Here is a 229233-nt window from a genome sequence, read left to right as displayed (position 1 = left end):
GTTATCATTGTTTCCACATAGATTCGATTGAAGGCATTGCCCCCATGGCCGAGAAAAAAGGCTCATCCAGCGAAAAAACCCTGTACTGCTCCTTCTGCGGCAAGAGTCAGCACGAGGTGAAGAAACTCATTGCCGGACCGTCGGTGTTCATCTGCGATGAGTGCATCAACCTCTGCAATGACATCGTGCGCGACGAAGTGGCGGCAGAAGGCAAGGAGGGCGAGAAGGCCAAGGGCAATGATCTGCCGACACCGGCCGATATCAAGGCCACCCTGGACAACTATGTCATCGGCCAGGATCCTGCCAAGCGCACATTGGCGGTAGCGGTGTACAACCACTACAAGCGCCTGGCGCACAAGGACAAGGCGGGCAAGGACGATGTGGAGCTGGCCAAGAGCAATATCTTGCTGATCGGCCCCACCGGCTCGGGCAAGACCTTGCTGGCCCAGACGCTGGCCCGCCAGCTGAACGTGCCCTTTGTGATGGCCGACGCCACCACGTTGACGGAAGCGGGCTATGTTGGCGAGGACGTCGAGAACATCGTGCAAAAGCTGCTGCAAAGCTGCAACTACGATGTCGAGCGGGCCCAGCGCGGCATCGTCTACATCGACGAAATCGACAAGATCACGCGCAAGGCGGACAACCCCTCGATCACCCGCGATGTATCGGGCGAAGGCGTGCAGCAGGCGCTGCTCAAGCTGATCGAAGGCACGATGGCCTCGATCCCGCCCCAAGGCGGGCGCAAGCACCCGAACCAGGATTTCCTGCAGGTGGACACGACCAACATCCTGTTCATTTGCGGCGGCGCGTTTGCCGGGCTCGAGAAAGTCATCGAGAACCGTTCCGAAGCATCGGGCATCGGTTTCAGTGCCACCGTCAAGAGCAAGCAGCAGCGCTCCATCTCCGAGGCGTTCCGCGACATCGAGCCGGAAGACCTGATCAAGTTCGGCATCATCCCCGAGCTGGTAGGCCGTCTGCCGGTGGTCACTGCGCTGGCCGAGCTGTCGGAGGACGCGCTGGTCCAGATCCTGACCCAGCCCAAGAACGCTCTGGTCAAGCAGTACAACAAGCTGCTGGGCATGGAAGGCGTGGAGCTGGAAGTGCGCCCCGATGCGTTGACCGCGATTGCGAAGAAGGCACTGGCCCGCAAGACCGGTGCCCGGGGACTGCGCTCGATTCTGGAGCAGTCGCTGATGACGACCATGTTCGATCTGCCGACCACCGACAATGTGGCCAAGGTCGTGGTCGAAGAGGCGACGATCAACGAAGGCAAGCCGCCCCTCCTGGTCTACCGGGAAGCGGCAAAGAAGGCCTGATGGGCCTGATGGCAGAGCGCCCCGCTGGGGACTCTGCCATCTGTGTTTTACGAGGGTCGCCTGGCGCTGCCGGGTTGTATCCAAAGGGCTTGAGGGTGTATTTGCCGGCCTGCACCCGCCCCGGCCCCTGGTTTTTGATGGCCAAGGGTTGAAAAATCACTTTTACGAATCATCTTCGTACAAGTTTCAAAAGGATTTTCATGTCCGACAACCACACCCCTTCCTCCCATTCCCTGGAATTGCCCATGCTCCCGCTGCGGGACGTGGTCGTTTTTCCGCACATGGTGATCCCGCTGTTCGTTGGCCGTCCCAAGAGCATCAAGGCCTTGGAGACCGCGATGGAGGGCGACCGCAAGATCATGCTGGTGGCCCAGAAGACGGCCGCCAAGGACGATCCCACCGTCAACGACATGTTCAACGTTGGTTGCGTCTCGACCATCCTGCAGATGCTCAAACTCCCCGATGGCACCGTCAAGGTGCTGGTCGAGGGCGTGCAGCGCGCGCTGGTGCAGGAGATTGCGGAAGGCGAGGACTACTTCACCGCCCGGATCGAACCGGTAGAGGCTGGCGACAGCGCCGACAAGGCCAGCGAGATCGAAGCCCTACGCCGCGCCGTGATGCAGCAGTTTGACCAGTACGTCAAACTGAACAAGAAGATCCCGTCCGAGATCCTGACCTCCATCTCCGGCATCGATGATGCCGGCCGTCTGGCCGACACCATTGCCGCCCACCTGCCGCTGAAGCTGGAGAACAAGCAGGCCGTGCTGGAGCTGCAAAAGGTGCAGGACCGCCTGGAAAACCTGTACGACCAGCTCGAACGCGAAGTCGACATCCTCAATGTCGACAAGAAGATCCGTGGCCGCGTCAAAAAGCAGATGGAAAAGAGCCAGCGCGACTTCTACCTGAACGAGCAGGTCAAGGCGATCCAGAAGGAGCTGGGCGAGGGCGAGGACGGCGCTGATCTGGAAGACCTTGAGAAGAAGATCAAGCTCGCCAAGATGACGCAGGATGCGCGCAAGAAGGCCGAAGGCGAGCTCAAGAAGCTCAAGCTGATGTCGCCGATGTCCGCCGAAGCCTCGGTGGTGCGCAACTACATCGAAACCCTGGTGAACCTGCCCTGGGGCAAGAAAACCAAGGTCAAGAAGGACCTGGTGGTGGCCGAGGACGTGCTCAACGAAGACCACTATGGCCTCGACAAGGTCAAGGACCGCATCCTCGAATACCTCGCGGTGCAGCAGCGCGTCGACAAGGTCAAGGCACCGATCCTGTGCCTGGTCGGCCCACCTGGCGTCGGCAAGACCTCGCTGGGCCAGTCGATTGCCAAGGCCACCGGGCGCAAGTATGTGCGCATGGCGCTGGGCGGCATGCGCGATGAGGCCGAGATCCGGGGTCACCGCCGCACCTACATCGGCGCGATGCCAGGCAAGGTGCTGCAGAACCTGTCCAAGGTCGGCACGCGCAATCCGCTGTTCCTGCTCGATGAAATCGACAAGCTGGGCATGGATTTCCGGGGCGACCCGTCCAGTGCCTTGCTGGAGGTGCTCGACCCCGAGCAGAACAGCAAGTTTGGCGACCACTATGTGGAAGTCGACTTCGACCTCAGCGATGTGATGTTTGTCGCCACCTCGAACTCGATGAACATCCCGCCGGCGTTGCTGGACCGGATGGAAGTGATCCGCCTGGCCGGTTACACCGAAGACGAGAAGACCAACATCGCGATGCGCTACCTGCTGCCCAAGCAGATCGAGAACAACGGCGTCAAGGCCGGTGAACTCGAGTTGCGTGAGGACGCCGTGCGCGACATCGTGCGCTACTACACCCGTGAAGCCGGTGTGCGTTCGCTCGAGCGTGAACTGTCCAAGATCTGCCGCAAGGTGGTCAAGAACATCCAGCTGGGCAAGGCGCAGGCACCGGTGCAGGTGACGGCCGACAATCTGCCCGACTACCTGGGCGTGCGCAAGTTCACGTATGGCCATGCCGAGCAGAAGAACCAGGTGGGCCAGGTCGTCGGTCTGGCCTGGACCGAGGTGGGCGGCGATCTGCTGACCATCGAAGCAGCGGCCATGCCTGGCAAGGGCGTCATCAACCGCACCGGCTCGCTGGGCGATGTGATGAAGGAATCGGTCGAGGCGGCCCGCACCGTGGTGCGCAGCCGTGCGCGCTCGCTCGGTATCCGCGATGACGTGTTCGAAAAGCGCGACATCCACATCCACGTGCCCGACGGCGCCACCCCCAAGGATGGCCCCAGCGCCGGTGCCGCGATGACGACCGCGCTGGTGTCGGTGCTGACCGGGATCCCGGTGCGCGCCGATGTGGCGATGACCGGCGAGATCACCTTGCGTGGTGAAGTGACGGCCATCGGTGGCTTGAAGGAAAAGCTGCTGGCTGCGCTGCGTGGCGGCATCAAGACCGTGATGATCCCGGAAGAGAACGTCAAGGACCTGGCCGAGATCCCCGACAACGTCAAGAGCGGTCTGGAGATCGTGCCGGTGCGCTGGATCGACAAGGTGCTGGAAGTGGCGCTCGAAACCACGCCTGCGCCGCTGAGCGACAGCGATGCGCCGGCTGCAGAACCCGTGCCGGTGGTGCCGGCCGCTGCGGTGGCTGCCACTGCCGCAAAGGCCGCGCCAGCGCGCCGCTCGCGTGCCGTCAAGCACTGACGGGCTGCGGTCCTGACCGGAAAACCGGCCCGTCATCAAAAACGGGCTGGTTTGCCAAAAAGACCAAAAAATATGCGTTACAATGCATACCATCGCGGAGCCCGGTATATAATAGCGGACTTCCGGTAAAGCGGATATGCGGGAATAGCTCAGTTGGTAGAGCGATACCTTGCCAAGGTATAGGTCGACGGTTCGAACCCGTTTTCCCGCTCCAAATTGGCTGTGTTGATGGTTTCAGCATGGCAACAATCCATGGCGCGATAGCAAAGCGGTTATGCCCCGGATTGCAAATCCGGTTAGACCAGTTCGACTCTGGTTCGCGCCTCCAGAACATGCTTGTCAGTACGTTTTGGGTTCGTGGTGAAACGAACAAAATTTGCGGGAATAGCTCAGTTGGTAGAGCGATACCTTGCCAAGGTATAGGTCGACGGTTCGAACCCGTTTTCCCGCTCCAGTTTTCAAGGCTGGTGTGGATCCGTTCATGCTAGTTTTTGCGGGAATAGCTCAGTTGGTAGAGCGATACCTTGCCAAGGTATAGGTCGACGGTTCGAACCCGTTTTCCCGCTCCAGTTTCAAAGCTGGTGTGGATCCGTTCATGCTGGTTTTTGCGGGAATAGCTCAGTTGGTAGAGCGATACCTTGCCAAGGTATAGGTCGACGGTTCGAACCCGTTTTCCCGCTCCAACACATTGCGAAAAGAGCCTTTGGGCTCTTTTTTGCTTTTCGGCGTCTGCGTTCTGCACGCTGGCGCATGTTGCTGCCGCTGCACAGACCGGCACGACGCCTGTCTTCGTTTTCCCCTCGCGCATTCGCTGTCATGGGCACTGCGCGCATCTGCAGATGCTGTGGCTACCGTGTCCACACGGAGTTCCCGGGCTGTCTTCGTCCAACAGCGCAGCGGGAGCGGCTAGAATGGCAGGCTGCGTGCCTCGATGGTGAAATTGGTAGACACCCGGGACTTAAAATCCCGTGCCGCGAAAGTGGCGTGCCGGTTCGATCCCGGCTCGAGGCACCACCCGGATGATGCGTTACTGGCGTTGGCGCGATGCTGCGGCAGACACGCCGGTGCGCTGGCGATGCGTGCACCCCACGATCGTCCGCACGGTCTTGCGGAACACCATCTATGCTGCGGCAGGCTGGCGGTCATCGGCCAGCTTCCAAGAGCACTCTTTCTCTCTCCATCTCCACCTTCATTTCCGCAGCGTGCCTGTCGGCGCACGTCCTACAGATCTTCCATCGCTGGTAGTGACAGGTGCCAGCCCACTGCGCGGGCCTCTTGATGACGGTGCGAGCGCTCGCAGGCCTGACGCGCAACGGCTTGCCATTCCACCACGGCGGTCGCACCGCAGACGGACCAGCGGCGCAGGGGGCGTGCGTTATGCCAGGCGCGCGCATCCGCGCAGACCGCCGCGCTGGAATGTTCAGCCCCTTGCGCTGGGCCGCCATCTGCTGCGGCCCTTCAGTCGCGCAAATAGCTCTTCTTGCCACTGTCGGACAGGCAATAGCGTCCGCCGCGTGGACCCGTGCAATAGCGGTTGGCGCGGCAGGCGCAGTCCGTGCGGGAGGGTGTGGCATTGGTGACCAGCGGACGCAGGGTTGGCGTGGCTGCGTCGGCGGCCGTGCAGACGCGCTTGGAGCCGCTGATGGAGCCGTCGCGGCAGACAAAGCGCGTTCCCGCACAGTGCGCGATGCCGCCTTTGCTGCCGCTGCAGGGGTAGTTGGCCGCTTCGGTCCCGCTGGCCAGCACGCAGAGGAGCAGAACCAGAAGCGCGCGGACGGTCGTCAGCATCGTTGCCATCTGCGTTGGTCTCTTTGTAGTGCGCCATTCATCTGCATCTGCCCCTGGGTAGTGTGGGAATGCTACATCATTTTGTTACATTCCCCGGTCGCGTGCTTTAGACGCCCCCGGCATGCCCTTGGGGTTCAATAGTCGCCCGTGTCCGGCTTTTCCGCGCATGGCCGCGACTGCGGGCTTGCGGTGGTGCCGTTCTCCTCCAGCGGATGCAGTGCTCCCATCCAGCGAAAGGGGCGGTGATGGGCGCCTTGTTGGCGTGCCAATGCGTCGACAGACTGCAGCCATTGCGCACATTCCCGGCTGGGCGTGTTCGCGCTGCGCTGGGTGCCCAGCCGGCTCAGAAAGCGGCCCAGCTCCCGGTGCCAGGCGGCGTAGTCGCCACAGCCATGCGTGCACCAGTGCGGGCGCGTGCCCAGCCAGGCCTTGATGCTGGGGTGCTGGCTCAGCGCGCTGGTGTCGAGGATGCAATGCACATCCAGATGAGGCGGCAGCATGGCTTCGACTTCACGCAGGAAGACCAGAAACTCCTGGTGCCGGAGACGGGGCTTGCACTGCGCTGGCGGGCTTGTGCAGGGGCTGCTGAGTGCCTTGCACAGCGCCGTTGAGAGCGAATGCGGCCAACTGCCATGGTCGGTGAGGGCGTGGGATGGGCCGGCCTTGCGGGGAGCGGCAGGCAGGCTCAACGGGCTCTTGGTGTCCAGGCAGATCACCAGCGCTCTGTCGCTGCCGCTCAGGTAGAGCGCAGCGGGGGCCTGCAGCTGCTCCAGCAGCAGCGGATCGCTGAAGAGCGCAAAGTGGGGACGGGACCTGGTTTTACCCAGCAGCTGCAGATAACGGGCCACGCTGCTCTTGGACATGCCCGTGCGCGCTGCCAGCGCGCGCACGCTGTCGGGTGCGGCGTCGCCAGAGGCTGTTTCGGCTGTGGTGATGGCAGCGATGGTTTGCAGCTGCCGGTCATTGATCGTGCGGGGCTTGCCCGGGCGCATGTTGTCATACAGGCCCACGACGCGGTGGCTGGCAAAGCGGCGCCGCCACTTGCCCACCGTCGCCTGCGTCAGTCCCATGCCATGGGCGATCGCGGTGTTGCTGTCGCCTTCCACGCTGCGCAGGATGATCCGGGCGCGGGCCGCCAGATGGGCGGGCTGGCCTGCCTGGGTGGCCATGGTTTCGAGCTGTTCACGTTCCCGTTCGGTCAGTGTGATGCCTGACTTCGGTCTGCCTTTTTCCATGCTTGTTTCTCCGTGTCCGGGGATCTTCTGCGCTGTACGTTCCGAAGGCGTGGCGTGCGGATCGGCTCATGGTGTAAGGCGTCTTCGCGCGTCAGCGGCCTGCAGCAGACAAGACATTCCACCTGAGCACTCGCGCCGGCCCATGTTCAGACCGCGACAGCGGAGGAGGCAGCAGATCCCTTGCTATGTGTTGGGGCAGCGATTAATGCTGCTTATTTATTGGACAGATGAAATGATTACTCGCTAATTATGGCAAGTTATTCTGGGACGGTATCGAATATCGATTGCATATATATGTCGTGTAATTATGGGACGTTCCCTCGGTTTAGGGGCTTGGGTCATGATTTCTATGGAATTATTGTGTTGACTGGCGTTGGCTGCAAAGGATTGTTCAATAACCTGTGGATGTCATCAATATGACAGTTGAAAAATTTCATCTAGCAACAAATTAATTTTGACAAATAAGCTCATTCAGTCTATTTAGGCAAAGAAACACTTTGTTAACATTTTAATAAAAATGGCATGTACATCGCGAAAACAGATAGATACCATTGCGCCGTTCAGTAATTGCGCTGCGCGGTCGCATGGCATGGTTTCTGAAATGACTGCATTTTCGTCCGAATGATCCATGAATGAGGAGCTCGCCTTGAATATCACAAATCACACCCCATCCGCTGTCGCAAGACTTTCCCTGCCGGTGACCAAGCGCAAATCGCGCGGCCAGGGCATGACGGAATACATCATTATCTTGGGCTTGATTGCGATTGCCGCGATTGCCGCCTTCAGCTTTTTCGGCCAGACGGTGCGCAGCCAGGTTGCGGGTATGGCCAAGGAAGTGGGTGGTGAATCGGGCAAGGAAGGCATTACTGCGGCACAGGCAGCATCGGGCAAGGCGCTGACCAATGCCCAGAAGAACATGAATATGTCGACCTATACCGAGGGTGGTAACGACGGTGCCAAATAACAACCGCTGTCGCAACCCGGTTGCGCTGCTGCGAAGCTGCAGGCGGCTGGCCCCAGCGTAAGCAGGTACTGCCTGCGGTAGGCGGCTGGTATTCAGTGCAAACCCTTGGGTGGGCCGGGTTGGGATAATGGCTTTGGGCTATCGACGGGAGGGAGGGCCTCCGGAATCCGACGAATTACATAATAGTGGCCATCATGCATAAACCATCTTCGTATCGATTCGGGGATCGCGTACAAAAAGGGCAGGTGATTGTCTATTTGTTGGCCATGGTTCCGGTGGTCTGTCTCGGCATATTCCTGGTCTATAACACGGCCATTGTGACGCGAGACAAAATGAAGCTGCAAAACAATGCCGATGCGATGACGTATAGCGCTTCAACGGTATTTGCGCGGCAATTGAATTTTCTGGCCTATACCAATCGGGCCATGGCCGCGAATGAAGCGGGCGTCGCGATGCTGGCGAGCTTTCAAACGTCGGTGGGCATGGTGGTCAGCACGGCGGCCAATATCCAGGTGGCGCGGGTGGAGATCGAAGGGCAGAAGGGCGTGTGGAACCTGGCCCAGGCAGCAGCCGCTGCTGCGCGCTATGACTTCATCAGCGCCATCAATTACCTGGTCAAGTGGGGTGGCAATGTGCAGGCGGCCGCCAAGTACCAGCGCCAGGCCAACAACATCGCCAAGGCCATCGAGCCGTCGGCCCGGCCATTCCAGATCATGGTGGACGCGCTGCGGGTGCTCAACACCGCCATCTCTCTGGCCCAGGCGGCGACAACCGGCGCCAGCATTCCCGAGGCGATCGTCGTCGCCAAGGATGTGCTCAGCGACAACGACGACAAGGCCTATTTGCCGGTAGCGGCCAATGCACCGCTGATTGCCAGCTCGTCGCTGGAGTTTCTCAACTTCATCAAGCTCTACAGCACCACGTCGGACCGCCGCAACGACGAGGACGATTTTTTTGATGCGATGCGTTTTGCCCATGCGGCCCAGGCGACACGCGATGACTTCAGCAAGGACCGGCGCATTTTCCCGGGCCTGATCGGTCAGGGCATCAGCGGCATGCAAAACGAGGGCTCCAGTTTTGACCTCTCCAGCGGCCCGATTGCCACGGCCATGCAGGAGCTGCTCAAAGGCACGGTGTCGTGGAAGGGCGGCACCGAGCTGGTCGCCACCCGGGGCTCGGACCTGGCCGACGAGCGGGGCCGCATCCGCTGGCAATCAGCCGATTCGGTGAATATCTTCGGCGCCGGGGTGCTGCTGGGCGAGCGCTTTGTCGGCGATTTCGGGCTGGGCGCAGCCGCTGCCACGGGTGGCTCCGGCTATGCCGACAAGGGCTGGTCCGGCCACCGTCTGGCCTTGCGCTCCTACGACAAGAACTTCAAGCCGCGCAATGCCGATCCCGAGTACCAAAGCGATGAGAAGCGCAACTACGGCAAGCTGACCGCAGACGGCCTGTCCGACAGCGCCATCTATGCGGCGGGGCGCGACCGGGATGGCAACAATTTGCTGGTGCCTTATGCGGTGCTGCAGTTCAACTCGGCCTACAAGTACAAGCCGCGCACCGACATTGGGCTGGCCACCAGGAATTTCTCGCTGCCCCGCTACTGGGATGTGCGCCAGCTGCGCACGCTCAAGGGCCGGGACCAGGACAAGTGGTATGGCGACCTGTCGATGACCAGCATCAACCCCCGTAAGTGGGGCAGCCTGACCGACAAGGGGCCCACGATCTCGGTGATGGTGGCGCGCCGGGGCAGCGATGTGCGCACTGGCGAACAAGCCGGCTTTGGCTATGCCAAGGACGACTACAGCATCGGCCTGCGGGACCGCATGCTGGGTGGCGACATGAGCGTGCTGTCTTCGGCCCAGCTGTATTTCAAGCGGCCGCAGGACCGCTGGCAGCGCCGCGACATGACCAAGGACCAGTACAAGTCGCTGCAGATCGCCGGCCGCACGATCAAGGTCGGCTTCACCGGCGGCTATATCGAGCACAAGAACCTGTTCTCCCCTTACTGGCAGGTCCACCATGTCGAGCCCTCCATCTGGGCGCGTGGCGTGGCCGTGGCCGGCTCCACCCTGGGCGGGTCGGATGGCCTGTTTGGCGGCGGCGAGCCCGACAACCAGGATGCCGCGCAATGATGCTCCAGACTCCTCCGATGAAGGCGCTGCAGTGCCGTGCCCGGCACCGCGCGCAGCAGGGCAGCGCGCTGGTCGAGGTCACGTTGATCAGCGGTTTTGCGGCACTGCTGATGGCGGCCGTACCATTGATTGCCGACTACGGCCAGGCGCGCATGCAGGTCACGGCGGCGGCCAAGCTCAATGCCTGGCAGCGCGCGGTCTGGTTTCCCGCGGCGACGGAAACCGAGGTCATGTCGGCCGACCAGTACAAGGGCGCCAGCGGCGCCATCCGCAAGTCCGATGCCGAGCTGAGCAACGACCTGCGCCGCCATGTGTTCCGCGATCCCACGCAGGACACCAACACGGCTGTGCATGGCGAGGCGGTGTCCGAGTTCACGTCGGGCCAGGCCCGCATGCCCGACTTCAACGAGTCGCTCAGCGCCAAGACCACCGCTGCGCCACTGCCCTCGGTCGCCGCCTTCATGGATACCATCTTCTCCAAGGTCGGTGAGGTGCAGAACCTGGCCAAGGGCGAGTCGATCGCCAAGTTCCGCTTTGTCACCCAGGGCTATATGCGCACCGAGGTGGCACTGGAGCGGGGTGCCGGTTTTGCCGCTGCGCGCTTCCCAACCGAATTTGGCAAGGTGGAGTCGGCCTTGCACAAGAACGACACGCCGCTGCCGCTCAAGTTGCAGATCAAGGACCATGTGACCATGCTGTCCGAGCCCTGGAGCGCCGGCGGCACGAACCGCGAGGAATCCAAGATCCAGGGGCTGGTGCCGATGAAGCTGCTGGACCGCCCGGAGTACCAGGATTTCCGCGCGCCGCTGGGGCAACTGGGCAGCACGCTCAAGTGGCTCTGGCCCACCTTTGACCACAACAAGCTCACGATGGGTCTGACGCCTGGCGATGCGCAGGAGAAGTCGGTACCGCTCGACCGCTATGAGTGGCTGCAGAAGGTGCCTGCCAATGAGCACTACAACGACAACCCGGGCGAGCACGAGTGCGGACCGCTGGAGAAGCCCGACGGCAAGGACTGCTTCCGCTTCTACCGCGCGTTCCCGCCGCCGCCGGTCGTCAACACCTTGCCATGACCATGATGCTGTTGCACAGGCCCAGGCGTGGCGTGCGTGCTGTGCGCCGGCCAGCAGGGCTGTGGTTGCCGCTGGCCTGGCTGCTGCTGGCCGCGCTGGCCGCCGCCGTGCCGCTGGCAGCCCGCGCCGCACCCGGCAGCGCCATTGCCTGGCCGGTCATCCTGTTTCCAGACAAGCATCTGTCGCCGTACTGGGTGGCCGAGTTGATCGTGCAGAACAAGATACCGATGCAGATCCAGGCCTTTGATGTCGACGGCGACACCCGCCAGGCCCGGCGCTTCTACCAGGAATGGCTGGGGGGCAAATCCGATTTCTCGGAAACCACGCTCGAAGGCATTCCGATCCTCGGCGCGCGCGATGGCCATTTCCGCATCACGGTCGAGTTCCGGCCGCTGCCCAGCGGCAAGCAGCAGGTGCGCATCTCGTCGGCCTGGCTGCATGGCGCGGTGCCGCAACTGGTCAGCGAGCAGCTGCAGCGCCGCAGCTACCTGGCCGTGCCGATGGGCACCGATGAGTTTTCCGACACCTTTTCGTTCGATGCTGACCGGGTCAACCGCACCACCGTCTGGGGCAATACCTTGAGCGTCGAGGCCAATGAGCTCTACATCCGCGAACAGGCGCTGGTGGCCGGATGGACCGTGCTCAGCCGCAAGACCATCCAAGGCGGAACGCGCGCCCAGGTGGTGCTGCGGCGCGGCGGCCAGGAGGCGGTGATCGCTCTGGCCCACAACGGCGTGGGTTGCTCCATCGTCATCAGCAACACCTTGCCCCAGGCCTAGCCGTTTCCCGCATGCCGACACCGAACCTCCCCCTCCCTGTTATCCGCAGCCGCCGGCAGTCGGGGCAGATCATGACCGAGTACGTGATCGTCGCGGGGGTGCTGGCGGCGGTGTTCTTCGCGCCCATGCCGGGGGCCGACAAGTCATTGTTTCAGCTGCTGATCGATGCCTTCCGCGCAGCCTGGGCTTCCTATTCCTACACGATCTCTTTGCCATGGTGACCCCAAACTCTCCCAAACCGAACCGTTTCTCCCGGCTGGCCAATGGTTCGCGCCGCGCCGCTCCGCTGATCGCCGCCATCACGCTCGGGGTCATCGCAGCCGGCCTGGGCTGGTACTACCTGAAGACCTCCGAGCGCGAGATCCAGGCCAACCTGGAATCGGAAGCCGAACGCCTGCGCACCGATGTGGTGGTGCCGGTCCAGAACATTCCCGCCGGCACCGCGCTGCTGCCCGAGATGGTGGCCAAGCGCAGCGTGCCTTCGGCCTATGTGCATGCCGATGTGCTGACGCCGGACATGATCGACGCCTTTCTGGGCCGCCAGCTGTCGGTGGACATCAGCGCCGGCAAGCCGCTGCTGGCCAACTTTTTTGTGACGCCGCGCAAGCTGTTCTCCGAGGAGCTCGAAGCCGGCGTGCGTGCGGTGACCATTCCGGTCGACGAGGTCAGCACGATATCGGGCATGCTGCGCGCGGGCGACCATATCGACTTCCTGTTCATCGCCGACAAGGATGGCGGCACCCAGGCCGAGGACGCCATCGTCGTGCCGCTGTTGCAGGACGTGGTCGTGCGTGCCACCGGCCAGATCACCTCGGAGCAGTTCTCCGAGCTGCGCAAGCGCCCCGACATCGCCAACACCGTCGATCCCTACCGCCAGCGCAGCTACACCACGGTGACTGTGGGCCTGCCGCCGGTCGATGCGCAGCGCCTGATCCTCGCGCAAAAGCTGGGCAAGATCGTTGCGGCACTGCGCAATGCCGATGACCGCCAGAAGCTCGACACCGGCACCAACGCCCAGCAGCTGGCCAGTTACATCGACAGCTTCCGCCCCCAGCGCCCCCCGGTACGGACCGTGCCCAACCGCACACCGGCAATGGTCGAGTACATCGTCGGCGGCAGCGGGGTTAAGACCCAGATGCAGACGCCGCTGGCGGCCTTGCTGGGCGCTGCGGCCGTTCCTGGCGCCAGCGCGCCGGCGCCCCAGGCGCCCGCCGTGGCCGGCTCCTACTGATCCCCGCTGCGTGCTGATCTATTCCCTGGCCTTGCTGTGCCGTTCGCTCCCTAGAGTTGGTAGACCATGAATTCCTTGATGATCCGTATGTCCCGTCCCCGTCCGGCCCTTCAGAACTGGGGTGCGACGGCTTGCACCGCGCTCGCGCTGGCCCTGCCTACGGCGCCGTTGTTGGCCGCACAGCCATCGGGCGGCACCACGCAGCCGGCAGCCACCGGTGCACTCGGTGATTTGCTGCGCGCTGCGCAATCTGCCTCGCTGCAGGCGGAAGCCGAGCAGCGCAGCCAAGGGGGCGAGGGGGGCGATTTCGCCCGCGATACCGAGGGCCAGATGGCGCCTCTCACATCGCCTGGCTTTCGCACCTTGCCCACGGTCAGCGTCAACACCCAGGCTGCCGCAGATGCAACCAGCATCGGTGGCGTGCAGCCTCTGGTGATCAGGCACCTGCCGGCATCGCTGTCGCTCTATGTGGGGCAGATGACCTTGATAGAGCTGCGCGACGTCGTGCGCGTGGCCGTCGGCAATGGCAAGATCATGGAAGCGCGTGTCGTGGACCAGAAGAGCCTGCTGTTGACAGCGCTGGACGCCGGCGAAAGCACGGTCCATATCTGGCGCAAGGACGGCCAGGTCAGCAGCCTCAAGGCGCGCGTCAATGTGGTCGACCTGGACCGCATCGAAGGCGAAATCTCGATGCTGACCGCCGGCATCAGCGGGGTGAGCGTCTCCCGTGTCGGCGAAAAGATCATCCTCGACGGCGCCAACCTTGACCCCGCTGCGGTATCGCGGCTGCGGGAGATTGCGCGCATGTACGGACCGGCCGTCGTGTCCTTCGCCACCTCGGAGCGCCTGCGTGTGGACCGCATGATCGAGATGGATGTGCGCATTGTGGAGTTCTCGCGTTCGGCGCTGGACGATCTGGGCATGAAGTGGGATACGACCGGTGGTGGTTTCAACTTTGGCCTGTTCTCCGATATCGCCTCCAACGGCGGCTACCGCATCCTGCCGGAGAACTCGCCCTTCCTGAACTTGGACAGCGGCTACGGCCAGGGCTTTCTGGACCAGCGCCGGCGCAAGGCGCGCTACTACTTTGGCCTGAGCACGGCGCTGACCTCGGCGATCAACCTGCAGGTGCAGCGCGGCAATGCGATGCTGCTGGCCTCGCCCAAGCTCACCACCCGCAGCGGCGGCGAGGCGCGCTTCCTCTCGGGCGGTGAAATCCCGTTGCCCGCGATGAGCGCGCTGGGTACCGGCTCGGTCAACTATAAGCCCTATGGCCTGCGCCTGCATGTCAAGCCGATGGCCGATGGCGCAGGCAATATCTCCGGCTCAATCCTGGCCGAGGTCAACAACATCGACCAGTCGGTCTCGGTCGATGGCATCCCGGGGCTGCTGACGCGCCGCACCGAGAGCGAGTTCAATGTCGACGACGGTGACACCATCATCCTCTCGGGCCTGCTGAGCCGCCAGTCCTCGCGCGCCACCGATGGCCTGCCGGGCCTGCGCCATGTGCCGGTGCTGGGCTGGGCCTTCAAGAACAACAACGACAGCGACACCCAGATCGAGACCGTGGTGTTCATCACCCCGCGTGTGGTCACCGCGCGCGATTCGCGCCCCCGCCTGGAGCGCAGCCAGCAGATGGAGGAGCAGATCTCCAACGGCTTTACCGACCTGACAGAAGACCTCTACCGCAACTCCAGGAAGGCCGAGCCGCCGATGCCCGAGCGGGGTCTGGACCCCGACAGCTATTCGCACAACTGACGGCTGCGGCCGCTGATTCCGGAGAAGACCGTGCATAAGTTACTAGTCCATTCGCCCCGCCAGAAGGCGCAGGAGTTCGAACTCGGCGCCGAGACCTTCACCATCGGCAAATCCGCAGACCGCTCCCTGCACCTGACGGGCTGGAACGTGGCCCGCGACCATGCGGTGGTGATGCTGCATGACGGCGAGGTCTTCATCGAAGACCGGGGCAGCCTGTTTGGCACCTGGGTCAACAACGAGCGCGTGACCCGCTATGGCCCCTGCCGAGGGGGGGAGGAGGTGGTCGTCGGCGGGCACTCCATCATCGTGCTGCTCGATGAGAAGCTCGCGGGACCCCGCGAAGAATCCCAGGCACCGGACCCGGGCGCACCGCCTGCGCTGGAGCACCCGCGTCCCGCGCGCAGCCAGCCGCGCCAGGAAGACCCCCTGCTGCAGTGGCGCCGCCTGCTGCACCGCCAGCTGCTCGAGCAGCTGGAAGCGCGCCGCATCGACACCATCAAGATGAAGGACGACGAGCTGCGCTCCAACGTGCGCGCGCTGATTGCCGAGATCATCCGCGACACGCCCAACCTGCCCGAGACCATTGACCGCACCGAGCTGAGCCAGCAGCTGCTGGACGAGGCGATTGGCCTGGGCCCGCTGGAGGTGCTGCTGCAGGACGACTCGGTGACCGAGGTGATGGTCAACCGCTTTGACGAGATCTGGATCGAGCGGCGCGGCCGCCTCGAGCGCACCGATGTGTCCTTCACCAGCGACCTGGCGGTCAACGGTGCGATCGAGCGCATCGTGACGCCGCTGGGCCGGCGGATCGACGAGAGCTCGCCGATGGTCGATGCGCGCCTCAAAGACGGCTCGCGCGTGAACGCCATCATCCCGCCGCTGGCGATTCGCGGCCCCAGCATCACCATCCGCAAGTTTCCGAAGAAGCGCATGGGTGCTGAGGGCATGGTGCAGTACCAGTCGATCTCGCAGGCCATGGTCGACTTTCTGCAGCTGGCGGTGGAGAACAAGCTCAACATCGTGGTCTCGGGCGGCACCGGCACCGGCAAGACCACGTTGCTGAACATGATGTCCAACTTCATCCCCAACGACGAACGCATCTTGACGGTGGAGGATGCGGCCGAGCTCTCGCTGAACCAGCCCAACCTGGTGTCGCTGGAGGCACGCCCGGCCAACGTCGAAGGCAAGGGCGCCGTGTCGATCCGGGACCTGGTCAAGAACTCGCTGCGGATGCGCCCGGACCGCATCGTCGTCGGCGAGTGCCGCAGCGGCGAGGCGCTGGACATGCTGCAGGCCATGAACACCGGCCACGACGGCTCGCTCACCACCTTGCATGCGAACTCGCCGCGCGATGCCGCAGCCCGCATGGAAGTGCTGGTGACGATGGCGGGCATGAACATTCCCGTCACCGCCATCCGCGAGCAGATCGCATCGGCGATCCACCTGATGGTGCAGCTCACCCGCTTTCCCTGCGGCAGCCGCAAGGTGACCCAGATCACCGAGGTGCTGCACTGCACCGATGGCGTGATCCAGATGCAGGACATCTTTGTGTTCCGCAAGACCGGGCTGGATGCCGAATTCCGCACCCAGGGCCGGTTCGAGGCCACCGGGGTGATCCCGGACTTTGTCTCCAGGCTGGTGGAGCACGGAGTACCGGTGAACATGGAGGAGTTGTTCTTCCAGGGAGAGCCGGTATGAAGAATTGGCAGTTCCTCGGCTTTCTGCTGGCAGCCGCCGGCTTTGTGGTGCTCTCGGGCTGGCTGGTCTACAGCCGCCTGGGCGAGTGGCGCAACCGGTCCAACATCTACCTGCGCGGCCGCGGCCTCCGGATCCTGGGCATCTCGGAGTTCCATGCGCAAAAGGCGCTGACCCTGGCCACCGGCCATGTGGCCATGGTGGCGGTGGCCGGCATCCTTGCCTACCTGGTGGCACGCAACGGGTTGCTGGTGGTGGTGGTCTGCGGCGCCGTGTACTTTCTGCCGGCGCGCTACTTTGCCTGGCAGCGCAAGAAGCGGCGCGAACGCATCGAGGCCGAGCTGCCCGATGCCTTGCTCTTCATTGCCAGCGCATTGCGCGCCGGCAGTGCGCTGTCGGTGGCGCTGCAGATTCTGGTGCGTGACCAGAAAGGCCCGCTGGGCGATGAGTTCGCGATTGTGCTCAAGGAGCAGCGCATTGGCCTGTCATTTGACGACGCGGTGCAGAACATGGCGCGGCGCATCCAGATTCCGGATTTCATGTTGGTGGTGGTGGCCTTGCGGGTGGCCAAGGAAGTGGGGGGCAACCTGTCCGAGCCGCTGCAGCTGCTGGCCGAGACCCTGCGCAAGAAAGCCATGCTGGAAGGGCGCATCAAGGCGCTGACGGCACAAGGCCGCATCCAGGGCCTGGTGATGACCATGTTCCCCGTGGTGCTGGGCGGCATTCTGTACCTGATGCAGCCGACCATGCACCTGCTGTTTGTCACCCCTATCGGCTGGGGGGTACTGGCCGTGATGATCGTGATGCTCACCCTGGGCTATATGTCCATCAAGAAAATTGTCGCCATCGACATCTGAGCCATGAAAAACGCCATTCTGCTCGCCGCCATCTTTCTGTCCGCTGTGATGGCGGCCATCATCCTGCTGTACTTCGTGGCCATCGTGCGCAAGGCCCGGCCGTCGGTGCGCGAGCACATGGACCCGCTGCCCTGGGGCATCCGGCTCATCTGGCCGGCGGTCAACGTGCTGCAGTTTCATGTCTCGGAGATCGCGCCCACCTCCAGCCTGCTGCGCTGGAAGCGCAAGCTGCAACTGGCCGGTTTGGAGTATGTGCTCAAGGCCGAGGAGATCATCGCCGTGCGCGTGATCGCGATGACGGCGGTGGCGCTGGCCTTCACCGGCGCGGCGATGGCACTGAAGATCGATGGGCAGTGGGTGCGCCTGGCCTGCCTGGCAGGCCTGCTGTTGGGCTGGATGCTGCCGGCCATCTGGGTCAACGACCGCAAGAAGCGCCGCGACAAGGAAGTGCTGCGCACCTTGCCCGGCTACCTCGATCTGATCACCTTGTGCTGCCAGGCCGGTCTGGGCTTGACAGCGGCGATCTCGCAGGCGGTGCAGAAGGGACCCAGCGGCGCCATGCACGAAGAGCTCGAGCGCCTGCTGCGCGAAATGCGCACGGGCATGAGCCGTACCGAGGCCTTCAACGCGATGGCCGAGCGCATGGACAACAAGCATGTGCGCGGCCTGGTCTCCAACCTGACGCAGGCCGAATCGCTGGGTGCCAGCGTGACCGACACCCTGGTCGCCATCTCCGAGCAGCGCCGTACCGAGCGCTTCCAGCACGCCGAGAAACTGGCGATGGAAGCGCCCGTGAAGATGCTCGGTCCGCTGGTGATCTTTATCTTTCCGGTCACCTTCATGGTGATCTTTTTTCCACTCGCGGTGCAGATGTACCAGACCTTGAAATGAAGGTGCCCGGCATGCCAGCACTCAAAGCACAGGTGGCCGAGCGCTTTTCCGAACGCGCCTTTGGCCTGATCTTTCGTCCGCCGCCCGGCAGTGGCGAGGCGCTGGTGTTCGAGCGCTGCGCGGCCGTGCATACCTGCTTCATGCGCTACGCGATCGATGTGGTGTTTGTCGATGCGCAGCAGCAGGTGCTGCGCATCAGCGCCGGCCTGGCGCCTTGGCGCATGGCCTGGTGCCGGGGCGCGCAAGGTGTGCTGGAGCTGCGCAGCGGCGAGGCTGCGCGCCTGGGGCTGGCACCGGGCCAGCGGCTGCAACTGTGTTGAAAGGGGTTGACATGCGCATGACGCTCAAGCCTGCAAGCCGCGCCCGGCAGCGCGGCGTGTCGATGACGGAGACCTTGATCGCGCTGCCGGTGGTGCTGGTGTTCACGCTGTCGCTGGTCCAGTTTGCGCTGATCTACCGCGCCAGGCTGACCTTGCAGTACGCCGCCAACGAGGCTGCGCGTGTGGGCTCGCTCAACAATGCGCTGCCGCTGCCCTATGACCTGCGCATTCCGCTGGCCAAGAAGGGCATGCTGGCCGACGTGAGCCTGGGCAACGTCAAGTCCGCACTGACCAAGGGCAGCGTCTGGCAAGGTTTTGTGCGCGGCATGATGCCGCTGTATGTGTCGGACGCCAGTGTCTTGGGCCTGCTCAAGGGCTGGGTCAACACCAACACCGATTTGATCCAGGGCAGCTGCATCGAGTATGTCAACCCGACGCAGAACACTTTTCTGGACTGGGCGATGGTGGAGAACTATGGCGAATCGCGGGGCATCGTTCGCATCCCCAACGACAGCCTGCGCTACCGCAAGCCGCTGCCCTATGAGCGCGATGCGCGTACCGGCGCGACCGACACCTACAACGGCGACACCCCGAATCTGGAAGATGCGCGGCTGCGCGGTGCGGTCTCCAACAAGACCTTGGGCGAGACCAATATCCTGCACCTGCGGGTGCACTACGGCTACAAGCTCAGCGTGCCGATTGCGGGGCCCATCATCATCAAGGCGATGCAGGGCTACCGCTATGTCTCCAGGCACATCGGCTCGGTGCTGACGACCGGCGACGACGTGCCCGGTGCCGATGCCACCGGTTTCTCGGCCATCGATGCGTTCTTTTTGTCGAACGACCGCTTTCCGCTGACGCAGGAGGCCTCGGTCGGCATGCAGTCGTCCCTGTACTGGCATCCCTTCTATTCCTTTGGGCCGGCGCGCGATACCTCGGACCTCAATGCCAGCTTCAAATGGGATGTGGCCGACGGCAACAGCGGCCTGGGCGACTATGCGACCCTGGTGCCCGACCTGGTCGGCAATATCCGCAACGGGGCGCAGTGGGTGACCGCGCATGTGGGCAATGCAGCGCTTGATGGCCTCCAGGACGTGGTCGGCCTGCGCAACGCCTTCTGCCCTGCAATCTGGACAAATCCGATGGGGGTGGAGAATGTTCCCAATCCATTCGATGCGGCACGTTGACGGGGCACTGACGGCAGCGGCCGTGCTGCTGCTGTTTGCCGCGCTGGGCGCTTTGCCAGCCGGTGCGCAGACGGTGTGCAAGGATGAGGGCGTGGAATACATCCTTGGCGGTGCCGCCGCCGCCGGACCCGGTTGCAAGGCCGCAGTTGCAACGCCCGCGCGCCGCACGCTGCGCACGGCCGCATCCGCACCTGCCCCAACCCACACCCGGTCGCCAAGCCCGCGCCCGCCTGAGCGCGCAGATTTTGGCCAGGACGAGCGCCGCCTGATCCTGGAGACCGAGCTGAAAAAGGCCCAGCAGGTGCTGCAGGGCTTCTCCCAGGCCCTGGGAGGATCGGCCGCCAGCGCGGCACCGGCCGACCAGACCCGCGCGCTGGCCGATGTGCGCGCGTTGACCGCCGAACTGGCGCGCCTGCCACCGGCCCGCTGATCGCTTCGCGTCTATTCGGGGTTCTCCAGCGACTGCACCAGCTCGGCCGCATGCGCGTAGCCCGAGGCCCTGGCCCGTTTTGCCCAGTACAGCGCGCTGGCGCTGTCCTTTTCATAAATGCCGATCTGGGCCAGGTTGTACTGCGCCGGCGCATGGCCCAGGTCGGCCGCCAGGATCAGCCAGTCGCGCGCCTGGGCATCATCGTTCTCTACCGAGCGCAGATGCTGGTAGACGTTGAAGGCCGCACGTTTGTCGCCCCCCTGGGCCAGGCGCTTTTGGCGCAGCAGCTCAGTCTCTGACATGCGGGCGATGCCCGCGCTGTTGGCGCCAGGCTCGTAGCGGATGCCGGTCGGCGGTGCCGGCAACGGCGAATAGGGGATTTGCTTGCAGCCGGCGCTGGCCAGCAGTACAAGCAATGCCAGGGGAAGGGCGATGGAGGACAGGCGCATCGACGCATTGTGGCATTGCCCGGCCCGGTGCCGTCAACGCCATCAGCGCACAAAGGTGGACGGCTGCAAATCCGGTGTGGTGGCCTTGCGCCGCTCCAGCCAGAACGCCTCGTTCCTGGTCAGCATCTGGAAGTCCTGCGCATCCTGCAGCTTTTGCGCCGCATCCATCGGCCAGTTGGGGTTGTAGATCAGCTCGCGCGCCAGTGCCACCAGGTCCGCGTCGCCGCTGCGCAAAATGGCCTCGGCCTGTTGCGCATGCACGATCAGGCCCACAGCCATCGTGCGGGCGCCGGTGGCGGCCTTGATGGCCGACGCCAGTTCCACCTGGTAGCCATAGGTGGCCAGCGCGCCGCCGCGCAATGGCGAGCCGGCAATGCCGCCCGACGAGCAGTCGATCGCATCCACCCCCAGCGGCAGCAGGCGCTTGACCAGCGCGATGCTGTCTTCCAAGGTCCAGCCGCCCGGCGCCCCGTCGGTGCAAGACAGCCGCACCAGCAGCGGCAGGCCCGCTGGCCACACGGCGCGCACCGCTTCGACGACGCTGAGCAGCAGCCGGCAGCGGTTGTCAAAGCTGCCACCCCAGGCATCGCCGCGCTGGTTGGCCAGCGGTGACAAAAAGCTGTGCAGCAGATAGCCATGGCCGGCATGCAGCTCCAGCACCTGGTAGCCCGCGCGCGCGGCGCGGCCGGCGGCAGCGGCAAAGGCCTCCACCACCTGCTGGATGTGCTGCAGCGACATGGGCAGCGGCGTCTCCAGTCCCTTGCCCGCCGGGATCGCACTGGGGCCCATCGGCGTCCAGGCATCCCAGTCGGCGATATCGGGCTGGCAGGGCAGGGGGCCACGGCCCTGGGCCGGTGTCAGCTGCCGGGCCTTGCGGCCGGCATGCATCAGCTGGATGCCGGGCGTGGTGCCGCAGTCGCGCATCAGCTGCACGATGCGCTGCAGGGGCGCGACCATGTCGTCCTGCCACAGGCCGATATCGCCCAAGGTGCCGGCGCCACGCCGCTCCACGCCGGTGCCTTCCTGGAGCACCAGGCCGCTGCCGCCTGCGGCCAGGCGCCCCAGGTGCATCAGATGCCAATCCTGCACCCGGCCATGGCGGCCCTGGTACTGCCACATCGGGGCGGCCGCGATGCGGTTCTTGAGCACGACATCGCGCAGCTGCAGCGGGCTGAAAAGCTGGTTCTGGGTATCGCGGTGGGCCATGGTGCGGCGGCCTACTTCTTGACCAGCGGGCAGGCCGATTCGGACAGCGGCAGGAAGGCCTTGTCGGCCGGCACCGTGCTGATGACCTTGTAGTAGTCCCACGGGGCCTTGGACTCCTGCGGTGACTTGACCTGGAACAGGTACATGTCGTGCACCATCATGCCGTCTTCGCGCAGGCGCCCGTTCCTGGTGAACACATCGTTGATCGGCATCTCGCGCATCTTGGCCATCACCGCCTTGGCATCGGTGCTGCCCGCGGCCTCCACCGCCTTCAGGTAGTGCTTGACGGAGGAGTAGGCGCCCATCTGGCTCATATTGGGCATCGCATTGACCTTGGCGAAGTACTTCTTCGAGAACGCGCGCGTCTCGTCATTCATGTCCCAGTAAAAGGCCTCGGACAGCAGCATGCCCTGCGCGGTGCGCAGGCCTACCGAATGCACATCGTTGATGTACATCAGCAGCGAGGCGAGCTTTTGCCTGCTCTCGGGGGTGATGCCGAATTCGCGCGCGGCCTTGATCGAGTTGACCAGATCATTGCCAAAGTTGGCCAGGCCGATCACATCGGCCTTGCTGGCCTGGGCCTGCACCACGGCGGACGAGAAATCCGAGCCATTGAGCGGGTGCCGTGTCTCGCCGATCACCTTGCCGCCGACCGTGCTGATCGCCTGGGTGGTGGCCTTGACGATGTCATAACCGCCGGAGTAGTCGGCGGTCAGAAAATACCACTGCTTGCCGAACTTCTCGGCTGCAGCCTTGCCCACGGCATTGGCCAGCGAATAGGAGTTGTAGGCCCAGTGGGCCACGGTCGGGTCGCACATGTCGCCAGTGATGCGGTCGCTGGCCGGGCCGCTCATCACCAGCACCTTGCCTTTTTCCTTGGCGATGTTCAGCACCGCCAGCGCGGCGGCCGAGCCGCCCACGTCCTGGATCGCGTCCACGCCGTTGTCGTACCATTCGCGCGCCTTGGCCGCTGCCGAGTCGGCCTTGCTCTGGTGGTCAAAGGTCAGCAGCTCGACCTTGCGGCCCAGCACCTGTCCTCCGGCCTCGTCCAGCGCCATCTGGGCAGCCGTGATGCTGCCCTTGCCGGTGATGGCCGAGTAGACGCCCGACTGGTCGACGATCAGGCCGATGCGCACCGGCGGGCCCGATTGCGCCATGGCGCCCAGCGGCAGGCACAGCAGTGCTGCGGCCAGGCCCAGCGGTGGGAGGGGGGCGCGCAGCGCGCGGATGTGAGAGATGGCCATGTCTTGTCTCCTGTTCAGCTTTTTGTCAGTACCTGGGATTCGCGGATCATCTGTTGCCAGCGCAGGCGCTCGGCCTGCAGGAATTTCTCGTAGGCGTCCGGGCCCTGGGCGGTGACGGAGACCCCTTGTTTTTCGAGCAGGTTCTTCAGCTCGGGCGCCTGCAGCTGGGCCACGGTGACCTTGCCCAGGCGGTCCACCACCTCGGCGCCGGTCTTGCGTGGCACAAAAAAGCCGTTCCAGATCGGCGCGGCAAAACCGGTGTAGCCCAGCTCGGCCACCGTGGCGATCTCGGGCCAGGAAGCCATGCGCTGCGCGCTCAACGTGGCCAGCACGCGCAGCTTGCCCGACTGCACCTGCGGCCGGGTGAAGAGCGCCGTCATCATGCCCATGTCCACCCGCTGCTGCAGCAGGTCCGGCAGCGCGGGAGCCTCTCCCTTGTAGGGCGCATGGATCATCTGCGCGCCGCTGAGCTTGCCCAGGTACTCCATGGCTACATGCAGCGGGCCCAGCGGCCCGGTGGACATGTAGCGCAGCTTGTCCGGTGTCTTCTTCGCATCGGCGAGCAGCTCGCCCAAGGTCTGGTAGGGGCTGTCCTGCGCCACCACCAGCACATAGTCCACATTGCAGATCGAGGCGACGGCGGCAAAGTCGCGCTGGGGCCGGTAGCCCAGGTCGGGCATCGTGTGCTCGAGCACGATATTGGTGCCCACGCCGCCCATCAGCACGTTGTAGCCATCGGGCTCGGCATGGGCCACCTGGGTGGCACCGATGGCGCCGGCCGCGCCGACCTTGTTGTCGACGACCACCGGCTGGCCCAGGCCCGGCTCCAGCGCCTTGGCCAGCAAGCGGCCCAGCACATCGGTGGCGCCCCCTGCCGCAAACGGCACCACCAGCCGCACCGGGCGCGACGGGTAGGGGCTTTGCGCCCAGGCCGGGTGGCTGGCCAGCAGGCTGGCTGCACCCCAGGCGGCGTTGCGCAGCAACCACCGTCGTCGGTCCTGGTTGGCAGGTGCTTGGGCTGGGGGAAGTTGGTCCTTCATGGCATTGTCTCCGTTCCTTTTTGTGGTGTTGCCGTGTCCAGAGGCCCCTCTGAGATCGCTATAGCCGCGTGGCGCTGATCGTCAGTCCTCCATCGATATGCAATGTCTGGCCGGTGATGTAGCCGGCCAGCGGATGCAGCAGAAAGTCGATCGCATGGGCGATCTCCACCGGCTCGGACACCCGCTGCAGCGGCACGGCGGCGAGCAGCGCCTGGGTCTGCGGCGCGCCGGGCGGGCTGGCGGTCTTGAACAGTTCGGTGGCCACGGGGCCCGGGGCGATCACATTGACCGTTATCTGGTCCGTGGCCAGCTCCAGCGCCCAGGTGCGGCTCATGCCGATGACGGCGGCCTTGGTGGCGCTGTAGGCGGTGCGGTTGGGCTTGCCCAGCGCGGCGCGCGACGAGATGTTGACGACCCGGCCAGCGCGCGCCTGGCGCATGCCCGGCAGCAGCGCCTGCATGCACACCAGGCAGGCGTTCACGTTCAGCGCCATCGCCTCGTTCATGTCGGCTACGCTGGTGTGCGCCAGGTCGGTGGTGTGGGCCAGCGCGGCGTTGTTGACCAGGCCGTAGAACGGCGCTTGCGCGGCCAGATGCTCGACCTGCTGGCGCGTGCCATCCAGGTCCATCAGGTCGCAGGCGATGAACTGCTCATCGGAGCGGGCGTCGGCAGGGATGCTGCGGGCCAGGCCAATGGTCTGGTAGCCCTTGTCGGCCAGGTAGCGCATCGTGGCGCGGCCAATGCCCCGGCTGGCGCCGGTAACCAGGACGCGGGGTTTGCGGTTGCTGTCTGTCATGCCAGGCCTTTCAAAATCTGCCGACCGATGATGGTCTTTTGCACTTCGGTGGCGCCTTCGTAGATGCGCATCGGGCGGACTTCGCGGTAGAGGCGCTCGACCACGCTGCCGCAGGTGATGCCCATACCGCCCCAGAGCTGCACGGCCGCATCGACCACCTGGAACGCCGCCTCGGTGCCCTGCATCTTGGCCATCGCCGCCTCGGTGCTGATGCGGCGCTGGCGCACATCGCGGCACCAGGCGGCCTTGTGCACCAGCAGGCGCGCGGCCTCCAACTGCGTGGCCATGTCGGCCAGCTTGTGCTGCACGGTCTGCATCTCGGCCATCGCCTGGCCATAGAGCTGGCGCTGGCTGACTCGTGCCAGGGTTTCATCGAGCGCACGCTGGCCCATGCCCAGCGCGGCGGCGCCGACCGAGCTGCGGAAGATATCGAGTACGCCCATCGCCACCTTGAAGCCTTCGCCGGGCTGGCCCAGCAGGCGGTTGGCGGGCACCCGGCACTGCGCGAAATGGATCTCCGCGAGCGGATGAGGCGCGATGATGTCGATGGTGCGGTGGATGCGCAGGCCCGGGGTGTCGGCATCGACGAGCAGGGCCGACAGTCCGCTGGCACCCTTGGCCTCTTCGGTGCGCGCAATGACGACGTAGAAGTCGGCGATGCCGCCGTTGGAGATATAGGACTTGGCGCCATCGAGCAGATAGTGGTCACCTTGCAGCACGGCACGGGTCTTGGTGGCCGCCACGTCCGATCCGCCATCGGGCTCGGTCAGCGCAAAGGCTGCGACTTTTTCGCCCTGGCTGCAGGCCTGCACATAGGGCGCCACCAAACGGGGATCGCCTTTTTGCCACAGCGCGGCGCTGCCGATGCCCTGCATGCTGAAGACAAAGTCTGCCAGCGGCGCGTAGTAGCCCAGGCATTCACGCACCAGGCAGATGGCGCGCAGGTCCACCGCTGGCGCGATGCCATCGGCCATCGCCGGCGCGGCATACTCCAGCAGGCCATGCCCGGCGAGGCTTTGCAGCCAGTGGCGGCATTCGGCCTGCAGGTCCTGCGGCGTTTCATCGGCCAGGCGCGCGCGGTTGTCGCTGATCCAGCGGTTGAGCCGGGCGATGACCTCTTCATGCTGCGCGTCAAAAAAGGGCGTGTCGGCCAGGGTCCATGGCTGCTTCATGCGGTGGCCTCCTGGGCGAGCAGGCGCTGGGCCAGGTCGCGCAGCTCATTGCGTTTGACCTTCTTGCCGTTGGGCCCCATCGTGTAGGGAAAGGTGTCGACCCGGAAGATGCGGATGGGTACCTTGTAGCGGGCAATCTGCTGCTGCAGCTGGGCCTTGAGCGCCGCTTCGTCCCAACGGCTGCTGGTGCTGTCGCTGGGCTCCAGCACAAAGGCCACCGGGCGCGAGCTGCCCGAGGCGTTCACGGCCACCACCTGGCAGGCGCTGGCGCCGCTGAGCGCTATCACCGACTCCTCGATCTCGGCGGGGTTGACCAGAAAGCCGCCGATGCGCAGCACATCGCCCAGGCGCGAGATATGGGTAAAGCCGCCGTCGCCATTGAGGTAGCCCAGATCGCCGGAGCGCAAATAGCCGTCATCGGTGAAGGCCTGCTGCGTGGCCTGTGCATCGTGCAGGTACTGTTGCATCAACGTGGGGCTGTAGAACTCCAGCTCGCCGGGCTCCTGTGCGCTGGCGAGGGCGCCGGTCTCCAGGTTGCGCACGCGCACCCGCGCCTGCGGGCAGACCGGAAAGCCGCCCGATTGTGCGCGCCGGGGCAGGGGCGCGGCCGGGTCCTGGTGGGCAAACAGCGCAAAGGTCTCGCTCATGCCAAAGCAGCCGACCATCGGGATGCCGAACTGCTGCGCAAGGGCCGGCAGCGCGTCGAGACCTGGCACAAAGTTGGCATGGCCAAAAAAGCGCAGCGCCTGCGGCTGCCAGCCTGCGGGCAGATCCGTAATGAGCTTGTCGACCATGTCATTGGTGCCAAACATGTGGGTGATGGGCTCGCTGTGCAGGCAGGCCGCAGTGCGTGCCGTATCAAACACCTCATGCAGCACCAGGCAGGCGCCTGCGGCCAGGGTGGCCATTGCGGCGGTGTAGCCAAAGGCGCCGCACAGTGGCAGCGCCAGCAGGCTGCGGCAGCCGCTGTCGATGCCAAAGCCGGGCGCCACATCCTGCGCATGCTGGGCCACGCTGGACTGGCGGTGCACGATGAGCTTGGGCTGGCTGGTGGTGCCCGACGAGGACAGGATGATGCAGGTCCGATCGCCTTGGCACACTGTGGGGTGCCCCGGTGCGGCGCGCGCTGCCATCAGCGCCTGCCAGGGCTGGATCTGCAGCGCCGTGCCAGACCCTTGCAGCGGGACCGCTGGTATATCGGCAGGGCCCAGGCTGGCATCGATCAGGCACTGCAGGCTGCCGCCGTGCTGCGCCAGGATTTGCGCCAGGCTGTTGCCCGGCAGCAGGCTGCCCGCACTGGCGGCAGCGCCATTCATGACCGCCAGCGCATTGGCGGTGGCGCGGTCAAAGGCCAGTGCCTTGCAACCCGAGCGGTCGATAAAGCTGCTGATTTCCTTGACGCCGAGCTTGAGGTTGAGGCTCAAGGTGGTGATGCCCAGCTCGGCGCAGGCCAGGTGCAGCAGCAGCCAGTGGGGGGTATTGGGCAGCCACAGGCCCAGCACATCGCCGGCCGCGAGGCCTTGCTGGCGCAGGCCCTGGGCACATTGCTGCACCTGGCTGCGCAGCTGCGCATAGCTGTGGGTCAGGGCGCCAAACTGCAGCGCGGGCGCGTCGCCCGCGCCCAGTGCCAACAGGCTGCGCACATCGTTGGCCCGCGCGCTGCTGGGCGCGCTGGCCATGGGTTGGGAGGTCATAGGCGGCCTTCAGACGGTGGCGACCGGAGTCACGGGTGAGCCCACGGCACCGGGCAGGCGCAGTGCCGGTGCGGTGAGCATGAAGCGGTAGCGGCCATGGGCCTGCAGCCACTGCGCCAGTGGGTGCAGGTACCAGAGTTCGCCAAACGGCATGCCGAGCTTGAACAGGCACAGCTCGTGCAGCGGCAGAAAGGCGCAGCTGCCATCCACCGGCCGGCCGGGCACCGATTCGATGCCGTAGTTGTCGGCCACCAAGGTGGTGATGTGGCTGTCGATGATCCACTGCTGCAGCTCGGGGTCGCGCCCATCGAGCACCGCGCCAACGGTCTCGGGCATGTCCGGCTTGGGGGGGCCATCGCAGGCAAGCAGCAGTTCGCTGAAGCCGGTGTAGAGCGCCACGATGTCGCCCTGGGTCACCTCGATGCCGTCGGCCTGCAGCACCTCCTTGAGCATCTTGCCCGACACCAGGGTGTGGCCGTCGCCAAAGTGGCGGCGCAGGTTGACCAGCACACCCCGGCCCTGGATCGCCTGCTCGGCCAGGCGCTCCACGCCCAGCGCCTTGGCGCGGGATTGGCCGCCCATGTCCGGCAGGTCGTCGGGTGCGAGGATGTCGATGCCGGCCTGGAAGCCGTTGTAGTAGACCAGTTCGTCCACGCCATCGCCATTGATGTCGAAATGGCTGCCCACATGCGACAGCGCATCCCATTGCGTCGAGTACTGCAGGTAGATCTCGGCATAGTCGTCGCTGACCACGTCGGTGTAGAGCGGGTTCTCGCGCGACAGCGCAAAGTTCAGGCCCGGGCCCAGCGGACGGCGCGAGGGCTTGATGATCGGCGGGTGGCGGCGCGGGTTGAGCGCATTGCCGCCGGGCTTGTCCAACGGCAGGCTCAGGCAGAAGCGCTCGCCGGTCTGTATCTCCCGCGCCGCTTCCTTCACCTTGTCCGCCGTCAGGTAGTTCAGGCGGCCGAGCTGGTCGTCGGGGCCAAAATCGCCCCAATTCGATTGCGCGGGGCGCTGGGTCCAGCGGGGCGAGCCAGCGCTGCCGACAACAGGAGCGGGGTGCGGGGCATGTACAGGGCGGTAGGCGTTCATAGGGTTTTCCAGATAACGGGGGAGACAGGCGCCGGCAGCCATCTGCATTAGCTTGTGCGGGCCTTGCGGGGTGACGACCAACTATGAAACGGGAAGCGCTGGGATGGCAAAAGCTGGCAGCACGGATGTTCACGATATGAACTCAGGTTTTCCCGGGGCGCAGAGCCCTGCGCGCCTGGTCAAGGTGCTGCGCTTGTTGACGCGCCACCATGTGCAAGGCCTGTCGATTGCCGATCTGACGGCGCTGTCGGGGCTGGACCGTTCGACCGCGCGGCGGCTGCTGATGGTGCTGGTGCAGTCCGGCTATGCGGCCAAGGATGCGGACACGGGCCGCTACCGCCTGGGGGTGGAAGCGATGCTGACGGGGCTGGCCGCGATGGCCAAGCCGCCGATCTTCGGGGTCTGCCACCCGGTGATGGTGAGCGTAGCCAGACGCACCGGCGATACGGTGTTTCTGATCATCCGCGTCGGCGACTTTGCCCATTGCCTGCATGTGCAGCCGGGCAGCACGGTGCTGCCTGCGCACAGCCTGATGACCGGGCAGATCCGCCTGCTGGGCCAGGGAACGGCCAGCCTGGCGCTGGCCGCCAGCCTGCGCGATGCCGAGCTGGAGCAGATCTTCCAGCGCCGCCGGCTCGACTACGAGGCCGCCGGCATCAGCCAGGAGCGGCTGATGGACATGGTGCGCCAGACACGCAAACGCGGCCATTCGCTCAGCGTCAACCTGCTGACCTCGGGTGCCACTGGCGTGGGGCTGGCGATCGAGTTCCAGACCGACCACAGCGCGCATATCGCCGCCATCAGCGTGGCCAACCATGATGCGCAGATGGATGCCGCACACCAGGCGCAGGCGCTGCAGGTGCTGCGCGACGAACTGGCCCAGGCCGGCATTGCGCAGGTGGGCGGCGGTGCAGGCGATCGCGTAGGACGGTAGCGCAGAGTGGCCGCTGGCAGCCCTGGGTGCGGAACCTGGGCCGCGCCCTGGGCTCAAATTGCGTTCTTTTGTGCACTTTGAATGCGGAGCCCTGATCCATGACGACTGAAGAAATGCGTGCCACCTTGACCTTGTGCCTGCTGGCCTCGTTCGCCGATGGCGAAAAGCACGAGCGTGAGCGCGAGCAGATCCGCCAGGTGGCCGAGGGCCTGGCGGCCGACCAGCAGATCAACCTGCCCCACCTCTACCAGGATGTGCTGCTGCGCCGCGTGCAGCTGGGCGATGTGCTGGCGCAGCTGCAGACGGTGGAGTCGCGCCAGCTTGCCTATGAGATGGCGCTGTGCGTGTGCGAGGCCGATGGCAGCACCAGCCCCAAGGAAGCCGCCTTTTTGGCGCAGCTGCGTGAGGCCTTTGGCACGGCGCAGCCGGCGCCATCCACCGCGCCGCCCGCTGCGCCAACGCCTGCGGTTGCGGCAGCCACGGGGATGGCGGCTGCCGCTGCGCTGAGCACACCCCGCGAAGCAGCGCTGGCCGGTAGCCTGGTCGATGCGCCGTTGAATGCTGCCTTGCCTGAAGCCCCGCTCGCGCTGACCGAGCCAGCACCCCACCCCGTAGCGGCTGACCCGCTGCTGGCGGCACAGGCCGAGCGCCGGCCCTCTGCGTTGCCGGTGGAGGCCATGGACCAGAAGATACTCAAGGCCTCGATTCTCAATGGCGCGATCGAGCTGTTGCCCGAGAACCTCTCGACCTTGGCGATCATTCCGCTGCAGATGCGCCTGGTCTACCAGATCGGGCAGAACTATGGCTACGAGCTGGACAAGGGGCATATCAAGGACCTGCTCGGTGCGCTGGGCGTCGGCCTGACATCGCAGTACCTGGAGCAGGCCGGGCGCAAGCTGCTCGGCGGTTTGCTGGGCAAGGCCGGCAAGGGCCTGCTGGGTGGCCTGGGCAAGCAGGCGGTCAGCAGCGGCATGAGCTTTGCGTCTACTTATGCGCTCGGCCATGTCGCCAACCAGTACTACGCCGGCGGGCGCCAGCTGTCCACCGAAATGCTGAAGAACGCCTACGCGCATGTGATGCAGGATGGGCGCCAGCTCCAGCCGCGTTACCAGGCGCAAATGCAGCAGACCGCCAGCGGCTTGACCACCGCCAAGATCCTGTCGATGGTGCGCGGCGGTCAGTAGGAATATATCTGAATGTAACTGCTCCTGTAGGTCAAAACCTGGAATTTATGCAGGACGATACCGTCGATATTGTCGGACTATATTGATTTCTGTATTTGGTTTTTTGACTGATTTATGCTGAACCCGCCTGCATAGGCGGGTTTTTTTGTTTCAAAAATGCGCTGTGGCATGTCTTACAAAATCCAGCGTTTATCCCCCATTTCTCCTCTGAAGGAGTATGAAAACAACCCAAAAGCGCATTGCATGGCAGGAGGTTTGCCCAGGGATTTTGGCAATTTTCTCAGCCGGTGGGACAGTCAAGCAGAGTTGAATTTGCCTATAGACCGGAACTAGTCGCGGTTATATGTTCTTTCAATAAATTAATTTACTGTTTACCAAAGATTCAAAGTACGGTTGTCCTTGTGAATAGTTGTGTTTGTATCAGCAATCATCGGCACCTGTCCTCGACCCTCGGTGGATAAGGCCTGAGTGGAACTCAGCCTGTTCCGGCGTCTTGGCGCGGTGTACTAGGAGACGCTATGAACCCGATTGGTGCGCAGAGGACACTTCGCCGTCTGTTGTATGGGGGGCTCGCGAGCCTGGCCCTCGTCTGCAGTTTTAACGCTTTGGCGGCCTCTACAGGAGCTGGCCGGGCCTATGGCCTGCAGGTGACCGCCGATGCGGCCGGCGTGGGGCTCGGCGTTCCGATTGCCGACACGGGGCCGCGAACCGCACCACCGGATTTCAATGCGCCCACCTCGGTCCTCAGTGCATCGGTTGCTGCAGGCCTGGGCAATTTGCTGACCGTGCGCACGGGTGTTCTCAACGCCGCCACGCAGAGCAAGCTGGCGCAAAACAGTGTCGTGTCCTCGGCGTCCGTCAATGGCCTGGCCCTCAAGCTCGCCGGGCTGGCGCTCGGGGCCGATACCGTCAGCTCGCAAGCGAAGATGTCCTGCGAAAACGGCGTCCTCAAACCAGAGGGGAGTGCGCAGATACTTGGCGCCTCGGGCTCGCTGGTGGGTGTCGGTGTGGGGGTCAACACCTCGGTCAATCTGACCATCGGCGTGCCAACCCTCGGGACCATGGTGGGCGTGGTTCTCCACACCAATGAGCAAACACTCAGCAACCAGGGGCGGACGCTGAGCGTCAATGCGCTGCGCGTCGAGCTGGTCGCCACCGCGCTGGGCGCGCATTTGCTTGGCGCATCCGTCGTGGTCGGCAACTCCACGGCCACGATGGCCGACTGCGCGCCGACCGTCACCTTGGCTCCATTGCCGCTGATCACCACCAGCAACCAGTCCTCGGTCGCCGTCAGCGGAAGCTGCAGCGCCGGCAGTGGCAATGTGGCCATCACGTCCACGCCCACAGGTGCCAATCAGTCGCTGCCTTGCTCGGCCACGGGCAGCTATTCCGGTTCGGTGAACACCACCGGGCTGGCCGATGGCCCCGTAACGCTGACGGCATCCCAGTCCCCCGCAGGGCCGGGCAGCGCCGCCACCCAATCCACCACCAAGAACACGGCCCCGGTGGTGCAGCCGCCCGTCGTGACGGTCGTCTCTGCGCCACCCATCACCTTGGTCAACCAGGCGTCGTATGGCGTCTCGGGCACCTGCTCGGCCAACGGTGCGGCGGTCGCCATCCTGGTGGGCGCAGTGCCCGCATCGGCAACGTGCAACGGCGGCCTTTGGTCGGCCACCGGCCTCAATGTCACAGCCGTGCCGAATGGGCCGGTCACCGTCACGGCTTCGCAAACAGTCAGTGGTTTGCTCGGCTCGGGCAGTTTCGCCACCAGCAAGGACGTCACCGGTGTGCTGCCCGTGGTGGTCGTTACGTCGGCACCGGCCATCACCGCGGCGAACCAGGCCTCCTACACCGTATCGGGCAGCTGCTCGGTGAACGACAGCAACGTCACGGTCCTGATCGACACCGTCACTGCCACCGCGCTCTGTACCGGCAATATCTGGGCTGCCGCAGGCCTGGATGTCAGTGGGTTGCCCAATGGGCCAGTCACGGTCACGGCCTCCCAAACGGCCAACCTGCTGACGGGTTCCGGCAGTCTGGGAACGACCAAGGATTCGGCCGGCGCCATCCCGGTGGTGACCATCGGCTTGGCACCGGCCATCACGCAGGCCAACCAGACTGGCTATACGGTCTCGGGGACCTGCTCGGTCAATGGCAACAGCGTGGCGGTGCTGGTAGGCGCTGTCTCTGCCTCTGCGCTGTGCACCAACGGCAGCTGGTCGACTGCAGGCCTGGATGTCAGTGCCTTGCCCAATGGTGCGGTCACGGTCATGGCTTCGCAGACCGTGGGCGCGCAAACCGGATCCGCGACCCTGGTCACGAGCAAGGATGTGACGGGTGCTGTGCCTGTCGTCGCCGTTACCTCGGCTCCCACGATCACCCCGGCGAATCAGGCGTCCTACGCCGTCTCGGGCAGCTGTTCGGCCAACAGCATCGGCGTCGCCGTTCTGATCGGCTCCCTCGCTGCCACGGCGACCTGCAATGGAGGCCTCTGGTCGTCGGCAGGCGTCGATGTCAGCAGCTTGCTGGATGGATCGGTCACGGTGACAGCCTCACAGACGGTAGGCAACCAGACAGGGTCGGGCAGCCTCTTGACCACCAAGAACACCGTGGTGGAGGCTCCCGTGGTGACCATTGTTTCGGCACCCGCCATCACCGCACTGAATGAGGCGTCCTATACCGTCTCGGGCACCTGCTCGGCCAATGACACGCCTGTCGCAGTCCTGGTCGGTTCCGTGGCGGCCTCGGCAGCCTGCACCGGCAGCATCTGGTCCAGTTCGGGCATCGATGTCAGCGGCTTGGCGGATGGACCGGTGTTGGTCACGGCCTCGCAGACCGCCGATGGCCAAACCGGATCAGGCAGCCTCGTGACCGCCAAGGACACGGCGGGTATTGCCCCCGTGGTGTCCATCAGCTCGGCGCCTGCCATCACGGCAACCAACCAATCCGCCTATACCGTCTCGGGCACCTGCTCGGTCACGGGTTCGCCCCCCGGCTCGAATGTGGCGGTACTGATTGGCTCCATCCCTGCATCGGCGTTGTGCAATGCTGGGCTTTGGACCACCTCGGCGGTGGATGTGGGGACGCTGCCGGATGGCGCGGTCACGGTGACGGCGTCGCAGACCGACAATGGCCTGACCGGATCGGGCACGCTGGTGATCAGCAAGGACACGGCCGGCGTCGCACCTACCGTTGCGGTTACCTCGGCTCCCCCCATCACGATCGCCAACCAGGCGTCCTATATCGTTTCGGGCACCTGCTCGGTCAACGACAGCACGGTGAACGTTCTGGTGGGTTCCATCGCCGCATTGCCCCTGTGCAGCGGCGGTGCCTGGGCCACTGCAGGCCTGGATGTCAGCAGCTTGCCCGATGGACCTGTCACGATCATGGCCTCCCAGACCGCCGGTACCCAGACGGGATCGGGCAGTGCAGTGACCAGCAAGAGCGCGGCGGGGATCGCCCCCGTGGTGACCATCACCTCGGCCCCTGCAATCACGGCTGCGAATGAGTTGTCCTATACCGTCTCGGGCACCTGCACGGCCAATGGCACGGGCGTTGACGTTGGCATCGGGTCCATATCCGCCTCGGCGCAGTGCAACAGCGGCCTCTGGGTCACCGCAGGCCTCAATGTCAGTGGCTTGCCCAATGGATCCGTCTCGGTGGTTGCTTCGCAGACCTTGGGTGGGCTGACCGGCTCGGGCAGCCTGGTGATTGGCAAGGACTCGGTGGGCATTGCCCCCGTGGTCACCATTACCTCGGCCCCCGCGATCACCGCCGCGAACCAGACTGCCTACACCGTCTCCGGCACCTGCTCGGCATACGGCGCGCTGGTGACGGTGCATGTCGGTGAGGTGGCAGCCGTGCCGTTGCCGGTGTGCAATAGTGGGATCTGGTCCACCGCAGCGATGGATGTCAGCGGCTTGCCGGATGAAGCGGTCCTGGTGACGGCTTCGCAGACCGTGAACGGCCAAACGGGATCGGGCAGCCTGGTGACGGCCAAGGATACGGCCGGTATCGCTCCCGTGGTGACCGTGACCTCGGCACCCGCCATCACGGCTGCCAACCAGTCTGCCTATGTCGCAGCAGGCACCTGCTCGGTGAATGGAACCAACGTGGCCGTGCTGGTCGGCGCGGTATCGGCATCGGCGCCTTGCACCAGTGGCGCCTGGTCTACCGCTGCGCTGGATGTCAGTAGCCTGCCCGATGGGTCGGTGACCGTGACGGCCTCGCAGACAGCGGGCGGCCTGACGGGATCAGGCAGTTTGGTCACCAGCAAGGATTTGGCTGGTGCTGCACCTGCGGTGGCGATTGGCTCGGCGCCTGCCATCACCGCTGCCAACCAGTCGGCCTATGTCGTATCGGGCAGCTGTTCTGCCAATGGCGCCGATGTGTCGGTTCTGGTGGGCCAGGTCGCTGCGACGGCACCATGCAGCAACGGCGCCTGGACGACCGCCGCGCTGGATGTCAGTGGCTTGCCCACTGGATCGGTGACCGTGCTGGTCTCACAAACGGTCGCCGGCCAAACGGGATCCGCCAGCCTGGTGATCAACAAGGAATCCGGAGGGACCGCACCCGTGGTGAGCATCAGCGCCGCTCCCGAGATCACCGCGGCCAACCAGTCGGCCTATACCGTCTCGGGCACCTGCTCGGTCAACGGTACGGCCGTGGTGGTCCAGGTGGGCGCCCTGTCAGCCACGGCAACGTGCGGCAGCAACGGTTGGACCACCGCCAGTCTGGATGTCAGTGGCTTGCCCGATGGCTTGGTCACCGTGACCGCGTCGCAGACGGTGGGCGGTGGTACGGGGGCGGCGAGCGTGGTGATTGGCAAGAGCACGGGCGGCGCGGCTCCCGTGGTGACCATTACCTCGGCCCCCATCATCACGCTGGCCAACCAGGCGTCCTATACCGTGGCGGGCAGCTGTTCGGCCAATGGCACGAATGTGGCCGTCCAGGTGGGCAATGTGCCTGCCACTGCGATGTGTGACGGTGGAAGCTGGTCTGCTGCCGGCCTGGATGTCAGCGGATTGGCGGATGGAGCTGTCATCGTGACGGCTACCCAAACGCTGGGTGGCCTGACCGGGTCGGGCAGCGTCGAGACCAGCAAGGCCACCGCAGTGGTGGCTCCGGTCGTGGTCATTACATCGGCACCGGCGATCACCGCCGTCAACGTGGCGGCCTACACCGTCTCTGGTACCTGCTCGGTCAATGGCCAGGCAGTGGCTGTGCTGGTCGGCTCGGTAGCTGCCACGGCGCAGTGCAATGATGGCCTGTGGGCCGCCGGTCCCGTCGATGCCGGTGGCCTGGCCGATGGTCAGATCACGGTAGAGGCGTCGCAAACTGCCGGTGGCCAGACGGGAACGGTCAGTTTGGTGATCAGCAAGGACACGGCCGGTGTTGCGCCCGCCGTGAGCGTGACGTCGGCACCGGCGATCACTGCAGCGAACCAGTCGGCCTACACCGTCTCGGGTACCTGCTCGGCCACCGGCGAGGCGGTGGCTGTCGAGATCGGCACGGTTCCCGCCTCGGCGCAGTGCAACGCCGGCCTGTGGACGAGCCTGGCTGTGGATGTCAGTGCCTTGCCCGATGGCCCGGTCACGGTGAAGGCCTCGCAGACGCTGGGCGCCCAAACCGGCACGGGCAGCCTGGTGACCACCAAGGACGCGGCCGGCAACGTACCCGTGGTGCGCGTGACGTCGGCACCTGCGATCACATTGGCGAACCAGGCCGCCTATAGCGTCTCGGGCACCTGCTCGGTGGATGGCAGCAGCGTGGCAGTCCTGGTCGGCTCGGTATCGGCATCGGCACAGTGCAATGCCGGCATCTGGTCCTCAGCGGCTGCGGATGTCACTGCGTTGCCCGATGGAGCCGTCACCGTCATGGCCTCGCAGACTGCCAATGGCCAAACGGGATCGGGCAGCTTGGTGACGACCAAGGAAACGGCAGGCACCGCCCCGGTGGTGACCGTCAGCGCGGCACCTGCGATCACCGCAGCCAACCAGGCGTCGTACACTGTCTCGGGCACCTGCTCGGCCGACGGCACGCCGGTCGCGGTGCAGGTCGGTTCGGTGGCTGCAAGCGCCCCATGCGCGGCTAGCACCTGGTCCGCCGCAGGCCTCAATGTCACGGTTCTGCCCGATGGAGCGGTCACCGTGACTGCGGCACAGACCGTCGGCAGTGTGCTGGGATCGGGGAGCCTGGTCACCTTCAAGGACACGGCTGGCGCCGTGCCGGTGGTAACCGTTACCTCGGCTCCCGCCATCACGGCAGCCAACCAGGCCTCGTATGTGGTCTCTGGCAGCTGCTCGGTCAACAGTGCGGCGGTGGCTGTACAGATCGGCTCGGTGTCGTCATCGGCGCCATGCGCCGGGAACTTCTGGACCATCCCAGCCGTGGATGTCAGTGGTCTGCCGGATGGACCGGTCACGGTGACCGCCGCGCAGACGGTTGGCGCGCTGCAGGGATCGGGCAGCCTGGTGACCACCAAGAACACAGGCGGCGTCCCACCCGTGGTGACCATTACCGTGGCTGCGGACATCACGGCGGCCAACCAGTCGGCCTATAGCGTCTCGGGCAGTTGTTCGGTCAACGGCACCAATGTGGAGGTGCTGGTCGGTTCGGTGTCCGCATCGGTGCCCTGCACCAGCGGCAGTTGGATGACCGCAGCGTTGAATGTCAGTGGCTTGCAGGACGGCACGGTCACCGTGACCGCTCAGCAAACGGTGGGCGCGCTGGTGGGGTCGGCCAATGTGCAGGTCAACAAGAGCACTGGCGTAGCCACACCCGTGGTGACCATTACGTCGGCACCTGTCATCACCGCAGCCAATGCATCGGCGTACTCCGTCTCGGGCACTTGCTCGGTCAACGGCAGCAATGTGCAGGTGCAGGTCGGCTCGGTGTCTGCAACGGCACCGTGCAATGGTGGCCTCTGGGCGACCGCGGGCATGGACGTCAGCGGTCTGGCGGATGGGCCGGTTGCGGTGACGGCGACCCAAGTGGCTGGTGGCCAGACGGGCACGGGCAGCTTCGCCACCAGCAAGGACACCGCAGGCGTGGCACCGGTGGTGGCGATCACCTCGGCGCCTGTGATCACGGCAGCCAACCAGTCGGCCTATACGGTCTCGGGTACCTGCTCGGCGGATGGCGCCAATGTGGATGTGCTGATAGGCGGCCTCACCGCGTCGGCGGTGTGCAACAGCGGCATCTGGGCGACTGCGGCCATCGATGTCAGCGGCTTGGCCGATGGACCGGTCTCCGTGTCCGCGTCGCAGACGGTGGGTGGCCAGATCGGCTCCAGCGGTTGGACGACCAGCAAGGATTCGGCAGGCGTGGTGCCGGTGGTCGCCATTGGCTTGGCACCTGCGATCACGGCGGCCAACCAGTCCGCCTATAGCGTCTCGGGCACCTGCTCGGCAAATGGCGCCGCTGTCACGGTGCTGATTGGATCTGTCCCGGCATCGGCGCAGTGCAACGCCGGCATCTGGACGAGCGCGGGGGTGGATGTCAGCGGCCTGCCCGATGGCGCGGTCACCGTCATGGCCTCGCAAACCGCTGGTGGCCAAACGGGATCGGGTAGCCTGGTGATCACCAAGAACGCGGCCGGCGCCGCACCGGTGGTGGCCATTACCTCGGCGCCTGCGATCACGGCAAACAACCAGTCGGCCTATGGCGTATCGGGCACCTGCTCGGCCGATGGTGCCAATGTGACGGTGCTGGTCGGCAGCATCTCGGCGACGGCCGTGTGCAGCGCTGGCGCCTGGTCCATCGCGGGCCTGGACGTCAGCGGCCTGCCCAACGGACCGGTGACGGTGACAGTGGCGCAGACGGCGGGAGGCCAGACGGGCACCGGCAGTATCGTGACGAGCAAGGATGCGGCTGGCGTAGTGCCTGCCGTGGCCGTGACCTCGGCGCCTGCGATCACGGCGGCCAACCAGACTGCCTATACCGTATCGGGCACCTGCTCGGTCGATGGCGCCAATGTCACCGTGCTGGTCGGCACCATCTCTGCGACGGCCCTGTGCAGCGGCGGAGCCTGGTCCACCGCAGGCATCGATGTCAGCGGCTTGCCCGATGGTGCGGTCGCGGTACAGGTGGCGCAGACAGCGGGCGGCCAGACGGGGTCGGGGGGTTTTGTGACTAGCAAGAACTCCAGTGGGGGCACGCCGGTGCTGGCCATCACTTCGGCACCAGCGATTGCCTTGTCCAACCAGGCGTCCTACACCGTCTCGGGCACTTGCGCGGCCAGCGGCAGCAATGTGACCGTCGTGGTCGGCTCCCTGTCTGTGTCGGTGCCGTGCAGTGGCGGAACCTGGTCCACGCCAGCGCTGGATGTCCGTGGCTTGCCTGATGGTGCGGTCACGGTGACGGCTTCGCAGACGGTGGCTGGTGCAGTGGTCTCTGTTTCCCAGAACCCGGTCAAGGACACCGTGGCGCCCGCAGTCGCGATCGGCACGGCGCCGAGCATCGATACCTCCAACCAGAGCGCCTACCGCCCCGCGGGCAGCTGCACCTCGGGTGACGGCGCCATGACGGTGAAGGTCGGTACCGTCCAGGCTGCAGCGGCCTGCGTCAACGGCAGCTGGACGGCACCGGGCATGGATGTCCGTGGCCTGCCGGATGGCGCGGTTGCAGTGACCGCATCGCAGACGGACCAGGCCGGCAACACGGGCAGCATAACCCGCGAAGTCTCCAAGTCGACGGGCTCTGGCGGCGAGCCGCCCGAGCCTCCGGTGGCCCGGATTGCGCCCCAGAACGGTACCTGGATCATCAGCGATGAGCTCAATGGCGAGCCAGGCCGTGGCATGGGTATCGACATCCAGGACGGCGTGCTGTTCATGCAGGTCTACAACTACCGCCAATCGGGCGAGCCGACCTTCCACACGGCGCTGGGCACCTTGCGCGACAACAAGGTGACCGCTCCGCTGTACTTCTACGAAGGCGGGCGCTTCTTTGGCAGCGAGCAACGCGATGGCCATGCGGCCGGCAGCCCCGGCAATGTGGTGATCACCTTCACCAGCCGCAGCACCGGTACGATCCAGTTCCCCGGCGAGCCGGTGAAGGCCATGCACCGCTTTGACTACGAGAGCACGCCTGCTGGTGTCTTCTCCGATCCGGCCTTTGTCGACCGCTGGGCCATGGTCGAGCTCAACAGCAGCAACCAGCCGGTGCGCAGCTGGTGGGCCGATATCGGCAGCAGCGAACAGGTCTCGATGAGCGAGGACTGGGTGGCTGCAGCGATGGGCTGGCCATACCCACCTGCCGTGGCAACGGCGGTCCATGGCTTTGGCGGCACCTTGTCGGGCCATGTGGTGGCGCAATGCAGCTATGGCGGCCGGGGTCTGGTGTTCAACTGCGCGGGCAACCGTGCGGAGGCTAACGGTGCGCCGGCGATCGCGATGACGATGAAGCGTGGTGTAGACCAGCTCAGCGGCACAGTGAAGGAGGGCGGTGGCGAGACCCGGCGCCTGGTGGGCTTCCGCGTGGCGCGCGCTGCCTACGCCTGGCAGGACAACCAGCGCGTGCGCACCAGCTACTATGCGCCGGGCTACCTGCCCGAGTCGGGGACCTGGGTCGTCAGCAGCGAGTTGCGGGGCCTGCCTGGCCGCGGTATCTCCATCGAGCTGCAAAAGCCGCTGCACCAGGAAGACCATCTGTTGTTCATGTCGGTGTACGACTACCAGAGCGACGGCAAGGCCACCTTCCACAGTGTGCTTGGCGCGCATGATCCATCGACCACGCCCGAGCCCCACACCCCCGATCTGCCCACAGTGCAGTACCAGGGCGGGCGCTACTTTGGTGGCCCGGCTGCGATCGCAGGCTTCAAGGCGGATGCGGGACTGACCCAGTCGATCCACTTCAGCGCGCCGTCGGTGGGAACGCTGGCCTTCCCGGGTGAAGAGCCGGTGCAGATCGAGCGCTTCTACTACGGCCTGAACAAGGGATCGGCCCAGTCGCTGCGCGGGTCCTGGTCGGTGATGTCTGCGACCGACGCGATGCCAAGCCGTATCTTCCGCTTCCAAAAGCGCGATGAGCACTCGGTGATCGATACCGACTCGGGCTATGTCTGTGTTGCAGAAGTGCTGCGCCAGTACAACTTCCACTGCACGGGTCCGTCGGGATCACCCGCCTTCCGCTTTGTCGCCGGCTTCTACGGCGCCAGTACCGGGATCGTGGGTGACGACGAAGATGCCCCCGCCATCACGGTGGTGCGGGTGACCGACACCAATGGTGAGATGGTGCAGGCGGGCGACTGAGCGCAGAGGCCACCGCTGGCCTGGCAAGGCGCAGCGGTGGCTTCCGAGCCGGGTGGCGGTCGCGGTAATGGCGATGGTGTGCGGGGGCGACTGGCTGATGCGCTGTTGCAAAATCGGCATTGAATCTATGCCAGTATGTAACCGCTGCTGTAAGCCGGCGCCTTGATTTGACGGTGGAAGGCGCTGTCAGGCATGTCAGGCGCCGCAGGCTGGAGACGGCTCCAGCGCCTGTTTTCCCTCTCCCCGTACCGCGTGCCCACCGTGATGGTGGGCTTTTTGCTGGCTGCGATTGCATTACAAAAAGCAGCATTTATGCGGGATTTCTCCTCTGAAAACCGCGTTGGAATAGCGGGGAGTGCGACTGAAGCGGGCAGCCTGTACAGGCCAGTTCCCTCTGCCGTGCGGCCCGTAAAGCGCCAAGACTGCGGTAACCGGTTCTGGGCCGGAGCACTCGCGTGCTTATAAGCGACTTAAATAAAATAATTTGCCGTTTACCAAAGATTCGCTGTACCTTTGCGCTTGTGAGTAGTTGTGTTTGTATGAGCAATCAGCAGCACCTGTCCTCGGCCGTCGTTTGGTGGGGTCTGAGTGGATCACACCCATCTGGCGTTCTGGCGGTGCAGAAGGAGACGCTATGAACCCGATTGGTGCACAGAGAACGATCCGACGTCTGCTGTACGGGGGGCTTGCCAGCCTGGCCCTCGTCTGCAGCACTTCCGCCCTGGCGGCATCGTCAGGATCCGGGCGGGCCTATGGCCTGCAGGTCACCGCCGATGTGCTTGGCGGGGGACTCGGTATTCCGTTTGCCGATACCGGCCAGAAGAGTGCACCACCGGATTTCAACACCCCCATTTCCGTAGCGAATGTGAGCGTGACCGCAGGGGTCAACCTTTTGAGTGTGGGGACGGGCGTCATCAACTCCTCCACCCAAAGCAATCTGGCGCAGAACAGCGTGGTGTCCAACAGCTCCGTGGACGGCTTGAACCTGACGCTGGCGGGACTGTCTCTGGGCGCCAACACCATCAGCTCGCAGGCGCGCATGGCCTGCGTCAACGGCGTGCCGCAAGGCTCGGGCGATGCCCAGATCCTCGGCGGAACCGGTGCGCTCAGCGGCGTCAGCGCCGCCGTCAATGGTCTGGTAAATCTGACAGTCGGCGTGCCAACCATTGGCACGGAGGTCGGCGTCAAGCTCTACACCAATGAGCAAAGCCAAAGCGGCACCTCCATGAGCGTGACCGCGCTGCGCATTGAGTTGGTGGCCAAGGCCTTGACCCTGCCTTTGCTCAACGCGTCGGTGATCGTCGGCAACTCCACCGCGTCGATGCCCGATTGCAAGCCCACGGTGACCTTGAATCCGCTGCCGCCGATCAATGCGGGCAACCAGACCTCCGTGCCCATCAGTGGCAGCTGCAGCGCTGGCAGCGGCAATGTGGCCATCAGCTCCAATCCTGCAGGCGTCAACCAGTCGCTGCCCTGTTCAGCGGGCGGCACGTACGCTGGCTCGGTGAATGCACAAGGCCTGCCCGATGGCACGGTGACGATCACGGCGACGCAGACGGTCGCCGGACAGCCACCCGGTACCGCGAGCCAGTCGACCACCAAATCCACGGGTTCGGTGCCACCACTGCCGGTGGTGTCCGTCGTCGCGGCTCCGCAGATCACCGCGTCCAACCAGGCTTCGTACACCGTCTCGGGCACCTGCTCTGCCAATGGTGAAGCCGTGGCGGTAACGGTCGGCTCGGTGCCGGCCACTGCCGTGTGCGGCGCAGGCGTATGGTCGGCTTCAGGCATCAATGTCAGCGGCCTGCCCGATGGCGTCGTCACGGTGACGGCCTCGCAGACCGTCGGCGGCCAGACCGGATCGGGTACGTTGGTGACGGGCAAGGACGCGACCGCACCGGCGGTGGCCATCACTTCGGCTCCGGTGATCAATGCCGCCAACCAATCGGCCTATGGCGTGGCCGGCAGTTGCTCTGAAAACGGCGTAGCGGTGACCGTGCGTGTGGGCAGCGTGGCCGCTGTGCCGCAGCCCGTTTGCAACAGCGGTATCTGGTCCGCCTCGGGCATGGATGTCAGTGGTCTGCCTGCGGGCTCTGTCACCGTGACTGCGATGCAAACCGATGCCGCAGGCAATACCGGCAGTGCCAGCCGCGCGACCAGCAAGGAGAGCACGGCCGCTGTAGTGACCGTGGTGGTCGCGCCCCGCATCAACAGTGGCAACCAGGCCAGTTATGGCGGTGTCTCCGGTGCCTGCAGCGCCTCTGGCGGTGCGGTGACCGTGGCGATCGGCAGTGTCAACAGCACGGCTGCCTGCAACGCCGGCACTTGGGTGACGAGCGGTGTGGACGTGCGCAGCCTGCCAGAGGGCACGGTGGTCGTGAAAGCCTCGCAGACCGTCGCTGGCACCGTCATCTCCGGCTCGCTCAATACGGTCAAGGACACGACGGCACCGGCGGTCTCGATCAGCACCGCGCCGACCATCGACACCTCGAACCAGAACGCTTACAGCCCTTCGGGTACCTGCACCACCGGTGATGGCCTGGTCACCGTGAGTGTCGGGGTAATCAAGGTGACCGTGGCCTGTGTCAACGGGACATGGACGGCACCGGGCATGCAGGTGGGTGCCTTGCCCAAGGGGTCTGTCACGGTCACCGCTTCGCAGACCGATGATGCTGGCAATACCGGTAGCAGCACGCGCGAAGTGAACAAGACCTCGGACCCCAGCGGCGAGTTGCCCACCACGCTGATTGCCGCGCAGAGTGGCACCTGGATCATCAGCGATGAACTCAATGGCGAGCCCGGGCGTGGCATGGGCATCGACATCCAGGATGGCGTGCTGTTCATGCAGGTCTACAACTACCGCCAATCAGGTGCGCCGACCTTCCACACCGCACTGGGCACCTTGCACGACAACACGGTGACCGCGCCGCTGTACTTCTATGAAGGCGGGCGCTTCTTTGGCAGCGAGCAACGCGATGGCCATGAAGCGGGCAGCCCGGGTAATGTGGTGATCACGTTCACCAGCCGCAGCAGGGGCACGATCCAGTTCCCCGGCGAGCCGGTCAAGGCCATGCAGCGCTACGACTATGAGGGCACGCCAGCCGGCGTCTTCTCCGACCCAGCCTTTGTCGATCGCTGGGCCATGGTCGAGTTCAACAGCAACAACCAGCCGGTGCGCAGCTGGTGGGCTGACATTGGCAGCAGCGAGCAGGTCGCGATGAGCGAAGCGCTGACCACTGCCGCGATCACCTGGCCCTATCCGCCAACCGCCGCAACCACCGTGCACGGCTTTGGCGGGACCTTGAGCGGCCATGTGCTGGCACAGTGCAGCTATGGTGGCTCGGGGCTGGTCTTCAACTGCGCAGGCAATCGCGCAGGAGGCGCAGGCAGTGGTGGCACCGTGGCGCTGACCTTGCAGCGTGGTGTCGACCAGCTGAGCGGCACCGTGCGCGAAGGTGGCGACGAGGCGCGGCGCCTGGTGGGTTTCCGTGTGGCGCGCGCCGCCTACACCCGGCAGAACAACCAGAATGTGCGCACCAGCTACTACGCGCCGGGCTATGCCCCAGAATCGGGCACCTGGGTCGTCAGCAGCGAGTTGCGCGGTCTGCCTGGGCGCGGTATTTCGATCGAGCTGCAAAAGCCCACGAACGCTGAGGACCATATGCTGTTCATGTCAGTGTACAACTACGAGAGCGATGGCCAGGCGACCTTCCACAGCCTGCTGGGCGCGCACGATGCCTCCACCACACCGGAGCCCAATACGCCTGATCTGCCGACCGTGCAGTACCAGGGCGGGCGCTACTTTGGCGGCCCGGCAGCGGTGGCGCGCTTCAAGGCGGATGCGGGACTGACCAAGTCGATCCATTTCAGCGCGCCATCGTTGGGCACCGTGGCCTTCCCCGGTGAGCAACCTGTGCAGATCGAGCGCTTCTACTACGGCGTCAACAAGGGCTCGGCCCAGTCGCTGCGCGGCTCGTGGGTGCTGCTGTCGGCCGGTACGGCGATACCCAGCCGCATCTTCCGCTTCCAGACCCGTGACGCCAACTCGGTGATCGATACGGACTCGGGCTATGTCTGTGTCGCCGAAGTGCTGCGCCAGTACAACTTCCGCTGCACTGGCCCTGCGGGCGCACCGGCCTTCCGCTTTGTGGCCGGCTTTTACGGCGCCAGCACCGGCATTGTGGGAGACGCGGAGGATGCACCGGTTATCACCGTGGTGCGGGTGACCGACACCAACGGCGAGATGGTGCAGGCGGGCGACTGAGGCCGAGGGCGCCACCGCAGGCCTGGCAAGGCACAGCGGTGGCTTCCGACCCTGCAGCACCTGGTCCCAGGCCGGAACTGGTAAAATGCCTGAGCGCAAGGCACCACAGAGCAACGGTTTCGCAGAAATATCCTGCAAACCGTTGTTTTTTATTGCCTATGCCCCAGACGCTGGCCTGGCAATGCGAAGCATGTCGGCAGCGAAGGAGACCGTTTCGCATCCCCCGCTTTTGGTGGCGCGGGGATCGGGCGCCAGCCAGCAGGCATCCTGCTGGCTTTTTCTTCGTCTGAGATCGACAAACCGGGCACAATGTCCGATATTGTGGATATTGCGCCGCTCGGGTGGGTGGCGCATGGAGAGTTGCCAGCCCGGCCCGCTGCAGGTGGGGGGCTGGCGGCTTGTGCAGAGCGATGCGGCGTGCCGTGTCATCAGGCGTGGGGTTGGCCAGCGCAAGCGGACAGCCCCCATTTAGGAAGGTACAGAACATGCCCAGTTACAACCCACCCTTTGAGATCCATGTCCACGGACAAGTGCTGCTGCGTGCCGATGTCGGCTTTGACCAGCTGCAAGAGGCCTTGAAACCGCTGTGGGGCTACGCGGGCGCCAAGTCGCTGGTCGATGGCGCGGAGAGCGCTTACGAGGAAGAGCCCGGCATTCTGTTCGAGCCCAAGGACCATGTGCTGCAGATGTGCTGGACCGTGCGTGGTGACGATGATTTCCGCCAGTCGCTGGACGACATGTGCATGAACCTCAACGAACTGGCCGACCAGGGCGCAGCGATCGAGGTCACCTTCTACGACGCCGAGTTCGATGACGAGGAGCAGGACCGCAGCGCCGAGTCGCGCGATGACTTCATGATGCTGTTTGTCGGTCCGACACCGGCGGCCATCATGCAGGTGCAGCGCGACATGCTGGTGCAGGACGTGGTCAGCACGATGGAGCGCCACTTCGATGCCGGCGAGCTCGTCGGTGTGGTGGGCGAGATCGACAAGCTGTTCAGCCAGCGCTTTGATGCGCTGGTCGATTCGCTGGAGATTGGCAAGCCACCCCGTGGTACCGGTGGCCCCGGCGGCGGCCATGGCGGCGGCGGACGCCGCCCGCGCCACCTGCACTGACCATCGGCTGCGCTGCCCCCAGCGCAGCGCTTTCCGTGTTTCCCCCCAAGGCAGCCGCTGTGCTGCCTTTGTTATTGGCCTTGCCCCTCATGTCCAGCCCTGTCCTGCTTCCCTATCTGCAGTCCTATCCCGCCAGCTTGCAGCAGCAGGCGGGCAGCCTGGTGCAATCGGGCAAGCTGGGCCAGTGGCTGCTGCAGCGCCATCCGCAGCCGCACCAGATGCGCTCGGACAAGGCCTTGCATGCCTATGTGATGGGCCTCAAGGGCGAGCACATGCGCAACAGTGCGGCGCTGGCCAAGGTGGTCTATGACAGCAAGCTGCAACTGGTCTACCAGGCGCTGGGCATCCATGTGCGTACCGGCAAAAACCATGGCGGCAAGACCCAGTCGCGCCATGAGATCCGCATTGGCAGCCTGTTCAAGCATGCGCCCGAGGCCTTTTTGCGGATGATCGCCGTGCATGAGCTTGCGCACCTGCGCGAGTCCGACCACAACAAGGCCTTCTACCAGCTGTGCGAGTACATGGAGCCGTCCTACCACCAGCTGGAACTGGAGGTGCGGCTGTACCTGACCTGGCTGGACCAGGGCGGCCACCGGCTGTGGCAAGTGGCGGCTGATGCGGCGGACGGTGCCCGCTGATCAGTCAGCGGCCCGGCACACCTGAGGGGGCAGCCCCAGCCACTGGGCGGCGGCATACTGCAAGGCGGCCAGCTCTCCGGTGGTCACCAGGCTGAAGGCCTCATCGGCACCAGGTGCCTGCGCCGGCTTGCGCAGCATGCCGGTGGCATGCAGCAGGCTATAGGTGCGGCGGGCCACCGGCGTGGCCGTGTCCATCAGCTGCACCTGGTCGCCCACCAGCGCACGCAGGGTATCGGCAGCAAATAGGTAGTGGGTGCAGCCCAGCACCAGGGTGTCGATCTGGCCAGGCTGGGTGCCAAAGGCGCCCATGGCGGCCAGGTAGGTCTGGCACAGACGCTGGATATGCGCGGCATCGGCCGCCGCATCGCGCCCGGGCCGGGTGCTGTCTTCAATCGCACGCGCCAGTCCGTTGCAGGCCTGCACCACAAAGCGGGTTTGCGTGGCATGCGCAGCCTGCAGGGTGGCAAAGCGGCTGCTGGTGACGGTGCCCTGGGTGGCGATCACGCCCACCACATGGGTCTGGCTGTACTGAGCGGCGGGTTTGAGGGCGGGCTCCACACCGATGATCGGCAGGCCAGGGTGCTGCTCGCGCAGGCCCTCGATGGCCGCTGCGGTCGCCGTGTTGCAGGCAATCACCAGCGCCTTGATGCCATGGCGCTCGCGCATCTGCTGCGTGATGTGGGCGCAGCGCTGCTGCACAAAGGCGTCACCTCGCTCGCCGTAAGGGGCATTGCCACTGTCGGCCACATAGACGAACTGCTCATCGGGCAGCACGTCGCGCAGCGCACGCAGCACGCTCAGGCCGCCGATACCGCTGTCAAAAACACCAATGGGGGAGAGGGGGCTGGGCATGGAGGCGTGCACGGTGAGGGCTATGGAAAAAGAAGCGGGCGCCGTGATTGTAGGCAGGCTGCAGCTTTTATGCACCGGCCGCCGCCAGCAGCATCATGCAGGTGCAGACAATACTGGTGAGCCAGACGCCCAAGGCCACGCCCAGCACATGGGGCCAGCGCGGCAGGCCCGGCCGCCAGCGCTGCAGCAGGCAATGCGCGGGCGTGATCAGCAAGGCCTGCAAAAAGCTCGCCGAGATGAGGATGGGCCAGAGGCTGTCGCCCTGGATGGCATCGAGCAGCGCGCCATCGCCGGCCCAGACAAAGAGCTGCTCGGCAGGCGCATAGCTGGCAAAGCCCGGCAGCCCCAGCGTGGCAAAGGACAGCACAAGGCCGCCCAGGCTCCACAGCAGGGGCGTGCGCTGGGCCTGGGTCCATCGCCAAAAAAGCTGCAAATAAGACATCTCGGCATTGTGCCCATGAACGGTTGCCGCAGCTTGGCAGCCCGCGCCCTGGCGTCGTTTGACCGCATCGATGCCCCAGGTTTTTTGGCAGGAATTTCCCCTTATGGCCAGCACAGCCTTGGGCGGCGGTGTATAAATTTGCCCTGTCAATCTGGGCTTTGCCCGGCATTGTTGCCAGCAGCGACCGCTGCTGCCCAACCAACAACTAGGAAAACGCAGCCATGGGCGCGCAATGGAAAGCAAAGGGCAAGGCGCTGGTCGCTGATGCCAAGGGAAAACTCTTTGGCAAACTGGTCAAGGAAATCACGGTCGCGGCACGTTTGGGCGGGGGTGACCCGGCCAGCAACTCGCGTCTGCGCATGGCCGTGGAAGCAGCCCGCAAGGCATCGATGCCCAAGGACACGTTGGAGCGTGCAATCAAGAAGGGCTCGGGCGCAGGCGCCGATGCGGTCAACTACTCGACCGTGTTGTTCGAGGGCTATGCGCCGCACCGCGTGCCGGTGATGGTCGAGTGCCTGACCGACAACCCCAACCGCACGGCACCCAATATGCGCGTGTGCTTCCGCAAGGGCCAACTGACCGCCGTGGCCTGGGACTTCGACCATGTGGGCATGGTGGAAGGCGAAGCTGAGAACGGCGCCGATGTGGAACTGGCTGCCATTGAAGCGGGTGCGCAGGATTTCGAGCCGGCCGAAGAAGAGGGTGTGACCCTGTTCATCACCGAGCCCTCGGACCTGGACACCGTCAGCAAGGCCTTGCCCGAGCAGGGCATCAAGGTGCTGTCGGCCAAGCTGGGCTACAAGGCCAAGAACCCCGTCAGCATGGGCAGCCTGCCCGCCGAAGCGCAGGAAGAGGTGCAAGCCTTCCTGGCCGGCCTGGAAAATGACGACGATGTGCAGAACATCTACGTGGGCCTGGTGGACTGATCACAGTCTGTGCCAACGCTCCTGGAACGGCCGCGCAGGCCGTTTTTTTATGGGCGCTTGTGAGACGGTCGTAGGCAGTTTGCGCTTCTTCATCATCTGCCCATTGACACGCCGGGCCAGATATGCCGAAATTCGCTTGCGCTGGTCGTCGGCGCAGTTTAGATAAGAGCCCATACCATGAAAAAACTCATCGTCCTCGCCAGCATCGCGCTGGCATCCCAGTTTGCGCTGGCAGCCGACAAGACCCCCACGGCCCAGCAGCAGCTGATGGGCACCTGCAACACCGAGGCCAAGACCAAGGAGCTCAAGGGCGATCAACGCAAGGCGTTCATGTCCAGCTGCCTGTCTGACGGCCGCAAGCGCCAGCAGGAACGCATGAAGACCTGCAATGTGGACGCTACCGGCAAGAAGGGCGATGAGCGCAAGGCCTTTATGAGCGAGTGCCTGAAGAAGTAAGCCATTGTCCGCTCCGGCGCTGATGCGCTGGGTCTGCCCAAGCGGCAAGAAAAAACGCCAAGCATGCACAGATGCTTGGCGTTTTGCGTTGTGGGCCCCAAGGCACCACGGCTCGCTACACGAGCCGCTTAGAAGCGGTGGCGAATGCCGACGCCAAAGCTGGTGCCGTTGCCAAAGTCCTTGACCTTGTCGTACATCACGATGGCGTAGCCGTCGGTGCGCTTGGAGAAGTCGTAGTTGTAGCCGACGGAGACGGTGTCACGCTTGGCATTGCTGTCTTGCAGCTTGCTGTGCGCCCAACCGGCGAGGATGCGGCTGGTGGCGCCCAGCGGTACGGTGGCACCCAGGCTGGCGGTCTTGATCTTGAAGTCGGTGTCCTTGCCGGTCGTCTGGCCATAGGTCGCATAGGCCTTCACAAAACCGGCGTCATAGCTGCTGCCCAGCATCCAGTTGCGGTGGTTCTCGGCCAGCACGGCGGGCACGGGGTTGCTCATGTCCACGTCTTCATAGAAGCCGGTGATGGCAAAAGGACCGTTGGCATAGGTGGCATTCACACCAATGTTGTTTTTGCCGCCCTGGCCGGCCTGTTCACCAAACTGGTAGTGCAGGTTGCCGCTGAAGCCGCCGACCTTGGGCGTGCTGTAGATCACCTGGTTGCTCCAGCCGGTGTCCGAGGGGTTGCTGCTCTGCCAGCCGCTCTTGTTGAACAGCGACACGTTTTGGTGCAGCACCAGCGGCGAGAAGGTGAAGGAATCACCAAAGGGGTTCATCGAGATCGATGGCACGAAGTTGGGCGCCACGGTGCGGCCCAGGGTCACGGCACCAAAATCGCCGGACAGCGACACCAGCGCATCGCGCGACCAGAAGACGTCGCCGTTGAAGCGGCCGGGCGTGCCGGTGTCGGCGCGCATGAAGCTGGTCAGCAGGAAGCTGGCCTTGAGGCCGCCGCCCAGGTCTTCGGTGCCCTTGAAGCCGAACCAGGAGGTGGTCATGCCACCGCTGCCCAAGGTAGAGGTGCGGCCGTCATCGCCGGGAGCTTTCATCGAGCCGATATACATATCGACCAGGCCGGTGGCGGTCACCGACGATTGGGCCTGCGCCGCGGAGGCGCAGACGGCCATCACGGCCAGGGCGAGCAGTTTGTTGTTCATGGCAGTCCTTTGTTACAAGCGTGTGAATTTGTGATAGCGGTGAATTGTGAAGTCAGTGCCGACCTCCCTGAGCAATATGTGTGCCAATGGCGGAAAAAAGCGCTGGTAAAGACCCGAGGTGTGGCGTGCACGCCGCATATCGGGCCTATATGGTTTTCGAATAGGTAGTGCCGCCCGGTCGTTGGTTAGTGCGATGGCGAGCGGCGGAGGGCGGGTTTTTCTGGGGCCGCGTGGGAAGAGCATTGATGTAGCTCAATGTGCGGCTGCGCCATTCGCGGCAAAGTGCGGGCCATGCCTGACTTACTCTGCCTGGATGAATTTGCCCCGATCAGCGCCGGCGCGGGTGCCTTGCTGCGTCAGCGCCACCAGCAATTGGTGGATGTGCTGTACCTGGAGCAAGGCTCGGTCGCCTTTGGTGTGCAGGAAGAGGGGCGCATGCGCCACCTGCTGGGCGTGATGGAGGGCCCCTGCTGGCTGGACGCCGCCCCTGCATTGGCGGGCCAGCCCTGCGCGGTGGACATGGTGGCGCAGACCGCCGTGCAATGGCGGGCGGTGCCGGTGACACAACTGCGCGGCTCCCTGCTGCAATGGCCGGCAGAGGCCCAGGGCCTGGTGGCCAGCATGGCCCAAGGCTACTGCCAGCAGGCGGCGCTGGCGGTCAGCCGGGTGGCGCAGGATGCGGTGGCGCGCTGCGCCGAGTGGCTGCTGCTGCATGCCGAGCCCGCCGACAAGGGCTTGCGGGTGCAACTGGGGCAGTCCAAGCGCCAGATCGCTGCACACCTGGGCATTGCGCCCGAGACGCTCTCGCGCGTGTTGCGCCAGCTGCGCGACCAGGGCCTGCTCGACGGCCTGGGCAAGAATCTGTGGCTGCCGCAGCCCGAGTCGCTGCGCCAGCTGGCCAAGGCCTAGTTCAAGCCATCTCCCCAACGCTGGCACCGCATTGGCAGGCCGGCCGCGCCCAGCCTTGTCGCAGGCCTGTGCTGCCTGGGGTGCCCCGTCTCCACCGCTAGCCTCGCCGGTTCCGGCCGTGGCAGCGGCGCTTCACCCGCTCCCTGTGTAACCCGGGTTTCCTCCGTCCGGTCTTTTCCCGATACCGGCGCTGGCGCTAAACAGCGAACATGTGCGCAGCTGAAAGGAGGCGCCACATGCCAGAGTCTGTTATTTGCCATTGCCGGGTTCTGGTTTCCGCCATCGTGGTGGCCAGGTAGCGCGGCATGGATGGCCGGCAGGTGCATTGGCAGCCCGATCCTCCCCCTGCGGCAGAAGGCCTGCGCGAGACGGCCGGACCCTGGCTGTGGCGGCTCTGGGTGGTGGTGCCGTTGATGGTGCTGCTGGGCACGGCGCTGGTGCAGTGGCTGGCGATCCACGCGAGCCAGCAGACCGTCATTACCCAGCTCTCGGCCCAGCAGGCCGATGAGACCGAGATGCTCGCCAGGCTGATGGGCAGCAAGCTCGAGCAAAGCCAGAAGGTGCTCGGCACCCTCGCCGAAGCTGCCGCACCCTGGGTGCAGGGCCCGGCGTCCCAGCCGCCGCCGCTGCTGGACCAGGGCGGCACGGCCACCCGCTACTTCGACAGTCTGGTGTTTGCGCGCGGCGCCGAAGTGGTCAGGCGCCAGGTGCGCGACGCGGGCCAGGGCGACGAGGCTGTGGAGCCTGCAGAGCGCGACGTGCTGCGCCGGGTCATCGTCGATGGCAAGCCCCTCGTGTCCGAGCCCTTCAGAAGTGCCTCCGGCGGGCCCAGCATTGCGCTGGGCATTCCGCTGCGCGACAAGCAGGGCGCCGTGCAGGGGGCGATGGCCGGCGTGCTGCGCCTGCAGTCTCAAAGCCTGCTGCCGGTGTCGCTGGCGATCACACCGCCCGACAGCGGACAGCTGGTGCTGATGACGGCCAGCGGTGTGCTCATCTCCCACCCGGACCCAACCCGCGTACTGGGCCCGGCCGACAGCGACAGTATGCTGGCGCAAGCGCTGCAGCTGTGGCGCGAGCGCACGGCCAACGGGGGCGCACTGACCGCCCATTCCTGGTGGCTGGCGCCGCATGTCGTCAGCGTGGCGCAGATGCCTGCGGCCCGCTGGCTGGTGGTGCGCGTGATGCCGCATGACCAGAGTCTGCAAAGCTGGGGGCGGCAGTGGCGCAGCTGGTGGTGGTTGCTGCTGCTGCCGGTGGCGCTGGCGGCACTGACCTGGCTGTGGCTGTGGGGACATAGCCGGCGCTTCAAGCAGCTGGTCGCCCAGACGCCGCTGCCCGTGGCGCCTGCGCCGGTACTGGCGCTCGCCTCCGGGCCCGTGGATGCTTCGGACTCGGCAAGCGGTCCGCTGCCGGACGAGATTGACCGCATGGGCATGCACCTGCATGAGCTGGGCCAGCAGCGCGACTCGCTGTCCGAGCAGTTGCGCCAGCAGCAGCAGCTGGCCGAGAGCGTGCTCGCATATGCGCGATTTTCCTTTTTGCTGCTGCAGGGAGACCAGATCCAGCAGGTGTCGCAGGCGCTGGCCCATCTGCTGGGCTACAGCCGCCAGGATCTGCAAGGCCAGCCGGTGCGCATGCTGGCGATGGCCGACCAGGACTTTGACCTGGCCTGGGAGCAGCTCGCACCGGATCTAGAGCGTCTGGGCAGTGCCGAGACCAGCGTGGTGCTGCGCCACCAGTCAGGGGCGCCGGTCATGGTCAGCCTGCATCTGGTGAACATTGCCGAGGCAGGACCGGAATTGCGCTGGTGTTTTGTGCGCGCCGGCCAGGCCCGGGTGGCCGCGCAGTCGCCCAGCCGCATGGACAAGCTGACCCTGCTGCCCAACTACGATGCCTTGCTGCTGCACCTGACGGCCCTGCTGCAGGCGCGGCGCCAGGGACTCGATGAGTCGTCGCCGAGCGCGCCGGTGCTGTTCTATGTGAATGTCGATAACATGTCGGCCATCAATACCCTGGCCGGCCATGCCCAGGGCGACCTGGTGCTCCAGCATGTGGCACGCCAGCTGCAGCTGCTGCAACCCTTCCAGGGCTATGCGGCACGCGTGGCAGGCGACAAGTTCGCACTGGTGCTGCGCCAGTGCAGCCGCGAAAAGGCGCATGAGCTGGCTGCCCAGCTGTGCGACACCTTGCAGAACTGGGAGCCCCAGCTGCGCAGCAAGCACTTTGTCGTCACCGTCAGCATCGGGCTGCTGCAGATCGATGCCTCGTTTGCCGATGCGCTGCAGGCGGTGCGCGCGGCCGACATGGCCAGCTACAGCGCCAAACGCCAGGGCGGCAACCGCGCCTGCTGGCGCGAGGCCAAGGCAGCCTGAAGGGAAGCACTGCGTGGGCGGGACACTGAGGGGCTGTTGCCACAGCTTGGGGTAACAACCGGGATGGCTGGCCGGCCTCGGCTGATAAGCTTGAATGTCCACATTTCGAGAATGTATCGATGATCTCGCCACACGGCAGTGTAGAGATCCTGCACACGTTCCCCACACCCGCATGCGCGACCAAGCCCTGTTTGACAAGATTGACCTGCACCTGATCCGGGTGCTGCACACGGTGCTGACCGAGCGCAGCGTCTCGCGGGCGGCCTTGCGGCTGGGCATGTACCAGCCGGCGGTATCGGCCGCGCTCAAGCGGCTGCGCGATCTGGCCGGCGATCCGTTGCTGGTGCGCTCGGGCGCGGCGATGATGCCCACCGACAAGGGCCAGCGCATGGTCGAGCCCGCTGCTGCGATCCTGCGCGCGGCCGAAGGCCTGTTCAGTGATGCACGTGATTTTGACCCGCAGACGGCGACCCGCACTTTTCGCATTGCAGCGAGTGATTACTTCGATCCGCTGTTTCTGCCGGCGCTGGTGGCGCGCATCAAGGCAGAAGCGCCGCTGTGCGTGGTGGAGATCTACCCGCTGTCGCCCGAGACGCACTACCACGCCCAGCTCGCCAATGGCGACATCGACGTGGTGGTGGGCAACTGGTTGCAGCCTACCGGAGACCTGCACATGACCAGCCTGATGAGCGACGAGGTGGTGAGCCTCGTGAGCCGCCGCCATCCAGCAGTGCGGCGCGGCTGGGATGTGCAGGCCTGGCTGCAGGCTGAGCACATTGCACCGACGGCGACCCACCCCGGCGCGCGCGGCATCATCGACGCCCGGCTGGATGCGCTGGGCCTGGAGCGGCGCATCATGGCGCGCTGCGCCCATTTCAGTGCGATACCGGCGATGGTGGCATCGAGCTTGCTTGTGCTGACCACGGGACGCCAGTTCTGCGAGCGCTTTGCCGACAAGCATGCGCTGGCGATCCTGGAATGCCCACTGGCGCTGCCGCCGCTCGACTACTACCTGCTCTGGCATGCGCGCAGCCATGCCTCCGAGGCGGCCATCTGGCTGCGCAGCTGCCTGAAAAAAACCGCTCTGGCGCTGCGAAGCCCGGTGGCCTATTCGCCGTGAGTGAGTGCATCTTCGCGTTTTATCCCGCGCTCGGGTAACAATTTGAGGGACAATTGCCGCCCATGACAGAACAGACCCCGACACCGACAACCGATGGTGCGGCCGCACCCCGGTTACAGCTGATCGGCATCACCAAGCGCTACCCAGCGGTTGTAGCCAATAACAAAGTATCGTTGAAAGTACGGGCCGGGGAAATCCACGCCGTGCTGGGCGAGAACGGCGCTGGCAAGTCCACGTTGATGAAGATCATCTACGGCTCGGTCAAGCCCGACGAGGGCCAGATCCTGGTCGATGGCCAGCCGGTACTGGTCCGCAACCCGCAGGAGGCGCGCCAGCTGGGCATCAGCATGGTGTTCCAGCATTTCAGCCTGTTCGATACCTTGACCGTCGCCGAGAATGTCTGGCTGGGCCAGGACAAGCGCATGTCGCTGGCGGAAGTGACTGCTCGCATCACCGAGGTGGCCAGTGAATATGGCCTGGACATCGACCCTGTGCGCCCGGTGCACAGCCTGTCGGTGGGTGAGATGCAGCGGGTGGAGATCATCCGGGGGCTGCTGACCCGGCCCCGGCTGCTGATCCTTGACGAGCCGACCTCGGTGCTCACGCCGCAGGCGGTCGAGAAGCTGTTCATCGTGCTGCGCAAGCTGGCCGCCGAGGGCTGCAGCATTCTCTATATCAGCCACAAGCTCCATGAAATCCGCGCGCTGTGCACCGCCTGTACGGTGATGCGCGGCGGCGAGGTGACCGGCGAATGTGATCCACGCGCGCAAAGCAATGCCTCACTGTCGCGGCTGATGATTGGCGCCGAGCCGCCGATGCTGGAGCTGCGCCCCAGCCAGGCGGGCGCAACCGTGTTGGCGGTGCAGCAGCTGCGCCTGGCCCGGCAGGACCCTTTTGGCGTGGATCTCGACGGCATTTCGCTGCAGGTGCGCGCCGGCGAGGTGGTCGGGATTGCCGGCGTCTCCGGCAATGGCCAGAAGGAGCTGATGTATGCGCTCTCGGGCGAAGACATGCGCGCCGAGCCGCAGGCCGTGTTGATGGATGCCACGCCGATGGGGCGCATGGGCCCGGGCCAGCGCCGTGCACTGGGCCTGCATTTTGTGCCCGAAGAACGCCTGGGGCGGGGCGCCGTGCCCAGCATGAGCCTGGCGCACAACCTGGTGCTGACGCGCAACGAAATGCTGGGGGCCGGCGGCTGGCTGCGCATGGGCCAGCTCGACCAGATGGCACGCGGCATCATTGCGCGCTTTGGCGTCAAGGCCGGTGGGCCGCATGCAAGTGCGCAGTCGCTCTCGGGCGGCAACCTGCAAAAGTTCATCGTGGGCCGGGAGATCGATGCCAAGCCCCGCCTGCTGATCGTCTCCCAGCCTACCTGGGGGGTCGATGTGGGTGCGGCCGCGCAGATCCGGGGCGAAATCCTGGCGCTGCGCGATGCAGGCTGCGCCGTGCTGGTGCTCAGTGAGGAGTTGGAAGAATTGTTTGAAATCAGTGACCGCCTGCATGTGATCGCCAAGGGCCGCCTGTCGCCATCGGTGGCGCGGGCCGATGCCTCGGTGCAGCTGATCGGCGAATGGATGAGTGGACTCTGGGATGGCCGCAGTGCTGCCCCGGCTGCCGCTGCTGCGGTTGCTGCCGAGGAGGGCCGCCACCATGCTTAAGCTGGAGCAACGCCCGCAGGCCTCGCGCTTCTGGACCTTTGGCTCACCGGTGCTGGCCTTGCTGATCACGGTGCTGATCGGTGTGGGCCTGTTCGTGCTGCTGGGCAAGGACCCCGTCAAGGGCCTGCAGGCCTTTTTCTGGGAACCGATCAAGTCCGGCTATGCGCTGGGCGAATTGACGATGAAGGCCACGCCGCTGTTGCTGATTGCGCTGGGTCTGGCCGTCTGCTTCCGCTCCAATGTGTGGAACATTGGTGCCGAAGGCCAGTTCGTCATCGGCGCCGTGGCTGCGGGCGGCATGGCCTTGCTGGCCGACAAGAACACCGGCCCCTGGATCGTGCCCGTCATCCTGCTGGCCGGCATGCTCGGCGGCATGGTCTGGGCCGGCATCGTTGCCTGGCTGCGCGACCGCTTCAATGCCAACGAGATTCTGGTCAGCCTGATGCTGGTCTATGTCGCGACCCTGGTGCTGGGCTACCTGGTCTACGGGCCCTGGAAGGACCCGATGGGCTACAACTTCCCGCAGACCAAGAGCTTCGAGAAGATCACCCAAATCCCCAAACTGGTGCAAGGCATGCGCATGAACATCGGCGTGCTGATCGCGTTGGCCGGTGCGGCGCTGCTGTGGGTCTACCTGTTCCGCACCCGTGCCGGGCTGGCGCAGCAGGTGGGGGGCCTGGCACCATCGGCGGCCCGCTATGCCGGCTTCTCGTCGCGCAAGGCCCTGTGGACGGCGCTGATGATCTCGGGCGCCACCGCAGGTCTGGCTGGCGCGCTGGAAGTGGCCGGCCCGTTGGGCCAGCTCACCCCCTATGTGCCCGCTGGCTACGGCTTTGCCGCCATCATCGTCGCCTTTGTCGGCCGCCTGCATCCGGTGGGCATGGTTTTCTCCGCGATTCTTATGAGCATGTTCTATATCGGCGGCGAGCTGGCGCAGTCGCGCCTGGGTCTGCCCAAGGCCCTGACCGGCGTTTTCCAGGGGCTGCTGCTGTTCACGTTGCTGGCCTGTGACACCCTGGTCGTCTACCGCCTGCGTTGGGTGGCATCGCGCGCCGCAGTGAAGGGAGGCCTGTGATGGAATCCTATGCACTGCTTTTGGGCGCCACCTTGAGTGCCGGCACCGTGTTGGCGCTGGCCGCGCTGGGCCTGCTGATCAATGAGAAGGCCGGCATCGTCAACCTGGGTGCCGAGGGCATGATGCTGTGCGCGGCCATCGCCGGTTTTGCCACCGTGGTCCACACCGGCAGCACCTGGCTGGGCTTTGGCGCGGGCATGCTCGCGGGCGCTGTGCTGGCCGCCATCTTTGGCGTGCTGGTGATCTGGCTCAATACCAACCAGTACGCCACCGGTCTGGCACTGTCGCTGTTTGGCGCGGGCTTCTCGGCCTTTGTGGGCCTGTCCTACGTGCAGGCCAAGCTGCCCAGCCTGCCCAAGTACGCGATTCCTGGCCTGGCCGATATCCCGCTGCTGGGCCCGGCGCTGTTCACGCTGCATCCGCTGGTGTATGGCGCGATGGCGCTGGTGCTGGTGATGATGTGGTTCCTCTACCGCACCCGCGCCGGTCTGGTGCTGCGTGCCGTCGGTGAATCGCCCACATCCGCCCATGCGCTGGGCTACCCGGTGCGCCGCATCCGCCTGATGGCGGTGGTGTTCGGCGGCGCGATGTGTGGCCTGGCTGGTGCCTACATCTCGACGGTCTACACCCCCCTGTGGGTCGAAGGCATGGTCTCGGGCCGGGGCTGGATTGCGCTGGCGCTGACCACCTTTGCCACCTGGCGCCCCGCACGGGTGCTACTGGGCGCCTACCTGTTCGGTGGTGTGACCATGTTGCAGTTCCACCTGCAGGCCAGCGGCGTGCAACTGGCCAGCCAGCTGCTGTCGATGCTGCCTTACCTGGCCACCATCGTGGTGCTGGTGCTGATCTCGCGCAATCCGACCTGGATTCGCGCCAATATGCCTGCCTCTTTGGGCAAGCCTTTCTACCCGGGTTCATAAGCGCGTGTCACCACGCGCCCATAACGATAACAACGGCCCGGCTTTCGTTCATTTTCATAAAAACCAAGGATTCATCCATGCAAACCGTGCGCAAGCGCTCCGTGATCAAGCTGATCGGCCTGTCGGCCCTCTCTGTGGCAGCGCTGACTGCCTGTGGCAAGAAGGAAGAGCCCGCGGCCCCTGCGGCGCCCGCGCCGGCGGCCGCCGCTCCCGCTGGCGACAAGCTCAAGGTCAGCTTCATGTATGTGAGCCCGATTGGCGACGGCGGCTGGACCTTCCAGCACGAGTTGGCGCGCAAGGCGATTGCGCAGAAGTTCGGCGACAAGATCGAGACCTCGATGGTCGAGAGCGTGCCCGAATCGGCCGATGCCGAGCGCGTGCTGCGCGACATGGCAGGCCAGGGCAACAAGCTCATTTTTGCGACCAGCTTCGGCTACCAGGAGTTTGTGCAGAAGGCCGCCGCCGATCTGCCCAATGTTAAGTTTGAGCACGCCACCGGCTACAAGCAGGCCGACAACGTGGCGGTCTATGACAGCAAGACCTTCGAAGGCGCCTATCTGGCCGGTATCGTGGCCGGCTCGATGACAAAGACCAAGACTGTCGGTGTGGTCGCATCGGTGCCGATTCCGGAAGTGGTGCGCAACATCAACAGTTTTGTGCTGGGCGCGCAGAGCGTGGACCCCAGCATCCAGGCCAAGGTGGTCTGGGTGAACGAATGGTTCGCACCGCCCAAGGAGTCGGAAGCGGCCACCAGCCTGATCAACGGCGGCGTGGACGTGATGTACCAGAACACCAACTCGCCGGCCGTCCTCAAGACCGCCGAAGAGCGCGGCGTCTACGCTTTTGGCAAGGACGGCGACATGAGCGCCTTCGCACCCAAGGCCCACCTGGGCTCGGCCGTGATCGACTGGACGCCTTACTACAGCAAGGTGGTCGAGGACACCCTGGCTGGCAAATGGCAATCCGGCAACTTCTGGTGGGGCGTGAAGGAAGGCGCGATGGACCTGGTCAAGATCGCCGACCAGGTGCCGCAGGAAGCCAAGGACAAGGTCGAGAAGGCCAAGCAAGGCCTGAAGGACGGCAGCTTCGCTGTCTGGACCGGCCCGATCTTGGACAACAAGGGCCAGGAAGTGCTGGCCAGTGGCGTGGTGGGCGATGATGCGTTCCTGCGCGGCATCAACTTCTATGTCAAGGGCATCGAAGGGGCCGTGCCTGGCGCCAAATAAGCGGGGCTGCGGTGCCCGGTCACGCCAGCATGGGCTGGCGTGCTGCGCCGGGCCTGCTGGCCAACCAACAACAGTGCAGCGCGGCGGGTGGCTGCTGCTGGAACCTGGCCCGATTTATGCATATATTGGCCGGGCGATGTTCTACCCGCTGCAGGCCGGCCCGGTGGCCTGTACAGCTCGACATTCCAACAACATTCGAGGACACACAGATGACTGATTTCCGTAAGCGTTCGCTGATCAAGGTCGCCGCGCTCTCCGCGCTGGCCGCTGCCGCCGTGGTGGGTTGCAGCAAGAAGGAGGAGGCGCCCGCGCCGGCGCCTGCTGCTGCCCCAGCGGCCGCTGCGCCTGCTGCCGAGCCCTTGAAGATTTCCTTTGCCTACGTCGGCCCGGTGGGCGACGGCGGCTGGACCTATGCGCATGACCAGGCGCGCAAGGCGCTGGAGAAGGAGTTTGGCGACAAGATCCAGACCAGCTTTGTCGAAAGTGTGCCCGAAGGTGCGGACGCCGAGCGCGTGTTGCGCGACATGGCCAGCCAGGGCAACAAGCTGGTGTTCGGCACCACCTTTGGCTACATGGATGTGATCCAGAAGCTGGCCCCCGAGTTTGCCGATGTGAAATGGGAGCATGCCACCGGCTACAAGGTGGCCGGCAATGTCAGCACCTATGACAGCCGCACCTACGAAGGTGCCTATCTGGCGGGCATCATCGCCGGCTCGATGACCAAGAGCAACACCCTGGGCGTGGTGGGCTCGGTGCCGATCCCCGAGGTGATCCGCAACATCAACAGCTTCACGCTGGGTGCGCAAAGCGTCAACCCCAAGATCAGCACCAAGGTGGTCTGGGTCAATGAATGGTTCAGCCCTCCGAAGGAAACCGAAGCGGCCACCAGCCTGATCAATGGCGGTGCGGACATTCTGTTCCAGAACACCGACTCGCCTGCCGTGCTCAAGACGGCCGAAGAAAAGGGCAAGCGCGCCTTCGGCTGGGATTCGGACATGACGGCCTACGGCCCCAAGGCCCACCTGGGCTCGTCCATCATCAACTGGACGCCTTACTACATCGACACCACCCGCAGCGCCCTTGAAGGCAAGTGGACCAGCCGCCAGACCTGGTGGGGTGTGAAGGAAGGCACGATCGACCTGGTGTCCATCGCCGAAGACGTGCCCGCCGAAGCCAAGGCCAAGGTCGAAGAGGTCAAGAAGGGTCTGAAGGACGGTACGTTCAGCATCTGGAAGGGCCCCATCCTGGGCCAGGATGGCAAGGAAATCCTGGCTGCCGACAAGGTTGCCGATGACGAATTCCTCAAGGGCATCAGCTTCTACATCAAGGGTGTGGAAGGCCAGGTTCCTGGCAAGTGATGCGCGGGCACTGCGCCCGACGTTCGACGCCCGATCTAAACGCGAGTGGCACAGGTGTTTTTTATGCCAGTGCTAACATCGTGACCCAAGGCTGCCCCAGGGCAGCCTTGTCATTTATACAAAGAGATTCCCCGATGATCGAAGCCCAACAATGGCACCCCGTTGCCCTGTCTGATGCGGTGGTGAGCGCACCGCTGCCTGTGCGCCTGCTGGACCAGGAGCTGGTGCTGTGGCGCGATGCGCAAGGCCAGGTGCAGGCCTTTGTTGACCGCTGCCCGCACCGTGGCGCCCGCCTGTCGCTGGGCCGCGTGCAGGATGGCCAGCTGGAGTGCCCCTACCATGGCTGGCAATTTGCCAGCGGCGGCCAGTGCGTGAAGGTGCCGGCAGTGCCTGCCTTTGTGCCGCCCGCCAAGCACTGCGTCGCCTCCTACGGCGTGCAAGAGGCCCATGGCCTGGTGTGGGTGCAGCTGGCGCCCGATGCGGACGGCCAGCCCGCGACGCCGTTGCCGGTGTTCGAGGCCGAGGCCGATGACCGCCTGCGCAAGCTCAACTGCGGGCCCTACGATGTGGAGGCCAGCGCGCCCCGCATCATTGAGAACTTTCTGGACATGTCGCACTTCGGGTTTGTGCATGAGGGCTGGCTGGGCAGCCGCGATGCGACCGAGATGTCGCACTACGAGGTGGAAGCCACGGAGCGGGGCGTCAAGGCCACCGGCTGCAAGGCCATCCAGCCCCAGTCGAACCTGCATTCGACCAAGCCCGCCGAAGTGGACTACACCTACGAGGTGACCGCACCCTATACGGCGTTGCTGACCAAGGTGCCCGAGAGCGGATCGAGCAAGCAGGGCTGGCGCGAGGCGATTGGCCTGTTTGTCTGCCCGGTCACGCCGGAGCGCAGCCGCGTCTGGTTCCGCCTGGCGGTGGCTGATTTCGACAGCACCGATGCACAGCTGCAGCAGTTTCAGCATACGATCTTTACCCAGGACCAGCCTGTGCTGGAGTCCCAGATGCCCAAGCCGCTGCCACTCGATGCCAAGGCCGAGCTGAACTCACCGGCCGACCGCATGTCGGTGGCCTACCGCCGCTACCTCAAGGCCAGTGGCGTCACTTTTGGAGTGTGTTGAGATGTACACCGTCCCACAAATCGAGGCCGCGCGCCTGCCTGGCCTGTTGCGCGCCATGCCCAAGGCAGAACTGCACATGCACATCGAAGGCTCGCTCGAGCCTGAGCTGATTTTTGCGCTGGCCCAGCGCAACGGCGTGGCCTTGCCGTATGCCGATGTCGAAAGCCTGCGCGCAGCGTACGCCTTCACCAACCTGCAGAGCTTTCTCGACATCTACTACGCGGGCGCCAGTGTCTTGCTGACCGAGCAGGACTTCTACGACATGGCCATGGCCTACCTGGAGCGCGCGGTAGCCGACAACGTCGTGCACACCGAGATCTTCTTTGACCCGCAGACGCACACCGCCCGTGGCGTGGCGATGGCCGATGTGATCCAGGGCCTGCACAGGGCCTGTGTGGATGCGGAAAAACGCTGGGGCATCAGCTCGCAGCTGATCCTGAACTTTCTGCGCCACCTGAGCGAAGAAGAAGCGCTGCAAACGCTGGAAGAGGCGCTGCCTTACCGCGCCCACTTCAGCGGTGTGGGTCTGGACAGCAGCGAGGTCGGCAACCCGCCCGAGAAGTTTGCCCGCGTGTTCAGCCGCTGCAAGGACCTGGGCCTGCGCCGCGTGGCCCATGCCGGTGAGGAGGGGCCACCTGCCTACATCTGGGGTGCGCTGGACCTGCTGCATGCCGAGCGGGTGGACCATGGCGTGCAGGCAGTGCACGATGCCGCACTGATGCAGCGCCTGCGCGATGCGCGCATTCCGCTGACCGTCTGCCCGCTGTCCAACCAGAAGCTGCAGGTCTTCCCCGACCTGGCCGACCACAACATGCCGCAGCTGCTGGCTGCCGGCCTGGTGGCTACCGTCAATTCGGACGACCCCGCCTATTTTGGCGGCTATATCAACGAGAACTTCGTGCAGCTGTTTGCCGCTACCGGCATGGGTTCGGACGAAGCCTACCAGCTGGCCGCCAACAGCTTTGAGGCCAGCTTTGTGCCAGCCACCCGCAAGCAGGCCTGGCTGGGCCAGCTGCAGATGGCCTTTGCCGAGGCCGCCCGCCAGCGCTAAACGCAGCAAGGGCGCCATAAGGCGCCCTTGTTCTTGGGTGGGGGGTGGCTTTAGGCTGCCACGGGCACCGATTCCGACAGCATCGCATTGCGCAGCTGCAGCGCATAGCCTTCCAGCACCGCGCCACCGGGCTCCTTGCGCGGCCAGCTGAAGCTCACGCCATCGTCGGCATGGCGGGGCACCACATGCAGGTGGAAGTGGGCAACGGTCTGGCCGCCTTCCACACCGTTGGCCTGCAGCAACGTGAGGCCTGCGGGCTCGAAAGCGATCTTGGCAGCCAGCGCCACCTTGCGCGCGGTCTGCATCACAGCGGCCGATTCCTCGTCGGTGATCTCGAAGATATTGGCCGCATGGCGCTTGGTGGCCACCAGCACATGGCCGGGGTTGACCTGGCCCAGGTCCATGAAGGCAATCGTCAAGGCGTCTTCATACACCTTGGCCGAGGGAATTTCTCCTTGCACGATTCGGCAGAAAATGCAGACACCGGCAGGGGACGGATCAACAAAATGCGGCATGGGACGGGCTTCCTCCTTGCAATGGTGCAGCGGGCGCTGTCTTGGCAGCGCCCCAGACTGTTTTAACCAACAGGTAAAACAAATACTATAGACCGCAGGGATGACCTGCGTAGCGGTCTGAGACTGGGGTTTTCCCTGGTTAACGATATGCCTGCTGTCAGCGCAATGCCCGTGTTGCACGCCGCCCGTAGCTGGCGCGGCCAACAGCCCTGCATCCGCGCATAGAAACTATTGCTGAGCTTATATAACGGCAAGCCTTGGCAGCCGCTAAGCTTGGCGCCATGCATATTTACCGATCCGCCCTGTTGCGCTTTGCCGATGATGGCCAGGCGCTGTATGAAGAAGATGGCCTGCTGGCCGTGGCGCCGGGCGCCGATGGCCGCGAGCGCGTGCTGGCCGCAGGCAGCTGGCAGGCGCTGTCTGCCCCGCTGCTGGCCCAGGCCGGTGCCGAGGCCGTGGTGGAGCAGCTGCCGGGCCGCATCATCGCGCCGGGTTTTGTGGACATGCACATCCACTACCCGCAGACCGATGTGATCGGCTCGCCCGCCAGCGGCCTGCTGCCTTGGCTGAACGACTACACCTTTCCGCATGAGTCGCGCTTTGTCGATGCCGGTTATGCGGGCGAAGTCGCGCATTTCTTTGTCGATGAGCTGCTGCGCAACGGCGTGACCACCGCGCTGACCTTTGCCACCTCGCACCCGGCATCGGCCGATGCACTGTTTGCCGAAGCGCAAAAGCGCCAGATGCGTCTGATCACCGGCAAGGTGCTGCAGGACCGCCATTCGCCCGACGGCGTACGCGATGAGACCGCGCAAAGCCTGATCGACACCGAGGCGCTGATCCGCCGCTGGCATGGCGTGGACCGCCTGGGTTATGCGATCACGCCGCGCTTTGCACCCACGAGCACCGATGCCCAGCTGCGCGGTGCCGGCGAGCTGGCGGCGCGCTACAGCGATGTCTGGATCCAATCCCATGTGGCGGAGAACCTGGACGAGATGGCCTGGGTGCGCGAGCTCTTCCCCGACAGCCGCAGCTACCTGCAGGTCTATGCGGACCGGGGCCTGATGCGCGAGCGCGCCGTCTATGCGCATTGCATCCACCTCGATGACCGCGACCGCGCGCTGATGCACGAGACCGGTACAGCCGCTGCGGTCAGCCCGACCAGCAACCTGTTTCTGGCCAGCGGCTTTTTTGACTATGCCAAGGCCGACGCGGCGCAGATGCTGTACGGGCTGGCCAGCGATGTCGGCGGCGGCACGAGCTTCAGCCCCTTCCGCACCATGCTGGCTGCCTATTTTGTCGGCCGCGAGGGGCGCGACAAGCAGGGCCTGTCGCTGGCCCCCAGCCATCTGTGGTGGCAGCACACGGCCGGTGCTGCCAAGGCGCTGGGCCTGCCGGGCGTGGTCGGCAACCTGCAGCCCGGCTGCGAGGCAGACTTTGTCGTGCTCAACCCGCAGGCCACGCCGTTGATTGCCCGCAAGATGGCGCAAGCCGGCAACCTGGAGGAGCTGCTGTTCAGCCTGATCGTGCTGGGCGACGACCGCCTGATCGAGCGCAGCCATATTGCGCAGAAAGCCGGCTGATCCTGGTGCCGCATTGGTGGAGAGACAGGCCCCAGGGCAGCTGCACATGCCGCCCGCTGGGGCCATGCCTTTCGCTACAATGCCGCCTAGGAGTTATTCAGACATGAGCATTCAAAGCGACAAGTGGATTCGCCGCATGGCGGAACAGCACGGCATGATCGAGCCGTTCGAGCCCGGCCAGGTGCGCCAGGTCGATGGCAAGAAGATCATCAGCTATGGCACCTCCAGCTACGGCTACGACATCCGCTGCGCCCGAGAGTTCAAGGTCTTCACGAACATCCACAGCACCGTGGTCGACCCGAAGAACTTCGATGAAAAGAGCTTTGTCGATTTTGAAGGCGACCACTGCATCATCCCGCCCAACAGTTTTGCGCTGGCCCGGACCGTCGAGTACTTCCGCATTCCACGCGATGTGCTGACCGTCTGCCTGGGCAAGAGCACCTATGCGCGCTGCGGCATCATCGTCAATGTGACGCCCTTCGAGCCCGAGTGGGAAGGTTATGTGACCTTGGAGTTCTCCAACACCACGCCGCTGCCGGCCAAGATCTACGCGGGAGAGGGCTGCGCGCAGGTGCTGTTCCTGCGAGGGGACGAGCCTTGCGAGGTGAGCTACAAGGACCGCAATGGCAAGTACCAGGGCCAGCACGGCGTCACCCTTCCCAGGGCCTGATGACGCGCGCCCATGCCCAGAAGCCACTCCCCATCCGGAGTGGCTTTTTTACGCGGGCGCTGCAGTGCGGGCCAGGGCTTTGCAAATTTTCTTCAATGGCAGTGCCGGTCCGGGATTTTCTGCCAGATTGGGGGCCGGTCTTACGGACGGCACCCCGCCAAATGCGCTACTGTAGGCGGATCAATAACAGCGTCAGTGCCAGGGCACTGCGAGGAGAGCGACCATGAAATGGGAAGGCAACCGCGAATCGAGCAATGTGGAAGACCAGCGCGGCAGTGGCGGTGGGGGCGGAGGGTTTGGCCTGGGCGGGCGCAGCATTGGTATCGGCACCGTCGTGCTGGCGCTGATCGGCTGGGGCGTGTTCGGCATCAACCCGCTCACCACCATTGGCGTGCTCTCCGGGGGCGGCTCGCCCGCCCCGACGCAGCAAGGCCCGGCCAAGGCACCACCTGCCAATGACCAGGGTGCCAAGTTCGTCTCCACGGTGCTCGCATCGACCGAAGATGTCTGGAGCGACATCTTCACCAAGGGGGGCGCCCAGTACCGTGCGCCCCGTCTGGTGTTGTTCACGGGTGTCACGCGCACCGCCTGCGGCACCGGCCAATCGGCGATGGGGCCGTTCTACTGCCCCGGCGACCAGAAGGTCTACCTGGACATGGATTTCTTCAACACCATGAGCCGCCAGCTGGGCGCGCCCGGTGAGTTTGCGCGCGCCTATGTGGTGGCGCATGAGGTCGGCCACCATGTGCAGAACCTGCTCGGCATCTCGGGCAAGGTCGATGCGATGCGCGGGCGCGTCAGCGAGCGTGAGCAGAACGCGCTGTCGGTGCGCCTGGAGCTGCAGGCCGACTGCTATGCCGGCATCTGGGCCAACCATTCGCAGCAGGCCAAGAGCTGGCTGGAGCAGGGCGATATCGAGTCGGCGGTGAATGCTGCCCAGCAAATCGGTGACGACAAGCTGCAGCGCGAGGCCACCGGCACCGTGCGCCCTGACAGCTTCACCCACGGCTCCAGCGCCCAGCGCGTGCGCTGGTTCACCCAGGGCTACAAGACCGGCAGCGTCCAGTCCTGCGATACCTTCCAGGCCGGTAGCCTCTGATGCGCCTGGCCCAGCCCGCAAAAACCGGGCTCGGCCCTTGCACCGCGATACCCGGAAATGCCTTGCCTGGCGCCCGCACTTACGCTGGTCTGCCAGGCTTTGCACTGCGGCTGAGCGAATCCGTAAGCCATGACAGGGTTAAACCAAGCGCCGATTTGTCTGCAGTGCGACAATAGGGGGCTTACATGACAAATTCTTTCTCCAACCTTCATCTGGCCGAGCCCCTGGCCAAAGCCATCTCCGAGATGGGCTACGCATCCATGACGCCCATTCAGGCACAGGCCATCCCTGTGGTCCTGACCGGCAAAGACGTCATGGGTGCCGCGCAAACTGGCACGGGCAAGACAGCTGCTTTCTCCCTGCCGCTGCTGCAGCGGATGATGGTGCACGAAAACAGCTCGGCATCGCCCGCGCGCCACCCGGTGCGTGCGCTGGTGCTGCTGCCCACCCGTGAGCTGGCCGACCAGGTCGCCCAGCAGATTGCCCAGTTCGCCAAGCACACCAAGCTGCGCAGCACCGTGGTGTTCGGTGGCATGGACATGAAGCCCCAGACGCTGGAGCTGAAAAAGGGCGTCGAAATTCTGGTGGCAACGCCCGGGCGTCTTCTGGACCATATCGAGGCCAAGAACGCGGTGCTCAACCAGGTCGAATATGTGGTATTGGACGAAGCCGACCGCATGCTCGATATCGGTTTTCTGCCCGATCTGCAGCGCATCCTGTCCTACCTGCCCAAGAAACGCACCACCTTGCTGTTCTCGGCCACGTTCTCGCCCGAGATCAAGCGCCTGGCCGGCAGCTACCTGCAAGACCCGATCACGATCGAGGTGGCGCGTCCCAACGAAACCGCCTCTACCGTCGAGCAGCGTTTCTACGCCGCCTCCGATGACGACAAGCGCCGCGTGCTGACCAAGGTGCTGCGCGATCGCCAGATCCGCCAGGCCTTTGTGTTCGTCAACAGCAAGCTGGGCTGCTCGCGCCTGGCCCGCACCTTGGAGCGTGAAGGTCTGCGGGCGGCTGCGCTGCACGGCGACAAGAGCCAGGACGAGCGCCTCAAGGCCCTGGAGGCCTTCAAGCAGGGTGAAGTGGATCTGCTGGTCTGTACCGATGTGGCCGCGCGGGGTCTGGACATCAAGGATGTGCCTGCCGTCTTCAACTTTGATGTGCCCTTCAATGCGGAAGACTATGTGCACCGGATTGGCCGTACCGGCCGTGCAGGCGCATCGGGTCTGGCCGTCACCTTGGTCTCCCACGCGGATGCCCGGCATGTGTCGGATATCGAAAAGCTGATCAAGAAGAAGATCGACGTGGAGAACTTCGCGCTGGGCGAGCAGCCTCAGCGCGAGCGTTTCAACGATGGCAACCGCGAGCGCCGTGAGCGTGAAGCAGGCCGAGAGCGCGACAGCTCCCGCAGCCGCGACCGCCGTGCGCCCCGTGAGGACGAAGTCCAGGACCGCCGCGAGCGCTACCGCCCGGCACCGGTCTCGCGCGACCCCTTCTTTGACAAGCCTTACGAGCCCAAGGCGGCCGAGCCTGCGGCCTGGGATGCAAACGCCAAGCCAGCGCCGGCACGCGGCCCCGGCATCAAACCGCGCCGCAAGGTGGCTGCGCTGTTCAAGCCCTCGCCTGCTTCTGAATAATCGCGATAACGTCGATGGACCAAGGCCTCAGCTGACCGCTGAGGCCTTTTTTTGAACCTTGTTGGCCATCGCCGCGCAGCCGCGTGGGAGTGCGCAGCGGGGCGCCCCCTCGCATCCCATCGCGCAAAGACCCTGTCGCGGCGCGAGGAGTCCGGCTTCAGGTTCTCAGCCCGGTTGCTGGGCCTGCTCGCAATCCACGTGGATCAGCTCGCGCTCAGCCAGGGTGTTGCCAAAGCGCACTGCGCTCAGGCAGCCCCCCCAGACGCAGCCGGTATCGAGCGCCAGCAGGTGGGGACGCTGCAGATCACCCAAGGTGGACCAGTGGCCAAAGGCGATGGTGGTGCCGGCGGTGGCGCGGCCGGGCAGGTCAAACCAGGCGGTCAGGCCCTCGGGTGCTTCTGCCAGGCTTTCGGTGCTGTCGAAGTCCAGGCTGCCATCGGCGTGGCAAAAGCGCATGCGGGTGAGCACGTTGGTAATCATCCGCAGGCGCTCCATGCCGCTCAGTTGCGGATCCCATTGCGCCGGGGTGTTGCCGTACATGGCTTGCAAAAAAAGGCTCAAGCCGTCGCTGCGCAGCACCGCTTCGACCTCGGCGGCATGTCGCAGGGTGGCGTCCAGATCCCATTGCTGGTGAACGCCGGCATGCACCATCAGCAGCTGTTCGCCGCCCAGCGTATGCGTGCGGGCCAACGGCTGCTGGCGCACCCATTCCAACAACTGCGCAGCATCCGGCGCCTGCAGCACGTCTAGCAAGGTATCGCGCCGGGAGAACTTGCGCCGGCCATCGGCAGCCGCCAGCAGGTGCAGGTCATGGTTGCCGAGAATGGCCTGGATGCTACCGTCCGCCGCGATGCAGCGCCGCAGCGTCTGGGCCGATTCCGGGCCCCGGTTGACCAGGTCGCCCAGCAGATACACGGTATCGCGGCTGGGAGAGAAATCGATTTTGGTCAGCAGACGGCCCAAAGCGCTATCGCAGCCTTGGATATCGCCGATACAGTAAAGTGACATGCTTGTTGAACTACCTGTGAACTATTTTGTTAGACGTACTCTTGATCGCGCTTTTGACCTTGTTGAATGGGGTCTTCGCCATGTCCGAGCTGGCGCTCGCCAGCAGCCGCAAGTCCCGTTTGCTGGCCATGGCCGAAAGTGGCGACAAGGGCGCCAAGGCGGCGCTGGATCTGCTCAGCAATCCTACCCAATTTCTTTCCTCGATTCAGGTCGGCATCACGTCGATCGGCATGCTCAACGGTATTTTTGGTGAGGCGGCCTTCAGCGACGGGCTGGCACAGTCGTTGGTCACCTGGGGCATGCCGGCCTCGGTGGCATCGGTGGTGGCCACGACCACGGTGATCATCGTCATCACCTTCATGACCATTGTTTTTGGCGAACTGGTGCCCAAGCGCATTGGCCAGATGTACCCTGAGGCATCGTCGCGCATCATCGCGCTGCCGCTCACCTGGGTGTCGAAAATTGCCAAACCCTTTGTGTGGCTGCTGGCCATCTCTGCGCAAGGCGTGCTCAAGCTGCTGCGCATCAAGGATGAGTCGGACCGCGCCGTGACCGAAGAAGAAATCGTCGCCAGTCTCGACGAGGGACGGGACGCCGGCGTGATCGAACGCCATGAGCACCAGATGGTGCAGAACGTGTTCCACCTCGATGACCGTCCGCTGATTTCGATGATGGTGCCCAGGGGCGATGTGGAATGGCTCGATGCCAATCTGACCGTGACCCAGGCCTTGCACGAGGTGCGCGCCTCCAGTGGCAAGGGCGCGCACTCGTGGTATCCGGTGTGCCGTGAGTCGCTGGACAACGTGGTCGGTCTGGTCAGCGTGGCACATCTGCTGGACGTCGCCGACCCCCAGAACACCTCGATCGCCAAGGTGGCCGTGGCAGCCAGCTATGTGCCGGAAACCCTGAGCGGCTTTGAGCTGCTGGAGCAATTCCGCGCGCGCGCCGGCCGCATGATTTTCGTGGTCGACGAATACGGTGTCGTGCAGGGCATCATCACGCCGCGCGACCTGCTCGAAGCGATTACCGGCGAGCTCAAGCCGGGCGCTGCCAGCGAGGCCTGGGCGGTGCAGAACGACGATGGTTCCTGGTACCTGGATGGGCTGATGCCGGTGTCGGAATTGAAGGCGCGTCTGGAAATCAAGGAGCTGCCCGATGAGGACAAGGGCCGCTATAACACCCTGGCCGGGATGCTGATGGCGGAATCGGGCCATCTGCCGCCACTGGGCGAAAAGATTTATTGCGCAGGCTGGGTATTCGAAGTGCTGGCTCTGGAGGGCAAACGGGTCGACAAGGTAATCGCCCGGCCGGATCTCACGAGCATTGATTACTAGTCGTTACAAGTTTTTGGCACGAGGTTTACCATTCCTTTAAATAGAAAAATGTCGAGGCGCACTCGGTTATTGCGTTTTTAGGTATACTGCAAACGTTAACTGATTTGAATGGATATTAAACATGCCTACTTTGAAGGAAATCGATGCCCAACTGGCAGCCCTGCAACAACAGCGTGAAGAAGTTCGTCGCAACGAACTGAAGACCGCCGTCGACCAGGTGCGCAAGCTGGTGTCTGATTATGGCCTGACCGAACAGGATGTATTCCCTCCTGCCCGTGGCCGTTCGGCTTCCGCTGGCTCCAAAGTCGCTCCCAAGTACCGCGATCCTGCGACCGGTGCAACCTGGACGGGCCGCGGCAAGGCGCCCAAGTGGATTGAAGGCCAAGACCGTGATAAGTTCGCGATTTGAGCCGGGCGTCCTTCAAAGAAAACCTGCTTCGGCAGGTTTTTTTCGTTGCGGGGTCGACTAGTCAATCCGGTTTATAGAAATTCCTACATATCTTCTTAATTTCTCCTATTTTTGTGGAGAAGGATTGTCATCGACTATCTGTTAAGCTGCCGGTAAGTCTGGTGCGCTGCTAAATGTAATCAGTTGCCAATAGTGCCTTGCTATAATTGTATTTGTTAATCTATAGGCTTATAAATTTTCCGAACGATTTTGTAGATTCCGTGTGCAGCCTTGGCAGCGAATTGGCAGCTGCCGGTTCCCATGCATCGGTCCGCATGCGGCGCGGAGATTAATGGGAAACGGCCGCGCAACCCGGATCGCACACACGATCGCAGGGCTTAGCGATTGGATGACATATGTAGGACCTGACCCAGGAGTAGACTGTTCGCAGCGTTCAGTCTAATACCCCGCCAATCAGGAGCCACGATGAAATCAGGTGTTCATGAGCCAGCGCAGCATGCGTTCGCCTCGACCTTCAAATCCTTCTCGATCGCCTCGTCCAAGAAGTCCGGCAAGCCCAGCAAGGCCAAGTTCTATTCGCTGCCGGAGCTGAGCAAACAGTTCCCCAATGTCCAGCGCCTGCCGATGTCCCTGCGCATCGTGCTGGAGTCGGTTCTGCGCAATTGCGATGGCCAGCGCGTCCTGCCCGAGCATGTCGAGCAACTGGCCAACTGGAAGCCCCAGTCGGAGCGCACCGAAGAGATTCCCTTTGTCGTCGCGCGCGTGGTGCTGCAGGATTTCACTGGCGTGCCGCTGCTGGCCGACCTGGCAGCGATGCGCAGCACGGCCGAGCGCATGGGCAAGAATGCCAGCGCCATCGAGCCGCTGGTGCCCGTCGACCTGGTGGTGGACCACTCGATCATGGTCGACTATTACGGCAGCAAGAATGCGCTGGACCTGAACATGAAACTGGAGTTCGAGCGCAACAACGAGCGCTACCAGTTCATGAAATGGGGCATGCAGGCTTTTGACACCTTTGGCGTGGTGCCACCCGGCTTTGGCATCGTCCACCAGGTCAACCTGGAATACCTGGCGCGGGGCGTCCACAAGGACCAGCGCGATGTTTACTACCCCGATTCACTGGTCGGCACCGACAGCCACACGACGATGATCAATGGCGTCGGCGTGGTCGCCTGGGGTGTTGGCGGTATCGAGGCGGAGGCGGCGATGCTGGGCCAGCCTGTGTACTTTCTGACGCCCGATGTCGTCGGTTTCGAGCTCTCTGGGACGCTGCGTGAAGGCGTGACCGCGACCGACCTGGTCCTCACGGTCACCGAGATGCTGCGCCGCGAGAAGGTGGTGGGCAAGTTTGTCGAGTTCTTTGGCGAAGGCACCCGCAGCCTCTCGGTTCCGGACCGCGCCACTATCGGCAATATGGCCCCGGAGTATGGCGCGACGATGGGTTTTTTCCCCGTCGACGACAAGACCATCGACTACTTCCAGGGAACGGGCCGCAGCAAGGCAGAGATTGCCGCGTTCGAGGCTTACTTCAAGGCCCAGGGCCTGTTTGGCGTTCCCCGGGCCGGTGACATCGACTATTCCCAGGTCGTGCGGCTGGACCTGGGCAGCGTCGCGCCCAGCCTGGCAGGGCCCAAGCGCCCCCAGGACCGTATCGAGATTGGCCATGTGGCCAGCACCTTCGATGCGCTGTTCAGCGCGCCGGTCACCCAGAACGGTTTCAACCTGCCGGCCCAGCAGCTCGACAGACCGGTGAAGGTGCATATCAACGGCACCGGCGAGACCGCTGCGCCCGCGACACAGCCCTTGCCCGCAGGCTCGCCACGGCATGCGCTGGAAATGGTGGAGAACAAGCCGGCAGTCGTTGACGAAGAGGCGCGCGTGCAGACCGCCGATGCCCATGCCGAGCGCATCGAGGGCCGCGATGTCGATCTGCACAATGGGGATGTGCTGATCGCCGCCATCACCAGCTGCACCAATACCTCCAACCCCAGCGTGATGCTGGCCGCAGGCCTGCTGGCCAAGAAAGCGGTCAAGGCAGGCCTGCGCGTGCAGTCGCATATCAAGACCTCGCTGGCCCCGGGATCGCGCCTGGTCACGCTGTATCTGACGGAATCTGGCCTGCTGCCGTACCTGGAGCAATTGGGCTTCAGCATTGCCGGTTATGGCTGCACCACCTGCATCGGCAACGCCGGAGATCTGCTGCCGGAATTCAACAGCGCCATCCAGCGCGAGGACCTGGTCTGTGCGGCCGTGCTGTCCGGTAACCGCAATTTCGAGGCGCGCATCCATCCCAATATCCGCGCCAACTTCCTGGCCAGCCCGCCGCTGGTCGTTGCCTATGCCATTGCCGGCAATGTACGCAAGGATCTGATGACCGAGCCTGTCGGCCAGGGCAAGAACGGCCGCGATGTCTATCTGGGCGATATCTGGCCGTCGACAGACGAGGTGCAGGCCCTGATGAAGTTCGCGATGAACGGCAAGGCCTTCCGAGCCAACTACGAGAAGGTCAGCAGCGAGCCGGGCAAGCTCTGGGAAAAGATCCAGGGGGTAACCGGTGCGACCTATACCTGGCCGGAGAGTACGTATATCGCCGAGCCACCGTTCTTCAAGGATTTTTCGCTCGCCGCCCCCGAGCCGGATGCGGAGCTGCGGGACAACGCGGTCCGCAAGGCAAGAGTGATGGCCTTATTTGGCGATTCGATCACCACGGACCATATCTCGCCGGCCGGGTCGATCAAGGAAACCTCGCCAGCGGGCCAGTGGCTGCTGGCCCATGGCGTCAAGAAGAGCGACTTCAACAGCTATGGCTCGCGCCGTGGCAACCATGAGGTGATGATGCGGGGCACGTTTGCGAACGTCCGCATCAAGAACCTGATGCTGGCCGCAAAGCCGGATGGCTCCCGGGAAGAGGGTGGCCTGACGCTGTACCAGAACCCGGGCGAGGAGCAGGGCGCCCAGCTGTCGATTTACGATGCCGCCATGCGTTACATGGCAGCGGGTACACCGACCGTGGTGTTCGCCGGCGAAGAATATGGCACCGGCTCCAGCCGCGATTGGGCGGCTAAAGGCACCCAGTTGCTGGGTATCAAGGCCGTCGTGGCCCGTAGTTTTGAGCGTATCCACCGCGCCAACCTGGTGGGCATGGGGGTGCTGCCGCTGCAGTTCAAGCAGGGCGAAAGCTGGGAGACATTGAAGCTGCGCGGCGATGAGTTGATCGACATCGTGCCGCATCCGTCGCTGGCACCGCGCAGCAAGGCCAAGCTGGTGATCCAGCGTGCCGATGGAAGCGTTACCGAGGCGGAACTGGTGTTGCGTATTGACACGCCTATCGAGGTCGCTTACTACAGGGATGGCGGTATACTGCCCTTCGTTTTGCGCCAGCTTCTGTAAGAGTTGACCTACATGCGACCGAAACGGGCCTTGTTGATACGAGGCCCGTTTGCATTTGTTGACCGTTACTGGTCAAATAGATGGACGTTGGTTTACTTTTTATTACATTTAGCCCCATATGGCCCTCCCTTACACACCGTTGTCGCTTGGCCGGCGCATCCATGAGATCCACACCCGGATCGTCTGGTGCCTGCTGGCAGGTGGCGTGGTGTTGGCCGGATTGGTGGCCACGGATGCGCAGGGGGTGGGCTTTGTCCAGGCGCTGCAGACCTGGGTGCAGGTGCTGCTGCTGCTGGCAGCACTTGCCACATTGGGCTGGGGCGGGCGCTTGCTGCTGCAGGGCTCGGCCGCCAGTGCCTTCCTGGGCTGCCCGCTGTGGGTATGCAGTGCCGTGGTGCTGGGCGGCTTTGCGGTGGTGCTGGCGCTGCCGCTGCGCTGGTCGGAACCTGGCAGCCTCCCAGCCCTGTGGCTGGAGCTGGCAGTCAATATTCTTCTATCAATAAGCCTATTGATAGTCTCCATAGAACTGTCTTCATCTTCGCGGCGCCACCGTCCTGGCACGGCGCCAGGCGCCAGCCCTTGGCTGCGACTGCAAAGCCATCGCGCCGTGCTGACGGCGCTGGCGGCACTGGCGCTTGGAGCGGCCGTGGTGGCGCAGGGGCTGGTCGACCTCGAAGGCGTGCGCCGCTTCCTCGTTCCGCTGGCCATGCTGGTCTGCTGTGCCTGGGTTGCGATGCAGAGCCGCCATTTTGCGGGGCAGTCCGGCCGCTGGACGGTGCTGAGAATCTCCGCAGCGCTGGCTGTGGGCGCGATAGCCATGCTGCTGGGCGCCGGCACCCGCTGGGCGCTGCTGGTGGAGCAGGCGGCCTGGAGCTATGCGCTGTCCGTGCTGGCACTGGTGCTGATCATGGCGTCGTTGCGCCATAGCCTGGTCGACTGGGCTTCCAGCCATCCCGCACGCCTGCAGGGCGAAGAATGGCTGGAGCAGGCCCCCATTGGCGTGGTGCGGGTCGATGGCACAGGCGCCATCGTGCATGCCAACCGCACCCAGCTGGACTGGCTGGGCGTGCCCAGCCTGGTGGACCAGCCCTGGACCGAGGCACTGGCACCCAGCCTGCGCGGCCAGGCACCTGACTGGCTTGCGCGCCTGCGCGCAGGCCAATCGCTCGCGTTCGAGCAAAGCATTGAAACGCCCCAGGGTCTGCGCCACTTCCAGACCGATATTCTGGTCGCCCCGCAAGGCCGCGATGCCCATGCCTTCATGCTGCTGTCGCACGATGTGTCGATGCAAAAGCTGATGGTGGGCCGCGTGCAGGAGCAGCAGTCGCAGCTGGTGTCACTGGTCAGTGCCATCCCCGACCTGGTCGTGCTCAAGGGGGCGGATGGGCGCTTTCTGCACTGCAACCAGGCTTTCGAGCGTCTGGTGGGGCTGACCCATGCGCAAATCATTGGCCGCACCACGTCCGATCTGGGGCTGCAGGCGCGCATGCCATCGGACTGGGAGACGGACCTGCGCGCGCGCAATGCGAACACCCCGGTGGTCTATGAGGAAACCCTGCAGTTTGCCGACAACGGCTACCAGGGCCGTTTCGAAATCACCAAATCGGCCATCCGGGCTGCCAATGGCGAGGTCACCGGCCTGCTGTGCATTTCGCGCGATCTGGCCGAACGCAGCCGCGCCCGCAAGGAAATCGAGCGCCTTGAGTTCTTCGACGTGCTCACGGGTCTGCCCAACCGCCGTATGCTGATGGACCGGCTGGAATGGTCCATCATTGCCTGCCAGCAGCGCGGCACCTATGCAGCGCTGCTGTTCATCGATCTGGACAATTTCAAGGACCTCAACGATTCGCTGGGCCACCAAAAGGGTGACCGGCTGCTGTGCGAGGTGGGCAAGCGCCTGATTGCCAGCGTGCGCAGCGGCGATGTGGTCGCGCGCTTTGGTGGCGACGAGTTCGTGGTGCTGGTCGAGAACCTGGGCGCCGAGCGCGCGCAGGCCGAGGCCCATGTGCGCGCTGTGGTCGAACATGTGATCACCCGCTTCAAACAGCCGTTTGCGCTGGATGGCCAGTCCCACCACAGCACGCCCAGCATTGGCGTGACCGTGTTTGGCGACCATGAATCGCTGACGGTGCAGGAATTGCTCAAGCGCGCCGACCTGGCCATGTACGAGGCCAAGTCGGCCGGCCGCAACACCCAGCGTTTCTTTGACCCGCAGATGCAGGCCATTGTCAATGCGCGTGCCAATCTGGAAAATGACCTGCGCCAGGCCATCCATGACGGCGAGCTGCAGGTGTACTACCAGCCGGTGATGAACGGCAGCGGCAGCCTGGTGGGCGCCGAAGCCCTTGTGCGCTGGCGCCACCCGGCGCGTGGTCTGGTCATGCCGATCGAGTTCATCGACCTGGCCGAGCAGACCGGCCTGATCGTCGAGCTCGGCAACTTCGTGATGCGCACCGCCTGCCAGCAACTGGCGCTGTGGGCCGCGAGTGCCTCCACACAGGGGCTGACGATGTCGGTCAATGTGAGTCCCCGGCAGTTCCACAACCAGGGTTTTGTCGACGAGGTGCTGGGCATCGTGGCGCAGACGGGGGCCAACGCCCGGCGGCTGAAGCTGGAGCTGACCGAGAACCTGCTGCTCGGCGACGTCAATGAAACGGTGAACCGCATGCGCCAGCTCAAGGAGCACGGCGTGGGCTTCTCGCTCGATGACTTTGGCGTGGGTTACTCATCTTTGGCCTATCTCAAGCGCCTGCCGCTGGACCAGCTGAAGATCGACCGCAGCTTTGTCAGCGATGTGCTGAGCGATGTCAGCGACGCGGTGATCGTGCGTACCATTCTGGCGCTGGCCCAGAGCCTGGAGCTCGAAGTGGTGGCCGAAGGCGTCGAGAACTCCGAGCAGGTGGATTTCCTCGTCAGCAATGGCTGCAAGCGCTTCCAGGGCTTTCACTTTGGCCGCCCGGTGCCGATTGGCGAGTTCGAGCGCCTGCACAGCTTCCCCAGCTGCCGTCCGGCTTGAGCCACACCATCGCCGGGTGCTGCAGCCAGGCACTGGGCTGTTGCGCTAGCGCACAAGCCGGCCCCTGCAATCTGGGCACAATGGCGGTATGCATGAACAGATTTTGATCGCCGGCGGCGGCATTGGCGGCATGGCCGCTGCGCTGGCCGCTGTCCGCGCGGGCACCGAGGTGCGGATGTTTGAGCGCGCTGCGCAGTTCAGCGAAGTGGGTGCCGGCGTGCAGCTGGGTCCCAATGTGGTGCGGCGCCTGCAGGCCTGGGGCCTGCAACGGCCCCTGCAAGCGGTGGCGGCGTTTCCGCAGGCCTTGGTCTCGCGCAATGCGATCAGTGGGCAGGAGCTGGCCCGGCTGGATCTGGGCGCGCAGGCAGTGGCGCGCTATGGCGCAGCCTATGCCACCGTTCACCGGGCTGATCTGCACCAGCTGCTGCTCGATGCGGTGCAGCCCCATGCAGATCTGCACCTCAACCTGGACCATGCGGTGGACTACCATGAGGACAATGGCCGGGTCGTCACCATCACCACCAAGCAGGGCAAGCAGATCGAAGGCGATGCGCTGGTGGGTGCCGACGGCATCTGGAGCCGCACGCGGCTGCGCCTGCTCCATGATGCGCCACCGCGCGTGACCGGCCACCTGGCTTACCGGGCACTGGTGCGCCAGGCAGACCTGCCGGCGGCCTTGCGCACCGAGGTAGTCACTGCCTGGATGGGGCCGCGCTTCCATGCGGTGCAGTACCCCGTGCGCGGTGGCGAGCTGCAGAACCTGGTCTTCATTGTCGAAGGCCCGGCACCCGATGACCTGGAGCACTGGGACCATGCCGCCAATGGCGCCGATCTGCAGCGCTGTCTGGCCGGTGCCCACCGCCAGCTGCTCAATCTGGTGAAGGCCGTGCATGCCGCAGGCGCTGCCTGGCGGCTATGGCCGCTGGCTGACCGGGCACCGGTCACCGGCCCCCATGAGATGGCGCAGGGCCTGGTCGCATTGCTGGGCGACGCCGCCCACCCGATGCGGCCCTACCTGGCCCAGGGTGCCGGCATGGCGATTGAAGATGCCGCCGAGCTGCAGCGCGCGTTGACCATGCACGACCTGGAGATGCCGCTGCGCCTGCGGCGCTATGCGCTCAACCGCTGGCAGCGCAATGCCCGGGTGCAGGCGCGTGCGATCCGCAATGGCGAGATTTTCCATGCGCGGGGCCTTGTCGCATTGGGGCGCGATACCGCATTGCGCGCGCTGGGCGCCAAGCTGATGGATGTGCCCTGGCTGTACCGGGGCGATGGGTCCTCGGCTTCGGTGCTGTAGCCCTTGGCTGGTTAAGGGCTGGCGGGGCTCTTTGGGGCCAGCAGCGGCGACTGTGGCAGAAAACGGAAGGCCAGGCAGCCGATCAGCAGCATGCCCGCGACAAACAGCATCACATACTGGTAGATCTCGCCGCCATGCCGCTGCGCATAAGACGCGACGATGCCCGAGAGCCACTGCATCAGCGCGACGCCCAGGAACATCGCCATCGTGTAGACCGACAGCGCGCGGCCCGTGGTTTCCTTGGGGTAGGAGGAGCGCACATCGGCGTACTGCAGCACCGAGTAGCCCGAGGCCAGCCCCATGAACATGATCAGCGCCACGGTGGCTGCGGGATGGTGGACAAAGGCCAGCGCGCAGAAAGTACTGGCCATCACTGCGGCACCGGCGATGATGCGGCGCCGGCGGCGGGCTGGGCCCGGATCGAGCCGGCCAAAGACCGACGGCGTGAACAGCGAGATCATCGAGACGACCAGGGCCACATTGCCGGTCGCCACCAGCGAGAAGCCATAGCGGTCGATCAGCATCGGGCTGAGCCAGAGGCCCCGCACCGTCAGAAATGAGGCGTAGCCGACCATGCCCATGATGGCGATGGCCCAGGTGTGCGGCACCAGCAGCAGGCCGCCAAACCCCTTGACGGCTGTGAGCCAGCTGGGCTTGGGCAGGTCATCGCTGGGCAGGTGCGGCTCATGCACGCGCACAAAGATGGCGATCCAGGACAGCGCGCAGAGCACCGCCAGCAGGCCAAAGCCCCAGCGCCAGCCATAGTGCTGCACCAGCCAGGCCAGCGGCGTGCCGGTAAAGAGCAGGCCCAGACCGCCGACGCCCATGCCGACGCCGGACATGAAGGCAAAGCGGTCGCTGGGGAAATGGCGCGCGATGAACATGGTGCAGGCCAGAAAGGCGGGCGAACAGCCGATGCCGATCAGCAACTGGCCCAGCATCAGGCCGTGGTAACTGGGGGCCAGCGCCGAGATCAGCGAGCCGGCAATCGCCAGCGGAAAGGCCGTCAGCACGGTCTTGCGCAGGCCATACAGGTCCATGCCCACGCCCATGAACAGCTGCGTCACCCCGAACGACAGGCCAAACAGCCCGGCAAACGCGCCCAGCGACTCGGCAGACAGCCCGAAATCGGTGCGCAGCCCGTCGGCAATGATGGAGGTGACCGTGCGGAAGGCCTGGCTCAGCGAGAAGGCCGACAGCAAGGTCAGCAGCATGGCCCAGAGCAACGTGGACGAGGGCGCCGCAGGGCGCCCGGTGGGGGAGGGTGTAGGTGGGACCGGCATGGCTGAGAGTGCGGGCAACAAGCCAGGGCCTGAGGGGGGGCCGGCCCATGGTGTATGCGCGATCGGCCTGCAGGGGCGGGCGCGGCTTGTTACATGCGCTTGCCACTATAGAGGACTCTGGCCCCCTCTGCACGGCGCGCTGTCACTTGGAGCAACCCCTTGGCGGGTTGCTGTGGTTTGGAACAGGTGCTTAGAGGTTGGTGCGCAGGGTCCAGATCTCAGGGAAGAGCACCACATCGAGCATTTTCTTGAGGTAGCTGACGCCACCGGTGCCGCCGGTGCCGCGCTTGAAGCCGATCACGCGCTCGACGGTGGTCAGGTGGCGGAAGCGCCAGAGGCGGAAGGCATCCTCGATGTCGGCCAGCTTCTCGCCGAGCTGGTACAGGTCCCAGTACTGGTGCGGATCGCGGTAGACGGTGATCCAGGCCTGTTTGACGCCTTCGCTCTCCACATAGGGCTGGGTCCAGTCGCGCTGCAGCGCCTCGGCCGGCACGGCAATGCCTTCGCGGGCCAGCAGCTGCAACGCAATGTCGTACAGCGACGGCGATTCGTAAGCCGCCTGCACCTGGGCCAGCAGGTCGGCCCGGTGGGCATGGGGCTTGAGCATGGCGGCATTCTTGTTGCCCAGCGAGAACTCGATGCAGCGGTACTGCGCGCTCTGAAAGCCGCTGGAGTTGGCCAGGTAGGGCCGCATCGCCGAGTACTCGGGCGGCGTCATCGTCGACAGCACGGTCCAGGCATTGACCAGCTGCTCCATGATGCGCGAGACGCGCGCGAGCATCTTGAAGGCCTCGGGCTTGGTGTTGGCCTCGGGGTTGGCAATCGCCTGCATGGCCGCGCGCAGCTCGTGCAGCATCAGCTTCATCCACAGCTCGCTGGTCTGGTGCTGCACGATGAACAGCATCTCGTCGTGCGCGGGCGACAGCGGGTGCTGGGCGTTCAGGATCTCGTCCAGGTGCAGGTAGTCGCCATAGCTCATGTCTTTGCTGAAATCGAGCTGGGCGCGCTCTTCATGCACAATGGATTCGGGCTTGCTGTTGGTGTCTCGCATGGTGTGTGGGGCAGTGGAAGCGGCTTCAATTGCAGCGCAAGAATGGCACTGCGCAACGGGGCCGCAAGGCCTAAAGTGGCTGCATCGATTGTACTGAGGTGATCCGCATGAAACAGTCTGCCCCATCCACACCACGTTCCACATCGGCTGCCAGCACGTCCAACGCCGCTGCGCTGGCCGCCAACCGCGCGCAGCAAACCCTGGCCGATCCGCGCTGGGCCGATGTGCAGGGCCGCCACGCCGCTGCCGACGGCCGCTTTGTCTATGCGGTGCGCAGCACCGGCATTTTTTGCCGGCCCTCGTGCAGCTCGCGCCTGGCCAAGCCCGAGAACGTCCGCTTTTTCGACACCGCCGCGCAGGCCCAGGCCGCTGGCTACCGCGCCTGCAAGCGCTGCCAGCCCGATAACCCCGCCAAGCCCAGCCATGCCGCGCTGGTGGCCGAGCTTTGCGGCTGGATCGCCACCGCCGAAGAAGAGCCCAGCCTGGCCGAGCTGGCCGAGCGCGCCGGCATGAGCCCCTTCCATCTGCAGCGTGTCTTCAAGGCGGCGGTCGGCGTATCGCCCAAGGCCTATGCCAAGGCACAGCGCCGGCAGCGCCTGCAAACCGCGCTGGGCGATGCGCAGGAGGCGCCCCGCGTCATCGATGCAATCTTTGATGCCGGCTTTGCCAGCACCGCGCAGCTGTACCGCGACAGCCAGGCGGTGCTGGGCATGACGCCGCGCCAGTACCGCACCGGCGGCGTGGCGCAGCAGATTCGCTTTGGCGTGGCCGAATGCAGCCTGGGCCCGATTCTGGTGGCTGCCACTGCGCAGGGCATTTGCGCCATCTTGCTGGGCGACGATGCCGATGCGCTGGTGCAGGACCTGCAGCAGCGTTTTCCCAAGGCCCAGCTGGCCGGTGGCGATGCCGACTTTGAGCGCTGGATGGCGCAGGTCATCGGCTTTGTCGATGAGCCCACGCGCGGCCTGGCACTGCCGCTGGATGTGCGCGGCACTGCCTTTCAGCAGCAGGTCTGGCAGGCGCTGCGGCTGATTCCGGTGGGCAGCACCGTCAGCTACAGCGAGCTGGCGCGCAAGCTGGGCATGCCCCAGGCCAGCCGCGCCGTCGCTGGCGCCTGCGCGGCCAATGCGCTGGCCGTTGCCATCCCCTGCCACCGGGTGGTGCGCAACGATGGCGGCATCTCCGGCTACCGCTGGGGCGTGGAGCGCAAGCGCGCGCTGCTGCAGCACGAGGCCGAGCTGGCGCCCCAGGCCCCCCGGGTGGCCCGCCATGGTTAAGCGCCTGGCCTGTGCCGCGCAGGCCGCGTTGCCGCTGGATGAAGCGGGGCCTGCGCCGCTGTTGCAGGCCGGCTCGGCACCAGCCGGTGCCGATGGCGCAGATGTACTGGCCGAGGCTGTCCTGCAGCGCTATGACTGGACTGCGGTGGGCCGCCAGTTGGACCGCCAAGGCTGGGGCCTGCTGCCGGGTTTGCTGGATGCGGCGCAGTGCCAGCAGATGGCCGCGATGTACGACGAGGCGGCGCATTTTCGCAGCCGCATCCAGATGCAGCGCCATGCCTTTGGCAGAGGTGAGTACCAGTACTTTGCCTACCCGCTGCCAGCGCTGCTGCAGGCCTTGCGCACGGCGCTCTACGCGCGGCTGCAGCCCGTGGCGGAGCACTGGCGCCAGCAGCTCGCATCGGCCACACCGCCCTGGCCTGCGCAGCATGCGGCCTTGCTCGCCCAGTGCCATGCAGCGGGCCAATGTCGGCCCACACCGCTGCTGCTGCGTTATGGCGCCGAGGATTACAACTGCCTGCACCAGGACCTGTATGGCGCGCTGGTGTTTCCGCTGCAGGTGATCGTGCTGCTGTCGCAGCCAGGCGAGGATTTTGACGGTGGCGAGCTGGTGCTGACCGAGCAACGCCCGCGCATGCAGTCGCGCGCGCAGGTGCTGCCGCTGCAGCGTGGCGATGCGGCCATCATCGCGGTGCGCGAGCGGCCGGTGCAGGGCACGCGCGGCAGCTACCGGGTGCAGCACCGGCACGGGGTGTCCACAGTGCTGCGCGGGCAGCGCCACACGCTGGGCATCGTGTTCCACGACGCGGAATAGCCGTAGCGCATGGAAACAGCTGTGACTGCATCGCCCGCCCTCCATCCCCTATAGTGGGGAACCGCGCCCGCCGCCGCCTTCCGCACGCCCTCCCATGCCCCTGGTCCTGAGCACCCAAGTCGCCCTGCCTGCCAACTACCGCCCGCAGGACATGCTGGCCCTGCATGCCCGGGATGCCCTGCAAGCTTCCGAGAAGGTCGAGGGGCTGCGGGTCAGCAAGGGCTTGACCTGGCAAGGCCGGCCTGCGCTGCTGGAGCTGGAGCTGGTGGAGGGCGCCACCCAGGCCGTTGCCAGCTTGGCGGTCGATGGGCCGGCCGACACCGGCGCTACCGGAGACGGCCCAGCCGCACTGGATGCGATGGTGGCGCGCATGCTGGGTCTGGGCGAGGGGGCGGACCAGCTGGCGCTGCAGCATGGCAAGCACCCGGTGCTGGGCCCGTTGCTGCTGAGCCAGATGGGTCTGCGTGTGCCCGCCAGCAGCAGCCCGTTCGAGGCCCTGGTATGGGCGATCACCGGCCAGCAGATCAGCGTGGCGGCAGCCATTGCACTGCGCCGGCGGCTGATTGCGGCCACGGCGCTGCAGCACAGCAGCGGCATGCTCTGCCACCCTGATGCCGCTGCGTTGGCGGCATTGACGCCCGAGCAACTGCGCGCCGCAGGCTTTTCGGTCAGCAAGATCGCGACGCTGGAGCGCGTTTGCGCTGCCGTGCTGGACGGCAGCCTGCCGCTCGATGCCTGGGCCACGCAGCCCTTGCAGGCGCAAGACGCCCAGGCGATTGAGGATGCGCTGCTGGCCATCAAGGGCATTGGCCCCTGGACGGTGCACTACGCACTGCTGCGCGGCTTTGGCTGGCTGGACGGCAGCCTGCATGGCGATGTGGCGGTGCGCAATGCGCTGGCCCGTTTGCTGGATGTGCCCAGCGTCTCGCAGCGCGAGGCCGAGCAGTGGCTGGGTGCGTTCGCGCCCTGGCGGGCGCTGGTGGCGGCCCATCTCTGGGCCAGCCTGTCGGCCAAAAGCTACTGAGGGGTGGCAGCGGCTGCTAGCAGTGCATCGCCACGGGCAGGGCGCAGCAGGGCCAGCACCACCAGGGCCGAGACCGTGGCTATCGCCGCCAGCACCTGCAGCAGCTGTGCAAAGGCCTGGCCATAGGCCTTTTGCAAGCCAGGCGCAGCTGCCGCATAGTGCTGGGCGGGCAGCAAGGCCAGCGCCTGGCGCAGCTCGCCCATCGCCAGTTGCTGGGCGGCAGTCTGCAGGCTGGCCACCTCCAGAGATGCCGGCAGGTGCGGGGTGATAAAGCCGGCCAGCAGCGCGGTCACCATTGCCAGCGCAATGCCTTCACCGGCCACCCGCACGGTGCTGAAAATACCGGTGGCCATGCCCGCGCGCTCCTTGGGCACCATGCTGACCGACAGCCCATCCATCAGGCCCCAGGGCAGGCCCGCGCCGCTGCCGATCAGCAACAGCGGCAGCACACGCGCCATGCCACCGGCCTCCACGGGAATCTGCGCCAGCCACAGCAGGCCGACGGCGGCGAGCAGCAGGCCCGCTGCCGAAATGGGACCGGGGCCGAACCAGCGCGTCAGCCAGGCTGCGGCCAGTGGTACCACCAGCATCGGCGCGGACAGCGCCAGCATCCACCAGCCGGCCGCCACCTCGCTGTAGCCGCCAATGCCGATCAGCTGCAGCGGCAGCAGCACCAGCAGCACCACATAGCAGTAGCAGGTGGCGATCGGCAGCACCTGCACACCGACGAAGCGCGGGTAGCGGAACAGGCTCAGGTCCAGCATCGGGCGCGCCACCCGCCGCTCCACGGCGACGAAGAGCAGCAGCGCGGCAGCGGATGCCAGCAGCAATGCGATGACAAGCGGGCTGTGCCAGCCCCGAGCAGCCGCCTCCACCATCGTCAAGGTCAGCAAGGCCAGCGCGCTGGTGAACAGCAGCGCACCGGGCCAGTCCAGGCCCTGGGCCTGCGGATCGCGCGACTCGCGCATCGCGGCGATGCCCACCAGCAAGGCCAGCAGCCCCAGGCCGGTGCAGAGTGCAAAACCGGCCTGCCAGCCGGCGCGCTCCATCAACCAGCCGGTCAGCAGCGGGCCAAAGGCCAGGCCGGTGCCAAAGGTGGTGCCCAGCAGGCTGAAGGCCTGGGCGCGCTGCGCCGCTGCAAACTCCTGCGCCAGCGCGGCTGTACCACCGGCCAGGGCAGCGGCAGCGGCCACGCCTTGCAACGCGCGCAGCAGGTCAATCTGCCACACGCTGCGTGCCAGCACCAGCCCCAGGCCCGCGAGGCAAAAGGTCGACAGACCCAGCAAAAACAGCCGCTTGCGCCCCCACTGGTCAGCCAGCGCGCCGGCGGCCATCAGGCAGCTGCCAAAGCCCAGCATGAAGGCATTGGTGATCCAGCCCAGGCTGGTGGCGCTGCCGCCCAGTGCGCGGCCAATCGCAGGCGTGGCCACGGCCCCGCCAGAAAAACTCAGCGGCAGCACCAGCGCTGCCAGACAAACGGATGCCAGAACCATCCAGGGCCCGCGCCAGGCGGCGGGTAAAACTTGACGCATAGCCAACTCCTGCAAAAACACGCTGTGGAGCTTAATGAGGAATGGATGGCTAATAAACAGGCCAGTCGTTGTTTGATTAACAACCAAATTTCCGTAATATGCGCGGATGGACAACCTGAACCACATCGCCGCCTTTGTACAGGCGGCCGAGCGCCGCAGTTTTGTGGCCGCTGCCCGCGCCCTGGGCATCTCGGCATCGGCCGTCGGCAAAAGCGTGGCCAAGCTGGAGGCACAACTGGGCACGCAGCTGCTGGTGCGCACCACGCGGCGGGTGTCGCTGTCGCATGAGGGCGAGCTGATGTACACGCACTGGCGCCGCATACTGGATGACCTGCAGGATGCGCAGGCGCTGCTGTCAAGCACGCAGAGCAGTCCCCGGGGTCTGTTGCGCATTGGCCTGCCCACCATTGGCTACCGCTTCTTGCTGCCGGTGATTCCAGCCTTCCGCGCGCACTACCCGGATATCGAGCTGGACCTGGACTTCAACGACCGGCTGGTTGATGTGGTCGAGGCGCGCCTGGATGCGGTGATCCGCAGCGGCGTGCTGGCCGACTCCAGCCTCAGCGCCCGGCGTCTGGGCCTGTTCCGCTTTGTGCTCTGCGCATCCCCGGCCTATCTGGCACAGCGCGGTCGGCCCCAGCGGCCCGAAGACCTGGCAGCGCATGACTGCCTGCGTTTTCGCTTTCCCACCTCGGGCAAACTGCAGCCCTGGCAGATGGGCGGCGATAGCGCCGACGCCGCGCAGGATGCCGCCGCCCACCCGCCAGCGCTGACCTGCAACAACATGGAGGCCTTGCGCGGTGCGGCGATCGGGGGCCTGGGCATTGCCTATATGCCCGATTTTCTGGCGCGCGACGCGCTGGCCGATGGCAGCCTGCAGACGGTGCTGGACGACTGTCTGACCTATACCGGCCAGTTCAGCATCCTCTGGCCCTCGGGCCGGTTGATGTCGCCGCGCCTGCGTGTGTTTGTGGACTTTGTGGCCGAGCGGCTGTTCCAGCCATCTTCGTGATGACGGCACTGCAAGGGGCCATCAGCCCCCATGCGTGGGCGCGGCCACCAGCAGGATGAAATGCGCCACGCCACGGCCCTCGTTGGCAAAGTGGTGCTCGGTGTCCATCGCCAGCTGGGCGCTGTCGCCGGCTTGCAGCAGCACGGAATCGGCCCCGGTGAAGACGCGCAGACTGCCGCTTTCGACATAGAACACCTCGCGCGTGCCCGGCCGGTGCGGCGCGAAGTGGCTGGAGGCCTGGCCCGGCGGCACGGTGTAGTGCAGCAACTCCAGCCCCGGCAGCGGGCGGGCCAACGCCAGGCGCACAATGCCGGTGTCCTCATGGACAAAGCGCGCATGCGCGCCGGCCCGCGTGATCTGTGCGGGCGCAGGGCTTTGCACCAGGTCGCTCAGCTCGCAGCCCAGGCCGCGGGCAATCGCCATGGCATTGCGCAGACTCACGCTGAGCAGGCCCCGTTCCACCCTGGACAGCGCTCCGGACGTGACGCCGCTGGCCTGGGCCAATTGGTCCAGGGTGATGGCCAGCTGCGCGCGGCGGGCGCGCACGGCCAGGCCGAACTGCAGGTCGGAATCGGTGCTGGGTGGGGAATTTTCAGTCGACATGGATTGACTATATTTCGTGTAGGAAATATTATTTGCCTATATGCAATTTCAACAAGCGCTCTCCCAATGTACCTGTTCTTGAGTGCGTCCCCGGTCCTGGCCGTCATCGCGGGGCTGTTGCTGGGGCTGCGTTCGCTGTATGCGGCGCTGACCGGTGTGGTGCTGGCACTGGCCGGCTGCCTGCTGGCTTTTCCGCTCAGCGCAGCTGCGGTGCAGCAGGCGCTGGCCAGCTGGATGCCGGTCCTCGTGGAGGTGCTGCTGATCGTGGGCGGCGGCCTGCTGCTGTCCGAAGTGCTGCGCGCTGCCGGTGCACAAAAGGCGCTGGCGCAATGGGTGATGGGCCGCACCGGCGAAGGCGTGGGCGCTGTGCTGCTGGTGGTGCACGGGGTCACGCCCTTTGCCGAATCACTGACCGGCTTTGGCATTGGCATCACCATCGGCATTCCGCTGCTGGCGCACAGCGGTTTGCCGGCGCGCAAGATGGCGCTGATTGGCTTGCTGGGCCTCTGCGCCGTGCCCTGGGGCTCCATGGGCCCGGGCACCTTGATTGCGGCCACGATGGCCGGGATCGGCTTTGATGCGCTGGGTGTGGCATCGGCGATGGTGAGTGTGATTCCGATGGTGGTTGTCGGTGTGGCGGCAGCGGGGCTGGCCAGTGCGCCGGGCCGGCGTGCGGGTGCCATGCTGCAGGGTGCCCTGTCGGGCCTGGTGCTGGCGCTGGCCATTGGGCTGAGCAATGCGGTGGCCGGCACCTCGGCCGCTGGCGCGCTGGGCGCCTTGCTGATGACGGTGCTCTGGCTGTGGCTGGGCCGGCGGGGCACAGGCGTTGTTGCGAGTGAGGCCGCTGCGCCGCTGGGCCCCTTGGGCTGGCGCGCGCTGGCCGCCTATGGCTTGCTGCTGCTGGGCGTGCTGGTGGCGGGCGCTGTGCTGCGCACCTTGCAGGGCGCGGGTGCCTGGCATTTGCTGGCATCACCTGCGCTGTGGCTGTTTGTGGCGGCGGCCTGGTTTGCGCGCGGCCTGCCCGCAGCCAGCAGCCTGCAGCGGGTCTGGCAGTCCTGGCGCCAGGTGGCGCCGGTCACGGGGCTGTTCATCGTGCTGGGTGTTGTGATGGCGGTATCTGGCATGGCTGCGCAGCTGGCCCATGCGTTGGCACAGGGCGGCAGTGCCTATGTGTTTGCTGCGCCTTTTGTCGGCGCACTGGGAGGTTTTGTGACCGGCTCCAACACGGGCGCCAATGCGATGTTTGCGGCCACCCAGGCCGAGATTGCGCAGGCCCTGGGCGTGGCGGTGCTGCCGTTTATGGCGGTCCACAATGTCAGCGCGGCACTGCTGCTGATGGCCTCCCCCGGCAAGGTGGAGATGGCCTGCCAGCTGGTCACCGGTGCTGCGCAGGCCGAGCGCGCCTGGGTACAGTCCAGGGTGCTGCTGGTGACCGGGCTGGCCGTGCTGCTGATGGCGGCGCTGAATGTGCTGCTCAGCGTGTTGCTGGCGCAGCCGTAGGCATCACCGTGTTGGCCAGCTCAGGCAGCTGCGGCTGGGTCTGGCGCGCGGAGGTGCTGCTGAGCCAGCGGCCCAGGTGCTTGCGCTGGCAGACCTGCAATTCGCTCAGTAGCGCATGGCTGGGCTCGGGGATGTGCCAGCGGCTGCGCAGATCGGCCTGCATGCGCAGCAGCAGGTGGGCGGTCATCTCGGCATCGGCCAGTGCCCGGTGGGCCTTGTCGGCCGGCGGCAGTTGCAGGTGGCGCACGATCTTGCCCAGCGAGTGGCTGGGTGCCTCGGGGTAGAGGCGGCGCGACAGCAACACGGTGCAGGCAAACAGCTTGCCGGCAGGCGCTGCGGCCGGGCTGGCCGCACAGCCTGCGCGTTCCAGCTCATCCAGCCAGAACTTGCTGTCAAACGATGCGTTGTGTGCCACCAGCGGCGCCGTGCCGACAAATGCTGCCGCCTCGCGCATCACCTGCTCTGCAGGCGCCGCCGCCTGCAGCATCGCGGTGGTGATGCCGGTGAGCTGGGTGATGAAGCCGGGCATGCGCTGGCCGGCATTCATCAGGTTCTGGTAGCGGTCCACGATGCGGCCGTTCTCGACCATGACGATGCCCACCTCGGCCGCCCGCGCGCCATGCGCCGGGCTCATGCCGGTGGTTTCAAAGTCGAGAATGGCGATGCGTTCGGACATGGCGGAGCGGGTGCTGGACGGACTGTGCAATCAGGTCACCGCATTGATGCGGTTGAACTCGGGCTTCTGCCATTCGCCCGATTCCAGTACCTGGCGCAGGTGCTCGACCGCGTTCCACACGTCTTCAAAACGGGTGTAGAGGGGGGTGAAGCCAAAACGCAGAATGTCCTTGTGCGGGCCATTGCCGCCATCGCCCTTGCGGAAGTCGCCAATCACGCCCCGGGCGATCAGCGCCTGCACGATGGCGTAGGCGCCGCTGCCCTGGCCGTCCACGCCCGCGCCGTCGTCGCGGGTCAGGCAGACCTGGGAGCCGCGCGCAAAGATATCACGCGGCGTGGCCAGGCCCAGGCCGTAGCCGGCGCAGCGGGTCTCGACCAGCTCGATGAACAGGTCGGTCAGCGCGATGGACTTGCGGCGCAGTGCCGCCATGCCGCCGTACTTTTCGGCTTCGCTGAAGATGTCCAGCCCGCACTGCAGTGCAGACAGCGCAATCATCGGCTGGGTGCCGCACATGTAGCGGCGGATGCCGGGCGCAGGCTGGTAGTCGCTGTTGAAGGCAAACTGCTCGGCATGGCCGAACCAGCCCGACAGCGGCTGCCAGAACTTGTCGGTATGGCGCGCATGCACCCAGACAAAGGCCGGGGCGCCAGGGCCGCCGTTGAGGTACTTGTAGCTGCAGCCCACGGCGTAGTCGGCGTTGGCGGCATTCAGGTCCACCGGCACGGCGCCGGCGGCATGGGCCAGGTCCCAGACGGTCAACACGCCCTGCGCATGCGCGTCGCGCGTGACCTGGGTCATGTCGTGCATGTGGCCGGTGCGGTAGTTCACGTGGCTGAGCAGCAGCACGGCCACATCGGTGGTCAGGCAGGCGGGCAGCTCCTCGGGCTCGATCAGCACCAGCTCCAGGTTGTGCTGCTTGCACAGCGATTCGGCGATGTACAGATCGGTAGGGAAATTGCTGCGCTCGCTGATGACCTTGGTGCGCGGTGCCGGGTCGGAGAACTCTTGCTGCGACAGGCGGATGGCTGCGCTCAGCACCTTGTAGAGGTTGACCGAGGTGGTGTCGGTGAACACGACCTCGCCGGGCTTGGCGCCAATCCAGGGTGCAAACTGGTCGCCCAGGCGCTGGGGCAGGTCGATCCAGCCGGCATCGTTCCAGCTGCGGATGAGGCCCTGGCCCCATTCACGCTGCACTACATCGGCAACGCGCGCCGCCGTGGCCTTGGGTAGCGCGCCCAGCGAGTTGCCGTCCAGGTAGATCACGCCTTCGGGCAGGTCGAACAGGTGGCGCAACGGTGCCAGCGGCTCATGCTGGTCAACGTCGCGGCAGGCTTCCAAGGTGGTCATGGCTAGGTCTCTTTGTCAATGGTGGCGGGCAGGCGCTGGTGGGCCAGGCGCCTGCCGCAAGGGAGGAGGGGGTTCAGGCGGTGGCCTGATTGTAGGTGCCGGGCAGCGCGCGCAGCACGGCACGCACCGGCGATGCATCGGCCTGCACAAGCTTGAGCGGCAGCGCGATCAGCTCGTAGTCGCCCTCGGGCACGGCGTCCAGCACCAGGTTCTCCAGCACGCGCATGTCGTGGCGGCGAATGGTCTGGTGGCTGGGCAGGGCCTTGCTGTCAGCCGGGTCGATGCTGGCGGTATCGATGCCTATCAGGCGCACGCCCAGCGCGGCCAGGCGCTCGACGGTCTCGGCCGCGTAGCCGGTCAGGCCGGCATCCCACTGGGTCTGCGGCATCTGCTGGTAGGTGCGCACCAGCACGCGCTCGGGCAGGTCGTCGCTGATCGCATGTTCGATGTGCTGCCATTCGATCAGCGGGCCGCAGCCGATGGCATGGACCACACGGCAGCGGCCCAGGTAGGGCGCCAGATCGACCTGGCCGATGGTGGCGCCATCGGGCGCATAGTGCAGCGGCGCATCGGCATGGGCGCCGGCATGCGGTGTGCTGGTGATGCTGGCCACATTGACCGGGCAACCCGGCCCGATGCTGGCCACCCATTGCTGCTGGTAGGGCGTGTCGCCGGGGAACACCGGCATGCCCACATAGACGGGCGGCGAGATGTCCCAGAGGCTTGGCGCAGAGTGAGGCGTGTTTGGCATAGCTGTGCAATGTATCAGCGCTTGCGGTACCAGATCAGGTAGACGGCGGTCATCACCAGCAGCATGGGCACGCCGATCAGGGTGGTCATGTGGAACACGTCGGTGAAATAGGTGGTGATGATGACGGCCAGCATCAGCACGGCGCCCAGCAGGGTCAGCACCGGAAAGCCCCACATGCGGAACTGCAGGCGTTCGCCCGGATGCTCGCGCTGCCAGCGGCGGCGGAAGAACAAATGGGTGACAAACACCATGAACCAGGCAAACATGGCGCCGAACATCGAGATCGACATCATCAGCGTGAGTGATTCCTCGGGCTTGAGCACGTTGAGCACCATGGCCACGGCCATGCCCAGGCAGGAGATGGCAATCGCACCCATCGGCACGCCCCGGCTGTTGACCTTGCCCAGCGCTGCCGGCGCATAGCCGCCACGCGAGAGGCTGAACATCATGCGCGAGGTGACATAGAGCTGCGCATTCATCGCCGAGAGGCTGGCGACCAGCACCACAAAATTGAGCACACTGGCCGCGCCGGGAATGCCGACGATCTCCATCACCTTGACGAAGGGGCTCTTGTCGGTGCTGGCATGGCTCCAGGGCACGATGGCCAGCATCAAGGCCAGCGACAGCAGGTAGAACAGCACCAGGCGCAGCACCGTGGTCTTGAACGCCGAGGTGACCGCCTGGCGCGGGTTCTGCGCCTCTCCGGCGGCAATCGCGATCGACTCCAGGCTGAGGTAGCTGAAGATGGCCACGATCACCCCCACCCAGGTGCCCCACCAGCCGTTGGGGAAAAAGCCCCGGTCTGCGGTGTAATTGGAAAAACCCACCCCCTCGGGCTGCGAGCCGAACACCACATAGGCGCCAATCAGGATAAAGGCGACGATGGCCACGACCTTGACCATGGAGAACACATACTCCATCTGCCCAAAGGCCTTGACGCTGGTGGCATTGACGGCGGCCAGAATGACCGAGAACAGGGCCACCCAGACCCACTGCTCCACCTCGGGGAACCAGTACTTCATGTACTTGCCCACCGCGGTGACTTCCATCCCCACCGCCAGCACCACGGCCGCCCAGTAGGCGTAGCGCACCACAAAGCCGGCGAGCGGGCTGAGGTAGTGCTCGGCATAGGCGCCAAACGATCCGCTGGTGGGGTGCGCGACCGTCATCTCGGCCAGGCAGCCCATCAGCAGCAGGCCGATGAGCGCCCCGATGGCGTAGCTGATGAGCACGCTGGGCCCGGCAAAGCCGATGGCAAATGCGCTGCCCATGAAGAGGCCGGTGCCGATGGCGCCGCCAATGGCGATCATCGTCATTTGGGCTGCAGTGAGTTGCTGCAGCAGCCCGCGTTCGCGGCGGGCAATCGATTCAAAAGGGGACACGGGTTTTTTGCCTGTTATGCCTGGGGTGGCGCTGGGGTGGCTTTGCGGGCCGCTGGTGCGCGGAGAAGGTGGGGATTTTAGGATTTGTGGGAAATCCATGTTGTTTGTTTTTCTTGTTTTGCTTTTATCTTCTTGTTTGTTTGTTTGCTTGTTTGTTTGCTTAGCTAGCAGCTGCTGGCCGGGTCTCGCCCCGGCGGGCGAGGTACTTTTCTTGCGCGGCCCCGGATCGCCGGCCGAAGAAAAGTACCCAAAAGAAGGCCGCCCCGCTGACTGCGTCCCTTCGCTGCGCTGCGGGCAACCTGTGGTGCTTCGGATATGGGCTGCACCGCGAAACTCACTACGCGCCAGAGGCGCTCCGTTCAAACAGACGCGGTGAATCAGTTCACGAAGCAGTTGCACTCTGCGGTGCAACTGCCCAGCCCATACCCTGTGCTCCTCGGCGCATGCAGAAGGGGAGATTCGCAGACGCAGGCCATCGCTGCGCTCGGCACCTGAAGTTCTTGCTTTTGCGTATGTCTGCGGCGCTGCTTGGTTTTGTTGGCCGGGTCTCGCCCCGGCGGGCGAGGTACTTTTCTTGCGCAGCCAAGAAAAGTACCCAAAAGAAGGCTGCCCCTGCTGACTGCGTCCCTTCGCTTCGCTGCGGGCAACCTGCGGTGCTCGGGTATGGGCTGCACCGCGAAACTCACTACGCGCCACAGGCGCTCCGTTCAAACAGACGCGGTGAGTTAGTTCACGAAGCAGTTGCACTCTGCGGTGCAACTGCCCAGCCCATACCCTGTGCTCCTCGGCGCATTCAGAAGGGGTTGAGCAGACATGGGCCATCGCTGCGCTCGGCACCCAAAACTGGCCGAGCGCAGCGATGGCCTACTGGTATTTGGCTGTTGGGTTGTTCGCATTCCCCTTTTGCATGCGCCTGGGGCGTGGCGTTTGTGGGGTGGCGCTGGCACCGCAGAGTGCCAGCGCTTCGTGAACTAGCTTGCCGCGTCTGTTCGAACGGAGCGCCTACGGCGCGTAGAGAGTTTCGCGGCACACCCCACAAACGCCACGACACAGGTTGCCCTTCGCAACGCGAAGGGTCGCAAGCAGCAGGGCGACCTTCTTTTGGGTACTTTTCTTGGTCGCCAAGAAAAGTACCTCGCCCGCCGGGCGAAATCCGGCCAGCAAAACCAAGCAGCGCCGCAGGCATATGCATAAGCAAGAACTGCACTTGGCCAGTAGCAAGGCAGAGCGCAGAAATCGCCCGCCGAGCGAAATCCGTCCAGCAAAACTCAACCAAACAGCAGTCGCTAAAAGGTGTCAATAAAGCGGAGCAGCCAGCTCAACGAGCAGAACAAACCACATCCCAACTCAACCCAAACTTCTGCAAATACTTGCGCAACCGATCCGCATCATTCACCACCGCCCGCTGCGCCCGCGAAGCCTGAAACAGCTGCCTCCCCGCCTCCGACAAACTGCTAGAAGCACGACACACCCGCACCACCGACGCCAACTGCATCCGGTCAAACAAATCCATCGCCTCAATAGCCTCACCAGGCAACAAGGCCTCCAGCGCCACGTCAGCAGAAGCATCGGCAGACGAATCCACAGCCTCCGGCCGCTGCCACAGCCATTGCAGCCGACCAATCTCCGCCTCCACCTGGTCCTCGGTGATGCGGCCACTGGTAGACAGCGTAGCCAGCCGCGTCACGCTCGCATGCAGATCGCGGAAGTTGCCGCTCCACAGGGCTTGTGGGCTCTGGGCGAACTGCAGGTAGCGCTTGCGCGCCTCGGCGTTGAAGCGCTCGGTGCGGTGGGTTTGCTGGGCGTGCTGCACCAGCAGGTGGTCGATGTTGGGCTCGATGTCTTCGCTGCGCTGGGCCAGGCCGGGGAGGTTGTAGGTCCAGAGGTTGATGCGGGCGAACAGGTCTTCGCGAAAGCGGCCGGCTGCTACCTCCACGCGCAGGTCGCGGTTGGTGCCGGCTATCAGCTGGAAGTCGCTGCTCACCTCCTTGTCCGAGCCCATCGGGTAGAAGCGCTTTTCCTCGATCGCCATCAGCAGCATGGCCTGCTCGTCGGCCCCCAGCTCGCCGATTTCGTCGAGGAAGAGCAGGCCCTGGTCTGCGGTGCGCAGCAGGCCGGCGCGCTCGGTGGCGGCGCCGGTGAACGCCCCTTTCTTGTGGCCGAACAAGGTGCTGGCGGCGCTGTCGCCGCGCAAGGTGGCGCAGTTCACCTCGACAAAGGCGCCGCTAATCTGGTGGCGGGCCTTTTTCAGCTCGTACATGCGGCGCGCCAGAAAGGACTTGCCCGCGCCCGTCGGGCCCACCAGCAGCATAGGGGCCTGCGAGCGGCCTGCCACTTGTTCGATCTCGGCGATCAGCTGGTTGAAGCGCGGGTTGCGGGTGGGGATATGGCTTTTGAGAAAGGCCACTGCATCCTGCTGGGCCTGGGCATGGCGGGTGGCCAGCGCGTCGTAGCGCGACAGGTCCAGATCGATCAGCGCATAGTTGCCCGCCGCGCCATCGATCTGTCGCTTGGGCGGTGAGGCCTGCAGGATCACGCCGGGTATCGCGCGCGATTCCGCCAGCAGGAACAGGCAGATCTGCGCCACATGGGTGCCCGTGGTGATGTTGAGCCAGTACTGGGCTTGGTCGCTGTCGAAGGGGTAGCTGCTGGTCCAGTCGTAGAGCGCGCCGTAGACCTCTTCAAAGTCCCAGGGGTCGCGGATCGGCAGCTCCACCAGGTTCACTTCGGTCTCGGGGCTGACGGCGGCAATGTCCTTTTGCACCAGCCGGGCCAGGTCGACATGCGAGCGCGTGTAGAGCAGCTCCATGCGGGCCACCACCATGTCTTCATGCTGGGTGATGGCGACCGAGGGCCGCCATTTGCTCCAGCGGCCCGCGCCGCGCCCGCTGTCGAGCTGGGTGCCTAGAAAGCCGATGACGGTGATGGGTTTCATAGGATCGGTTGGAATGAACTAGCTTTAATTCTAATATCTCTAGCTATGTAGCTATTTTTCTAAAAATAGTTACTGTAGGTTGAGAGCGAACATCTTAAAAAATTCCATTTAATTCAATGGTTTGATGAAAAATTTCAGCAATGGAACAGAGTTGGCACGCTTCTGGCAAATAAGATGGCAAGCGCCATGTGGCGTGAGTCGGGGAAAGCAGGGCGAGGATCCTGCTTTCCCACCGGACGGGGCCAGGACGCAACTGCGCAAGCCCACACAGACACAGAAGAAAGAACAGGGAACAACATGACCTACGAACAACGACAAGTACCCAATGGCGTGCCGATCAAGATGTGGACCAATGGCGTGCCGGTCGAGGCCGAAGCGCAGAACCAGCTGGCCAATATCTCGCGTCTGCCGGTGGTGTTCAAGCACGTGGCGGTGATGCCTGATGTGCACTTGGGGATCGGTGCCACCATCGGCTCGGTGGTGCCTACGCTCAAGGCCATCATCCCGGCCGCGGTGGGGGTGGACCTGGGTTGCGGAATGATGGCCTGCAAGACCACATTGACGGCCAGCGATCTGCCCGACAACCTGGCGCCGATCCGCGCTGCGATCGAGCGGGCTGTGCCGGTGGGCATGACGCCCAAGCGCTATGGCCGCGACAAGGGAAGCTGGGAGACCCCGCCTGAGGAAACCGATGCCGCCTGGATGGGCCTGGTGAAGGAGTTCGAGGAGATCTGCGAAGCGCACCCACGCATCAAGAACACCAACAACTACAAGCACCTGGGAACCCTGGGAACCGGTAACCACTTCATCGAAGTCTGCCTGGACGAAAACCAGGCGGTGTGGATCATGCTGCACTCGGGCTCGCGCGGGGTGGGGAACGCCATTGGCACCCACTTCATCGAGCTGGCCAAGAAGGATGCCGAGCTGCACCAGCGCAACCTGCCCGATAAGGACCTGGCCTATTTTGAAGAAGGCGCTGCCTACTTCGGGGACTATGTCAAAGCGGTGGGTTGGGCGCAGAAGTTTGCACGTGCCAACCGCGAGGTGATGATGGTCCGTGTGATCCACGCGCTGAAAAAGGTGATCACCAAACCGTTCGAGACGCACCTGGAGGCGGTGAACTGCCACCACAACTATGTGCAACGCGAGACGCACTTTGGCCAGGAGGTGTTTGTGACCCGCAAGGGCGCTGTGAGCGCACGCCAGGGCGAGCTGGGGATCATCCCGGGAAGCATGGGGGCCAAGAGCTTTATCGTGCGCGGTAAGGGCAACCCCGAGAGCTTCAACAGCTGCAGCCACGGTGCTGGTCGCACGATGAGCCGGACCAAGGCCAAGAAGCTGTTCACCGTCGAGGACCAGAAGCGCGCCACCGAAGGGGTGGAATGCCGCAAGGACGCCGAGGTGATCGATGAGATCCCCATGGCTTACAAGGACATCGACGCGGTGATGGCGGCGCAGAGCGACCTGGTGGAGGTGGTGTACACGCTCAAGCAGGTGGTGTGTGTGAAGGGGTAGAAAAAGGGGCGGCCAGAGGGCTGCAACCCTGAGGAGAAGGGTGATGAAAAGCAATAAGCAACGCAGGGCAGAGATCAAGCAGCGCCGTTGGGCCCGTATGGAGCAGCAGCGCAAGGCGGCCCTGCTGCCGGCCATGCCGCATGGCGCCTTGGCTGCCGATGTGCAGCTTCTCGCACTGATCCATGGCGAGCCCTTCTGGCTCCCGGACTTCTACGTCGATATCCGCTATCGCTGTTGCGATTGCGGTAATGCCTGTGTCTGGACCGCCCAGGACCAGAAGTGGTGGCGCGAGCAAGTGCAAGGCAACTTGTATGCCGGTGCCAGCCGCTGCAAGGACTGCCGTGCCCGGCACCGCGCCTGGCGCCAAAGCCATTGCGATGCGGCCGAGATGGCGGCTTTGCGTGCGCTGTGGCGTGCCCGCCCCGATGCCGCTGCACGAGCCCGCGTGAATGCAGCCTTGCAGGCCAAGGCTCCGGATCTGCGTTGCCTGGCAGCGCAGGCCCTTGCCTGGTGGTGGGTGCAGTTTGGCGATCAGCCAGCGCATGCGCAGCTCGAGGCGCTGAGCCTGGAGCGCAGCTGGGCACCGCGCATCGACCGCATCTTGCGGCGCGAGCTCGAGCTGCGCCCCGGTGTGCATCGCGTCTGCCGGGTAGTAAGCTATCCGCGCGTCACCATGGGTGCTGCGCTGCCCGGCCACTGAGCCCATCCAAGTACATCAAAAGAAGAACACAGAGAGAGGGAAACGATTCCAATGCAAATCGCAAGCCAATCGATAGAAAAGGGCCTGGTCGAGATCGACGGCTCGCAAGGCGAGGGGGGCGGCCAGATTCTGCGCACAGCGCTGGCGCTGTCGGTCATCACGCAAAGACCGCTGGCGATGCACAGCATCCGGGCCAAGCGCTCCAAGCCAGGGCTGATGCGCCAGCACCTGGCCTGTGTGCAGGCAGCGCAGACCATCAGTGACGCCCAGCTGTCGCCCATCGGCGCAGGGGTGACGGCGCTGCAGTTCGCGCCGGCGGCGCTCAAGGCGGGGGACTACCGCTTCCCGATCTCGGGCGCGGGCAGTGCGATGCTGGTGTTGCAGACGGTGCTGCCAGCCTTGCTGATGGCCGATGCTGCCAGCACGGTGCAGTTGTCGGGTGGCACGCACAACCCGCTGGCGCCCAACTTCCACTTCATTGATCGCGCCTATGCGCCCTTGGTGGCACGCATGGGTGCGGGGCTGGACCTGCGGCTGCGCCGCTATGGCTTTTACCCGGCGGGCGGTGGCGAGGCGCTCGCCTGCATCAGCCCGGCAGCGCAGGGACTGCAGCCTTTTGATCTGCTGGCGCGCGGCATGCTGCAGCATGTGTCTGTGGAGGCGGTCTGCGCGGCCGTGCCGCGTGGCGTGGCCATGCGCGAGTTCGACGAGCTGGCGCGGCTGACGGGCTGGGACCGGCGTGCGATGGAGCTGCTGCCGGTGAGCCAGGAAGAGGGCCCGGGCAATCTGCTGCAGGCCACGTTGCGCTATGACCATGTCACCGAGCTGTTCTGGGGCCTGGGTGCGCACGGGGTGTCGTCCGAAGCGGTGGCGCGCAAGCTCTGCCAGGACCTGCGCGATTACCAGAAGAAGCCCGATGCCGCTGTCTGCGCCTACCTGGCCGACCAGCTGTTGCTGCTGCAGGCGCTGGCGGTATGGCAAAGCGGCCAGCCGGCAGCCTTCAGCTGCAGCGAGGCGACCGAGCACCTGCACAGCAATATGGCGGTGATTGCGCAGTTCTTGCCGCTGCGCATGTCGATCGAAACGGCCAGTGCGCCGGTGGTGCGCATCGCGCCGCTGTAGCGCCGTGCATGTGGGCGTTGGCGGGCGGGCTAGTACAGCCCGCCTTCCAGTGCCTGCATGCCATGGCGTACGCGCGCCTTGTTGCAGGCCTCGCTGCCTGCTGCAAACTCCCGGCAGGGGGAGGGGCGCCATTCATAAATGCCGCAGGCGGCTTGCTGGCCAATGGTGCCGGTCAAGGCCGCACAGCGCGGGCGCGCATAGTCGGTACCGCGCATGCGGCAGGTGCTCTCGTTCACCTCTTCAGCCAGCCCCGATGGCACGCGGCCGCCGTTGCTGTCGCATTCATGGACTGAAAAATCAACGCGAAAGCTGGCGCAGCAGGCGCCGCAACTGAGGCAGGGGTGGGTCATCGGGCGTGGGCGCTGGGCGTTGTTTGGCCGGTATTGTAGTTTTGCGCCGCCAAGCGCCACAAAAAAACCCGCTGGTCAGCGGGCTCGGGGGGGCGGCAGGCGCCAGGCTTACTTGGCGGCCAGCGCTTCCTTGATCCAGCCGTCAAACTTGGCCTGGTGGTTCTTGATCCAGGCGTCGGCATGGCGCTGGATGTCGGCAGTCTTGTTTTCGCCGTTGCGCATCAGCAGGTTCTGCGCGGTGATGTCCTCAATGGGCACCTGCATCAGCGCAAACAGCTTGGCGGCGGCCGGGTTGGCATCCGTCCATTTTTTGTTCGCGAGGATGTACTGGTTGTTCACCTTGAAGCCATAGTTCTTGCCATTGGGCAGGCGGGTGTCTTCATCGCCCTTGGCATTGGGAACATTGGGCACCTGCAGCCAGACAACATCCTGGCCAGGCTTGAGCACGCCGTTGACCCAGTAGGGGGTCCAGACATAGTAGAGCACCGGCTTGCCGGATTGGTAGCGCGCGATGGTGTCGGCAATCAGCGCGGCATAGTTGCCCTGGCGGTGGGTCACGCTGCCTTCCAGACCCAGGCCCTTGAGGTGCTTGTTGATCGCCAGCTCGCAGCCCCAGCCAGGGTTGCAACCGGTCAGATCGGCCTTGCCATCGCCATCGGTGTCAAACAGCTTGGCGATCTTGGGATCCTTGAGCTGCATGATGTCGGTGATCTTGTACTTCTCGGCCGTTTTCTTGTCGATCAGGTAGCCCTGGGCGGCATTGGTCGAGAACATGCCTTCGCGGTAGAAGACCTTGGCGCCGCCATTGCGCTCATAAAACTCCTGGTGCAGCGGAATCCAGTGGTTGGCCATGAAGGTGGCATCGCCCTGGCCGACGACAACGTGCTCGGTGCCGTTCTCGAGGCCCTTGGGGTCCTTCACGGTGTAGCCGAGCTTTTCCAGCGCGCGCGACACGATCAGGGTCTGGAACAGCTCTTCATCGACGGTGCCCAGCAGGGGCAGCACATCCTTGCCCTTGCCGGGCAGGTCTTGCGCCTGGGCGGCGGGGCCCCAGGCCATCAACGCGATGGCGGCGGCGCAGGCCAGGTGGATCGGGCGATTGAGGCGGTTTTTATCAGTCATGGTCTTCTCCTTGGATTGAAACGCGATGCGCAAGGCGCGCACCGAGAGGGAACATGGGCAGCCCTGGGGCAAGACGGCGCCAGGCCCGGCCGGTGGTGGCGGGTGGTCCAGGTGCAGCTTGCGGGGGGCTTGGAGGCTGGGCAGCGCTGGCGCTGCACCGGTGGGCATGGCGACATGCCCCGGGGGGAGGCACCGGCCCGGCCAGAAGCTGCCGGGCGATCGGTGCTGCAGACTTACTGGGCCTTGGCGGCGTCCAGCGCCGTCTTGATCCAGCCGTCAAACTCTGCCTGGTGGGCCTTGATCCAGCCATCGGCATGGCGCTCGATGTCGGCAGGCTTGTTCTGGCCTTCCTTCATCGCCAGGTTCTGGGCGTTGATGTCGGAAACCGGCAGTTTCATGATCGCAAACAGCTTGGCAGCCGCAGGATTGGCTTCGGCAAATTGCTTGTTGGCAACGATCTTCTGGGTGTTCAGCGGGAAGCCGTAGTTCTTGCCGTTGGGCAGCGCAGTCTTCAGATCGGCCTGGTTGCCCGGCAGTGCGGTAAACGGTACCTGCAGCCAGACGACATCGCGGCCGGGGCGCAGCTCGGCGCTGACCCAGTAGGGCGTCCAGGTGTAGTACAGGATGGGCTTGCCGGACTTGTAGCGGGCGATGGTGTCGGCCATCAGTGCGGCATAGGTGCCTTGCACATGGGTGACGGTATCGCGCAGCTGGTAGGCGGTCAGCTGGTGCTCGATCGCGCCTTCGCAGCCCCAGCCGGGGGTGCAGCCGGTCAGATCGGCCTTGCCGTCGCCGTCGGTGTCAAACAGCTTGGCGATCTTCGGGTCCTTGAGCTGCTCGATATTGGTGATCTTGTGCTCGTCGGCCGTCTTCTTGTCGATCAGATAGCCTTGCACGGCGCTGGTCGAGTACTCGCCCTCGCGGTAGAGCTTGTTGGCGCCGCCGGCGTTCTTGTAGAAGTCGGCCTGCAGCGGATCCCAGTGGTCGGCCATGTAGGTGGCGTCGCCGTTGCCGATGGCGACGTGGGCGGTGGCGTATTCCACCTCGCGGATGGGCAGCACCTCATAGCCGAGCTTTTCCATGGCCTTGTTGACCAGCAGCGTCTGGAAGGTTTCTTCGGCGATCGAGCTTTGCAGTGGCTGGACCTTGATGCCCTTGCCGGGCAGATCCTGGGCCATCGCATGGCCGGCGGCAGCCAGGCCAGCGGCCAGCAGGCTGGTGGCCAGCAGGCTTTTGACCATGCGGGTCGGGGCTGCGAAGGCCTGCCAGGAATGGGTGGTGAATGTCATGGATGCTCCTTGTTATGGGTTCGGCGCTGGCGCAGTGCGCGCCGCCGATCAATGCGCAAATGCGGCCAGCGGGCGGGCAGGGCAGCCAGCGGTGGCGGCTGCCCTGGCTGGGCTTAGGCGGCAGGCACGGCGTCCTGGCCGGGCTGCGTCTGCGCCTGCTTTTGGGCCGCTGGCTGAGGCAGGGGCTTGGGTGCAGGGCTGGCTTCTGGCTTGTGCAGGGCGCGGGCGATGATGCCGGCCGGGCCGGTTTGCCACCAGTGGCGCACGCCACGGCGGGGTTGGCCCATCGCCTGGGTGATGCGGTCCAGCAGAATGGCCAGCAGCACAATGCCCAGGCCGCCGACGGTGGCCAGGCCCATGTCCAGGCGGCCGATACCGCGCAGCACCATCTGGCCCAGACCGCCCACGGCGATCATCGAGGCAATCACCACCATCGACAGCGACAGCATCAGCGACTGGTTGATGCCGGCCATGATCGAGGGCATCGACAGCGGCAGCTGCACCTTCCACAGCAGTTGCAGCGGCGAGGCGCCATAGGCACGGCTGGCTTCGATCAGGTCAGGGCGCACCTGGCGGATACCCAGGTTGGTCAGCCGCACCAGCGGTGGCAGCGCAAACACAATGGTCACCACCACGCCAGGCACATTGCCAATGCCGAACAGCATCACCACCGGCACCAGGTAGACGAAGGCCGGGGTGGTCTGCATGGCATCGAGCACCGGTCGGAAGAACTTCTGCGCACGGTCGCTGCTGGCCAGCAAAATGCCCAGCGGCAGGCCGATGATGATGCAGAACGCCAGCGAAGTCAGCACCAGCGACAGGGTGACCATGGCCTCGTGCCAGATACCCAGCATGCCGATGACCAGCAGCGACACCACGGCCCCAATGGCCAGGGCGCCACCGGCAAATTGCCAGGCGATCAGTGCCAGAATGGCCACCATCGCGAGCATGGGGATGGCGGTCAGAAAATGCTCCACGCCCGTGAGCGTGCCGTCAATCGGCGCGCGCACGGTCTGGAAGAAGGGCCGGAAATTGGCCACGACCCAGGTCAGGCCGGTGTTGATCCAGTCCTGAACCGGCAGGCTGCCGTCCCAGAGCTGGCTCAGATGAAAACCGCTGTCGTGGGCGGCTTGCGCATGCTGCGCTGCAGCCTGGGCGGCATTGGCGGTTTGGCCCACGGCGTCAGGGCCGCCCAGCCAGTCGGTATTGCCCGAGACATTGCCAACCGCCTGCCAGGGGTCATCGCTCACGGCAGCGGCTGCCGGGGTGCTGGCGGCGTCGCTGCCCGTCCAGGCGGTGGCCGCGCTCGAGCTGGCCGATGCGGTATCGGCCCAAGGGTCGGCGGCGGCAGTGTTCTGGGCGATGGTCATCGTGTTGTCGGTACTCATGCGGCACTCCTGTTGTCGTTGTTGTCGGTATTGGCGGCTTCAGCGGCAGCGGCCTCGGTGGCCGCTTGCATGGCGATCACGGCGGGGTCGGTGGGCGGCACAGGGGGCGTGTCGCGGTCCAGGAAGCGCAGCAGCGTGTTCTTGCTGATCGCGCCGACAAAGCGGCCATCGGCGCGCAGCACCGGCAGCGGGCAGGGCGCCTGTGCCACCTGGCCAAACAGATCGGCCACCAGCGCGTCTTCGGCAATCGGCTCGACCTTGTCCAGGTAGGCATGCTGCAGACCCAATGGGCCCACATGGCCCTTCAAGGCATTGCGCAAGGACTCGGTCGAGACCGTGCCCAGGTACTGCTTGCGGGGCGAGACCACATAGGCAAAATCCCGGTCCTCGTCCTGCAGCAGTTGCATTGCGGCGCGGGCGCCGCGCTGGTCGCTTTCCTTGACGATGGTGATGCCACGGCGGGCGATATCGGCGGCCTTGAACACCGCTGCCGCATCCACGCCCTGGATAAAGGCGCGCACATACTCGTTGGCGGGGTTGCGCAGAATGTCGTCGGGGGTGCCGACCTGCTGGACCATGCCGTCCTTCATGATGGCGATGCGGTCGCCGATGCGCATGGCTTCGTCCAGATCGTGCGAGATGAAGACAATGGTGCGGCGCTTGATTTCCTGCAGGCGCATCAGCTCGGACTGCATCTCGGTGCGGATGATGGGGTCCAGTGCCGAGAAGGCCTCGTCCATCAGCAGGATCGAAGGATCGGATGCCAGCGCACGGGCCAGGCCCACACGCTGCTGCATGCCGCCAGACAGCTCGTCGGGGTAGCTCGCGCCCCAGCCGGCCAGGCCCACCTGCTCCAGCGCCTGCTCAGCCGCAGCCAAGCGTTCTTCACGCTTGACACCGGCCAGCTCCAGGCCAAACGCGGTGTTCTCGACCACGGTCAGGTGGGGCATCAGCGCAAAGGACTGGAACACCATCGAGATGTCCTTGCGGCGCAGCGCGCGCAGCTTGCTGTCCGACAACTGGTTGATGTCCTGGCCATCGACGACGATGGCGCCGCTGGTGGGCTCGATCAGGCGGTTGAGCATGCGCACCAGGGTGGATTTGCCCGAGCCCGACAGGCCCATGACGACAAAGATTTCACCGGCTTCAATGGTGAAGTTGGCGTCAAACACACCGATGGAGTTGCCGGTCTTCTCCATGACTTCTTGCTTGGTGGCGCCTTTGCGCACCAGCTCCAGTGCGGCTTTGGGGGAATCTCCGAACACCTTGAAGACGTTCTCGATACGGATTTGTTTGGCCATGCGTGGCTCCTCCCTAAGTTGTAGTGGCTACAACGCTGAAAACGCCCACAAAGGGGCGTCGTCCAGCACGGGACCGTCAATCTCTCAACCCTGATGCCGATAGCTGCGCCTGGCAGTCAAAGCGACCGCCATGGCAAGCCCTCGTGGGCAGGACACACAATGTGACCAACAATTTCTGCCTGTACCGGGCATGCATGCCAGGAGCGACGGGCTCCAGGGTCGAGCCAGGTACAGGGTCTCTCGTGCGCATTGAAACCCGATCGTTTCAATCACGCGAGCGCGGCGGACACTGTAAAAAGGCCACCACGCCGGGGCATCAGGGCCGGGAATATTCCGGCCTGTTGACGGACTTTGGCGTGGCGCCAAAGACCCGACGGAGACGATCCGCACCTGTCAGAAAGGCACGGATTACCTGCGTTGCAGGTTGTAAAACATTCCTTAAGTATACGTATTGGAAATATAGAAGTCAAAAAAAGCGGGTTTCATCCGGGCGAATTGGGCATTGCCAAGCGCCTATTTGCAGCATCTGATTTCTGCGATGCTCCTTTTTTAATAGCAGCAAAAAACCAAATATGGTCGGATCAAGCGGTCGGGGTTTCGACGATGCAAAACACATTTAGTTTCAATTTTATGCAAGATCTGTCTGTGAAAGACCCTGATTCTGGCAATTGCGTACCGATCACGTTGCTTGTGCTGTGAATGCTGTCTTTTAAGGGTAAATAACTACCGATATCCGAAACCATGCGGCTGCTGTGTAGGAATATTTCGCCAATCCGGATCTCCCAGGCGCCCATGAAAAAGCCCCGCAGGGGCGGGGCTGGAGGGATGCGTGCAGCGGCTGCTGGATCAGTGGCTATCCTTGTGACCAGGGCCAGCGGGGTGCAGGATGCGGTCAGTCCAGGCAATGGCCAGGGCGGACAGCAGGAACACCACGTGGATGATGGTCTGCCACATCAGCACCTTCTCGCTGTAATTGGGCGCATTGATAAAGGTTTTGAGCAGGTGAATGGAGCTGATGCCGATGATGGACAGGCCCAGCTTGACCTTGAGCACCGAGGCATTCACATGGCCCAGCCACTCGGGCTGGTCCGGATGGCGGTTGAGGTGCATGCGGCTGACAAAGGTCTCGTAGCCGCCGACGATCACCATGATCAGCAGGTTGGAGATCATCACCACATCGATGAGGCCGAGCACCACCAGCATGATGATGGTCTCGTTGAGGGCGGTGATCTGGACATCGGGCGAATAGCCCACCGAGGTGACGAGGATGCGCAGCGCGGTATCGCTGCCAAAGGCAGCTTCAACCAGGTGCAGCAGCTCGACCAGGAAATGCCAGACATACACCAGCTGGGCAACGATCAGCCCCAGGTAAAGCGGCAGCTGCAGCCAGCGGCTGGCAAAAATCAGCGCCGGCAAGGGGCGCAAAGGAGCATTTTGAGGCAGAGACATGATGGAGGAGGAAGTGGAGATGGCGCTGCTGGACTGCGGTGCGTTGGAATGCGTTGTTGGATCTTCCATCGGTGAAACGGATACCAGCCTGTCTACCTGCGTGCTGGCTCACCGATGGCGCAGATGCAGCCAAAAGAGCGACGCGGATTGTAGCGAGCCGCCTGGGTCTTGCGCAGCGCGATTGGCAAAATTCGTCAATTCGATAGGCTGATTGATTTTGACTATGAATTGCTCTGCGACGACGCCGGGCGCGCAGGCTGCTGTCAGACGTATGTAAGTGCGCCGGTCCACAGTAGCAACGATTTTCATACCTACAATGTTTGCAAAGGAGACCCACCCATGACAGCCCCAGCCCAAGGAACGATTGAATCCGTTCTGGTCGAGAACCGTGTTTTCCCCCCACCTGCCAGCCTGTCTGCCACGGCCCGCGTCGGCAGCATGGAGGCCTACCAGGCGCTGTGCGCCGAGGCCGAGGCCGACTTCGAAGGCTTCTGGGCCCAACGCGCCCGCGCGCATGTGCAGTGGACCCGGCCTTTCACCGAAGTGCTGGACCAGAGCACGCCGCCATTCTTCAAGTGGTTCCAGGATGGCGAGCTGAACGTCAGCGCCAACTGCCTGGACAAGCACATCGGCACGCCGGTGGAGAACAAGACGGCCATCATCTTTGAAGCCGACGATGGCCAGGTGACCAAGATCACCTACCGCGAACTGCTGGACAAGGTCAGCACCTTTGCCAATGCGCTCAAGGCCCAGGGCGTGCAAAAGGGCGACCGGGTACTGATCTACATGCCGATGACCGTCGAGGGCATTGTGGCGATGCAGGCCTGCGCGCGCATTGGTGCCACCCATTCGGTGGTGTTCGGCGGTTTCTCGGCCAAGGCGGTCAATGAGCGCGTCATCGATGCCGGTGCAGTGCTGATCATTACGGCCAACTACCAGATGCGCGGCGGCAAGGAGCTGCCGCTCAAGGCGATTGTCGACGATGCGCTGGCCATGGGTGGCTGCGATACCGTCAGGAAAGTGCTGGTGTTTGAACGCACCGCCACGGCCTGGAACAAGGTCGAAGGCCGGGATGTGAGCTTTGGCGAGGCGCTGGCCGGCCAGAGCAAGGAATGCGCGCCGGTGCCGGTGAATGCCGAGCACCCGCTGTTCATTCTGTACACCAGCGGCTCCACCGGAAAACCCAAGGGCGTGCAGCATGCCAGCGGCGGCTACATCCTCTGGGCCAAGATGACGATGGAGTGGACCTTCGACCTGCAGCCCAGCGACGTGTTCTGGTGCACGGCCGATATCGGCTGGATCACCGGCCACACCTACATTGCCTACGGCCCGCTGGCCGCTGGCGCGACCCAGGTCGTGTTCGAAGGCGTGCCCACCTTCCCCAATGCTGGCCGCTTCTGGCAGATGATCGAGCGCCATGGCGTCTCCATCTTCTACACCGCGCCCACAGCCATCCGCTCGCTGATCAAGGCGGCAGATTCGGACGACAAGGTGCACCCGCGCAACTGGAACCTGGGCAGCCTGCGCATTCTGGGCTCGGTCGGCGAGCCGATCAACCCCGAAGCCTGGATGTGGTACTACCGGAACATCGGCGGCGAGCGCTGCCCGATTGTCGATACCTTCTGGCAAACGGAGAATGGCGGCCATGTGATCACGCCGCTGCCGGGCGCCACGCCGCTGGTGCCTGGCTCCTGCACCCTGCCGCTGCCGGGCATCATGGCCCAGATCGTGGACGAAACCGGCAAGGAACTGCCCAACGGCACCGGCGGTATTCTCGTGATCAGCAAGCCCTGGCCGTCGATGATCCGCACGATCTGGAACGACCCCGAGCGCTTCAAGAAAGCCTATTTCCCCGAAGAAATGGGCGGCAGCATCTACCTGGCCGGTGACGGCGCGGTGCGCGATGCCAAGACCGGCTACTTCCGCATCACTGGCCGCATCGACGATGTGCTGAACGTTTCGGGCCACCGCATGGGCACGATGGAAATCGAATCGGCACTGGTCGCCAAGACCGACCTCGTGGCCGAGGCGGCCGTGGTGGGCCGGCCCGACGACATGACCGGCGAGGCGATCTGCGCCTTTGTCGTGCTCAAGCGCTCGCGCCCCACCGGCGACGAAGCCAAGCAGATTGCCAAGGAGCTGCGCGACTGGGTGGCCAAGGAGATCGGCCCGATTGCCAAGCCCAAGGACATCCGTTTTGGCGACAACCTGCCCAAGACCCGTTCGGGCAAGATCATGCGCCGCCTGCTGCGCTCGATCGCCAAGGGCGAGGCGATCACGCAGGACACCTCCACCTTGGAGAACCCGGCGATCCTCGATCAGCTGTCCGATACGCACTGAACGCCCAATGTCAACAATGTGGCGCGCCGGTACTCCCCGGCGCGCCAACGCGTTGTTAACGCTGAAGAACGGGTGGAAATTTGCCAGCATTGGCTGACAAGCCGGGACGTCTGGATCATGCTATGGTCTATGCGTTCTATCCATGCCATCAAATTCCACTATGCGCAGCATTCTTCTTCTCATCATCGCCGTGCTCATCGGCGGTCTGGCAGCCCTCAACTGGGAGGTGCTGTCCACCCCGTCGGAAGTCAACCTGGGCCTGACCACCATCCATGCACCGCTGGGTGTGTTGATGTTGGCGCTCACCGTCCTGCTTTGCGTGATCTTCATCGCCTATGTGCTGTCCCTGCAGGGCTCCGTCATGCTGGAGGCACGCCGCCACAACAAGGAGATGACGGCCCAGCGGGAGCTGGCCGACAAGGCCGAGGCCTCCCGCTTTACCGAACTGCGCCAGGTGCTGGAGAGCCAGCATGTGGCCGGGCAGTCCGCACTGATGGCGCGGTTGGCAGAGCTGGAGTCGCACCTGGTGGCCCGCGCCCAGGAGTCGGACAACAGCAACGCCGCCTACCTGGGCCAGATCGAGGACCGCATGCGCCAGGTCGAGCCGCCGCGCAACAGCTTCTAAACCGCTGCCGCACGCCACAAAAAAACCACCTTGCAAGGTGGTTTTTTTGCTTGGGCCGGTAGCGCCCAACCTGCATGCGATGGGTTGTTTACTTGAGCGTCAGCACCCAGTCGGCCAATTTCTTGGCATCGGCTTCACTGACCTGGGTGTTGGCGGGCATGGGCACAGGTCCCCAGACGCCTGCACTGCCCTTGATGATCTTCTGGGCCAGCATGTTGGATGCACCGGGCTGGCCTGCAAACTTGGCGCCAATGTCTTTGAATGCGGGGCCCACCACTTTCTTGTCGACCGAATGGCAAGCCATGCAGTTCTTGGATTGGGCCAATGCCTGATCAGCCCACGCAGGTGCGCTGGCCGACAGGGCCAGTGCCGTGGCAATCAGAATACGGTTCATCGTGTCTTCTCCTTAGCGCATGAGGTACATTAATTCTAATGGCTCGCTGCTTAGGACTGCGCCAACGCCAGGATGTTCCGCAAGTCAGAACACTTTACGAGCCCGATACCCAAGCGGCCCAGCGAGCAACAAGAGGGAGAAACCATGTATTTTCTGATCCTGGGGATCATTCTGCTGTTGTTGAAGTACCTGGAAATCGGCCCGGTCGCGGCCTGGTCCTGGGTCACCGTGCTGGCGCCGTTTGGCCTGGCAGCGCTGTGGTGGGCCTGGGCCGACTGGTCGGGCTACACCAAGCGCAAGGCGATGGAAAAGGAAGGGCTGAAAAAGGAGCGCCGCCTGCAAAAATCCAGGGACGCGCTGGGCCAGACCGCCCGCCGGCGCCGCTGACGCAGCCGCTGCAGCGCAGAAACCGCCGGCAGGCGGTTTTTTCCGCCTTTCTGCTGTCCCTACCGCTGTCGCTGGCTGGAACCCGAGTGTCTCCGTCATTTGCCCAGCTGCGCCATAATCAGCGCTCACATCGGCGTGCACTCAAGAGGTTCTCGCCAACTTGCCCGCTGGCCCTGGCGTATATCCAGGCCCGCACTATGCAAGACAGGCCGCATTCTTATTGTTTACTGATTCGTACACCACGATGCCCGCATACCGTTCCAAAACCTCAACCGCCGGTCGCAACATGGCTGGTGCCCGCTCCTTGTGGCGCGCCACCGGCATGAAAGACGACGATTTCTCCAAGCCCATCATTGCGGTGGTGAACTCCTTTACCCAGTTCGTTCCAGGCCATGTGCACCTGAAGGACCTGGGCCAGCTCGTCGCCCGCGAGATCGAGGCTGCAGGCGGTGTTGCCAAGGAGTTCAACACCATTGCGGTCGACGACGGCATTGCGATGGGCCACGACGGCATGCTGTACTCGCTGCCCAGCCGCGAAGTGATTGCCGATTCGGTGGAATACATGGTCAACGCGCACTGCGCCGATGCCATGGTCTGCATCTCCAACTGCGACAAGATCACCCCTGGCATGCTGATGGCCGCGATGCGCCTCAATATCCCCGTGGTGTTTGTCTCGGGCGGCCCGATGGAAGCGGGCAAGGTGCGCCTGGCCGTGCCTGCCGCTGATGGCAGCAAGACGATCCAGATCAAGAAGCTCGATCTGGTCGATGCGATGGTGATGGCCGCGGACAGCAATGTCAGCGATGCCGATGTGGCCGAAGTCGAGCGCTCGGCCTGCCCGACCTGTGGCTCCTGCTCGGGCATGTTCACCGCCAACTCGATGAACTGCCTGGCCGAGGCGCTGGGCCTGGCCCTGCCAGGCAATGGCACCGTGGTGGCCACCCATTCGGACCGCGAGCAGCTGTTCAAGCGCGCAGGCCGCCTGATCGTGGAGCTGGCCAAGCGCTACTACGAGCAGGACGAAGCCACGCTGCTGCCACGCGCCGTCGGCCTCAAGGCCTTCGAGAACGCGATGACCCTGGATATCGCGATGGGCGGATCGACCAACACCATCCTGCACTTGCTGGCGATCGCGCAAGAGGCGGAGATCGATTTCACGATGACCGACATCGACCGCATGTCGCGCACCGTGCCCCAGCTGTGCAAGGTGGCCCCCAATACCAACAAGTACCACATCGAAGATGTGCACCGCGCCGGCGGCATCATGGCCATCCTCGGTGAGCTGGACCGTGCCGGCAAGCTGCACACCGATGTGCCCACCGTGCATGCCAAGACCATGAAGGACGCGCTGGACCAGTGGGACATCGTGCGCACGCAGGACGAGGCGGTGCGCACCTTCTACATGGCAGGCCCTGCCGGCATCCCTACCCAGGTGGCCTTCAGCCAAAGCACGCGCTGGCCCAGCTTGGATCTGGACCGCGCCGAAGGCTGCATCCGCTCGTACGACCATGCCTTCTCCAAAGAAGGGGGGCTGGCGGTGCTGCGCGGCAACATCGCGCTGGACGGCTGCGTGGTCAAGACCGCCGGTGTCGATGACTCGATCCTGGTGTTCGAAGGCTCGGCCCATGTGGTGGAGTCGCAGGACGAGGCCGTGGAAAACATCCTGAGCGACAAGGTCAAGGCCGGTGATGTCGTGATCGTGCGTTACGAAGGCCCCAAAGGCGGCCCCGGCATGCAGGAAATGCTCTACCCGACCAGCTACATCAAGTCCAAGGGCCTGGGCAAGTCCTGCGCACTGCTGACCGATGGCCGCTTCTCGGGCGGTACCTCGGGCCTGTCCATCGGCCACTGTTCGCCAGAGGCGGCCGCTGGCGGCGCGATTGGCCTGGTGCGGAACGGCGACCGCATCCTGATCGACATCCCCAACCGCACCATCAATGCGCTGGTCAGCGATGAGGAATTTGCCAAGCGCCGTGAAGCACAGAATGCGCTGGGCTGGAAGCCTGCCAAGCCCCGTCCGCGCAAGGTGTCCACCGCGCTGAAGGCCTATGCCAAGCTGGTGACCTCGGCCGACAAGGGTGCGGTGCGCGATATCTCGCTGCTGGACTGACCGTGTCTCGCCCAATGCACAACCGCCCCAGGCGCAAGCCCGGGGCGGTTTTTTCATCGCGGTAGCGCAGACGGCAGAGCGCTTGCGCTGCCGTGGCCACTTACCAGCTCAGGCAGATCTTGCCAAAGTGCTGCGCGCTGATCTGGTGCGCAAAGGCATCGGCGATTTTCTCCAGCGGGTAGCTGCTGTCGATCACCGGGCGCAGTGGCAACTGGTCGAGCGCGCGCACCAGGTCTTGCTGCTGCTCGCGGCTGCCAACGATCAGGCCCTTGAGCGTTTGCTGCTTGCGCATCAGCTCCACCGTCGGTACATCGCCGGCAAAGCCGGTCAGCACACCGATCAATGCGATATGGCCCCCGGGCGCACAGGCGCGGATGGACTGCGGCAAGGTGCCGGGGCCGCCGACTTCCACGACGATGTCGGCACCACGGCCGCCGGTGGCTTGCAGCACCGCATCGCCCCATTCGGGCTGGTCGCGGTAGTTGATCACCGTGTCGGCACCCAGGGCGCGCAGGCGCTCGGCCTTGGCAGCGCTGGAGGTCGTCGCAATCACCTTGGCGCCCATCGCATGGGCCAGCTGCAACGCAAAGATGGAGACGCCGCCGGTGCCCAGCACCAGCACGGTTTGCCCCGCTTGGATGCGGCCATCGACGACCAGGGCGCGCCAGGCGGTCAGGCCCGCCGTGGTCAAGGTGGCGGCTTCTTCATGCGTATAGCCCTTGGGTGCATGGGTAAAGGCCGTGGCGGCCATCGTGACCTGCTCGCGCGCAAAACCATCGATGCCATCGCCGGGCACGGTGGTGAAGGTGGAGGGCACTTGCTTGCCCGATAGCCACAGCGGGAAAAAGCAGGAAACCACAGCGTCACCCACGGCGAACTCGGTCACGCCGTCCCCCACTGCCGTCACCACACCGGCGCCATCGGCCATCGGGATACGGCCATCGGCCGTGGCCGAGCGCCCGGCGGCAATGGCCAGGTCGTGGTAGTTGAGCGAGCTGGCATGCAGGCGCACCTGGATCTCTCCGGCGCCTGGTGCTGCGGGCGCTGGCAAGTCCACCAGTTGCAGGCGGTCCAGGCCACCGGGAGCGGCAAGTTGAATGGCTTTCATGGCGTATGTCTTTCCTTGGTTGGCATCACAGAGGCTGCAGGCTGCAGCCACCCGGCCATCATGCAAGCGCTGGGTGTGGAACGCTAGAACCGACATATTTGTGGTCTAGTATTAAAAATGTAAGCAATGCATGGATATTGGCTTGGCACTAGGATAGGGCGTTTGTCGTTTTCCAGGGAGCAAGGGGTATGAAGCGTTTGAACAGCAAAAGCGGCTGCGCAGTGGAGGTCACCTTGTCCGTCATGGGCGGCACCTGGAAGCCCATTGTGCTTTTCCATCTGCTCCATGGCACCAAACGTTTCAGTGCGTTGGCGCGCGCCATTCCGAACGTCACCCAGCGCATGCTGACCTTGCAGCTGCGCGAGCTCGAAGAGGCCGGCATTGTTGCGCGCACGGTCTATGCCGAGGTCCCCCCGCGCGTGGACTATGCATTGACCGACCTGGGCCGCAGCCTGCAGCCGGTGCTGACGGCCATGCGCGACTGGGGCATGGACTATGCGCAGAGCCAGGGTCTGCAGCAAGAGGGCCAGGACGTACAGGCCAGCTGCGCTGCCTAGTGCCAGTTTCCCGCTCGGGAGGATAATTCCCGTCTCTGATTTTCAGTGCCCGCCTGCCATGATCTCCCGCTTTCCCATCCTGCGCCCGGTGGCGCTGCTGCCTGCCTTGGTCTGCCTGGGCCTGGCATGGGCCGGACATGCGCACGCGCAAGCACAAGAGCGGCGTGCCTACCCCCGCCAGCCCATCAAGCTGGTGGTGCCCTTTGCACCGGGGGGCTCGACCGATATCGTGGCCCGCCTGGTTGCCGATGCCATGCGCGAGCCGCTGGGCCAGCCGGTGGTGGTGGAGAACAAGGCTGGCGCCGCAGGTCTCATCGGGGCCGAGGCGGTGGCCCGTGCGCGGCCCGATGGCTACACCATCGGCGTGGGAACGATCAGCACCTTGGCCGTCAATGCGGTGATGCTGAAATCGCTGCGCCGCGACCCGCCCGAAGCGCTGGCACCGGTGATCGCGTTGGCGCAGATTCCATCGGTATTCTCCACCCACCCCAGCCTGGGGGCAGCCGATCTGCAGAGCCTGGTCGCCATCTTGCGCGCCCAGCCCGACCACTACACGATCGGATCGGCCGGCGTGGGCTCCATCGGCCACCTGATTGCCGAGGCGATGAACGAAGCGCTGGGCGTGCGCCTGCGCCATATTCCGTACAAAGGCCAAGGCCCGGTGGTCAACAGTGCGCTGTCGGGCGAGACCCAGGTGCTGAGTGACCAGTACCCGTCGTCCAGCAGCCTGGTGCAGTCGGGGCGCCTGGTGCCCTTTGCGGTGGCCGCGCCCCAGCGGTTGCCGGCGCTGCCGCAGGTGCCTACGTTGGCAGAGGCGGGCTACCCGGCGCTCAACCGCCTGGCCATCACCTGGTTTGGGCTGGTGGCGCCGGCCGGCACGCCGCCAGCGGTCATCGACACCCTCCACCACGCAGCCCGCCAAGCGCTGCAGCAACCTGCGGTGCAGGCGCGTCTGGAGCAGCTCGGTGTGGTGCCGATGGGCGGCAGCCCGCAGCAGTTTGCAGCGCTGATCAGCGATACCCGCGCCCAGATCGAGCAGCTGGTGCAGCAGCGCCGGCTGGTGCTGGACTGAGCTTTCTGAAAAGTGCAGGTAAAGAGCGCGTTGTGCCTTCTAAACCGCTGGTGGTTTTGAGGGCCTTGATCTACAATCCGGCCAGCTTTTTTATCAGGAGTAACCCTGTGGACTTACCGAGTTGTTGGCCAGCGGCCAACCGACCACAGGCAAGGTAATCGCAAACGCCCCAGCTTTGCGCGCTGCCTTGCCGAACCAGGCGGGCAGCTGTGAGGTGCCGTAGTTTCTGTCAGACAGACCTGCGCCCCTGCTGCATCCCATTTTGATCTTCCAGTCTTGCCCAGTGGCGAGCGCCTTTGCTGCGCGCCATCACACCGGGTGTGGGAGCCTTTCATGCCACTGCGTATGTCTTCGCTGGCCTCTTTGCGCGCACCGCGACGCAGGGCTGTGCCATGGGCCATCACGCCATGCTGCGGCTTGGGCGCGCCCCGCTGCATGCAGCGCCAGCTCGCGACCATGCTGCGCCACCGCGCCCCCATGGGCAAGGGTGCCGTGCAGTCCTGCTCGGCTTCGGCGGCATTGGACCCTTTCAGTCGCTGACCTCTCTTGTGTTTGAGGTGCATCTTTGCGGCCGCCTGGCAGCGGCGCGCATGGGCACGCCTGTATGGATTGAAGATGCCATGCGGCGCGGCTGGGCCGTGCCCATGGCGGGGAGATGGGTCATGTTGAACCTGCTGAAAAATGGATTCGTTAACTTTCTGCGCTCGCGCCACTGGGGCGTGCATTTCCGCCGCTTGCCGATGTTTGAGCAATGGGCCAGCACGCCGGTGGATGCCAGCATTTCCACGGCCATGGGCGAGCGGCTGCGCGACGCCGCCCATGCGCCGGAACAAGCATTGCTGCAAAGCCTGAACACCAGCCGCCAGGGCCTGGACGACGCACAGGTGCAGGAGGCGCGTGCACAGGCCGGATGGAACACCATCTCGCAGGACCGGCCCATGTCTCGTGCCGAGCACCTGTGGCTGTGCTTTCGCACGCCTTTCAACCTGCTGCTGACGGTGCTGGCCGCCGTGTCGTGGCTGACGGGCGACACCAAGGCCACGGTGGTGATTGGCAGCATGGTGGCGCTGGCGACCGGCCTGCGCTTTTGGCAGGAAGGCCGCGCCAACCAGGCTGCGGCTGGCCTGCAGGCCCTGGTATCGAACACCGCAGCTGTGCTGCGCCGCGGCGCTCAAGATGAGCAGGGGCAAGCGCTGGATGCGCTGCCATCGCGCCTGTCTGCGCTGCAGGCCGTGCGCGAGCTGCCGGTGCGCGAGCTGGTGCCAGGCGACATCATCCAGCTGGCGGCCGGCGATATGGTGCCGGCCGACTGCCGCCTGCTGGCCGCCAAGGACTTGTTTTTGGCGCAATCGGCGATGACCGGTGAATCCATGCCGGTGGAGAAATTTGCCCAGGAGCCCGATGGCGCCCAATCCAACCCGGTGGAATTGCGCAACCTGGTGTTCATGGGCACCAACGTGGTCTCGGGTGCGGGTCTGGCGGTGGTGCTGAGCACTGGCAACCAGAGCTACCTCGGCGCGCTGGCCGGCAAGGTCTCGGCCATGGAGCGTGGCCCCACCGCTTTCCAGATGGGGGTCAACAAGGTCAGCTGGGTGCTGATCCGGTTCATGCTGGTGATGGTGCCGCTGGTGCTGCTGATCAATGGCCTGACCAAGGGCGACTGGACCGAGGCGCTGCTGTTTGCGCTGTCGGTGGCCGTGGGCCTGACCCCCGAGATGCTGCCGATGATCGTGACCGCCACGCTCGCCAAGGGGGCGGTGTTTCTGTCGCGCAAGCAAGTGATCGTCAAGCACCTGGATGCCATCCAGAACTTTGGCGCGATGGATGTGCTGTGCACCGACAAAACGGGCACCCTGACCGAGGACCGGATCTCGGTCGAGCGCCACCTCGATGCCTGGGGCGATGTATCGCAGCATGTGCTGGACATGGCCTACCTGAACAGCTACTACCAGACGGGTCTCAAGAGCCTGCTCGATGTGGCCGTGCTGGCCCATGGCGAGCGCGCGCCGCTGGTCGACAGCCATACCAAGGTCGATGAAGTGCCATTTGACTTTGTGCGCCGGCGCATGTCGGTGGTGGTGCGTGACAGTGGCGGCGCCGGCAAGATCATCACCAAGGGCGCGGTCGAGGAAATCCTGCAGGTGAGCGGCTCGGTGCAGGCCGCCGGTGGCGTGCTGGCGCTCGACGCGGGCTTGCGCCAGCGCATCGTGGCGACGGCCGAGGCGCTCAACGCCCAGGGGCTGCGCGTGGTGGCGGTGGCGACTCGGGATACCGAGCCTGGCCAGAGCAACTTCGGGGTGGCCGATGAGGCCGGCATGGTGCTCTGCGGCTTTCTGGCCTTTGTCGACCCGCCCAAGGAGAGCGCTGCGCCTGCGATACAGGCGCTCGCACGCCATGGCGTGCAGACCAAGGTGCTGACCGGCGACAATGCCGCCGTCACCGCCAAAGTCTGCCAGCAGGTGGGCATCACCGAGCAGCACATCGTGCTGGGTGGCGATATCGAGCAGATGGACGACCAGCGCCTGGCCCAGGTGGTCGAGGAAGGCAACATCTTTGCCAAGCTGAGCCCTGCGCACAAGGAGCGCATCGTGCGCATGCTCAAGGCCAATGGCCATGTGGTGGGCTTCATGGGCGACGGCATCAACGATGCGGCAGCGCTGCGCACCGCCGATATCGGCATCTCGGTGGACACGGCCGTTGATGTGGCCAAGGAAGCGGCCGACATCATCTTGCTGGACAAGAGCCTGATGGTGCTGGACCAGGGCGTGCAGGAAGGGCGCCGCACCTTTGCCAACATGCTCAAGTACATCAAGATGACGGCGAGCTCGAACTTCGGCAATGTGTTCTCGGTGTTGATTGCCAGTGCCTTCATCCCCTTTCTGCCCATGCTGCCGATGCAGCTGCTGGTGCAGAACCTGGTGTATGACTTCTCGCAGTCGGCGATTCCGTTTGACCATGTGGACCCCGAGCTGCTGACCCAGCCCCAGCGCTGGAACCCTGCCGATGTGGGCCGTTTCATGCTGTTCTTCGGCCCCATCAGCTCGGTCTTCGACATCACCACCTTTGTCGTGATGTGGAAGGTGTTTGGCGCCAACACGCCGGAGCGCCAGGCGCTGTTCCAGTCCGGCTGGTTTGTTGTGGGCCTGCTCACCCAGTCGCTGATCGTGCACATGATCCGCACGATGCGCATTCCGTTCCTCCAGAGCCGCGCTGCCTGGCCGGTGGCCCTGATGACCCTGGTGGTCGTGGCCATCGGCATTTACCTGCCTATGGGCGCGTTGGCACCTTATTTCAAGCTGGTGCCGCTGCCCGGCATGTACTTTGTATTCCTTGTGGCGGTCTTGCTGGCCTATATGGGTCTTACGCAGGTCATGAAAAAGTGGTACATCCGTCGCTACGGCTGGCAATAAGCGCCATGAAGAATAACCGTTTGCCAAGGAGGGCGGCATGCTCGAAGCGCTGAACTACACACAACTGAACTCACTGATCAACACGGCCATCAGCCTGGTGACCGCCTTTGTTCTGGGCGCCGTCATCGGCCTGGAGCGCCAATACCGCCAGCGCACCGCCGGCTTGCGCACCAATGTGCTGGTGGCCGTGGGTGCGGCCATCTTTGTCGACAGTGCCAACACCATTGCAGGCCCTGACGGGGCCGTGCGCGTGATGGCCTATGTGGTCTCGGGGATCGGCTTTCTGGGCGCTGGCGTCATCATGCGCGAGGAGGGCAATGTGCGTGGCCTGAACACCGCCGCCACCCTGTGGGGCTCTGCCGCCGTGGGCGCCGCAGCGGGGGCTGACCTGATCGTGCAGGCGGCCCTGGGCACCGTGCTGGTGCTGGCGGCCAATACCTTGCTGCGCCCGCTCGTCAATGCCATCAACCGCAAGCCGCTGGATGTGGCTTCCACCGAAATGACCAATGCCGTGTTTGTCGTGGCCGAGCGCCTGCACCAGCGGCTGGCGCTGGCGATGCTGCAGGATGTGCTAGAGCGTGGCGGCTACCCGCCCGGCGACATCGACATCCAGCCATTTGGCGATGCCGAGGTGGTTATTGAAGCGACCTTGGCCGCCCAGTCGGTGGAGGGAGAGGAGCTCGATGCGATGGTGCAGCAGCTGGCGGCCAAGCCCGGGGTGCGCCAGGCGTTCTGGAGCCCCAGCACGCGGGACTGAACTGCAGCGCTAGCCTTCAAATGCGAAGCCGACGCCATAGATCGAGCGAATGCAATCGGCGTCGTCTCCCATCACCGTGCGCAGTTTCTTGCGCAGGTTCTTGATATGGCTGTCGATCGCGCGGTCGCTCACTTCCAGCGCATCGGCATAGGCCAGGTCCAGCAACTGGCTGCGGGGGTAGATCTTGCCGGGATGGCGCTGCAGGATGTGCAGCAACGCAAACTCACGCCGCGTCAGCCCCAGATCCTGGCCGCGCCAGCTGGCCTGGCTGGTGGTCTCATCCAGCTGCCAGTCGCTGGCGGCCTGGCTGGCTGCCGCACCGGGAGCAGGTGGTGCATGGCGGCGCAGGATCACCTTGACGCGGGCAATCAGCTCGCGCGGCGAAAAGGGCTTGCAGATATAGTCGTCGGCGCCCATCTCGAGGCCGACCAGCCGGTCCACTTCCTCGACCTTGGCGGTCAGGCAGATGACGGGGCAGATCTGGCGCGCGCGGCACTCGCGCAGAATGCTCAGGCCGTCGGTGCCGGGCAGCATCAGATCGAGAATGGCCAGCTGCGGCGCGCGGGCGCGCAGCGCCGCCATGGCCTTGCTGCCATCGGCAAAATGCTCGACCTCGTAGCCGGCGTGGTGCAGGTAGTCAATGACAACCGAGGCGATATCGGCCTCGTCTTCGGCATACAGAATGCGGGGTTTGGCGGTGTTCATGCAACAGGGTCTATCAAGGGCAGGATCAAGGTAAGGCGCAGACCGCCCAAGGACGAGATGGAGGCCTGCAATTGTCCTCCATGGGCTTGCACAATGCTTTTGCAGATCGCAAGCCCCAGGCCCGAGCCGCCGCTGGCGCGGCTGCGCGAGGTCTCTACGCGGTAGAAGCGTTCAAAAATACGGGGCAGTTCGGCTGGCGGCACCGAGGGGCTGCTGTCATCGAGGTGCAGCTCCAGCCAGCGCTGGCCCGAACCAGGTGCTGGCCCATGCAGGCTGGCGCTGATGCTGACACGGCCCGGCGCATCGGTGTAGCGCAGGCTGTTTTCCAGGATATTGCTCAGCACCTGGTGCAACTGCTGCGCATTGCCCTGCACCCAGGCAGGCGGCAGGGCGGTGAGCAGCTCCTGGGCCGTGGGCAGGCTGATGCCCGCTTGGCTGAAGCGAATCTGCACGGCTTCCACCGCCTCGATGGTCAGGGCCCGCATGTCCAGCGGGCGCGCAGCCGCGGGCAGGTGGGCGGTCAGCTGCAGCGCAGGGGCGGCCTCGGGTGCGTGCACTACCAGTGCGGTCGGGATGGTGGCGCGCATGTCGCTGACCAGCTGGGTCAGGCGCAGGATCTGGCGGTGCAGGCGCGCGGCCGTCTGCGCATCAAAGCTGCGGATGCCATCCTGTACGGCTTCAATCTCGGCCCGCACGGCTGCCAGCGGGGTGCGCAACTCATGGGCCACCTGCGTGAGCCATTCATGCTGCTGTGCCTGGGCTTGCGAGAGCTGTTCGGCCATGTGGTTGTAGCGGTCGGCCAGCTGCACCAGCTCATCATGGCCGGCCACGGCAATGCGGTAGTCCAGCTGTCCGCTGGCAAAGGCCTTCGCCCCTTCGCTCAGCGCCTCGATGGGCCGAATCCAGCGGCGGCTCAGCCACCAGGACAGGGCACCGGCCAACAGCAGCCCCAGCAGACCGGTAATCGCCAGAAACACCAGATGCTCCTTCAAAAAGGCATTGTCGATCTGGTTTTTCAGGTCTTCGGGCTGGTTCAAGGTCAGGGTGCCAATCAGCATGTGCTGGCCATCGAACAGCGGGTTTTTGGCGCTGCCGGGCGTGGGCGGCACACCGGCAATCAGCTTGCCCTCGTTGTCGAGCAGACCCAGGCGCTGGGACAGCGGGTGGCGCTCGATGGGGCGCAATTGCTGGGTCAGTGCAGGCCCGAGTGTGGCCCGGCGCGGTGCCACTGTCTCGGCAGGGGGCGAGACGGGCACGGCCGCCTGGCTGCCAAAGCGGGTCAGTGCATTCCAGCGCTCCGGCGTCAGCGAAGCCCAATGCGGGTCCTTCGCATATTCGCGCCGCAGCTGGCTTTCGAGATACTCCAGCCGCCCCAGCTCGATCTGTGCCACGTAGCCGCCCAGCCCGCGCTGCAGGCTCCAGTACGAAAAGCCAAAAAACCCCAGCAGCAGCCCCAGCAGCAGCAGCACCATGGCCAGCAGCACCCGTGTCTGCAAGCGGGTGAAACGCAACTGTTGGAAGCGGGAAGTGGTCACAGAAAGCAGCTGGGGCGTTGGATGGAGGAGCGCAAACGGCAAAAACGGGCAGGCGCAATGCCTGCCCGGCTATTCTCTTACACAGTGCGTGGGTGTGTAAAAGTGTTGCTTGATCGGGGCGTTACCAGCGGACTTCAGGGTCCGATGGATGCGCCACGCTTGGCGACCAGTTGCTTGCCCACCTGGCGGCAGGTGGCCTTGGCGGTGGTGCCATTGTCCAGTGTCAGTTGGACGGCGTCGCCGGCCTTCTTGCCCTGGCAAGCCTCAATGGCTTGCTTGGACGGGGCGGGTTGGGCGGGGCTGGCGGCCTGGGCCTGTGCGGCGGCGATCCAGAGGGCTGCAGTCACGGCGGTGCTGCACAGCAGACGATGGCGAAGTGGTTGAGAACTCATGGCATTCCTTGTATAAAAAGAGGCTCTGCGGCCAGGCCGCGATCTGGTGTGGAACAGAAAGAAGCGGTGAAACAGAGAAACTGGAGTGTGTTTACGCCTCTCCGCAGAGCCTATGGTTGAACTATAGAAGCCAAATGTGGAGGAAGTTGGGCCGGCTTTGTGCAAGGTGTGACAAAGCGAAAACCGCATGCCTATTGGGTTTCGGCGGTATCCGGCCGCGCGCGCAAGGCCGCAAAGTTATGCAAAGCGGAGGTCGCTTCAGGGCAGCGGCGTGGCTGGCAGGGGGCTTGCGCCGTGCGGGCGGCGCGCCGCAATGCGCTGTACCACCCGCTCCGGGCTGCGCAGCAGCCCTGCCTCATAGGCGATGACCGACCAGCCGGCGCAGACTTGCAGCAGCTCGCCCGGTTGCAGCAAAAAATCGGGCCGGGAGGGCTTGCCGTAGGCTTCGTTGCCCTGCGCAAAGGTCTCGTACAACAACAGCCCGCCAGGGGCCACACTGGCCAGAATGCGCGGCCACAGCGGGCGCCACAGATAGTTCGTCACGACCACTGCATCGAAGAGCCGGCCTTCCAGCGGCCAGGCACCGTTTTCGATATCGGCCTGCAGCCATTCGCCTGCCGTGTCCGACTGCAGCGATTGCAGGGCCGCACCGTCGCGGTCCACGCCCGTCACCTGCAAACCCTGGGCCTGAAGATAGCGCGCATGGCGGCCCTGGCCGCAGGCCAGATCCAGCACCTGGCGGCCAGCCGGGATCAGCGCAGAAAAGCGGGTGATCCAGGGCGAGGGGGCGGGGGTGTGGGTGTGGGTGTGGGTCATCGGCTGGATGGTGTTTGCGATCGCTGCATCGCGGCGCGGGGAGAACGTAGACACGTTCTCAGAAGCAGGCCCAGACATGGTCGGCCATGCGCACCATGAATTCCGGTTGCGTATAGAGCATGAAGACCAGCGCCAGCAGCACCGCCACCAGCAGCCAGATGGCAGCGCGCTGCCAGCCGCGCAGCGGCGCGGCGTCCGCGTTGGAGGGTGTTGGTGGTGCAGGCTGTTGCATGAGAGTTCAGTCGTCAGGCCGCCAGTGGCTGGCGCCGCACAGGCTCTTCCTTGACGGGCAGATTGACCAGGCCGGCGAACACGCCCAGCCCAATGGCCACGTACCAGACGACATCATAGCTGCCGGTGTGGTCATACAGGTAGCCGCCCAGCCAGATGCCCAGGAAGCTGCCGATCTGGTGGCTGAAGAACACAAAGCCGCTGAGCATGGACAAATGCTGCACGCCGAAGATCTGCGCAATGGCGCCATTGGTCAGCGGCACGGTGGACAGCCACAAAAAGCCCATCACGGCGGCAAACACATAGACCGACCAGGGCGACAGCGGGACCAGCAGAAACACCACGATCGCGATCGCGCGGATGAAATAGATGCCCGAGAGCAGGTAGCGCTTGGCCATGCGCTGGCCCAGCGAGCCTGCCAGGTAGGTGCCAAAGATGTTGAACAGGCCGATGAGCGCGAGCGAATAGCTGGCCACATGCGGCGGCAGCCCGAAGTCTTTCAGGTAGCTGGGCATGTGCACGCCAATGAACATCACCTGGAAGCCGCAAACGAAGTAACCCGCCGTCAGCAGCAAGAAGCTGGGATTGCGGAAGGCTTCGCCCACGGCCTGGGCGATGGTTTGCTGCTGGCCTGCGGCCGCGTGGCGCTTGAGTGCGTGGAAATTGGGCTCGCGCAGCGCGATGGCCAGCGGCACGATGGTCAGCACCAATACCGCACAGACCAGCAGCGCGTTCTGCCAGCCCAGGTGGGCGATCAGCTGGCCCTCGACCGGCACCATGAAGAACTGGCCAAAGGAGCCGGCCGCTGCAGCCACCCCCATGGCCCAGGAGCGTTTCTCAGCAGGCAGTTGGCGCCCGATGACGCCATAGATCACCGCATAGGTGGTGCCCGTCTGCGCCATGCCGATCAGAAGTCCGGCCGTGAGCGCGAACACCAGCGTATTGGGCGCCCAGGCCATGCCGGCCAGGCCCAGCGCATAGAGCAGCGCGCCGCAGACCAGCACCTTGCTGGCGCCAAAACGGTCGGCCAGCATGCCGGTGAAGATGCCAATCAGGCCCCAGCTGAGGTTTTGCACCGCCAGCGCCAGCGCAAAGGATTCGCGCGTCCAGCCCATCTCCTGCGTGATCGGCTGCAGCCACAGGCCAAATCCGTGGCGGATGCCCATCGACAGCGTCACCACGGCGCCGCCGCACAGCAGCACGCGGGCCATCGTCAATTGTTGTGCGTTGTTTTGCATAGTCCTAGCTTGTCTCGTTATGCACGGATTGTTACTCCAACCCCCAAAACCGGCTGTCTCTCGCATATTGCCCAGTGGCCAGCCAAGCCCATTGCAGGCTGTTGCGACCAAGCGTCGTGAATCGTCAACAAATCCACCTGTTTATCTATACAGCTATTTACAATGGCAGCCGCTAGAATGGAAAGTTATGGCAAGCAAAAACACGTCTACCAGTGAATACGCAGAAGGCTCGATCCGGGTCCTCAAGGGGCTCGAACCGGTCAAGCAGCGCCCGGGTATGTATACCCGTACTGACAACCCGCTGCACATCATCCAGGAGGTGATCGACAACGCCGCTGACGAGGCACTCGCCGGCTTTGGCAAGAAGATCCGCGTCTATCTGCACACCGATGCGTCGATCAGTGTGGAGGACGACGGCCGGGGCATTCCCTTTGGCATGCACCCCGAAGAACATGCGCCGGTGGTGGAGCTGGTGTTTACCCGCCTGCATGCGGGCGGGAAGTTCGACAAGGGCCAGGGCGGCGCCTACAGCTTCTCCGGCGGTCTGCACGGCGTGGGGGTGTCGGTGACCAATGCGTTGGCCACCCGCATGGAAGTGACCGTGCACCGCGACGGCTCCGTTGCCACGATGGCCTTTGCCGGTGGCGATGTGGTCGAGCCGCTGAAGGTGCGGCCGATGGTCAGCGGTGACCGCAAGCAGGGCACGACGGTGCGTGTGTGGCCCGATGCCAAGTATTTCGAATCCAGCCATTTGCCAATGGGCGAGCTGGTGCACCTGCTGCGCAGCAAGGCGGTGCTGATGCCCGGCGTCAGCGTGCAGCTGACGCAGGACAAGAGCCGCGAGACGCAGACCTGGCAGTACAAGGGTGGCCTCAAGGACTACCTGCTGCAGACGCTGCCGGTGGACCCGCTCATTCCGGTGTTCGAAGGCGAGGGCTTTGCCGGCCGCAGCGACGACCATTTTGCCGAGGGCGAAGGGGCGTCCTGGTGCGTGGCCTTCACCGACGAAGGCCAGCCGGTGCGCGAGAGCTATGTCAACCTGATCCCCACCACCGCCGGCGGCACGCATGAAAGCGGCCTGCGCGACGGCCTGTTCCAGGCGGTCAAGAGCTTTATCGAACTGCACTCGCTGCTGCCCAAGGGCGTCAAGCTGATGCCTGAGGACGTGTTTGCCCGTGCCAGCTATGTGCTGTCGGCCAAGGTGCTCGATCCCCAGTTCCAGGGCCAGATCAAGGAGCGCCTGAACTCGCGCGATGCAGTGCGCCTGGTCTCGGGCATGGTGCGGCCTGCGCTGGAGCTGTGGCTGAACCAGAACGTCGAATATGGCAAGAAGCTCGCCGAGATCGCGATCAAGGCGGCACAGACGCGCCAGCGCGCCGGCCAGAAGGTGGAAAAGCGCAAGGGCAGCGGCGTGGCCGTGTTGCCCGGCAAGCTGACCGATTGCGAAAGCCGCGACCTGGCCTACAACGAGGTGTTTCTGGTCGAGGGCGATTCGGCCGGCGGCAGCGCCAAGATGGGGCGCGACAAGGAAACCCAGGCCATCCTGCCGCTGCGCGGCAAGGTGCTCAACACCTGGGAGGTGGACCGTGACCGCCTGTTTGCCAATACCGAAATCCATGACATCTCGGTGGCCATCGGCGTCGATCCCCATGGCCCCGATGACGAGGTGGACCTGAGCGGTCTGCGCTACGGCAAGATCTGCATCCTCAGCGATGCGGACGTGGACGGCTCGCACATCCAGGTGCTGCTGCTGACCCTGTTCTTCAAGCACTTCCCGCAGCTGATCGAGAGAGGCCATGTCTGCGTGGCGCGGCCGCCGCTGTTCCGCGTCGATATTCCTGCCCGGGGCAAAAAGCCCGCGGCCAAGGTCTATGCGCTGGACGAGGCGGAGATGCATGCCATCTTCGACAAGGCCGCCAAGGATGGCGTACCCCGGGAGAAATGCCAGGTCAGCCGCTTCAAGGGCCTGGGCGAGATGAATGCCGAGCAGCTCTGGGAGACCACGTTGAACCCGGACACCCGCCGCCTGCTGCCGGTGCGCCTGAGCCGCACCGACCTGCTGGCCACCCGTGAGGTCATGACCCAGCTGATGGGCAAGGGCGAGGCTGCGGCCCGCCGCGACCTGATGGAACTCCATGGCCACGAAGTAGAAATCGATATCTGATTGCATGTCTCCAGCATCGATGGCTTTGCCGCTTTTGCCTTGCCTGGCCGCAGCCCTGTCTGCGTCTGGGCTTCGCATCCTGCCTGACGGAGCCATCGAATGTCCCGCTGCCCATGCCGCTGAATGACAACACCAACCACAGCCGCGTGCAGCCGTGCCACAAGCAAAGAAAGCTGAACAACCATGAGTGAACAAACCGGTCTGGATTTGCTATCCAACCCCGAGCCCGACGACGGCGACAGCCTGGACCTGGGCAACTACGCGCAGCGCGCCTATCTGGAATACGCGCTGTCGGTGGTCAAGGGCCGTGCGCTGCCCGATGTCTGCGATGGTCTGAAGCCCGTGCAGCGCCGCATCCTGTTTGCGATGGACCGCATGGGCCTGGGCTACAGCGGCCCCAACCGCGCCACGGCGGCCAAGCCCGTCAAAAGCGCCCGTGTCGTCGGCGATGTGCTGGGCCGCTTTCACCCGCATGGCGACCAGTCTGCCTATGACGCGCTGGTGCGCATGGCCCAGGACTTTGCCCAGCGCTACCCGCTGATCGATGGCCAAGGCAACTTTGGCAGCCGCGATGGTGATGGCGCTGCGGCGATGCGTTACACCGAGGCGCGCCTGTCCAAGATCACCAGCCTGCTGCTCGACGAGATCGACATGGGCACGGTGGATTTTGTGCCCAACTACGACGGCTCCACCGAGGAGCCCAGCCAGCTGCCGGCGCGCCTGCCGTTCTCGCTGCTCAACGGCGCCAGCGGCATAGCGGTGGGCCTGGCCACCGAAATCCCCAGCCACAACCTGCGCGAAGTGGCCGATGCCTGTGTGGCACTGATCAAGAAGCCGGCGATGACGGACTTCGACCTGCAGCAGATCATTCCCGGCCCGGACTACCCGGGTGGCGGCCAGATCATCAGCAGCGACAAGGACATTGCCGATGCCTACCGCACGGGTCGCGGCTCGATCAAGGTGCGTGCGCGCTGGACCATCGAAGAGCTCGCGCGCGGCCAGTGGCAGCTGGTCGTCAACGAGCTGCCGCCCGGCGTGTCCTCGCAAAAGGTGCTCGAGGAGATCGAGGACCTGACCAACCCCAAGATCAAGACCGGCAAGAAAACCCTGACGCAGGAGCAAAGCCAGCTCAAGGCCACCGTGCTGTCCCTGCTCGATGGCGTGCGCGACGAGTCGAGCAAGGATGCGGCGGTACGTTTGGTGTTCGAGCCCAAGACCGGCAAGATTGCGCAGTCCGAGCTGATCACCTGCCTGCTGGCGCATACCAGCCTGGAGAGCTCCTCGTCGGTCAACCTGACGATGATCGGCATCGACGGCAAGCCCACGCAGAAGTCGCTGCGCCTGATGCTGGAAGAGTGGATCCAGTTCCGCCAGACGACGATCACGCGCCGCTCCGAGCACCGCCTGGCCAAGGTGATGGACCGCATCCATATCCTGGAAGGCCGGCAGACCATTCTGCTCAATATCGACGAGGTGATCGCGATCATCCGCGCCAGCGACGAGCCCAAGGCCGCGCTGATGGCGCGCTTTGACCTGAGCGAGCGCCAGGCCGACGACATCCTGGAAATCCGCCTGCGCCAGCTCGCCCGCCTCGAAGCGATCAAGATCGAGCAGGAGCTGAGCGAGCTGCGCGCAGAGCAGGGCAAGCTCGAAGACATTCTGGCCAACCCGGCGTCGCTCAAGCGCCTGATGGTCAAGGAGATCGAAGCCGATGCCAAGCAGTTTGCCGATGCCCGCCGCACCCTGATCCAGGAAGAGAAGAAGGCCGTCGCCGAAGTCAAGGTGGTCGATGAGCCGGTCACCGTGGTGGTGTCGGAAAAAGGCTGGGTGCGGGCCCGCACCGGCCACGGCCACGCGGCCGACAGCTTCAGCTTCAAGTCGGGCGACAGCCTGTATGGCACCTTTGAATGCCGCACGGTCGACCAGTTGCTGGTCTTTGGCAGCAACGGCCGGGTCTACTCGGTCGCGGTCGCCAACCTGCCGGGCGGCCGGGGTGATGGCCAGCCGGTCACCACCTTGATGGAGCTCGAAGCGGGCACCCAGATCCAGTACTACTTTGCCGGTCCGCTGTCCGCACGCCTGCTGCTGGCCAGCAGCGCAGGTTATGGCTTCACCGCGCTGGTGGAGAACATGGTTTCGCGCCAGAAGGGTGGCAAGGCCTTTGTCAGCCTGGATGATGGCGATACGCTGTGCGCCCCCTCGCATATCTCGGGCAGCAGCGGCAGCCTGCCATTGGCCGATGCCAGCCATGTGGCCTGCGCCTCGGTCGGTGGCCGCATCCTGACCTTCGAGGTCGCCGAGCTCAACCACATGGCCAAGGGCGGCAAGGGGCTCAAGCTCATCGACCTGGAGGACAAGGACCGCCTCGCCGGTGTCGCCGTCTACACGCGCAGCATCCGCATCGAAGGGATCGGGCGCGGCGGCAAGGCCCGTGAGGAAACCCTGGAGATTCGCAGCCTCAACAATGCCAAGGCCGGGCGCGCCAAAAAAGGCAAGCTCGCCGATCTGGGCTTCAAGCCCAACGCCGTGTTCCGCGTTGAATAAAGCGCACTGCCCATCACTCCCAAGCCCTGCCCGGTATCGCCCGGCGGGGCTTTTTCATGTCCCGTCGTTGCAGCGCCGATCAACGCTGCGCTGGCAACAGCGCCCGCAAATGGTCGACAAAGGCGCGCACGCCCCGGGGCAGGTTACGGCCCGTCAGCGTTTGCAGTTCGATCGAGCGCGCATGCATGCCGCGCTCGCGGATGGGCACGGTGTGCAGCAGGCCCTGGCGCACATACTCGCGCACGGTGACTTCGCCGCCCAGGGTGAGCCCGCCGCCATGCAGCACAAAGCGCACCAGCGCATCGAACTGCCCGCTCTCCAGCACGGGGTCAAACACCAGGCCACGCTGACCGCTGGCAATGTCAAACAGCTGGCGCGCGGTATTGCCATCGTCCAGCAAGGCCAGCGGGTAGGGCTGCATTTGCGCCAGGCTTACGCTGGCAAAGCGGGCCAGCGGATGGCCGGGCGGCATGATCAGGATGACCGGTGAGTTCTGGCGGTGCTGCACATCGATATCGCGCACGGCAGCACGGCTGTAGGTCAGACCGATGTCGGCCTCGCCGTTGCGGACGGCCTGCGTGACCTGGGCGGGCGAGGCGGACACCAGCTGGAACTGCATGCCCGGGTGCTGCTCCCGGAACGTGGCCATGGCCAACGGCAGAAACTCGAACGCAAAGCCGGCCGATGCGCAGACCCGCACCTGGCCTCGGCGCAGGCCTTGCAGCGCCTCGATATCGGCGACGACGCGCTCGGCCTCCAGCGCATGGCGCTTGGCATGGGTGGCCAGCAACTCACCGGCAGCGCTGGCCACCATGCCGCGCGGGCGGCGCTCGAACAGCGGCACCTGCAGCACTTCCTCCAGCGATGCGATCTGGCGGCTGACGGCGGACGCCGAGACATTCAGGCGCAGCGCGGCCTCGCTGACCGAGCCGCTGCGCACGACTTCCAGAAAATAGCGGATGGCGGTGTCCTGGAGGTGTTGCGAGGGAGTCATGGTCTGCTTTGCAAAAAACGCAACGATAACCGCAAAAAATTGTGATTGTCGAAATGGGCAGCATTGCCTATGCTGGATTTTTACGACATCCAAGAGACATACCTCTCATGCCATCCCAGCCTGTTCCTGCCGACCACAGCATCGTCGAGTTGAGCGCCGTGGCGCTGTCGGCGGCCATCCAGCGGCGCGCGCTGTCCTGCACCGAGGTGCTGCAGGCCTTCTGGGGCCAGATCGACCGGCTCAACCCTGCGGTGAACGCGCTGGTCGCGCCGATGCCGCGCGAGCCGCTGCTGGCCCAGGCCGCGCAGCTCGATGCCGAACTGGCCCAGGGCAAAAGCCGGGGGCCGCTGCACGGCTTTCCGCAGGCACCCAAGGATATTTCACCCGCCGCCGGCATGGTGACAACGAAGGGCTCGCCGATCTTCCAGGGCCAGGTCAGCAGCAGCGATGCGGTGATTTTCGAGCGCATGCGCGCAGGCGGTGCGCTCTTTGTGGCGCGCAGCAATTCGCCCGAGTTTGGCCTGGGCGGCCATACCTACAACCCGGTCTACGGCACCACGCGCAATGCCTTTGACCCGAGCCGCTCGGCTGGCGGCAGCAGCGGCGGCGCTGCGGTGGCCGTGGCGCTGCGCATGCTGCCGGTAGCAGATGGCTCGGACATGATGGGCTCGCTGCGCACGCCAGCTGCCTTCAACAATGTGTACGGCCTGCGCACCTCGGTGGGCTGCGTGCCGCATGGCCCGGGCGATGAAGTGTTTTTCCAGCAGTTCAGCGTGGCCGGGCCGATGGCGCGCGATATTCCCGATCTGGCCTTGCTGCTGTCGGTGCAGGCAGGTTTTGATGCGCGCCTGCCCTTGACCCACCGCAGCGATGGCGCGCAGGACTGGGGCCAAGGACTGGAGCGCGACTTCCGGGGCCGCAAGATCGCCTGGCTGGGTGACCTGGGCGGGCACCTGCCCACCGAGCCGGGCCTGCTCGACACCTGCCGCGCGGCGCTGGGCGCTTTTGCCGACATCGGTTGCACAGTGGATGAGGTGCTGCCCGACTTTGACCTGGAGCAGCTCTGGCGCGCCTGGATCGATCTGCGCAGCTTCAGCGTTGCCGGTGCCAATGCGGCGCTGTACGACGACCCGCAAAAGCGCGCGCTGCTCAAGCCCGAGGCCTTGTGGGAAATGGAGCGGGGCCGCGCGCTGTCAGCCATGGACATCTATGCCGCGGCCAAGGTGCGCAGCAGCTGGTACGAGGTGCTGCGCCGCCTGTTCGAGCGCTATGACTTCGTCGTGCTGCCCGCTGCGCAGGTGTTCCCGTTCGAGGCCGAACTGGACTGGCCCCATGCCGTGGGCGGCCGCAGCATGGACACCTACCACCGCTGGATGCAGACGGTGGTGGGTGCCACGATGGCCGGCTTGCCGGCCCTGTCCGTCCCCGCCGGATTTGGCCCCAACGGGCTGCCCGCTGGCCTGCAGATCATCGGGCCCACGCAGGCTGACCGGGCGCTGCTGCAAATCGGCCATGCCTATGACCAGGCCAGCGGCCACGCGCGCCGGCGCAGCCCTTTGCTGGGCTAGGCGAACCGCGCGCTCCGCCCCTGCTGGTCCACCGCATTTCCCCTGCGCAGACCGCCACAGAGCCAGCGCTGCTGCAGCGCTGGCCTGCGAGGGTCCTGCACCCGTTCGTCGACAAAAAAAGGTAGATCCCATGTCCATGCCGATATCCCGTCACCGCTTTTTGACCTGCCTGGCCGCAGGCGCTGCCAGCCTGGCCTTGCGCCCTGCGTGGGCCCAAGGCTACCCTGACCGTGCGATCAAGCTGGTGGTGCCCTTTGCGCCCGGCGGGGCCACGGACATTCTGGGCCGGCTGCTGGCATCGCAGCTCAGCGAGAAGCTGGGCCAGTCGGTGTTTGTGGAGAATCGCCCGGGGGCAGGCACGGCCGTGGCGGGCGGGCAGGTCGCCAAATCGGCGCCCGATGGCTATACCTTGTTCTTGGGCGCTAGCTCCACGCTGGCGATGAACCCGGTGGTGCGCAAGGCGCTGCCCTATGACCCGGTGCGCAGCTTCAGCATGCTGGGTCTGGTCGCAGACATGGGCCTGGTGCTGGTGGCGAACCCGGCCGTCAAGGCCACGTCGCTGCAGGATCTGGTGGCGCAATCGAAGGCGGCGCCGGACCGCTTTTCCTACGGCTCCTTTGGCCCGGCCTCCTCGGTGCATTTTGGCGGCGAGATGCTCAAGAGCGCGACCGGCATCCGCATGCTGCATGTGCCTTTCAACGGCAGCACACCGAGCCTGACGGCGCTGATGGGTGGCCAGGTGCAACTGGCGGTGGACACGGTGGTGGCGACCACGCCGCTGATCAAGGCCGGCAAGATCAAGCCGATTGCCGCACTGGGCGCCCAGCGCCTGGCCTTGCTGCCCGACGTACCCACGGTGGCGGAAAGCGGCTTTCCCGGTTTTGACATGAGCACCTGGTTTGCCTTTTTGGCGCCTGCCGGCCTGCCCGAGCCGGTGCGTGCCAAGCTCGAGGCCGCCTTGGCCGATGTGATGGCCCAGCCCGCCACGCAGCAGAAGCTGGAGAACATTGGCCTGACCCCTGCCTGGGGCAATGGCAGTGCGCTGAAGGCGCGCGTGGAGCGCGAGCTGCCGCTGATGCGCGATGTGGCGCAGCGCGCCCAGATCGAGGTGGAGTAAGTTCTGGGCGGGCGGTGCTGAAGTCGAAGAAAGCGCTTAGCGCAGTGCTTCCCACCACCGCTTGTTGCTGCGCGGCTGGCCCACGGTCAGCACCTCACCGATCTCGGGCGTGGCCAGTTGGATGCCTTGCTGCTGTGCCAGTGCTGCGAGCCGGTCCATGGGTTCACGCCAGCCGTGCATGGCCAGCGAAAAGGTGCTGTTGTGCACGCTGTACAGCACCTGGCCGCGCACATCGCTAAAGGCCTGGATGGTTTCTTCCGGCGTCATGTGGACGGAGGGCCAGTAGGCGTCGTAGGCGCCGTTTTCCATCAGCGCGAGGTCCATGGGGCCGAACTTCTCGCCAATCGCCTTGAAGCCGGGGAAGTAGCCGGTATCGCCGCTGTAGTAGATACGCTGGCCACCGGTTTGCAGCACCCAGGACGCCCAGAGCGTGCTGTTGCGGTCGCTCAACGTGCGGCCTGAGAAATGCTGGCTGGGCGTGGCGGTCACTTGCACACCGGCGTGCTGCTGTTGCTGCCACCAGTCCAGCTCGACAATGCGATCAGGCTCAACCCCCATACCGCGCAGGCGTGCGCCTACGGCCAGCGGCACAAAGTAGCGCTCCACCTTGCCCAGCAGGAACTTGATCGTCGGCTCGTCCAGGTGGTCGTAGTGGTCGTGCGACAGGATCAGGCCGGCAATGGGCGGCAGGTCTTGCAACGGCAGCGGTGTGGGGTGGAAACGCTTGGGGCCAATAAAGCTGAACGGCGATACCCGCTCGCCAAACACCGGGTCGATCAGCCAGTAGTTGCCCTGGAGCTTGAGCAGGTGCGACGAGTGGCCCAGCCGGATCACATGGTTGGCATCCGCGGGCAGCGCCTGCAGCTGCGCCGGGGTGACGGTGTGGACGGGAATGCTGTCCAGCGGCGTGGTGCCGCTCTTGTCACCGAACAGAAAGCGCGACCAGATCTGGAAGCCGCCGGCATGGGGCTTGGCGGCAGGATTGGGCGGGTTTTGAAAGCGCTTTTCAGCGGAGGAATACTGGGGCGATGCCTGGTAGCGGCGTTGGCTGTCCTCGTCCGGGGTCGAGGCACAGGCCACCAGAGAGCAGGCCGTTGCCACGAGCCATCCGCTGCGCAGCCGTTGAAAGCCGCCGTTGCCACGGGTGGTGTTGTTGGAGGAGGAGGCGGGGCGGGGCTCTTGCATGGCTAATATCAATCGGGCAGGGTGGGGCGTTAAGCGACTGCCATGATACGGCGCCCACAAGAAAGCCGCATGGCTGCGGCTGTTGTAGGGATTTAGCGAAAAATCTATTGATTAATCTACAGATTTATTCCACTTCGGCGATGAGTTCAATCTCCACACAGGCGCCCCGGGGCACCTGGGCCACGCCAAACGCGCTGCGGGCATGGGCTCCCTTGTCCGGCCCAAACACCTGGGCCAGCAGTTCGCTGGCGCCGTTGGTGACCAGATGTTGCTCGGTGAAGTCTTCTGTGCTGTTGACCAGGCTCATCAGCTTGACAATGCGCTTGACCTTGTTCAAGTCACCGCCCACCGCTGCCTGCAAGGTACCCATCAGGTCGATGGCGACCGCGCGTGCTGCCTGCTGGCCTTCGGCAGTGTCCATGGACTTGCCGAGCTTGCCGGTCCAGGGTTGGCCGTTCTTGCTGGCCGTGTGACCGCTGATAAACACGAGCTGGCCTGTCTGCGCATAGGGTGCGTAAGCCGCAGCGGGCGTGCGCACCGGCGGCAGTTCAATGTTCAGGGCTTGGAGTTGGTCGTAGATGCACATGCCGGTCTGGTCCTTGCTGGGGTGAGGAAGAGAGGCATCTTAGAGCCAGCGCCGGCCCAGCACACATGCAAAAACAATGCGGCGCCATACCCGCAGGGCATGGGCGCCGCATGGCGTGGTGTGCGGCTCAGGCCAGTTCGGCGATCAGCTCGATCTCGACGCAGGCACCCATCGGAATCTGGGCGACGCCAAAGGCGCTGCGGGCATGGGCGCCTTTGTCAGGGCCAAACACTTCAGCGAACAACTCGCTGGCGCCGTTGGTGACCAGGTGCTGCTCGGTGAAGTCACCGGTGCTGTTGACCAGGCTCATCAGCTTGACCACGCGTTTGACCCGGTTCAGATCGCCGCCGGCGGCATGCTGCAAGGTGCCCAGCAGGTCGATGGCCACGGCGCGCGCTGCCAGCTTGCCTTCCTCGGTGTTGATGTTGCGGCCAAACTGCGCCACCCAGGGCTTGCCATCCTTGCGGGCAATGTGGCCACTCAAAAACACCATGTTGCCGGTCTGCACATAGGGCAGGTAGGCGGCAGCGGGCACCGCCAGCGGCGGCAGGCTGATGCCGAGGGCCTGGAGTTTGTCGTAAACGCTCATGGAATCCTTTCAACAATGGAGGCGGGGCAAAGCGCCAGTGTGGCACAAATGCCCTGCTTGAGCGTCGTTGCCCGTGTCGCCTGAGAGGGGCAACGACCCACTTTAGGGCAAGTCCGGATCGGGCTGATGGGCAGCGCTGCCTAGCATGTGGGGATGATGGAGACTTCTTCCGCCCAGCCGGCGGACCCGCGCAGGGGAGGGCCGGGCAGGCGCTGCTACTGGCGGCCGGCCGCCTGGCTGTGGGGCATCCTGGCCGGTACGGCAGTGCAACTGCAGCAGGCCAGCCTGGGGTTGGGCTGGCACTACGCCACATCGGCACTGCTGGGGGCCGTGGCCAGTCTGCTGCTGAGCCGCTGGCGCAGGCCGCTGCCGTGGCCGGATCGGGCTCTGTGCTGCCTGGCAGCCGCCGCGCTGGCGTTTGGCCTGGCGGGCATGCGCGCCGTCCACCAAGCACAAACGCAGTTGCAGCCAGCGCTGGAAGGTATCGATCTGCAGCTGGAGGGCGTTATCGTGGCGATGCCTTTGCCGGTCAGCGGCGGCCAGCGCTTTCGGCTGAAGACCGAGCAGGCCTGGCTGGAGGGGGCACTGGTAGCAGTGCCGCCGCTGGTCGACCTGTCCTGGTACCGCGCAGACCACCGCGCCTTTGCGCGCGTGCCGATGGAGCAGCCTGCATCGGCAGAGGGCGCCTTGCCGCTGCTGCAGGCGGGGCAGCGCTGGCGGTTGCCGGTGCGTCTGCGCGCTCCCCATGGCAGCCTGAACCCGCATGGCTTTGACTACGAGATGTGGATGTGGGAGCAAGGGGTGCAGGCGACGGGCTATGTGCGGCACGGGCAGGCGCTGGAGCCACAGCTGCTGGCATCACGGCAAGGCCATGCGGTGGAGCGCTTGCGGCAGGCGGTGCGCGATGGCATGGTGCAGCAGCTGGCGCCGCCAGGCGAGCCGCAGGCGGCAGAGCGGGCACGCATTGCCGGTGTGCTGGTGGCGCTGGTGACGGGCGAGCAGCGCGCCATTGACCGCGAGGACTGGCGCGTATTCCGCATCACTGGAGTGGCCCATCTGATGGCGATCTCGGGCCTGCACATCACCTTGTTTGCCTGGGTATCGGCGGCGATGATCCGCATCGCCTGGCGGCGCAGCCCGGCGCTGTGCCTGCGGCTGCCGGCACCCCATGTCGCGCTGTGGGGCGGCGTGCTGTGCGCAGGGCTGTATGCGGTGTTCAGCGGCTGGGGCATTCCGGCACAGCGCACGGTGCTGATGCTGGTCGTCGTGGCTGCGCTGGTATCTAGCGGCCGGCAGTGGCCCTGGTACATGCGCTGGTTGCTGGCCTGCGTCTGCGTGGTGCTGGCCCAGCCGATGGCCTTGTTGCAGGCGGGGTTCTGGCTCAGCTTTCTGGCGGTCGGTATCCTGTTTGCATCCGACCGAGGGCCCGGCAACCGCGCGGCCGCAGCGCCCGCCCTGGGCGCGGCACAGCGCGGCCTGCGCGGCGCGTTGGCCGCCACGGCCCAGTTGCTGCGCGAGCAGTGGGTGGTGACCTTGGCAATCACGCCCTTGTCCCTGCTGCTGTTTGGCCAGGTGTCGGTGGTGGGCTTTCTGGCCAATCTGCTGGCCATTCCGTGGGTGACCTGGGTGGTCACGCCGCTGGCCTTGCTGGGCGCGGTGCTGCCCGCCTTGTGGACGGCGGCGGCCTGGGCGCTGCAGCCCTTGATGCTGGTCTTGCAGTGGCTGGCCAGCTGGCCCCATGCGGCGCTGTGGCTGGCGGCGGCACCTGGCTGGGCGGCGCTGGCTGCGGTGCTGGGCGGGGTGTGGCTGGTGCTGCCCTGGCCTTGGCGGCTGCGGTTGCTCGGCCTGCCTTGTCTGCTGCCGGCCCTGTTCTGGCAACCGCTGCGGCCGGCGCATGGCCAATTTGAACTGTGGGCGCTCGATGTGGGCCAGGGGCAGGCGGTGGTGGTGCAGACGGCCAGACATAGCCTGCTGTACGACGCCGGCCCGCTGTATGGCCCGGGCAGCAATGCCGGTGACCGGGTGGTGGTGCCGGCCATGCGGGCGATGGACGTGCGCGGGCTGGACAGCGGCAGGCTCGATCTGCTGGTGCTGAGCCATGGGCATGTGGACCATACCGGCGGCGCCGAGGCGGTGGTCGAGCAACTCCGGCCTGCCGGCGTGCTGGGCTCGCTGCTGCCCCATGAGCGCCAGCGCCTGGGCATAGCCGCCGCGCCCTGGCAGGACTGCATGGCCGGCCAGGCATGGATCTGGGATGGTGTGCATTTCAGCGTGTTGTTTCCGGGTGAGGAAGCGCCGGGTGCTGCCGCCAGCCCCGCCCCCAGGCAGAGCTCGGGCAATCCCTTGAGCTGTGTGTTGCGCATCGAGGCGGCGCCGCGTGGCGGCCATGCCGCTGCCGCCTTGTTGCCCGGCGATATCGAGCGTGCCCAGGAATGGGCGCTGGTACAGCGCCATGCCGATGCGCCAGCCGCTTTGCGGGCCGACCTGATGCTGGCACCGCACCATGGCAGCAATACCTCGTCCACGCAGCCGCTGTTGGCAGCGGTGCGGCCGCGCTGGGTGGTGGCGCAGACGGGCTACCGCAACCGCTTCAGGCACCCGGCGGCCGCGGTGCGGCAGCGTTACCAGCAGATGCAGATAGTGCTGCGCAACACCGTGCATTGCGGTGCCGCATACTGGCGTTCGGACCAGCCGGAGACACTGGTATGCGAGCGGCAAAAACGGCCCCGCTATTGGCGCCACGAGGCTGCCGAGCTGGGCCCAACGCGTAGGACATTGGATATAAACAAAACAAATCAGCCCCTAATTCTTGATGAAGGTTAGTACTTATCTTTGGGTGGCCTGAAACTTGCTAAGCTGCTGGTGCCAGAAAGGGATTCTGCGATGCAAAAGTTCGACGAGATGTACCAGGGCCTGCCTTATGCAGCAGGTGCCGAAAGAGCGCACTACCAAAGCTATGCCAAATGGCTGCAGCAGCAGCCTTTTGAGAAGATGCAGGCCTTGCGGGAGGAGGCCGAGCTGATATTCCGCCGCGTGGGGATCACCTTCGCGGTCTACGGAGAAAAGGACGAAGATGGCTCGGGCACCGAACGCTTGATTCCGTTTGACCTGATCCCGCGCATCATCCCCTCGCACGAGTGGTCACAGATGCAAAAGGGCCTGGTGCAGCGCGTTGCCGCCCTCAACCGCTTCATCCATGATGTCTACCATGACCAGGAAATTCTGAAAGCCGGCATCATTCCGCGCGATCTGGTGCTGGAGAACAGCCAGTACCGGCCCGAGATGCGGGGCGTGCATGTGCCGCTCGACACCTATGCGCACATCGCAGGCATCGATATCGTGCGTGCGGCCGAGGCCGACGGCAGCGGCACCTACTATGTGCTCGAAGACAACCTGCGTGTGCCGTCCGGCGTGTCATACATGCTGGAAAACCGCCGCATGATGATGCGCCTCTTCCCCGGCCTGTTCAGCAGCCATGCAGTGGCCCCGGTGGCCCATTACCCGGATCTGCTGCTGGACACCTTGCGTGCCAGCGCCCCCAACCAAGCGGCCAACAACCCGACCGTGGTAGTGCTGACACCGGGCATGTACAACAGCGCCTATTTTGAGCATGCCTTCCTCGCCCAGCAGATGGGCGTGGAGCTGGTCGAAGGCCAGGACCTGCTGGTGCGCGATGACATCGTGTACATGCGCACCACACAGGGCCTGCAGCGCGTGGATGTGATCTACCGCCGGGTCGATGACGACTTTCTCGATCCGCAGGTCTTCCGCCCCAATTCCACCCTGGGTTGTGCCGGCCTGATGCGCGCCTACCGCAAGGGCAATGTGGCCATCTGCAATGCGGTGGGCACTGGCGTGGCCGATGACAAATCGGTCTACCCCTATGTGCCGGCGATGATCCGCTTCTATCTCGGAGAAGAAGCGATCCTGAAGAACGTGCCGACCTGGATGTGCCGCAAGCCCGATGACCTGGCCTATGTGCTGGACCACCTCGACGAGCTGGTGGTCAAGGAAGTGCATGGCGCCGGCGGCTACGGCATGCTGATCGGCCCCGCCTCCACCCGCGCCGAGATCGAGGCCTTCCGCGCCGTGCTCAAGGCCAAGCCCAATGGCTATATTGCCCAGCCGACCTTGAGCCTGTCGAGCAGCCCCACCTATGTCGAAAGCGGCATCGCGCCGCGCCATATCGATCTGCGGCCCTTTGTGCTCAGTGGCAAGGATGTGCAGATGGTGCCCGGCGGCCTCACGCGCGTGGCGCTCAAGGATGGCTCGCTGGTGGTCAACTCCTCGCAAGGCGGTGGCACCAAGGACACCTGGGTTCTGCGTGGCCCGGAGGACGATTACAGCGAATGGGATGGGATGCAGCAGTGAGCTCCCGGAGCTTCCTGATTGAAAACCCTCCATCTGCCTAGCGAAAGAATGTCACTATGTTGAGCCGAACCGCCGACCACCTCTACTGGATGTCCCGCTACACCGAGCGGGCGGAAAACACTGCCCGCATGCTCAATGTGAGCTACGAGACCTCGATGCTGCCGCAGACCGTCTCTGCGGCGACCAAGGCCTGGCAAAGCGTGCTGTCCATCAGCGAGCTGCTGCCTGCCTACTATGAGCGCCATGACGAGATCACCCTCGATGGGGTGCTGCACTTCATGGTGCGCGACGAGACCAACACCTCGTCGATCTACAGCTGCCTGCTGGCCGCGCGCGAGAATGCGCGAGCCGTGCGCGGCGCGCTGACCACCGAAGCCTGGGAGACCCTGAACGCGACCTGGCTCGATGTGAACCGCTTGTTCAAGGCCAAGAAGTTCGAGAACGACCCGGCCAAGTTTTTCGAATGGGTGAAGCTGCGCTCGCACCTGTCGCGCGGCGTCGTGTCGGGCACGATGCTGCAGGACGATGCGTTTCTGTTCCTGCGCCTGGGCACCTTCATCGAGCGGGCCGACAACACCGCCCGCCTGCTGGATGTGCGCTTCCATGCGGTCAAGAATGACTACCATGGCTCCTACCAGCCGGGCAAAGGCAGCCAGCCGTCGGACTTCTACCACTGGAGCGCGATCTTGCGCAGCGTCTCGGCCTTTGAGGTCTACCGCAAGGTCTACCGCAATGTGATCACGCCCGAGCGCGTGGCCGAGATGCTGATCCTGCGGCGCGACATGCCGCGCTCGCTGCATGCCAGCATGTACGAGGTGGTGCAGATTCTGGAGGCCGTTGCCAATGACCATTCGGCCGAAACCCAGCGCCAGGCCGGGCTGCTGCTGGCCGAGCTGCAATACGGCCGCATCGATGAGCTGCTGGCCACCGGCCTGCATGCCTTCCTGGTGCGCTTTCTGGAGCGGGTGCATGCGCTGGGTGGCCGTATCGGGCAGGATTTTCTGGCGACCACGGAGCCGGTGGCTGCCTGATTTTTCGGCGGGCCCACAAGGCAAAAGGCTGCGGTTGTCACCGCAGCCTTTTTTTCCGCTCTCTGGCGGGCATTCCGCAGCCCGCGATCCGAGCTGACCGGTGGCGATCAGTAGCGGTAGGTCGCGGTCAGCAGAAAGTTGCGGCGCTCGCCGTAGAAGCAATCCCCGCGTGACAGGCACTGCGTGATCACGACCTTGTCGGTGAGGTTGTTGGCATGGAAGGCCAGACGCCAGTCACCGCTGTCGTAGGCCACCATGGCATCGGTCAGCAGCGACGAGGGCGTGTCGATGGCGCTGGTGCCCGACCACTGCGAGCCGGTGTAGCGCATGCCGGTGCCGACGCTCCAGCCGCCGCGCCCCTGGCTGGCAAAGCGGTGCATCAGCCAGCTCGATGCCATATGGCGAGAGACGGCGGCCACGCGCTGGCCCTGGTCGCCCGCATTGCTGCGGCTGATCTTGGCGTCGGTATACGCATAGGCGACGGTCCAGTCCCAGCTTTTGGCCAGGCTGGCGGTCATCTCGGCTTCAAAGCCCTGGGTTTTGACCTCGCCCAGCTGCAGGCTGTTGAGCGGGTTGGCCGGGTCATTGGTCTTGCGGTTTTGCTCACGCAGGCTGTAGACGGCCGCATAGCCGGAGATGCCCTTGCCTTCGGGGATCCATTTCACACCAGCCTCCACCTGCTTGCCACGCTGCGGCTTGTAGGGCGTGCCGTAAAAGTCCACGCCGCCCAGCGGCTGGAAGGATTCGGTATAGCTGACGTAAGGTGCCCAGCCGCCACCGGCCTGGTAGGTCAGGCCGACGCGCTTGGTCCAGGCCGAATCATCGGCAGCGGCTGCGGGCCGGCCTTCGGTCTCTGTCTTGGCATGGTCGCGGCGCAGGCCGGCCGTGGCCGTCCAGTCGCCCCAGCGCAGCTGGTCCTGCAGGTAAAAACCGAGCTGGCGCTGCGAGACATTGGGCGCCTGCACCAACTGCGATGCCGTGGGCGGCGTGAACGAGCCGTAAACGGGGTTGTAGACATCGAGCGGTGTGCCCAGCGCGCGCCAGCTCGCCTGGCTTGTGGTATTGCGCTGCCAGTCCATGCCGGCCAGCACGGTGTGCTGCACATCGCCAGTCTGCAGCTTGCCTTCCAGCTGGGTATCGACCAGCAGCATGCGGCCGCCGTTGATCTGCCAGACGGCATCGCGCTGCACCGTGCGGCCATCGGCATCGAACACCGGGCGGGCCGGGCGGCCGGTGGCGGCGTTGGCGGCAAAGCTGGTGTAGAGCGTGCGGTAGTCCACCTCGCTGGTGGTGCGGCGCAGGTTCTGGCGCAAGGTCCAGTGGTCGTTCAGCTGGTGGCTGAACAGGTAGCCGAAGGACTTGTTCTCGGAGTCGTACTTGTCAAAGTTCGGCTCGCTGATGAAGGTGTTGGTGGGAATCTGGCCGTAGGGGCCGGGCAGGCGCGTGCCCTGCCAGGGGAAGAACTGCGTGATGGAGCCGCTCTTGTCCTTGTGGTACAGGGCCTGCAGGGTCAGCGAGGTACCGGCAAAGGGCTTGAAAGTCAGGGACGGTGCAATCACCAGGCGGTCGTCCTTGACATGGTCGACCTGGGTGTTGCTGTCCCGGCCCACGGCCACCAGGCGGTAGAGCCAGCGGCCGTCTTCGTCGATGGGGCCGGTGATGTCGCTGGCAATCTGCTTGCGGCTATGGCTGCCCAGCTGCAGCTGCACTTCGCGCTGGGGCTGGTCCAGCGGACGCTTGCTGGTCAGGTTGAGCACGCCGCCCACGCTGCCCTGGCCATAGAGCACCGATGAGGGGCCACGCAGAAACTCAACCCGCTCCAAGGTGTAGGGCTCGACCTTGATGTTGTTGTAGGTGCCGTAAGTGCGCAGCAGCCCATCCTGGTACTGGCTGACATCGCCGCCCCGGGCCTTGAAGCTGTCGACCCGGTTGTCGAAATAGCTGGAGTTGATGCCCGCCGCGTAGCGCGTGGTTTCGCGCAGCGTTGTCACACCCTGGGCGTCGATCTGGTCGCGGGTCACGACGCTGATGGCCTGCGGGGTCTCGATCAGCGGGGTATCGGTCTTGGTGGCGGAGATGGCACGTTTGGCAACAAAGCCCTTGACCGGGCCGGTGGCTGTTTCGGCCTCTGTGGCGCCCTGCACGGTAATGGGCGCCAACGTGGTTTCCGCAGCGGCTGCCGGCGCGGGCTGGTCAGTTTGCGCCAGCGCGTTGCTGCCCCAGCAGGCCAGGGCGGCCCACAGGGCCGTGTGCAATGCGGTATGCAGCGCACGCGGCGCGGCTGCGGAGATCAGGGTGTCAGACATGGTGAGCGGGTGTTGAACGCGGAAAAACAGGGGCGCCGACGAGGACGGCACGAGGGCTTGACCGGGTCCGACCACTGTGATGCGGGTAGGCTGCGCGGTAGATGCAAGGGCATCCAACGCAAGCCGCTGCGGCCTGGTGGACCGCAAGGCGAAGGGATGGGCAGGCACGCAGCATGGCAGTGAGGGGGTGACCCGGAGCGCTGGCTGGCACCGGTGAACAAACGATGCTGGCGTGCGAAGAAAGATGAAGGCGCAGTGTAATTGAAGTTGTGAATGATTATTGTTTAACCTTCTATCGAGGCAGGTTTGTGCGGCGGATACAACAAAAAAAGGACCCGAAGGTCCTTTTTGAGAGCGAGTTGCTGGCGTCGTCGTTTATTCGACCTCGCCCATGATGGACTGCAGGTAGTTCTGGATGCCGACCTTGTCCACCAGGTCCAGCTGCGTTTCCAGAAAATCGATGTGCTCTTCGGTGTCGTCCAGGATCTTTTGCAGCAGATCGCGCGAAACATAGTCGCGCACGCTTTCGCAATGGGCGATGCCGTCCTTGATGGTCGCCTGTGCTGCTTGCTCCAGACGCAGGTCGCAGGCCAGCGCTTCGGGCACGTCTTCACCGATCTGCAGCTTGCCCAGATCCTGCAGGTTGGGCAGTCCATCGAGCATGAAGATGCGGTCCATCAGCCAGTCCGCATGCTTCATCTCACCAATGGATTCCTCGTATTCCTTCTTGGCCAGCTTGTCCAGGCCCCAGTGCTTGTACATGCGGTAGTGCAGAAAGTACTGGTTGATGGCGGTGAGTTCGTTCTTCAGCTGCGCCTGCAGAAAACCGATGGCCTTGGGATCGCCTTTCATGGTGGGCTCCTTCTCTTGTGTGAATGACGGGGATTGGGACTATTGTCCTTGCGAAAGGTCAAGCAACCAAACCGGGCAGCGCTTATCCCCCGTGCTTTTGCTCTGGCTGCGTGTAAGGCTGAGTCGTGTTCTCATTTGACGCCGCAGCGCCCTTGCTTGCATGATGCGGCTTGCTGCAGCGCAACTGCGCTGTCATGGCGCTGTGATAAGTTTGCAGCAATAAAGGCGCAGGGCGGGCTCAGACTTGCAATATCTGATTCAGCCCGCATATAACCATCTGCCTTGGGTCAGCATTTAGATAATAGTTTGTTTAAATTGAAATGATTATTTTAATTGAGTTGATCAATTATTAAGAAGTTTCTACACTGACTCCTGTCAATCGTTTTTACTCAACAGAAGGAAACAACCATGTCCGTACTCAACAGCAAGATCAAGCCTTTCACGACGCAAGCCTTCAAGGATGGCAAGTTCATCGAAGTGACCGAAAAAGACGTCCTGGGCAAGTGGGCTGTGTTCTTCTTCTACCCTGCTGACTTCACCTTCGTGTGCCCGACCGAACTGGGCGACGTGGCTGACCACTACGCAGAACTGCAAAAGCTGGGCGTGGAAGTCTATTCCGTGTCGACCGACACCCACTTCGTGCACAAGGCATGGCACGACACCTCGGACACCATCGCCAAGATCAAGTACACCATGCTGGGTGACCCTACCTGGCAGATCAGCCAGAACTTTGACTGCCTGCGCGAAGGCCAGGGCCTGGCAGACCGTGCCACCTTCATCGTGGATCCAGAAGGCGTGATCCAGGCGATGGAAATCACCGCTGAAGGCATTGGCCGCAATGCAGAAGACCTGCTGCGCAAGATCAAGGCTGCCCAGTACGTGGCTTCGCACCCCGGTGAAGTCTGCCCTGCCAAGTGGCAAGAAGGCGAAAAGACCCTGGCTCCTTCGCTGGACCTGGTCGGCAAGATCTAAGCCCAGCATCAGCCTTTCTTAACTGCTGCCATTCCAACGTAGTAGACGCCCGGGTGCCTGGCGCCCGGGCTTTGTTTTTTTGAAAAGTGCTGCAAGCCAACGAGGCTGGGCACAAGAAGTTTGAAGGAAGTCCCATGCTCGACAACACCATGAAAGCCCAACTGAAAGCCTACCTGGAGCGCTTGACCAAGCCCGTCGAGCTGGTGGCGACCCTGGACGACGGTGAAAAGTCGAATGAAGTGCGCCAGCTGCTGGCCGATATCAAGGCGCTGAATGACAAGATTTCGGTGGTCGAGGACAACGCGGCCGATGTGCGCAAGCCCTCGTTCCTGATCACCAACCCCGGCACCGATGTCGGCGTGCGTTTCGCTGGCGTGCCGCTGGGCCATGAATTCACCTCGCTGGTGCTGGCGCTGCTGCAGGTGGGTGGGCACCCGTCGAAGGAATCGGCAGAGCTGCTCGAGCAGGTCAAAAACATCGACACGCCGCTGCACTTCGAGACCTTCTACTCGCTGTCCTGCCACAACTGCCCGGACGTCGTGCAGGCGCTGAACCTGATGTCCGTGCTCAACCCCAAGATCACGCACACCGCGATCGACGGTGGTCTGTTCCAGAAGGAAGTGCAAGAACGCGAAATCATGGGTGTGCCTACCGTGTTCGTCAATGGCCAGCGTTTTGGCCAGGGCCGCATGGAGCTGGCCGAGATTGTCGCCAAGGTGGATACCGGCGCCGCAGCCCGCGAAGCGCAAAAGATTTCGGCCAAGGAGGCCTTTGATGTGCTGATCGTCGGCGGGGGCCCTGCTGGCGCAGCCGCTGCGATCTATGCGGCGCGCAAGGGCATACGCACCGGCATTGCGGCCGAGCGCCTGGGCGGCCAGGTGCTCGATACCGTCGATATCGAGAACTTCGTCTCCGTCAGCAAGACCGATGGCCCCAAGTTTGCAGCGGCGATGGAGAGCCATATCCGCGACTACGAGGTCGACATCATGAACCTGCAGACCGCCAAGTCCTTGACGCCAGCGGCGCAAGCGGGTGGCCTGATCGAGATCGAGACCGAATCGGGTGCCAAGCTCAAGGCCCGCACGGTGATCCTGTCGACCGGCGCGCGCTGGCGCAACATGAATGTGCCCGGCGAAGACACCTACCGCACCAAGGGCGTGACCTACTGCCCGCACTGCGATGGCCCGCTCTTCAAGGGCAAGCCCGTCGCGGTGATCGGTGGTGGCAACTCGGGTGTCGAGGCGGCCATTGACCTGGCTGGCGTGGTCAAGCATGTGACCTTGCTGGAGTTTGCCTCCGAGCTGAAGGCCGACGCCGTGCTGCAGCGCAAGCTGCGCAGCCTGCCCAATGTGACGGTCATCCTGAATGCGCAGACCACCGAAGTGAACGGTGACGGCAAGAAGGTGACGGGCCTCACCTACAAGGACCGCACGAACGACGAGACCAAGACCGTCGCGCTGGAAGGTATCTTTGTGCAGATCGGTCTGCTGCCCAACACCGGCTGGCTCAAGGGCACCGTGCAACTGACCCCGTTTGGCGAGATCGAGATCGATGCGAAGGGCCACACCAACCTGCCCGGCGTGTTCGCTGCCGGTGACTGCACGAATGTGCCGTACAAGCAAATCGTCATCGCCGCAGGTGCCGGTGCGACTGCCGCGCTGAGCGCGTTTGACCACCTGATCCGCACGACGGCACCCGCTGCCTGATCTGCCTGATTTGACTGGTAGGCGCTGAAATAACAATGCCCCGATACCGGAAGGTTCGGGGCATTGCTGCATCTGGAGGGTCCGGGGTGGCTCAGCCAGCCGATGAACAGCCGCTGGATTGGTGGCACCGAAAGGCGTTAACACGGCCCTTGAGACGAGGCGCCGAGTCGCAGGCAGTACTTTAGTACGACAAGACGCGGCAACGAAGTATCAAGGGTTGTGTTAGCGCCGCCTAGCCTTGCTTGCCGATGAGCAGGTACTCCATCAAGGCCTTTTGCACATGCATGCGGTTCTCGGCCTCGTCCCAGACCACGGACTGCGGGCCGTCGATGACCTCGGCCTGCACCTCTTCGCCGCGGTGGGCGGGCAGGCAGTGCATGAAGAGCGCGTCCTTCTTGGCGACGGCCATCATGTCGAGGTCCACGCACCAGTCGGCAAAGGCCTTCTTGCGCTTTTCGTTTTCCTCTTCATAGCCCATGCTGGTCCACACGTCGGTGGTGACCAGGTCGGCGCCCTTGCAGGCCTCCTGAGGATCGCTGAACAGCTGGTAGCAGCCCTTGTCGTAGGCGCGGCCGCTGAACGCCAGTTGTTCATCGATGCCATAGCCGCTGGGCGTGCTGACATGGACCTTGAAGCCCAGCAGGTTAGCCGCCTGCAGCCAGGTGTTGGCCATGTTGTTGCCATCACCCACCCAGGCAACCGTCTTGCCCTGGATGGAGCCACGGTGCTCGATGAAGGTGAAGATGTCGGCCAGGATCTGGCAGGGGTGGAACTCGTTGGTCAGACCATTGATGACCGGCACGCGCGAATGTGCCGCAAAGCGCTCGATCTTGTCCTGCCCGAACGTGCGGATCATCACCAGGTCGGTCATGCGGCTGATCACGCGGGCGCTGTCCTCGATCGGCTCGGCACGGCCCAGCTGGCTGTCGCCGGTGGTCAGGTGGACCACCGAGCCGCCCAGCTGGTACATGCCGGCTTCAAAGCTCACGCGCGTGCGGGTGCTGGCTTTCTCGAAGATCATGGCCAGGGTGCGGTCGGCCAGGGTGTGGTGGGTCACATAACCCTTGAACTTCTGCTTGATCAGCGCAGCGCGCTTGAGCAGGTATTCGTATTCGTCGGCGCTGAAGTCCTGGAATTGCAGATAGTGTTTCATTGCGTTCTTTTTCCGGCCTTATTGGCCTGCCAGGAAGGATTTGACCAGCGGTACCAGCTTGGCGACGATTTCATCGGCCTCGGCCTTGGTGAGGATCAGCGGCGGCACGATGCGGATTACCGTGTCGGCGGTCACGCTGAACAGCAGGCCGGCTTCCTGCACGCCGCGCGTGATCAGCTCGCCGCAGGGCTTGTTCAGCTCCACGCCGATCATCAGGCCCTGGCCGCGCACTTCGACAAAGCCGGGCGTGTCGGCGAGCGCCTGGTTCAGCGCTGCCTTCAGGTGATCGCCGACCTGGGTGGCGTTGGCCAGCAGGCCTTCTTCTTCCATGATCGCAATGGTTTCCACGCCGGCACGCATGGCCAGCGGGTTGCCACCAAAGGTGGTGCCGTGGTTGCCTGGCTGCAGCACCTTGGCTGCCTTGGGGCCGGCAACGACGGCGCCCACCGGCACGCCCGATCCCAGGCCCTTGGCCAGGGACATCACATCCGGCACGATGCCGGCCCATTGGTGGGCAAACCACTTGCCGGTGCGGCCCATACCGGCCTGGATTTCATCAACGATGAACAGCCAGTCCTTGGCATCGCACAGCTCGCGCACCTGCTTCATGAACTCCGCGCGCATCGGGTGCAGGCCGCCTTCGCCCTGGATGGGCTCCATCATCACGCCCACGATGTTGGGGTTGCCTTCGGTCGCTTCCTGCAGCGCGACGAAGTCATTGGCCGGCACACGCAAAAAGCCGTCGAGCAGGGGGCCGAAGCCGTTGCGCACCTTGGGGTTGGCGGTGGCGCTCATCGTGGCGATCGAGCGGCCATGGAAGGCATGGTCGAACACGACGATCACCGGCTTTTCGATGCCCTTGTCCACACCGTACTTGCGCGCGATCTTGATCGACGCCTCGTTCGCCTCCAGACCGGTGGAGCAGAAGAAGACATTGGTCATCTTCGAACGCTCGACCAGCAGGGCCGCCAGCTTTTCCTGGCCGGGCACATAGTAGTAGTTGCTGGTGTGGATCAGCTTGGTCATCTGGTCGTGCAGCGCAGCGACCAGCTTGCCGTGGTTGTGGCCCAGCGTGTTGACCGCAATGCCGCCCAGCGCGTCGAGGTATTCCTTGCCGTTGACATCCCACACACGCACGCCCTGGCCTCGCTCCAGTGCGACCGGCACGCGGCCATAGGTAGTCATCACATGGGGCTCAGAAGGCTTGACAGTGTCTTGCATGGAAATCTCCGGAAAAAGGATCAGAATCAAAAAATCCGCTTGGGCCCCATACCCCTATGGCATGGCACCAGCGGAAGTCCCATTCTAGGGGCTGCATTGCGGCAGACTAGTGAAGAATGCGCATCACAGAATCGCGGTGCTGCCTGACTGCCTGCGCGGCTCTTTCTGCGCAGGCTAGACTGCAGAGCGCAAAAACCCGGGCTGGGCTGTTCCGGCGGCTCCTGCATGCGCTGCAGGGTTATGCGTTTCTTGCATTTCTTGATGTTTTGAACTTATGCCTTGCGCGTGCGTATCTCTTATATAAGAGTTAAAATACGGGTTTGGCCTGAGGCAGTGATCCTGTGCTCAGGCGTCTATCAGAGGCTTCCACCCCATGGTTTCTCCAACATCTCAAGAAGTTTTCATTCTGGGCCTGACCCAGAATGGGAAGACCTTTCGCCCCAGCGACTGGGCGGAGCGTCTCGCGGGAGTGATGAGCCAGTTTCGTCCGGGCGGTATGCGCCGTGGTGGCCATCTGGGCTATTCGCCCTGGTGCGTCCCTACAACGATGAACGGCGCCAAATGCGTCATCGTCAAGCGGGAACTGCAGGTCCATGAGCCGATGGCCTGGGATTTCGTGATGAACTTTGCGCGCGACAACGGACTGCAGACCACCGACGCCTGCCTGATTCCCGAGGCGGCAGTGGATCCCGGCAAGCCCGGAGCCAACACTTCCAGCGATACGACCAAGGCCTGAGTTTCAGGCCTTTTTTGCGTCTGGGCCATGGGCGGTCAACGCGGTTGCGCTGGGGCTCAGCCGGTGGCGGGCCCGTGAGCTGGCCGAGCCCGTCCGGCTGGCTCGCTATCCGGGACGCGCGGCGGCAGGCCGATGCAGATCAGGCGGTGGCCAAAAGAGGCCCACACAACGAAAAAAGCCGTCTTGCGACGGCTTTTTAGTTCACTGAGAGCGCACCCGTTACAAACGGCGGGCAGGGGATCCTGCCCGTGCGATTGCCTAATGGGCTTAGGCGGCCAGTGCCAGGGCCTTGACCTTGGCAGCAATGCGGCTCTTATCGCGAGCAGCCTTGTTCTTGTGGAAGATGCCCTTGTCGGCAATCGTGTCCAGCACGGATTGCGCCTTGGCAAACAGTTCGGTGGCCTTGGTCTTGTCGCCAGCGGCAACAGCCTTTTCCACGTTCTTGATGGCGGTACGGTACTTGGAACGCAGCGAGGTGTTGGCGGCGTTCAGCTTGATGGTTTGGCGGGCGCGCTTGCGGCCGGATGCCAAACGGGGGTTTTTCTTGACTGGCTTAGATGCCATGATGAGTGTCCTTTGAGTCTGCGGATGTTTTCAGTGAATCGGGCATTATAGCCGCTCTTTACTCAGAAATCCAGATATCCGGCAATTTCCTGCCAGCGGCGCAGCTACACTGCCCGGGTGTCACTGTTCAAAGCTGCCTCCACCGTCTCCCTGTTTACGCTGCTCTCGCGTATCACAGGGCTTGCCCGCGACCTGCTGATGGCCACCATGTTTGGTGCCAGCGCGTTGACCGACGCATTCAATGTAGCGTTCCGCATTCCCAACCTGTTCCGGCGCTTGTTTGCAGAAGGGGCATTCAGCCAGGCCTTTGTGCCGGTGCTTGCCACCACCCTGACCAAGGAAGGCGAGGAGCGCACGCGCACCCTGGTGCACAGTGTGGCCACGGTGCTGTTCTGGATTCTGGCGCTGACCTGTGTGGTGGGCGTGGTCGCAGCGCCCGTGCTGGTCTGGCTGCTGGCCAGTGGCCTGCGGCAAAACCCGCACAGCTATGACGCGGCCGTGCTGATGACGCGCTGGATGTTTCCTTATATTGGTTTCATGTCGCTGGTGGCATTGGCTGCCGGGGTGCTCAATACCTGGAAGCGTTTTATCGTGCCGGCTTTCACGCCGGTGCTGCTCAATGTCAGCATGATTGTGGCTGCCTTGGCGCTGACGCCCTGGATGCGCAGCCATGGGCTGGAGCCCATCTACGGCATGGCCATCGGCGTGATGGCCGGAGGCGTGCTGCAGCTGGTGGTGCAGTTTCCGGCGCTGCGCCGCATCGGCATGCTGCCGCGCATCTCGTGCCGGCCTTCGGCCATCAGGCAGGCCTGGGCCGATGCCGGTGTGCGCCGCATCCTGTCGCTGATGGCGCCCGCGTTGCTGGGTGTGGGCGTGGCCCAGATCTCGCTGATGATCAATACCCAGATCGCCTCCTACCTGGCCCCTGGCAGTGTGACCTGGTTGTTCTACGCCGACCGGCTGATGGAATTTCCCACCGCCTTGCTGGGCGTGGCGCTGGGCGTGGTGCTGACGCCGCAGCTGTCCTCGGCCAAGGCAGCGGGCGATGACGAGCGCTATGGCGCGATGCTGGACTGGGGTCTGCGCGTCGTGGTGCTGCTGGCCGCCCCCTGTGCGGCTGGCCTGCTGCTGTTTGCCAAGCCCTTGGTGGCAGTGCTGTTCCACTACGGTGCGCTCAAGGGCTCGGATGTGGGCCAGATTGCGCTGGCGCTGCAAGGCTACGGCGTGGGCCTGTTGGCGATGGTGGCCATCAAGGTGCTGGCCCCTGGCTTTTATGCGAGCCAGGACATCCGCACACCGGTGAAGATTGCCATCTGTGTGCTGGTGCTGACGCAGCTGTTGAATCTGGTGCTGGTGCCGACAATGGCCCATACCGGCCTGGCCTTGTCGATTGGTCTGGGTGCCGTCATCAATGCGCTGTGGCTGCTGGTGGGCCTGATCCGGCGCGGCAGCTTCCAGCCCAGGCCGGGCTGGTGGATCTTTCTGGCCCGGGTCTCGCTGGCGGTGGCACTGCTGGGCATCTTTCTGGCCTGGGGCGCACAGATGACCGACTGGGTGGCGATGGGCGCGCACCGTCTGGAGCGCGTGGGCCTGCTGGCGCTGTGGATGGCCGGCGCCGCGCTGCTGTACTTTGGCGTGCTGGCCTTGTCAGGCATGAAGCTGCGCAGCTTGCTGCGCCGCTGAGCGCCTTGCGCTCACTGCAGGCGCAGTGGTGGCATCTGCCCGGCATTGGTTCCTAAGGGCATTCCTGGGGGATAGCCTGCATATTTACGCAGCTTTTGCACAATTGTGTCCTACACGGCCTGCATTCGGGGCTGTCTCGTGCTATACATGGTGTCATGGCACAGGCAGCGCCCGAATGTGCCAGCGATGTATGCGGCGGCGCTGCAGTTGGGATGTGTATGGACTTCCGCTTTTCTATCCCCACACCGTTGGAGCATTTCGAATCGTTGGTCAGCAGCGATGAGGGTTTTCCGCTGCTGGAAGCGGCTGCTGCCGTGGCCTGCATCGAATACCCGCAACTCGATACCCAGCAGGTGTTGAACGAGGTCGATCAACTGCTGGGTCAACTGATGGAAAGCCGCGATGCCAGCAGCCGCAGCGCGCTGACCCGGCTCAAGGCGCTCAACCACCGGTTTTATGCCGACTGGGGGTTTCAGGGCAATCCCAATGACTTCTACGCACTGGACAACAGTTGCCTCAATGCCGTGTTGCACCGCAGGCGCGGCATCCCCGTATCGTTGGCTGTCATATGGCTGGAGCTCGCATCGGCATTGCAGCTGCCCGCCCATGGCATCTGCTTTCCCGGCCATTTTCTGCTCAAGGTGAGTGTGGCCGAAGGGCAGATCGTGCTTGACCCGCTGTCGGGCCAGTCGTTTTCCAGCAATATGCTTGCCGAGATGCTCGAGCCGATGCAAAAGGCGTTTCACCGCGTCGACGAAGACGATGTGCCGCTGGGCCTGTACCTGCAGGCGGCCACTCCGCGCGACATCATTGCGCGCATGCTCTCCAATATGAAGGAGGTCTACCGCAGTGACAAGAACTGGGCCAAGCTGATCGAGGTGCAAAACCGCCTGCTGGTGCTGCTGCCCGATGCCTGGACGGAGCTGCGCGACCGGGGCCTGGCCTATGCAGAACTGGGCGTGCATGACCGCGCGCGCGAAGACCTGCAGGCCTACCTGAACCACACCGGCAATCCGGAGGATGCGGCGTATATCCGTGCGGCTTTGTTAGATTTGCAACGAATGTAACGTTTGACGTGGTTCTGACATTTCTTTGTCATTGTGTCGTCACACAACTTCGGCAAGATGGCAGCACTAGGGATGCGCCATTATGAAAGACCGATTGGGAATATCACCAGAAGACGTCATGCACAAGATTGCGCGTGACGTGATGGATGACTATGACGAGTCTCTGGAGCTCGAGATGGAAGATGGCATGCTGGGCACGCCGTTTGCCGCCGGGATGACAGAGCATGACTACCAGTACTTTCGCGAGCTGCTCAGGCTGCAGGGCGAGCTCGTCAAGCTGCAGGATTGGGTGCAGCACACCGGTCAAAAGGTGGTGGTGCTGTTCGAGGGGCGCGACGCCGCAGGCAAGGGCGGTGTCATCAAGCGCATCACCCAGCGCCTCAACCCTCGCGTGGTGCGCGTGGCGGCCTTGCCGGCCCCCAATGACCGCGAACGCACGCAGTGGTACTTCCAGCGCTATGTGGCGCACCTGCCTGCAGCCGGCGAGATCGTGCTGTTTGACCGCAGCTGGTACAACCGCGCTGGCGTCGAGAAGGTCATGGGCTTTTGCACCAACGACCAGTACGAAGAGTTTTTCCGCACCGTGCCCGAGTTTGAAAAAATGCTGGTGCGCTCGGGTATCCGCCTGGTCAAATACTGGTTTTCGATCAGCGACGAAGAGCAGCATCTGCGCTTCCTCGGGCGTATCCATGATCCGCTCAAGCAGTGGAAGCTGTCGCCAATGGATCTGCAAAGCCGCGTGCGCTGGGAGGAGTACACCAAGGCCAAGGAGGTGATGCTGGAGCGCACCCACATCCCCGAAGCGCCGTGGTGGCTGGTGCATGCCGATGACAAGAAAAAGGCGCGCTTGAACTGCATCGCGCATTTCCTCTCGCAGGTGCCCTACACCGATGTGGACCACGAGAATGTCGTGCTGCCCGATCGGGTGCGCCATCCGGATTACACGCGCCTGCCGGTGCCCGCATCCATGTATGTTCCGGAAGTCTATTGATCAACGGCCCAGCGCATTTCGTACACAGAACCCCGGTTTGATCACCGGGGTTTTTTTGCGCCTGTGCGGTGCCGATGGTGCATGGAAGGCATGGCCTGGGCATCCCTCTGTGCGGTTCGCGCTGATCGGGGGCTGACAGACTGCGGTACCGCAAGACGCAGAGGCATGGGCCTGGGCTCAGCCCGTGCAGGCGGGGCGCTGTGATGGATGCCTGGCGCTCTGTACCTGGAGCGACCGGGGGCGGGGCATCTGCACCTGCCTGGGGTGCCATGCCCGTGGAGACGGATGCTAGATCAGCCGCGCCGCAAACAACTCTTTTTTCAGATAGGCGTAAAAGAGCGGCGCTGCGACCAGCCCGGCAGGGCCAAAGATGGCTTCCGCGACAAACATCACCGACAGCAGTTCCCAGACGCCCATATGCGTTTTGGCGCCGACGACCTTGGCATTGATCAGGTACTCGGCCTTGTGGATCAGCACCAAAAAGGCCAGGCAGGCCACGGCGGTCAGCGGAGAGACCGACAGGCCCACGGTGGTGATGACGGCATTGCAGACCAGGTTGCCGACAATGGGGATCAGGCCGCCAAAAAACGTCAGCATGATCAGCGCCCCGCTATAGGGCAGGCGCATGTTGATCAGCGGCAGGATGCCGAGCAGGAAGATGGCGGTCAGCACTGTGTTGAACAGCGCGATCCAGAACTGGGCCGCGACAATCTGCCGGAAAGCATCGCCAAAGCGCTGCACGCGCAGCTGCAGCTGGTAGGCCAGCGGCGCATGGGAGTGGCGGCTGTGGCGCACGGCGGCCAGTGCGCCAATCAAGAGACCCACAAACACATAGAGCAGGCCGGTGAGCCAGAGCCGGCCCATGTTGGCGATGGCGCCTGCCTTGGTGCCCAGGTACTCGGCAGCCCTTTGCTGCAGGTCCTGCACGCCGTCGGGCAGCACATTGGCCAACTCGGGCGGCAGCTTGCTGCGCAGGTCGAGCAGGGTCTTGGCCATCGACACCAGCATCTCGCGGTACTGCTGCGGCGCGTTCAGCAGATAGCCCTGCGAGTGGATCAGGCCGATGGTCACGAGCACCACGGGCACCACCAGCACGATGGTCACGGACAGGTATTCCATCCACAGCGGGGGAGGGGTGTTCAGCGATGCCGGCACGCGGCTGAGCTCGCGGATCTTGTGCACCAGAAACAGCGTGAAGGTGTAGCCGGCGCATGCGGCCAGCAGGCCCACCAGCAGGCCATTGAGCATGATCAGCAGCAAGGCAGCGGCCATCAGCACATAGGAGGCCACCCTGACGCCCCAGTGTGCAGGAGGCGGCCGCCAAACATGCGGCAGGTCCGCAGCGCCACTGGCCAGTTGGCCGGGGCTGTTGGACGTGGGCTTTGCAGAATCCGGTTGCATCGTAGGCCATCCATCTGAGCGAGTCGGAGGGCCAGGAACTGGCCCGTGCTGCGCACGGGGCAGGCGGCTCAATGCGCCCGCCCTGTCGGGGAAGCTTAGCGCACCGTGACCGCAGCATCCGCGCCGCGGGGGCCGATGCTGCCAATCGTCCACACTTGTTCACCAAGCGCAGAGAAGGCGTCCTTGACCGCCTGTTCGCTGTCGGCGGGAACGACCACCACCATGCCGATGCCATTGTTGAACGTGCGGTTCATCTCGATGTCATCGATGCCCGCCGTCTTTTGCAGCCAGGCGAACAGCTCGGTCTGGGGCCAGCTGCCCTTGACCAGGTGCGCGCCCAGGCCTTCCGGCAGCACGCGGGGGATGTTCTCCAGCAGGCCGCCACCGGTGATGTGGGCCAGCGCCTTGATGGGCTGCGCTGCCAGCACCTTCAGCACGTTGAGCACATAGAGGCGCGTGGGCTCCATGATGGCGTTCTTGAAAGGCTTGCCGTCCAGGGTGTCGGGCAGGCCGCCCTGGCTTTGTGCGCGCTCGATGCACTTGCGCACCAGCGAGAAGCCATTGGAGTGCACGCCGTGCGAGGCCAGGCCCAGTACCACGTCGCCGGCCTGCACGTTCTGGCCGGTCAGGATCTTGCTTTTCTCGACAGCGCCGACGGCAAAGCCGGCCAGGTCGTATTCGCCGTCCGGGTACATACCGGGCATCTCGGCAGTCTCACCACCGATCAGTGCGCAGCCCGACAGCTCGCAGCCCTTGGCGATGCCGCCCACCACAGCTGCTGCCGTGTCCACATCCAGCTTGCCGCAGGCAAAGTAGTCGAGGAAGAACAGCGGCTCGGCGCCTTGCACCAGCACGTCGTTGACGCTCATGGCCACCAGGTCGATGCCCACGGTGTCATGCATGTTCCACTCAAAAGCCAGGCGCAGCTTGGTGCCAACGCCGTCGGTGCCCGAGACCAGCACCGGCTCTTTGTAGCGCTTGGGCACTTCAAACAGCGCGCCAAAACCACCGATACCCGCCATCACGCCTTCGCGCATGGTTTTCTTGGCCAGGGGCTTGATGCGCTCGACCAGCGCGTCGCCTGCGTCAATATCAACGCCAGCGTCTTTGTACGAAAGGGGGGTGGAGGAATGGGAAGAGCTCATGAGGACTACAAAGGCAATAAGGCTGACAAGCTGACCCAACGGGGGCCAGAAACGTCGATTTTATGCCGCAAGCCATACCTGAGGGGCCAGAATGCCCGTCCGGTGTGCACTGTTAACGGCTGTGCAGCCATTTGCAGGGCGCGGTGTGGCCGATTTCCTGCATAAATGCGGCACTTCGGCCTTTTGTGTCACACGGTCGTGACTACCGACTAAAATCAACGGGTTTGCATGTACGCCTCTGGCCAGTACATATGCCCCGAGCAGGGGAGCCCCCAGTTGGCGCGCGTTGCGCCCAACCACACTGAACGCTTTCTTGTATTGAACGCAGCCATGCGTGAGATTTCCTTTTATCCGAACCCCACCAACGCAGTGCCCCACGCACGGCGGGCACGGGTGCGGATAGGAGTTGACGCATGAAGCAAATGGCTTTGGATCTGGGCTTGGCGCCAGCGCCAAGCCTGAACCGGTTTTTTGCGGGCTCGAACCAGGCAGCACTCGCGCATCTGCATGCCCAGGTCAATGAGGCCTGGGACACGCCGCGCTCGACCGTGCCGACCTACCTGTGGGGTGAGATGGGCTGTGGCAAGACCTATGTGCTGCGTGCGGTCGCGGAGGCCTTGCGCGAGCAGGGCTCACCGGTGGGCTGGCTCGATGCGAGCACGCGCTTTCCCAGTGCTTTCAATGAGCGCTGGTCAGCGGTGATTCTGGATGAGGTGCAGTTCTACAACCCGGTGCAGCAGGCGGCGGCCTTCAACTGGTTCGTCAACGCCACCAGCCCGGCAACCGGCGCGCGGCGCTGGGTGCTGGCGGCGGGCGATGTGCCGCCCTCGGACCTGAAACTGCGTGACGACTTGCGCACCCGGCTGGGCTGGGGCGAGATCTACCAGCTGCATCTGCTCAGCGAAGCACAGCGCAGGGACGTGCTCAAGGATGAAGCCAAACGACGTGGCCTGGTATTGACCGACGATGTGATGGATTACATGCTCAAGCGCTTCTCACGCGATTTGGGCAGTCTGATGCAGCTGTTGGACCACCTGGACAATTTTGCCTTGCGCAATAAGAGGGGCCTGACGATCCCCTTGCTCAAGGACATGCTGGAGACGGAGTAAATGGTCTTGGATCACAAACACGTTCTTCCAGCAACAACCGAGATTTTTTGAATGAATAACTCTGCTGGCACAAGCACTAGGCTTGCGCTTTTTGACCTGGACCATACTTTGCTGCCGCTCGATTCGGACTACGAATGGGGGGAGTTCACGTTGCGCAAGGGCTGGTGCGACAAGCAGGAGTTCGGCAGCCGCAACGCGGCCTTTTTTGCCGATTACCAAAAAGGCACGCTCGATATCCATGCCTATGTGCGTTTTGCCACCGAGGCCATTCGCAAACTGGGGCCACAGGCCGCCGACGACGCCCATCTCGCGTTCATGCAGGAGGTCATCGAGCCGCATATCCAGCCGGCGGCGCTGGCGCTGCTGCAGCAGCACCGGGACGCGGGTGACACCATCGTGATCGTCACCGCCACCAATGAATTCGTGACCCGCCCCATCGCCAAGGCCTTGGGTGTGGACCACCTGCTGGCCGTCAACCTGGCGCGTGATGCCTCGGGCTGGATCACCGGCGAGATCGATGGCGTGCCGACGATGCGTGCCGGCAAGGTCACCCGCATGGAAGCCTGGATGTCCGAGCGCGGCCTGAGCTGGGACAGCGTGGACAGCATCTTCTACAGCGATTCGATGAACGACGTGCCGCTGCTGGAGAAAGTCAATACGCCGGTGGCCACCAACCCTGACGACCGCCTGCGCCAATTGGCGACAGAACGCGGCTGGCGCATTCTGGACCTGCTGGAGCCTCACGCATGATCAAGACCATCATCGATAAATTGCTCGGCAAAGCCACGGCGGCCAGCAAGACCAAGAACCCCTTTGGCAAGCGCGAGGAAGTCGGCGTTGATGTGCACAACATCGATCCCAAGCTGGTGGACCGCCGCGCGCTGGATGTCTGCAGCACGTTGAAGGAAGCGGGGTTTGAGGCCTATATCGTCGGCGGGGCCGTGCGCGACCTGCTGCTGGGCCTGCGCCCCAAAGACTTCGACGTGGCCACCAACGCCACGCCCGAGCAGGTCAAGAGCCTGTTCCGCCGCGCCTTCATCATTGGCCGGCGTTTTCGCATCGTGCACGTGGTCTATGGCCGTGGCCGCGAGAACGAGGTCATCGAAGTCACCACCTTCCGGGCCTTTCTGGACAGCTCCAAGGCCGAACAGGTGCAGGGCAACGAGAAAACCAGCAAGGCCGCACTGGCCGGCATGAAGCTGGCGGTGGACGAAAGCGGCCGTGTGCTGCGCGACAACGTCTGGGGTCCCCAGAACGAAGATGCGGCGCGGCGCGACTTCACCGTCAACGCCATGTACTACGACCCGCAGACCCAGATCGTCGTGGACTACCACAAGGGCATCCGCGACTCGCAAAAGCATGTGCTGCGCATGATTGGTGATCCGGCCACCCGCTACCGCGAAGACCCGGTGCGCATCATCCGCGCCGTGCGCTTTGCCGCCAAGCTCAGCAAGAAGGGCTTCACGCTCGACCCCAAGACCGCCAAACCGCTGGTCGAATGTGCCCAGCTGCTGCAGGAAGTGCCGCAAAGCCGCATGTTTGACGAAATGCTCAAGCTTTTGCAGACAGGGCATTCGCTGGCCTCGATCGAGCAACTGCGCCTGCTGGGCCTGGCCAAGGGCATCTACCCGCTGCTGGATGTGGTGGTGGACCGCGCCGACCTGCCGTTTGTGCAGGCTGCGCTGATGGACACCGACCGCCGCGTAGCCGAAGGCAAGAGCGTGGCGCCAAGCTTCTTGCTCGCCTGCGTGCTGTGGCAGGACGTGAAAGCGGGCTGGGACAAGCGCATGCTCAAAGGCGAGCACCCGCACCCGGCGCTGCAGGATGCGATCGACGATGTCTTCAACCACCGCATCGGCGATGTCTCCGGCCGGGGCAAGCTCGCCGCCGACATGCGCGAAATCTGGGTGATGCAGCCGCGCTTTGAAAAGCGCACCGGCAGCACGCCGTTCGGCATGATCGCACAGGCGCGCTTCCGTGCCGGCTTCGATTTTCTGCGTCTGCGCGCCGATGTGGGCGAGGTGGACGAAGCGCTGGCCAACTGGTGGCAGGAGTTCCAGCAGGCCGATGAGGCCCGCCGCGAAGACCTGATCGCCCAGGTGCGTGAAGAGCAGCGTGCCAAGCCAAAGGCAGGCGCTGCCAAGCCCAAGCGCGCCCCGAGAAAGCCGGCAGCCGCCACAGAGGCGCAGGAAGGCTCCAGCCTGGACCAGGTGGCCCAGCAGGCGATGGACAGCGAGAGCGCCGCCGCTGGCGATGCGCCCGCGAAGAAGCGCCGCCGCCGCCGCCGCAAACCCGGTGCGGGTGATGCTGGCGGAGCAGCAGGTGGCGGCAATGGTGGTGATGCAGCCGCCCATGGCGACTGAAGCGCTGGGCCAGGCGCAGCGCCTGGCCAATGGTGATGCCGCACCGCCCGCCGGGCAGAGCTTGCGCGCCTGGATAGGCCTGGGTGCCAATTTGGGCGACCGGGGTGCTGCAATGGCGCAGGCCTTGCGGCAATTGGCGGGCAGCGCGGGTGTGGCCGTGCAGGCGGTCTCGTCGTTGTACGGCAGCCGGCCGGTGGATTCCAGCGGGCCCGACTACCTCAATGCCGTGGCCGAGCTGCGCACATCGCTGTCGGCACAGCAGCTTTTGCACCTGTTGCAGCAACTGGAGCTGGCCGCCGGCCGCGAGCGCCCCTACCGCAATGCCCCGCGCACGCTGGACCTGGATGTGCTGCTCTATGCGGATATCGACACGTCGATCGCGATGCCCGACCTGCAGGTGCCCCATCCGCGCATGTGGCAGCGTGCCTTTGTGCTGGCACCGCTGCAGGAGCTGGCGCCGGCCTGGGTCAGCGAGGCACAGCTGCAGCCGCTTTTGCCACAGGGTGTGCAGCGCAGCCAAGGGCCGGACTGGTGGCGCTGAGCCGGCGAGAGAGATACCGCCCCACAAGAACAAAGCCCCGCAGCTGCACGCTGGCGGGGCTTCTTGCTGGGCGCTACGGATTCGCAGCGCGGCGCTTAGTCGACCTTGGCGCCAGAGAGCTTGACCACCGATTCGTACTTGTTGCGCTCGGAGGCCATGAACTTGTCAAACTCGGCCGGCGTAGTGGGCACGGGCTCGGCCATCAGGCTGGCAAAACGGGTCTTGGTGGCCGGATCCTTCAGCGCATCGGTAAAGGCCTTGTTGAGGCGGTTGATCACATCAGGCGGCGTGTTGGCCGGTGCCACCAGGCCCCACCAGGTGTCGATCTCGAAGCCCTTGAGGGTGTCAGCCAGTGGTGGCACGCCAGGCAGCATCGGGCTGGCGTGCAGGCTGGTGACCGCCAGCGCGGTGAGCTTGCCGCTGTGGATGTTGGCCGACGCGGCCGCCAGATTGTCGATGTTGAAATCCACCTCGCCCGACAGCAGCGCCAGCTGCGCAGGGTTGGCGCCGCGGTAGGGCACGTGCACGGCAAAGATGCCGGCCTGGCGCTTCATCATCTCGCCGGCCAGGTGGCCGGAGCTGCCATTGCCGCCGCTGCCGAAATTGAGCTTGCCCGGGTTCTTCTTGGCGTAGGCAATGAGGTCCTGCACATTGCTGATCTGCAGCGCCTTGGCGCGCTCAGTGTTCATCACCAGCACATTGGGCACGCGCACCATCTGGGTGATGGCGGTGAAGTCCTTGGCGGCGTTGAAAGGCATCTTGGTGTACAGCCAGGGATTGACGGCATGCGTGGCCGTCGCCGACAGGCCGATGGTCAGGCCGTCCGGTGCGGCCTTGGCCACGATGTCGGCACCGATGTTGCCGCCGGCGCCCGCCTTGTTGTCGATCACCACGGTACCCAGTTGGTCGCGGACACGTTCAGCCAGGATGCGCGAGGTGACATCCAGTGGACCTCCCGGAGCGTAAGGCACGACCAGGCGAATCACCGGATCGGCCGCAAAAGCGGCAGGTGCAGCGAAAGCGGCGGCGGCCAGGACGGTGGATAACAGGATATTTCTGCGTTGCATGGTTTGGTGTCTTCTTGACGAGAGTGAATAACGACGAAGCGCCTGATACGAGCAGGCACTACCCCTGAGTGCCGCCAGCACAGCCCCGCCAGCCAAAGCTTGGCGTTGCAGACGAGGGGCCCAGCCTGCAGCATGACAAACGCACGACAAGGCGGGACGGTAACGCAGGGAGGACTGTGTGAGCGGCTCTAAACTTTCTAGTGTAGCGGCTGGGGCATGTACATGCCGTGACGCGGAAGTGGGACAGGGCCGCGATTGCGCCCTGTCAGACCCCGTGTCTCAGCCGTTCATACGATCTGGTTCTGCTTGTCGGCCTCGGTCACGAAGGCATCGGCAAAGAAGGCGTCCTCCGGCAAGCCGCGCTGGCTGGTAAAGCTGGCGCGGGCAGAATCCACGACAATTGGCGCGCCACAGGCATAGACCTCGTAGCCCGACAAGTCGGCAAAATCATCGAGCACGGCCTGGTGCACAAAGCCGCTGCGGCCTTGCCAGGCGTCTTCTGCCAGCGCGTCGGACACCACCGGCACATAGCGCAGCTGGGGCATCTCGGCGCTGCGTGCCAGCATCCAGTCGTGCATATACAGGTCTTGCGGGCGCCTGCCGCCCCAGTACACCACCACCGGGCGCTGGATGTCGTGGTGCTGCAGATGTTCGATGAGCGCCTTGATCGGCGCAAAGCCGGTGCCCGAGGCCAGAAAGACCATCGGTTTGTCGCCGTCATGCAGGAAGAAGCTGCCGAACGGGCCTTCGATGCGCAGGATCTCGCGCTCCTTCATCGCGCCAAACACGTGGTCGGTAAAAAGACCGCCGGGTGTGTGGCGGATATGCAACTCCAAGCCAGGCGCGCTGTCCTGGTGGTGCGGCGCAATCGCCATCGAATAGGCACGGCGCGTGCCACCGGCAAGCAAAAACTCGATGTACTGACCGGCGTGGTAGCGAAAGCTGTCTGCGGCAGGCAGCTGCAGGCGCAGCTTGACGACATCGGGCGACAAGCGCTCGATGGTCTGCACGCGCACCGGCATTTTCTTGATCGGAAAGGCGCTTTCATCGGTGACATGGCGCGACTCGATCACCACATCGCTGGTGGGCACGGCGCAGCACGGCAGGATCATGCCGTCGGCCTCTTCCTGCGGGCTCAGCGCACGTTCGCTGTGGGGACCATGCACGACGGTGCCGCTGAGCTTCTTGCATTTGCAGGAGCTGCAGGCGCCATCCTTGCAACCATACGGCAGACCTACGCCGCTGCGGATCGCAGCCGTCAGGATCGCTTCCGAGGCCTGGGTGGCAAATGCGCGTCCGCTGGGCAGGACCGAAATTTGAAACGCGCTGGACGAAGAGCTCATTGCACCAAAATTCCTTATCGACACAAAACAACGGCGCTCATCGGCGCCTGGGGTTGCATAAATGGGGTGAGCGCTGGCATTTGCAAGCAGGTTCAGACGCTAGACTGCAGTGTGATGGCTGCCATCTGAACCAAGAAAGCTTATTGTGCCTTTAAACCAAAGCCCGCGAAGCGGGCCCCGACAGCGCTGCGCCATGGCAGCTGGCCAGGCCTTGCCGGCGCGTTTTCGGCGCCAGCGGGTGCTGATCGTGGGCTGCGGCGATGTCGGCCAGCGGGTGCTGCGGCTGTGGCAGCGGCCAGGCCAGCATGCGCATGCGGCGCGCGGCCCGCTGGTGCGGGCGCTCAGTTCATCGCCGCAGCGCTTTGACAGCCTGCGTGCCCTGGGTGCTACGCCGTTGCTGGGCAATCTGGACGAGCCGCGCAGCCTGCGCCGGCTGGCGGGGCTGGCCCAGCGTGTGGTGCATCTGGCGCCACCGGCGCAGCCCGCTGCGGGAACGCCGTCCACGCTGGCCTCGCGCGATCTGCGCACACGCCACCTGCTGCAAGCACTGGTTTGCCGCGCGGGCCAGGCGCCGCAGCTGGTGTACGGCTCCACCAGCGGTGTCTATGGCAACTGGGACGGTGCCTGGGTCACGGAGACCCATCCGCTGCGCGCCAGCACCGCCCGGGCGCTGCGCCGGGTCGATGCCGAACGCCAATTGCGGGCCTGGGCGCGGCGCTTGGTGGCCAGCGGCGCTGCCGTGCATGTACTGCGCATCCCCGGCATCTACGCAGGCGACCGCGAGGGCGGCACCCCATTGGGGCGGCTGCAGCGCGGCACGCCGCTGTTGCGGCGCGAGGACGATGTTTACACCAGCCACATCCATGCCGATGACCTGGCGCGCGCGGTGGTGCGGGCGCTATGGCGCGGCATGCCACAGCGCATCACCAATGTGGCCGATGACTCTGCGATGCTGATGGGCGATTATTTTGACCTGGCCGCTGACCTGTGGCGCCTGCCGCACCCGATGCGCATCAGCCTGGCCGAGGCCGAGCAGCAACTGAGCCCCACCTTGCTGAGTTTCATGCGCGAGTCGCGGCGCCTGAGCAATACGCGTATGCGGCAGGAGCTGGGCCTGGTACTGCGCTACCAGACGGTGCACCACGGCTTGCAGGCCGCTGTGTACCTGGTGGGGGCGGGCACTGCGGCGGGCCCTGGTGCTTGAGCCTCGCCTGGGCTAGCAGGGTGCCGAGCCGCCCTGGCTGCGGCAGCTGCGCGGGTTGGCGCCGGGGCTCGGTGGCCGTGCGGTTTCGCCAATCTGGCCCCGGGGGTGCGAATAGCCCTGCGTATCCAAGCACTTGAACACATCGCAGCGGCTGATGCTGGGTGCAGGGGCGGGGGGTGGTGCCGGTGGGCGGGGGCGATGGGGGCGGTATGGGTATCCGTCCCAATAGGGATCAGCGGGCAGTACCGCCGTCGGGGCGGGGCGGCTGGCCTCCAGCCGGCTATAGGCCTCGGGGCCCATGCAGTCGAGCTCCATCTGGCGCTTGGCCGCATCGAGCCGGGCATGGCTGCCCATGGTCTTGTCGGCAGCCTCTTCGGATGCGGCGCTGTAGCGCTCACGCGATTGCTGGCAGGCGGCTGACTGCGCGGGGTTGGCGCGAGCGGGGCGGTTGGCGGCCCGTTGCGCCAAATCCTCGGCGCGTTCATCGGCCTGCAGCCGGCGCTGGGCCAGCTCCTGCTGGCGCCGCTCGGCCTTGGCTTGCAGGGCTTCCTGCTCGCGGGCGCGGTCCTGGGCCAGCTCCTCATCGGATTTGCGGCGCTCTATCTCGGTCGCGCTGGCACCGCTGGCGCAGGCGCCATCGGTGTAGGTCACCTTGCCCGTGCCCGGGTCCACGCAGCGGGTGACCTGGGCCTGCGCCAACGGCGCCGCCAATGCGCAAGCACACCAAAAACCCAGCCATGCGGCATAGCGAAGGCTGGGCAGAGGGGGGCGTGGCATGAGGCGCATGGTGGTGACCGAAGGTTAGCGCTCGAACTGTCCACCAAACCGGCCGCCGTTGGGGCGCGACGCGGGCGCTGCCGGGCGCGGGCCCGAACCATAAGGGCGGCCAAAGTTGGAGCCCGTGCCGGGTGCCAACTGCTGGGGTCGCGATGGTGGTGGCCGGCTGCTGCCGCCATGGCCGGGGCGGTCATAGCCACCGCCGGGGCGGTAGTAACCGCCACCCGGGCGGTAATAGGGGCGCCCGCCGCCATACACGTAAGTCGGAGAGCTCTGGATGACCAGCGAGCTGCTGCCGTAGTAGGGGTAGCTGTTATAGCCATACCCGTAGCCCCCATAACCGTAGCCATAGCTGGGGGTGGAGTAGGTCGAATAGGCATCGCCGTAGTACACGCCGTCTGCGGGTGCGACCACGCAGCCGCCCAAGAGCAGGGCGCTGGCCGCAGCGATGGCCATCGTTCCGAGACGAATGGTACGCATGGTGAAAACTCCTTGAGGAATAAGCCCGCGCGCTCGGCACGCGGGCGGGTCAGCGGGTTAGCGGCAGGGGCGGCTGGGGGTCAGCACATTGTCGCTGCCAGCGGCATTCTGGCGGGCAGCGGCCGCGCATTCCTGCTGGTGACGGCTTTCGCCAAAGCGGTTGCGGTCGCGCTCGCGGTTTTGGCGTTCACGGTCTTGCGCCTGGCGCTCCAGTGCGCGGCGGCGGTCTTCGTCACGGGCGCGCTGGTCGCGGTCGCGTTCACGGGCCTGGCGATCGCGGTCACGGTCACGCTCGCGTTCACGGGCTTCGCGCTCGCGGGCTGCGCGGTCCCGGTCACGTTCACGGTCGCGGTAATAGCGGTCGTCGTTGTAGCGGTCCTGCACATAAATGGTTTGCGAAGGCTGCTGGTAACCATAGCCATAACCGCCGCCATAGCTGCCGTAGCCCGAATCGCTGTAGTAGCCGTCGCTGCCGGTGGCAACGCAGCCGGTCGTGGCCAGCGCGCTGAACGCGATGGTGGCAATGCTGAGCAGATGACGATGATTCATATTCGAGCCTTTCTGGTTGTGTGGTGGCAGGACTTGCGTGATGCCATAGGGCCAGCAATCGCGATTCCCAATGCTAACCGTTACACCCTCAAAACCGGAGACATGGGCCCATGTATGTAAAGACGTTTTTCCGGCCTTGGGGGTTGACGGCGATGCCACAGCCATGCCATGTTTTGCCAATCTTTACAGACAATCCCTGCGTGGTATGCAGGAGACATGCCTGTTGTGGGATGTCAATATCCGTATTCTTCGTGTTGAGAAGTTAGACCGACAACGGCTGTTTCCGTTCTCATTGATGCAATGCAGCAATCGCCGGAATGCATTGCGTGCTGGCGCTTATATGCGATTTCAAACCCACTGTGTCGCTATTTTTACAGGACTTGTCCTAATACCGTCGTAGGCCCGGGTAGATAAAAAATCTCACTCACGCTATCGAGTTCGATGATGTACCGAATGTGCGGCCTCCATTACAAGTGGCAAGGCGGCAGATGCCGGTACCGGTGGCGCTTAACAGACGCTTTTGATGGAGTACGACGCAATGGATAAAAGTATCAAGGCTGCAGTGGCCCTGGTGGTGGCCGGTATGGCCGTGGCTGCAAGCGCACAAGAGGTGGTGAAGATCGGTACGATGAGCCCGCTGTCCGGTCCTCAGGCGCACTATGGCAAGGACAACGTCACCGGCGTGCGCTTTGCGGTGGAAGACCTCAACACCCAGGGCGTGACCATCGGTGGCAAGAAGATCAAGTTCGAGGTGGTGGCCGAAGACGATGCGGCCGACCCCAAGCAAGGCACGGCTGCTGCGCAAAAGCTCTGCGATGACAAGGTGGCGGCGGTTGCCGGTATTCTGAACTCGGGCGTCGCGATCCCCTCATCCAAGATCTTCAACGACTGCGGTGTGCCCTTCATCACCGGCGCGGCCACCAACCCCGAACTGACCCGCCCTGGCTACCCCGGCGTCTTCCGCATCATCGCCAACGACAACGCGCTGGGCGCTGCGCTGGCAGGCTACGCGGCCGACACCCTGAAGCTGAAGAACGTGGCCGTGATCGACGACCGCACCGCCTACGGCCAAGGCCTGGCCAATGTGTTCAAGAAGGACGCGGGCGCCAAGGGCGTGAACATCGTGGCGTCCGAGTTCACCAACGACAAGGCCACCGACTTCATGGCCATCCTGACTTCCATCAAGGCCAAGAAGCCCGATGCGATCTTCTACGGCGGCATGGATGCGCAAGCCGGCCCCATGCTGCGCCAGATGGTGCAACTGGGCATGACCAATGTGAAGTTCTTCGGCGGCGACGGCATCTGCACGGCCGAGCTGGCCAAGCTGGCCACCGGCACCAAGACCTTGGGCAATGTGGTCTGCGCCGACGGCGGTGCATCGCTGGCCAAGATGCCTGGCGGCACCGAATGGAAGAAGCGCTACGATGCCAAGAACCCTGGCGTGTTCCAGGTCTACAGCCCTTACTTCTATGACGCGACCATGCTGATCGTCGACGCGATGAAGCGTGCCGATTCCACCGATCCGAAGAAGTACCTGCCCGAGCTGCGCAAGTCCGAGTACAACGGTGTGACCGCGAAGATTGCGTTCCAGGAAAACGGCGAGCTGAAGGTGCCTCTGTACACGCTGAGCCACTACATCGACGGCAAGAAGACCCCGATCGGCGAATAAGCTGCCAAACCGGTGCTGATAGCCTCCCCGAGCCCGCCCTAGGCGGGCTTTTTGCTGTGCCGCGCTTCATGCGCCAGCAGCCACTGCTTGCGCGCCAGGCCGCCGGCATAGCCGGTGAGCGATGCATCGCTGCCGATCACCCGGTGGCAGGGCAGCACGATGCTGATGGGGTTGGCGCCATTGGCCATGCCCAGCGCACGCACTGCTGCCGGCCGCCCGATCTGCGCGGCCAGGCTGGCATAGCTGCGCGTGCTGCCTGCAGGGATGGCGCGCAATGCCGTCCAGACCTGGCGCTGAAAATCGGTGCCACCCAGTGCCAGTTCCAGGCGATCAAGCGCCTGCAGCTCGCCATCAAAATACGCGGCCAGGGCATCGGCCACCGGCGCGGGCACGGCCGCGCTGCTGTGCATCTGGACGGCATCGCGCGGGTACTGGCGGCGCATCAGCAAGGCCATGCGCGCTTCATAGCCCTGCCAGTCCAGTGCGCGCAGGCGCTGCTGCGCGTCGCACAGCAGCAGGATGCCCCCTTGCGGGCTGGGGAGGCGGGAGAGCATGAAGTTCAGCAGGGCCATGGTGGGGACGGGGGATGGATGGAGCGCTTAGCTACCGCAGTGTAGAGCGCTGGCGCGGTAATGGAGATAGGCGGGCTAAAGCTGCACAACTAGATCCATAACAAGTTTCCTGCGCACCAAAAACCTGGGTGACGGTGTTTGTATCGCAGCCCCTCTACAATCGGCCGGCGAGCTGCAGCAGGCTTGGGCCCTCCAGGGCCTTGCCGGCAGCGGCTCAGCGTTATTCTCAGGGCGGGGCGCAATTCCCCACCGGCGGTATCTGGCTTTGAGGAGCCAGGAGCCCGCGAGCGCTTGCAAGGCCTACGGCTGCGCAAGGTCAGCAGATCTGGTGCGATGCCAGAGCCGACGGTCACAGTCCGGATGAAAGAGAATCGCGCAAACCTTGTGTCGCCCTGCGTCTGTACGTGGGGTGCTGCGATGGGCTTGCGCGCGCCCTGATTCAGGTCATTGAAGGACAGCAAAACCATGAATCAGCATTCCAGCATTTCTTACTCCATCAACAAGGCTGCACGCCTGGCGATTGTCTGCGCGCAATGGCATTCGGACATCGTGCACCAGGCCCGCGATGCCGCCCTCGCCGAGTTGGCACAACACGGCTGGCGCGCCGACCAGATCGACCTCTACGATGTGCCCGGCGCCTTCGAGATCCCCTTGCTGCTCAAGCGCCTGGCCCAAAGCGGCCAATATGCGGGTCTGATGGCCTGCGGCCTGGTGGTCAACGGCGGCATCTACCGCCATGAGTTTGTCACCACCGCCGTGATCGATGGCCTGATGCGGGTGCAGCTGGACACCGGCGTGCCGGTGTTCTCGGCCGTGCTGACGCCACGCGACTTCCATGAATCGCAGGAGCACCACGATTTCTTCCACCAGCATTTTGTGAAGAAGGGCGCCGAGTTGGCCCGCGCCTGCGCGGCCACGGTACAGCTGCACCGCACGTTGGAAGCGCAGCAATTGCAGCAACTGCAGCCGCAAACCCTGGCAGCCTGACAGCTGCCAACAACCGGGACCAAAGGGTTTTCCCTGGCCATTCTGGGCAGGTAAGCGTTTTTTGGCACACTGGCGAGCCGCTCTCCGCTTTGGGGCTGCGGCTTTTTTATTGCCATGACTGACTCCGCATCTTTGACCCGCCGCCAGGCCTGGCTCGGCGTGCTCGCCCTGGCTATGGGCGCCTTTGTTTTCAACACCACCGAGTTCGTGCCGGTGGGCCTGCTCAGTGACATTGGCGGCAGCTTTGGCATGACCACCGAGCAGGTGGGCCTGATGCTGACCATCTATGCCTGGATCGTCGCGCTCACCTCGCTGCCCTGCATGCTGATGACCAAGAATGTCGAACGCCGCAAGCTGCTGATGGGCGTGTTCGCGCTATTCATCGTGAGCCATGGTTTGTCGGCCATCGCCTGGAACTATGCCACCTTGCTGATCAGCCGCATGGGCATTGCGCTGGCACATGCGGTGTTCTGGTCGATCACCGCCTCGCTGGCGGTGCGCATTGCGCCGCAGGACAAGCGCCCGCAGGCGCTGGGCCTGCTGGCCACCGGCACCACGTTGGCCATGGTGCTGGGCGTGCCGCTGGGGCGCATGGTGGGCGAGGCGCTGGGCTGGCGCACGACCTTTGGCATCATCGGCGTGCTGGCGCTGCTCGTCATGCTGGTGCTGTGGCGCATGCTGCCCTTGCTGCCCAGCGAGAATGCCGGCTCGCTGCGCAGCATTCCGGTGCTGTTCAAGCGCCCGGCGCTGTCGGCCACCTATGCCCTGCTGATCCTGATGGTGACGGCCCAGTTCACCGTCTACAGCTATATCGAGCCGCTGATCCAGCGCGAGGCCGGGCTGAACAACCAGGTGACCACCTGGGTGCTGCTGCTGTACGGCGGCATGGGCATTGTCGGCAGCATTTTGTTCAGCAGCTTTGGCATGCGCTGGCCGCGCGGCTTTTTGCTGGGCGCGATGGTGGTGCTGACCGCCTGCCTGTGGCTGCTGCTGCCCAGCACGCGCTGGCCGCCTGCGCTGTACCTGGTCTGTGCCGTGTGGGGCGTGGTCATGCTGTGCATGGTGCTGCCGCTGCAGGCCAAGGTGCTGCGCCTGGCCTCCGATGCCACCGATGTGGGCATGTCGCTGTTCTCGGGCATCTTCAATATCGGCATTGGCGCAGGCGCGTTGCTGGGCAGCCAGGTGGGCATGCATGCCGGCCTGCACTACCTGGGCCCCGTTGGCGGCAGCATTGCCGTGCTGGGTGTGCTGTGGTGTGCCTATGCGGGCTGGAAGTGGCGCAGCAGCTTTGCGCCCACGGGGACGGCGGCGCGCATCGTGCCGCACTGACCTGCTGCGAACCAACCCCGTCCACTTGCCCGGCACCGGCTCTGTGCCGGGCTTTTTTTGGTCTAGGGATCCTCTGCAAAACCCTCGCCAAGCGGGATGGACGCGGATCGGGATGAGACGCAAGGCGTCTTTTGCAGTCGAGCCGTAGCTATTGACAAGGAAGACAACGCAGCGGATCGCCCGAGTCCGCGTTCAGACCACGGCAGGGAGTTTGGCAGAGGGTCCCTAGTGTTGCGCAGCTGGGTGCGATCGGCGCAGGTAGATCCAGGCATCCAGCGCCAGCAGTGCCAACAGGCTGCAGCCCAGCACCGGCAGCAGCCAGCCCAAGGCGGCTGCCACCAGCAACAGGGCCAGCGCAGCAGTACGCGGCAACTGGCGCCATTGGTGGACCAGGGTCAGCTGGCCATGCAGCCATTCGCGGCCGCGGCCCGGGCGCTTGCGCCATTGCAGCCAGCCGGTCAGCGCCATCGCCACCATGCCGGCGCCCAGCAGCACCAGCAAGGCCTGGTTCAGCACACCCCAGCTGCCCATGTGCAGGTCAATGCCCCAGCGCGTCAGCTTGGAGGCCAGCGGGTAGTCGCTGAAGCGGTTGTGGTGCAACACTTGGCCATTGGCCAGGTCCATGGCCAGCGCATCGACTTCGGTCGGCCACGATCGGTTGATCTCCGTCACCGTCCAGGCCTTGCCTGCGGCGGCGGGGGGCCGGATCTCCAGCTTGCTGGATGCCAGGCCATGTTGTCGGGCGAGTGCCAGGGCGGTGTCAAAGTCCTGCGGCATGGGGCCCATACCGGCCATACCAGCCATGGCCATGGGCGCGGCCTGGTGCTCTGCATGGTCCGCATGCGGGTCTGCGGGCTGGTGGTGGGCATGGGCGCTGCTGGCGTCCGTGCCCAGGCTGGTGTTCAAACGCGGCGTTTGCCAGCCCATCTGCTGCAGCGCCTGGCCAAAATGGCCGCCGGCCCAGCGCGACCAGGTCAGGCCCGTGGCCGACAGAAACAGCAGGCCCACCAGCAGCCACAGCCCCAAGCCATGGTGCCAGCGGCGCAGCGGAGTATGGTTCACAGGGGCGCCAGCCCGCTGCGGGCGCGACAGCCACCACAGGGCCACACCGCCCAGCGCAGCCACCCACAGCCAGGAGGCCGCCAGTTCGCTGTAAGTGCGGCCCCATTCACCCATCAGCAACTGGCGGTGCAGCAGATCAAGCTGCTTGCGCAGCGGCAGCACGCCGCTGGTGCCATAGACCGTCAGGTCGCCCTGCAGCGCCAGGCTGTAGGGGTTCACAAAGAGGCTGCGGTACTCCGAGGGGCCCAGCGCCGCATCGGCCACCATGACGCGGGTGGTGCTGCGGGCATCGGGCGCCGGGCGCACGGCCAGCACCGCAGCCGATGCCGGCAAGGCCTGCAAGGCGGCCTGCACCTGGGCCGACAGCGGCTGCGCCGGGGCGCCTGGCGCCGATTCGGCCTGCAGCGCGCTGCGGTAGAGCTGGTTTTCCAGCTGGGGCGTCAGCGCATACAGCAGGCCGGTAGCGGCAGCCACCACGATGAACGGCGCGACCAGCAGGCCGATGTACAGATGCAGCCTGCGGATCAGCAGCTGCCAGGTTTTGCGGGAGGAGGGAGACATCAGGGATGGGGGTTCAGCGCATCGCGCGGCGCAGCGCGGCACTGCTCCAGTCCACCACCATGCTCAGCAGCAGCATGGCAATGATGACGGTGCTGGCCTGCGCGTAGTGGAACAGCGAGAGTTCGACATACAGCAGCTGGCCCAGGCCACCAGCGCCGACAAAGCCGAGGATGGCCGCCATGCGGATGTTCATCTCCCAGCGGTACAGGGTGTAGGCCAGCAACTGCGGCGCGGCCGCTGGCAGCGTGCCGTAGCAAAAGGCCAGCAGGCGGCTGCTGCCGGCCAGGCGCAGCGCCCGGGCGGGAGCGGTAGGCGTATTCTGCAAGGCCTCGGCATAGAGCCGGCCCAGCACCCCGGCCGTGTGCAAGGCCAGCGCCAGCGCGCCGGCAAACGGGCCCAGGCCCACCGCCAGCACGGTGATCGTCGCCCAGACCAGCTCGGGCACCGAGCGCAGCAGGTTGAGCAGCGCGTTCCAGGGTGCGCGCCAGCGCGGCAAGGCCAGCAGCAGCCCGGCCATGGCCGCCAGCAGGCTGCCGATAACGGAGATGGCCAGGGTCTCCCACAACCCTTGGGCCACCTTGCGCAGCCAGGCGGCGCTCAGGTCGGGCGAGAAAAAACCGGCCACGAAGCTGCCCATCGATTGCAGCGCATCGCGGCTGAACAGCGCGGACCAGTCGATGCCGAGCAGCCAGAAGCTGGCCCACAGGCCGATGCCGCCGAGCAGCAGCATGGCCGCGCTGCGCCAGCCAAAAGGCAGCGCACGGGCCGCTGGCGGCGTATCGAGCGCGCGGCGCAGCCACCAGGACAGCAGATCGGCCAGCGCCACGAGCAGCATGAAGGCCAGCAAGATGCTGGCGACCTCGCCGCCATTGAGCATCTTCATCGCCTGGTCCATCAGCTGGCCCAGGCCACCCGCGCCCACAAAGCCCATCACCACCGAGGCGCGGATCGCGCATTCCCAGCGGTAGACGGTGTACGAGGTCAGCTCACGCGCAGCTTGCGGCAGGCTGCCGTAGAGCAGGGCCTGCAGGCGACCTGCGCCACTGGCGCGCAGGGCGCGGGCGGGGGCCGGGTCGGTGGATTCCAGAATCTCGGCATACACCTTGGCTAGCATGCCGCCATAGGTCAGGCCCAGGGCCAGCACGCCAGCGGCGGGGCCCAGGCCAAACACCCGCACAAACACCAGCGCCCAGACCAGCTCGGGCACGCCGCGCAGAATGGTCAGCACGCCGCGGGTAAGGGGGTTGAGGCTGACTTTCTCGCGCGCAGCGCCGCTCGCCAGGTAGGACAGCGGCAGCGCCAGCAGCAGTGCCAGCGCCATGCCGGCGGTGGCAATGGCCAGGGTCTCCAGGCTGGCCTGGCCCAGGTAGCCCAGAAACTCCTGGCTGCTCTCGGGCGGCAGAAACTGGGCCAGAAAGCCGCCGACCACTTTGAGATTGTTGCTGTCAAAAAACGGCGCCAGCGAGAAGCCCGAGGTCTGCAGTATCGGCCATAGCACTACGGCCGCCAGCAGCAGCGCGATGAGCCGGCCACGGGCAGCGGGATCGCGGCGATGCGTGTGCGCGGCAGCGGCAGGCATCAGCGGCATGTGATCACTTCAGCTGCCGGGCTGGACAGCACTTGCGGCGTGGCGCTGCCCATGCTGCCCAGCGTGGGCAATGCGGCCGCACTGCCATCGGCATGGGCATACAGGGCCTGGAGCTGTGCCTGGCTCACCTGTGCAGCGGGCAGGTCAAAGGCAATCCGGCCACCGCGGATGCCGACAATGCGTGCAAAGCAGCGGAGGGCCAGGTCCACCGCATGCAGGCTGGCCACCAAGGTGGCCTGGCGCGCAGCCGCTTCCTGCACCAGCAGCTGCACGGTGGCCAGCGACAGCGCCGGGTCGAGTGCGGAGACCGGCTCATCGGCCAAAATCAGCCGGGCCTGCTGGTAGAGCACCCGGGCAATGCCCACGCGCTGCAACTGGCCGCCGGAGAGCTGGTCGCAGCGCGCAAAGAGCTTGTCCTCCATCTGCACACGCTCCAGGGCCTCGCGGGCGCCGGCGATGTCTTGCGGGTAGGCCAGCGATGCCAGCGCCTTCCACAGCGGCCACTGGCCCAGGCGGCCGGCCAGCACGGCGGTGACCACACGCTGGCGCAGCGCAATGGGCGCGCTCTGGTGCACGGTGCCAATCAGGCTGCGCAGCGCTTTGAGCTCGCGCACGGAGGGGGTGGCAGGCGCCGCCGGCAAGGCCTGGCCGAGCACCTGCATGCGGCCGCTGCTGGGCAGGTGGGCGGTGCCGATGGCCGTCAGCAGCGAGGTCTTGCCCGCGCCGGAGGGGCCGATCAGCGCAATGCTCTCGCCCTGGGCCGCCGACAGGCGAATGCCCGCGAGTGCGACAAAACCATTGGTGTGGGTCAGGCCCACATCGTCAAGCACAAAGCTCATGGATCAAATGCTGGAAAAGTGCAGCAGAGGCAGGCGGCATGGGCCCTGCAGCAGTGCCCATGCCCGGCGGCCCCTTACTTGAGCAGGCCGGCAGACTTGGCAGCCGCTTCGGTGCCGGCATAGTTCTCGGGCTTGGTCGGGATGAACTTGGAGGCGCGCTGCAAATCCATGATGGCCTTGTGCTCGGGCTTGGCAGGGTCCAGCGCCAGGAAGGCATCGGTCAGCTTCTTGATGATGGCCGGGTCCAGGTCGCCGCGCACGGTCCAGTTGTAGTCAAAGTAGGTGGGGGTGGTGGCGAACACGCGCACCTTGCTGGTGTCCACCTTCTTGGTCTCGACCAGCTTGTCCCATACCGACGTATTGAGCACGCCGGCCTCGGCCTTGCCGGCCGCCACAAAGGCCACGGTGGCGTCATGCGCGCCCGAGTAGGCCACGGTCTTGAAGTCCTTTTCCGGGTTCAGGCCGTCCTGCAGCAGAAAGTAGCGAGGCATCAGGCTGCCCGAGGTGGACGAAGGCGCGCCAAACGCGAAGGTCTTGCCCTTGAGGTCGGCCAGGGTCTGGATGCTGGGGTCGGCCGTGATGAACTTGCTGGTGAACACCGCGTCTTCGGCGCGCTGCACGATCGGGATGGCCGTGCCATTGGTGCGGATCTTTGCCTGCACATAGGTAAAGCCGCCCAGCCAGGCCAGGTCCAGCTTCCTGGTGGCCAGGGATTCAACCACCGCCGCATAGTCGGACACCGGCGTGAACACCACCTTCATGCCCGTCGCCTGCGACAGGTACTCGCCCAGCGGCTTGAACTTGCGCTGCAGCTCCGTGGGTGCCTCGTCGGGGATGGCAGATACGCGCAGCACCGCTGGGGTGTCTGCATGGGCACTGAAGCTTGCCAGGCTGGAGAGGGTGAGCGCGGCCAGCGACAGGCCACGCAGCGCCGAGCGGCGAGCGGTAGAGTGGGTCATAAAGCTTCCGTTCGTTAAGCCACCGCCGTCCGGATACACGGCGGTTTAATAGGCCGCGCGGGGTACGCGCAGCGATAGGGATCCAGGCAGTACACCGACCACCAAGGGAGGATTCTTGCGTATTTGCCAAAACCACCGCTGCCCCTCACGTTCTTTTTAGGCAACAGCGAAGGTGCAAGCGCCCGCTCAGGGCGGCCAGGCAACGCGCTTCAGGACAGCGCCAGCGGCGCAAAGTGGGCCTGCAAGGTGGCCAGCGCCAGCCGCACCCGTGCAGGCAGCGCCTGGCGCTCGGGGGTGAGGGCGGAGATGCGCAGGCTGCCGCAGTCCCAGTCGGGCAGCAGGCGCAGCAGCTGGCCGCTGCGCACCTGGTCAGCCACTTCGAGCGAAAACAGCCGCGCCAGGCCCAGCCCCTCGCTGCACAGCTGTTGCAGCGCGTACTGCTGGTTGCTGATGATGCGTGGCGCCGTGTGCAGCATGACCACCTCGCCGCTGTGGCGGTGCTGCAGCTGCATGCTGGCGCTGGTGGTCTTGCCGATGTTGCGCGCCATCCAGGGCCAGGCCTGCAAGGCCTGCGGGTGTTGCGGCACCGGCCTGCCTTGCGCCAGCGCGGGGGCGGCGCATATCCACCAGGGCAAGGTGCCCAGCGGGCGGGCCACCCAGTGGGAGTCGGGCAGCTCGCCCAGGCGGATGGCGATGTCCACCCGCTCTGCTACCAGGTCGCTGTGCGATTCATCGAGCAGCAGTTGCAGCCGCAGCTGCGGGTGGGCATGCAGCAACGGTGCCAGCGCCCGGCCCAGTGGTGCGGCCAGGCCCAGCACGGCGGCAATGCGCAGCTCGCCCACTGGCTCGTCGCGCTCGGCATCGAGCTCGGCGCGGGCCTGGCGTGCGGCCTGCAGCATCACTGCGCACTGTGCATAAAAGCGCTGCCCGGCATCGGACAGGCTCAGTCTGCGCGTGGTGCGATGCATCAGCGGCAGGCCCGCCTGGGCTTCCAGGTGGCGCACCTGCTGGCTCACCGCCGAGGCGCTCATGCCCAGCAGGCGTGCGGCGGCCGTCATCGAGCCTTGCTCGACCACGGTCGCAAAAATAGCCATGCGCTTGAGGTCTTCCATCGCCAGATTATGAAGCACAGCTTCAAAGAAATGCTTGGATGGGAGGGATTATCAATGCCACTTCTTCGCCATACAGTGTGGTCATGGCGTGGCGCAGAGGCTGCCCGCCTTTGTCCATGCAAAGGAAATACGATGAAAGTCACACTGATTGGATCGACCGGTTTTGTAGGCGCTGCACTGCTTGATGAACTGCTGCAGCGCGGCCACGAGGTGGTGGCCCTGGTGCGCGACCCCGCCAAGCTCAAGCCCCGCCCGCATCTGCAAGTGCTGCAGGGGGATGTGATGGATGCGGCCGTGGTGCAAAAGGCGGCCACCGGCAGCGATGCCGTGCTATCGGCCTACAACGCAGGCTGGACCAACCCGAATATCTACGAGGACTTCCTCAAGGGCTCGCAGGCCATCGAGGCTGGCACCCGCGCGGCCGGTGTGGCCCGCTACCTGGTGGTGGGCGGCGCAGGCAGCCTGTATGTGAACGGCCAGCAGCTGGTGGATTCGCCCGAGTTCCCAGCCGCCATCAAGCCCGGAGCCAGTGCGGCCCGCGACATGTACAGCGCGCTGCAAAAAGAGACCGCGCTGGACTGGACCGTGCTGAGCCCGCCAGTCGGCTTCCATGGCGGATCAGCCGCGCAAAGCCAGGGCCGCACTGGCCAGTACCGCACCGGCAAGGACGAGCCGCTGTGGCAAGCCGATGGCAGCCCTGGCGATATCTCGGCGGCGGATTTGGCGGTGGCCCTGGTCGATGCGCTGGAGCAGCATCTGCACAGCAAGGCCCGCTTCACGGTCGCTTATTAATCAAAAGCCAAACGCAGGTCTAGCCGGCCTGCGCCAGAAAAGCACGCACCCGGCCGAGCACCTGCTCGGCCATTTCGCGGTGCGGCACATGGTGGGCGCCGGCGATGATCTCGGTCTGGCCACTGCCGCCGGCTTGGCGGGCAATGCGCTCGGGATGCGCGGTGCTGCCGTATTCATCCAGCTCACCATGGATGGCGAGCAGGGGGCATTGCAGGCGGGGCAGCCAGGCGTCCACGTTCCAATCGCTAAACGCGGGGCTGAGCCAGGTCTCCGTCCAGGCATCCACGACCCAGCGTGCCTTGCTGCCGTGGTATTTGGCCAGGCGCTCCAATTGCGCAGCGTCCTGGAACAGCGCGCGGGCCTCGGCAATGCCCGCACGCGTGCGGTCTTCGACAAAGGCCTGGGCGGCGATGGTCACCAGCGCCGTGCAGGCCTGGCCCGCGCCGGCGGCTATCGCAATGCCCATGCCGCCACCCACGCTATGGCCCAGCAACGCAAAGCGATCCAGGCCCAGATGCTGGCGCACAATGGGGAAGTAAAGCTCCGCCTCTTCAGCCACAAACTGCGCCGACAGCGTGCCGCTGCGCGCATCCGATTGGCCAAAGCCAAGGCGGTCATAGGCGATCACCTGCCGTCCCGTGGCCTGGGCCAGCTGCGCCGGAAAATCGCGCCACAGCGCGACTGAACCCAGCGAGTCATGCAGCAGCACCAGTGGCGCTTTGTGCGTGGTGCCCGGGGTCCAGGTTTTGGCATACAGCCGGCCCTGTGGGGGCAGGCCGATCCAGTGCTCTTGGGCGATGGCGGCGGTGTCGGTCATGGTCTGGGCGGCGAGGGAAATGGCCAGATCTTAGTGGCGCCGTGCGCTGTTTATCTGCCCGCCGGAGACACCACAAAGTTCATCTGCATCTGCGCACGTGCCGGATCGGTCCAGCGGTAGGGCAGCTCGGCCTCTTGCACCTGCAGCATCGCATCGACGGGCCAGGCGGCCCACCACCAGGCATCGGGCGCCGGGTCCTCGGTGGAGACCTGCAGCCAGGGCAGGTGCTGGCGGCGGGCGCTTTCAGCGGCCTGCCAGGCGCAGTCCTTATGGAAGCCCGGCTCGTCTGCATCGCAGACCACGATCTTGGCCTGGGGGAACAGAATGCGCATCACGCCGCCGGTGGTGTGGTGCTCAGCCAGCACCATGCCCTGGCCTTGGTAGCCGGCCTGGCGCAAGGTGTTGGCAATCAGGTCCAGCTGCCAGTTGAGGCGGTCGCCCTTGCCGCGCTTGGCATCGCGCAGCGGCGCCAGCAACGCCAGCGACCAGACCAGCACCAGCATGCCCAGACAGGCCAGCAGATAGCGCCGGCGGCTTATGTCCGACTGCGCGAGCGCCGGCCAGCGGGCCAGCATGTAGAGAGGAAAAATGAGCAGCAGCGGCTGGATCCAGCGGCCATCGAACTTGGCCGCACCCGCCAGCGCCATCAGCACCAACGCGCCCGCCACCAGCGCCATATAGCGGCGCAGCAGCGGCACCAGCCAGTCAGGCGTGGGGCTGTGATTGACAGCGCCGGTGGCAGCAGCGCGCTGTTGCCAAAAGCGCCCACTGGTCCAGCGCGCCATCAGCAGCAAGGGCAGCACCGCCAGCAGCAAAAAGGCCAGCAGATCCCGCAGGCCGTGGGCCAGGCCGCTGAGGTAGGAGCTGGTCTCTGCTGGATGCAGCTTGTCCAGGGTGGCGCCGCTGGCCGCTTGCCAGTGCTCCAGCACCCACCAGGCATGGGGGGCGACCAGCGCGATGCTGATCAGCGGCGTGAGCCACCAGCCGCGCGACAACAGTGCGCGGCGCGTGCTGGCCATGCTCAGGCAGGCCGCCAGCAGGGTGACGGCGACCAGCAGGTAGCTGTACTTGGACAGCATGCCCCAGGCGACGACGAGGCCCAGGTAGACAAAGCCCAGCGGGCGCGGCTGGCGCAACTGGCGCAGCAGCAGCCACCAGGTGGCGCAGATGGCGCAGGTCAGCATCACCGTATGGGTCTGGTCGCGCAGCAACTGCCAGGCAATGCCGGGCAGCCAGGTCATGCCGGCAGCGGCCAGCCAGGCCTGGCGCGCGGGCAGCACCTGGCGTGCGGCCAGCAGCATAAAGACAAAGCTCAGCGCGATCAGGCTGTTTTTCAGCAGCACCACGGCCAGGGTGCTCGGGCCCAGCACCCCCACCAGGCCCCATTGCAGCCAGGTGTAGAGCGGCGGCTGGGGCCCATAGCCCAGCGCCAGTTGCTGGGACCAGACCAGCTGCTCGTTCTGGTCCCAGGACACGCCGTGCGAGGCCAGCAGGCGGCTGGCCATGACCAGTACAAACAGCGCAGCAATCCAGCGCAGTGCTTGGCGGTCAACGGCAGGGGGCGGGGCAGAAGGCGGGGTCATGCAAGCGGAGGGAAGGGCGGCATGGCCGCCAAAAATAGCTGCCCGATCATAAGGGGCAGACGTAAAGCCAGCGCAAAGCGCGAAGGCCAGGTAAGGCGCTTGTCAGCCCGCGCTGGGCCAGGGCGCATCGCCATAGAGCTGCGCTGCGCTGATGCCCAGATTCAGCCGGTGGATGGGCAGTGGCGGCGGTTGCAGCTGCAAGCCCAGGCGCTGGTAGACGCCTTCGCTCGACAGCCCGAAAGGCGCCGCATCGGCATTGTCAAACGCAAAAAACACCTGCTTGGCCCGGCCCGCCACTATTGCTGCCAGGCACATGGGGCAGGGGTGGCCGGAGGCATAGACCGTCAGCCCCTGCAGATGCGGCAGCTGGCGCTGGCGGCAGCAGTCGCGGATGGCTTCCATCTCGGCGTGGCCGGTCATGTCCTGCGTCTGGCTGATGGTGTTGACGCCCCGGCCCAGAATGCGGCCCGCATCATCGGCAATCGCTGCGGCAAAGGGGCGGCCTTTGTGCAGATGGCGGTTGCGGTGGGCGCTGTCCAGCACCTCGCGCATGATGGCGGCGTGCTGGGCTGGCAGGGTGTTGGTCATGGGGCTCTTCTTATCGGGGAACACGGGCTTGATTGTCCTGTCAGCCCGGGGGGCAGCGCGGCTTGGGCGGCAAAGGCTGACAGTGGCACTGCGGCTTGCGGGGTTGGCATGGTGGGGGCAAGATGCGGGGCATGAACACTGAGCCGCTTTCTTCCCGCTCCCTGCCCGGCGATGCCTGGGATGCTGCGCAAACGGGCCATGCCTTGTTCCGCACCCGCCTGGGTGTTTGTGGCATTGCCTGGGGTGCGCAAGCCGTTGTCGCGCTGCGGCTGCCCGAGCCCAGCCTGGAGGCTACACAGATGCGCCTGCTGGAGCATGCCCGCCAGCGCCGCGAGGGCTTGTGGCCACAGGCCCAGGCGCCCGGTGATCTGAGTGCCCAGGCTTTGCAGGCGGTGGCCGGCGTGCAGTGGCTGCTGGCCGGGCGCCAGGAGACCGGTGAACCGGAGGGCAGCGCGCGCTGGCCGGATGCACCTGCCCCCGTGCTGGGCGACCTGCGCAGCCTGCTGACCCTGAACCGCTGGTCCGCGCACAGCGGTTTGCCGCTGCTCGATGATGTGGTGCTCGACTGGCATGGGGTGCCGGATTTTTCGCGTGCGGTCTACCAGCTGGCACTGGCCATTGAGCCGGGGCAGACGCGCAGCTATGGTGAGCTTGCCGACGACTTGGGTGGCAAGGGGATGGCCCGTGCGGTAGGCCAGGCGCTGGGGGCCAACCCCTTTGCACCCGTGGTGCCCTGCCACCGCATCTTGGCGGCGCATGGCGCGCGCGGCGGCTTCTCGGCCAATGGCGGCACGCGCACCAAGCTGCAGCTGCTGGAGTGGGAGGGTGCAGCGCTGGGCGACGGCATCAGCCTGGGTCTGTTTGACTGAGCCTCTCTAGGGATGAAAAAAGGGCCGCGTTGCGGCCCTTGGTGTATGGAAGCAATAGCCCCCAGCCCTTTGAACAGGTTCTTAGACCACACCTTCGCTGTGCAGCTGCGCAATCTGCGCGGGCGAGCGGCCCAGCTCGGCCAGAATCTCGTCGGTGTGCTGGCCCATTGCGGGCGGCGGGCGGCGCACCACAGGCGGCGTAGCGGTCAGCCGCATGGGGCTGGCGACGGTGCTGATCGTACCGATCTGGTCGCCGGCATCGCGCGGGATCTGCACATGCAGGCCGCGTGCAATCACCTGCGCATCGTCAAAGGCCTGGGCGATGTTGTTGATGGGGCCGCAGGGGACGGCCTTGTCTTCGAGCAGCGCAATCCATTCGGCGGTGGTGCGGGTCTTCATCAACGGGTACATCAGTTCCTGCAAATCCTTGCGGTGGATGATGCGGCCCGAGTTGCGGGTAAAGCGCGGGTCCTGTGCCCAGGCCTCGTTGCCGGTGGCGGCGCAAAAGCGCGCGAACTGGCCGTCGTTGCCAATGGCCAGCAGCACATTGCCGTCCTTGCTGGGGAAGTCCTGGTAGGGGCCCACGCTGGGGTGGATATTGCCTGCGCGCTGCGGAATATCGTCCGCATTCAGGTAGCCCACGGCCTGGTTGGCCAGCACGGCCATGCCCACATCCAGCAGCGCCATGTCGATGTGCTGGCCTTCGCCGGTCCGGTGGCGTGCCTGCAGCGCGGCCAGGATCGAGCAGCAGGAGTAAATACCGGTGAACACATCGGTGACTGCGACGCCCACCTTGAGCGGGCCGCCACCGGGCTCGCCATCAGGGTGGCCGGTGATGCTCATCATGCCGCTCATCGCCTGCACCATCAGGTCGTAGCCGGCGCGCGGGGCGTAGGGGCCCGTCTGGCCAAAGCCGGTGACCGAGCAGTAGATCAGGCGCGGGTTGATCTTGCGCAGGCTTTCATAGTCCAGGCCATAGGCCTTGAGGCCACCGACCTTGAAATTCTCGACGAGGATGTCGGCATCCTTGGCCAGCTCGACGATCAGCGCCTGGCCCTGGGGCGAGGCCATGTCGATGGTGATGCTGCGCTTGTTGCGGTTGCAGCAGGTGTAGTAGCTGGCCTGCTCGGTCTTGGTGCCGTCATCGGTGTGCAGGTAGGGAGGGCCCCAGTGGCGCGTGTCGTCACCGGCCTCGGGCCGCTCGACCTTGATCACCTCAGCGCCCAGGTCACCGAGCATCTGCGCGCACCAGGGGCCGGCCAGCACCCGCGACAGATCCAGAACTTTGATGCCGTCCAGCGGCGCGATGCTTGCGGTCATGGTGTCTCCAAATTCGATAGCTGCCCATGCATATGCAACAGGCGCTGCAGCAAGAAATTTCTGCAAAACTTGCCGATGGTACGTGCCGCCTCAGGGCGGCGCCATTCGCATCCGGCAAGGGGGTGGTTAAGCGATCACAAAACACCACAACCCACCCACGCAGCGCCTGCGGTGAAGTGGGTTGTGGGCAGGCATGCAGCGGGCGCTGCATGCGATGGGGCTCGGGTCGTTCCTAGTTGGCGAACGCGGCGATGCCGGTCTGGGCCCGACCCAGGATCAGCGCGTGCACATCATGCGTGCCTTCGTAGGTGTTCACCACTTCCAGGTTGACCAGGTGGCGCGCCACACCGAACTCGTCGCTGATGCCGTTGCCGCCCATCATGTCGCGGGCCAGGCGGGCAATGTCCAGCGACTTGCCGCAGTTGTTGCGCTTGATCAGCGAAGTGATCTCGATGACGTTCTGGTGCTCGTCCTTCATGCGGCCCACGCGCAGCGCCGCTTGCAGGCCCAGCGTGATTTCGGTCTGCATGTCGGCCAGCTTTTTCTGGATCAGCTGGTTGGCAGCCAGCGGGCGGCCAAACTGCTTGCGGTCCATCGTGTACTGGCGCGCGGTGTGCCAGCAGAACTCGGCCGCACCCATCGCGCCCCAGGCAATGCCAAAGCGGGCGCTGTTGAGGCAAGTGAAGGGGCCCTTCAAACCACGCACTTCGGGGAAGGCGTTTTCTTCCGGCACAAACACATCGTCCATGACGATTTCGCCGGTGATCGAGGCACGCAGGCCCACCTTGCCGTGGATCGCAGGAGCCGACAGGCCCTTCATGCCCTTTTCCAGCACAAAGCCACGGATCTGGCCGACGGCGCCGCCTTCGGAGACTTCCTTGGCCCAGACCACGAACACATCGGCGATGGGGCTGTTGGTGATCCACATCTTGCTGCCCTTGAGCTTGTAGCCGCCATCCACCTTGTAGGCGCGGGTGGCCATGCTGCCAGGGTCGGAGCCGTGGTCAGGCTCGGTCAGGCCAAAGCAGCCGATGAACTCGCCCGATGCCAGCTTGGGCAGGTACTTCTGCTTTTGCGCTTCGGTGCCGAACTCGTTGATCGGCACCATCACCAGCGAGGACTGGACCGAGGCCATCGAGCGGTAGCCCGAGTCGATGTACTCGATCTCGCGCGCCACCAGGCCGTAGCTCACGTAGTTGAGGCCGGCGCCACCGTACTCGGTCGGGATCGTGGGGCCCAGCAGGCCCAGCTCGCCCATCTCACGGAAGATGCTGGTGTCCACCGATTCCTTGCGGAACATTTCCTGCACGCGTGGTGCCAGCTTGTCGCGGCAATAGGCACGGGCCGCGTCGCGGATCATGCGCTCGTCTTCGGTCAGTTGTTCGTCGAGGTGGAAGGGATCTTCCCAGGTGAATTGCGCCATGTCTGCTCCTTGGATCGGTATTCGCTTATTGGAAGGCGGGGCCGGACGCCAATGCGCTGCCCTGCCAAAACAGCCGCCATGGTAGACCCGCGATAGCAGCGGGGCAAACGATTGTTTATCATCCAGATATGCGACCTACGCATTTATAAAAACGCATGCACTGGGTAATGCCAGAGAAAGATGCAGTGATGCCATGCGTCACATCGGAGACAAGATATGCGCCGAATGATTCCCTCGACCCAGGCACTGGCCTGTTTTGAGGCCGCCGCCCGCCACGAGAGCTACACCCGCGCCGCCCAGGAGCTGGCGCTGACGCAAAGCGCCGTCTCGCGCCAGATCATTGCGCTGGAAGAGCAACTGGGCGTGCAGCTGTTCAAGCGCTCGCGCCACGGCATGGTGCTGACGCCTGCGGGCCACCAGTACAGCCATCAGGTGGCGCAGTGGCTGCAGGGCATTGAGCGCGGCACGCTGGACATCATGGCCCACCAGGGCGCAGGCGGCGCGATCAGCATTGCGGCCGTGCCCACCTTTGCGACCCGCTGGCTGCTGCCGCGCCTGCCGCAGTTTTTGCAGCTGCATCCCGGCGTGGTCGTGCATATCGATGTGCAGACCCGGCCCTTTGCGTTTGCCGAGCGCCTGGTCGATGCCGCCATCTATGCCGGTACTGCCGAGCAGGCGCGCCAATGGCCGGGTACACAGGCGACCTGGTTGATGGACGAGGTGATCGTGCCGGTCTGCAGCCCGCGCCTGTTGGAAGGCGCCACCCAGCGCGGGCGCGGCCGAGCCTACCTGACCGTATCGCCCCAGGTGCTGGCGCAATTGCCGCTGCTGCAGCAAAGCACCCGGCCCGATGGTTGGCGCAAGTGGTTTGATGCTGCCGGTGTGCCTGCCCCCCATGCGCTCGATGGCCCGCGCTATGAGCTGTTCTCGATGTTGGCCGTGGCCGCAGCAGCGGGCATGGGGGTGGCGCTGATTCCGCCGATGCTGATCGAGGATGAGCTGGCCCGGGGCGAGCTGGTGGTTGCCTGCGAGCAGCCGTTGAAAGGCAGCCGCGCCTACTACTGGATGACCCCGCTGGCGACCGAGCCCATGCCCGCCCAGCCTGCGCTGCAGGCCTTTGGCAACTGGCTCAAGGGCCGGGCGGGCGCATCTTAGAACAGGTTCTTAGGGTAAGTGCTGCAGCGCAACAGGCCTCCGCCGTCACTACAATCTAAAAATTGCCTTAGAGGTAAAAACCGCCGTCCCAGAGACTAGGATGGTCGGTATTCCCATAAAGCCCGCCGTTGGCGAGAGACACAGGAGATCCGCGTGCCGGAAAACACCCCAGGAACAGCTGCCGCGTCCGAGCGCGTCGTCAAGAAATACCCCAACCGCCGTCTGTACGACACCCAGACCTCTGCCTACATCACCTTGGCCGAGGTCAAGGCGCTGGTCATGCAGAACGAGCCCATCGTCGTCAAGGACGCCAAGACCGGCGAGGACCTGACGCGCAGCATTCTGCTGCAGATCATTCTCGATGAGGAAGCCGGCGGCGCGCCGATGTTCACCGAGGCCATGCTGGTCAACATCATCCGCTTCTACGGCCATGCGATGCAGGGCTTCATGGGCTCCTACCTGGAGCGTAATGTGCAGCTGTTCACGGAGATGCAAGGCCGCTTTGCCGACCAGATGAAGGGCGCCACGCCCGAGATGTGGCGCAACTTTTTGGGCATGCCGATGCCCGGCGTGCCAGGCATGCCCGATGCGAGCAACTACCAGGCCCAGTCGCAGCAGTTCTTCCAGCAGATGCAGGAGCAGATGCAAAAGCAGACCGAGCAGATGCTGACGGCCTTCGGGATCAAGCGGCCCTGATGCCGGGGTTGACTGGGCGCTGCTGCAGGGGTCCAGCCATCTTGCGCATCCGTTGCCGGGTGGCGTAGCAGCCACATGCAGCTGGCGCAGACCAGGGCGTTCAACGCAGTGTTGGCCCATTCGTTGAACACAGGGACTGCACGTGCTATAACATCAGACCTTTCAAACCTCTTGCCCTTTTCGGAGCCCGACATGTCCCGCCTGTTCGTCACCTGCTAATCGCCGACGACTGCATTTGCAGCCTCGTGCGGCGCAAGTCTGCGCCACAGCTGGCTGCGGTACTGGCTCCGAGCTCCCAACGCCTGCCATGAGGCTGCGGGAGCGCTGAATCCCCCGCTTCCCCTGCGCGACGACCTCTTTCCTTTTGGGGCAAGAGCGGTCGACCTGCGCCTCACGTTCGTTGGCTTTCCCTGTCCTGCTGGACAGCGAGACGCTTCTCGCTGCAACGAACATGAATCCCCACTCTCTTTCGATATTCAAATACCCGCGCACGCCCCACCTGGAAGGATCGCGCTTGCAAGCGGGCGACGATGCCCATGACCAGGTGCCCCTCAAAGCCCTGGCCGGCCAACACGTCGTCATCGAGGAAAAACTCGACGGCGCCAACGCCGGCATTTCCTTTACCGGCGCTGGCGAGCAGCTGCTGCAATCCCGGGGCCACTACCTGGTGGGCGGCGGCAGCGAGCGGCAGTTCAACCTCTTCAAAGTCTGGGCCGCAGCCCATGAAGCTGCGTTGCTTGAGCGCCTGGAAGACCGCTTCGTCGTCTACGGTGAGTGGACCCATGCCAAGCACTCGGTCTTCTATGACCAGTTGCCGCACCACTTCCACGAGTTCGACATTTTTGACCGCGAAACGGGTCAATTCCTATCCACCCCGCGACGCCATGTCCTCCTGCAGGGATCACCGGTGTTGTCCGTCCCGGTGCTCTACGAAGGTCCGATGCCGACAGACCCTGCCTTGCTGTGGGCACTGGTGCGGCCCTCGCTGGCCAAGAGCCGCGCCTGGCGCCAGTCGTTTGACCTCGCCGTCCAGCGAGAGGGCCTACCGGCCCCGCTGTGCTGGCAGCAGACGAATAACTCGGACCTGGCAGAAGGCCTGTACCTGAAGGTGGAGGAGGGCGGGCAGGTGGTGGCGCGCTACAAGCTCGTGCGGCAGGACTTTCTCCAGACGATTCTGGACAGCGGCTCGCACCACAGCCAGCGGCCGATGATTGCCAATGGCCTGGCACAAGGGGTCGACCTCTATGCGCCACAGCCTTCGGTGCGCTGGGAAGACCTGTCCCTGCACACCGTTCGCTCGCTGGAGGCATTGAAAGCGATGGCCCGGGGCGACCGGGCAGGCAGGCCGGATGGTGCCGGCCGAGCATCGGGAAAGAGTTTTCCCGCAAAGGAGGGGGTATGAACTGGTCAACGATTGCAGGCCTGGTGCCTGCGCCGGGAACTGCCCCGGATTTTGCCGCCTGTCTGGCGGCCTTCCCGGTACTGGAGCGGGCCAAGACGACGGTGCAGGACCCCCGTTACCATGCCGAAGGGGATGTCTGGACGCACACCCAAATGGTGGTGCACGAGCTGCTGGCGCTGCCGGACTACCTGCAGGCGAGTCCGCATGACCGTGCGGTCTTGTTTCTGGCGGCCTTGCTGCACGATGTGGCCAAATACCGCACGACGGTCATCGACCCGCAGACCGGGACCATTGGCCAGCCCGGCCATTCCCGCAAGGGAGCGGTGGAGGCCCGCGTGCTGCTCTGGGATGCGGACGCGCCGTTGGAGCTGCGGGAGGCGGTCTGCCGCCTGATTGCGGTGCATCAGCTGCCATTTTTCGCGTTGGCGGGGTCTCGTTCTGGCAAGACGCCCGAGCGCATGGTGCGGGAGACGTCCTGGCAAGTGAATCTCGTCCACCTGGCCGCTCTGGCCGAGGCGGATATGCGCGGGCGTGTGTGCATGGACCAGCAGGCGGTGCTGGACAACATCGAACTCTTTCGGGAACTAGCGCGCGAAGAAGGATGCTATGGGAGCCCTCGGCGGTTTGCCGATGCCCACACCAGGCTGAGTTACTTCCGGGGGGCGGACGTACACCCGGACTATGCGCTCTTTCAGGAACCTGGATCGCGCGTGACTGTGATGTGTGGCCTGCCGGCATCGGGAAAGGACAGCTGGCTGGCGCAGCACCGGCGCGGCCTGCCTGTGGTGTCCTTCGATGATGCGAGAGACGCACTGGACCTGAAGCACGGCGAAAACGAAGGCGCTGCTGCGCACTTTGCGCATGACAAGGCCCGGGAGCTGCTCCGCAAGAAGGCGCCTTTCGTCTGGAGCGCCACGCACCTGAGCCTGCAGATGCGAACGCGCACGCTCGATCTGCTCTATGCCTACGGTGCCGAAGTGGAGCTGGTGTATCTGGAGCAGTCCCGTGCCGAGCTGCTGCGCCGTAACAGCCGCCGAGACTCGACCCTGTCCAACAAGGCGCTGCAATCGCTGCTGAACCGCTGGGAGCTGCCCACCGAGACGGAAGCCCATGCGCTGCGCATTGAACAGCCCTGAGGCGAAGGAGGCGCGTTGGCGGCCTTGGCAGTCTCCGCAACACAAGCAGGCCCGGTGTGGCCAGCTTGTGTTGTTTTCTGCGCTGGCGCTGCAGCCTTCCCCGCGCTTGTCCGCCTATCTCCCACCTGAATGCACGTTCTCCAGGCCCCCGCCTGCGGGTCTATACCCCAGGGGCGGAGCCTGTCAGGGCGCCTGCTTTAAAATACCGCCCAGATTAGTTGCCAGGTTCCCCTGCAAGAAAAATGAATACCGATACCCACGCTGCCACTGCGACGCTCGACGCCAACCGAACCCCCAAGGTGGGGTTCGTCAGTTTGGGCTGCCCCAAAGCCCTTACCGACAGCGAGCTGATCCTGACGCAGTTGAGCGCCGAGGGGTACCAGACCTCCAAGACCTTTGAAGGCGCCGATCTGGTGATCGTCAACACCTGCGGCTTCATTGACGACGCCGTGCGCGAAAGCCTGGACACGATTGGCGAGGCGCTGGCCGAGAACGGCAAGGTGATCGTGACCGGTTGCCTGGGCGCCAAGATGGGCGACGGCGGCGGCAACCTGGTCAAGCAGATGCACCCCAGCGTGCTGGCGGTAACGGGCCCCCATGCCACGCAAGAGGTGATGGACGCGGTCCACACCAACCTGCCCAAGCCGCATGACCCCTTCATCGACCTGGTGCCCGGCAGCTTTGGCGAGGCGGGCATCAAGCTCACGCCCAAGCACTATGCCTACCTGAAGATTTCCGAAGGCTGCAACCACCGCTGCACCTTCTGCATCATCCCCTCGATGCGCGGTGATCTGGTCAGCCGCCCGATTGGCGATGTGCTCAAGGAAGCCAAGGCGCTGTTTGCCGGTGGCGTCAAGGAGCTGCTGGTGATCAGCCAGGACACCTCCGCCTACGGTGTCGATGTGAAGTACCGCACCGGTTTCTGGGACGGCAAGCCGGTGAAGACCCGCATGCTGGAGCTGGTGGAAGCGCTGGGCGAACTGGCCAAGCCGTATGGGGCATGGGTGCGCCTGCACTATGTGTACCCGTATCCTACGGTGGACGCGATCTTGCCGCTGATGGCCCAAGGCCTGGTGCTGCCTTACCTGGATGTGCCGCTGCAGCACAGCCACCCCGATGTACTCAAGCGCATGAAGCGCCCGGCCAGCGGCGAGCGCAATCTGGAACGCATCCGTGAGTGGCGTGCGATCTGCCCCGAGCTGGTGATCCGCTCGACCTTTATTGCCGGCTTCCCCGGCGAGACCGAAGAAGAGTTCGAGCACCTGCTGGACTTTATCCGTGAGGCCGAGATTGACCGCGCAGGCTGCTTTGCCTATAGCCCGGTGGAAGGCGCTACCGCCAACGAGCTGCCCGGCATGCTGCCCGCTGAGGTGCGCGAAGCGCGCCGCGCCCGTTTCATGGAAGTGGCCGAAGAGGTGTCCGCCAAGCGCCTGGAGCGACGTGTGGGCCAGACCATGCAGGTGCTGGTCGACAAGGCCATCGGCCTGGGCAAGAAGGGTGGCATCGCCCGTACCTATGCCGATGCGCCCGAGATCGACGGTGTCGTGCACCTGCTGCCGCCCGAGAAGCTCAGCAAGACCTACAAGGTCGGCGAGCTGATCAAGGTGCGCATTGTGCGCAGCCAGGGCCATGACCTGGTGGGTGTGCCGGTTTAGACACTGGATCGTAGACAAAGCAAAGGGGCCTTGCTGTTGCAGCAGGCCCCTTTTCTGTGGTCGGTGCGCTTTTGCCGGGCGCGCTTATTCGACCTGCAGGCCGACCAGCTCGGGGAAATCGACCGGGTACTGCGGCTGCATGTCGAGCAGGCAGTGGTTGAGCAAGGTGTTGACCATCAGGTTGCGGTGCAGCTTGTTGTCGGCCGGCACCACATACCAGGGCGCATGCGCGGTGGAAGTGGCTTCCAGCAGGTCCTCGTAGGCCTGTTGGTAGGCGTCCCACTGCTTGCGCACCGCGAGGTCATCGAGGCTGAACTTCCAGCGTTTTTCCGGCACATCGATGCGCTCCTGCAGCCGAACGCGCTGTTCGTCCTTGCTGATATGCAGCATGCATTTGAGGACGGTGGTGCCGTTCTCGGCCAGCAGGCGCTCGAAGTCATTGATCTGCGCATAGCGCTGCTTGGCGACCTGCGGCGTGATCCAGCCGTTGACCAGCGGCACCAGCACGTCTTCATAATGGCTGCGGTTCCAGATGCCGATCTCGCCCTTGGCGGGCACCACCGCATGGCAGCGCCACAGGTAGTCGTGCGAGAGCTCTTCCTTGCTCGGGCTTTTGAAGGTGGCCATGCGCAGGCCCTGCGGTCCCGTGGTTTTGAACACGCCGCGCACGGTGCCGTCCTTGCCGCTGGTGTCCGTTCCTTGCAGCACCAACAGTACCGAGCGCTTGTTCTCGCCCTGCAGCGGGCGCATCAGCTGCGCCAGCTGCTTGTTGAGCGCCTTCAGGTCCTTTTCCTGGGCCTTGACAGTGCCGTGTGCAAACGGTGTGGCGGCCGGGTCGTAGTCGGCCAGATGGACGGGGCCGTTGACGGGCACGCGGTAGTTATCAAGCTTGGGCATAAAGGCAGATCGTTGAAGGCAGGCAGGCTGCTGCAGCTGGCCATGATTTCAGTTTTTACGGCGCTTGTCACCTGGGCTCGTGGGCGCAGCGCCTGGGCGTGCCGCGCTCAGACCATCTTGCGGATCGGGCGCTTTTTCCAGATGGCCTGGTAGTACCAGGTTTGCAGCGCCAATGTGATGCCGTAGGAGACCGGGAAGGCCATCCAGATGCCTACCAGGCCAAAGTGGCGGCTGAACAGCCAGGCCAGCGGCAGCTCCAGCGTAGCAATCACGCCGATGGTGATCAACGTGGGGATCAGCACATCACCGCTGGCACGCATCAGCGCTGCCAGGGACGCGAAGGCGCCAAACAGCAGACCGCTCCACAGCACAATGCGCAGCAGTTCCACGGCCACATGCAGCACCTCCTGATCGGTGATGAAGATCGACAGCAAAGGCCTGGCGAAGAGGGTGCCGAGCAACGCGGTGGCGCCCCCTATGGCCAGGTTGATCTGCATCGCAGTGCGCGCAATGGCGGGCAGGCGTTCGCTGCGGCCGGCGCCGATCGACTGGGCGGCCAGAATGGAGGCGGTGATGGCGATCGAGATCAGCGGAAACTGCGCGAACGCATTGATCTGGTTCACGGCGCCGTAGGCGGCGGTGGCGTTGGATCCAAATCCGTTGATCTGCGACAGGACGACCAGGCCGGCCAGCGAGGTGGCGATCATCAGCACGCCGGTGGGGATGCCCACACGCAGCACGCCGCGCAGCAAGCCCCAATCCGGGCGCATAGCGCGCAACAGCGCCCTGTTGGGTGCCAGCACGCTGCGCTTGCGGCGCAGCTGCACCGTCAGCCAGACCAGGGCGATGCTGAAGCCCAGGATCATCGACACCCCGGCGCTGGCCACGCCCAGGCGCGGCAGGCCGCCCCAGCCGGCAATCAGCGCCGGGGTGCTGACCAGGCCGATGCCGGTGGACACGATCAGCGACCACATGGGCGTGAGTGTGTCGCCGACGCCGCGCAGCAGCGAGGTGAATAGCAGGAAGATGAACAGCCCGGGCATGCCCAGCAAGACGATGCGCGAATACACCGTGGCCTGCTCGAGGATATCGGCTGGGGTACCCAGCAGCCGCATGATGGGCTGGGTGAACAGGCCGCCAAATAGCGCCACCGCCGCCCCCATGGCCAGCCCGGTCAGCAAGGTGGTGCCGGCAATGGCGCGCACCTTGTCGGGCTGCCCTGCGCCCCAGGCCTGGCCAATCAGCACCGAGGCGCCAGCGCCCAGGCCGATGACAAACGCAATAAAGACAAACATGACCGGGAAGAAGGCCGCGACCGCAGCCAGCGCCTTGACCCCCATCATCTGACCGAGAAACATGCTGTTGAGCGTGCCCGAGAGAGACTGGAGGATGTTGGACAGCAGCATGGGGCCCAGAAACACCATGAACACTTGCCACAGGGGGCGTACAGGCGGGGCGGGCGGCACAGCCTGCGTGAGGGGAAGGGGCGAAGACATGGGGGCGTGTGTAGTCGGGGGAACGGGACTGTAGCGCTTACACCGGCCAGATGGGACGGCTGAGCTGGTGCAGATAAGCTTGTACATCATCAGGCCATGCCTGGGTCTGCAGCAAGAATGCCGATTGCTTGTGGGCAAACAGCGCGCGGCAGGCTTCGTCAAAACCGGGCAGATCGCCTGCCATCGCCTGCATGAACTGGTAGGTGGCCTCGGTCGCGGCGCGCTGGGAATCCTTCTCCGCGTGGGCATTGCGGGCATCGTCGATCAACCGGCGCAACGCGGCGGAGGCGCCGCCCGGCTGGCGGTTGAGCCACTCCCAGTGGCGGGGCAGCAAAGTGACTTCGCGCGAGACCACACCCAGTTTGGGGCGTCCCACGGCCCGCGCGGCACGGCCGTGGCTGGCCGGCTCCATCGGTGCGGCCGCCGGGGTAACGGGCGCAGGTTCTGCACTATCCAACGGGGTGGGAGGGATGGTGGGCGCAAGTTCCGAGCGCCAGTTCAGGTCCAGCCGCAAGCCGGAGAGGTCGTCAAACACCCACAAAGGGGTAGGGCTGCCGCCAGGGTGCAGTTCGTCATGGTTTTGCAGATAGCGCAGCACGGTGAGGCGGTCGGCTTGCAGCAGGCGCTGGTGGCCCTGGAAAATTGTCAACCGGCCGGTCAATGTCTCGGTAGTCATGGCCACTTGTTCTTTCTATTTTTGGGGATATGCGCTCTATTTTACCGGGGCAAAAATATTTGGCTATTTTTAATGGGTAAAAATATGTATCTGCATGTGCATTGCTGCAATGGCCCGCTTGCGGCTGTCTCCTCTTGGAAAGGTCTGCGATGCCTGGGCGAAAAAAAACCTCCAGCGCGGGGCATGGAGGTTGTTCTGGCTGGGGCTTGCGGCCCAGGCATTACACGCGCTTGCGGTATTCGGCAGTGCGGGTGTCGATTTCGATCTTGTCTTCCTGGCTCACGAACAGGGGCACAGCGATTTCAAAACCGGTAGCGATCTTGGCGGGCTTGAGCACCTTGCCCGAAGTATCGCCCTTGACGGCTGGCTCGGTCCAGGTGATTTCGCGCACGATGGTGGTCGGCAGTTCGACGGAGATGGCCTTGCCGTCGTAGAAAACCACTTCAGCGGTCATGCCGTCTTCGAGGTAGTTCAGTGCATCAGCCATGTTTTCGGCTTCCACTTCGTACTGGTTGAACTCGGGGTCCATCCAGACGTACATGGGGTCTGCGAAGTAGGAGTACGTGCAGTCCTTCTTCTCCAGGATCACGTTGTCGATCTTGTCGTCGGCCTTGAACACGTTTTCCGTGCCGAAGTTGCCGATCAGGCTCTTGAGCTTCATGCGCACGGTGGCAGCGCCACGGCCGCCACGTGCGTATTCGGTCTTCAGAACGATCATCGGGTCCTTGCCGAACATGATCACGTTACCAGCGCGGATTTCTTGAGCGATTTTCATAGCAATAGGTGCCTGTGTTGGGCCGCTCAAACTTCTACGGGCGGCGCGCAAGTGTCGTTGGACGGGCTGTGCTGCGCCGTAGCATGTTCCGCGGCGTTGTGCGCATCCGTCAAACCCTGTTGCCTGGCGGCGCTGGGTGCGGGGATAAGCGCAAAGACTCCGATTCTAACATTTTTCGTCTGCAAATGCCATCAGCTGCTCGGCAAGGCTGGGCTGCATCTGCAGACTGTTGCGTGCCGCCTGCACGCACTGCGCCCATTGGGACAGCACTGCGGCGGTAGTGCCGGGCCAGGCCGGGGGGGAGCCATTGGCGCCGGGGATGCCATTCCAGGCCGCATGGGCCTGGCGCAGGCTGTCTGGCGCATGCAGCCAGTCCAGAAAGGCCTCCAGCTTGGCATGGTGCGCGTTGTCGTCTTGGGGGTAGATCTGCCAGACAAAGGGCTGGCCAGCCCATAGTGCCCGCACCAGCGAGTCTTCGCCGCGCACAAAGTTGAGGTCGCAGGACCAGAGCATGTCGTCGAATTCCGGCTGGCTGCAGGGCTGCAGCAACTGCACCTGACGGGGCAGGGGCTGCGGCAGTTGCCGCTGTACCAGTGCCGCCGCGCGGCCCGGGGTGACCAGCCATTGCGTGGCCGTGCCGGCGCTGGCAAAGGCCTGCAAAAAAGCGGGCGGTTCATAGCAGAACAGCGAAAACACCGGGTCGCCGTCATGCAGGCCATGCCGCGCCCGCCAGGCGCTGCGGTCAAACTCCGCCTGGCGCTGGGGCAGATCGGCCTCGCGCAGCAGGCCGCCGGTGCCGGTGCTGAAGCCGGGGTAGAAGAACCAGCGCGTGAGGCCGCTGGCCGGGCCGCTCATCAAGCGTGAAGGCAGGCGGTGGCAGCGCTCCACATAGTCTTCGGCGGACAGGTATTCCAGGTTGATCCAGACGCTGGGCTGCTGTGCTGGCGATTGCGCCCGCGCGGCCAGTGCCTGTTGGAAGGCGGGGGGGATCTCGCAGCCAAAGGCTTCCACCACCACATCGGCAATGCCGCTGGCCGGCACCGCACCGGGCCACGGGTGCACGGTCACGCCGGGCGCGCCCTGCGGCGCCATCCAGGCCAGCGCGCTGCCATCGTCCACCCACAGGCGCACCTGGCAGCCGCGCCGGGCCAGGTCGGCGGCCAGGCGCCAACACACGCCGATGTCGCCAAAGTTGTCGATCACCTGGCAAAAGATATCCCAGACCTGAGGGGGTGGGATGGGGGTGGCGGAGGGCGGGGCGGGAGCGTTGGGCATGACGGGGCGATGATAGTGCAGTCCCGGGCGTCACTGTTGTGGAATCCGCTGCACAACTCCCTGTCGTGGTCTGAACGCGGGCTCGGGCGATCCGCTGCGTTGTCTTTCTTGTCAATAGCGGGCTATTGACTGCAAAGTACGCCTTGCGGCTCATCCCGATCCGCGCCCATTCCACTTGACGAGGGTTATGCAGAGGATCCCAGGCCCTGCCGCCTGGGCCACAATAAGCCCCAGTTGATCAAGCATGGAGACAGACATGAACCCCCACACTGCAACCCCTGGGCCGATGGCTTTGCAAGGCGTCAAGGTGGTCGAGATGGGCCAGCTGATTGCCGGGCCATTCTGCGGCAAGACCTTGGGCGAGTTTGGTGCCGACGTGGTGAAGATCGAGGCCACCGGCGCGGGCGACCCGCTGCGCAACTGGCGCCTGCTGCAGGATGGCACCTCCGTCTGGTGGCAGGTGCAGTCGCGCAACAAGCAGTCGCTGGCACTGGATTTGCGCCAGAAAGAGGCGCAGGACATTGCCCGCCAGCTGATTGCCGAGGCCGATGTGCTGGTGGAGAACTTCCGCCCCGGCACCCTGGAGGGCTGGGGCATGTCGCCCGAGGAGCTGCATGCCCTCAACCCGGGCCTGGTGATGCTGCGCATCTCCGGCTACGGGCAAACCGGCCCCTACCGCGACCTGCCAGGCTTTGGCGTGATTGGCGAGGCCATGGGCGGCCTGCGCCACCTGACGGCCGAGCCCGGGCGGGTGCCTGTGCGGGTGGGGGTGTCGATCGGCGACACCTTGGCGGCGCTGCATGGCGTCATCGGCGTGATGATGGCGCTCTACCACCGCAAGGTCAACGGCGGCAGTGGCCAGGTGATCGATGTGGCCTTGCATGAGGCGGTCTTCAATGTGATGGAAAGCCTGATCCCCGAGTACAGCGCCTTTGGCGTGGTGCGCGAGGCGGCGGGCAGCGCCTTGCCGGGCATTGCGCCGTCCAACGCCTATGCCTGCCAGGATGGCTGGGTGCTGGTGGCCGGCAATGGCGACAGTATCTTCAAGCGGCTGATGGACACCATTGGCCGGCCTGACCTGGGCCAGGCGCCCGACCTGGCCAGCAATGCGGGACGGGTGGCACGTATAGAGGAGATCGACGCGGCCATCAGCGCCTGGACACAGCCGCGCGCGATTGCACAGGTGATGGATGCGCTTGCCGCTGCAAGGGTGCCGGCCGGCAAGGTCTACACCGCCAAGGACATCAGCGAAGACCCGCACTACCGTGCGCGCCAGATGATCGTGCCGCAGACCACGCGCGATGGCCACACACTCGAGGTGCCGGGCATCGTGCCCAAGCTGTCTGTCACGCCGGGCACGATCCGCAGCAGTGCCCCCCACCTGGGTGACGACACCGACGCCGTACTGCAGGGCCTGGGCCTGAGCGCAGCGCAGATTGCAACGCTGCGGGAGCGCGGCATTGTGCAGTGAGCCTGCATGGGTGATGGACCGGTTTGCTGCGGGCAGCGCGAACGCATAAGACAATAGCGCCATGCCCATTCACGTGCACTCTCCCGAACTTCTTGCCCAGGTGGCTGGTTTGCCCGCCATGCCCGGGGTCTACCGCTATTTCGACGCCAGCGATGCCTTGCTGTATGTGGGCAAGGCCATCAACCTCAAGCGCCGGGTATCGAGCTATTTCCAGAAGGACCATGGCGGCACGCGCATCGGCCACATGGTGGGCAAGATCGTGCGCATGGAGACCACGGTGGTGCGCTCCGAAGCCGAAGCGCTGCTGCTGGAAAACAACCTCATCAAGACCCAGCATCCGAAATACAACATTCTTTTTCGGGATGACAAGAGCTATCCGTACCTGAAGATCACCGGCATGGCGATCCACGATGGTGACATGCGCGCGCCCCCCAGCCAGTGCTACCCGCGCGTGGCCTACTACCGGGGTGCCACCGACAAGCGCCAGCGCTATTTCGGCCCGTATCCGAATGCCTGGGCGGTCAAGGAAACCATCCAGTTGCTGCAAAAGGTGTTCCGCCTGCGCACCTGCGAGGACAGCATCTTCAGCAACCGCACCCGGCCTTGTTTGCTGTACCAGATCAAGCGCTGCAGCGGCCCCTGTGTCGACCACATCAGTCCGGAGGATTACGCCGCCGATGTGGCCCATGCCGAAGCCATGCTGCGTGGCGAGACCGACACGCTGCTCAAGACGCTGGAGGCGCGCATGATGGCGCACTCGGACCAGCTGGAGTTTGAGCAGGCGGCCGACATCCGCAACCAGATCAAGGCACTGGCCAGTATGCTGCACCAGCAAAGCATCGAGACCAGTGATGACCGCGATGTGGACATACTGGCCGTGCAGGTGCAAGGCGGCAAGGCCTGCGTGAATCTGGCGATGGTGCGTGGCGGGCGGCACCTGGGGGACCGCGCCTACTTCCCGGTGCATGTCGAGGACAGTGCTGCCATCGCCAGTCTGGAAGAGGCCGAAGACGCCGAGGACCAGGCGTTGGGCACGCCCGGCACCACCGTGGCTGCCAAGACGGTGGAGCAGCGGGTGCTGGAAGCGTTTGTGGCGCAGCACTATCTGCAGGTGGCGCCGCCGCCGGTGCTGGTGGTCAGCGTTGCGCTGGAGCCCGCATTGCTGGAGGCCTTGTCACAGCAGACCGGCACGCGCATTGCTGCGGTGTCGCAGCCGCGCGAGGAGCGCCGCGTCTGGCTCGAGATGGCGCAAAAGAATGCCCAGTTGCAGCTGGCCCGCCTGCTGGCGGAAGAAGGCTCGCAACAGGCACGCACGCGTGCGCTGGTCGAGGCGCTGGATTTGCCCCAGGACGATATTGACCAGCTGACCATCGAGTGCTTTGACATCTCGCACACCTCGGGTGAGAACACCCAGGCCTCCTGCGTGGTGTTTCACCACCACAAGATGCAAAGCAGCGAGTACCGGCGCTACAAGATCGAAGGCATCACCGGCGGCGACGACTATGCCGCCATGCGCCAGGTGCTGACGCGCCGCTACAGCAAGGTGGCCGAGGCCCAGCGCGATGCCGGTGGCGCCGAGCTTGGCAAGAATGCTGCCCGTTTGCCCGACATCGTGCTTATCGATGGCGGCAAGGGCCAGGTTGGTGTCGCACGCGAGGTCTTTACCGAGCTGGGTCTGGATCTGTCACGCATCGTCGGTGTCGAGAAAGGCGAGGGCCGCAAGGTCGGTCTCGAAGAGCTGGTGTTCTGCGATGGGCGCGACAAGGTCTATCTGGGCCGCGACTCGGCTGCGCTGATGCTGGTGGCGCAGATTCGCGATGAGGCGCACCGCTTTGCGATCACCGGCATGCGCGCTGCGCGTGCCAAGGTGCGGGTAGGTGGCAGCCGGCTGGAAGACATTCCCGGGGTCGGGCCCAAGAAGCGGGCGCGCCTGCTGCAACGCTTTGGCGGCGTACGCGGTGTGGAGGAGGCCGGGGTCGATGACCTGATGACGGTCGATGGCATATCGCCAGCGCTGGCGCAGGATATCTACAGAGCCTTGCATTGACGTGAGGCCTGTGCGGCCTTGCAACAGGTCGCGCAGGCGGGCGCGTCATGGTGCCCATGCAGAACCCTCGCCCTGTGGAATGGACGCCGGTCGCGTCAGCCCGCGCTCCGTTCCAGGCCGCAAGCTTTGGCAAGGGTTCTGAACGCATGTCGTTCACAGAGCATGTCGTTCACTGAATTTGCACCGCAGCGTGCCACAATAGCCGCATGTTCTTCACGATCCCCACCATCATGACCTGGACGCGCATTGTCGCGATCCCGCTCATCATCGGCGTGTATTACTCGCCTCTTGATATGGCCACCAAGAACCTGTGGGCCACCGTCATGTTTGTGGTGTTCGCCTTCACCGACTGGCTCGATGGCTTTCTGGCACGCAAGCTCAACCAGACCTCATCCTTTGGCGCCTTCCTCGATCCGGTGGCCGACAAGTTCCTGGTCTGCGCGTCGCTGCTGATCCTGGTCTACCTGCAGCGTGCCGATGTCTTTGTCGCGCTGATCATCATCGGCCGCGAGATTGCGATCTCGGCGCTGCGTGAATGGATGGCGCGCATTGGTGCGAGCAAGAGCGTGGCTGTGCACATGGTGGGCAAGCTCAAGACCACCGTGCAGATGGTGGCCATTCCGTTTTTGCTCTACGACGGCAAGGTGGCCGGGATCGATACCGGTGTCTGGGGTACCTGGCTGATCTGGGGGGCGGCGGTATTGACCGTCTGGTCGATGATTTATTACTTGCAAAAGGCATTGCCAGAGATCCGGGCTAGGGTTGATTCTTAGTTGGCCGTCACAGGTTTGGGCGTAGACTCCACCTCGCCTGTACAAGGAATTCAGGCTACAGAGCCCGTGATGCCTGGCTTTCGCAAGGCAAACCGGGCGCTGGTCAGCGAAAAAAAGTGATTTTTTGCCTGAGTACCCAGAAATTCCGTCTAGAATTCACCTCATTCCAGAGGCACTGGGGTCGAGGTGAAAATTTCGTGCCAGTGGTGTTGTTTTTGAATCTGTGACAGTTGCACCGTGTGCAAACTGCTCATAATGGGATGAAACATACACTTCCTTAACTCTCTTGATGAATAGAGGCTGCTTGTGAATAAAACTGAACTCATTGAGCACATTGCTAACAATGCTGATATCTCCAAGGCTGCTGCGGCTCGTGCGCTGGAGTCCACCATTGATGCAGTGAAGAAAACCTTGAAAAAAGGTGGTACAGTCTCTCTGGTAGGTTTTGGTACCTTTGCCGTTGGTAAGCGCGCTGCGCGTACCGGCCGTAACCCACGTACCGGCGCTGCGATCAAGATCAAGGCAGCCAAGGTGCCTAAGTTCCGTCCAGGCAAGGCATTGAAAGATGCGTTGAACTAATTTCGGTTATCAGGTGGGGTGCTTAGCTCAGTTGGTAGAGCGGCGCCCTTACAAGGCGTAGGTCGGCGGTTCGACCCCGTCAGCACCCACCACATTAACCAAGAAAATAAACCCCTTAGAGTGATCTAAGGGGTTTTTTCTTTGTCTGTTCACCCTCTGCAGGGTCAGCTCGAATCAGCCCATACCGGCCGAGTTTATTGCTTACCCACTTGCCTGGGCGTAGAGTCTCGGCCATCAGCCAGGGCGGGGCGGCTCGTTATCGCCGTCCCGCCGCATGGCCGCCATGGCGCAGTCTGCAGCGTTGGTACGCATGCGCCCGGCCATCCGCCAAAGCCGCTCCAGTGCCTGCGCCCTAGAACCCGGTATCTCCTTTCCTCCCTTTGTTCCCGAGCTTCAATGGCCAGATGGGGCGTCTGCCGCGCCACCTTGGCATGCGCGTCGTTGCAGTCTGCAACCTGTCAGACGGGCGGTTGGGTCCAGCCCGGCCTGGGACGCCTCCAGTGCTTTTCTCCTTAGTGCTGCCTCTTAAAAGAGGGGGGAGGTGCTGCGCATCCGCCGCCTCGCGGTCCCAGGTGCGGGCAAAAATCCTGTATTCCCTAACGCGCCCCTTGCCCTCATAGGGAGGAAAAACTCTTTCGCGGTACACTTGCTGTTTCGACGTTCATGCGTTGCCAAGACGCATGTTGCACGCCCTATTTGACAGGGGGTGGGGAGCAGATGTCAGTTGACGTTGTATCTGATTGATATGCAATGGGAAAACCGCCGTTGCAAGCAGCAGATGCCTACGTCTGACCGTCTGCCGCCGCATCCCTTGCTGAAAACCGAATAAAGGCGAATGAGGGTTCGCCTTTTTTTTTGTCCTCAGGAAAGTTAGACGATGTTTGAAACCATCCGCAAGTACTCCAAGGTGCTGATGTATCCGCTGTTCTTGCTGATCATTCTGTCTTTTGTTTTGGTGGGAGTGAACCAGAACTACTTCACCGAAAAGAGCCCGGTGGTCGCCAAAGTCAATGGCAAAGACATTACGCAGATGGACTGGGACAATGCGCACCGCGTTGCCTCGGATCGCATGCGCCAGCAAGACCCCAACATGGACGCCAAGTGGATGGACGGCCCGGATGCCCGCTATCTGACGTTGGAGCGCATGGTGCGTGACCAGGTGATTGACGCCGCGGTGCAAAAAATGCACCTGAGGGTGGACAATGCCGCACTGGTCCGCGCGCTGCAGGAAATTCCGCAGATTGCTGCGCTGAAAAAACCCGATGGCTCGCTGGACGTCGATGCCTACCGCGCGCTGGTGGGTGCCCAGGGCATGACGCCCGAAGGCTTTGAAGCAGGCATGCGCCGCGACATTGCGTCGCGCCAGGTACTCGGCGGTGTGTCCAACACGGCCTTTGCGACCGATGCACAGACCCAGCTGGCGGTCGACGCGCTCTACCAGCAGCGTGAGATCCAGCTGGCGCAGTTCGCAGCCAAGGACTATGCGTCCCAGGTCAAGACCACCGATGCCGATGTGGAAGCGTTCTACAAGAGCAACCAGGAGCTGTTCCGCCAGAAGGAGCAGTCCACGATCGAGTATGTGGTGCTGAACGCCGAAGCGGTCAAGAGCATGATCAAGCCCAGCGAAGACGATCTGCGTACCTACTACAAGGAAAATCTGAGCCGCTTCATGGACAAGGAACAGCGCCGCATCAGCCACATCCTGATTGACGCGCCAGCCTCCATGTCGGCAGCAGACCGTGAAAAAGCCAAGCAGCGTGCCGAGCAGCTGTTGGCCGAAGCCAAGGCCAACCCAGCCCAATTCGCCGAGCTGGCCAAGAAGAATTCGCAAGACACCGGCTCGCGCGACAGCGGCGGTGATCTGGGTCTGGTCAAGCAGGGCGACATGGTCAAGCCTTTTGAGGACGCCGCCTTTGCAATGAAGACTGGTGAGATCAGCGACCTGGTCAGCACGGAGTACGGCTTCCACATCATCAAGATGGGTGAGATCAAGACCCCGCGTACCCCCAGCTTTGAAGAGCTGCGCGCGAAGATCGAGACCGAGGTGCTGGCCCAGCAGGTGCAGCGCAAGTACGCCGAAGTCGCCGAGACCTTCTCCAACATGGTGTTCGAGCAGTCCGATAGCCTGCAGCCTGTGGCTGAGAAGCTGGGTCTGAAGATCCAGAAGGCCGAGCATGTCACCCGCACGGCCGCCCCTGGAGCGACGGGCGCCCTGGCCAACGCAACCTTCCTGGAAGCGCTGTTCTCCAGCGACGCTTTGCAGAACAAGCGCAACACCGAAGCCATTGAAGTGGCGCCCAGCACCCTGGCCTCGGGTCGTGTGGTGGAGCACTTCGATGCACGCATTCTGCCGTTCGAGGAAGTCAAGGCCAAGGCCCATGACCTGTACGTAGCGCAGAAGGCTGCAGAACTCGCCCGCCAGGACGCGCAAGCCAAGCTGGAAGCCTGGAAGGCCGACGCTGCAGGCGCCAAGCTGGCAGCACCGATTGTCGTGTCGCGCCAGGATGCCAAGGGCCAGGTGCCTGCGGTGCTCAATGCTGCCATGCATGCGAAGGTCGGCGAGGCTGCCTCCTGGGTGGGTGTGGACCTGGGCAACGATGGTTACACCATCGTGCGCGTGAACAAGGTCGTGCCGCGTAGCGAAGACTCTGCCGAGATGCGCCTGCGCCAAAAGCAGGAGTTCGAGCGTTACCAGGCCAATGCTGAAACCTTGGCGTATTACGAAATGCTCAAGGAGCGTTTCAAGGCGCAGATCAAGGTCCCACGCCCCGCAGAAACAAAAATTTCATAAAAACGGAGAATTCATGAGAGGGGCCAAATTTCTGGCTATAATCATGTCTTCCCCAACACGGTGGCTGTAGCTCAGTTGGTAGAGTCCAGGATTGTGATTCCTGTTGTCGTGGGTTCGAGCCCCATCAGCCACCCCAAATTGAAACCCTTGCAAGTGAACAACCTGCAAGGGTTTTTCAATTTCTGGTCGTCACCTGCTTTTGTAGGTTAGAACAAACTGGTCTTCCCCGATGTGCAGGAAGACTTGGAAGGCCAGGGGCTGAGCGATGCTGCAAGCAGCCCTCAGAATGTTTGCTGCTATTGCGCTGAACGGGCTGAAAGGCCTGCAGGATAGGAGTCATGCACAGTCCAGCACCGGCTGGAGAGAGTGATTGCCACCGTCTTGCATGAACCGCTGCAGTTCACGCCACTCCCCACATAGAGACAAGCGCTTGAAATCCTTTGCAAAACCTTCGCCCATGGAGCCTGCTTGGAGCGGGATGAGAAGCAAAGCGTTCTTTGCAGTCAGGCTGCAGCTATTTGACAAGGAATACAACGCAGCGGACCGCGCCCTAGACTGCGTTTTTCCCTGGCGCGTCTTGCTGGTGTGTCCGATGTTTGGCGAGCGATACGCCTGCCCAAGCAGCAACGGGGCAGATGGCATGGTGCCCAGCGGGGTGCACAGCATGGCCTTGTGTTTTTCAGCTCCAGGTGCTTGAGACACGCTCCCGAGTGCTGCCGACGCATGATGGGTTGCCGCAGTTGCTTCCCTCCAACAAAGCGTGTTTTATGTCAGTCAGTGTGTCCTACTGGCCGGCATTGTCCTGACCAGCCAGCAAGCCTGCCTGCCCGCATCCGTTGGGAGAGCGGGCGTCTTCCACCAATAGATAAAATTGATGCTCCGTGTATTCCCTAGGTTTTCTTTCTATCAATCCAAGTTGTAATTTATTATCAATCTATTTTAATAAACCGATTGATAATTTGTTGATGCTGCAGCGATAGATTGCAGTACTGACCGGGCACCGGTCGGGCGAAGGAGGTGGAATATGCTGCCGGAAGTCCTGATCTTCATCACGCACAGGGTCGTGCTTCATTCGCTGATCCTGGAGAGCGGGTACACCACATTTGGCCGAGGTGCCGGCAACGCCATTTGCCTGGATAACCCGGCTGTCAGCCGGGATCACGGCGCTTTCCACTACCGTGCCGGTGTTCTGTCCGTCGTCGACCACCACAGCACGAACGGCATCTTCGTCAATGGCATGCGGACGCGCCGCAAGGTGCTCTACACGGGGGACTATGTGCTCGTAGGCTGCTACAAGGTCTTTATCAAACATGGCTCGGAACAGCCCCGCAATGCCTTTGCCGGGTGAGGGATGGATGGGTGAAGGGCTATGGCCAGCGCACAAGCCGGCGGGCCCAAGCCTGTCCCGCTAGGCCGTCGCAGCCGGGAATGCGGCATGTCCGAGCGGAACCAGGGGCTTGCCCGGGCGGCTCCCCGCCGTCTAGCGCGATGCCTACAATCGGCTCCATGCGTTTACCCCACCACCAACTCACGATGACGGTGCTGATGTCTCCGGACATGGCTAATTTTTCTGGCAATGTGCATGGCGGCGCCATTTTGCGCGAGCTGGACAATGTGGCTTACTCCTGTGCGAGCCGCTATGCCGGGCGCTACGTGGTGACCCTGAGTGTGGACCAGGTGATGTTCCTGGAGCCCATCCATGTGGGTGAGCTGGTGTCGTTCTACGCCAGCGTCAACTACACCGGAACCTCGTCGATGGAGATCGGCATCAAGGTGGTGGCGGAGAACATCCGCGAACGCAGCGTGCGCCATGTCAACAGCTGCTTTTTCACGATGGTGGCGGTGGACGACCAGCGCAAGCCAGTGCCGGTGCCGCCGTTGCAGCCGGAGACGGCGGATGAAAAACGCCGCTGGGAAGCGGCGTTGACGCGCAAGGAACTGCGCAAGGAGTTGGCGCGCCGCTTTGCGCAGACGACGCGGCAGACCAGCTGAGTGTGGCTGGGTAGCGATTTGCGTTGCCTGATTTTGCTGCATGGCGCAGCAAGATTCAGGCCCATAGAAAAAGGCAAGGTCTTCACCTTGCCTTTCTTCGTAGGTGGTGCCCTAGCGTCGGCACCTAGCTGATCTTGGCGTTGGTTGCCTGATTAGCGTGCCTTGTTGGCATCGCTGGGGCTGTCGCTGAACACGCCATCCACACCCACTTCGTAGAACAGCTTGTACTCTGCCGCCACCTTGCCCTTGAAGTCGCTGGCCAGCAAGGTCACATCGTTGCGGTATTCCCAGGGGTGGACAAAGAGCTTGGCCGCATGGGCGAGGGTGACCAGGTTGGTCGGCGGCATCATCTCGCGGTCACGGTAGTCCCACTTGCCGTCGTTGTTCAGGTCGTCGGGCTGCTTGTCACCATTCTTGTCCAGGTAGCGTGCGGAGATGACGTAAGGCTTCCACGGCGAAATGCCATTGGCATAGGTCTTGATCTGCGCCAGGCCGTCGGCGGTCACCATCTGGGCATAGGTGGTAGAGGTGCCGGCCAGCGTGAAGTCATAGGGTTGGGCATAGGGTGGCGACAGGGTGATGCTGCCATCAGATGCGAGCTCCGGATGGCCATTGATCATCTGTACCAGGCGAACCTGGGTTTTGGCGCGCAGGGCTTTCAGGTGGGCCACCTCCAAAGAGCGCACCATCACTGGCGCCGTTTCCTGGGTGTAGCCCGCTGCGGTGAAGGCGGCCAGCAGCTTGTCTTCCATCGCCAGGCCCTGCTGGCTGTGGTAGGTCGGGTTCAGGGTCTGCAGATACAGGCCGACGGTCTTGCGCTGGCGCTTGACATAGGCGATCACATCATTGAGCGACAGAATGCGGCCGGTGGTGGCATTGACCGGCGGCGTGCTAGAGCCAGTCAGCTTGGCGCGCAGGCTTTGCAGTTCCACCAACGTGAAGTCAGAGGCAAACCAACCTTCGTGGCGCTGTCCATCGATCATTCGCAAGGTTTTGCGGCTCGCGTAGACGCTGCGGCTGGAGACGTCGGTGATGTCGGTGATGTCCGGCGAGGCCAGCGCGACCAGCTCGCCATCCTTGCTCATGACCAGATCCACAGCGATGAAGTTGGCATCCTGCGCGATGGCGGCATCAAAGCTCTCGGCCGTATTGGCGGCCTTGCCATCGATGCTGCTGAGCGAAAAGCTTTGCGGTGCTTTGCCGTCGAGCGTGGGGTAGGGTTTGGGATTGGGGTTGGTGCCACCATCGCCATCGCCCGGGCCCAGCTCAGTCTTGCAGGCGGTCAGTGCGGTAATGGCCAGTGCAGCGGCGCACAGGCGCCAGGTGCGTTGTCTTTGCATATCGTCAGTGCTCCTCGTTTTATGGATTGAACCTGGAGAAACAATCTGTGCATATGTAAAGATTGATTACTCTACGCTATGGATGCTTGGTCTTCCACGGTTGCCTGGCTATCGTATCCGCAAATCTCGGAGAAATCTCGGCTGGCTATCGCCTCGTTGTTACGGATTGCCTGCGCTGCCAAAGCCACGCATTGCACCACATCGCCGACGACGATGATGCTGGGGCTGGCCAGTTTTTCGCGGGCCATGGTGGCGGGTAAATGGGCTAGGTCGGTGATCGCATGGCGCTGCTGGGGCAGGCTGGCGTGCTGCACGATGGCGACGGGCGTATCGGCAGGCAAGCCACTGCCCAGGCCCTGGCTGATGGCCTCGGCACTGGCCACACCCATGTAGATCACCAGGGTCAGGCGCGCATCATGTGCGGTGCGGGCCAGTTGCGCCCAATCGGGGCCTTGTCCGCCCGGCTTGGCATGGCCGGTGATGAACACCACGCCCCGTGCATGGTCACGGTGGGTCAGCGGTGCGCCCAGGCTGGTCAGCGCTGCAAGCCCGGCCGTCACGCCGTTGATGATGCGCGGCTCGATGCCATGGGCGCGCAAGAACTCCACTTCTTCACCGCCCCGGCCAAAGATGAACGGGTCACCCCCTTTGAGACGCACCACGTTCTCGCCAGCCTGCACCTCTTGCAGCATCAGGCGCTGGATAAATGCCTGGGGCGTACTTTGGCAGCCGCCCCGCTTGCCTACGTGAACGATGCGTGCGCTCTCGGGAGCCCATTGCAGCACGGCTTCGTTGACGAGGTCGTCCACCAGCAGCACGGTGGCACGTTGCAGCGCTTTGGCGGCAGCAATGGTCAGCAGGTCCGGGTCACCCGGGCCGGCACCGACCAGGGTGCACTGGCCCTGACCGGGCGTTGGGGCATCGGCGGGGGGGCGCGCAGTAGGAGTGGGCAGGCTGCTGTCAGTCATGGCGGGGACCTTGGGACGCGGGTAGTGTTTGTTGGGCGATGGCCAGCACATGTTCCACTTGCTGGGCCAGGGCGGCGGGCACCGGCAACTGGCCGGCCAGAACGGCCTCGGTGTAGCGGGCGGTGGTGTCCGCATCGCGCTCGCTGGGCAGCCCCGGCACCTGGCCATCGGTGCCACTGCTGCGCGCTTGCAGCAGCTGGTGCTGGCCGGCGACAAAGCCATCGTACTGCGGGGTGCGGCGCGGGTCGGCGCAGACTTCGCCTTCCAGTCCGCGCGAGAGCAGCGCATGGGTCTGCAGCTCGGCCAGCGTGGCTTGCAGCATCGGCAGGTATTCGGGGTGGGTATAGCTGCCCAGCAAAACCGCAGGGCTCTGCAGGGGCTGCAGCAGCTTCGCAATGCTGTGGCCGGGGTTGCGCAGGCCAATGATCTGGCGCACCGCCAGCAGTTTGGCGAGCGCGGGCAGCAAGGTGCCCGTATGCACCAAGGCCACTTCGGATGGGGCGATCGCCCCGGCCCCATCGCGGACTGTCAGCCCCAGCCGCTCGAACACCGCAAAGGCCGTGATGCGGCTCGCCTCGGTCTGCATGCCGTGAACCAGCACGGGCAGGCCTTCGCGTGCCAGCAGCAGGGCCAGCAGCGGAGTCAACGTGGGCAAGCGGCGCGCACCGTTATAGCTGGGCACTACCACGGTGGGCAGCGCTGCGCTGCTGTGGAAGCGGGCAATACGTGCATGCACGGCATCCCAGAGGCCGCACATCTCCTCGGCGGTTTCGCCTTTGATGCGCATCGCAATGCAAAAGGCGCCGATTTCGTAATCGCTGACCCGGCCATCGAGTATCTGCGCCATCGCATCGCTGGCTTCGAGACGGCTGAGGGCCTTGGCGCCGCGTGCGCCGCGCCCGATTTCCTTGATGTAGTGCTGTATGGCCATGGCATTGAAAAATACGTGTGCCCATTATTTTAGGTTTTATATATACGTAAGTAATAAGGAAAATCAGCCCATCCGGCATCTCGGGTATGCAGGCCGGCAGCGGTGAAGCGGCCTTGGTTAACGAAGATTTGCGCCACTGCGTATTGCACTGCCATGCTGAACGTCTACCATCTGCAGTCTGTGCCACGCCCGCCTGGGCTTATGAAAGGAAAGAACATGTCCGCAACTCCCTCGATGGTCGATGAGCTCCTCGCGCAACTGCAAGGGGCTCCCATCCAGCAGATGGCCCAAAGCCTGGGTCAGAGCGAGGCCCAGACCGAGCAGGCCGTGAAGGCGGCCGTACCGATGATGCTGGGCGCCCTGGGCAACAACGCGCAAAGCGCAGGTGGTGCGAGCGCCTTGTTTGAAGCGCTGCAGCGCGACCACGGCGCGGCCGGCGGCGCAGGCGCGGGCCCTGATCTGGGAGGGCTGCTCGGATCGCTGTTGGGCGGTGGCGGCGGCGCGCAGAGCGGTGGTCTGGGCGGCATGCTCGGCAGCGTTCTGGGCGGCGCGCTCGGCGGCGGAGCACCTGCCGGTGCGGGTGCCGCATCGCCTGCAGCGATGGACGGCGCCAGCATTCTGGGCCATATCTTTGGCGACCAGCAAGACCAGGCATCGGCCAGCCTGGGCCAGGCCACAGGCCTGGGCGCCAATGCCGGCAACCTGCTCAAAATGCTGGCCCCGCTGGTGATGTCCTTCCTGGCGCAGCGCGTGATGTCGGGCGGCCTCAACTCGTCGCAACTGGGCAATGCGCTCGGCCAGGAAAAAGACCAGGTGCAGCAGCAGGGTGGCCTGGGCGGCGGCCTGCTGGGCTCGCTGCTGGACCAGAATGGCGACGGCAAGCTCGATGTCAGCGACCTGATGAAAATCGGTGGCTCGCTGCTGGGCGGCAAGCGCTGAGCCATCTGTCCCCGCGCCAAACCCTGGCAGCCCGCCAGGGTAGACCGGTCCCCGGGGGCACAACCGGCCGGGAGCGCCTACACTTTGGCCCCATGAGTGAGTTGATTTTGGGGATCGAATCCTCCTGTGATGAAACCGGCGTGGCCCTGGTGCGCACCCGTGGCGCCGGCACCGTGCCCGAGCTGCTGAGCCATGCGCTCTACAGCCAGATCGAGATGCACCGTGCCTATGGTGGTGTAGTGCCCGAGCTGGCCAGCCGCGACCATATCCGCCGGGTATTGCCGCTGACGCAAAAAGTGCTCGATGACGCGGGCTGTACGCTCGCGCAGATCGATGCGATTGCCTTTACCCGGGGCCCGGGGCTGGCCGGTGCGCTGCTGGTCGGATCCGGGGTGGCCTGCGCGATGGCCGCCGCGCTGGACAAGCCCGTGCTGGGCGTGCACCACCTCGAAGGCCATCTGCTGTCCCCTTTCCTGAGCGAAGACCCGCCCGAATTCCCCTTCGTGGCCTTGCTGGTTTCTGGGGGCCATACGCAGCTGATGCGGGTGGATGGTGTGGGCCAGTACCAGATTCTGGGCGAGACCATTGACGACGCGGCAGGCGAGGCCTTTGACAAATCCGCCAAGCTGCTGGGACTGCCGTACCCGGGCGGGCCGGAGCTGTCCCGTCTGGCGCAGGGCGGCGATCCCGAGGCGTTCAAGCTGCCGCGCCCGCTGCTGCACAGTGGCGATCTGGATTTCTCCTTTGCCGGCCTGAAGACGGCGGTGCTGACCCAGGCCAAGAAGCTGGGCGATGGCCTGGAGGCGCGCAAGGCGGACCTGGCCGCATCCACGCAGGCGGCCATTGTCGATGTGCTGGTGAAAAAGACCTTGAATGCACTGAAAGAAACCGGCATGAAGCGCGTGGTGGTCGCTGGCGGTGTGGGTGCCAACCGGCTGCTGCGCGAGCAGCTCAACGATGCCTGCCGCAAGCGCGGCATCCGGGTGCACTATCCCGAGCTGCATCTGTGCACCGACAACGGCGCGATGATTGCAATGGCGGCTGCGATGCGCATCGAAGCGGGGCAGCAGCAGGCTGAAAAGGTCTATGCATTCGACGTCAAGCCGCGCTGGCCGCTGGATGCGATCGTGCAGCAGCCACCTGCGGCTGCCGCTGCGGTCTAGAGGGTGACCCGCTGGTGATGCAGCGGCACAACGAGCAAAAGGGGCCTGTCAGGGCCCCTTCTGCATGGTGCGGTGTTGGCGTTTATGCAATCGCCAGGGTCTGGGTGCTGGGCTGGTTGGTGCTCAGCACCAGGGTCAGCACGCCGTTTTCCAGGCTGGCTTTGGAGGCTGCGGCATCGATGCTGGCAGGCAGCTTCCAGGCACGTTGCACACTGCGCGGCGCACCTTCAATGCTGGACAGGCGCACGGTCTTGTCTTGCAGCTCGATGCGCAGCTGGTCGCGGGACAGACCGGGCACATCCACGCTGATGCTGAACACCTGGCCATCTTGCTGCACGCGATCTTGCGCATTGGTGGTGGCCTGGAGGAAGCGCTGCAGCGCGGCATCCATCGCGGAAGGGGAGACAGCGTAGGCCGAGCGGTGCATCAGAGGGGTCATGATCATCTTCAATCCTTGTAGAACAGGGCAGCGGGGTTGCTGCTCGATGACTGATAGTTGGATGAAGATGCGGCAATTTCAAGAGAAAATCGCTGCCTTTTATTTTTGCAGCTAAGGCCTTGAAAGCCTGCAGATCACGTCCATATGTGTTGCCCTGCCTGGGCTGGCCAAGCTGGGGATCACGGCGCGCTGAAGTTGGCCGGATCGGGCGTGCGCTGCTGGCGCGCCTTGCTGCGCAGATAGGCCTTGGCGGCGGCTTCGGCCGTGGGGGAGTTGCTCGGTTCGCTGCTGGGTTCAGGCGCGCTGGGCTCGGCATCCGCCGCAGCCGGCGTGCCGTTGCGTGCACGCGCAATGGCCTGGCCCAGCTCCACCACGGACATCGCATAGAAGCTCGAGAGGTTGTAGCGGGTGATGGTGTAGAAGTTGGGCGTACCCACGACGTACTGGGTGGCGGCGCTGGCATTGGGCAGCTCGATCAGTGCGAGCGGGCCATTGTGCTGGTCACCCGGTGCCTGGATGCGCAGGCCCAGTGCGGCCATCTCGGCGGCGCTGAAGCTGGGCTTGATGTCCGGGGCCAGCAAGGTCTCCAGCTGTGCCGGCGTGCTGTTCACCTGCACATCGTAGTAGGCCGGCATGCCGCGCTGCCAGCCATGGGCGACGAAGTAGTTGGCTACCGAGCCGATCGCATCGGCGGTGCTGCCAAACAGGTTGATCTTGCCATCGCCATCGAAATCGACTGCGTAGTTGGACCAGCTGGTCGGCATGAACTGGGGCATGCCCATCGCGCCGGCGTAGCTGCCGACCGTGTCGAAGGGGTTGCTGTCCGTCAGGTACGCGGTGGCCAGGAACTGCTCGAGCTCACCCCGGAAATACTTGGCGCGGTCGGCCGCGCGCGGGTGGCTTGCGGGATAGTCGAAAGCCAAGGTGGCCAGCGCATCGACCACGGTGAAGTTGCCCATTTGCTGGCCGTAAATGGTCTCGACCCCGATGATGCCGACGATGTACTCGGCCGGCACGCCATAGGTCTGCTCGGCGCGGGCCAGGGTCGCTGCGTTCTCGTTCCAGAAGCGCAGGCCCGCGCGGATGCGGATCGGCTCGACAAAGCGGCTGCGGTAGCCGCGCCAGTTCTTGACACCGGCTGGCCCGGTGCGCGGCGTCATCAGGCGCTGCACCGTGGCGTTGAAGCGGGCTTGCTGGATGCTGGCACGCAGCCAGGCCTCATCGATATGGCGGCGCTCGGCCACCTCGCGGACAAAAGCCTCGGCCTCGGGCCGGTTGCCATAGCTGGATGCGGCGGGGGTGGAATCAGCGCTGCGGGCCTTGTTGCTGGTGTTTTTTTGCGCGTAGGCGCCCGTTGCGCACAGGCCGGCGCACAGCACGGCCACGGTGGTCTGAAGAATTCGGTGCATGGGGTTTTATACCTTGTTTGCCCGGGCCCGCAGGCGGGACCAGGGCAGAAGTCGTAATTGTTTGCGAAGCGCCGCCAGCTCGGCCTTGGGTGCAGGCTGGCCGGTCGCATGTGCATAGCGCTGCCGCTCCATGGCCTTAAGCCATTGGCCAAACGCAGGGGCCAGCTCGGGCGCCTGGGCGTGCACCAAGCGTGCCAGCGCGCGGGGCGTAGCGGCGCTGCCTTGTGCGGCCTCTGGCACCCCGGCCTGGCGCAGGCGTTTGCGCGCCTCGCCCAGCAGCGCAAGCCAGGGGTCCACGCGCCGGCGCTGGTACTGCAGGGCCAGCACCACGACCATCGCCGCCGCCAGTACCAGGCCACCCAGAATGCGCACCAGGTCCATCCAGTTGGGGCTGGACAGGCCCAGCTTGCTGAGCATGTCCATCTGCTCGCGCTGGGTGTAGTTCAGCACCCACTGGTTCCAGCTGTTGTTGACGGCTTCCCAGACCGCGCGCATGCGCTGCAACCCATTGATGGTGGCGGCATTGCTGACGCTGATGCCCATGAAGTTGGGCGTGTTCAGGCGTTGTGCGGCGCCGATGCGGCCGGGGCTGACCGAGCCCGTCGGGTCAAAGCGCACCCAGCCTTGTTCCTCGCCCAGCCACACCTCCGCCCAGGCATGGGCATCGGCCTGGCGCACCGTCCAGTAGCCGTCCACGCTGTTGGCTTCGCCCCCCTGGTAGCCGGTCACAATGCGCGCCGGCACGCCGGCACTGCGCAGCGCAATCACAAAGGCGGCCGAAATATGCTCGCAAAAGCCTTGTTTGCGGTCAAACCAGAACTCGTCAGCTGCCTGGCCGGTGTAGACGCCGGGATCCAAGGTGTAGGTATAGCCGCCACTGCGCAGCTGCTGCTGCAGGCGCTGCACCAGTTGCGCGCTGCGGTCCGGGCGCTCGCCGATCTCGGCCACCAGCTGCGCCACCCAGGCCTGGGTGCGCGGGTTGCTGTTGGCCGGCAGCCGGCGGTTGAAGGCCAGCTCGCGGTTGCCGGCCTGCATGCCAAACCGGTAGCGCGTGTGGCTTTCGACCGCAATGCGGGTCACCTCGGTAATGGGACGGTTGCTGAGCCATTGCAGATCGCCGGTGCTGTAGGCGCGGCCGCGTGGCAGCACCGGCGCGCTGCCGGTCAGGTCCAAAGTCAGCAACCATGGCTTGTGGTGGGGCTCCAGGGTCAGCTCGTAGCGCAGCGCCTCGCCCTCGGTGCGGATGTCGGCAAACATCCGGTCGTCCGGCGTGCGAAAGCTGGGTGTGGCGCGCCAGGTGCTGCCGTCGAAGTCGGACAGCACCGGCCCGCGCCAGTAGAGCTGGTTGGCGGGGGGCGGCCGGTTTTGCGGCGTGTCGAACTTGACGCGGAACGCGATGCCTTCGTCCTGGGCCAGCGATGCCACCGAGCCGACCGTCATCTCATCGGACAGACCGGTCTTGGCTGCCGGGTTCTGCGGCACGCCCCACAGCGGCGCCATGCGGGGAAAGAAGACAAACAGCGCCAAGGTCAGCGGCGCGCCAATGGCCACCATCTTCAGCGACAGGCCGGCGGCGAACTTCAGCGAGGGCTGCCCCACCGGCATATGCGCATGGACCAGCGCGGTGAGCAAGCCCACCAGACCGATCGCAATGGCCAGCGCGGTCAGCAGCGACTGCGAATGCAGAAAGTTGGCGATCAGCGCAAAAAAACCCAGAAAGAAGATGACCATCGCATCGCGCTTGGCGCGCAGCTCCATGGTCTTGAGCGTCAGCAGCATGCTGACCAGGGTGACGCCGGCATCGGCCCCCAGGATGGTGCGGTAGCTGAGCAGGGTCAGCCCGACCACCAGCACCAGCAAGGCCAGCAGCTGCCAGCGGCCCGGCATGGGCTTTTGCAGCAGCGCAATGCGGCCGCGCCAGGCGAGCAGCGCGTAAGCCAGAGCGTAGGCCCACAGTGGCAAGGTGGCGGTGAGCGGCAGCAGTATCCAGCCGACGACGGCCAGCAAAAACAAGGTATCGCGTGCCTCGCGTGGCAGGCGGGACCAGCGGCTGGCGCCTGCAGACGGGGCAGGGTGGAAAGCAGAAGGCATCGTGTTGTTCCTAGGCCAGTGCCAGTGCGCGCAGGCAGGCCTGGCGGTGCTCGGCCCCGCTGTCGGCCGCCTGATCTGCGTGGCCGCTGCCCAGGCGCAACCCGTAGCGCAGCCCTTGCTGGTCGGCCATCACTACCCAGGCCGTCAGCCGCGAAAGCTGGGCTTCCCGCTCCGCCAGGCCGCATTGCTGGGCATCCAGCCACACATCCTGCTGCGCCTGGTGCTGGTTGTCGCGCACGACAAAATGGCCGCTGCCGGTGGCCAGCGATGTGGCCGCCTTCTTCCAGACCACCAGCTTGAGCGGGTCGCCGCGGCGGTAGCTGCGCACCCCGTCGAACTCGCCACTGCTGGCCCGCAGGCTGGCGCTGCTGCCGGCGCCGGCATCGGCCAGGCCCAGCGGCAGCGGGGGTGGGTTGGTCTCGGGGCAGGGGTAGACCAGGGCTTTTTCGGTGGTGCGGAAAACGGTCCACATGCGAAAGACACCGAGCGGAAAACGGGTCTCGACCAGCACCGCAGGCAGGCTGTGGTAGCCGCGCCGCTCGGCGGGCGTGCTCAGTTGCATCGGGGTGGTTGCCTGCGCCGGAGCATCGCTCAGGCTCAGTTCCAGGCCCTGGTACTGGCGTATGCCCAGCGCATAGCGGGCGCGGCGGCTGGGGTTGTGCAGCCGAAGGTCCAGGCGCAGCGCCTGTCCGGCAAACTGTGCCTCGGGCGCGTGCAGCTCCAGCTGCAGCCCCAGCAGATTGCGGTAGCCAATGCCCACGGACACCAGTGCGGCGCCGGTCAGCATGAAGGTCAGCAAAAATCCCAGATTGAGCTGGAAATTGATGCTGGTCACCAGCAGCACCAGCAAGGTGAGCGCCAGCATCCAGCCAGCGCGGGTGGGCAGCAGGTAGAGGTTGCGGCGGCTGACCGCATGGCTGCTGGCGCTGGGCAAATGGGCCAGCCACCACTGGCGCATGCGCTGGCGCAGCCGCTGAAGAGGGCTGTTGCGGGGCTGCCCTGAGGCCGCAGAAGGCGGGTTCACGCTACTGCAGCGCCACGCTGTCCATCATCGCGCGCACCTGCTCGACGGCACTGCGCCCCGATGTGCTGATGGGCACCAGCCGGTGCGCCGTCGTCTGCGGCAGGATGGCTTGCACATCATCGGGCGCCACATAGTCACGGCCCTGGATCAGCGCTTGCGCCTTGGCCGCCCGGATGAGGCCAATCCCCGCGCGCGGTGACAGGCCCTGCACAAACCATTTGCCCGAGCGTGTGGCGGCGATCAGCGCCTGCACGTAGTGGATCAGCGCGTCGCTGGCGCGCACGCTGGTCACTTCCTGCTGCAGGAACTTCAGCTCCACCGCAGAGGTGAGCGCTGGCAACTGGTTGGCGATATCGCGGTGGCCTTGGCCGGCCAGCAGCTGGAACTCGGCCGCCTGGTCGGGGTAGCCCAGCGAGATGCGCATCAGGAAGCGGTCGAGCTGGCTCTCGGGCAGGGCATAGGTGCCCAGCTGGTCGAGCGGGTTCTGGGTGGCGATGACGAAGAAAGGCTGGGGCAGCGGGCGCGTCGCGCCCTCGACCGTCACCTGCTTTTCCTCCATCGCCTCCAGCAACGCGCTTTGCGTCTTGGGGCTGGCGCGGTTGATCTCATCGGCCAGCAAAACCTGGGTGAACACGGGGCCGGGATGAAACACAAAAGCCTGCTGCTCGCGCTCATAGACCGACACGCCGGTCAAGTCGCTGGGCATCAGGTCTGCGGTGAATTGCACCCGTGCAAACTGCAGGCCCAAGGTGCGGGCCAGCGCATGCGAAAGTGTGGTCTTACCCACGCCGGGCACGTCTTCAATCAGCAGATGTCCTCCCGCCAGCAAACAAGTCAGGCAATGCTGAACCTGCGCCGGTTTCCCCACAATCACCGTGTTAAGCTGAGTCAATAATTTTTGTATGGTGTGCTGTGTCTGCATCCCATCACAATAAACGACAAAGGCAGTTAAGGAGACGAAAACTGTGTCCAAGACAGGTTATTTCAGCCACCGTGACTGTTGGCTGCACGACATGGGGCCTGCCCACCCGGAATGCGCTGCGCGCCTGGATGCGATTGAAGACCGCCTGCTGATTACCGGTGTGGGGGACGCATTGGAGCGGCGCGATGCGCCCAAGGCCAGCATGTCCGATCTGGAGCTGGGCCATGAGCGCCTGCATATCGCATCGATACGCGGTTTGTCTGAAATGGCGGCGGACAACCAGGCCATTGGTGGCCCGGAAACCCTGATGCTGGACACCGACACCGCCGTCAATGGCGCCACCTGGAATGCCGCGCTGCGGGCCTGTGGCGCTGCGCTGGCGGCCACCGATGCCGTGATCAGCGGCGAGATGGAAAACGCCTTCTGCGCCGTGCGTCCCCCGGGTCACCATGCCACGCGCAAGCAGGCCATGGGCTTTTGTTTTTTCAACAACGTCGCGGTGGCGGCCAAATACGCGCTGATGCGCCACCAGCTCAAGCGCGTAGCGATAGTCGATTTTGATGTGCACCATGGCAATGGCACCGAAGACATCTGCGCGGGCGACCCGCACATTCTGATGGTGGGCATTTTTCAGCACCCGTTCTACCCGCATTCGGGCGACAAGGACCCGGCGGCCAATATGCTCAATGTGCCGGTGCCGGCCTATACCAAGGGCATGGACATCCGCGAGATTGTGGAGACCTACTGGATTCCACGTCTTGAGGAATTCAAGCCGGAGATGGTCTTCATCAGCGCAGGCTTTGACGCCCACCGCGAAGACGACATGGGCCAGCTGGGCATGGTCGAGGCCGACTATGCCTGGATCACCCACCGCGTGAAAGACATTGCGCGGCGCTTCAGCAAGGGCCGCATCGTCTCCTGCCTGGAGGGCGGCTATGTGATGGCGCCGCTCGCAGCCAGCGTGGAAGCCCATATCCGCGTGCTCGCCGATCTGTAAACACCTTCTGAGGACCTGGCAATGACGGACAGCAACTTGCTTGTGCAGACCCGCGATGCGCGCGGCGTGGTGACCTTGAGCATGAACGATGGGGCGCGCTTCAATGCGCTGGGTGATGAGATGCTCGCTGCGTTGCGCGCAGCCCTGGCCGCCATTGCGCAGGATGCATCGGTGCGCGTGGTGGTGCTGGCCGCGCAGGGCCGGGCCTTTTGCGCCGGCCACAATCTCAAGGACATGGCCGCCCACCCCGACCGCGCCTGGTACCAGGACTTGTTCAACCGCTGCAGCCAGGTGATGATGGCGATCCAGAAGCTGCCGGTACCCGTCATTGCGCGGGTGCAGGGCATGGCGACGGCCGCCGGCTGCCAACTGGTGGCGCAATGTGATCTGGCCGTTGCCAGCAGCGAGGCCAGCTTTGCCACCAGCGGCATCCAGTACGGCCTGTTCTGCGCCACGCCCAGCGTGCCCTTGGTGCGCAACATGCCCATCAAGCAGGCGATGGAAATGCTGCTGACCGGTGAATTCATCAGCGCCGAGCAGGCGCTGGCCCAGGGCCTGGTCAACCGGGTGGCCGCGCCCGAGCAGCTCGATGCGGAGCTGGAAACGCTCGTCGCTGCCATCGTCAGCAAGCCCGCTGCCGCCGTGCGCATGGGCAAGGCCCTGGTCTACCAGCAGCGGGAGCTGGGTATGGAGGCCGCCTACCAGGTGGCCAGCCAGTGCATGGCCGCCAACATGATGGACGGCAACGCTCAGGAAGGCGCGCAGGCCTTTGCGCAAAAGCGCAAGCCGGTCTGGTCCTAGCCCCAGGCCACACCCAGCCGCGCGTCTGTGGACGTCTGCCGCTCCTACAAACGGCACTGCACCATCGGTGATACGGTACGGAACCAGCATATGCTTGCGCGTATGCTTTTTCTTTTGGACCCGATAAGGCTGGCGCATGGATATCTTTGATCGTTTGAGAGTGGACTTTGAGCAGTCCAGCACCTGGCAGGAGCTGGCGGTTTTGGTGATTTGCCTGGGCCTGGCCTGGCTCCTCAGCCGCAGCTTTTACCGCCACCGTGAGGTGGGCAAGCCCTCGGTATGGTTTGGCAAAACGGCCTGGGGCGGGGCGCTGTTCCCGCTGCTGGCACTGCTGCTGACCGCTGCCGCGCGCATGCTGGTGGAGCACTACCAACCGGTGTTTCTGCTGCGGCTGGCGGTGCAGATTCTGCTGTCGCTGGCGGTCATCCGCCTGGTCGCCCGGGTGCTGGCCAAGACCTTTCCCAACTCCACCGTGGTGCGCCTGATTGAGCGGATCTTCTCGTGGCTGGCCTGGGGCGTGGCGGTGCTGGGGATTCTGGGTGTGCTGCCGCAGGTGATGGCGCAACTCGATGCGGTGCAGTTCGCCTTTGGCAAGACGTCGATCTCGGTACTGGAGCTGTTCCAGGGGGCGATATCGGTGGGCATGGTGATGCTGGTGGTACTGTGGATTTCGACCACCTTCGAGCAACGCGTGATCGACGACATGGTCAAGGACCTGTCGATGCGCAAGATGGCCGTCAATCTCACACGCATGCTGCTGATCACCATTGGCCTGCTGGTGGCGCTGTCCCTCGTTGGCGTCGATCTGACGGCGCTGTCGGTGCTGGGCGGTGCTTTCGGTGTCGGCCTGGGTTTTGGCATGCAGAAAATTGCCTCCAACTATGTCAGCGGTTTTTTGGTGCTGATCGAGCGGGCCTTGCGCATTGGCGACAACGTGCGCGTCGATGGCTTCGAAGGCCGCATCACCGACATCCGCACCCGCTACACCGTCATCCGCGCCTCCAACGGGCGCGAGTCGATTGTCCCCAATGAGACCTTGATCACACAGCGCGTGGAAAACCTCACCGACGCCGACCAGAAGTTCAACCTGACCACCCAGATCGTCGTCGGCGCCGACAGTGATGTCGCGCAGGTGCGCGAAGTGCTGACGCGCGCGGCCCTGGCCCAAGCGCGGGTGCTGGCCAAGCCCGAGCCCTCGGTGTTCCTGGTGAATTTCGCCCCTGACGGACTGGAGTTCAGCCTGAGCTTTTTCATCAACGATCCGATGAACGGGCAGGCCAATGTGAAGTCAGCGGTCAATATCGCCGTGCTCGAGGGCCTGCGTGCGGCGAAGATCGAGATTCCGTTCCCGCAACGTGTTTTGCATATCCAGAACAATAGCGGCGGTGCAATACCTGCCAGCCAGGGCTGATGAACCGCCAACTTGTGCGGAAAATGGAGGCTGGTGCGCAGCGATGCGCCGATAATTGGCCGTTATGAGCCGCTTGGCTACAAAAAAGCACGGTCGTGCATTTTTGTGCGATGATGGCCTGATCCATGCCCATGGCTGCGTGGCAGCGCCCAAGCGCTGCCACTGGCGCAAACCTATTGAACAACTCAGGAGTCGAGGTTTATGAAAGTACTGGTACCCGTCAAACGCGTGGTGGACTACAACGTCAAGGTGCGCGTCAAGAGCGATGGCTCGGGTGTGGACATTGCGAACGTGAAGATGTCGATGAACCCCTTTGATGAAATCGCGGTGGAAGAGGCCGTGCGATTGAAGGAAAAGGGCGTCGTGACCGAGATCATCGCCGTCAGCTGCGGTGTCACCCAGTGCCAGGAGACCCTGCGCACGGCGATGGCCATTGGAGCCGACCGCGCGATCCTGGTCGAAACCGCCGAAGAGCTGCAGCCGCTGGCCGTGGCCAAGCTGCTGAAGGCGCTGGTCGACAAGGAGCAGCCCGGCCTCGTGATCTGCGGCAAGCAAGCCATTGACGACGACGCCAACCAGACCGGCCAGATGCTGGCCGCGCTGGGCGACCTGCCCCAGGCCACCTTCGCCTCCAAGATCGAACTCGCTGGCGACAAGGTGAGCGTGACGCGCGAAGTGGACGGGGGCCTGGAGACCCTGTCGCTGTCGCTGCCCGCCGTCATCACCACCGACCTGCGCCTGAACGAGCCGCGCTACGTCACCTTGCCCAACATCATGAAGGCCAAGAAAAAGCAGCTCGACACCGTCAAGCCAGAAGAGCTGGGTGTGGACGTGAGCCCGCGCCTGAAGACCCTGAAGGTGCAAGAACCCGCCAAGCGCGGCGCCGGTGTGAAGGTGCCCGATGTGGCCACCTTGATCGACAAGCTCAAGAACGAAGCAAAAGTAATCTAAGCCTGCCGCTCAAAAGGAAACCTACAAATGACCGCTCTCGTTATTGCAGAACACGACAACCAAACGATCAAGACCGCCACGCTCAACACCGTCACCGCAGCGCTGGCTTGCGGCGGCGATGTGCATGTGCTCGTCGCTGGCGAAGGCGCAGCAGCTGCAGCCCAAGCTGCTGCGCAGATCGCAGGCGTAGCCAAAGTCATCCTGGCCGAAGGCCCGGCGCTCAAGGATGGCCTGGCTGAAAACCTGGCCGCGCAAGTGCTGGCCCTTGCCGGCAACTACAGCCACATCCTGGCGCCCGCCACCGCCTCGGGCAAGAACGTCGCCCCGCGCGTGGCCGCCAAGCTCGACGTCGCCCAGATCAGCGACATCACCAAGGTGGTGAGCGCCGACACGTTCGAGCGCCCCATCTACGCGGGCAACGCCATTGCCACCGTGCAATCGATCGATGCCACCAAGGTCATCACCGTGCGCGGCACCGGCTTTGATGCCGCCGCGGCCACCGGTGGCTCGGCCACGGTCGAGAACGCCGCAGCGGTTGAGGGCAGCGGCAAGAGCAGCTTTGTGGGCCGCGAAGTGACCAAGAACGACCGCCCGGAGCTGACGGCCGCCAAGATCATCGTCTCCGGTGGCCGCGCGCTGGGCAGCGCCGAGAAGTTCAGCGAAGTGATGACGCCGCTGGCCGACAAGCTGGGCGCGGCCATTGGTGCCAGCCGCGCCGCGGTGGATGCGGGCTACGCGCCCAACGACCTGCAAGTGGGCCAGACCGGCAAGATCGTCGCGCCCCAGCTGTATGTGGCAGCGGGCATCTCGGGCGCCATCCAGCACTTGGCGGGCATGAAGGACTCCAAGGTGATCGTGGCGATCAACAAGGACGAAGAAGCGCCGATCTTCAGCGTGGCGGACTACGGCCTGGTGGCTGACCTGTTCGACGCCGTGCCCGAGATGGCCAGCAAGCTGTAAATAACGTGCCTGCCACCACACCACACTGCAACAGCATCCTGCTGAGCTTGGATGTGGTGGGCAGCGTGGTGGCAGACAGCAGCATCTGAAGAAGGCATCCCCTGGCGGGATGCCTTTTTTTGTCTGCGCAGCGCACCCCTAAACCACAAGCAACGATAAGACGAGGAGACAACGATGAGCTACAAGGCACCAGTCAAGGACATGCTGTTTGCAATGGAGCACCTGGCCCGTATCGACCAGGTGGCACAGATTCCCGGTTTTGAAGAAGCGGGGCTGGAGACGGCACAGGCCGTGCTGGAGGAATGTGCACGCTTCAACGAAGAGGTGGTAGCGCCGCTGAATGTGGTGGGTGACCTGCAGCCCTCGACCTGGAAGGATGGCCAGGTCAGCACCACGGCGGGATTCAAGGAGGCCTTTGCGCAGTATGTGCAAGGCGGCTGGCAGGGTCTGCAGCACCCGGTCGATGCCGGCGGCCAAGGCTTGCCCAAGACGATTGGCGCGGCCTGTGTCGAGATGCTCAACAGCGCCAACATGAGCTTTGCGCTCTGCCCCTTGCTGACCGATGGCGCGATCGAGGCCTTGCTGACGGCTGGCAGCGATGCGCTGAAAACGACCTACCTGGACAAGCTGGTCTCCGGCCAGTGGACCGGCACGATGAATCTGACCGAGCCCCAGGCCGGCTCGGACCTGGCGCTGGTGCGCACGCGCGCCGAGCGGCAGGGCGATGGCAGCTACAAGGTCTTTGGCACCAAGATCTTCATCACCTATGGTGAGCACGACATGGCCGAGAACATCGTGCACCTGGTGCTGGCCCGGGTGGCCGGTGCGCCCGAAGGCGTCAAGGGCATCAGCCTGTTCGTGGTGCCCAAGTTCCTCGTCAATGCCGATGGCACACTCGGTGCGCGCAACGATGTGCACTGCGTCAGCATCGAGCACAAGCTGGGCATCAAGGCATCGCCCACCTGTGTGCTGCAGTATGGCGACCACGGGGGGGCCACCGGCTTTTTGGTGGGCGAGGAAAACCGGGGCCTGGAGTACATGTTCATCATGATGAACGCGGCCCGCTATGCGGTCGGTCTGCAGGGCGTGGCCATTGCCGAGCGGGCCTACCAGCAGGCCGCCGCCTTTGCCAAGGATCGTGTGCAAAGCCGCCCGGTCGATGGCAGCGTGGCCGGCAGTGCCACCATCATCCACCACCCCGATGTGCGCCGCATGCTGATGACGATGCGCGCCTATACCGAAGGCTGCCGCGCGATGGCGTTGACGGCCGCTGCGGCCTTTGATGCTGCCCATGCCCATCCCGATGCGCAGGTGCGCCAGGACAACCAGGCTTTCTATGAGTTCATGGTGCCGCTGATCAAGGGCTACAGCACCGAGATGAGCCAGGAGGTCACCAGCCTGGGCGTGCAGGTGCACGGCGGCATGGGTTTTATCGAGGAGACGGGTGCGGCCCAGCACTACCGCGACGCCAAGATTTTGACCATCTATGAAGGCACTACGGCCATCCAGGCCAATGACCTGGTGGGCCGCAAAACGGCCCGCGATGGCGGTCAGGCCGCGCGGGGCATCGCCAGCCAGATCGAGCAGACCGAGCAGGCGCTGAAGGCGGGCAGCTCGGCCGCAGCCCAGGCCTTTGCACGTGCGCTGGCGCAGGCGCGGCAGGACTTTTTGGCAGTCGTCGATTACGTGGTCGCCGGCAGCAAGACTGCGCCCAACGATGTGTTTGCGGCCAGCGTGCCGTACCTGATGCTGGCGGGCAATCTGGTGGCCGGCTGGCAAATGGGCCGGGCCTTGCTGGCGGCCGAGCAGCAGCTCAGCCAGGGCGCGGGCGACCAGGCTTTCCTCGAAGCCAAGGTGACAACCGCGCATTTCTATGCCACGCATATTTTGGTAAAAACCTCCGCATTGCGCGAAGAAGTGCTGCACGGTGCGGCCCCGGTGATGGCGCTGCCGCAGGACAGTTTCTGAGCGCCATGCCCCCCATCTGAAGTGCCCCGGCGCCTTGGCCAAGGCGCCGGGGGTCTGCGCCGCCCTGACCGCGCAGAAGGCTTTAGCCATTTGAAGGAGACCTTGTATGTCCAAGCTTCCCGGCGCGTTGCAGAACGTGCCTTTTCCGGTCATCGGCTCGCCGCTGTTCATCGTCAGCAACCCGCAGTTGCTGATCGCCCAGTGCAAGGCCGGTATTGTCGGCTCCATGCCCGCGCTCAATGCCCGCCCGGCCGAGCAGCTCGATGACTGGCTGGCCGAAATCACCGAAACCCTGGCTGCTCACAACCGCGCCCACCCTGACCAGCCCGCCGCACCGTTTGCGATCAACCAGATCGTGCACCGGACCAATGAGCGCCTGGAGCATGACATGGCGCTGTGCGAAAAGTACAAGGTGCCCATTTTGATCACCTCGCTGGGCGCGCGCGAGGACGTGTTCCAGGCGGCCCATTCCTGGGGCGGCGTGGTGATGCACGACATCATCAACAACAGCTTTGCACACAAGGCCATCGACAAGGGCGCCGATGGCCTGATCGCCGTGGCCGCTGGTGCCGGTGGCCATGCGGGCATCAAGAGCCCGTTTGCGCTGGTGCAGGAAATCCGTGAATGGTTTGACGGCCCGCTGGCGCTGTCGGGCAGCATTGCGCATGGGCGCGCCGTGCTGGCTGCCCAGGCCATGGGCGCCGACTTTGCCTACATCGGCTCGGCTTTCATCGCCACTGACGAGGCGCGTGCGGTGGAAGAGTACAAGCAGATGATCGTCAGCTCCAACTCGGACGACATCGTCTACAGCAACCTTTTTACCGGCGTGCATGGCAACTACCTGAGCCCGTCGATCCGTGCGGCCGGCATGGACCCGGACAACCTGCCGGTCTCCGACCCCAGCTCGATGAGCTTTGGCAAGGACCGCAAGGCCTGGAAAGACATCTGGGGCAGTGGCCAGGGCATTGGCGCTGTCAAGCAGGTGGTGCCTGCCGCCGAGCTGGTGGCCCGGCTCAAGCGCGAGTACTTCGAAGCCCGCGATGCGCTGCTGGCTGGCGGCCCAAGCCGCGTACCTGCCGCTGCGCAAGCGGCGTAACGCGCAGATACCAACACCGGCCGCCGGGGCTGAACTTTGGCCCTGCGGCGCTGTCGAACCGCGTTTGACAGCTACGGTGTGATGCGATGGTGAATCTGTTTTTTGCCCCAGGGCCTGCCTCGCTGCTGCCGCGCCGCCATTGCCTGGTATGGGCTGCAGCGGCCATGGTCGTAGGGACCGGCCTTGCGGCCAGCGTGGCGCAGGCGGCCGATGCCCCACTGCCCGCCGGTGCGCGCAGCATTCGCATCAGCCAGGCGCAGCTGCAGCAGGCGGTCGCGGCCAAGTTTCCGCTGGCCCGCTCCTGGCAGGGCATGGTCGTCATCCAGCTGCAAAAGCCCAAGGTGGAGCTGCTGGCGCAGAGCAACAGCCTGCGTGCCGCCTTCGATATCTGGGTGACCGAAAAACTGATGGGCAATGAATACCCCGGCCAGATGACCCTGGACTTTGGCCTGGCCTTCCATGATGCCGATGCCAGCATCCGTCTGCACAATGTGCGCGTGCAGCAGTTGCAGATGCAGGGCGTGCCTGCCGCCTACCAGGGCATGTTCCAGACCTATGCCCCCCGCCTGGCCGAGCAGGTGCTGCAAGGCCTGCTGGTCTATGAACTCCCGGCCAGCCAGCGCATGCTGCTGCAAGGCCTGGGCTATACGGTCGAGCGCATGGAGGTGCAGGAGCAAGGCCTGCGCATTGTGCTGGCGCCCAAGACGGCTACGGCGGCGCCTACGCGTTAAACCAGGGAATAGGGGTAGTGGGCGGATAAGCCTGGCGCCAGTTGCTCCATCAGCGCCAAGGCTTGCGGCGCCAGCTCCAGCCCTTGGTCTTGCGCCGCTTCCAGCTGGGCCATCAGATCGGCCAGTTGCAGCCATTGCCCGGCATCGATGCCGAGCAGCCGGGGCAGGGCATCAGGCCCGGCATCGTGGTCCAGGAAGGCGACGGTCTGCTGCTGGTCACGGCTCAACAGCCAGGCGTCGCCGGTGCCAGAACAGGCAAACACCCACCAATCCTGGCCCAGGTTCGCCAACGGGGCATCGCGCCCCCAGGTTTCTTCGGCGGCTTCGAGGTGGTCCAGCAGCAAGAAATCACCGGCAATCTCGGCGCGGGGCAGGCCATGGCCGGGCATCAGCGCAGGCCAGCTCGTGCCGGGCCAGAGCCGCTCGGCAATGGCGGCCGGGGTTTGCAGCGCCAGCATCTCAGTCGTTGCCTTCCTTGCGGGCGGGCGATTTGCCGGTCAGGCGGTCCTTGATGGTCAGCACCCGGGTGACGGCGCTGCCCATGCCCATCAGCTGCAAGGCGGTGTCGGGGTTGAGGCGCTGCACATCGTCAAACCAGGTCATCAGCTTGTCGATCAGGTCGTACATCTCCTGCATGCGCTGCTGGGCGTATTGCTCGTCGGCGGAATGGGTTTCCTGCAGCAGCGCGGAGCGCAGCATCGACTGGGTGGGTTCGATCTCGCGGCGGCGGCGCTCCTCGGCCAGGGTGCGGAAGATTTCCCAGACATCGGCTGGCGCTTCAAAGTACTCGCGCCGGTCACCCGGCTGGTGGCGCATGTGTACCAGGCGCCAGGATTGCAGCTCCTTCAAGCCCATGCTGACATTGGAGCGCGAGAACGACAGGCCCTCGGCAATCTCGTCGGCATTGATGGGCTGGGGCGACAGAAAGATCAGCGCGTAGATCTGTCCTACCGTGCGGTTGATGCCCCAGCGGCTGCCCATTTCGCCAAAATGTGACACGAATTGGCGGGTGAGCTCGGGCAGCGGCGTTGGGGCTTGTTTCATGGCGCTGATTATCGGTTTTTTCTGGAAAAGCTGAAACGCCAGGCCGCCATGGCCCGGCGCTTGCTATAGCCGCTTTGTAAAGACGGCAGTTTTCGGTCTATGAGCAGGGCCGCCCCGTCAACGGCAGCGGATACAACGGCGTTACACATGGAGTGGCACTGCGCGCGCGGTGCCACACCTTTGTCAGAACATTGCCGGACTGCGCCGCGATGGCATGCCCATGGCGGATCAGCTGGCCAGAGACTATCTTGCCTACCACCACAACCCATAACAAACGAAATCTGTGGCTGGACATGACCAAAGGGGCTTGCTGTGCTGCCATCGTCTGGCACCACCTGGCTTTCTATGGCCCGATGTCGGATGTTGCAGCACAAGTCACCCCCGGCATCATCGAGTGGCTGGCGGAATATGCGCGCATCGCCGTGCAGATTTTCCTGGTCATGGGTGGCTTTCTGTCGGCCGCCAGCCTGGCACCCCAAGGCGTGGCCCGCTTTGGCAGCCCGCTGGCCAAGATCGGCCAGCGCGCGCTGCGGCTGCTGGCGCCTTATTCCGTCGCGCTGTTGCTGGCGGTGCTTATCGCAGCGCTGGTGCGGCCCTGGTTTGCCCATGAATCCGTACCCGCCGAGCCGACTTGGCAGCAGTTGATCGCCAATGCGCTGATGCTGCAGGACATCAGCGGTGAAGACGCGCTGTCGGCAGGCGTCTGGTATGTTGCCATCGACTTCCAGCTGTTTGCTGCGGTGACGCTGCTGTTCGCATTCAGCCGCCGCTGGCCGCGCCAGTGGCTGGGCCTGCAACTGGGTCAGTGGGTGGTTCTGGCGATGACGGCGCTGTCGCTGCTGGTGCTCAACCGCCACAGTGAGCTGGACATGTGGTTTGTCTACTTTATCGGCGCCTATGGCATGGGCATGCTGGCTTTCTGGGGCAGCCAAAGTGCCAAGCCCTGGTCCTGGACGGCCGCATTGCTGGCACTGGGCCTGCTGTCATTGGAGGTGGATTTCCGCCTGCGCATCGCGGTGGCCCTGTGTGGCGCCGTGGCACTGCTGTGGTTGATGCGTGTGCCTTCGGACAGCCGCCTGGTCGATTGGCTGGGCCGCCAGGCGCCGGTGCGCTGGCTGCAGTCGCTGGGCCAAATGGGTTACTCGGTGTTTCTGGTGCACTTTTCGATCGTGGTGCTGTGCAACGCGGTGGTCTCGCATGTCTGGCCGAGCCAGCCCTGGCTGAACTGGCTGGGCATGGGCCTGGCCTTTGCGCTGTCGCTGCTGGCCGGGCGCGCGCTCTACCTGGGTGTCGAGGCGCGCACGCCCAGCCTGCGTTCGGTGGCCCGCTGGGAGCTGGGTCTGGTCGGTGCCGGCCTGCTGGTCAGTCTGGTCGGCGCGCGCTTGTCGATGTAGGGATTGCTAGCGGTGCAGATCTCCAGCCCGCTCGGGCTGGTAGCTGATGCCGGTCACGCGCACCGTCATGGTTTTTCCGCCCACCGATGGCCAGGCCAGTTCATTGCCAATCGACAGGCCCAGCAGTGCACTGCCCACCGGTGCAAATACCGAAATCTTGCTGCTGGTGTCGTCCAGGTCCTTGGGGTAGACCAGGGTCAGCTGGAACTGCTTGCCCGATTCGGCAATATCGAAGTTCACCGTGGAGTTCATCGTCACCACATCCGGTGGGATATCGGCCGGCTCCACGATATCGGCACGGGCAATCTCGGCCTCCAGATCCGCCTTGCCAGGGAAGGCACTGGCTGGCATCGCTTCCAGCAGTGCTTCCAAGCGGTCCACATCCAGGGATGACAGGATGAGTTGGGGTTTGCGAGACATGAAAACTTCCTCCGGAGTATGTAATCCCCGAATGTAGGCCATGCCCCATTTCGCACCAAAACGGTGCGAATAGCCCTGGTTTTCTCGGCGCTTGCACGGCCGCTCCGGATCGCGCACAATGCATGGAAATACTGTATATAAAAACAGTTTTCATGCCTGCCCGCCATCCCTCCACCAATACCTTGAACGCTGCCGCGCGGGAAGACCCGCAGGTGCTGCAGCGCTGCGCGGACGAGCTGGATGGGCCTGTGCCAGTGCGCGTGCCGCTGCCGGTGGCCCGCAAGGGGCGGGGCGCAGTAGGCGCCCCCCGCCACCGCTTTGCCAGCGATGTGCGGGAATGGGCCGACGATGGCTGGACCCCTGCCACCGCTGCGGCGCCTGTTGCAGGCGATGCAGACCAGCATCTGGAAGAAGGCGCCTGGTGGCAGCAGGACGCGGAAAGCCTGCCGACCCAGGTGCATGAGGAGCGGGCCCGCAGCGCGATCCAGAAAAATGACTCGCCCGATATCTTCTTTGATCACTCGGTCAATCCCTACCGAGGCTGCGAGCATGGCTGCATCTACTGCTATGCCCGGCCGTACCACAGCTACCTGAATCTCTCGCCCGGGCTGGATTTTGAAACCCAGTTGTTTGCCAAGACCAATATTGCCCAGGTGCTGAAGGCTGAGATCAGCCGCCCGAGCTACCAGCCTGCCTCGCTCAATATCGGCTCTGCCACCGACTGCTACCAGCCGATCGAGCGGGAGCTGGGGCTGACGCGGCAGCTGATCGAGGTGCTCAGCGAGGCCGAGCATCCGTTCTCGCTGATCACCAAGAGCAGCGCCGTGGAGCGTGATATCGACCTGATTGCTGCAGCGGCGCGCAAGAACGCGGCGGC

General features: G+C 64.4%; 189 protein-coding genes, 8 tRNA genes and 1 riboswitch (1 of these 198 cut by a window edge). Of the genes, 114 read left to right on the top strand and 83 right to left on the bottom strand.

The window, feature by feature from the left end; translation table 11 throughout:
* The first annotated feature begins 44 nt into the window (after nt 1-44).
* The 8 genes from clpX to MJ205_RS14440 all read left to right on the top strand — a co-directional run bounded on the left by clpX (nt 45) and on the right by MJ205_RS14440 (nt 4990).
* Nucleotides 45-1316, top strand: a complete 1272-nt coding sequence (clpX, locus tag MJ205_RS14475) for an ATP-dependent Clp protease ATP-binding subunit ClpX (protein WP_239809108.1) — start codon at nt 45-47, stop codon at nt 1314-1316.
* Nucleotides 1317-1516: 200 nt separating this feature from the next.
* The gene (gene lon / locus MJ205_RS14470; protein WP_239809107.1) at nt 1517-3976 is read left to right on the top strand and encodes an endopeptidase La; all 2460 of its coding nucleotides are present in this window, start codon (nt 1517-1519) and stop codon (nt 3974-3976) included.
* Between the two features lie 138 nt (nt 3977-4114).
* A tRNA-Gly gene (locus MJ205_RS14465) sits at nt 4115-4190 on the top strand.
* 40 nt (nt 4191-4230) lie between these two features.
* Nucleotides 4231-4304: transfer RNA gene (locus MJ205_RS14460), tRNA-Cys, on the top strand.
* Nucleotides 4305-4354: 50 nt separating this feature from the next.
* Nucleotides 4355-4430 (top strand) — tRNA-Gly (locus tag MJ205_RS14455).
* 39 nt (nt 4431-4469) lie between these two features.
* Nucleotides 4470-4545, top strand: a tRNA-Gly gene (locus MJ205_RS14450).
* 38 nt (nt 4546-4583) lie between these two features.
* Nucleotides 4584-4659: transfer RNA gene (locus MJ205_RS14445), tRNA-Gly, on the top strand.
* 242 nt (nt 4660-4901) lie between these two features.
* Nucleotides 4902-4990: transfer RNA gene (locus MJ205_RS14440), tRNA-Leu, on the top strand.
* Between the two features lie 444 nt (nt 4991-5434).
* Here MJ205_RS14440 and MJ205_RS14435 read toward each other — a convergent pair.
* Nucleotides 5435-5764, bottom strand: coding sequence for a hypothetical protein (locus MJ205_RS14435; RefSeq protein ID WP_239809106.1), 330 nt, complete (start codon nt 5762-5764; stop codon nt 5435-5437).
* 134 nt (nt 5765-5898) lie between these two features.
* Nucleotides 5899-6999 carry a helix-turn-helix domain-containing protein gene (locus MJ205_RS14430; RefSeq protein WP_239809105.1) on the bottom strand — a complete coding sequence of 367 codons (1101 nt, stop codon included), beginning with the start codon at nt 6997-6999 and terminating at the stop codon, nt 5899-5901.
* A 646-nt stretch (nt 7000-7645) separates the two neighbouring features.
* On the opposite strand from MJ205_RS14430, the gene MJ205_RS14425 reads away from it, so the two are divergent.
* From MJ205_RS14425 to MJ205_RS14365, 13 genes are all read left to right on the top strand, one after another.
* Complete coding sequence (locus MJ205_RS14425; RefSeq protein ID WP_409450138.1) at nt 7646-7963, top strand: pilus assembly protein; 318 nt, start codon at nt 7646-7648, stop codon at nt 7961-7963.
* 332 nt (nt 7964-8295) lie between these two features.
* A complete protein-coding gene (locus tag MJ205_RS14420; RefSeq protein WP_239809104.1) occupies nt 8296-10095 on the top strand; it encodes a hypothetical protein in 1800 nt (599 codons plus the stop codon).
* Entirely contained in the window at nt 10095-11168 is a 1074-nt protein-coding gene (locus MJ205_RS14415) for a hypothetical protein (RefSeq protein WP_239809103.1), read from the top strand. Before MJ205_RS14420 ends, MJ205_RS14415 begins: the two co-directional genes overlap by 1 nt.
* Nucleotides 11169-11170: 2 nt before the next feature.
* Nucleotides 11171-11947: a hypothetical protein gene (locus MJ205_RS14410; protein ID WP_239809102.1), complete on the top strand. Its 777-nt coding sequence runs from the start codon at nt 11171-11173 to the stop codon at nt 11945-11947.
* Between the two features lie 11 nt (nt 11948-11958).
* Nucleotides 11959-12168 carry a hypothetical protein gene (locus tag MJ205_RS14405; protein WP_239809101.1) on the top strand — a complete coding sequence of 70 codons (210 nt, stop codon included), beginning with the start codon at nt 11959-11961 and terminating at the stop codon, nt 12166-12168.
* Nucleotides 12162-13178 (top strand): Flp pilus assembly protein CpaB, encoded by a 1017-nt coding sequence (gene cpaB, locus MJ205_RS14400; RefSeq protein ID WP_239809100.1) that lies wholly within the window; start codon nt 12162-12164, stop codon nt 13176-13178. Before MJ205_RS14405 ends, cpaB begins: the two co-directional genes overlap by 7 nt.
* An 87-nt stretch (nt 13179-13265) precedes the next feature.
* Nucleotides 13266-14936, top strand: coding sequence for a type II and III secretion system protein family protein (locus tag MJ205_RS14395; protein WP_239809099.1), 1671 nt, complete (start codon nt 13266-13268; stop codon nt 14934-14936).
* A gap of 30 nt (nt 14937-14966) precedes the next feature.
* Nucleotides 14967-16634: an ATPase, T2SS/T4P/T4SS family gene (locus MJ205_RS14390; protein ID WP_239809098.1), complete on the top strand. Its 1668-nt coding sequence runs from the start codon at nt 14967-14969 to the stop codon at nt 16632-16634.
* Entirely contained in the window at nt 16631-17488 is an 858-nt protein-coding gene (locus MJ205_RS14385; RefSeq protein WP_239809097.1) for a type II secretion system F family protein, read from the top strand. The genes MJ205_RS14390 and MJ205_RS14385 overlap by 4 nt, the downstream gene beginning before the upstream one ends.
* Nucleotides 17489-17491: 3 nt before the next feature.
* On the top strand, nt 17492-18379 hold the full coding sequence (locus tag MJ205_RS14380) for a type II secretion system F family protein (RefSeq protein ID WP_239809096.1): 888 nt from the start codon (nt 17492-17494) through the stop codon (nt 18377-18379).
* Nucleotides 18380-18390: 11 nt separating this feature from the next.
* Nucleotides 18391-18699: a DUF192 domain-containing protein gene (locus MJ205_RS14375; protein WP_239809095.1), complete on the top strand. Its 309-nt coding sequence runs from the start codon at nt 18391-18393 to the stop codon at nt 18697-18699.
* An 11-nt stretch (nt 18700-18710) separates the two neighbouring features.
* Nucleotides 18711-19886 (top strand): TadE/TadG family type IV pilus assembly protein, encoded by a 1176-nt coding sequence (locus tag MJ205_RS14370; protein WP_239809094.1) that lies wholly within the window; start codon nt 18711-18713, stop codon nt 19884-19886.
* Nucleotides 19873-20316 (top strand): hypothetical protein, encoded by a 444-nt coding sequence (locus MJ205_RS14365; protein WP_239809093.1) that lies wholly within the window; start codon nt 19873-19875, stop codon nt 20314-20316. Before MJ205_RS14370 ends, MJ205_RS14365 begins: the two co-directional genes overlap by 14 nt.
* 11 nt (nt 20317-20327) lie before the next feature.
* Here MJ205_RS14365 and MJ205_RS14360 read toward each other — a convergent pair whose 3' ends face one another.
* The 8 genes from MJ205_RS14360 to MJ205_RS14325 are packed head-to-tail and all read right to left on the bottom strand — an operon-like array spanning nt 20328 to nt 29009.
* Entirely contained in the window at nt 20328-20765 is a 438-nt protein-coding gene (locus MJ205_RS14360; protein ID WP_239809092.1) for a hypothetical protein, read from the bottom strand.
* A 42-nt stretch (nt 20766-20807) separates the two neighbouring features.
* Entirely contained in the window at nt 20808-21971 is a 1164-nt protein-coding gene (locus tag MJ205_RS14355) for an NADH:flavin oxidoreductase/NADH oxidase (protein WP_239809091.1), read from the bottom strand.
* Nucleotides 21972-21982: 11 nt separating this feature from the next.
* Entirely contained in the window at nt 21983-23215 is a 1233-nt protein-coding gene (locus tag MJ205_RS14350; protein WP_239809090.1) for an ABC transporter substrate-binding protein, read from the bottom strand.
* 14 nt (nt 23216-23229) lie between these two features.
* Nucleotides 23230-24255 (bottom strand): Bug family tripartite tricarboxylate transporter substrate binding protein, encoded by a 1026-nt coding sequence (locus MJ205_RS14345; protein ID WP_239809089.1) that lies wholly within the window; start codon nt 24253-24255, stop codon nt 23230-23232.
* A 58-nt stretch (nt 24256-24313) separates the two neighbouring features.
* Nucleotides 24314-25051 (bottom strand): SDR family oxidoreductase, encoded by a 738-nt coding sequence (locus MJ205_RS14340; protein ID WP_239809088.1) that lies wholly within the window; start codon nt 25049-25051, stop codon nt 24314-24316.
* Nucleotides 25048-26223: an acyl-CoA dehydrogenase family protein gene (locus MJ205_RS14335; RefSeq protein WP_239809087.1), complete on the bottom strand. Its 1176-nt coding sequence runs from the start codon at nt 26221-26223 to the stop codon at nt 25048-25050. The genes MJ205_RS14340 and MJ205_RS14335 overlap by 4 nt, the downstream gene beginning before the upstream one ends.
* Nucleotides 26220-27917, bottom strand: coding sequence for an AMP-binding protein (locus MJ205_RS14330; protein WP_239809086.1), 1698 nt, complete (start codon nt 27915-27917; stop codon nt 26220-26222). Before MJ205_RS14330 ends, MJ205_RS14335 begins: the two co-directional genes overlap by 4 nt.
* A gap of 9 nt (nt 27918-27926) precedes the next feature.
* Entirely contained in the window at nt 27927-29009 is a 1083-nt protein-coding gene (locus MJ205_RS14325) for a cyclase family protein (protein ID WP_239809085.1), read from the bottom strand.
* 136 nt (nt 29010-29145) lie between these two features.
* Between MJ205_RS14325 and MJ205_RS14320 the strand changes: the two genes are divergently transcribed.
* From MJ205_RS14320 to MJ205_RS14295, 6 genes are all read left to right on the top strand, one after another.
* Entirely contained in the window at nt 29146-29943 is a 798-nt protein-coding gene (locus MJ205_RS14320; RefSeq protein WP_239809084.1) for an IclR family transcriptional regulator, read from the top strand.
* Nucleotides 29944-30041: 98 nt separating this feature from the next.
* A complete protein-coding gene (locus MJ205_RS14315) occupies nt 30042-31127 on the top strand; it encodes a TerB family tellurite resistance protein (RefSeq protein WP_239809083.1) in 1086 nt (361 codons plus the stop codon).
* A 605-nt stretch (nt 31128-31732) separates the two neighbouring features.
* On the top strand, nt 31733-41377 hold the full coding sequence (locus tag MJ205_RS14310; protein ID WP_239809082.1) for a hypothetical protein: 9645 nt from the start codon (nt 31733-31735) through the stop codon (nt 41375-41377).
* Nucleotides 41378-42011: 634 nt separating this feature from the next.
* Complete coding sequence (locus MJ205_RS14305; RefSeq protein WP_239809081.1) at nt 42012-45641, top strand: choice-of-anchor P family protein; 3630 nt, start codon at nt 42012-42014, stop codon at nt 45639-45641.
* A gap of 485 nt (nt 45642-46126) precedes the next feature.
* A complete protein-coding gene (locus MJ205_RS14300) occupies nt 46127-46756 on the top strand; it encodes a DUF6806 family protein (RefSeq protein ID WP_239809080.1) in 630 nt (209 codons plus the stop codon).
* Nucleotides 46757-46845: 89 nt separating this feature from the next.
* Nucleotides 46846-47394 carry a YgjP-like metallopeptidase domain-containing protein gene (locus MJ205_RS14295; RefSeq protein ID WP_239809079.1) on the top strand — a complete coding sequence of 183 codons (549 nt, stop codon included), beginning with the start codon at nt 46846-46848 and terminating at the stop codon, nt 47392-47394.
* Here the strand turns inward: MJ205_RS14295 and murI are convergent, their stop codons facing one another.
* The gene (murI, locus tag MJ205_RS14290) at nt 47395-48246 is read right to left on the bottom strand and encodes a glutamate racemase (protein ID WP_239809078.1); all 852 of its coding nucleotides are present in this window, start codon (nt 48244-48246) and stop codon (nt 47395-47397) included.
* A gap of 67 nt (nt 48247-48313) precedes the next feature.
* Entirely contained in the window at nt 48314-48688 is a 375-nt protein-coding gene (locus tag MJ205_RS14285; RefSeq protein WP_239809077.1) for a hypothetical protein, read from the bottom strand.
* 221 nt (nt 48689-48909) lie between these two features.
* Here MJ205_RS14285 and MJ205_RS14280 point away from each other — a divergent pair, with 221 nt between their 5' ends.
* Both MJ205_RS14280 and MJ205_RS14275 read left to right on the top strand, forming a co-directional pair.
* Entirely contained in the window at nt 48910-49614 is a 705-nt protein-coding gene (locus MJ205_RS14280; protein ID WP_239809076.1) for a YebC/PmpR family DNA-binding transcriptional regulator, read from the top strand.
* A gap of 177 nt (nt 49615-49791) precedes the next feature.
* Nucleotides 49792-50070 (top strand): PsiF family protein, encoded by a 279-nt coding sequence (locus MJ205_RS14275; RefSeq protein ID WP_021027750.1) that lies wholly within the window; start codon nt 49792-49794, stop codon nt 50068-50070.
* Between the two features lie 128 nt (nt 50071-50198).
* Here MJ205_RS14275 and MJ205_RS14270 read toward each other — a convergent pair whose 3' ends face one another.
* The gene (locus MJ205_RS14270) at nt 50199-51221 is read right to left on the bottom strand and encodes a porin (protein WP_239809075.1); all 1023 of its coding nucleotides are present in this window, start codon (nt 51219-51221) and stop codon (nt 50199-50201) included.
* Between the two features lie 291 nt (nt 51222-51512).
* On the opposite strand from MJ205_RS14270, the gene MJ205_RS14265 reads away from it, so the two are divergent.
* The 10 genes from MJ205_RS14265 (at nt 51513) to MJ205_RS14220 (ending at nt 64034) form a co-directional block, all read left to right on the top strand.
* Nucleotides 51513-52130 carry a Crp/Fnr family transcriptional regulator gene (locus MJ205_RS14265; RefSeq protein ID WP_239809074.1) on the top strand — a complete coding sequence of 206 codons (618 nt, stop codon included), beginning with the start codon at nt 51513-51515 and terminating at the stop codon, nt 52128-52130.
* 305 nt (nt 52131-52435) lie between these two features.
* On the top strand, nt 52436-54502 hold the full coding sequence (locus MJ205_RS14260) for a sensor domain-containing diguanylate cyclase (RefSeq protein ID WP_239809073.1): 2067 nt from the start codon (nt 52436-52438) through the stop codon (nt 54500-54502).
* Nucleotides 54503-54674: 172 nt separating this feature from the next.
* Nucleotides 54675-55622, top strand: coding sequence for a LysR family transcriptional regulator (locus tag MJ205_RS14255; RefSeq protein WP_239809072.1), 948 nt, complete (start codon nt 54675-54677; stop codon nt 55620-55622).
* Between the two features lie 62 nt (nt 55623-55684).
* Nucleotides 55685-57280 (top strand): ABC transporter ATP-binding protein, encoded by a 1596-nt coding sequence (locus MJ205_RS14250; RefSeq protein ID WP_239809071.1) that lies wholly within the window; start codon nt 55685-55687, stop codon nt 57278-57280.
* A complete protein-coding gene (locus MJ205_RS14245; protein ID WP_021027744.1) occupies nt 57273-58355 on the top strand; it encodes an ABC transporter permease in 1083 nt (360 codons plus the stop codon). Before MJ205_RS14250 ends, MJ205_RS14245 begins: the two co-directional genes overlap by 8 nt.
* On the top strand, nt 58355-59275 hold the full coding sequence (locus tag MJ205_RS14240; protein WP_021027743.1) for an ABC transporter permease: 921 nt from the start codon (nt 58355-58357) through the stop codon (nt 59273-59275). Before MJ205_RS14245 ends, MJ205_RS14240 begins: the two co-directional genes overlap by 1 nt.
* A gap of 77 nt (nt 59276-59352) precedes the next feature.
* Complete coding sequence (locus tag MJ205_RS14235; protein WP_239809070.1) at nt 59353-60501, top strand: BMP family ABC transporter substrate-binding protein; 1149 nt, start codon at nt 59353-59355, stop codon at nt 60499-60501.
* Nucleotides 60502-60710: 209 nt separating this feature from the next.
* Complete coding sequence (locus MJ205_RS14230) at nt 60711-61859, top strand: BMP family ABC transporter substrate-binding protein (RefSeq protein ID WP_239809069.1); 1149 nt, start codon at nt 60711-60713, stop codon at nt 61857-61859.
* A 134-nt stretch (nt 61860-61993) separates the two neighbouring features.
* A complete protein-coding gene (locus tag MJ205_RS14225) occupies nt 61994-62983 on the top strand; it encodes an aromatic ring-hydroxylating dioxygenase subunit alpha (RefSeq protein ID WP_239809068.1) in 990 nt (329 codons plus the stop codon).
* Nucleotide 62984: 1 nt separating this feature from the next.
* Nucleotides 62985-64034 (top strand): adenosine deaminase, encoded by a 1050-nt coding sequence (locus MJ205_RS14220; protein WP_239809067.1) that lies wholly within the window; start codon nt 62985-62987, stop codon nt 64032-64034.
* Between the two features lie 50 nt (nt 64035-64084).
* Here MJ205_RS14220 and MJ205_RS14215 read toward each other — a convergent pair whose 3' ends face one another.
* On the bottom strand, nt 64085-64549 hold the full coding sequence (locus MJ205_RS14215) for an HIT family protein (protein ID WP_133857827.1): 465 nt from the start codon (nt 64547-64549) through the stop codon (nt 64085-64087).
* A 281-nt stretch (nt 64550-64830) separates the two neighbouring features.
* Here MJ205_RS14215 and guaD point away from each other — a divergent pair, with 281 nt between their 5' ends.
* The 4 genes from guaD (at nt 64831) to MJ205_RS14195 (ending at nt 69538) form a co-directional block, all read left to right on the top strand.
* Complete coding sequence (guaD, locus tag MJ205_RS14210) at nt 64831-66132, top strand: guanine deaminase (protein ID WP_239809066.1); 1302 nt, start codon at nt 64831-64833, stop codon at nt 66130-66132.
* A 103-nt stretch (nt 66133-66235) separates the two neighbouring features.
* Nucleotides 66236-66802, top strand: a complete 567-nt coding sequence (gene dcd / locus MJ205_RS14205; protein ID WP_239809065.1) for a dCTP deaminase — start codon at nt 66236-66238, stop codon at nt 66800-66802.
* Nucleotides 66803-67025: 223 nt separating this feature from the next.
* Nucleotides 67026-67901, top strand: a complete 876-nt coding sequence (gene ypfJ, locus MJ205_RS14200; RefSeq protein WP_239809064.1) for a KPN_02809 family neutral zinc metallopeptidase — start codon at nt 67026-67028, stop codon at nt 67899-67901.
* A 185-nt stretch (nt 67902-68086) separates the two neighbouring features.
* Complete coding sequence (locus tag MJ205_RS14195) at nt 68087-69538, top strand: DEAD/DEAH box helicase (RefSeq protein WP_239809063.1); 1452 nt, start codon at nt 68087-68089, stop codon at nt 69536-69538.
* Between the two features lie 165 nt (nt 69539-69703).
* Here MJ205_RS14195 and MJ205_RS14190 read toward each other — a convergent pair whose 3' ends face one another.
* On the bottom strand, nt 69704-70546 hold the full coding sequence (locus MJ205_RS14190) for a symmetrical bis(5'-nucleosyl)-tetraphosphatase (protein ID WP_239809062.1): 843 nt from the start codon (nt 70544-70546) through the stop codon (nt 69704-69706).
* A gap of 53 nt (nt 70547-70599) precedes the next feature.
* Here MJ205_RS14190 and MJ205_RS14185 point away from each other — a divergent pair, with 53 nt between their 5' ends.
* The 5 genes from MJ205_RS14185 to MJ205_RS14165 all read left to right on the top strand — a co-directional run bounded on the left by MJ205_RS14185 (nt 70600) and on the right by MJ205_RS14165 (nt 79992).
* Nucleotides 70600-71880 carry a hemolysin family protein gene (locus tag MJ205_RS14185; RefSeq protein WP_342395163.1) on the top strand — a complete coding sequence of 427 codons (1281 nt, stop codon included), beginning with the start codon at nt 70600-70602 and terminating at the stop codon, nt 71878-71880.
* 121 nt (nt 71881-72001) lie between these two features.
* Nucleotides 72002-72289 (top strand): H-NS histone family protein, encoded by a 288-nt coding sequence (locus MJ205_RS14180; protein WP_239809061.1) that lies wholly within the window; start codon nt 72002-72004, stop codon nt 72287-72289.
* Between the two features lie 465 nt (nt 72290-72754).
* The gene (locus MJ205_RS14175) at nt 72755-75679 is read left to right on the top strand and encodes an aconitate hydratase (protein WP_239809060.1); all 2925 of its coding nucleotides are present in this window, start codon (nt 72755-72757) and stop codon (nt 75677-75679) included.
* Between the two features lie 118 nt (nt 75680-75797).
* Entirely contained in the window at nt 75798-78695 is a 2898-nt protein-coding gene (locus MJ205_RS14170; protein WP_239809059.1) for a putative bifunctional diguanylate cyclase/phosphodiesterase, read from the top strand.
* Nucleotides 78696-78783: 88 nt separating this feature from the next.
* Nucleotides 78784-79992: an FAD-dependent monooxygenase gene (locus MJ205_RS14165; RefSeq protein WP_239809058.1), complete on the top strand. Its 1209-nt coding sequence runs from the start codon at nt 78784-78786 to the stop codon at nt 79990-79992.
* A gap of 11 nt (nt 79993-80003) precedes the next feature.
* Here MJ205_RS14165 and MJ205_RS14160 read toward each other — a convergent pair whose 3' ends face one another.
* Both MJ205_RS14160 and kynA read right to left on the bottom strand, forming a co-directional pair.
* Nucleotides 80004-81275 (bottom strand): MFS transporter, encoded by a 1272-nt coding sequence (locus MJ205_RS14160; protein WP_239809057.1) that lies wholly within the window; start codon nt 81273-81275, stop codon nt 80004-80006.
* 190 nt (nt 81276-81465) lie between these two features.
* A complete protein-coding gene (kynA, locus tag MJ205_RS14155; protein WP_239809056.1) occupies nt 81466-82326 on the bottom strand; it encodes a tryptophan 2,3-dioxygenase in 861 nt (286 codons plus the stop codon).
* Nucleotides 82327-82433: 107 nt separating this feature from the next.
* Between kynA and ada the strand changes: the two genes are divergently transcribed.
* The 3 genes from ada to MJ205_RS14140 all read left to right on the top strand — a co-directional run bounded on the left by ada (nt 82434) and on the right by MJ205_RS14140 (nt 85441).
* Complete coding sequence (ada, locus tag MJ205_RS14150; protein ID WP_239809055.1) at nt 82434-83603, top strand: bifunctional DNA-binding transcriptional regulator/O6-methylguanine-DNA methyltransferase Ada; 1170 nt, start codon at nt 82434-82436, stop codon at nt 83601-83603.
* On the top strand, nt 83596-84417 hold the full coding sequence (locus tag MJ205_RS14145; RefSeq protein WP_239809054.1) for a 2OG-Fe(II) oxygenase: 822 nt from the start codon (nt 83596-83598) through the stop codon (nt 84415-84417). The genes ada and MJ205_RS14145 overlap by 8 nt, the downstream gene beginning before the upstream one ends.
* A gap of 94 nt (nt 84418-84511) precedes the next feature.
* Nucleotides 84512-85441 (top strand): DNA-3-methyladenine glycosylase 2, encoded by a 930-nt coding sequence (locus tag MJ205_RS14140; protein ID WP_239809053.1) that lies wholly within the window; start codon nt 84512-84514, stop codon nt 85439-85441.
* On the opposite strand, the gene MJ205_RS14135 is transcribed toward MJ205_RS14140, so the two are convergent.
* Nucleotides 85435-86973 carry an MFS transporter gene (locus tag MJ205_RS14135; protein WP_239809052.1) on the bottom strand — a complete coding sequence of 513 codons (1539 nt, stop codon included), beginning with the start codon at nt 86971-86973 and terminating at the stop codon, nt 85435-85437. The genes MJ205_RS14140 and MJ205_RS14135 overlap by 7 nt on opposite strands.
* 106 nt (nt 86974-87079) lie before the next feature.
* Here MJ205_RS14135 and MJ205_RS14130 point away from each other — a divergent pair, with 106 nt between their 5' ends.
* Nucleotides 87080-87985, top strand: a complete 906-nt coding sequence (locus MJ205_RS14130; protein WP_239809051.1) for a LysR family transcriptional regulator — start codon at nt 87080-87082, stop codon at nt 87983-87985.
* Between the two features lie 21 nt (nt 87986-88006).
* Here MJ205_RS14130 and MJ205_RS14125 read toward each other — a convergent pair whose 3' ends face one another.
* A complete protein-coding gene (locus MJ205_RS14125; RefSeq protein WP_239809050.1) occupies nt 88007-88588 on the bottom strand; it encodes a helix-turn-helix domain-containing protein in 582 nt (193 codons plus the stop codon).
* A 66-nt stretch (nt 88589-88654) separates the two neighbouring features.
* Between MJ205_RS14125 and MJ205_RS14120 the strand changes: the two genes are divergently transcribed.
* Nucleotides 88655-90088: an L-lactate permease gene (locus MJ205_RS14120; protein ID WP_239809049.1), complete on the top strand. Its 1434-nt coding sequence runs from the start codon at nt 88655-88657 to the stop codon at nt 90086-90088.
* Here MJ205_RS14120 and MJ205_RS14115 read toward each other — a convergent pair.
* The 5 genes from MJ205_RS14115 to rtcR all read right to left on the bottom strand — a co-directional run bounded on the left by MJ205_RS14115 (nt 90063) and on the right by rtcR (nt 97179).
* Nucleotides 90063-90764 carry a 3'-5' exonuclease gene (locus MJ205_RS14115; protein ID WP_239809048.1) on the bottom strand — a complete coding sequence of 234 codons (702 nt, stop codon included), beginning with the start codon at nt 90762-90764 and terminating at the stop codon, nt 90063-90065. The two genes, MJ205_RS14120 and MJ205_RS14115, sit on opposite strands and share 26 nt — an antisense overlap.
* Before the next feature lie 30 nt (nt 90765-90794).
* Entirely contained in the window at nt 90795-92111 is a 1317-nt protein-coding gene (gene kynU / locus MJ205_RS14110; RefSeq protein ID WP_239809047.1) for a kynureninase, read from the bottom strand.
* A 73-nt stretch (nt 92112-92184) separates the two neighbouring features.
* The gene (kynB, locus tag MJ205_RS14105; RefSeq protein WP_239809046.1) at nt 92185-92862 is read right to left on the bottom strand and encodes an arylformamidase; all 678 of its coding nucleotides are present in this window, start codon (nt 92860-92862) and stop codon (nt 92185-92187) included.
* A 14-nt stretch (nt 92863-92876) separates the two neighbouring features.
* On the bottom strand, nt 92877-94244 hold the full coding sequence (locus tag MJ205_RS14100; RefSeq protein ID WP_239809045.1) for an amino acid permease: 1368 nt from the start codon (nt 94242-94244) through the stop codon (nt 92877-92879).
* Nucleotides 94245-95562: 1318 nt separating this feature from the next.
* On the bottom strand, nt 95563-97179 hold the full coding sequence (rtcR, locus tag MJ205_RS14095; RefSeq protein ID WP_239809044.1) for an RNA repair transcriptional activator RtcR: 1617 nt from the start codon (nt 97177-97179) through the stop codon (nt 95563-95565).
* A gap of 297 nt (nt 97180-97476) precedes the next feature.
* On the opposite strand from rtcR, the gene MJ205_RS14090 reads away from it, so the two are divergent.
* From MJ205_RS14090 to rtcA, 3 genes are read left to right on the top strand one after another with little or no spacing between them, the layout of a single operon-like run.
* A complete protein-coding gene (locus tag MJ205_RS14090; RefSeq protein WP_239809043.1) occupies nt 97477-98694 on the top strand; it encodes an RtcB family protein in 1218 nt (405 codons plus the stop codon).
* A gap of 43 nt (nt 98695-98737) precedes the next feature.
* On the top strand, nt 98738-99394 hold the full coding sequence (locus MJ205_RS14085) for a zinc-ribbon domain containing protein (protein ID WP_239809042.1): 657 nt from the start codon (nt 98738-98740) through the stop codon (nt 99392-99394).
* 51 nt (nt 99395-99445) lie between these two features.
* Nucleotides 99446-100516: an RNA 3'-terminal phosphate cyclase gene (gene rtcA, locus MJ205_RS14080; RefSeq protein WP_239809041.1), complete on the top strand. Its 1071-nt coding sequence runs from the start codon at nt 99446-99448 to the stop codon at nt 100514-100516.
* Between the two features lie 29 nt (nt 100517-100545).
* Here rtcA and MJ205_RS14075 read toward each other — a convergent pair whose 3' ends face one another.
* The 5 genes from MJ205_RS14075 to proV form a co-directional block, all read right to left on the bottom strand.
* The gene (locus tag MJ205_RS14075) at nt 100546-100866 is read right to left on the bottom strand and encodes a YkgJ family cysteine cluster protein (protein ID WP_239809040.1); all 321 of its coding nucleotides are present in this window, start codon (nt 100864-100866) and stop codon (nt 100546-100548) included.
* Nucleotides 100867-100974: 108 nt separating this feature from the next.
* The gene (gene proX, locus MJ205_RS14070; protein WP_239809039.1) at nt 100975-101988 is read right to left on the bottom strand and encodes a glycine betaine/L-proline ABC transporter substrate-binding protein ProX; all 1014 of its coding nucleotides are present in this window, start codon (nt 101986-101988) and stop codon (nt 100975-100977) included.
* 233 nt (nt 101989-102221) lie between these two features.
* Entirely contained in the window at nt 102222-103229 is a 1008-nt protein-coding gene (gene proX, locus MJ205_RS14065) for a glycine betaine/L-proline ABC transporter substrate-binding protein ProX (protein WP_239812751.1), read from the bottom strand.
* Nucleotides 103230-103390: 161 nt separating this feature from the next.
* A complete protein-coding gene (gene proW, locus MJ205_RS14060) occupies nt 103391-104665 on the bottom strand; it encodes a glycine betaine/L-proline ABC transporter permease ProW (RefSeq protein WP_239809038.1) in 1275 nt (424 codons plus the stop codon).
* The gene (gene proV, locus MJ205_RS14055) at nt 104662-105966 is read right to left on the bottom strand and encodes a glycine betaine/L-proline ABC transporter ATP-binding protein ProV (RefSeq protein WP_239809037.1); all 1305 of its coding nucleotides are present in this window, start codon (nt 105964-105966) and stop codon (nt 104662-104664) included. The genes proW and proV overlap by 4 nt, the downstream gene beginning before the upstream one ends.
* Before the next feature lie 417 nt (nt 105967-106383).
* On the opposite strand from proV, the gene MJ205_RS14050 reads away from it, so the two are divergent.
* Nucleotides 106384-106665 carry a hypothetical protein gene (locus tag MJ205_RS14050; protein ID WP_239809036.1) on the top strand — a complete coding sequence of 94 codons (282 nt, stop codon included), beginning with the start codon at nt 106384-106386 and terminating at the stop codon, nt 106663-106665.
* A 147-nt stretch (nt 106666-106812) separates the two neighbouring features.
* Here MJ205_RS14050 and MJ205_RS14045 read toward each other — a convergent pair whose 3' ends face one another.
* Together MJ205_RS14045 and MJ205_RS14040 are read right to left on the bottom strand one after the other, a co-directional pair.
* The gene (locus MJ205_RS14045) at nt 106813-107415 is read right to left on the bottom strand and encodes a TIGR00645 family protein (RefSeq protein WP_133857855.1); all 603 of its coding nucleotides are present in this window, start codon (nt 107413-107415) and stop codon (nt 106813-106815) included.
* Between the two features lie 108 nt (nt 107416-107523).
* Nucleotides 107524-107724, bottom strand: a complete 201-nt coding sequence (locus MJ205_RS14040; RefSeq protein WP_239809035.1) for a hypothetical protein — start codon at nt 107722-107724, stop codon at nt 107524-107526.
* Nucleotides 107725-107754: 30 nt separating this feature from the next.
* Here MJ205_RS14040 and acs point away from each other — a divergent pair, with 30 nt between their 5' ends.
* Nucleotides 107755-109755, top strand: coding sequence for an acetate--CoA ligase (acs, locus tag MJ205_RS14035; protein WP_239809034.1), 2001 nt, complete (start codon nt 107755-107757; stop codon nt 109753-109755).
* A 160-nt stretch (nt 109756-109915) separates the two neighbouring features.
* Complete coding sequence (locus MJ205_RS14030) at nt 109916-110380, top strand: LapA family protein (protein ID WP_239809033.1); 465 nt, start codon at nt 109916-109918, stop codon at nt 110378-110380.
* An 88-nt stretch (nt 110381-110468) separates the two neighbouring features.
* Here the strand turns inward: MJ205_RS14030 and MJ205_RS14025 are convergent, their stop codons facing one another.
* Nucleotides 110469-110774 (bottom strand): c-type cytochrome, encoded by a 306-nt coding sequence (locus tag MJ205_RS14025; protein WP_021027702.1) that lies wholly within the window; start codon nt 110772-110774, stop codon nt 110469-110471.
* A 144-nt stretch (nt 110775-110918) separates the two neighbouring features.
* Here MJ205_RS14025 and MJ205_RS14020 point away from each other — a divergent pair, with 144 nt between their 5' ends.
* Complete coding sequence (locus MJ205_RS14020) at nt 110919-111161, top strand: TIGR04438 family Trp-rich protein (RefSeq protein ID WP_239809032.1); 243 nt, start codon at nt 110919-110921, stop codon at nt 111159-111161.
* Between the two features lie 244 nt (nt 111162-111405).
* Nucleotides 111406-113271 (top strand): dihydroxy-acid dehydratase, encoded by a 1866-nt coding sequence (gene ilvD / locus MJ205_RS14015; RefSeq protein WP_239809031.1) that lies wholly within the window; start codon nt 111406-111408, stop codon nt 113269-113271.
* 100 nt (nt 113272-113371) lie between these two features.
* Here the strand turns inward: ilvD and MJ205_RS14010 are convergent, their stop codons facing one another.
* Entirely contained in the window at nt 113372-114379 is a 1008-nt protein-coding gene (locus MJ205_RS14010) for a zinc-dependent alcohol dehydrogenase family protein (RefSeq protein ID WP_239809030.1), read from the bottom strand.
* Nucleotides 114380-114567: 188 nt separating this feature from the next.
* On the opposite strand from MJ205_RS14010, the gene MJ205_RS14005 reads away from it, so the two are divergent.
* From MJ205_RS14005 to MJ205_RS13990, 4 genes are all read left to right on the top strand, one after another.
* Nucleotides 114568-114936: a winged helix-turn-helix transcriptional regulator gene (locus tag MJ205_RS14005; protein WP_239809029.1), complete on the top strand. Its 369-nt coding sequence runs from the start codon at nt 114568-114570 to the stop codon at nt 114934-114936.
* Between the two features lie 58 nt (nt 114937-114994).
* Nucleotides 114995-116008 (top strand): Bug family tripartite tricarboxylate transporter substrate binding protein, encoded by a 1014-nt coding sequence (locus tag MJ205_RS14000; protein ID WP_239809028.1) that lies wholly within the window; start codon nt 114995-114997, stop codon nt 116006-116008.
* Nucleotides 116009-116670: 662 nt separating this feature from the next.
* Complete coding sequence (gene mgtA, locus MJ205_RS13995) at nt 116671-119418, top strand: magnesium-translocating P-type ATPase (protein ID WP_239809027.1); 2748 nt, start codon at nt 116671-116673, stop codon at nt 119416-119418.
* A 37-nt stretch (nt 119419-119455) separates the two neighbouring features.
* On the top strand, nt 119456-120175 hold the full coding sequence (locus MJ205_RS13990; RefSeq protein ID WP_239809026.1) for an MgtC/SapB family protein: 720 nt from the start codon (nt 119456-119458) through the stop codon (nt 120173-120175).
* A gap of 9 nt (nt 120176-120184) precedes the next feature.
* Here the strand turns inward: MJ205_RS13990 and MJ205_RS13985 are convergent, their stop codons facing one another.
* The 6 genes from MJ205_RS13985 to MJ205_RS13960 form a co-directional block, all read right to left on the bottom strand.
* On the bottom strand, nt 120185-120880 hold the full coding sequence (locus MJ205_RS13985) for a response regulator (protein ID WP_239809025.1): 696 nt from the start codon (nt 120878-120880) through the stop codon (nt 120185-120187).
* The gene (locus tag MJ205_RS13980) at nt 120877-122415 is read right to left on the bottom strand and encodes an ATP-binding protein (protein ID WP_239809024.1); all 1539 of its coding nucleotides are present in this window, start codon (nt 122413-122415) and stop codon (nt 120877-120879) included. The genes MJ205_RS13985 and MJ205_RS13980 overlap by 4 nt, the downstream gene beginning before the upstream one ends.
* 134 nt (nt 122416-122549) lie before the next feature.
* Nucleotides 122550-122807 carry a hypothetical protein gene (locus MJ205_RS13975; RefSeq protein WP_239809023.1) on the bottom strand — a complete coding sequence of 86 codons (258 nt, stop codon included), beginning with the start codon at nt 122805-122807 and terminating at the stop codon, nt 122550-122552.
* A gap of 258 nt (nt 122808-123065) precedes the next feature.
* On the bottom strand, nt 123066-123623 hold the full coding sequence (locus MJ205_RS13970; RefSeq protein WP_239812750.1) for a class I SAM-dependent methyltransferase: 558 nt from the start codon (nt 123621-123623) through the stop codon (nt 123066-123068).
* 58 nt (nt 123624-123681) lie between these two features.
* On the bottom strand, nt 123682-123855 hold the full coding sequence (locus MJ205_RS13965) for a hypothetical protein (RefSeq protein ID WP_230775504.1): 174 nt from the start codon (nt 123853-123855) through the stop codon (nt 123682-123684).
* Between the two features lie 13 nt (nt 123856-123868).
* The gene (locus MJ205_RS13960) at nt 123869-125092 is read right to left on the bottom strand and encodes an MFS transporter (protein ID WP_230774719.1); all 1224 of its coding nucleotides are present in this window, start codon (nt 125090-125092) and stop codon (nt 123869-123871) included.
* 187 nt (nt 125093-125279) lie between these two features.
* Here MJ205_RS13960 and MJ205_RS13955 point away from each other — a divergent pair, with 187 nt between their 5' ends.
* Entirely contained in the window at nt 125280-127256 is a 1977-nt protein-coding gene (locus MJ205_RS13955; RefSeq protein WP_239809022.1) for a DNA topoisomerase IV subunit B, read from the top strand.
* Between the two features lie 183 nt (nt 127257-127439).
* Nucleotides 127440-129800: a DNA topoisomerase IV subunit A gene (parC, locus tag MJ205_RS13950; protein ID WP_239809021.1), complete on the top strand. Its 2361-nt coding sequence runs from the start codon at nt 127440-127442 to the stop codon at nt 129798-129800.
* 79 nt (nt 129801-129879) lie between these two features.
* Here the strand turns inward: parC and MJ205_RS13945 are convergent, their stop codons facing one another.
* On the bottom strand, nt 129880-130794 hold the full coding sequence (locus MJ205_RS13945; protein ID WP_239809020.1) for a LysR family transcriptional regulator: 915 nt from the start codon (nt 130792-130794) through the stop codon (nt 129880-129882).
* A 107-nt stretch (nt 130795-130901) separates the two neighbouring features.
* Here MJ205_RS13945 and MJ205_RS13940 point away from each other — a divergent pair, with 107 nt between their 5' ends.
* Nucleotides 130902-132362 carry an amidase gene (locus tag MJ205_RS13940; protein ID WP_239809019.1) on the top strand — a complete coding sequence of 487 codons (1461 nt, stop codon included), beginning with the start codon at nt 130902-130904 and terminating at the stop codon, nt 132360-132362.
* A gap of 136 nt (nt 132363-132498) precedes the next feature.
* Nucleotides 132499-133479 carry a Bug family tripartite tricarboxylate transporter substrate binding protein gene (locus tag MJ205_RS13935; RefSeq protein WP_239809018.1) on the top strand — a complete coding sequence of 327 codons (981 nt, stop codon included), beginning with the start codon at nt 132499-132501 and terminating at the stop codon, nt 133477-133479.
* A gap of 36 nt (nt 133480-133515) precedes the next feature.
* On the opposite strand, the gene MJ205_RS13930 is transcribed toward MJ205_RS13935, so the two are convergent.
* From MJ205_RS13930 to MJ205_RS13920, 3 genes are all read right to left on the bottom strand, one after another.
* Nucleotides 133516-134664, bottom strand: coding sequence for an MBL fold metallo-hydrolase (locus MJ205_RS13930; RefSeq protein WP_239809017.1), 1149 nt, complete (start codon nt 134662-134664; stop codon nt 133516-133518).
* A gap of 124 nt (nt 134665-134788) precedes the next feature.
* Nucleotides 134789-135250 carry a RidA family protein gene (locus tag MJ205_RS13925; protein WP_239809016.1) on the bottom strand — a complete coding sequence of 154 codons (462 nt, stop codon included), beginning with the start codon at nt 135248-135250 and terminating at the stop codon, nt 134789-134791.
* Nucleotides 135251-135377: 127 nt separating this feature from the next.
* A complete protein-coding gene (locus MJ205_RS13920) occupies nt 135378-135839 on the bottom strand; it encodes a RidA family protein (protein WP_239809015.1) in 462 nt (153 codons plus the stop codon).
* A 156-nt stretch (nt 135840-135995) separates the two neighbouring features.
* Between MJ205_RS13920 and MJ205_RS13915 the strand changes: the two genes are divergently transcribed.
* Genes MJ205_RS13915 through MJ205_RS13905 form a run of 3 tightly spaced genes read left to right on the top strand, consistent with a single transcriptional unit; the run spans nt 135996 to nt 141241 of the window.
* The gene (locus MJ205_RS13915; protein WP_239809014.1) at nt 135996-138662 is read left to right on the top strand and encodes a DNA internalization-related competence protein ComEC/Rec2; all 2667 of its coding nucleotides are present in this window, start codon (nt 135996-135998) and stop codon (nt 138660-138662) included.
* A gap of 60 nt (nt 138663-138722) precedes the next feature.
* Nucleotides 138723-140210 carry a circularly permuted type 2 ATP-grasp protein gene (locus tag MJ205_RS13910; protein ID WP_239809013.1) on the top strand — a complete coding sequence of 496 codons (1488 nt, stop codon included), beginning with the start codon at nt 138723-138725 and terminating at the stop codon, nt 140208-140210.
* 56 nt (nt 140211-140266) lie between these two features.
* The gene (locus tag MJ205_RS13905; RefSeq protein ID WP_239809012.1) at nt 140267-141241 is read left to right on the top strand and encodes an alpha-E domain-containing protein; all 975 of its coding nucleotides are present in this window, start codon (nt 140267-140269) and stop codon (nt 141239-141241) included.
* 107 nt (nt 141242-141348) lie between these two features.
* On the opposite strand, the gene MJ205_RS13900 is transcribed toward MJ205_RS13905, so the two are convergent.
* Entirely contained in the window at nt 141349-143547 is a 2199-nt protein-coding gene (locus MJ205_RS13900) for a TonB-dependent siderophore receptor (protein ID WP_239809011.1), read from the bottom strand.
* Between the two features lie 375 nt (nt 143548-143922).
* Nucleotides 143923-144399 carry a bacterioferritin gene (gene bfr / locus MJ205_RS13895; RefSeq protein ID WP_230774696.1) on the bottom strand — a complete coding sequence of 159 codons (477 nt, stop codon included), beginning with the start codon at nt 144397-144399 and terminating at the stop codon, nt 143923-143925.
* Between the two features lie 408 nt (nt 144400-144807).
* Here bfr and ahpC point away from each other — a divergent pair, with 408 nt between their 5' ends.
* Both ahpC and ahpF read left to right on the top strand, forming a co-directional pair.
* The gene (gene ahpC / locus MJ205_RS13890) at nt 144808-145371 is read left to right on the top strand and encodes an alkyl hydroperoxide reductase subunit C (RefSeq protein WP_239809010.1); all 564 of its coding nucleotides are present in this window, start codon (nt 144808-144810) and stop codon (nt 145369-145371) included.
* Between the two features lie 134 nt (nt 145372-145505).
* Nucleotides 145506-147077 (top strand): alkyl hydroperoxide reductase subunit F, encoded by a 1572-nt coding sequence (gene ahpF, locus MJ205_RS13885; RefSeq protein WP_239809009.1) that lies wholly within the window; start codon nt 145506-145508, stop codon nt 147075-147077.
* Between the two features lie 232 nt (nt 147078-147309).
* Here the strand turns inward: ahpF and argF are convergent, their stop codons facing one another.
* Nucleotides 147310-148230 carry an ornithine carbamoyltransferase gene (argF, locus tag MJ205_RS13880; RefSeq protein WP_239809008.1) on the bottom strand — a complete coding sequence of 307 codons (921 nt, stop codon included), beginning with the start codon at nt 148228-148230 and terminating at the stop codon, nt 147310-147312.
* A gap of 18 nt (nt 148231-148248) precedes the next feature.
* Nucleotides 148249-149451, bottom strand: coding sequence for an aspartate aminotransferase family protein (locus MJ205_RS13875; RefSeq protein ID WP_239809007.1), 1203 nt, complete (start codon nt 149449-149451; stop codon nt 148249-148251).
* Between the two features lie 373 nt (nt 149452-149824).
* Here MJ205_RS13875 and MJ205_RS13870 point away from each other — a divergent pair, with 373 nt between their 5' ends.
* Nucleotides 149825-150187 (top strand): DUF3579 domain-containing protein, encoded by a 363-nt coding sequence (locus tag MJ205_RS13870; RefSeq protein ID WP_239809006.1) that lies wholly within the window; start codon nt 149825-149827, stop codon nt 150185-150187.
* 267 nt (nt 150188-150454) lie between these two features.
* Here MJ205_RS13870 and rpsT read toward each other — a convergent pair whose 3' ends face one another.
* Nucleotides 150455-150751 carry a 30S ribosomal protein S20 gene (gene rpsT / locus MJ205_RS13865; RefSeq protein WP_021025539.1) on the bottom strand — a complete coding sequence of 99 codons (297 nt, stop codon included), beginning with the start codon at nt 150749-150751 and terminating at the stop codon, nt 150455-150457.
* Between the two features lie 117 nt (nt 150752-150868).
* Between rpsT and murJ the strand changes: the two genes are divergently transcribed.
* From murJ to ppk2, 3 genes are all read left to right on the top strand, one after another.
* Nucleotides 150869-152434 carry a murein biosynthesis integral membrane protein MurJ gene (gene murJ, locus MJ205_RS13860; protein WP_239809005.1) on the top strand — a complete coding sequence of 522 codons (1566 nt, stop codon included), beginning with the start codon at nt 150869-150871 and terminating at the stop codon, nt 152432-152434.
* A 218-nt stretch (nt 152435-152652) separates the two neighbouring features.
* Nucleotides 152653-153501: a SirB1 family protein gene (locus MJ205_RS13855; protein ID WP_239809004.1), complete on the top strand. Its 849-nt coding sequence runs from the start codon at nt 152653-152655 to the stop codon at nt 153499-153501.
* A 118-nt stretch (nt 153502-153619) separates the two neighbouring features.
* Nucleotides 153620-154492 (top strand): polyphosphate kinase 2, encoded by an 873-nt coding sequence (gene ppk2, locus MJ205_RS13850; RefSeq protein ID WP_239809003.1) that lies wholly within the window; start codon nt 153620-153622, stop codon nt 154490-154492.
* Between the two features lie 288 nt (nt 154493-154780).
* On the opposite strand, the gene MJ205_RS13845 is transcribed toward ppk2, so the two are convergent.
* Together MJ205_RS13845 and purM are read right to left on the bottom strand one after the other, a co-directional pair.
* Nucleotides 154781-155893, bottom strand: coding sequence for an AI-2E family transporter (locus tag MJ205_RS13845; RefSeq protein WP_239809002.1), 1113 nt, complete (start codon nt 155891-155893; stop codon nt 154781-154783).
* A 95-nt stretch (nt 155894-155988) separates the two neighbouring features.
* Nucleotides 155989-157038 (bottom strand): phosphoribosylformylglycinamidine cyclo-ligase, encoded by a 1050-nt coding sequence (gene purM / locus MJ205_RS13840; protein ID WP_239809001.1) that lies wholly within the window; start codon nt 157036-157038, stop codon nt 155989-155991.
* Nucleotides 157039-157451: 413 nt separating this feature from the next.
* Between purM and hda the strand changes: the two genes are divergently transcribed.
* The 4 genes from hda to folK are packed head-to-tail and all read left to right on the top strand — an operon-like array spanning nt 157452 to nt 161051.
* Nucleotides 157452-158147, top strand: coding sequence for a DnaA regulatory inactivator Hda (gene hda / locus MJ205_RS13835; protein WP_239809000.1), 696 nt, complete (start codon nt 157452-157454; stop codon nt 158145-158147).
* A gap of 51 nt (nt 158148-158198) precedes the next feature.
* A complete protein-coding gene (locus MJ205_RS13830; protein WP_239808999.1) occupies nt 158199-158897 on the top strand; it encodes a histidinol-phosphatase in 699 nt (232 codons plus the stop codon).
* On the top strand, nt 158894-160510 hold the full coding sequence (gene pcnB, locus MJ205_RS13825) for a polynucleotide adenylyltransferase PcnB (protein WP_239808998.1): 1617 nt from the start codon (nt 158894-158896) through the stop codon (nt 160508-160510). Before MJ205_RS13830 ends, pcnB begins: the two co-directional genes overlap by 4 nt.
* Entirely contained in the window at nt 160500-161051 is a 552-nt protein-coding gene (folK, locus tag MJ205_RS13820; protein WP_256460933.1) for a 2-amino-4-hydroxy-6-hydroxymethyldihydropteridine diphosphokinase, read from the top strand. Before pcnB ends, folK begins: the two co-directional genes overlap by 11 nt.
* A 95-nt stretch (nt 161052-161146) precedes the next feature.
* Here folK and MJ205_RS13815 read toward each other — a convergent pair whose 3' ends face one another.
* Both MJ205_RS13815 and MJ205_RS13810 read right to left on the bottom strand, forming a co-directional pair.
* A complete protein-coding gene (locus tag MJ205_RS13815; protein ID WP_239808997.1) occupies nt 161147-162118 on the bottom strand; it encodes a Bug family tripartite tricarboxylate transporter substrate binding protein in 972 nt (323 codons plus the stop codon).
* 287 nt (nt 162119-162405) lie between these two features.
* Nucleotides 162406-163461, bottom strand: coding sequence for a CDP-6-deoxy-delta-3,4-glucoseen reductase (locus tag MJ205_RS13810; RefSeq protein WP_239808996.1), 1056 nt, complete (start codon nt 163459-163461; stop codon nt 162406-162408).
* Nucleotides 163462-163654: 193 nt separating this feature from the next.
* Here MJ205_RS13810 and MJ205_RS13805 point away from each other — a divergent pair, with 193 nt between their 5' ends.
* Nucleotides 163655-164665: an NAD-dependent epimerase/dehydratase family protein gene (locus MJ205_RS13805; RefSeq protein WP_239808995.1), complete on the top strand. Its 1011-nt coding sequence runs from the start codon at nt 163655-163657 to the stop codon at nt 164663-164665.
* A 12-nt stretch (nt 164666-164677) separates the two neighbouring features.
* Here MJ205_RS13805 and MJ205_RS13800 read toward each other — a convergent pair whose 3' ends face one another.
* The 3 genes from MJ205_RS13800 to MJ205_RS13790 are packed head-to-tail and all read right to left on the bottom strand — an operon-like array spanning nt 164678 to nt 166471.
* Nucleotides 164678-165442: a DUF4124 domain-containing protein gene (locus MJ205_RS13800; protein ID WP_239808994.1), complete on the bottom strand. Its 765-nt coding sequence runs from the start codon at nt 165440-165442 to the stop codon at nt 164678-164680.
* Between the two features lie 24 nt (nt 165443-165466).
* Entirely contained in the window at nt 165467-165922 is a 456-nt protein-coding gene (locus MJ205_RS13795) for a hypothetical protein (RefSeq protein ID WP_239808993.1), read from the bottom strand.
* Nucleotides 165923-165979: 57 nt separating this feature from the next.
* Complete coding sequence (locus MJ205_RS13790; RefSeq protein ID WP_133857912.1) at nt 165980-166471, bottom strand: hypothetical protein; 492 nt, start codon at nt 166469-166471, stop codon at nt 165980-165982.
* 538 nt (nt 166472-167009) lie between these two features.
* On the opposite strand from MJ205_RS13790, the gene MJ205_RS13785 reads away from it, so the two are divergent.
* On the top strand, nt 167010-168140 hold the full coding sequence (locus MJ205_RS13785) for a branched-chain amino acid ABC transporter substrate-binding protein (RefSeq protein ID WP_239808992.1): 1131 nt from the start codon (nt 167010-167012) through the stop codon (nt 168138-168140).
* A 38-nt stretch (nt 168141-168178) separates the two neighbouring features.
* Here the strand turns inward: MJ205_RS13785 and MJ205_RS13780 are convergent, their stop codons facing one another.
* Nucleotides 168179-168712 (bottom strand): methylated-DNA--[protein]-cysteine S-methyltransferase, encoded by a 534-nt coding sequence (locus MJ205_RS13780; RefSeq protein WP_239808991.1) that lies wholly within the window; start codon nt 168710-168712, stop codon nt 168179-168181.
* 218 nt (nt 168713-168930) lie between these two features.
* Nucleotides 168931-169088: riboswitch (FMN riboswitch) on the top strand.
* Nucleotides 169089-169177: 89 nt separating this feature from the next.
* Here MJ205_RS13780 and MJ205_RS13775 point away from each other — a divergent pair.
* Both MJ205_RS13775 and MJ205_RS13770 read left to right on the top strand, forming a co-directional pair.
* Nucleotides 169178-169699 carry a 6,7-dimethyl-8-ribityllumazine synthase gene (locus MJ205_RS13775; protein WP_239808990.1) on the top strand — a complete coding sequence of 174 codons (522 nt, stop codon included), beginning with the start codon at nt 169178-169180 and terminating at the stop codon, nt 169697-169699.
* 114 nt (nt 169700-169813) lie between these two features.
* The gene (locus tag MJ205_RS13770) at nt 169814-171028 is read left to right on the top strand and encodes a sugar transporter (RefSeq protein ID WP_239808989.1); all 1215 of its coding nucleotides are present in this window, start codon (nt 169814-169816) and stop codon (nt 171026-171028) included.
* A gap of 225 nt (nt 171029-171253) precedes the next feature.
* Here the strand turns inward: MJ205_RS13770 and MJ205_RS13765 are convergent, their stop codons facing one another.
* From MJ205_RS13765 to MJ205_RS13745, 5 genes are all read right to left on the bottom strand, one after another.
* Complete coding sequence (locus MJ205_RS13765; protein WP_239808988.1) at nt 171254-172651, bottom strand: PepSY-associated TM helix domain-containing protein; 1398 nt, start codon at nt 172649-172651, stop codon at nt 171254-171256.
* Nucleotides 172652-172664: 13 nt separating this feature from the next.
* On the bottom strand, nt 172665-174239 hold the full coding sequence (phnE, locus tag MJ205_RS13760) for a phosphonate ABC transporter, permease protein PhnE (RefSeq protein ID WP_446715028.1): 1575 nt from the start codon (nt 174237-174239) through the stop codon (nt 172665-172667).
* Nucleotides 174230-175078, bottom strand: coding sequence for a phosphonate ABC transporter ATP-binding protein (locus tag MJ205_RS13755; protein WP_239808987.1), 849 nt, complete (start codon nt 175076-175078; stop codon nt 174230-174232). The genes phnE and MJ205_RS13755 overlap by 10 nt, the downstream gene beginning before the upstream one ends.
* Before the next feature lie 74 nt (nt 175079-175152).
* Nucleotides 175153-176037, bottom strand: a complete 885-nt coding sequence (locus MJ205_RS13750) for a putative selenate ABC transporter substrate-binding protein (RefSeq protein WP_230774633.1) — start codon at nt 176035-176037, stop codon at nt 175153-175155.
* A 209-nt stretch (nt 176038-176246) separates the two neighbouring features.
* The gene (locus tag MJ205_RS13745; protein ID WP_239808986.1) at nt 176247-177149 is read right to left on the bottom strand and encodes a LysR family transcriptional regulator; all 903 of its coding nucleotides are present in this window, start codon (nt 177147-177149) and stop codon (nt 176247-176249) included.
* A gap of 132 nt (nt 177150-177281) precedes the next feature.
* On the opposite strand from MJ205_RS13745, the gene MJ205_RS13740 reads away from it, so the two are divergent.
* Nucleotides 177282-177941 (top strand): NAD(P)-dependent oxidoreductase, encoded by a 660-nt coding sequence (locus tag MJ205_RS13740; RefSeq protein WP_239808985.1) that lies wholly within the window; start codon nt 177282-177284, stop codon nt 177939-177941.
* A 19-nt stretch (nt 177942-177960) separates the two neighbouring features.
* On the opposite strand, the gene MJ205_RS13735 is transcribed toward MJ205_RS13740, so the two are convergent.
* The 3 genes from MJ205_RS13735 to MJ205_RS13725 form a co-directional block, all read right to left on the bottom strand.
* Nucleotides 177961-178758, bottom strand: a complete 798-nt coding sequence (locus MJ205_RS13735; RefSeq protein WP_239808984.1) for an alpha/beta fold hydrolase — start codon at nt 178756-178758, stop codon at nt 177961-177963.
* 50 nt (nt 178759-178808) lie between these two features.
* The gene (locus MJ205_RS13730; protein ID WP_239808983.1) at nt 178809-180341 is read right to left on the bottom strand and encodes a glycosyltransferase family 39 protein; all 1533 of its coding nucleotides are present in this window, start codon (nt 180339-180341) and stop codon (nt 178809-178811) included.
* Nucleotides 180342-180443: 102 nt separating this feature from the next.
* Complete coding sequence (locus tag MJ205_RS13725; RefSeq protein ID WP_239808982.1) at nt 180444-180929, bottom strand: nucleoside deaminase; 486 nt, start codon at nt 180927-180929, stop codon at nt 180444-180446.
* A gap of 131 nt (nt 180930-181060) precedes the next feature.
* Here MJ205_RS13725 and MJ205_RS13720 point away from each other — a divergent pair, with 131 nt between their 5' ends.
* Entirely contained in the window at nt 181061-181798 is a 738-nt protein-coding gene (locus MJ205_RS13720) for a methylated-DNA--[protein]-cysteine S-methyltransferase (protein ID WP_239808981.1), read from the top strand.
* Between the two features lie 81 nt (nt 181799-181879).
* Here MJ205_RS13720 and MJ205_RS13715 read toward each other — a convergent pair whose 3' ends face one another.
* Both MJ205_RS13715 and MJ205_RS13710 read right to left on the bottom strand, forming a co-directional pair.
* The gene (locus MJ205_RS13715) at nt 181880-183118 is read right to left on the bottom strand and encodes a CaiB/BaiF CoA transferase family protein (protein WP_239808980.1); all 1239 of its coding nucleotides are present in this window, start codon (nt 183116-183118) and stop codon (nt 181880-181882) included.
* A gap of 232 nt (nt 183119-183350) precedes the next feature.
* The gene (locus MJ205_RS13710) at nt 183351-184541 is read right to left on the bottom strand and encodes an acyl-CoA dehydrogenase (protein WP_021026966.1); all 1191 of its coding nucleotides are present in this window, start codon (nt 184539-184541) and stop codon (nt 183351-183353) included.
* A gap of 216 nt (nt 184542-184757) precedes the next feature.
* Here MJ205_RS13710 and MJ205_RS13705 point away from each other — a divergent pair, with 216 nt between their 5' ends.
* From MJ205_RS13705 to rimO, 5 genes are all read left to right on the top strand, one after another.
* On the top strand, nt 184758-185696 hold the full coding sequence (locus tag MJ205_RS13705; protein ID WP_239808979.1) for a LysR substrate-binding domain-containing protein: 939 nt from the start codon (nt 184758-184760) through the stop codon (nt 185694-185696).
* 153 nt (nt 185697-185849) lie between these two features.
* Nucleotides 185850-186392, top strand: coding sequence for a polyhydroxyalkanoate synthesis repressor PhaR (gene phaR / locus MJ205_RS13700; RefSeq protein ID WP_239808978.1), 543 nt, complete (start codon nt 185850-185852; stop codon nt 186390-186392).
* A 451-nt stretch (nt 186393-186843) separates the two neighbouring features.
* Nucleotides 186844-187794 (top strand): RNA ligase family protein, encoded by a 951-nt coding sequence (locus tag MJ205_RS13695; protein WP_239808977.1) that lies wholly within the window; start codon nt 186844-186846, stop codon nt 187792-187794.
* The gene (locus MJ205_RS13690) at nt 187791-188930 is read left to right on the top strand and encodes an AAA family ATPase (RefSeq protein WP_239808976.1); all 1140 of its coding nucleotides are present in this window, start codon (nt 187791-187793) and stop codon (nt 188928-188930) included. Before MJ205_RS13695 ends, MJ205_RS13690 begins: the two co-directional genes overlap by 4 nt.
* Before the next feature lie 242 nt (nt 188931-189172).
* On the top strand, nt 189173-190585 hold the full coding sequence (gene rimO, locus MJ205_RS13685) for a 30S ribosomal protein S12 methylthiotransferase RimO (RefSeq protein WP_239808975.1): 1413 nt from the start codon (nt 189173-189175) through the stop codon (nt 190583-190585).
* Between the two features lie 84 nt (nt 190586-190669).
* Here the strand turns inward: rimO and MJ205_RS13680 are convergent, their stop codons facing one another.
* The 5 genes from MJ205_RS13680 to earP form a co-directional block, all read right to left on the bottom strand.
* Nucleotides 190670-191482 (bottom strand): PPK2 family polyphosphate kinase, encoded by an 813-nt coding sequence (locus MJ205_RS13680; protein WP_239808974.1) that lies wholly within the window; start codon nt 191480-191482, stop codon nt 190670-190672.
* Nucleotides 191483-191589: 107 nt separating this feature from the next.
* Nucleotides 191590-192978 (bottom strand): MATE family efflux transporter, encoded by a 1389-nt coding sequence (locus tag MJ205_RS13675; protein ID WP_239808973.1) that lies wholly within the window; start codon nt 192976-192978, stop codon nt 191590-191592.
* 37 nt (nt 192979-193015) lie between these two features.
* Nucleotides 193016-193654 carry a DUF2239 family protein gene (locus MJ205_RS13670; RefSeq protein WP_239808972.1) on the bottom strand — a complete coding sequence of 213 codons (639 nt, stop codon included), beginning with the start codon at nt 193652-193654 and terminating at the stop codon, nt 193016-193018.
* A gap of 220 nt (nt 193655-193874) precedes the next feature.
* Nucleotides 193875-194429, bottom strand: coding sequence for an elongation factor P (gene efp, locus MJ205_RS13665; RefSeq protein WP_021026959.1), 555 nt, complete (start codon nt 194427-194429; stop codon nt 193875-193877).
* 165 nt (nt 194430-194594) lie between these two features.
* Entirely contained in the window at nt 194595-195704 is a 1110-nt protein-coding gene (gene earP, locus MJ205_RS13660) for an elongation factor P maturation arginine rhamnosyltransferase EarP (RefSeq protein ID WP_239808971.1), read from the bottom strand.
* Between the two features lie 256 nt (nt 195705-195960).
* Between earP and MJ205_RS13655 the strand changes: the two genes are divergently transcribed.
* The 7 genes from MJ205_RS13655 (at nt 195961) to MJ205_RS13625 (ending at nt 203501) form a co-directional block, all read left to right on the top strand.
* A complete protein-coding gene (locus tag MJ205_RS13655; RefSeq protein WP_239808970.1) occupies nt 195961-197175 on the top strand; it encodes a CaiB/BaiF CoA transferase family protein in 1215 nt (404 codons plus the stop codon).
* Nucleotides 197176-197236: 61 nt separating this feature from the next.
* Nucleotides 197237-199222 carry an excinuclease ABC subunit UvrC gene (gene uvrC / locus MJ205_RS13650; RefSeq protein WP_239808969.1) on the top strand — a complete coding sequence of 662 codons (1986 nt, stop codon included), beginning with the start codon at nt 197237-197239 and terminating at the stop codon, nt 199220-199222.
* A 206-nt stretch (nt 199223-199428) separates the two neighbouring features.
* On the top strand, nt 199429-199995 hold the full coding sequence (gene pgsA, locus MJ205_RS13645) for a CDP-diacylglycerol--glycerol-3-phosphate 3-phosphatidyltransferase (RefSeq protein WP_116927291.1): 567 nt from the start codon (nt 199429-199431) through the stop codon (nt 199993-199995).
* A gap of 306 nt (nt 199996-200301) precedes the next feature.
* Complete coding sequence (locus MJ205_RS13640) at nt 200302-200574, top strand: HU family DNA-binding protein (protein WP_021026954.1); 273 nt, start codon at nt 200302-200304, stop codon at nt 200572-200574.
* Nucleotides 200575-200590: 16 nt separating this feature from the next.
* Nucleotides 200591-200666 (top strand) — tRNA-Val (locus MJ205_RS13635).
* A gap of 785 nt (nt 200667-201451) precedes the next feature.
* Complete coding sequence (locus MJ205_RS13630; protein ID WP_239808968.1) at nt 201452-203365, top strand: SurA N-terminal domain-containing protein; 1914 nt, start codon at nt 201452-201454, stop codon at nt 203363-203365.
* 60 nt (nt 203366-203425) lie between these two features.
* A tRNA-His gene (locus MJ205_RS13625) sits at nt 203426-203501 on the top strand.
* Nucleotides 203502-203701: 200 nt separating this feature from the next.
* Here the strand turns inward: MJ205_RS13625 and MJ205_RS13620 are convergent.
* The gene (locus tag MJ205_RS13620) at nt 203702-204067 is read right to left on the bottom strand and encodes a hypothetical protein (protein WP_239808967.1); all 366 of its coding nucleotides are present in this window, start codon (nt 204065-204067) and stop codon (nt 203702-203704) included.
* Between the two features lie 322 nt (nt 204068-204389).
* Here MJ205_RS13620 and MJ205_RS13615 point away from each other — a divergent pair, with 322 nt between their 5' ends.
* Nucleotides 204390-204713 (top strand): FHA domain-containing protein, encoded by a 324-nt coding sequence (locus MJ205_RS13615; protein ID WP_239808966.1) that lies wholly within the window; start codon nt 204390-204392, stop codon nt 204711-204713.
* A 158-nt stretch (nt 204714-204871) separates the two neighbouring features.
* Nucleotides 204872-205357, top strand: a complete 486-nt coding sequence (locus tag MJ205_RS13610; protein WP_239808965.1) for an acyl-CoA thioesterase — start codon at nt 204872-204874, stop codon at nt 205355-205357.
* A 152-nt stretch (nt 205358-205509) separates the two neighbouring features.
* Here the strand turns inward: MJ205_RS13610 and MJ205_RS13605 are convergent, their stop codons facing one another.
* The 3 genes from MJ205_RS13605 to ybiB all read right to left on the bottom strand — a co-directional run bounded on the left by MJ205_RS13605 (nt 205510) and on the right by ybiB (nt 208596).
* Nucleotides 205510-206697, bottom strand: a complete 1188-nt coding sequence (locus MJ205_RS13605) for a glycerophosphodiester phosphodiesterase family protein (RefSeq protein WP_239808964.1) — start codon at nt 206695-206697, stop codon at nt 205510-205512.
* 71 nt (nt 206698-206768) lie between these two features.
* Complete coding sequence (gene cobA, locus MJ205_RS13600; protein WP_239808963.1) at nt 206769-207665, bottom strand: uroporphyrinogen-III C-methyltransferase; 897 nt, start codon at nt 207663-207665, stop codon at nt 206769-206771.
* Nucleotides 207658-208596, bottom strand: a complete 939-nt coding sequence (gene ybiB, locus MJ205_RS13595; protein ID WP_239808962.1) for a DNA-binding protein YbiB — start codon at nt 208594-208596, stop codon at nt 207658-207660. The genes cobA and ybiB overlap by 8 nt, the downstream gene beginning before the upstream one ends.
* A gap of 216 nt (nt 208597-208812) precedes the next feature.
* Here ybiB and MJ205_RS13590 point away from each other — a divergent pair, with 216 nt between their 5' ends.
* Together MJ205_RS13590 and tsaD are read left to right on the top strand one after the other, a co-directional pair.
* Nucleotides 208813-209535: a DUF937 domain-containing protein gene (locus MJ205_RS13590; protein ID WP_239808961.1), complete on the top strand. Its 723-nt coding sequence runs from the start codon at nt 208813-208815 to the stop codon at nt 209533-209535.
* A gap of 92 nt (nt 209536-209627) precedes the next feature.
* Nucleotides 209628-210698 carry a tRNA (adenosine(37)-N6)-threonylcarbamoyltransferase complex transferase subunit TsaD gene (gene tsaD / locus MJ205_RS13585; RefSeq protein ID WP_239808960.1) on the top strand — a complete coding sequence of 357 codons (1071 nt, stop codon included), beginning with the start codon at nt 209628-209630 and terminating at the stop codon, nt 210696-210698.
* An 82-nt stretch (nt 210699-210780) separates the two neighbouring features.
* On the opposite strand, the gene MJ205_RS13580 is transcribed toward tsaD, so the two are convergent.
* The 5 genes from MJ205_RS13580 to MJ205_RS13560 all read right to left on the bottom strand — a co-directional run bounded on the left by MJ205_RS13580 (nt 210781) and on the right by MJ205_RS13560 (nt 216583).
* Nucleotides 210781-211143 carry an Hsp20/alpha crystallin family protein gene (locus MJ205_RS13580; protein WP_239808959.1) on the bottom strand — a complete coding sequence of 121 codons (363 nt, stop codon included), beginning with the start codon at nt 211141-211143 and terminating at the stop codon, nt 210781-210783.
* Nucleotides 211144-211316: 173 nt separating this feature from the next.
* Nucleotides 211317-212546: a lytic murein transglycosylase B gene (mltB, locus tag MJ205_RS13575; RefSeq protein WP_239808958.1), complete on the bottom strand. Its 1230-nt coding sequence runs from the start codon at nt 212544-212546 to the stop codon at nt 211317-211319.
* A gap of 6 nt (nt 212547-212552) precedes the next feature.
* On the bottom strand, nt 212553-214637 hold the full coding sequence (locus MJ205_RS13570; RefSeq protein ID WP_239808957.1) for a transglutaminase TgpA family protein: 2085 nt from the start codon (nt 214635-214637) through the stop codon (nt 212553-212555).
* A 10-nt stretch (nt 214638-214647) separates the two neighbouring features.
* On the bottom strand, nt 214648-215661 hold the full coding sequence (locus tag MJ205_RS13565; RefSeq protein WP_239808956.1) for a DUF58 domain-containing protein: 1014 nt from the start codon (nt 215659-215661) through the stop codon (nt 214648-214650).
* Nucleotide 215662: 1 nt separating this feature from the next.
* Complete coding sequence (locus tag MJ205_RS13560) at nt 215663-216583, bottom strand: AAA family ATPase (RefSeq protein WP_239808955.1); 921 nt, start codon at nt 216581-216583, stop codon at nt 215663-215665.
* Nucleotides 216584-216626: 43 nt separating this feature from the next.
* Here MJ205_RS13560 and MJ205_RS13555 point away from each other — a divergent pair, with 43 nt between their 5' ends.
* From MJ205_RS13555 to MJ205_RS13520, 8 genes are all read left to right on the top strand, one after another.
* Nucleotides 216627-217580 carry a histone deacetylase family protein gene (locus MJ205_RS13555; protein WP_239808954.1) on the top strand — a complete coding sequence of 318 codons (954 nt, stop codon included), beginning with the start codon at nt 216627-216629 and terminating at the stop codon, nt 217578-217580.
* 21 nt (nt 217581-217601) lie between these two features.
* Nucleotides 217602-218381: an enoyl-CoA hydratase gene (locus MJ205_RS13550; RefSeq protein WP_239808953.1), complete on the top strand. Its 780-nt coding sequence runs from the start codon at nt 217602-217604 to the stop codon at nt 218379-218381.
* A 136-nt stretch (nt 218382-218517) separates the two neighbouring features.
* A complete protein-coding gene (locus MJ205_RS13545; RefSeq protein WP_239808952.1) occupies nt 218518-219792 on the top strand; it encodes a mechanosensitive ion channel family protein in 1275 nt (424 codons plus the stop codon).
* 201 nt (nt 219793-219993) lie between these two features.
* Nucleotides 219994-220743 carry an electron transfer flavoprotein subunit beta/FixA family protein gene (locus MJ205_RS13540; RefSeq protein ID WP_239808951.1) on the top strand — a complete coding sequence of 250 codons (750 nt, stop codon included), beginning with the start codon at nt 219994-219996 and terminating at the stop codon, nt 220741-220743.
* A gap of 27 nt (nt 220744-220770) precedes the next feature.
* Nucleotides 220771-221703: an electron transfer flavoprotein subunit alpha/FixB family protein gene (locus MJ205_RS13535; RefSeq protein ID WP_239808950.1), complete on the top strand. Its 933-nt coding sequence runs from the start codon at nt 220771-220773 to the stop codon at nt 221701-221703.
* A 174-nt stretch (nt 221704-221877) separates the two neighbouring features.
* On the top strand, nt 221878-223671 hold the full coding sequence (locus tag MJ205_RS13530; RefSeq protein ID WP_239808949.1) for an acyl-CoA dehydrogenase: 1794 nt from the start codon (nt 221878-221880) through the stop codon (nt 223669-223671).
* Nucleotides 223672-223777: 106 nt separating this feature from the next.
* Entirely contained in the window at nt 223778-224767 is a 990-nt protein-coding gene (locus MJ205_RS13525; protein WP_239808948.1) for an NAD(P)H-dependent flavin oxidoreductase, read from the top strand.
* Nucleotides 224768-224853: 86 nt separating this feature from the next.
* Nucleotides 224854-225498 (top strand): hypothetical protein, encoded by a 645-nt coding sequence (locus MJ205_RS13520; RefSeq protein WP_239808947.1) that lies wholly within the window; start codon nt 224854-224856, stop codon nt 225496-225498.
* Here MJ205_RS13520 and MJ205_RS13515 read toward each other — a convergent pair.
* Both MJ205_RS13515 and MJ205_RS13510 read right to left on the bottom strand, forming a co-directional pair.
* The gene (locus MJ205_RS13515; RefSeq protein WP_239808946.1) at nt 225495-225956 is read right to left on the bottom strand and encodes a hypothetical protein; all 462 of its coding nucleotides are present in this window, start codon (nt 225954-225956) and stop codon (nt 225495-225497) included. The two genes, MJ205_RS13520 and MJ205_RS13515, sit on opposite strands and share 4 nt — an antisense overlap.
* A gap of 1 nt (nt 225957) precedes the next feature.
* Nucleotides 225958-226542, bottom strand: a complete 585-nt coding sequence (locus MJ205_RS13510; RefSeq protein WP_239808945.1) for a GbsR/MarR family transcriptional regulator — start codon at nt 226540-226542, stop codon at nt 225958-225960.
* Nucleotides 226543-226751: 209 nt separating this feature from the next.
* Here MJ205_RS13510 and MJ205_RS13505 point away from each other — a divergent pair, with 209 nt between their 5' ends.
* Nucleotides 226752-227936 carry an acyltransferase family protein gene (locus MJ205_RS13505; RefSeq protein ID WP_312807647.1) on the top strand — a complete coding sequence of 395 codons (1185 nt, stop codon included), beginning with the start codon at nt 226752-226754 and terminating at the stop codon, nt 227934-227936.
* 6 nt (nt 227937-227942) lie between these two features.
* On the opposite strand, the gene rnk is transcribed toward MJ205_RS13505, so the two are convergent.
* A complete protein-coding gene (gene rnk / locus MJ205_RS13500; RefSeq protein WP_239808943.1) occupies nt 227943-228356 on the bottom strand; it encodes a nucleoside diphosphate kinase regulator in 414 nt (137 codons plus the stop codon).
* Nucleotides 228357-228622: 266 nt separating this feature from the next.
* On the opposite strand from rnk, the gene MJ205_RS13495 reads away from it, so the two are divergent.
* Nucleotides 228623-229233 carry the 5' portion of a PA0069 family radical SAM protein gene (locus MJ205_RS13495; RefSeq protein ID WP_446715085.1) on the top strand. 580 nt of this gene lie beyond the right edge of the window, so only the first 611 of its 1191 coding nucleotides appear in the window; it begins with the start codon at nt 228623-228625; its stop codon lies off the right edge, out of view.

The sequence above is a fragment of the Comamonas sp. B21-038 genome, assembly GCF_022387135.1.
Classification (GTDB): domain Bacteria; phylum Pseudomonadota; class Gammaproteobacteria; order Burkholderiales; family Burkholderiaceae_C; genus Comamonas; species Comamonas sediminis.
This window is presented reverse-complemented; position numbering and strand designations above follow the sequence as displayed.

What these genes read in the sequence shown, in the direction of transcription:
- MJ205_RS13515 (WP_239808946.1), bottom strand. Translation starts at nt 225,956, where the DNA reads ATGCTGGCGCTGCAAACCCCGGCCGCCATTGCCGAGCGGCTCTGGCCC.
- MJ205_RS14430 (WP_239809105.1), bottom strand. Translation starts at nt 6,999, where the DNA reads ATGGAAAAAGGCAGACCGAAGTCAGGCATCACACTGACCGAACGGGAA.
- clpX (WP_239809108.1), top strand. Translation starts at nt 45, where the DNA reads ATGGCCGAGAAAAAAGGCTCATCCAGCGAAAAAACCCTGTACTGCTCC.
- acs (WP_239809034.1), top strand. Translation starts at nt 107,755, where the DNA reads ATGACAGCCCCAGCCCAAGGAACGATTGAATCCGTTCTGGTCGAGAAC.
- MJ205_RS13745 (WP_239808986.1), bottom strand. Translation starts at nt 177,149, where the DNA reads ATGGAAGACCTCAAGCGCATGGCTATTTTTGCGACCGTGGTCGAGCAA.
- MJ205_RS14315 (WP_239809083.1), top strand. Translation starts at nt 30,042, where the DNA reads ATGACGACTGAAGAAATGCGTGCCACCTTGACCTTGTGCCTGCTGGCC.
- MJ205_RS13550 (WP_239808953.1), top strand. Translation starts at nt 217,602, where the DNA reads ATGACGGACAGCAACTTGCTTGTGCAGACCCGCGATGCGCGCGGCGTG.
- MJ205_RS13720 (WP_239808981.1), top strand. Translation starts at nt 181,061, where the DNA reads ATGAACACTGAGCCGCTTTCTTCCCGCTCCCTGCCCGGCGATGCCTGG.
- MJ205_RS14305 (WP_239809081.1), top strand. Translation starts at nt 42,012, where the DNA reads ATGAACCCGATTGGTGCACAGAGAACGATCCGACGTCTGCTGTACGGG.
- MJ205_RS13615 (WP_239808966.1), top strand. Translation starts at nt 204,390, where the DNA reads ATGCTGCCGGAAGTCCTGATCTTCATCACGCACAGGGTCGTGCTTCAT.
- MJ205_RS14285 (WP_239809077.1), bottom strand. Translation starts at nt 48,688, where the DNA reads ATGTCTTATTTGCAGCTTTTTTGGCGATGGACCCAGGCCCAGCGCACG.
- mgtA (WP_239809027.1), top strand. Translation starts at nt 116,671, where the DNA reads ATGTTGAACCTGCTGAAAAATGGATTCGTTAACTTTCTGCGCTCGCGC.
- MJ205_RS13560 (WP_239808955.1), bottom strand. Translation starts at nt 216,583, where the DNA reads ATGCAGACACAGCACACCATACAAAAATTATTGACTCAGCTTAACACG.
- MJ205_RS13800 (WP_239808994.1), bottom strand. Translation starts at nt 165,442, where the DNA reads ATGCCACGCCCCCCTCTGCCCAGCCTTCGCTATGCCGCATGGCTGGGT.
- phnE (WP_446715028.1), bottom strand. Translation starts at nt 174,239, where the DNA reads ATGCCGCTGATGCCTGCCGCTGCCGCGCACACGCATCGCCGCGATCCC.
- MJ205_RS14355 (WP_239809091.1), bottom strand. Translation starts at nt 21,971, where the DNA reads ATGGCCCACCGCGATACCCAGAACCAGCTTTTCAGCCCGCTGCAGCTG.
- MJ205_RS13810 (WP_239808996.1), bottom strand. Translation starts at nt 163,461, where the DNA reads ATGAGCTCTTCGTCCAGCGCGTTTCAAATTTCGGTCCTGCCCAGCGGA.
- MJ205_RS13935 (WP_239809018.1), top strand. Translation starts at nt 132,499, where the DNA reads ATGCCGATATCCCGTCACCGCTTTTTGACCTGCCTGGCCGCAGGCGCT.
- MJ205_RS13770 (WP_239808989.1), top strand. Translation starts at nt 169,814, where the DNA reads ATGACTGACTCCGCATCTTTGACCCGCCGCCAGGCCTGGCTCGGCGTG.
- MJ205_RS14265 (WP_239809074.1), top strand. Translation starts at nt 51,513, where the DNA reads ATGCCTGACTTACTCTGCCTGGATGAATTTGCCCCGATCAGCGCCGGC.
- MJ205_RS14360 (WP_239809092.1), bottom strand. Translation starts at nt 20,765, where the DNA reads ATGCGCCTGTCCTCCATCGCCCTTCCCCTGGCATTGCTTGTACTGCTG.
- MJ205_RS14365 (WP_239809093.1), top strand. Translation starts at nt 19,873, where the DNA reads ATGCGGCACGTTGACGGGGCACTGACGGCAGCGGCCGTGCTGCTGCTG.
- MJ205_RS13705 (WP_239808979.1), top strand. Translation starts at nt 184,758, where the DNA reads ATGCGCCGAATGATTCCCTCGACCCAGGCACTGGCCTGTTTTGAGGCC.
- efp (WP_021026959.1), bottom strand. Translation starts at nt 194,429, where the DNA reads ATGAAAATCGCTCAAGAAATCCGCGCTGGTAACGTGATCATGTTCGGC.
- MJ205_RS14325 (WP_239809085.1), bottom strand. Translation starts at nt 29,009, where the DNA reads ATGAACGCCTACCGCCCTGTACATGCCCCGCACCCCGCTCCTGTTGTC.
- MJ205_RS13945 (WP_239809020.1), bottom strand. Translation starts at nt 130,794, where the DNA reads ATGACTCCCTCGCAACACCTCCAGGACACCGCCATCCGCTATTTTCTG.
- MJ205_RS14075 (WP_239809040.1), bottom strand. Translation starts at nt 100,866, where the DNA reads ATGACCCACCCCTGCCTCAGTTGCGGCGCCTGCTGCGCCAGCTTTCGC.
- ada (WP_239809055.1), top strand. Translation starts at nt 82,434, where the DNA reads ATGAAACAGTCTGCCCCATCCACACCACGTTCCACATCGGCTGCCAGC.
- lon (WP_239809107.1), top strand. Translation starts at nt 1,517, where the DNA reads ATGTCCGACAACCACACCCCTTCCTCCCATTCCCTGGAATTGCCCATG.
- MJ205_RS13670 (WP_239808972.1), bottom strand. Translation starts at nt 193,654, where the DNA reads ATGACTACCGAGACATTGACCGGCCGGTTGACAATTTTCCAGGGCCAC.
- tsaD (WP_239808960.1), top strand. Translation starts at nt 209,628, where the DNA reads ATGAGTGAGTTGATTTTGGGGATCGAATCCTCCTGTGATGAAACCGGC.
- earP (WP_239808971.1), bottom strand. Translation starts at nt 195,704, where the DNA reads ATGCCCAACGCTCCCGCCCCGCCCTCCGCCACCCCCATCCCACCCCCT.
- MJ205_RS13785 (WP_239808992.1), top strand. Translation starts at nt 167,010, where the DNA reads ATGGATAAAAGTATCAAGGCTGCAGTGGCCCTGGTGGTGGCCGGTATG.
- MJ205_RS14240 (WP_021027743.1), top strand. Translation starts at nt 58,355, where the DNA reads ATGGAATCCTATGCACTGCTTTTGGGCGCCACCTTGAGTGCCGGCACC.
- MJ205_RS13990 (WP_239809026.1), top strand. Translation starts at nt 119,456, where the DNA reads ATGCTCGAAGCGCTGAACTACACACAACTGAACTCACTGATCAACACG.
- MJ205_RS14000 (WP_239809028.1), top strand. Translation starts at nt 114,995, where the DNA reads ATGATCTCCCGCTTTCCCATCCTGCGCCCGGTGGCGCTGCTGCCTGCC.
- MJ205_RS14295 (WP_239809079.1), top strand. Translation starts at nt 46,846, where the DNA reads ATGTCCAGCCCTGTCCTGCTTCCCTATCTGCAGTCCTATCCCGCCAGC.
- MJ205_RS13805 (WP_239808995.1), top strand. Translation starts at nt 163,655, where the DNA reads ATGGCAGCTGGCCAGGCCTTGCCGGCGCGTTTTCGGCGCCAGCGGGTG.
- MJ205_RS13725 (WP_239808982.1), bottom strand. Translation starts at nt 180,929, where the DNA reads ATGACCAACACCCTGCCAGCCCAGCACGCCGCCATCATGCGCGAGGTG.
- MJ205_RS13530 (WP_239808949.1), top strand. Translation starts at nt 221,878, where the DNA reads ATGAGCTACAAGGCACCAGTCAAGGACATGCTGTTTGCAATGGAGCAC.
- MJ205_RS13870 (WP_239809006.1), top strand. Translation starts at nt 149,825, where the DNA reads ATGGTTTCTCCAACATCTCAAGAAGTTTTCATTCTGGGCCTGACCCAG.
- MJ205_RS14370 (WP_239809094.1), top strand. Translation starts at nt 18,711, where the DNA reads ATGCGCATGACGCTCAAGCCTGCAAGCCGCGCCCGGCAGCGCGGCGTG.
- MJ205_RS14335 (WP_239809087.1), bottom strand. Translation starts at nt 26,223, where the DNA reads ATGAAGCAGCCATGGACCCTGGCCGACACGCCCTTTTTTGACGCGCAG.
- proX (WP_239809039.1), bottom strand. Translation starts at nt 101,988, where the DNA reads ATGACTGATAAAAACCGCCTCAATCGCCCGATCCACCTGGCCTGCGCC.
- MJ205_RS14320 (WP_239809084.1), top strand. Translation starts at nt 29,146, where the DNA reads ATGAACTCAGGTTTTCCCGGGGCGCAGAGCCCTGCGCGCCTGGTCAAG.
- argF (WP_239809008.1), bottom strand. Translation starts at nt 148,230, where the DNA reads ATGAAACACTATCTGCAATTCCAGGACTTCAGCGCCGACGAATACGAA.
- MJ205_RS13765 (WP_239808988.1), bottom strand. Translation starts at nt 172,651, where the DNA reads ATGTCTCCCTCCTCCCGCAAAACCTGGCAGCTGCTGATCCGCAGGCTG.
- MJ205_RS14270 (WP_239809075.1), bottom strand. Translation starts at nt 51,221, where the DNA reads ATGAACAACAAACTGCTCGCCCTGGCCGTGATGGCCGTCTGCGCCTCC.
- rtcR (WP_239809044.1), bottom strand. Translation starts at nt 97,179, where the DNA reads ATGAAACCCATCACCGTCATCGGCTTTCTAGGCACCCAGCTCGACAGC.
- MJ205_RS14135 (WP_239809052.1), bottom strand. Translation starts at nt 86,973, where the DNA reads ATGCGTCAAGTTTTACCCGCCGCCTGGCGCGGGCCCTGGATGGTTCTG.
- MJ205_RS14340 (WP_239809088.1), bottom strand. Translation starts at nt 25,051, where the DNA reads ATGACAGACAGCAACCGCAAACCCCGCGTCCTGGTTACCGGCGCCAGC.
- MJ205_RS14300 (WP_239809080.1), top strand. Translation starts at nt 46,127, where the DNA reads ATGCCCAGTTACAACCCACCCTTTGAGATCCATGTCCACGGACAAGTG.
- ypfJ (WP_239809064.1), top strand. Translation starts at nt 67,026, where the DNA reads ATGAAATGGGAAGGCAACCGCGAATCGAGCAATGTGGAAGACCAGCGC.
- MJ205_RS13970 (WP_239812750.1), bottom strand. Translation starts at nt 123,623, where the DNA reads ATGACCCACACCCACACCCACACCCCCGCCCCCTCGCCCTGGATCACC.
- folK (WP_256460933.1), top strand. Translation starts at nt 160,500, where the DNA reads ATGGCGACTGAAGCGCTGGGCCAGGCGCAGCGCCTGGCCAATGGTGAT.
- MJ205_RS14435 (WP_239809106.1), bottom strand. Translation starts at nt 5,764, where the DNA reads ATGCTGACGACCGTCCGCGCGCTTCTGGTTCTGCTCCTCTGCGTGCTG.
- MJ205_RS13655 (WP_239808970.1), top strand. Translation starts at nt 195,961, where the DNA reads ATGAACCCCCACACTGCAACCCCTGGGCCGATGGCTTTGCAAGGCGTC.
- ybiB (WP_239808962.1), bottom strand. Translation starts at nt 208,596, where the DNA reads ATGGCCATACAGCACTACATCAAGGAAATCGGGCGCGGCGCACGCGGC.
- MJ205_RS13815 (WP_239808997.1), bottom strand. Translation starts at nt 162,118, where the DNA reads ATGCAACGCAGAAATATCCTGTTATCCACCGTCCTGGCCGCCGCCGCT.
- pcnB (WP_239808998.1), top strand. Translation starts at nt 158,894, where the DNA reads ATGATCAAGACCATCATCGATAAATTGCTCGGCAAAGCCACGGCGGCC.
- MJ205_RS14280 (WP_239809076.1), top strand. Translation starts at nt 48,910, where the DNA reads ATGGGCGCGCAATGGAAAGCAAAGGGCAAGGCGCTGGTCGCTGATGCC.
- MJ205_RS13875 (WP_239809007.1), bottom strand. Translation starts at nt 149,451, where the DNA reads ATGCAAGACACTGTCAAGCCTTCTGAGCCCCATGTGATGACTACCTAT.
- MJ205_RS14165 (WP_239809058.1), top strand. Translation starts at nt 78,784, where the DNA reads ATGCATGAACAGATTTTGATCGCCGGCGGCGGCATTGGCGGCATGGCC.
- parC (WP_239809021.1), top strand. Translation starts at nt 127,440, where the DNA reads ATGAGTGAACAAACCGGTCTGGATTTGCTATCCAACCCCGAGCCCGAC.
- MJ205_RS14010 (WP_239809030.1), bottom strand. Translation starts at nt 114,379, where the DNA reads ATGAAAGCCATTCAACTTGCCGCTCCCGGTGGCCTGGACCGCCTGCAA.
- MJ205_RS14225 (WP_239809068.1), top strand. Translation starts at nt 61,994, where the DNA reads ATGATCGAAGCCCAACAATGGCACCCCGTTGCCCTGTCTGATGCGGTG.
- MJ205_RS13960 (WP_230774719.1), bottom strand. Translation starts at nt 125,092, where the DNA reads ATGCAAAACAACGCACAACAATTGACGATGGCCCGCGTGCTGCTGTGC.
- MJ205_RS13690 (WP_239808976.1), top strand. Translation starts at nt 187,791, where the DNA reads ATGAACTGGTCAACGATTGCAGGCCTGGTGCCTGCGCCGGGAACTGCC.
- MJ205_RS14420 (WP_239809104.1), top strand. Translation starts at nt 8,296, where the DNA reads ATGAAGCTGCAAAACAATGCCGATGCGATGACGTATAGCGCTTCAACG.
- MJ205_RS14030 (WP_239809033.1), top strand. Translation starts at nt 109,916, where the DNA reads ATGCGCAGCATTCTTCTTCTCATCATCGCCGTGCTCATCGGCGGTCTG.
- MJ205_RS14085 (WP_239809042.1), top strand. Translation starts at nt 98,738, where the DNA reads ATGAAAAGCAATAAGCAACGCAGGGCAGAGATCAAGCAGCGCCGTTGG.
- MJ205_RS14025 (WP_021027702.1), bottom strand. Translation starts at nt 110,774, where the DNA reads ATGAACCGTATTCTGATTGCCACGGCACTGGCCCTGTCGGCCAGCGCA.
- rimO (WP_239808975.1), top strand. Translation starts at nt 189,173, where the DNA reads ATGAATACCGATACCCACGCTGCCACTGCGACGCTCGACGCCAACCGA.
- MJ205_RS13535 (WP_239808950.1), top strand. Translation starts at nt 220,771, where the DNA reads ATGACCGCTCTCGTTATTGCAGAACACGACAACCAAACGATCAAGACC.
- MJ205_RS14345 (WP_239809089.1), bottom strand. Translation starts at nt 24,255, where the DNA reads ATGAAGGACCAACTTCCCCCAGCCCAAGCACCTGCCAACCAGGACCGA.
- MJ205_RS14040 (WP_239809035.1), bottom strand. Translation starts at nt 107,724, where the DNA reads ATGAAAATCGTTGCTACTGTGGACCGGCGCACTTACATACGTCTGACA.
- kynB (WP_239809046.1), bottom strand. Translation starts at nt 92,862, where the DNA reads ATGCCAAACACGCCTCACTCTGCGCCAAGCCTCTGGGACATCTCGCCG.
- MJ205_RS13610 (WP_239808965.1), top strand. Translation starts at nt 204,872, where the DNA reads ATGCGTTTACCCCACCACCAACTCACGATGACGGTGCTGATGTCTCCG.
- MJ205_RS13545 (WP_239808952.1), top strand. Translation starts at nt 218,518, where the DNA reads ATGGATATCTTTGATCGTTTGAGAGTGGACTTTGAGCAGTCCAGCACC.
- MJ205_RS14115 (WP_239809048.1), bottom strand. Translation starts at nt 90,764, where the DNA reads ATGTCCGAACGCATCGCCATTCTCGACTTTGAAACCACCGGCATGAGC.
- MJ205_RS14380 (WP_239809096.1), top strand. Translation starts at nt 17,492, where the DNA reads ATGAAAAACGCCATTCTGCTCGCCGCCATCTTTCTGTCCGCTGTGATG.
- uvrC (WP_239808969.1), top strand. Translation starts at nt 197,237, where the DNA reads ATGCCCATTCACGTGCACTCTCCCGAACTTCTTGCCCAGGTGGCTGGT.
- proX (WP_239812751.1), bottom strand. Translation starts at nt 103,229, where the DNA reads ATGGTCAAAAGCCTGCTGGCCACCAGCCTGCTGGCCGCTGGCCTGGCT.
- MJ205_RS13910 (WP_239809013.1), top strand. Translation starts at nt 138,723, where the DNA reads ATGCAAAAGTTCGACGAGATGTACCAGGGCCTGCCTTATGCAGCAGGT.
- MJ205_RS13905 (WP_239809012.1), top strand. Translation starts at nt 140,267, where the DNA reads ATGTTGAGCCGAACCGCCGACCACCTCTACTGGATGTCCCGCTACACC.
- MJ205_RS14395 (WP_239809099.1), top strand. Translation starts at nt 13,266, where the DNA reads ATGTCCCGTCCCCGTCCGGCCCTTCAGAACTGGGGTGCGACGGCTTGC.
- ahpF (WP_239809009.1), top strand. Translation starts at nt 145,506, where the DNA reads ATGCTCGACAACACCATGAAAGCCCAACTGAAAGCCTACCTGGAGCGC.
- MJ205_RS13965 (WP_230775504.1), bottom strand. Translation starts at nt 123,855, where the DNA reads ATGCAACAGCCTGCACCACCAACACCCTCCAACGCGGACGCCGCGCCG.
- MJ205_RS13630 (WP_239808968.1), top strand. Translation starts at nt 201,452, where the DNA reads ATGTTTGAAACCATCCGCAAGTACTCCAAGGTGCTGATGTATCCGCTG.
- MJ205_RS13715 (WP_239808980.1), bottom strand. Translation starts at nt 183,118, where the DNA reads ATGACCGCAAGCATCGCGCCGCTGGACGGCATCAAAGTTCTGGATCTG.
- MJ205_RS13570 (WP_239808957.1), bottom strand. Translation starts at nt 214,637, where the DNA reads ATGCCTTCTGCTTTCCACCCTGCCCCGTCTGCAGGCGCCAGCCGCTGG.
- MJ205_RS13695 (WP_239808977.1), top strand. Translation starts at nt 186,844, where the DNA reads ATGAATCCCCACTCTCTTTCGATATTCAAATACCCGCGCACGCCCCAC.
- MJ205_RS13830 (WP_239808999.1), top strand. Translation starts at nt 158,199, where the DNA reads ATGAATAACTCTGCTGGCACAAGCACTAGGCTTGCGCTTTTTGACCTG.
- MJ205_RS14090 (WP_239809043.1), top strand. Translation starts at nt 97,477, where the DNA reads ATGACCTACGAACAACGACAAGTACCCAATGGCGTGCCGATCAAGATG.
- MJ205_RS14260 (WP_239809073.1), top strand. Translation starts at nt 52,436, where the DNA reads ATGGATGGCCGGCAGGTGCATTGGCAGCCCGATCCTCCCCCTGCGGCA.
- rpsT (WP_021025539.1), bottom strand. Translation starts at nt 150,751, where the DNA reads ATGGCATCTAAGCCAGTCAAGAAAAACCCCCGTTTGGCATCCGGCCGC.
- MJ205_RS14120 (WP_239809049.1), top strand. Translation starts at nt 88,655, where the DNA reads ATGTACCTGTTCTTGAGTGCGTCCCCGGTCCTGGCCGTCATCGCGGGG.
- cpaB (WP_239809100.1), top strand. Translation starts at nt 12,162, where the DNA reads ATGGTGACCCCAAACTCTCCCAAACCGAACCGTTTCTCCCGGCTGGCC.
- MJ205_RS13955 (WP_239809022.1), top strand. Translation starts at nt 125,280, where the DNA reads ATGGCAAGCAAAAACACGTCTACCAGTGAATACGCAGAAGGCTCGATC.
- ppk2 (WP_239809003.1), top strand. Translation starts at nt 153,620, where the DNA reads ATGCACAAGATTGCGCGTGACGTGATGGATGACTATGACGAGTCTCTG.
- MJ205_RS14190 (WP_239809062.1), bottom strand. Translation starts at nt 70,546, where the DNA reads ATGTCACTTTACTGTATCGGCGATATCCAAGGCTGCGATAGCGCTTTG.
- rnk (WP_239808943.1), bottom strand. Translation starts at nt 228,356, where the DNA reads ATGTCTCGCAAACCCCAACTCATCCTGTCATCCCTGGATGTGGACCGC.
- MJ205_RS14020 (WP_239809032.1), top strand. Translation starts at nt 110,919, where the DNA reads ATGTATTTTCTGATCCTGGGGATCATTCTGCTGTTGTTGAAGTACCTG.
- MJ205_RS13755 (WP_239808987.1), bottom strand. Translation starts at nt 175,078, where the DNA reads ATGAGCTTTGTGCTTGACGATGTGGGCCTGACCCACACCAATGGTTTT.
- MJ205_RS13740 (WP_239808985.1), top strand. Translation starts at nt 177,282, where the DNA reads ATGAAAGTCACACTGATTGGATCGACCGGTTTTGTAGGCGCTGCACTG.
- pgsA (WP_116927291.1), top strand. Translation starts at nt 199,429, where the DNA reads ATGTTCTTCACGATCCCCACCATCATGACCTGGACGCGCATTGTCGCG.
- MJ205_RS13730 (WP_239808983.1), bottom strand. Translation starts at nt 180,341, where the DNA reads ATGACCCCGCCTTCTGCCCCGCCCCCTGCCGTTGACCGCCAAGCACTG.
- MJ205_RS13855 (WP_239809004.1), top strand. Translation starts at nt 152,653, where the DNA reads ATGGACTTCCGCTTTTCTATCCCCACACCGTTGGAGCATTTCGAATCG.
- guaD (WP_239809066.1), top strand. Translation starts at nt 64,831, where the DNA reads ATGCATATTTACCGATCCGCCCTGTTGCGCTTTGCCGATGATGGCCAG.
- purM (WP_239809001.1), bottom strand. Translation starts at nt 157,038, where the DNA reads ATGAGCTCTTCCCATTCCTCCACCCCCCTTTCGTACAAAGACGCTGGC.
- proV (WP_239809037.1), bottom strand. Translation starts at nt 105,966, where the DNA reads ATGGCCAAACAAATCCGTATCGAGAACGTCTTCAAGGTGTTCGGAGAT.
- MJ205_RS14410 (WP_239809102.1), top strand. Translation starts at nt 11,171, where the DNA reads ATGATGCTGTTGCACAGGCCCAGGCGTGGCGTGCGTGCTGTGCGCCGG.
- MJ205_RS14180 (WP_239809061.1), top strand. Translation starts at nt 72,002, where the DNA reads ATGCCTACTTTGAAGGAAATCGATGCCCAACTGGCAGCCCTGCAACAA.
- MJ205_RS13590 (WP_239808961.1), top strand. Translation starts at nt 208,813, where the DNA reads ATGTCCGCAACTCCCTCGATGGTCGATGAGCTCCTCGCGCAACTGCAA.
- MJ205_RS13605 (WP_239808964.1), bottom strand. Translation starts at nt 206,697, where the DNA reads ATGCAAAGACAACGCACCTGGCGCCTGTGCGCCGCTGCACTGGCCATT.
- hda (WP_239809000.1), top strand. Translation starts at nt 157,452, where the DNA reads ATGAAGCAAATGGCTTTGGATCTGGGCTTGGCGCCAGCGCCAAGCCTG.
- MJ205_RS14405 (WP_239809101.1), top strand. Translation starts at nt 11,959, where the DNA reads ATGCCGACACCGAACCTCCCCCTCCCTGTTATCCGCAGCCGCCGGCAG.
- rtcA (WP_239809041.1), top strand. Translation starts at nt 99,446, where the DNA reads ATGCAAATCGCAAGCCAATCGATAGAAAAGGGCCTGGTCGAGATCGAC.
- MJ205_RS14235 (WP_239809070.1), top strand. Translation starts at nt 59,353, where the DNA reads ATGCAAACCGTGCGCAAGCGCTCCGTGATCAAGCTGATCGGCCTGTCG.
- MJ205_RS14415 (WP_239809103.1), top strand. Translation starts at nt 10,095, where the DNA reads ATGCTCCAGACTCCTCCGATGAAGGCGCTGCAGTGCCGTGCCCGGCAC.
- MJ205_RS14125 (WP_239809050.1), bottom strand. Translation starts at nt 88,588, where the DNA reads ATGTCGACTGAAAATTCCCCACCCAGCACCGATTCCGACCTGCAGTTC.
- MJ205_RS14140 (WP_239809053.1), top strand. Translation starts at nt 84,512, where the DNA reads ATGCCCCTGGTCCTGAGCACCCAAGTCGCCCTGCCTGCCAACTACCGC.
- MJ205_RS14045 (WP_133857855.1), bottom strand. Translation starts at nt 107,415, where the DNA reads ATGTCTCTGCCTCAAAATGCTCCTTTGCGCCCCTTGCCGGCGCTGATT.
- MJ205_RS14170 (WP_239809059.1), top strand. Translation starts at nt 75,798, where the DNA reads ATGGCCCTCCCTTACACACCGTTGTCGCTTGGCCGGCGCATCCATGAG.
- MJ205_RS13925 (WP_239809016.1), bottom strand. Translation starts at nt 135,250, where the DNA reads ATGTGCATCTACGACCAACTCCAAGCCCTGAACATTGAACTGCCGCCG.
- proW (WP_239809038.1), bottom strand. Translation starts at nt 104,665, where the DNA reads ATGAGTACCGACAACACGATGACCATCGCCCAGAACACTGCCGCCGCC.
- MJ205_RS14145 (WP_239809054.1), top strand. Translation starts at nt 83,596, where the DNA reads ATGGTTAAGCGCCTGGCCTGTGCCGCGCAGGCCGCGTTGCCGCTGGAT.
- mltB (WP_239808958.1), bottom strand. Translation starts at nt 212,546, where the DNA reads ATGCACCGAATTCTTCAGACCACCGTGGCCGTGCTGTGCGCCGGCCTG.
- MJ205_RS13915 (WP_239809014.1), top strand. Translation starts at nt 135,996, where the DNA reads ATGGAGACTTCTTCCGCCCAGCCGGCGGACCCGCGCAGGGGAGGGCCG.
- MJ205_RS13985 (WP_239809025.1), bottom strand. Translation starts at nt 120,880, where the DNA reads ATGAACACCGCCAAACCCCGCATTCTGTATGCCGAAGACGAGGCCGAT.
- MJ205_RS14175 (WP_239809060.1), top strand. Translation starts at nt 72,755, where the DNA reads ATGAAATCAGGTGTTCATGAGCCAGCGCAGCATGCGTTCGCCTCGACC.
- MJ205_RS14160 (WP_239809057.1), bottom strand. Translation starts at nt 81,275, where the DNA reads ATGCCGGTCCCACCTACACCCTCCCCCACCGGGCGCCCTGCGGCGCCC.
- MJ205_RS13750 (WP_230774633.1), bottom strand. Translation starts at nt 176,037, where the DNA reads ATGACCCACTCTACCGCTCGCCGCTCGGCGCTGCGTGGCCTGTCGCTG.
- MJ205_RS13675 (WP_239808973.1), bottom strand. Translation starts at nt 192,978, where the DNA reads ATGTCTTCGCCCCTTCCCCTCACGCAGGCTGTGCCGCCCGCCCCGCCT.
- MJ205_RS14245 (WP_021027744.1), top strand. Translation starts at nt 57,273, where the DNA reads ATGCTTAAGCTGGAGCAACGCCCGCAGGCCTCGCGCTTCTGGACCTTT.
- MJ205_RS13525 (WP_239808948.1), top strand. Translation starts at nt 223,778, where the DNA reads ATGTCCAAGCTTCCCGGCGCGTTGCAGAACGTGCCTTTTCCGGTCATC.
- MJ205_RS14330 (WP_239809086.1), bottom strand. Translation starts at nt 27,917, where the DNA reads ATGACCTCCCAACCCATGGCCAGCGCGCCCAGCAGCGCGCGGGCCAAC.
- MJ205_RS13920 (WP_239809015.1), bottom strand. Translation starts at nt 135,839, where the DNA reads ATGAGCGTTTACGACAAACTCCAGGCCCTCGGCATCAGCCTGCCGCCG.
- kynU (WP_239809047.1), bottom strand. Translation starts at nt 92,111, where the DNA reads ATGACCACCTTGGAAGCCTGCCGCGACGTTGACCAGCATGAGCCGCTG.
- MJ205_RS13775 (WP_239808990.1), top strand. Translation starts at nt 169,178, where the DNA reads ATGAATCAGCATTCCAGCATTTCTTACTCCATCAACAAGGCTGCACGC.
- MJ205_RS13505 (WP_312807647.1), top strand. Translation starts at nt 226,752, where the DNA reads ATGGCATGCCCATGGCGGATCAGCTGGCCAGAGACTATCTTGCCTACC.
- MJ205_RS13710 (WP_021026966.1), bottom strand. Translation starts at nt 184,541, where the DNA reads ATGGCGCAATTCACCTGGGAAGATCCCTTCCACCTCGACGAACAACTG.
- bfr (WP_230774696.1), bottom strand. Translation starts at nt 144,399, where the DNA reads ATGAAAGGCGATCCCAAGGCCATCGGTTTTCTGCAGGCGCAGCTGAAG.
- MJ205_RS13780 (WP_239808991.1), bottom strand. Translation starts at nt 168,712, where the DNA reads ATGGCCCTGCTGAACTTCATGCTCTCCCGCCTCCCCAGCCCGCAAGGG.
- MJ205_RS14385 (WP_239809097.1), top strand. Translation starts at nt 16,631, where the DNA reads ATGAAGAATTGGCAGTTCCTCGGCTTTCTGCTGGCAGCCGCCGGCTTT.
- MJ205_RS13845 (WP_239809002.1), bottom strand. Translation starts at nt 155,893, where the DNA reads ATGCAACCGGATTCTGCAAAGCCCACGTCCAACAGCCCCGGCCAACTG.
- MJ205_RS14275 (WP_021027750.1), top strand. Translation starts at nt 49,792, where the DNA reads ATGAAAAAACTCATCGTCCTCGCCAGCATCGCGCTGGCATCCCAGTTT.
- MJ205_RS14375 (WP_239809095.1), top strand. Translation starts at nt 18,391, where the DNA reads ATGCCAGCACTCAAAGCACAGGTGGCCGAGCGCTTTTCCGAACGCGCC.
- MJ205_RS14250 (WP_239809071.1), top strand. Translation starts at nt 55,685, where the DNA reads ATGACAGAACAGACCCCGACACCGACAACCGATGGTGCGGCCGCACCC.
- MJ205_RS13580 (WP_239808959.1), bottom strand. Translation starts at nt 211,143, where the DNA reads ATGATCATGACCCCTCTGATGCACCGCTCGGCCTACGCTGTCTCCCCT.
- kynA (WP_239809056.1), bottom strand. Translation starts at nt 82,326, where the DNA reads ATGCGAGACACCAACAGCAAGCCCGAATCCATTGTGCATGAAGAGCGC.
- MJ205_RS14350 (WP_239809090.1), bottom strand. Translation starts at nt 23,215, where the DNA reads ATGGCCATCTCTCACATCCGCGCGCTGCGCGCCCCCCTCCCACCGCTG.
- MJ205_RS14005 (WP_239809029.1), top strand. Translation starts at nt 114,568, where the DNA reads ATGAAGCGTTTGAACAGCAAAAGCGGCTGCGCAGTGGAGGTCACCTTG.
- MJ205_RS13735 (WP_239808984.1), bottom strand. Translation starts at nt 178,758, where the DNA reads ATGACCGACACCGCCGCCATCGCCCAAGAGCACTGGATCGGCCTGCCC.
- MJ205_RS13795 (WP_239808993.1), bottom strand. Translation starts at nt 165,922, where the DNA reads ATGCGTACCATTCGTCTCGGAACGATGGCCATCGCTGCGGCCAGCGCC.
- MJ205_RS13940 (WP_239809019.1), top strand. Translation starts at nt 130,902, where the DNA reads ATGCCATCCCAGCCTGTTCCTGCCGACCACAGCATCGTCGAGTTGAGC.
- MJ205_RS14195 (WP_239809063.1), top strand. Translation starts at nt 68,087, where the DNA reads ATGACAAATTCTTTCTCCAACCTTCATCTGGCCGAGCCCCTGGCCAAA.
- MJ205_RS13680 (WP_239808974.1), bottom strand. Translation starts at nt 191,482, where the DNA reads ATGCCCAAGCTTGATAACTACCGCGTGCCCGTCAACGGCCCCGTCCAT.
- MJ205_RS13540 (WP_239808951.1), top strand. Translation starts at nt 219,994, where the DNA reads ATGAAAGTACTGGTACCCGTCAAACGCGTGGTGGACTACAACGTCAAG.
- MJ205_RS14255 (WP_239809072.1), top strand. Translation starts at nt 54,675, where the DNA reads ATGCGCGACCAAGCCCTGTTTGACAAGATTGACCTGCACCTGATCCGG.
- MJ205_RS13510 (WP_239808945.1), bottom strand. Translation starts at nt 226,542, where the DNA reads ATGAAACAAGCCCCAACGCCGCTGCCCGAGCTCACCCGCCAATTCGTG.
- dcd (WP_239809065.1), top strand. Translation starts at nt 66,236, where the DNA reads ATGAGCATTCAAAGCGACAAGTGGATTCGCCGCATGGCGGAACAGCAC.
- murI (WP_239809078.1), bottom strand. Translation starts at nt 48,246, where the DNA reads ATGCCCAGCCCCCTCTCCCCCATTGGTGTTTTTGACAGCGGTATCGGC.
- MJ205_RS14220 (WP_239809067.1), top strand. Translation starts at nt 62,985, where the DNA reads ATGTACACCGTCCCACAAATCGAGGCCGCGCGCCTGCCTGGCCTGTTG.
- MJ205_RS13900 (WP_239809011.1), bottom strand. Translation starts at nt 143,547, where the DNA reads ATGTCTGACACCCTGATCTCCGCAGCCGCGCCGCGTGCGCTGCATACC.
- MJ205_RS13975 (WP_239809023.1), bottom strand. Translation starts at nt 122,807, where the DNA reads ATGAGTTCTCAACCACTTCGCCATCGTCTGCTGTGCAGCACCGCCGTG.
- MJ205_RS14215 (WP_133857827.1), bottom strand. Translation starts at nt 64,549, where the DNA reads ATGCCGCATTTTGTTGATCCGTCCCCTGCCGGTGTCTGCATTTTCTGC.
- MJ205_RS14230 (WP_239809069.1), top strand. Translation starts at nt 60,711, where the DNA reads ATGACTGATTTCCGTAAGCGTTCGCTGATCAAGGTCGCCGCGCTCTCC.
- MJ205_RS13790 (WP_133857912.1), bottom strand. Translation starts at nt 166,471, where the DNA reads ATGAATCATCGTCATCTGCTCAGCATTGCCACCATCGCGTTCAGCGCG.
- ilvD (WP_239809031.1), top strand. Translation starts at nt 111,406, where the DNA reads ATGCCCGCATACCGTTCCAAAACCTCAACCGCCGGTCGCAACATGGCT.
- cobA (WP_239808963.1), bottom strand. Translation starts at nt 207,665, where the DNA reads ATGACTGACAGCAGCCTGCCCACTCCTACTGCGCGCCCCCCCGCCGAT.
- MJ205_RS13520 (WP_239808947.1), top strand. Translation starts at nt 224,854, where the DNA reads ATGGTGAATCTGTTTTTTGCCCCAGGGCCTGCCTCGCTGCTGCCGCGC.
- ahpC (WP_239809010.1), top strand. Translation starts at nt 144,808, where the DNA reads ATGTCCGTACTCAACAGCAAGATCAAGCCTTTCACGACGCAAGCCTTC.
- MJ205_RS13930 (WP_239809017.1), bottom strand. Translation starts at nt 134,664, where the DNA reads ATGCAAGAGCCCCGCCCCGCCTCCTCCTCCAACAACACCACCCGTGGC.
- MJ205_RS14130 (WP_239809051.1), top strand. Translation starts at nt 87,080, where the DNA reads ATGGACAACCTGAACCACATCGCCGCCTTTGTACAGGCGGCCGAGCGC.